Genomic DNA, 230,686 nt, shown 5'->3' with positions numbered 1-230,686 from the left:
TAGTACTAAAGCAAAGGCTAATCCAATCTGTTTCATCCATTGTTTTTTCATTATGCATCTTTTCCTTTCCAAAAGACAAATTTCTTCTCTAATCGACGTAAGCCGACATCTAGTAACACACCTGTTATTCCCATCATGATAATCCCAACAAACATCACATCACTCTTTAAGTAACGAGAAGCGTCGATTACCATCCAACCAATACCCGATGTAGCAGCAATCATCTCTGCCGAAACTAGCGTCGTATACGCTACTCCCACCGCTGTACGTAACCCTGTGAAAATCTCAGGCAAACAACTTGGTAAGACGACTTTAAAGAAAACATCTTTACTACTTGCACCAAGCGACTGAGCATTCAACAAATAATTTTCTGGTATTTTTCCTACTGATGAGGCACACGCTAAATAGATTGGCGCAAAAGCTGCTAAATAAAGAAGTAAAATCTTGGAACTTTCATCTATTCCTAACCACAATATAAGTAACGTATAGTACGCTAGTGGGGGTAAAGGACGATAGAATTGAACAATCGAGTCAATTACCGCTCGAACTCTCGGTAAATAACCACTTAACAAGCCTAATGGAATAGCCGTCACAATAGCTAACGAAGTCGCAACCACAAGTCGGAATAAACTAATACCGAAATGCTGCCAAAAAGAAATGCCATTGTAACCCGAACTCACAATCGTGACAAAGGTTTTGATAACTTGGATGGGTGAAGGGACTAAGCGTGATGAAACCCATCCGAATTCCGTGGCGCAAAGCCATAACACTAAGATTACTACCCATGTCATGATAGTATATCCTCTAAAATTTTCTTTTTTATGCGTCATTTTCTTCTTTTTCATGTTTATCATCACTTTCATTAAAAAAAATTGGGACAATTAAATGGCATTGTCCCAATTTATTTTATTCTTTTCTTTAGTATCTTAATTTATCATACTTGAAATCATGCTTTTTTTCAATCTTATAATAAATCAAAACGATAATTTGTGACAATTGGTTCACGACCTGTTACTTGGTCGTTATAATATTCGTACATACTTGCACCTAAGAATGAGCCCATTAAGTTGTAGATATTGTCATAGCCAAGCATACCTAATGCTTTTACCATGTTGTAACTACGTTGACTTGATAAGCAATGTACATACACTGGACGGTCTTTTGGAATTTCATCTAAACGCTCTCTAAATTCACTAAATGGAATGTTGATAGCATTTTTGAAGTGTCCTTCAGCAAACTCGTCTTTTTCACGTGCATCAATAATGAAGGCATCTTGTTCTACAAGCTCACGGATTTTTGTAACAGGTACTTGACGGAATTCACCGTTTAATACGTTTAGACCAACTAACGCTGCCATGTTGACAACATCTTTCGCTGTACCAAACATTGGTGAGTAAGATAACTCTAACTCTTTCAAGTCTTCTAGGTTACCACCCATTGTAATCATTGTTGCAATGACGTCAATACGTTTATCAACGTTACCACGACCTAATGCTTGAGCACCTAAAATTTCTCCTGTTGGATCAGCAAAGATTAATTTAAAGAATAATGGTTTTGCATTTGGCATTAAACCAACTTTATCTTTTGGAATAACGTACGCTGTTTGATAGGCAATACCTGCTGCTTTTAAGTCTTTCTCGTTCATACCAGTAGATGCTGCGTTCATTTCGAAACATTGGATAACAGATGAACCAATGACACCAAATTGACGGTATGTTTTACCATACATGTGGTCTGCTGCTGCACGTGCTTGACGTTGAGCTGGTCCAGCTAAAGTTAAACGAGTTGGTTTGCGTGTAATTTTATGTGTTACTTCAATAGCATCTCCCACCGCATAGATATGTGGATCAGATGTTTGATAGTGATGATTAACTTTAATCCCACCAGTTTCTCCAATTTCAAGTCCTGCTGCACGCGCAAGTGATGTTTCTGGTGTGACACCAATTGCCATGATAACAGCTTTAGCTGGCACTTCTTTACCTGAAGATAAAATAACTTTATCTGCTTCGATAGTTGAAACACCGTCTGATAGAATCAAGTCAACACCGTTGTCAATAATTTCTTTATGTAAAATTTGAGCCATATCATAGTCAAATGGTGCCATAACTTGATCTGCTGCTTCAACTAATGTTACTTTTTTACCTGCCATTTGTAAGTTTTCCATTACTTCGATACCGATGAAGCCACCACCAACAACGACTACGTCTTCAACGTTATGAGTATCAATGTAACGACGGATGCCGTCAATGTCTGGAACATTACGAACAGTAAAGACATGCTCTGAATCAATGCCTTTAATACTCTTAGGTAAAATAGGATTAGCACCTGGTGAAAGCATTAAAACATCATATGCTTCAACAGACTCTTCGCCTGAAACAACATTTTTAACTGTAATAGTTTTTTCTTCTTTATTGATTGATACCACTTCATGATTAACACGAGCGTCGATATTATATTGTTTATCAAACACTTCAGGTGTCATTAACACTAAATCGTCTGCTTCTGCAACTGTTCCACTCAAATGGAATGGTAAAGCACAGTTTGAAAATGAAACGAACGGTCCACGTTCAAACATCACGATTTCTGCACTCTCATCAATACGTCTTACTCTTGCTGCTGTTGAAGCTCCCCCAGCAACGCCACCTACTACTAATACTCTCTTACTCATTGTAAAATCCTCCCTATTTTTTTAATTTCTAGCTTTTGGTATTAAACTCATTTTTCCTGCAAATATTTTCAAACTTGCTATACCGCCTAAGCACATAGCAACTAAGAAGACCCATCCAGATACTGAGAAAGTACTCATCGCAGAGTATAACGCTCCAGCGTTACAACCTTTAGCAAAGCGAGCACCGAATCCCATTAATAAACCACCTGCTGCAAAGTAAGCAGCGTCTTTAGCTGACATTGAGAACTTGAATGAAAAACGACCAGCTAATAAAAAGGCAATCAATGATCCTAAAACTAATCCAATATTACGAATTGTACCACCATCAAGCATTAAGCCTGCATCCACATCTGCTACAATTTTAGCAAAAGCAGGAGATGAAAATGAAATGCCTAGTGGTTTTAAAAGCGCCACATTTAATTTAGAGAAAGCACTGGTTACGCCCCATGCTTTTTCAGTTGTGACTAAAACAAAGACAGAAGCAAAAGCCACTAACAAGCCACCTGTCTTAAATGTCAAACGTTCAATAAATAATTTATGGTAAGTCTCATAACTGAAGAATCCATAGGCCTCTTTAGACTCTAATGGTTTTTCAAAGTCTTCCCAATCACCTAAAGGATCCATGTAAGTACCTTCTTGTTTACGTTTCGCTTCATAGCGAACAGTTAACCAATATAAGAATACTACACCTAACATCGACACTGCAAACGCTCCGAAAAATCCGAAGTAGTCTGGCAAGTATGCTCTAAATCCAATTTGACCAAGAGCTGATTCGTCTAATGTGTATCTAGCCCATTCCCCTGGCGCTGCACCTAGAACGAAAAAGATAAATGTTAGTAAAGCTCGGCCTTCTCCTTCACCCATATCCGCTAAAGTTCCTGAAGCACATCCGCCTGAGAAAATCATTCCCATACCGAATAAAAAGCCTCCTAAAACGGTTCCTAAATTAGTGAAAAAGACATTTTGTGTTCCTGGGATGAAAGCTTGACCTTCTTCGGCAACGAAAGCTGGTACGGCACCATTTTGACTAGCAAACCATTGAATTCCTAGAAATACTAGCATTGTGACCGTCAACATTAATAATAATGCTTTCGTTAAACTCCCTTCTCCTCTCACATAAATTCGTTTAATTCCTCCGGCAAAACCGAAACGTGAACGAGTGAGCACAAAACCAAACAACAAACCAGAGAATAGTTGTACAGGTAAGACTGATTTCAATCCACTTAAATAAATAGCAAAAATAATGGCAATTATCATTAATCCTGCACCAATCGCTGGTTGTTTCCAACTAAAATTGTTGCGACTCATTGCATGTTCCTCCTCTTTTTTTTGTTTGTGATTGTCGAATTAGTGAATCTTTTCTCAATCACAAACTTATTATACACTTTGCTGGATTGTTTTGAAAATAACAAAGTGTTATACTACAATTACGAAGCGTTATAGTTTGAGAAAAAGTGATCAAACTGTACGGATAAATAGGAGGAACTCAAGGTATGTTGGATTATCGTTATCACACATTTATGGCATTAGCCGAATGTTTAAATTATACAAAAACAGCAAAAAAGCTCAATATGACGCAACCTGCTGTGACAAAACATATACAATATCTAGAAGAACTTCACGGTGTTCAATTAGTTCAATATCAAGACCGCGTTTTAACGTTGACCAATAAAGGTAAGTTACTTTTATCACATTTATTAAAATTACAATCTGAAATTAATGTGATTGTTGAACAATTAGAGCAAAAAGAAGAAGCCAACTTAACCATTGGGGCAAGCAAAACAATTGGTGAATTTTACCTTTTACCACAGCTCACTTCACTAAAAACAAAAATCCAAATTCCTTCCCCCTCTCTCATCGTCGACCACACGAATAATTTATTACAGATGCTGGATCAACATGAGATTGATTTAGCGTTTATTTCCGGTCCATTTGAACCAAAAAATTATTACGTACAACCTTTTTTACATCATCCCGTTGTCCTTGTATGTCATCCCGACCATCCTTTCGCCCATCAAACAGTGAGTTTAGAAGATTTAATAAATGAGCATTTATTATTGCGAGAAAATGGAGCGGGTATGTTAGATACGCTTTCAAATTTCTTAAAAGAAGAATCATTTAACTTACAACAGTTTAAGCATCGCACTACTATCGGTAATATCCACTTGGCCAAAAATTTAATCAAAGCCAAACAAGGAATAGGCTTTTTCTATCAAATGGCGGTGAAAGATGAGCTTGAGCGTAATGAGTTAGCACCGATATACTTAGAACACGGAGAGTGGCGTCAATCATTTTATATAGTCACCCACCCAGAATATTTGGCGCTTGACCGAGTGAAACAATTAGTACAAGCAATTCCAACACTTATTGAAGAATAAAGTCGAGTATTCTTTCCTCTCACGTTCATTATTTGGTATAATAAACTTCTGTGGAAGGAGAGTACTAAGTGCATGCTACATTTACATCTTATTATTAATCAACAAGCTGCAAGTGGCGCCGCCAAGCAGAAAAGTAAAGAAATTATCACTTTATTAAATCAAAAAAATATCCATTATTCGACTTACTATACAGAATTTCCGGGTCATGCTATTACCCTTACTCATATGTTGGCGAACAATCATTTAAAAAAATGGTCTGAAGATAGTCAAAGACCTTTTCCTTTATTAACCGTTTTAGGTGGAGATGGCACGTTACATGAAGTCGTAAATGCATTACAAGCATTTACGGATATTCCTGTTGCTTATTTGCCATGCGGATCTGGTAATGACTTTGCTCGAGGTGTCGGTTTATCTCGACAACCAGAAGAAGCTCTTGAACATTTACTTAGCATACAAGCCCCTCGCTTTAAACAAGTTTTGGCTTGTACAGATCATCAGACGAATGGACGAGCATTAATTGCAAACAATTTAGGTATTGGTTTAGATGCAGCGATTGTCGCTAAAGCCAATCAATCAAAATCTAAAAAATGGTTAAACAAGTTAAAACTCGGTTCATTTATTTACTTGTCCTCTGCTTTTCACGTCTTACTCAAACAAGAAGGATTTCCCGTGACCTTTACAATGGATGAAACGACTTATCATTATGAAAACACATATCTCATGACGAGTACCAATCACCCTTTCTTCGGTGGAGGGATTCGGATTGCACCAGAGGCATCCGTCGACTCTGATGACATCGAGCTAGTCTTATTAGAAAAATTACCTTTACATAAAATAATAAAATTAGCCGGACAATTATTAAATGCGACACACTTACAGTCTCCACATGTCAAACATTTCAAAGGAAAAAAACTACGTATCCAGTCACCGACTAGACAATACGGTCAAATGGATGGCGAAGTTTTAACCCCTCAACCGATTGACGTTACTTTGCACTCAGTACAGCAGCTATTTTGGCTATAAAAAAAACGCGTGATTTTTATCACGCGTTTTTTATTCTCTTTCTATACTATACTCAATACCTTCTTCATCAGCTACACGGTTTTTTGTTCCCTCAATATACGTAAACATTTTTTGATAGTCTTTTCCTTTTAGCTCAAATCCTTTTTTGTTAGATTTCATCTTCACATGATTAATTTCTCGAGTAAACGTTTGAAATAAGTCATCTGAAACCTCTTGATTAGGAAATTCATTTGCTAAATAATGCTGAACTGTTTCTTTATTTTCGACCATTTCTAAGTCTGTTGGTTTCTCTTGAAGTGTTCGTGACAAGGTATACTCTTTTTCAATAGTTAATTTTTCATGCTCGAGTTCATAATAAGCTTGTGTTTGCAAAGTGTCATTATCATAGACTTGTGTTAGGATCAATTTCGAGGGGTTATTGCTACAACCGGTCATGACTAACAGGCAAATCATCCATACGATTCCTATTATTTTCTTACTCATGCGCCTAACCTCCACTTTTTTTTATATTATAGCATAAAAAGCACATTTAAATGTAATCAAACGGTGTAATACCTTCCATTCCAATCATAGGGTCAACGGCACCAGAAAGAATTAACTCTTTTGTTAAGATAAATGACGCTTGCGTTTCAAGTTGTTCTTGAGCTATTTCTTCTTTAGGAATACTTTCTACTTGAGATTGCCTATCAAGTGACGTTGTACTCGGAAATGTTTCTGCCATAATCCGTTCTTTCAAAGCAGTTTGACGATTAGCACCTTCATGCTTGACAGCTGTTTCATAAGCTTCCAGTTCGCCCAATAAAATCAAACGCTCTTGACTACGCGTAATCGCCGTATACAATAAATTACGCTGTAACATTCGATAATAACCATTAACCATTGGCAAAATCACAAGCGGGTATTCACTCCCTTGTGACTTATGAATAGAACAGCAATAGGCAAGTGTGAGTTGCTGCCACTGATTACGTGGATATTCCACTTCTATTCCATCAAAATCGACTACCAAGACATCCACTTTATCTTCATGCTCTTTTGCTAAGATAATACCAGTAATTTCTCCAATATCGCCATTGTAAACTTGATTTTCTGGAACATTAACCAGTTGAAGAACCTTATCACCAATTCGATAAACAGTTTCAAACCACGTTACTTCTTTACGACGACCACTTTCATTAGGATTTAACACTTCTTGTAACATTTTATTCAATCGGTCAATGCCAGCTGGTCCGCGATACATCGGTGCTAAAACTTGTATATCGGAAGCTGTAAAACCTTTTTCTGCAGCTTTGACCACAATTTGACGAATCATTTCTTCTATTTGATACGTGTTGCCTGCAATAAAAGAACGGTCTTTTTGATTACGAGTAAAATCACTAGGCAACGTCCCTTCTTTAATCGCATGTGCTAAAGCAATAATTGACGAACCATCTTCTTGTCGATAAATATCTGTTAACTCACATTGAGGTAGCATGGGAATCGATAGCAAATCGTGTAAAACCTGACCGGGCCCAACAGACGGCAGCTGGTCTTTATCTCCAACTATAATCACTTGCATATTGGTAGGTATCGCTTTAAATAGTGCATTTGCCAACCACGTATCGACCATCGACATTTCATCTAAAATCAGCAAACTACCTTCTAATTCATTTGCAATTTCTTCTGGATGCATTTCTTGTCCGGTTAATCCTAGCAAACGATGTATCGTCTTCGCCGGTAATCCAGTCGTTTCACTCATTCGCTTTGCTGCCCGACCAGTCGGCGCTGCTAATAAGATAGGAAAGACCTCATTATGATAATCATTGATATCTAAAGAAAGCTCATTAAGCTCTGAGAATAATCGGACGAGGCCATTAATAACCGTCGTTTTCCCTGTACCAGGGCCACCTGTCAAGATAAAGAAAGAAGACTGAACGCCTTCAATCAAAGCTGTCTTTTGCGAAGGGCCATAAGCAATGCCTAATTCCGTCTCCATTTGCTTAATGGATGCTAAAATAGTTGCTTCATCATAATCAATTGATTGTTTACGTTTGAGTAAGCGATGAATGGCATGTGAAACGCCCCATTCTGCATAGAATAAACTGTTATGAAAAAGCTTTGTTCCTTCTTGCTGCATTTTTCCTAAATCAATCAAAGCAATGATTTGATCGGCTACATCACCAAGCTCCACCGGATAACGTCGGGATGATTCTAACAGTGTTACGACTTTCTCTAATAATACTTGCGCTTCAATATACGTGTGTCCTTCACTTAATGAATACGACAGCAGTTCTGTTAAAATAGCCGCTTGAAAACGCTCTGGTGAATTCGCGGCAATATTTAATTGTTCTGCTAACTTATCAGCTTTTTTAAACGCAATCCCTTCAATATCTTCAATCAAGCGATAAGGATTCTCTTCTAAGAGGGTTAATGTTTGTTCCTGATACTTTTGAAAGATAGTCATGGCTAATTGACTACCAAATCCCCATTCATTCAGTTGAATAAGGATTTTTTCTGACCCGTAATTACTTTTAACTCCCGATATAATCGTATCTTTTCGTTTTTTATTTAAAAAATCTAACGCGTCTAATCTTTCAGTATCATTCATAATGACATCAATTGTTTCTTCGCCAAAATAATCTACTAATTTTTCAGCTGTTTTTTTTCCAATTCCGGGAAAGTTATCCCCAGATAAATAGTCAATTAAACCATTAGCACTGGTTGGTTTTACCTGTTCATAACGTTCCACTTGGAATTGACGGCCATACTTAGGATGTGTGACAAACTGTCCAGAAAACTGGTAGCTTTCTCCTTCCATCATATCGCCAAAATTTCCTGTTACAACCATTTCTAATTCATCAATTGACGGCTCGCTTTCTTCCACTTCAATCAACATCACTTTATAAAAATTAGTAGGATTTTGATAAAAGATGGCTTGAATCCGTCCTATTATTTTAGGCGTATGATGTAAATCTTTTTCACTTTCTACCATCTCTTATCCTCCTTTTATTTTTTCAAGTAAGCGAGTGCTTCTTTAACATTGGCAACAGGCACAATTTTCATCTTAGTCTTTAATTCTTTCGCCGTTTCTTGTGCGATTTCTGCATTGTTTTTCAAGTCTGGATTTTTCTCTTTCGCTTCTTTTGAAAAATCCTCACTCGGCACAAAGAAAATTTCCGCTCCGGCACGGTCAGCAGCGACCACTTTTTTATCAACTCCGCCAATCATTCCCACTTTTCCATCAGACGCTATCGTTCCCGTTCCGGCTATTTTTTTCCCTTCACGGAATGATTCTTTCGTCAAAAGTTCGTAAAGTTCTAATGTAAAGACTAACCCAGCCGACGGTCCTCCCACATCTTCCAAATCAAATTGAATATTGCGGTCCAATTCAATCTGACTCGCTTCTGTTAAACTAATACCAATTCCAACTTGATGACTCTCGTTCATCTTTACTAAAGTACCACTGACTTCTTGCTCTTCTTGCTGTCTCTTAATACTTAATGTCACCGTGTCTTTTTCTTTGCGTTCACTTAAATAAGCCATTAGTTCTTTTAAATCGTTAAAATTTTGACCATCGACTTTTAAAATCTGATCGCCAATTTTAAGTTTATTGTAAAAATCAGATTCGGGTAAAATCCCCATTACATTAATACCTGTAAATGTCTCTTTGTAAGGAATTTTCGCAAGGTTTAATGCCACTTTTTTAGCAAGATACTCCGATTCTAACATTTCAAGGTTGCCTAGAGCATCATCTTCTTCATCCGTCAGTTCCCCTAAATATTCTTTCTTACTAACTAATGTTCGATAAGGCATCACTTTTGCTAATAAATATGTTGCAGGTGTCGCTTCTTGGACACTAACCGTTGTCATCAAATAAGCACCTGGAGCGGTATTTTTTTGACCATCCACACTAATCGCGTTTTGAACGTCCTGTGCACTTCCCGGCTGTTCAATATAAAAAGGGATGGGAATTAACATACTGCTTACAAACAACACGGCTACAACAAAGAGACTAATGAAAAGTTTAGACTGGGTAGACAGGCGTTGTGTTTTCATGCAGACACTTCCTTTTTAACAACCGATATGTCGATCGCGATATTTATTTTCTAAAGCTTCATTAACAGATTGCGGAACAAACGGAGAAACATCCCCTTCAAATTTAGCGATTTCTTTAATCACGCTCGAACTAATATTAGCATAGGCTGGGTCTGCCAATAAGAATAGCGTTTCAATATTAGGTGCTAAGCGTGCATTCATATGAGCAATATTTTTTTCATATTCATAGTCGGTAATATTACGAATCCCTCTAATGAGCACCTCAGCCCCTAGCTTTTCTGCAATATGAACGGTTAATCCTTCTTCATGCAAAATGACTTCGACATTATCTAAATGTGCAATAGAAGCCGCAACTAATCGTTTTTTTTCTTTCGCCGTGAATAATGGTCGTTTACTCGTATTTGTGACAATCGCTACAATAACTTTGTCAAACATCTTCGCAGCACGTGTCACCGTGTTCAAATGTCCTAACGTAAAAGGGTCAAAACTTCCAGGAAATAAGGCTATCTTTTCTGTCATTGTTTCTGCTCTCTTTCATAATAAGTTATTTTAGTTTGGCCATAAATCACATCTTTGGATACAACCATCTCTTCAATTCGTTCCGGTAACATCACCTGTTTATCCGTTTCACAAATAATTTGTGCATTTGGTGTTAATAACTCCAATGCGAGTAATTGTCGAATATCTTTCTCAATCGTTTCCTCTGCGTAAGGGGGATCAAGAAATACATAATCAAATTCATATGATTGCTCACTTAATTGCGTCATCGCTTGATGCGCATGCGATTTTAAAATGGTCATGCGTTTCTCTAGCTTTAATAAGGCTGCATTTTCTTTGATAATCATAATTGCTTTATAATGACGGTCTACACATACCGCATGGTCACAGCCTCGCGATAAAGCTTCTATTGCTAAATTACCACTACCGCCATATAAATCTAAAATAGTTCCCCCATTAAAATAAGGCCCAATTCGGTTAAAAATAGCCCCTTTCACTTTATCAGATGTAGGGCGTGTATTATCTCCCGGCAAAGATTTTAGCTTACGACCACCATGTTCTCCCGCTACTACTCGCATCTTGTTCTCCTTTTATTTTTAGTAAAAAAATTCATCAAGTATCATGCGACTTGATGAATTTTTGTTTATGACTTTTACAATCAGATACTACTGTGCAAACATTTCACTCACACTTTGGAAAGTAACTGGAATGTCTGGACGATAGGATTGTTCCACTGAACGTATAAAGTGCAATTTTTCTAATCGTTCAATATTTTTTTCAATATCCCATTCATTCATATACAAGTACACATATTTTTGTTTACGCGACACATGTTGAATGACGCCAAACTTTTTCAATTGTCTAATAGGTCTTAATGTATAGACCCATACAATCACGCCGCGGCGCGGTACTTCTTCAAATAAAGAGGAACGTGTGATTTCTTTATCCAATATGACAACTCCCTCCACATCCTCGCGTAGCAAATTCAAAAAAGGGATTACCCGCATCCACCTTAATATCAGGTGAGATACTTTGTGCTATATCATAACTAATGTAGTCTAACACTTCTTGCAATTCTCTTTCCGCCACGCGAAAGCGCATAATTCTTTCATCGGTATCTAACAATCGCTTTTGCTTTCTTAAAGCTCGACGTTTTTCTGTATAATCTGGTGCGTGATTCCCGTACGGCTCCACTCGTTCAAAAGAACGTTTCGCTTGCTCAAAGGCGGTAACCTTTTGCTGTGTTTCAGCATTTTTAAGCAACGCTACTTTTGTCACAACATAGTTTTTAACTACGTCACTCTCTATTATGTTATGACACAACAAATCAATCGTATCTTCAATAGCTAATAATTCATCTGTATAAATCATTTTATCGCTCATCCTTTTCATTCGTCAAGGTTTCTGAAGTCTTTCTCATTTCATGATTCATTAATAACAATAATATTGTATCTTCTTCAAAATCTATGCCAACAAACGCTTTTTCTGAACGGTTAATCGGTAATAAATGGAGTAAGTCACTATACCAGTTCATGACCATATAGGGAATGTCATGAGTCGGGCTATACAAGACACCTGTTGTTTCTTCTAATGACTCTTTTTTAAATAACTGTTGTAACTCTTCTTTTTTTAAATAAAAGGCATGGTCATACGTATCAAACTGTTGGGCTATTTGTTTATCTTCTAGCCGTGAATCTTCTAGGTAGGATTCTGGTCGCTCAATAAACTCTTTTAACAACCGTTCCGCAACCTCATCTGCTTCTTGCACGCGGCTTAATGGTGCCAGATTTAAACGACTGCGAACAATATTAATAATCGCTAAAAGTTGTTGTCGATTTTGCTCGTCCGATTCAGGTGTACTTGTTTGCTCGGCTGGACGAATTACTAAATTCCCTTCTAATAGTTGATATGGTTGAAGTTCTAAAAGCATTTGTTGCGATAAGTAACGCAAGCCTACGACTTCTCCTGTTTCTTTACTCATATGTAGAATAACAAAAACATTATTATCAAATGCCATTAGAGGTTGATAATTCATATCTTTTTCACTGAGTTCCATAACATAAGTTTGATTATTAAAAACAAAACTAAAATTAGAATAAATCGTAGAAATTTCAGATACTTCATTTAAAGATTGCCCGATTTCAAACGGAGCTAGCCCCAATTCATCTCCTAAAACAAAAATCGATTCCACCTGATTATTTCTCACATAAACTTGAAAATAATCACGATGCGTTTCACCATAAAACCACCACTGGTCTGTATCGTTTTGACGGTGCATTGTTTTCGGTTCGCCGTACTGCTTAATCAGTTCCTGTGTTGAAACCCCTATATAATTAGCCATTCCCGATGCAGGTAGCTTTCCTTGCACGAACTTTTGATGAGACTGAACAACCGGAGTCGTCGGTCGTTCAGTTTTATCCTTTATTTCACTTTGAAAAACAATCGGCTTTGTATAAGCAACGATTACCAACAAGAGTAAGACGAGTAAAAAATGCGTTAAACGCTTCATATCATCTCTCCTCTTATTTTTCCGCTAATTCTAATAATAAATCACCAGACTGAATCGGTTCGCCATCTTTTACATGCAACGCTGTCACCACTCCGTCAAACGCCGCTTGAATAGCTGTTTCCATTTTCATCGCTTCCGTCACTAATAATGTGTCTCCACGTTTGACACGATCACCTACTGCTACACAGACATTTAACACCGAACCAGACATCGTCGCGCCAACATGTTCTTTTTTCGTCGGCTCTGCCTTTTGTTTTAATACGACTTGTGATTTCACTTGAGCATCTTTCACATGCAATTCTCGACGCTGTCCATTAAAAGTAAAGTACAACGTGCGTACACCTTCAATATTAGGTTCACCAATTTGATCCAATCGAATATTTAACAATTTTCCTGCTTCCAGTTCCACTCGAACCGTTTCATCTTTTCGCATACCGTAAAAGAAAGTCGGCGTGTCTAAAACTGTCACGTCACCAAATCGTTGATGACTAGCACGGTAATCTAAAAACACTTGCGGGTACATAATATAACTTAAGACCTCTTCTTCAGATGGTTGATAACCAATTTGCTCAGCTAAATAATCAGCAGTTTCTTTGAAACGAATTGGTTCAGCCAAGCTACCCGGTCGCACATTAAACGGCTGTTCTCCTTTGAGAATAATCTGTTGAAGTTCTTTAGGGAATCCACCGACAGGCTGTCCTAAATCACCACGGAAAAAGCTCACTACTGATTCTGGGAAACTTATCGTGTCGCCACGTTCGTATAAATCGGCTTCAGTCAGTTCATTTTGAACCATGAAAAGGGCCATATCTCCTACAACTTTAGAAGAAGGTGTAACTTTTACAATATCACCGAACAAATTATTAACAAGCGTGTAAGTTTCTTTAATCTCTTCCCATTTGTCCGCTAAGCCGACTGCTTTGGCTTGTTGTTGTAAGTTGGAATACTGTCCACCAGGCATTTCATGTGTGTAAACTTCTGTCTGTGGCGCACTAATCCCATTTTCAAACGGTGCATAGTAGCGACGTACGTCCTCCCAATAATGATTGATTTTTTGGACGTTATCAATTTGTAAATCCGGCGTGCGTTCACCTGCTTGTAGCGCATAGTATAAACTACTCATGCTAGGTTGACTCGTGGAGCTACTCATCGCACTTGTCGCAACATCAACAATATCGACTCCTGCTTTCGTGGCCGCTGAGTAAGTAATAATGCCATTGCCACTTGTATCATGCGTATGCAAGTGTATAGGTAAGTCCGTCGCCGCTTTTAGCTCGCTAATTAAACGATACGCTGCTTGCGGTTTTAATAAACCAGCCATGTCTTTAATCCCAATGATATGAGCTCCCATTTTTTCAAGTTCTTTAGCCATATCAACATAATACTGCACGTTGTACTTCGGACGCGTTTCATCAAGAATATCTCCTGTATAACAAATAGCCGCTTCCGCTATTTTTCCTGTATCACGAACTACTTCGATACTTTTTTCCATTTGTGGCAGCCAGTTTAAACTATCGAAAATACGGAAAACATCAATCCCTTTTTTAGCTGATTGACGGATAAATGCTTCAATCGCATTATCTGGATAGTTTTGATAGCCAACACCATTAGCGCCTCTTAACAACATTTGTAACAGTGTATTTGGCATTGTGTTACGGATTTTTTCTAAACGTTCCCAAGGATCTTCATTTAAGAATCGGTATGAAACGTCAAAGGTCGCGCCTCCCCAAACTTCACTTGAAAACAGTTGAGGGATAGCGGCTTCAGTCGCAGCTGCAATCCGTACTAAATCTTTTGTTCGCACGCGAGTCGCTAATAAACTTTGATGCGCATCGCGCATGGTCGTGTCAGTTAATAAAACACTGTCTTGTTCTTTAATCCAACTGACTACACCTGCCGCGTTTTGTTCGTCTAAAACTTGTTTAGCTGTTGTAAATTCTGGCAATCTTTCAATCTTTTTAGGCATCCTTGGTTTTTCAAAATATGGTTTTTCTATTTTCGTTATTCCTGGAAAACCGTTGACTGTCACATCCCCGATATACTGAAGAAGCTTATTCCCTCTATCTCGCAGACCTGGGAAAGTAAACAGCTCTGGCGTTTGATCGATGAAGGTAGTCGTAGCGTGTCCACTTTGAAAAGCCGGATGATTAATGACATTAAATAGAAATGGAATATTCGTTTTAACACCACGAATCCGAAACTCTTTTAACGCGCGATTCATTTTTTGAATAGTGTTTTCAAAGGTCGGGCCATGCGTACAGACCTTCACTAATAAAGAATCAAAGTAAGGTGTCACCTGTGCACCAGCATAAGCATTCCCAACATCCAAACGGATACCTAAACCACCAGGTGAACGATAAGTATGTATCGTTCCTGTATCTGGCAAAAAGTTATTGGCTGGGTCTTCTGTCGTAATACGACATTGAATGGCAGCTCCTCTAAGCTGAATCGCTTCTTGCTTAGGAATATGAATCTCTTCATGTAAATCTTTTCCCTGAGCAATCTGTATTTGAGTCGTCACAATATCAATATCGGTAACTAATTCCGTAATCGTGTGCTCCACTTGGACGCGCGGATTTACTTCAATAAAATAAAAAGCGTCACCTGACACTAAAAACTCGACGGTACCGGCATTAATGTAGCCAACATGTTTCATCAATTTTACGGCACTTTGACAAATCTCTTCACGTTTCTCCTCAGTTAGCGAAACAGATGGGGCAACTTCAACCACTTTTTGATGACGGCGTTGGACAGAGCAATCACGTTCAAATAAATGAACAATATTACCATGCGTATCCCCTAAAATCTGTACTTCTATATGGAGTGGATTCTCAATGTATTTTTCAACATACACCTCATCGCTACCAAATGCGGCTTTTGCTTCACTTTTAGCGCGTGAATACCCTTCTCGAGCTTCTTGCTCATTACGTGCTACACGCATGCCACGTCCCCCACCACCAAGAGCGGCTTTTATCATGATTGGGTAGCCATGTTCTGCACCAAATTGAACGACTTCTTCTACATCTAAAACAGGTCCCTCAGACCCAGGTATAGAGGCGACTCCTGCTTTTAAAGCAGCCGTCTTCGCCTTAATTTTATCTCCAAAAATATCTAAATGATGAATTGAAGGTCCGACAAACGTAATCCCTTCTTCCTGACATCGTTTAGCAAATGTGATATTTTCCGATAAGAAACCATAGCCGGGATGAATCGCATCTGCCCCAGCTTGTTTCGCTACTCGAATAATGTCTTCAATGTCTAAATACGCATCGATAGGTTTCTTTCCTTTACCAACGAGATACGCTTCATCTGCTTTAAAACGATGAATCGAATTTTCATCTTCTGCCGCATAAATACCAACAGTTGGAATATTTAACTCCGTACACGCACGAAAGACTCGAATTGCAATCTCTCCACGATTAGCCACTAACATTTTCTTCATTATTCGCTCACCTCTCTAATTACTAACGGTGCATTGGCACCACTACTTGTTCTTGTCGCTCTCGACGTTGCTTTAATTCATCTGCTCGAATATTTAAAACAAAGCCGATACCGATTGAAAGTGTTAATAAACTGGATCCTCCTTGACTCACAAAAGGAAACGTCACACCCGTCAACGGAATAATCCCTGTGATACCTCCAACGTTAACAAAAGTTTGAATTAACAATAAACCTGCGAATCCTATGCAGATTAAAGAATTAAAAGTATCGTTAGATTTTATCCCAATCATCATGATACGCAAAATCAAAAAGAGTAAGACTAATAAAATAAAAATCGCTGCTATCACGCCTAACTCTTCCACCACGATAGAAAAAATAAAGTCATTTTGAGCTTCAGGTAAAAAGCCTTTCTTTTGAATACTATTACCTAATCCCAATCCAAACAATCCACCGTTAAACATCGCGTAGTAAGAATTAATCATCTGGTGACCATCTCCATACGCATCTCCAAACGGATTACGAAACGTTTCAAATCGTTTATAAACGTACTGCATTTTTTTAGGGAATATTTTCCCTTTACTTAAAACAATCGCTTCAATCACAAGTGAGCTTAATGCAATGCCTCCACCAGCAAATAATATGCCATACCAGTAACTTATCCCACTAGCTAATAACATAATGCTGACCATCAAAACTAAAATAGCTGCCCCACCTGTATCGGGCTGTATCAAAACTAAAAAGATTAACATACCAACGATCATTAAAGGACGCTTCATCGCCTCGTAAAAGTTCGATACAATTTGTTGTTGTTTAGTCGACATGACATCGGCTAAAAACCAGATTAAAATAATTTTTAAAAATTCAGCGGGCTGAATTTGTATCGGTCCGATTGATAGCCAGGCACGTGCTCCTTTTACTTCTTCTGCAAAGATTAATGTTAAAACTAATAATAAACTGATGCTAACAACCGCCGTCATGATTAGTTTTTTATTTTTCAAGAAACTCGTTTTCATTTTATAAATGAGACCAACTAATACTAAGCCTATTACAAAAAAGATTCCTTGCTTTACAGCTGCACTTGATTCTGGAAGTCCTGCCATCACTAAATTATAGGACGTTGCACTATAAACCATGATGATTCCTATAATAGATAAAAATAAATACGGTATTAAAATACCATAGTCAATATACATACTTTTACGTTGCTTCTTTTTTCTCACCATTTTCAACCTTTCTATCGTTCGCGATGTTGTTTACTTTCTTCGTAAACATCCATATAAACGCGATTCAATTCTCGCTCTAAATCTAACAATCGCTGCTGTCCTTCTTCATATGAAATCACGCCTATTTTTACAGCGAAATCAACTTGACGGCTAAAGCCATACATTTGTGTATCTACCACTTCTTCAAAGGCTTTGCACTGAGCAATACACATATGATTTTGCTGGTTACTGATTAAGTTTTTTATCTTATTCGCTTCTGTTAATAACACTTCCAAAGCGACTTCTTCTGTCGTTAATTGACTCATTTTGATAGACCTCCTTCAATTTATCTATTATAGCATAAACTCATTCGCATTTTCTTTTAATTATACAACCTTTCCACTTGTTTTAATCATTTTTTATAGAAAAAAGACTTTAAAAAGAAAAGTCTTTTTCTCTTTAAAGTCTCCTGTTTTATTAATATTTAATTTGCTTTAACATATTCACTTGCTTGGTTACCTGATTGACGTCCATAAATGATAATATCCGCAACGGCATTACCACCAATTCTATTTTTACCGTGCAATCCACCTGTTGCTTCTCCTGCTGCATATAAGCCAGGTATCGCATGACCGTCTTTATCTAGCACTTCAGCATTCGTATTGATTTTTACCCCGCCCATTGTATGGTGAATTCCTGGCGCAATCTTTATAGCATAAAATGGCGCTTGTGATAACTCATGTTCCATTCCAGTTGTTCGGTCAAATTCAGCGTCTTTGCCATCTTTGACAGCTTGATTCCATGTCTCAACTGTTTCCTTCAAAACATCTGGTTTTAACGCTAAAGTTTTAGCTAAGTCTTCTATTGTATCGCCTTGTTTAACCAAGCCTTGTTCATCATAAAAATCAATCGCTTTGACACGTTCTCTTAATGACGCATCAAAGATTAAGTACGCTGCTTTTTCAGGTAAGGCAATAATCGCTGCTGAAACATTATCACGCGTTTCCAACTCGTTCACAAAACGTTTACCTTCATCCGATACTAAAATAGCTCCTTCACCGCGTACAGCTTCGGTAATTAAATAAGAAGTTTCTTGTTCGACTGTTGGATGAATTTGAATTTGTTCTAAATCCACGACTTGTCCACCCAGTTTTTCAATCATCTTAATGCCGTCCCCTTGACTGCCTTCTTGGTTCGTAGTGACAAATCCTTTTAAGTCAGGATTGTACTCTGAAACCATCTCCAAGTTTGCTCCAAAACCACCTGTGGCAACAATGACCGCTTTACTTTTAATTTCTTTTTCTTCTTTGTTGTTAAATGTCACTTTAGCACCTGAAACTTTGCCATCTTTTTCAATAATCTCTTTGACATCAGCATTCGTAAATAGTGGGATTTCGCGCTCATAAACATTGCGTTGTAAGCCATCTACTAAATATTGTCCTACAGCCGAGCCATCAGCTGGACGATGCGTACGTTTAACACTCATGCCACCGGTTGTTGTAATATTACTTAACTCGATTCCCAAACCATCTAACCAATCAATCGCTTCTGCTGAATGATCGACAAAGTAGCGTAACAATTCTTGATCGTTTGTTTCCTTACCACCTTTTAATGTCTCTTCAAAAAACAAGTCATTGTTATCTTCAATCCCTTGTTCCTTTTGATAATGCGTATTGGATGCATTCATCCCAGCTGAAGCTTTCACCGTATTACCACCAGCTACTGGCATTTTTTCAAAAATGACAGGATTTAATCCTTTATCTTTTGCCTCAATCGCTGCTGACATCCCGCCACCACCAGCTCCTACTATGATGACGTCATAACTATCTTTTAATTCTTCTAAAGGTGTACTTTGATGTTCAGAAGCACCTGAAACAGCTTCGGTTGTCGCGGTTTCTTTCTCCTTCGTTACCTCTGTTTCCTCTTTCTTAGCGCCACATCCCGCTAAAAGTAATGTTCCGGCTAAAAATGTCATGAACCCTTTTTTCCACTTCATTTGTTTTTCCCCTTTTCCTTTGTTTGATTTTTCACAATAATAGTAACAAACTCAAATAAAAGTTTCAATTGTTTTTTTTAGTGATGAGAAACAATATATGCTCGGTAGTAAAAAAGCGACACTAAAATGGCCCCACCTAGAATGTTTCCTGCATAAACGGGTAGCACATTACTTAATAAATCTATCCATGTATAATGCCCTTCAAAAATAGCAGCTGGAATAACAAATAAATTGGCGACACTATGCTGAAATCCAATAGCCACAAAGGTCATGACTGGAAACCAAATACTTAAAATTTTGTCACTAGCACTTTTAGCCCCGTAATTTAACCAAACCGCTAAACCTACAAACCAGTTACAACCAATACCGGAAATAAACGCTTGTAATGGCGTGGCACTAATTTTAGCTCCTGCTACTTTAACAGTCTCTTCTAAATAAATACCAGTCCCTGTTAAACCTACTACGTGGCCAAAGAAATAAGCGACAAATAAAGCCCCTAAAATATTGGCAAAAGTAATAACTGCCCAGTTATTCAATAACTCTTTTAGAGTAATTTTTTTCGCAAAGTAACTAATCGATACGGCCATCATATTTCCCGTAATAAGCTCACCACCTGCGAGTAATATCACAATCAAACCAATAGGGAAAACAGCCGCGCCTGCTAGTGACGCAATACTTGGTAGTGTTTCTGCAATCGAAGCTACTACACGAATATAAGCTAAGTAACCAAGTGAAATCATCGCTCCCCCGATAAACCCTAGAATCAGTTTAGCTTCTAGCGTTTTGTGAATTTTTTTGTACCCCATCTCAATCGTAATCTTTGTAATTTCTTCAGGCGTATGCATCTTTTTTCCTTCTTCCTTATAAATAGTGTATAATTTCACATATATTCATCAGTTAAAAGGTTACCAAAGCAAACGCCACCTGTCAATGCTTTCTCCTCATCGTTTCATCGTCTTTTCATAAAAAAGAGCAGAACGTTTTAACTTAACGTCCTGCTCAACTATTTAAAAGGCAACAGAGATGGTATCTCCATGTTCTTTCTCTAAAAATTCACGAACCGCTTCACTGGTCATCGCTTTTTTCAATGCTTTAATTTCAGCTGTATCTTGATTATCTTCACGCGCCGCTAAAATAATAGCAAAGCGTTCATCAATATTTGTTTCTAAAAATAACGCATCTTTTGGTGTTAAACCTATTTTTGCGATATAAGCTGGATAGTTATAGACAAGCGATACATCTTTCTCATCATAGGTTTCACTTAAGTTTAGTAAATCAACCGTTAACCATTCTAAGTTTTTTGGATTTTCTTCTACATCCTTTACCGTTCCATTAAAACCTACACCTTCTTTAAGTTTTATAATGCCTTCACTATCTAGAATAGCCAAAGCACGTCCTTCATTTGACTCATCGCTTGGAATGGCAACTTTTGATCCTTCAGGTATATCTTTTTTGTCCGTCACATTCTTTGAGTAAAAGCCTACCTTCGCATTATAAATCTTTTGAATCGCAACTAAATCTGCTTTTTTCTCTTCATTAAATTTATTCATAAAAGGCTCGTGCTGAGCGAAGTTAGCATCGACTTCTTTATTTTGTAACAGTTCATTGTACTGTTGATTATCATTGACTTGTACTAGTTGTAAATCATAGCCTTCTTTTTCCATTTCTTTTTGTGCCACTTTAATAATATCGACCATCGTAGGTAAGTGAGCGGCAATTTTAACCACTTGTGGCTCTTTCTTTTCGGCTGCTGTCTCTGTATCTGCTGTATCAGCTGCTTTATTTCCACACGCCCATAACCCTACTAAAGTAGCTGTTAAACCAATACCTAACCATAATTTTTTCTTCATCATATCCACTCTCCTATTTTCTTTTATCTAATTGGTGAGCCCATCGCGTGCCTAGCCACTGAACGAGCATCACAAAAATAATCATTAAAACAATTGTTGTATACATCAAGTCATACTCATAACGCTGATAACCATAACGAATGGCAAAGTCGCCAATCCCTCCTCCACCAACAACGCCCATAACAGTGGAGTATGATACCATGCTAATTAAGACTGACGTCAAACTTAAAATCAATCCAGAACGCGCTTCTACTAGCAAAAAATGCCAAACAAACTGAAAACCTGAAACACCTAAAGACTTGGCTAAATCCACTACCTCTTTTGGAACGTCTAATAACACTTGTTCAACTAAACGTGCGTAAATGCCCATCGACACAATTGATAAAGGAATCGCTGCTGCATAAACACCAAAAGCCGTTCCTAAAATCAGACGAGTCAACGGTATTAATGCGATGACGAGCAATAAAAATGGAAATGAACGCACGATATTCACATACGTATTTCCTAGTGTGGCAAGTAGTCGATTAGGATAGCGACCATTTTGACTAAACAAATAGAGCCCTACTCCTAAAGGTAATCCTAAGAGAACCGCCATCAGTAAAGAAATACCTAACATTAAGCCGGTTTCTGTTATTGCTTTTGTCATTTCAGGTAAGAAGGTCACAACTTTATTTACGTAATCGGTCATCTTTGAAGTGCCTCCTTCGCTCGTTCATGAAAGCTTATTGGTGCTTTTTCTTTCTCATCATGATTGACTGTTAAACAATCAATCATACGTCCTTGCTCAAGGATATAGGCTTTATCACAAAGCACGCGAATGGCTTCAAAATCATGACTAATCATCACGAGCGTCGTCTGATACTCACTCTGTACTTTTTTTAATAGTGATAAGACTTCTTGCTTGTGATGCTCATCTAACGCGGAGGTCGGCTCATCACATAGTAACAATTTTGGTTGCGTGACAAGTGCACGTGCAATTGCCACCCGTTGTTTCTCTCCTCCACTTAAATCACGAGGATACGCTTCTTTTTTATGAGCAATATTCACAAATTTTAAAAGCGCATCCAACTCTGTTGCTGACATTTTTTGACTCTTTTGCCATTTTAAAGGAAGTACAATATTCTCTAAAACAGTGCGATTATGCAACAAGTTGAAATGTTGAAAAATCATACTCATCTCTTGTTGTAATAAGCGTTTCTGTTTGGATTTAAGCTGAGATGTTTCTTCATTTAAAAAACATAGCGAACCACTCGTTGGCTCTTCGACTAAATTCAAAATTTTTAACAACGTTGATTTACCCGAGCCACTAGGACCTGTAATGCCAATAGCCTCGCCCTTTTCAATACTAACTGTTATATCATCTAAAGCTGTTATTTTATTATCTGAACTTCCATATTCTTTTGTGATATTTTTCAATCGTAAAAGCAAACGATATCTCCTCTCTTTATTGTTTTTTCACACTTTCTATATTGTGCTTGAAACTGACGATTCTCGCAATTTATTCTAGTCGCTTTTACATTTTTTTCTTGAAAGAGAATTCAAAAACATTGATAGTATCAGATTCTTTTATAAGCGCTGATAGAAAATAATAAAAAACACGTACAAAATTGTACGTGTTTTTTATTATTTGAGATAATCCCAAGTTTCGATTTGATAAGACATCTCCCAGAAATTCAATTCATATTGACTACTAATAAGGAAAGCTTCTTTCATTTTTGCTCGTGTTTCCTCTGAAGCTTGTTCAGCCAAACGGTCTACCAAGTCAATTTGTGTTTGGGTAACGCTTGAAAAACCTTCACTATCATATGTTTCAATCCATTCTTGATATAAAGGAACAGGAGAACCTTTTTCCACAAACGTTTGACCTAATTCATTATACAGCCAGTAGCACGGTAGTAAAGAAGCTACGGCAGTTTCAACACTTCCAGTAAAAACATGACGGTAAATGTGATTGACATATTGATAGGCAGTCGGTGCAATAATCATTTCTTGATACTCTTCATCTGTAATGTTTAATGTTTCGAAAAACATATCACGAATATCAATTTCACTTGCTTGCAATCCAGCTTGACAACTCAGTTGAATCTCTCGGACTGTCTGGTTATCTGTTTTATCTGCTAACAATTCATGTGCTTTTGAAAAATGGATTAAGTAGTAACAATCTTGTAATAAGTAATAACGAAATTGTTTTTCTGTTAACGTACCAGCTACTAGTTCTTGCACGAATGGATGCTCGTGACTTTTTTTCCAAATAGGTTTCGCTAATGAATACAACTCTTCTGTGAATTTTGTCATGATTATTCTCCTTTTATTTTAAAATATTTACAAATGATTCTTTTGCTTTAACAGAGTCATCAATCAGTGATTGTTCTACCATCCAATCGATTAACGCTTGGTATTGCTCTTCACTTTGGTAGCCATAAGGCTCTGCTTCATCCCCCATTAAAGGTAGTAGCGTTTCAAGACTTTTCTTTTCAATCTCAGGGTCCAAAGGCGAGTCCTCATTAGCATGATCGAGTAAGACTTTCAGTGAAGTCTCTGGATTTTTTACAACCTCTTCTTGTCCACGTTTTACAGCTCGTAAGAATTTTTCTAACGCTGCTTGTTTATTTTTAACCGTTTTTTCACTTGCAACAAAGACTAATTCTTGTGACGTTGGTACACCGTAATCTTCTTGTAAAAATTGCTTGATTGGATAGCCTTCTTTTTCTAATAATGGTAATTCGTGATTGATGTAGCCCCCCATAATAGCGGAAACCCGATCAGTTGCGATAGCAGGTATTAAATCAAACCCAACATCGACAAACGATACTTTTTCCGGATCGCCCCCATCATTTTTAACCATAGCTTTTACAATCGCCTCTCGTACTTCAGATGAAGAGTAGCCGACTGTTTGTCCTTCTAAATCTTTTGGTGAAGCAATCTCACTATCTTTTTTCAACATCATTTGGTCTAAAGGACGTTGCACATTTGATGCAATTGCTTGAATCGGAATCCCCTCTGAACGTGATAATAACAATTGTGTTTGATAGCTACTTGCGATATCCACTTTATCAGCTGCCGCTAGTTTTAAAGGATCATTCGCATCGGAAGGCATATGAATCTCCACTTCGACGCCTTCGTCATCAAAATATCCTTTTTCTTTTGCTACATATATATTGCTATGCACCGCATTGGGATACCAATCCAACATAATCGAAACTTTATCTTTCGCTGACTCTGCCGCGCCCGTTTCATCTGTTGCCTCATTCTTATTTGCTCCACATGCAGTCAAAACCATTCCTGCTACTAATGTCATGCCTAATAAACCTAACCATTTCTTTTTCATTTTTTTCTTTCCTTTCTCCATCTAAAATAATATGTTTCGATTAATGTAATCATGCCAAAAAAAATCATGCCCGAAATCGAGAGTAATACAATGGCTGCGAAAACACCCTCTGCTTGTAAATTTCCAGACATTCTTCGCGTATAATATCCCAAACCTTGAGAAGCCCCTAGCCATTCGCCAATTGTTGCGCCAACCATCGCATAGATGACTGATAATTTTAATCCTGAAAAAAAATTAGGCATTGCGGAAGGCCATTGCAATTCTTTTAAAATCATCCAACGAGAAGCACCCATTGTTAAAAACAATTCGACTGCTTCAGAATCGGTTTCTTTTAATCCGTCGTATAAGCCAATGACGATTGGAAAAAAGGCCAGTAAAAATCCCATGCCCACTTTACTCCAAATGGTATAACCAAACCATAAGATAAAAATCGGGGATAACGCGATAATCGGGATGGTTTGCGAAATTAAAATAAACGGATAAAATAAGGTTTCAAAAAAGGGGAAAAGATACATGAGTAGCGCTAATCCTACTCCTATTAATAACGCTAGACTAAATCCCAAAAGCGTTTCAAAAAGTGTCATTGGTAAATGTTGACCTAATAAACTGACACTGTTATCTCGCAAAGCGTGTAAGACGCCACTGGGAGCGGGAATTATAAAATGCGGGATGACTTTTTGTCTAACGAGCCACTCGATAAGTCCTAATAATCCTAGAAAGAAAACCGTAAAAGGAAGATACCGTGTCCCTTTAAAATTCCGCATATCGTTTTAGACTCCCTTCTAACTGATGTCGTTCGGCTAGAAATTCAGCTGTGTATCGTAACTCACCCATCCGCGGACGTGCAAATGGGACATATATCTCCTCTGATTGTTTCTCTTCATGATCGAGCATAATAATACGGTCGCTAAGAAAAAGCGCCTCTTCTAAATCATGTGTCACAAACACAACTGTTTTATTTAATTCGGTAGTAATAGTTAACAACCATTCTTGCATGACTTGTTTAGTCATACTATCTAACGCTCCAAATGGCTCATCTAATAATAAGACATCTTGATTCGACATTAACGTTCGTAAAAATGCGACACGTTGTTGCATCCCACCAGATAACTCATGGGGATAGGCATTTTCATACTCAGCCAGTCCCGCTCGATTTAACCAGATTTTTAATTCTTCTTCAGTGATTGTTTTTTGACCTTTAATTCGATCGGATAAACAGATGTTTTGCTTGACCGTTTTCCATGGCAGTAGTAGAGGTTTTTGAGGCATATAAGAGACCGCCCCTAATGTCACAGGTGTTTTCTGATAAAGAATTGTTCCACTATTAGGTTCTAACAATCCCGCGATTAACTTTATCAACGTACTCTTACCACAACCGCTTTTACCAATCACGCTGATAAATTCACCAGGTTCAATCGTTAAAGATAAGTTCGATAAAATGGGACGTTCTTCATAAACAAAACTGATATCTTTTAACTCTAACATAAAATCTCCTTTCATTTAATTGACAATTTTGTTTGATTTGTCTATTATCTTCTGTTATGATGATGTCAACAAAACAAAAGGGTGGTTTTTTACATGAAGACAAAAAAATTAGTTTACACCGCCATGTTAATGGCAATCAGTGTAGTCGGAGGCAGTTTATTATCCTTTAACATCGGCATTGCAAAAGTTGCGCCCGTTCAACATTTTATTAACTTAATTAGTGCCGTCCTCTTAGGTCCTGGATACGCTATACTTCAAGCATTTGGCAGTTCCATTTTACGAAACATACTAGGAACTGGTACACTACTTGCTTTTCCGGGTAGTATGTTTGGAGCAGGTTTAGCAGGTTATTTTTACCAACGTCACCAAAATCTTATCTCTGCTACACTCGGTGAAATCATAGGAACCAGTCTACTCGGTGGCACCACCAGCTTTTTCTTAGCGAAATGGCTACTTGGACTTAACATGCCATTTGGGCTACTCGTCCTTAGCTTTGCAGCGAGTACAGCTGTCGGTGCTTTAGCCGGATTCGCCTTACTGAAAATGGTCTGGTCACGCTTAGAACCTTTTTTCCAAAAGATTAGTTAAACTTTAAATGAAACAGGTTATCTTAAACAGATAGCCTGTTTTATTTTTTTAGTGCCTTACGAAATGCCTGAATCGTTTGCTTTCGATTTTTGCTTTGCGTAATCGCTGAAATAAGAGCCACTCCACTGACTTCGTAATCCGCCACCTGGTAGATATTCGCTAATGAGATACCACCAATCGCGACCGCTGGCTTTCTCTTATCAAGTTGGTCGATTTCCGCTAGAAGAGATAGACCAACAGTTGGTTGTGCATCACTTTTCGATTGCGTAGGAAAAATCGGACCTACTCCTACATACGCTACACCGTCAATTTCTGCAGCTTCCTGATATTGACGAAGATTATTAGTCGATAAGCCTACCTCGATGCCAAACGGCGCAACATAGTCAAGTGTCTCAGCAATCGGTGTGTCGGACTGTCCCACATGCAAAGCATCCGCTTGGACCTCAATTGCTAAATCAATATCATCGTTAATAATAAATGGCACATCGTAACGTTTACAAACTTCTTGACAGCGGCGCGCCATATCCAAGCGTTCATCAGGATTCGTCATACTCCCCGTTCCTTTTTCTCTATATTGAAAACAAGTAGCTCCTGCTTTTAACGCCTCTTCCAAAACATCTATCAATTCTTCATTTGGCTGAATATCTTGCGTTCCTGCAATAAAATAAACTGCTAAAGCTTCTTGCCAATTAATCGTCATGTGATTTCTCTACCTTTCTATACGCCCAGTGATTAGTTGGACCATGTCCATGTCCGATACCTAAACCATCACGAATGGCAGCATCAATATAACGTTTCCCTACTTCGACCGCTTCTATCATCGTATGTCCTTTCGCAAGCTCTGCTGTGATACATGCGGAATACGTACAACCAGTACCGTGAGTGTCTTTCGTATCATAACGAGGCCCCCCAAACCAACGTACTTCTCCTTCCGATGTCACTAAACAATCACGTGCCTCATCATCATTTAAAGCATGCCCACCTTTAACAAGAACATTCTTGCTTCCAAGAGCTTGAATCTTTTTGGCAGCATTTAACATATCCTGCTCGGTTTTAATTGTCATACCAGTAATCGTTTCTGCTTCAGGAATGTTAGGTGTAATGAGTGTCGCAAGCGGTACCATTTCTTCAATCATCGCTGATAAGGACGCGTTTTCCATCAACGCTGCGCCGCCTTTAGCTATCATGACAGGATCTACCACTAAAGGTACATTAGGATACTGCCTTAAAAAATGAGCTATCTCGCGAATATAAGTTTCATCAGCTAACATCCCTGTTTTAATCGCACCTAGATTAAAATCATCAAAAACCGCTTCTAACTGCGCGCGAACACTTTCATGGGGTAATTTGTCAATCCGATGAACCCCTTTTGTATTTTGCGCTGTTATGGCGACAATCACAGAAGTGCCAAAAACTCGACGCTCTTGAAATGTTTTTAAATCTGCTTGAATCCCCGCACCTCCACCACTATCAGAACCAGCAATCGTACATGCTTGTGCTATCGTCATTTTAAGTCCTCCACTTCTATTTGTTGATAATAATCCGAAAGATTTTTACTATCATAAATCGCTAATAAATCGACAAACTCACGTACGAAACTACCTGGTAAGGAAACACTTTGTGCCGCCATACTTCCTACTTGGCTGTACCAAGCATGCGCTTCTACAACTGCTAATAAACGTTCACTATTTTGAGGCGTGACACCGATAAAAGCGCCGCATACCGCACTTAATAAACAACCCATTCCAGTGACTTTCGTCATAAGAGGACTTCCCCCCATTACACGATACGTCGTTGTTCCATCACTGATCCAGTCAATTTCTCCACTAATCGCCACTATTGTTTGAAACTCACGTGCCACTGTGACAGCTAAATCTTGCAATGGATACTCGCCTTCACCACTATCTACCCCTTTTGCTTCCCATGGTACGTTCCCAAGTGCTGCTAATTCTCCAGCATTGCCACGAATTAACGTCATCTTAACCTCTTCTAATAAACGTTTCACCACATCGCGACGATATTGACTTGCTCCCACACCAACCGGATCCAGTACGACCGGAATATTTTTGTGATTGGCCACTTTTCCAGCCACTAACATGCTTTCAAACGTTGTTTCCGTAATCGTTCCAATGTTTAAGACTAAACATGAAGCAAGTGAAACAATGTCCTCCATTTCAGCCTTTTCATACGCCATAATCGGTGATGCTCCTAAAGCTAGTAAACCGTTAGCAACTTGATTGGCCACCACTTGATTGGTCATATTATGAACCAAAGGCTGTTGTTCTCTTATTTTTGCTAATTGACTCAATTATTTTCCCTCCTTTATTAGAATAAAAAAACACCACTTCTCGCAGGAAGTGGTGTTGTAAACGCTTTATCAAGCGTTATTTAGTTGCAGTCTTTTGGTGATACATTGTCATGACTATCAAACATCCACATTTCCTACGCTGGTACTAACCAGATCAGGTCTAAGGGTCAGGATTTTTCATCCAATCTCAGCTTCAAGCACCCCTAGTGGTCTTTCTTATTCAATTAACTAAAAGATAACATGTTCTATATATAAGAGCAAGCTTTTATGTGAAAACTCTTACTCTTTGAAACTTTTTTATACATCTACACTGACTGATATCCTAGAGAGGACTTGATTTTAACTCCTTTTTATCGCTAGTCTACTTTCACAAAAAAAGACGCATAGCTTAGCTATGCGTCCTTCAACTTTAATGCTTTAAGCTTCTTTTTCAATCAACTCTAAAACAGGATCTGCCTGTTTCTTGACCGTTTCTTCCGTCACAGTAACTTTCGCTATATCTGTGCGACTTGGAATCTCAAACATAATATCCATCATGACCGTTTCAATAATAGAGCGCAAACCACGTGCTCCAGTATTACGTTCAATCGCTAAAGTAGCAATCGCTTTTAATGCTTCTGGTTCAAATTCTAATGTCGTTTCATCTAACTCTAAGAGTTTAACATATTGACGAACTAAAGCATTTTTAGGCTCAGTTAAAATACGGACTAAATCATCCTCTGTTAGCTTTTCAAGTGCTGCCATGACAGGTAGACGACCGATAAACTCAGGAATTAAACCAAATTTTAATAAGTCTTCAGGAATAATGGCTTGCATTAAGCTTTCTGACTCATCCATTTTTTTAGTCGCTTTGCCAAAACCAATCACTTTTTCGCCTAGACGTTCTTTAACAATCGTTTCAATACCGTCAAAGGCTCCGCCAACAATAAACAAGATATTCGTCGTATCTAACTGAATAAAATCTTGTTGTGGGTGTTTACGTCCGCCTTGTGGTGGCACACTTGCAACGGTTCCTTCTAGGATTTTAAGTAACGCTTGTTGAACCCCTTCACCTGAAACATCACGAGTAATCGAAACGTTTTCGCTTTTACGAGCTATTTTATCGATTTCATCAATGTAAATAATGCCTCGTTCAGCACGTTCAACATTATAATCAGCAGCTTGCAAGAGTTTTAACAGAATATTTTCTACATCTTCTCCGACGTAACCTGCTTCTGTCAGACTAGTCGCATCTGCAATCGCAAACGGCACATTCAAGGTGCGGGCAAGTGTCTGTGCTAAAAAGGTTTTCCCTGAACCTGTTGGCCCAATCAAGCAAATATTACTTTTTTGTAATTCCACTTCGCCTTTTTCAGCCATATCCATATGTCCGATTCGCTTATAATGATTATAGACTGCCACAGACAAGACCTTTTTGGCCCGTTCCTGACCAATGACATACTCATCAAGAGCGGCAAGAATCTCATTCGGTTTTGGTACCTCTTCAAATTCTTGAACGGCTTCTTCATAAAATTCCTCGTCGATAATGTCTTTACACAAATCAATACACTCATTACAAATAAATACGCCCGGACCAGCTACTATCTTTCTTACTTCATCCTGTGATTTCCCACAAAATGAACAACGAACGGTACTCATATCGTCACTTGAATCATTATACATTTTCTGGCCTCTCTTTCACTCCGTCATGATTTGTTGCATGCATGTCGTAGGCACCTGATAAAGAAAAGAGCTGAAACATAGCTTGTAAGCCTGTTCCAGCCTCTTTACGGTTAATCAGATTTATGCTTCTTTCGCTGATTCTGTAATTAAATCTAAGGCTTTCTTCAAGACAATGTCATGTTCTAACATATCTTTAGATAAAGCATTACGAACTGCATCTACTTCCATACCATATGCTTCTGCTAATGACGTTAATTCTTTTTCTAAATCTTCGTCTGTTACTTCAAAGTTTTCAGCTTTAGCAATCGCTTCTACTACTAAGCTTGTTTTCACACGTTGGTCAGCATCTGCTTCATATTGTTTGTGTAAGTCAGCTTCTGTTGTCCCTGTGATTTGGTAGTATAACTCTGGTGTAATACCTTGTTGTTGCATGTTATTTAAGAAGTTTTCCATGCCACGGTGTACTTCATCATGAACCATTACTTCTGGTAATTCTACAACTTCAGCGTTGGCAACTGCTTGCTCAATGGCTAATTCTTCAACGCGTTCTTTCGCCAAGTTTTCTTTCGCTTCTTCTAAATCTTTGCGAACTTTTTCTTTATACTCTGCAAATGTTTCAACTTCTTCATCAGCATCTTTAGCAAAATCATCATCTAATTCTGGTAATTCTTTTGTTTTCACTTCATGAACTTTCACTTCGAAAACAACCGCTTGACCAGCTAGATCTTCTGCTTGATAGTCTTCTGGGAAGCTTAATTTCACTTCAACATCGTCGCCAGCTTTAGCGCCAACTAATTGTTCTTCAAAGCCAGGAATGAATGTGCCTGAACCTAATTCTAATGAATAGTTTTCAGCTGTTCCGCCGTCGAATGCAACGCCGTCTTTAAGACCTTTATAGTCGATAACGACTGTATCGCCATCTTCAGCAGGTGCGTCTTCTTTCAAGACTAATTCTGCTAATGATTGACGTTTCTCTTCGATTGCTGCGTCAACTTCTTCTTCTGTTACGTCACGTTCTTGTTTTTCAACTGTTAAGCCTTTGTACTCCCCTAATTTTACTTCAGGTTTTACTGTAACTTCAGCTGTTAAGACCCATGCGCCTTCAGCTTCCATTTTTTCAATGTTTAGTTGTGGTTGAGAAACTGGGTCAATCCCTGCTTCTTCAATCGCTGCTTCATACGCTGCTGGTAATAAAGCATTTAATGTATCTTCATATAATGCTGCTTCTCCGTACATTTTGTTGAAAACTTGACGTGAGATTTTACCTTTTCTAAATCCTGGAACACTGATGTTTTTCTTTACTTTATTGAAAGTTCTAGTTAATTCTGGTTGAATTAACTCTTGTGAAATTTCAAATGTTAATACACCGTCGTTGGTGCCTTTTTTTTCCCATTTGGCTGTCATGTTACTTTTCCCTCCACGTTTCTAATTACTTCATATTTCTATTAATTACATACCATACAATAGTACACTAGTATCACTTAAATGTAAACATTTTTACCTATTATTTGTCAAGATGTTCATTCTGTTCTAACACTTTTTTTATTTCATTAATATGTGTTTCATACGGCTTCAAATCCACATCTAATTTAGCTTTTCGTTCTGACATTTCTGGAAAATAGGTAGATAAAAAACAGATGAGCCATATTTCCATATTCAAATATTCCGGCCATGCTTTCGGATAAATAGTACTCAGATATAACCGCAATATCTCTTGCAAGTCATGATACTGATAGTCCTCGCCAATTAACTCATACAAGCACGCTTGTAGCATCTGAACGTGCTGTTGCTCTGGAAACGGGACGAGACTTGGTAAGGAAAATGTTTGACGGGTTCCATCATATAAATAGATTGACCAGTCAGCCGTTAATTTTAAGCGGACTGCTTGCTCCAAGATATAACGGCGATATATCGGTAGTGTCGTTGCTTGAGAAATCAAGTATTGACTCGTTTCTGCAAAAGCAGCTATCGGTAAGCTTTCTAGCTTTTGATAAAACAAATGACTATATAGTGAAGAAGTTGCTTGTTTTTTAAGCCACGTTTGTGTTGCTTGTATTTCGGTTTTATTAATTGTTAATAACGTTTGGTCTAATGATGCGAGTTGCTCTGTTAACTCTTTTTCTAACGTTTTGGATAGACGCGCATTTCGAACTAATATATGAGCTTTCATTAGTTTTCTATTATGCACTAACACTGAAATATATTGAGCAAACCCTTCTTCCCCTTGCAAATAATCTGTTATATACTCGTTTGCAAGAATTAACGCCTCCTCAGGCTGTGCCGCTTCGATATAAGCCGACACTAACAACCGATTCCTTTCCCAGTTGGCTTCTAACTCATAAGCTTTTTCCAAATGAGCAACGGCCTCAAGATAGGCACCTGTTTCCAACTCTTTTCTGCCCATTCGTTCATAACTCGCTGCTTGATTAGGGAATGGTAAAATATCACTCATATTTTGCGCCCTTTCTTTTCTTACTGACGACACTCTGTTGCTCGTAAGACATTCACCGTGACAACACTAGTATCTGTCAACCAATCACCGACATGCTGTTTACGTTTCGTAAATATCGCTAACAAATAACCTAATAGCCAAAAACCCGACTTCATTATAAATCGACATGCCCCTTCACGAATCAAGACCGTTTGCCATGATAGTGTTTCTTCGTTAAAGCAGATGACTTTTAAACCAAATATCATCTTTCCAAGCGTTTGACCGTTCGTCCATTTCGTCATCACTATAAAATAAAGCAAGTATATAATAACACTACCGATTACATAACTTTTACTTAACGCTTCCAAATTAGCAACATAACTTAGCAAAATATACGTGAGTGACTGGATGACAATCAGGTCGGTTAAAAACGCCCACATTCTCATCCAAAAACCCGCATAAAAATAGGATGGATACTGATGCGTTTGGCCAACTTGCCCTTGCCACATCTCCTTTATTTTATTCATGAATCGCACTCCCTCCGTACCAATACATAAGTTGTGGTGTCTCTTCTGAAAGGGATGGCAAACCGAGTGGCGTTAATTTGTTTTTACTTGAAAATCCTTTTATCCAGTTATTCATGATTTTAAAAGGAAAGGCTTTTTCCCAAGCGCTCGCAGATGTTTCATACGAAATGACTGACGCACCTTTTAGCGTCTTCTCTTTTTTCATTTCTTCTAGTGCTTCTTCTGGAAATGCCAAAGCGTCGACTAAACCATTTTCGACGGCTTGCTGTCCGTCATAAATACGTCCGTCTGCAATTTCTCTCACTTTATCTTCCGGCATGTCACGTCCATCCGCAACAATTTTAACAAAGCGATTATAAGAATTATCGACCATTGTTTGCAAAACTTCGCGGTCTTTATCCGTCCATGGGCGATTAGTTGACCCCATATCTTTCAAGTCGCCACTTTTTACCGTCGCATCTTTAATACCTAGCTTATCCAGTAATTCAGAAATATTCAAGTTGCTCATAATCACACCAATTGACCCTGTGATGGTTTCTTCCGTAGCAAATATCTTATCCGCACTCGCCGCCACATAGTAACCACCACTTGCTGCCATATTTTTCATTGAGACGTAAAATGGTATTTTTTTATCTTGTTGAATTTGCTTAATTAAACGAGCAATCTCAGCACTTTCATAAACGCCACCACCCGGAGAGTTTACTTCTAAAAACAAACCTTTTACATCCGGATCTTCATACGCTGTTTGCAATTGATTAAGGAAAAATTCATGATCATATCCTTCTCCTCCAAAGAGGCTACTGCTACCGCCAGACATTATTCCACCATCAATCGTTAACTTCACGATTTTTTTCGTTGGTGACCCCGGCTCAACTATCTCTTCTGTCATACCCTCTTCATTGAAAATATCTTCAAATGCGAGATTGGCTTCCTTTTTTGGAACAGTTATCGCAAAAAGCGCAATCGCTATCGCCACAATTAATGCTACCCATCTTTTCGTTGTCATCATTTACTCCTCCTTTTAATTGATTTCATTTTAACATAAAAAAAGTACAAGGAAGAATAATTTCCTTGTACTTTTTTGACATTAGTCTTGTAACAATTCGTAAATCTCAATGGCTACTAAATCAACATCATCAAACTGATAGACTTGTGATGAACCTGATTCGGTTAATTCAAATGTTTCACTGGTTGAATCATATGTCACCAGACATTTCTCAACGCCATCACGTTCAAAGCGGCGTACTTGTATTTCGTTGTCTGTCGCTTCCGTCATCGCTTCTAAGCGTTTAATAATCGCAACTAATTGTGAACTCTTCATATTGCGAGCCTCCTTCGCTTCCACTTTCTGTTACATTGTATCAAAAAGCGAAGATAATTGCACCGATATTGATGAAAGTTTTCGATATTTTTTAAGAAAAGCAGATTATTTTAACGTTATTGACACATAGATTGCGTATTAGATTGGCGCTGTCGCTTTCTTAAAATTATCTTTATTTTCAGTTTCGATATAAACAGGATGGTCTAGTAAAGAAAGTGATGTCGGTAATGCTTTTTCCGTTTCAAAAATAAGTAACTCATTGTCCGTTTCTTTTAATAAGCTTGACGGAATATATAAGTAACCAACTGGTCCAACATTCCAGTAGCGACCGAGATTAAAGCCATTTAAAACAGCTATCCCTTTTCCTAGTTCGCGAATATCTAAAAAGGTGTGTGCTTGTCTGTCAACCTCCACATGATAGCGTCCAATGACTGGTAACGCCGCTGATTGAGTGTCCTTTTCAAACGTTACCTGTGAAAAATCATCTAATGGTAATGGGTAGATTTCCCAATCTGATTCGAAATGCAAGTCTAAACGTAAACCACGTGTTAAACCTTTCGACTGTTTGACACTTTGCAAATGTGGGCCATAGTTCACTCGTCCCATATTTTCAATCAAAATATCTACTTGGTTGCTACCGACTTCAAAGTTTAATTCAAATTCTTCAAGTAAGTCTTCTTGGTAAAGCGTTTTTTGCCATTGATGATTAACATAGATATGCGCACGATCTTGCGCCCCCACTAGTAAGGCATTTTGTTGCGTGTTTTTACTATATATAGTCGTACGATATAGTATATAGCCATAGTGTTGGCCGAACGACTCCATCCCTTTTGGATACTTGCTATCATGTCTTTCGCTTAAGCCTGACAAGTTATCAAACAAGCTAGTGACACCCGTCTGCTTAGCCAGTCCTTTAGTCTTTTCAACGTAGCGCGGTGTATCCACTTCACCGTAGTCTTTTAAAACTTTTTGAGCTAAGAAATATTTTTCAGTGGGATCTCCCCATTCTGTTAAAGGAGCATCATAATCGTAAGACGTGACTTGAGGCAAACGCTTTTCACCACGCGTTGAACAGCCATTCATAAAGCCGAAGTTTGTGCCGCCATGAAACATATAAAAGTTAAACGACCCTCTCTTAGCCATTTCAGATAGTGTCTCTGCAAATTCCTGTGGGTCACGACGAATAATCGGTTCATTATAACGATTAAACCAACCATCCCAAAACTCCATACACATTAATGGCATCTCGACGTCATGTTCATCAAAATAAGCTTGCATGTTATCGAAGTTTTCTTTTGGTTTTGACCCAAAATTTCCAGTCGCTAAAATACCTTGTTCAATCATACTTCCTGCGCGCAACGTTTCATCCCAACTACCGTCAGACGTAAATAACGGGACATCCACACCCATTTCACGCATCATCGTGACTAAGGCTGACAGGTACTCTTTATCATTGCCGTAAGATCCATATTCATTTTCAACTTGCATCATTAAAATAGGACCACCTTGCGTGACTTGAAGTGGTGTCAACCGACTTAAAACTTCACGATAAAAAGGACGGACTTTTTCTAAAAATAACGAATCGCTTGAACGATAAATCATTTCCGGATAGTTTAACAACCATCCTGGCAATCCGCCAAATTCCCACTCAGCACATACAAATGGCGAAGGACGGACTATTACATGTAAGCCTAAAGCTTCTGCTTGCTTAATGAAAGCGACGATATCGTAGCATCCTGAAAAATCAAACACGCTTTCGTGTGGTTCGTGAATATTCCAAGGTATATAGGTTTCAACCGTATTACACCCCATCGCTTTTAAATTATAAAGCGTATGCTCCCAGTGAGCAGGTAAAATCCTAAAATAATGGACGGCACCAGATTTTATCTGAAACGGTTGTCCGTCTAATAAAAACTCTTTTGTTACGTCAAAAGTCGTCATATTCCTACCCTTTCTAATTATAATTTAGGTAACAAGTCGTTAACAAACTTAATCCCGTCTTGAGCATCAGTCACACCATTAAAGTCCTGACCAGTTAGTTGAGCATTTAAGAAACTAATAACCATTGGCATATTCATCCCTGAATATAACGATAACGATTCACCCGTCATGACTAATTTTGATAATTGATTACAAGGAGTTCCACCAAATAAATCGGCAAATGCGACTAACTCTTCTTCTGGATGCGCGTTTTTGATTGCCTCAAATTTCGCTAAAAATTCTGCTTCGCCTTCCTCTTCTAAAAACGGTAGCGTCACAATTTTTTCTTGTGGTCCAAATATCATCTCAACACTTTCTTTTAACGCTTCACAAAAGCGACCGTGACTACTTAAAATTAAAACACTCATTCTATAACCTCTTCTTTCTAAATTTTAATTAGAAAGAGGCCACCATAAAGGAAGCCTCTGTTCATTTGTCATGCTAACTAGATTTTTGAAATCACACCTAATGCAGAAAGTGCTACTGATACGATTAGTACAATAAAGATCGCCTTTGTGGCAGTCATTTTCTTACGACCTAATAACCAGTAAACACTTCCCACTAAAGCAGCAGGAACGATTCTTGGTAAGACCATGTCAATTTTCTCTTGAATGTCAACTGTTAATTCACCAATTTGTGGTGCAAAACCAATCTTAATGTTGATCATTGTTGCAATTAAAGCCCCAACCATGAATACCCCTAATAACGTAGCAGCATCTGTTAATGCTGATAGTTTACTTTGCATTCTTGTAACAAGAGTAACCCCTTCTTTATAGGCAAACTCTAATTGACGCCAGCGGAAATACATAACACCAATATTCACAGCAACCCAGATGAAAATTCCTGTCGGGTTACCATTTACTGCCATATTGGCTGCGATAGCTCCAAATATCGCTGGAATTAACGCGGCGAAAATAGAGTCTCCAATAGCGGCAAACGATCCCATTAAACCGACTTTAATCCCGGCAACCGTTTCTTTTGCTTCGATACCTTGTTGCTCTTCAATCGCTAAGTTAGTTCCTGTAATAATCGTGTTGAAAAAGTTACTCGTATTAAAGAATTGCGTATGGTTTTTCATCGCTTCTTTTAAGTCATCAGTGTTATCTCCGTAAATTTTACGTAATTGTGGTAACACGGTGTATAAGTAACTCGTATTTTGCATACGTTCATAGTTCCAACCCAGTTGAAATGTAAATAAGTTACGACGATTAATTTGATTGAAATCTTTTTTTGTTAATTTATAGTTTGGTGAGTTTGTTTTAGAGTTCGTCATCGAGTATTTCTCCTTCCACTGTTTCTTCCACAACCGCTGCTTTTGGTGCACCCTCTGTCACCGCTTGTTTTGAACGGTTCATGCTACGTTTATATTCTACCGCAGCAATTGAGAATCCAATTAACGCAACACCTAACATTGGTAAACCTGAGAAGCTACGAGTAAATTCTTCTGTCAATCCAGCGACAGCACCACCGATTGCTCCAACATCTCCGTATAGAGTCGCTAACATTGCAGTAATAACAAACCCTAAGATTAAGTATGGGAAGTGTTCTTTCACTGGTAAGTAGCGTAAAAGAATCGCGAAACCGACTGCCGGTAATACTGCTCCCGCTGTTTCTAAACCAGTAGCTAACCAACTTAAATCATTATTCATATACTCCACGACAGAGTTTACTAACCCGCCACCGAAAGCTAGCGCAAGGAAAACAGGTAATGCACGAGATAATGCCCAAGGTATTGCCCCTAATAAATAATTGCGTTCAATAGCACGATAGTTATGATCTTCAATATGTTTATCAATTCTATGTGCAAAAAATGTGTTAGTAAAACGTGCTAAAATATCCGTTTGAATCATTAGCGCAGCAACAGGTACCGCAATAGATGAAATCGCCAATTCACGACTCATACCTAAACCGATTGAAAAAGCAGTTGCTAAGACGGTTCCTGAGTTCGCATCAATACGAGAGGATCCACCAAATGTTCCGACTCCTAAAATCGTTAACTGCATGGCTCCACCAATCATTAAACCAGTCGTCACATCGCCCATTACAAGTCCAGCTATAAATCCAGCAAAAACAGGTGACCCCGCACTTGAGTTAATGGTTAACTCATCTAGGATTTGATATCCTGCATACAACGTCAGTAATACTATTTGCCACCATTCGATTCCCATTTTATTCCCTCATTTCTTATATTTTTTTCAATAATTCCATAAAATCAGATGATTTTTCGCCTGGAACCATTTGATGTACTAACTTAACACCATGCTTATCTAACGCTTTAAATACTTCGACATCAGCCGGTGTAACATTGACCGATTTTGTGACAGATTTCGTTTCGCTTGTTTGTGACATGTTCCCCACATTAATTTCTTCAATTGGAACGCCGCGTTCAACTAATGCTAGTAGTGGCTGTGGACTTTTTACGACAATAAATACTTTTTGAGAGTCATAGCGCCCGTCTAAAATGTTTTTAGCTGCTTTCTCAATAGGTAACACACTTAGCTTTGTCGCAGCTGGACACGCCATTCTTAACCCTGACTTTTCAATATCATTTGTTGCCACTTGGTCGTCTACGACCATGATTCGTGTCGCTCCCAACGAAGGTGTCCATAAGTTTGCTACTTGACCGTGAATAAGACGGCCGTCGATTCTTACTGCTCTGATTGTCATACGATCTCTCCCTTTCCATCCTTTTAATTTCAAACGCTTTCAATTTTGATAAGATAAAAAGAGTGCGCTCTTTTTATCTTATCTATATGGTTATTGATGCACCTTAGCTTCTGACATCATTTGTGTCATTTTCGATGCCTCAATCATGCCCGTTGCTTGTTGTTGAGCATTTAACATGCCCGCTGCCATAGCTCGCTTTAAAATAACTTCTGGTTGCTCTTCTCGAGATAATCCCACTGCTAATCCAGCAAGGGTCGCATCTCCTGAACCAACCGGACTGACCACGTCTATTTTAGGAATCGTCACACGGTAAAATGAATCATGCCATTTCACAAAAGCGCCATCTGCTCCTAACGAAACAACAATAATATCCACTCCTTTGAATAAAGGTTGCTGTAAATACTCAGCGAGGTTATCCGCTATCTGCTGCTCATCCGTTTGTAATAGGCTTGCTAATTCCGATAAGTTAGGTTTAATCACTGTCGGTTTAGGTTCTCTTGATAAAGCTTGCTCTAACGCTGTTCCCGATGTATCAAGTAAAACGGGAATATGATGCTGAGTCGCTTTAGCAATCAAACGCGTGTAAAACGCTGATGGGACCCCAGCTGGCAAACTTCCCGATATCGTGACCACATCTGAATCTGGAAGTAATGTTTCAAATTCCGTGATAAACGCTTCTACTTCCTCTTCACTAATAGAAGGCCCCGACTCTAAAATCTCTGTTTGATTTCCTTCATGGATAATGGCAATACAATTACGCGTTTTCCCATTAATCATTGAAAAGTGATGTTGAATACCTTGTTCGGTTAGTTGATGTTTAACAAACTCTCCTAATTCTCCACCGACTAGACCGGTTGCGGTAACAGCTTCTCCCTGTTGATAAGCAACACGACTCACATTAAGTCCTTTGCCTCCCGCTGTTTTCTTAATCGTTTGAACACGATTCACATCATCTAGTACCAATTCATCTAGTTGATACATGATATCAACAGATGGATTCATCGTCACAGTTAAAATCATGCCTTTGTCCTTTCCTATTGACTCAATTTTTCAGTCCAAGGTTGCGCTGTTCGATTAATAACTTCATTTAATTCTTCAATGTTTTGACGCCCTTGCGTACGCAGCCATTCACGTGCTTTCTCTTCACCGTGCTCGACAAAAACAGGAACGCCACCTTTCCAAGTAGCTCGGCCACATAATACACCATTAAATTTCGCACCTGATTCATACGCAAATTCAATTGTATCTTGGAAAAGCTGGGCACTTACACCGGCACTCAAGAAAATATAAGGTAAGTGAGTCGCATCGCTCTGATCCTTAAAGAGCTGCAAAGCTTCTTCTTTTGTGTGTAAGATGTCGCTGTCATTTTCAGCAAAGCCTTCAACAAATCGCATATTTACAGGAACTTCCATTTTCAATACATCAACATGGTATTGAGGTTTTGAAAATTCTTTCATCATTTCAATCACTTTTCTCGGTTTTACTTTGGCAAATTCCGCACTACTGTTATCAGCAATTTTCGCGTCATAAGATAATAACTCTAAATAAAATGGAATATCTTCTGCAACACATTCCGAACCAATTCGCTCAACAAAAGCATGTTTGCGTTCATTTACCTCATCGCCCTCGTCGATATCATAGTAAAGGAGGAATTTAACCCCGTCTGCTCCCTCATGACGAATACGGAAAGCCGACATATCATGAATTAAGTCTGGGAAACGTCCTGGTTCTGTTGCATCGTAGCCTGTTTGTTCATAAGCTAATAACAAACCAGCTTCTTTATCTCTTACTTTAGCAGCTGGCAAACCGTACTCAGGGTCCAACAATATCGAAGAAGAATAAGGGGTTAGTTCTTCAGAAACTAATTCTTTAAACGAAACAATCGTTTGCTCGACATCGCCTGAAAAATCATCGGCCTTTAACATTTTTTTCAACGCACCCCGTTGGTCAATCGCCAAAGCGGCAATAATATGATCTTTCGTAGATAGTCGTTCCATTGCTTGATACTTATTTTTTGATATTTTCATAATGAACTCCTTTTTTTAAGCTTGATAGGGATAGATTTGAACACCTTTAACAACACGATTTACAGTACCTGTTGGAGATGGCGTATCTGGTGTATTGCCCACTTTAATTGCAGTTAAAATCGCAACTGTTTGCGCAAACATAACATACGGTAGTGCCAAGTATGCATCCGGTAAAACACGTCCCGCTTCTTTATAATCAAATGTATGACCTGTATAAGTCTTGAGTTCGTTCGTTGTTAAACCAATCACACCCGCTGCAATACCGTCTTGATGAATCTCTTCTAAAATATCTTCATCATATTGAGCTGTATATGGTTGATTGGATACAAAACCAAAAATTAACGTTTCGGAATCAACAAATGATTTCGGCCCATGACGGAATCCCATAGATGAATCAAAGACAGTTGCCACTTTCCCAGCTGTTAGTTCAAGTATTTTTAATTGTGCTTCACGAGTTAAACCAGATAGACTACCTGATCCAAGATAAACCACACGATTAAATGGCACCTCTAAAATTTTCGCAATGCTTTCTTCATTTGCGATGACACCTTTACCAAGCTCGATCATTACATTCAAATATTCTTCTTTATCTTTTTCTGACGTTGTATCAAAAACAAGTAAGGTCATCAATGTCATGCAAGAATAACTACCTGTCATGGCAAATCCTTTATCATTTGAATCTTCAGGCATTACTAACAATAAGTTACGTTCATCACCATGAGCATTACGAGCAAGCTCTCCGTCTGCTGCACACGTAATTGTCACTTGATAAAAATCTGAGACTAATTGTTTACCTAATTCGACGGCTGCCACACTCTCTGGACTATTACCACTGCGAGCATATGACACTAATAACGTTGGTAACGCTGGATTAAAATATTCACGAGGATTAGAAACTAAATCAGTGGTAGCAACACTTGAAAGTGTCCACTGTGTTTCGTCTACTTGCCCTTTTAAATAAGGAAGAACCGTATTTCCCACATAAGCTGACGTTCCCGCTCCAGTAAAAATCACTTGAACATGTTCATGTGCTTGGGTAACGTTTTCAAAAAATTGAGTAATTTTCTCACGACTGTCTTGATAAATCCTCCACGTTTCTTCCCATAAACGAGGTTGTTGTTCAATTTCGCGAGCGGTGATGATCGCGCCTTTTTCTTTTAAAGCGTCATCCGATAATGAATAAATCATGTTATATACCTCCTACTATTTTCAACTGGTAACTACCAGTAGTGACAAGTTAAATATAACGTGTTTCAAAACACTTGTCAACCATTAAAAAATAAAAAAAGACAACATTCTTAATAAAATAAGAATGTTGTCTTTGTTATTTATCTGTAATGTTTAATTTTATAATTGAATTGATCGCTACGCGCCGTACTTACTGTAAACTCAATTGCTTTATTCGTATCATCATATGTGACACGTTTTAATTTTAAACACGGTGCCCCTGTCATAATATTCAATAACTTCGCATCCGTTTCCGAAACGATACTAGCAGAAAACTCTTCTTCAGCCACTTTGATATGTTTATTGTAAATATCTCCATAAATATTATAAAGTGGTTTCATCTCCAATAGTTCTTTCGTCATATCTGGAAACTCTTTAGCAGGTATATATGTGTACTCAATCATCATTGGGACATCATCTGCCAGTCGTAGTCGTTTTAACCAATACACCTCTTCAAAATCCTCTAAATTTAACTTGTGGGCAATATAGCCATTAATCTTTGTTTTTTCAAAAGATAAGATTTGTGTAGAGGGAACTTTCCCTTGTTGACGCATTTGTTCCGTAAAGCTGTAAAAATCCATTAAGTTCTCTTTATCACGATTGAGTGTCGCAACAAACGTCCCCTTTCCTGGACGCTTATATATATACCCCATGTTTTCTAATTCTGATAAAGCTTGGCGAACCGTCGTCCGACTTACGTCATATTTCGTACAGATTTCTCGTTCAGACATCATTTTATCGTTAGGTTTTAATTTAGTATCTATTTCTTCTAATAATATGTCCACTAATTGATTATAAAAGGGAGTGGCACTATTCTTTTCTATCATAAAAACGCTCCTCTAGTTAATAGTAAGTCTATTAAATGTAAACTCATCACAAAAACACTACACTTTTGAAAGCGTTTTGTCAAATGTCAATTTAATATCTGATATTAAGAAGGAAGACACCCCTCTGGCCACCATAACTTAATAAGCGCCTGTGTTCCATCATCTTGATAGCCTTTATCCATAAGCTGTTCATATAACTGAACGGCCTGTTCTGTCGCAGGTAATGAGATCGCCATTTTATCCGCTTCATCTAACGCGATTTTTAAGTCTTTAACAAAATGTTTCACAAAAAAACCAGGTGAATAATTTTCTTGTAAAATTCTTGGGGCATAGTTGCTTAGCGACCAGTTTGCCGCACTGCCGCCACCGACTGTCGTTAACACTTTTTCTAAATCTAATCCCGCTTTTTCAGCATACACCAGTAACTCCGTCATACCAGTCATCGTACCGGCGATCATAATTTGATTAGCCATTTTCGTATGTTGCCCGCTTCCAGCTTCTCCTTGATACATAATAGTCGTACCAAAAACCTTAAATATCGGTAGTAATACTTCAAAGTCTTTTTCCTCTCCACCGACCATAATCGTTAAAGTTCCATTTTTAGCTCCTAAGTCACCACCTGATACAGGTGCGTCCAAACTTTTAGCCCCTAAGTCATGAGCAGCCGTTGCAATTTTTTTAGCTAAGGTAGGCGTACTTGTCGTCATATCTACCACATATTTCCCAGTAACATCAACACTAAAAATCCCTGACTCTCCAAAATATGTTGCTTCAACATCTGAAGGATAACCGACCATCGTAAAAATAATATCACTGGCAACCGCAACCTCTTGCGGCGTATCACACCAAATCGCCCCTAGCTCAACTAAATCATCCGTCTTACTCTTGGTACGATTATGCACGTTTACAGAATAATCTGCTGCCAATAAATGCTTAACAATGGCACTTCCCATAACGCCTGTTCCAATAAAACCAATTTTTTTCATGTTCATTCCTCCTTATTAATGATTATACCTTAAACATCCGTTAATCAGAAGTCCGAACCTACCAAAAAAGGCTGACCAAGTCAGCCTTTAAAGAGTTGTTCCCGATGTCTCTAACGTATCAGGTTTGATAAATAAAGCAATCAAGCCCAAAAAGACACCGCTATAATGTGTAATTAGTCGCCATAGAAAAATCGCTAGTAACAGTTGACTTGGACTTGCGATAAACCCACCAAAAAGTAAGGTAAAACTGTATTCTGCCCCACCTGTGCCACCAGGTATTGGAAACAGCGAGATAATTAAAATAATAAACGCATGAAAGATGATAATTTGCCAAATGTTTATTTGATTAACACCCATACTTAATAAAATAAAATATGGCACAATGTAATAACAAATCAATTGAAAAAAGGTCAGGACAAAGGTTCGAAACATCATTTTCTTTTCTTGCTTCATATATCTACTTTCCTGATAAAAGTTCGTCATTTTTTCTGTTAAAACACTTTTCCAATGCGTGGCTTTTTCTTCTCCTACAACTTTTTCAAGTATCTTTAAAAAAAGAGTGACTACTTTATTCGTAAAGGTATAATGATACATAATCATCAGTAACGTGACGACGACGATTAAATTGATGATAAAACCTAGTAGTACGAGATAAGAGAGATGTTGAAATTCTTGTTTTAATAAAGAAAAACCAAATATCAAACACCCGATAAAATTCAGGACAATCATCACTTGATAAACAACAAATTTCATCATGCATACCGACCCGCTGACTCCAGGGTCAATGCCCGATTTAACTAACGTTAATAACTGTGCGGGTTGCCCACCTGTTGAAAAAGGCGTAATCGCATTAAACAAGTGTTCAATCAACGGTATTCTTAACGCATTTTTAAATGAAAAATTGGCTGCTTCACGCCGTAGAAGTCCCTGTATTATCTTGCCTTCAATCGCCCAATGCATCAGCATACAACTTAAGGCAACGATTAACCAATACCCATTCACCTTCTGAGCCTCTTGCCAAACAGCTGCTGGTGTGACTCGAAATAATGGTACGATAAAGACAAACAACCCTATAGCAAGCGCGATGATTAACAATCTACGATATTTCTTAGTCATGAAGCCTCCTACTTATGTTTCCGCATTTTTTGAAACCACAAGTTAGCTTTTAACATCGATTCATGTTCATCAGTCATCTGTGAAAGATCTTTTTCACTTGGCACACGGGCTTTCTTCATGGTTTTATTTTTTTTAATAAAATAGTGATGATAGGAAATAGCCGACTCATAGAACTCGAGCACACGTCGTGCAAAAGTTTGACTGGAGATTTCCGTTAGTATTTCTTGAACGACCGATTCTGACGGTTCTAACTTCAACGCTATCACATCTAACACTTGAGCAGATAAGGTCGGTTCATCTTCAAACAATCGGCCTAGACTTTCATCTCTCATCAAAGAAGCAACATACGGACTGGTTTTGACAACCATCGGGATACGGGCGGCTAACGCTTCAATATAAGTTAAACCTTGCGACTCTGAAGTCGAGGCATTGACAAAAATATCGGCCGCACGATAATACTTAGCTACCTCTTCAGGTTGAATTTCTCCTGTAAATAGTACATAATCTCTTAACGATAGCGAATGAACTAGCTGCTCCAACTCTTCTTGATAAGGACCTTTTCCACATATCATTAAACAGGTATCCGGCTGTTTTTCCACAATCTTTGGCAAAGCTTTTAAAACAGCTTGAATGTTCTTTTCATAGGACAAGCGACTTAACGATAATAACAATGTGGTTTGTTCACTAATTTCCCAATTTTGACGAACCTTGTAACGCGCTTCTGAAACACTAACTTCTTCAAATTGTTGGAGTTGAATCCCCGTCGGAATAATACTCAATGGAGATATCACTTCATACTCAGTTAGCTTATCAACCACACGCTGACTTGGACATATAATACCGCTCAAATGCCGACAATACGCCCGCGTCGCCTGTTTCACATGACTCGGTCGGATTATTTTCCCCTTGGCAATATAATGCAAATAATCCTCGTACATCGTGTGGTACGTGTGAACGACTGGAATATCTAATAGTTTCCCAATTTGCTTTCCTAGCAAGCCCGTTCCAAATTCCGTATGCGTATGTATTAAATCTAAGTCTAGCTGTTTCGCTCGTTCATAGGCATCGAGCAGACCACTAACGACAATACGCCGATCTTTAAAAGAAACAAATGGAATACTAGGCAATCGCATAATTTGCTCGGTCGACTCTTTTGCTTGAGGGTCTGTCGTAGTAAATATATAGACGTGATGACCCATTGCTTGTAATTCTTCAGATAAGATACGAATAGACGTTGCAACGCCACTTACTTGGGGCAAATAAGTATCTGTAAAAAAAGCAATCTTCATTTCGACTCTCCTATCCTTTTTTCAATCAATTTATTCAGACATCTTGTTTTGTTCATGATAAAAAGCTCGCCATTTTTTTAAAATATTTTGTTCAGAATAATACGCTGCCGCATTTTTTGACCGCAGCTGATAGTGTTTTAATTCCTTTGGAGACGTCTGATACTTTACTAATAAACGTGACATCTCCTCTTTATCTTTCGCAGCAATATAATCATCTTCAATAATTGCTTGATAAAGCGGCAAATCACGCAACATGACTGGCGTACCACAGTTAAATGCTTCTAAAATACACATTGGAAATAATTCACTGTGTGAAGGTAATAAGAAAATATCGGCCAAATTGTAGTACAGATGTAACCCCTCGCGTGAAACTATCCCTGTAAACAATAAATTATTAGGAGGATGCTCGACCTTTTCTTTTAGCTGTTCATAGCCATTACTCAATTTTCCAAAAGAAAAACCGCCCGCCCAGATAAATTGAATTGATGGGTTTTCTTCCGCCAATCGGATAAAATCATCGACGCCTTTTCTCATCTGGATTTGCCCTGCACCAAGCACGACTAAACGTTCATCCCAACCTCGTTGAACACGTTCCGCCTTGCGTACGCTATTAGGCAACGGATAAAATCTTTCGCTTGAGACGAAATTAGGAATATACGTAACTTTTTCCTTTGAAATCCCATATTTCTCTAAGACAGGAATAAAGCTTGGATTGACTACAACAAGATGATCCATTCGTTTATAAAAAGCTATTACATAGCGGTAAAAAATATGCTTAAAGAGCCTAGGCATTTCTAGACTATCTTCTAACGTTTCCGGCACAAAATGAACATAGCCAATCCTGCGCCCGACTATTTTGGGGAAAAAGGTGGACAAATAATAGCTAAGATTAATCGTATGATAATGACTAATATCTGTTTTTTTAAACTCATTAATTCGCAGTTCTATCTGACTTTCTTTCTCATACTTTCTCAACAATGCTATCAGTTCTAAATAGGCACTACCAACACCTTGTCCTTTAACTGAATCAGCTTGTGAAAACATCGTTACTCGCAACACTGCAGACACTCCGTTCTGTTTTGGTAAAGCTCATGATTTCTTTCAGTATATCATGAAAACACTTATAAGCAGTCCATCTTAAGACTGATTATGATGTAAGGTTATCAAATTATTATAGCATATTTAAGGTTTGATGATGCTTTTCATGACAAAAAAATCAGAGAACATTGTTCTCTGATTTTTCAAATCGTCATGTTTAATTATTTTGTATATTCTTCTACTAAACGTACGACTTCATCAGCTGTATCACATTCATTGATTGCTTTATCAGCTAATTCTGCCATCTTAGTAGAGTCTAAACGTTTCATCAAACTACGTGTCTTAAGGATACTTGTAGCACTCATAGAAAACTCGTCTAGGCCAAGTCCCATTAATAATGGTACAGCTGTTTGATCGCCCGCCATTTCACCACACATACCTGCCCATTTACCTTCTGCATGAGCAGAATCAATCACGAACTTCAATAATCGTAAAATTGATGGGTTATATGGTTGGTATAAGTAGGAAACGCGTTCATTCATACGGTCTGCTGCCATTGTATATTGAATTAAATCATTGGTTCCAACACTAAAGAAGTCGACTTCTTTAGCAAATTTATCAGCAATAACTGCTGCCGCTGGGATTTCAATCATAATACCCACTTGGATATCATCTGATACAGCGACACCGTCTGCTAATAATTTAGTTTTCTCTTCTTCTAACATCGCTTTCGCTTGACGGAATTCTGGTAATGTTGCCACCATTGGGAACATAATACGTAATTTACCGTGAACAGACGCACGTAATAACGCACGTAATTGTGTACGGAACATATCGTCTTCAACCAATGAAATACGCAAAGCACGGTATCCTAAGAACGGGTTCATCTCTTCAGGTAATGTTAAATAAGGTAGTTCTTTGTCCCCACCAATATCCATAGTACGAACAACTACTGGCTTACCATCCATACCTTCTAAAACAGCTTTATATGCTTCATATTGATCGTCTTCTGTTGGGAAGTCGGCAGAATCCATGTATAAGAATTCTGTTCGGTACAGACCAATTGCTTCAGCACCATTGTTATGCACACCTTCTAAATCTTTTGGTGTCCCAATGTTTGCAGCTAATTCAAAATGTTTACCGTCTGCTGTAACTGTCTCAGCATCTTTTAGTTTATCCCACTCTGCTTTTAACGCAGCAAATTCTTCGCCCGCTTTTTTAACGGTTTCAATTTGTTCGTCAGTCGGATGAACAATAACTTCGCCTTCAATTCCGTTAACCGCTAACATGTCGCCTTCTTTAACACTATCTGTAATAGATTTAGTTCCAACAATGGCTGGAATTTCTAAAGAACGTGCCATGATAGCCGAGTGAGAAGTTCTTCCCCCAATATTCGTCACAAACGCTTTAACAAAACGACGGTCTAATTGTGCTGTGTCACTTGGTGTTAAGTCATGTGCAATGACTACGACTTCTTCATCAATCATAGAAGGATTTGGAAGTTTAACTCCTAATAAATGACTCAATACACGTTTCGTCACGTCTTTAATATCTGCCGCACGTTCTTGCATGTATGGATTGTCTTCCATCGCTTCAAACATGCCTACAAACATATCTGCAACAGACTTCAAGCCTGCTTCAGCGTTTACTTTGTTATCACGAATGTTACTTTCTATCGCACCAATCATTTCTGGGTCCGCTAATACCATTAAGTGAGCATCAAAAACTTGCGCTTCTTCTTCTCCAAGAGAAGCAGCAGCCTTTTCGCGAATAGCTTCAATTTCTTTTGTTGAAACAGCAAGAGCTTCTTCTAAACGAGTGATTTCTCCTTCAGAATCTTCTACTGTTTTTTCAGAAAATGAAAGATCTGGCTCCACTAAAAGATATGCTTTTGCAATTGCTACACCATCACTAGCGGCAATCCCTTTTAGCAACTCAGCCATTATTCAGATAATCCTTCTTTCTGCATTGTTTCTACGATAGCTGCCATAGCGTCTGCTTCGTCAGCACCTTCTGTTGTAATTGTTACGTCAGCACCTTGGCCAACACCTAAAGACATAACACCCATGATTGATTTTAAGTTAACAGACTTACCTTTGTACTCTAAGCTAATTTCAGAATTGAATTTGCTAGCTGTTTGTACTAATAAAGTAGCTGGGCGTGCGTGAATTCCTGTATCTGCAATAATGTGAAAATCTTTTTTTTCCATAATAATCGTTCTCCTTTGTGATTGTCATATTATAAGATTTTTTTCCGCATCAAAAAAACACGAAAAAAGATCCTTTCACTAGTTTAGGTTACCATTTTTTCATCGTTCTTACAACATTTTTATGCTGCGAACCTTTTTTAGAACAAGATAATTAATTTTCAACGTCATCTTCTTGACGACGATAGATTACTTTACCGCCTAGGTGAGCTTCCCCAGTTATTTTCTTTCGCTCTGGATGGGCTAACCACGCTTCACGAAATGTAAAAAAATCGTCTTTTTCAACGACTAACTCCGAACATTCACCAGATAACAATTGAGCTATCTTTTCTTCAAAAGGATTTCCCACTCACTTTCACCTCCACTTGTCTATCTAGTATTATAACGAAAAAAAGCGATAGCACAACGACAATTTTTGATTTTTGTCCAGAGACAGCTCTGACACAAGCATCTCACTTGAATTACTATATTAGCATGCTATAATAAACTTATGGTCAGTGAAGGTCAAACAACTGATTACTACATCAAAAAGGACGTGACAAGAATGCTATGTCAACATTGTAAACAAAACGAAGCAACTATTCATTTTTCCGTCCTAATGGGACATGAATCAAGTAAAATATATCTATGTCAAAATTGTTATCGTCAATTAAATGCACAGTATCGTGGACAACTGATGAATATGAACCGCGACCCGTACGGTTTTAGTTCGATTGAAGACTTCTTTAAATCGATTTCCGAGCAAATGTCGAGTTCGAGTCGTCCTAGTCAAACGCCTCCTACTCAGGCGAATGGCGGTGGTCCTACCCCACCCCAACAAGGTGGCGGCAGCGTGCTACAAGAATATGGATTAAATCTAACCGAAGAGGCTCGACAAGGTCGAATAGACCCCGTTATCGGACGTGATGCTGAAATCACACGTGTTATTGAAATTTTAAATAGACGAACTAAAAATAATCCTGTGCTAATCGGTGAACCAGGTGTGGGTAAAACAGCCGTAGCCGAGGGATTAGCTTTACAAATCGTCAATGGCAAAGTCCCTCAAAAACTCGCAAACAAAGAGGTCATCCAACTCGACGTCGTCTCTCTCGTACAAGGGACAGGGATTCGCGGACAGTTTGAAGAACGTATGCAAGCGTTAATGAATGAAGTACAACAAGATGAACGCATTATTTTGTTTATTGATGAAGTGCATGAGTTGGTCGGAGCTGGTAGCGCTGGTGATGGCAACATGGATGCCGGCAATATTTTAAAACCTGCTCTTGCTAGAGGTCAGTTACAAATGCTTGGTGCTACGACTTTAACAGAGTATCGCATTATCGAAAAAGACGCTGCTCTGGAACGTCGTTTGCAACCTGTTCAAGTAAAAGAGCCGACTGTTGAAGAAACTATTCAAATTTTAAAAGGAATCCAACAACGTTACGAAGATTATCACCATGTTAAATACTCAGATGCTGCGATTGAAAGCGCCGCTGTATTATCAAATCGCTATATTCACGACCGCTTTTTACCGGACAAAGCGATTGATTTACTAGATGAAACAGGGTCTAAAAAGAACTTGACGATTCAAACTATTGACCCCGCTACTATCGAAAAACGTTTAGCTGAGGCTGAGAAGCAAAAAGAAAAAGCCTCTCAAGAAGAAGATTATGAAAAAGCTGCCTACTATCGCGATCAAATAAGTCACTTTACAAAACTAAAAAATCAACAAGTGGCAGATGATGAAATGCCAACTGTTTCTGAAAAAGATATGGAAGAAACAGTTGAATTAAAAACTGGAATTCCAGTCGGTGAACTAAAAGAAAAAGAAGCGTCTCAACTCAAAACACTGGAATCCGACTTACAAGCACACGTTATCGGACAAGATGAAGCGATTGAAAAAGTCGCCAAAGCGATTCGTCGCAATCGTATTGGTTTAAATAAAAAGAATCGCCCAATTGGCTCCTTCTTATTCGTCGGCCCAACTGGTGTTGGAAAGACAGAGTTAGCAAAACAGCTCGCTGATGAACTATTTGGTTCTAAAGAAACGATGATTCGTCTAGATATGAGTGAATATATGGAGAAACACAGCATTTCAAAATTAATAGGCTCTCCTCCTGGCTATGTAGGTTACGATGAAGCAGGGCAGCTTACAGAACAAGTCCGTCGTAATCCTTACAGCCTAATCTTACTAGACGAGATTGAAAAAGCACATCCCGATGTCATGCATATGTTCTTACAAATCTTAGATGACGGACGATTGACTGATGCTCAAGGACGAACCGTTAGCTTTACGGATACGCTTATTATTATGACGAGTAACGCCGGTACGGGTAACGTCGAAGCGAGTGTTGGCTTCAGCGCCATTCAGTCTGGCACTACACAATCCGTCTTAGGACAGCTAAAACATTACTTTAAACCAGAATTCATTAACCGTTTCGACGGTATTATTGAATTCAAACCCCTATCAAAAGAAAACTTACTTAAAATTGTCGATCTCATGTTAGCTGATGTAAATGACATGCTTAGCGAGCAACATCTTACATTAACGGTATCAAATGATGCAAAACAAGAGCTAGTTAACTTAGGTTACAACCCGGATATGGGAGCTAGACCTTTACGCCGAGTGATACAAGAACACGTCGAAGATCAACTCGCTGCTTACTATTTAGACCATCCAGAAACGACACAATTTTATGCCGATGTGGATGATAAACAACAGTTATATGTCACCAAAGAAACTTCTGAATAAATTATTAAGGCTCTTTCACTTTAGTCGTGAAAGAGCATTTTCTTATCTTTGAAAAATCTTCTTAAAAAAGTTATAATATGATTAAGAAAAGTTTAAACTACCAATGGGGTGATAAAAATGAAATTAATCGATGTGACGAATAGTTATATTGATTTAGTCCAAAGACAGCTAGACAATACTGACACACGTTTTATGAAGGTTTACACCTTAGGGAAATCAACCGTTCTATATTCTGAAGCGCCAACTCACCGTGAAATCGTCATAAAAAATGACTATCGAAAAGTGAAACGTAATGAAATTGATTTAGTCATCGAACGACTACTGCCAAAAGATGCGACGGCTGAACAGTACAACATGATTGAAATGCCACATCTTGTGACAATTTCAATGCCTAAAGCCCATCACTAAACAATAAGAAATATTTAAAAAGTATGTTGGTATAAAAGAAAGAGGCTGCCCGCCGAATGGGTAGCCTCTTTCTTTTATCTTTTTTTAAGCTGAATAAAACACATCTTGAACGGCATTTAACACTGCAATTTTAACATGTTCATACGTCAAGCCACCTTGAACATATAGTTGGAAAGGTTCGCGAATGGGGCCGTCTGCTGTTAGTTCTAAACTACCACCTTGAACGAACGTACCCGCAGCCATAATTACCTCGTCTTCATAACCTGGCATTGAAGACGGTATTGGCGAAACATGCGCGTCAACCGGTGAATAACGTTGAACAGCTTGACAGAACTTCACCATGTCTTCTTGATTCCCTAGTTCAATCATTTGAATTAAATCTGTACGAGGGTCTTGCCATTTTGGCGTGGAAGCAACGTCAAACTCTTCTAATAACGCTGCTGTAAATATTGCCCCTTGAATCGCTTGGCTAACAGCATGCGGAGCTAAGAAGAATCCTTGTAACATTTCATGTGTGCTATATAACATCGCACCTGCTTCTTTACCAACTCCTGGTGTTGTCATTCGATTCGCACATTTCTCAATGATGTCGTGACGTCCAGCGATGTATCCCCCCGTTTTAGCAATCCCACCACCCGGGTTCTTTATCAATGAGCCTGCCATGTAGTCTACGCCCACCTCCGTAGGTTCCATCGTTTCAGCAAATTCACCGTAGCAATTATCCGCAAAAATAATGACATTCGGAAACTCACGACGTACAAAGTCTGTCATCTCTTTTATCTCCTCGATGGTAAACGAAGGACGTTGATCATAGCCACGTGAACGTTGAATTGCTATCACTTTTGTTTTATCCGTGACTTTCGCTTTAATCCCTTCAAAATCCACCTGACCATTTGGTTTCAATGCGACTTCATCGTAGCCAATCTGATATTCTTTAAATGAGCCAATCCCGTCACCTGTAATCCCAATCACTTCTTGGAGCGTGTCATAAGGCGTCCCTGTGATATATAGTAAATCATCTCCTGGACGCAATACACCAAATAGTGCTGTCGCAATCGCATGTGTTCCTGAGATTAACTGTGGTCGTACAATGGCATCTTCTGCACCAAATACCGTAGCGTAAACAGCTTCCAAAACATCACGTCCCATATCATCATAACCATATCCAGTCGACATGGCAAAATGGCTATCTGAAAGATGATGTTCACGAAAGGCGTTTAATACCTTTGCTTGATTAAAAAGAGCCACTTCTTGTATCTCTTCTCGTCTACCGATAATTTTTTGATCCACTTTTCTCATTTTTTCTACTAAATCTTGATTAAATCCTGCTGTCCAACTCACTTTTCTGACGCTTCCTTTCTTATCCATGGAGATGTTTGAGGGGCAAATCCTCGATAGTCATAACTATTTTCATCTTCGTTATATTCTTCCGACATTAATAATGTCGTTTGCTTTAAGCTTTGAGCTTGATAACTTTTTTCTGCTGGTAGTCCAATATGATACGGCACAAATAGTTCCTTTAAGAAAGTCACAATCGCCTCTTCTAATTGTTCTAAAGACGCTTCTGATTTTGCCGAGATTTGTACATTAGGAAACAGCGTCGGCATAAATTGATCCGCATCAACACAATCCATTTTATTATACACAGTCAACACGGGGATTTCTGACATCCCTAACTCATTTAATAAGCTCATGACTGTTTCTTCTTGTAAATGTCTTTGTTCAGCGCTCGCATCTACAACGTGTAATAAGACATCCATGTTGCGACTTTCTTCTAATGTCGATTGAAAAGCCTCAATCAACTGTGTTGGTAAATCTTGAATAAACCCTACCGTATCCGTTAACGTAACAGCCATTGCTTCGCCAATTGTCCATTGTTTCGTTAAAGGGTCTAGCGTTGCAAAAAGCTCATTTTTTTCATACGTATCGGCTGTTGTCAAACCATTTAAGATAGTTGACTTTCCAGCATTGGTATAACCAATCAAGCCAATCTGAAATACATTCGCATTTTTTCTTTTTTGACGATTTCGCTCACGGTGAGCTGACACATCTTTTAGCTCTCGTTTAATCGCGGTGATTTTATCGCGAATGTGACGACGGTCCATTTCTAGTTTCGTCTCACCGGGACCTCTCGTTCCAATTCCCCCACCGAGCCTTGACATCGCCGCACCTTGCCCTGTCAAACGTGGCAGCAGGTAGTTAAGCTGAGCTAGCTCAACTTGTAACTGTCCTTCTTTAGAACGTGCTCTTAAAGCGAAAATATCTAGAATTAATTGTACCCGGTCAATCACTCGCACGTCTAGTTGCTCCTGAATGTAACTCCCTTGACGAGGCGATAACTCATGATTGAATACTACTAAATCAGCTTCTTCTCGGTCTACCACATCAGCAATCTCTTGTAATTTTCCTTTACCGACTAGTGTTTGACGGTCGACAGCTGGTCGCTTTTGAATCAAAGAAGCGACAACTTCTCCTTGGGCAGTTTCTGTCAATAAAACCAACTCTGACATTGACGCTTCAAAATACCGATAATTTTCTTGCGTTTCTACTCCTACTATCACAACTCGTTCACTCATGTTAATTGCCTCCTTTCCACCATTTTTCTAATTGTTGTTCAAGACGAGACACTTGTTCTGGTTCTTTTATAATATCCCACCAGTCAACCGTCATGCGATTACGAAACCATGTCAGCTGACGTTTGGCGTAGCGACGTGAATTTTGCTTAACTGCTGAGACCGCTTCTTCCAAGCTTATTTCTCCGTCTAAATATGGGAAAAACTCTTTGTACCCAATCCCTTGCGCACTCTGATAATCACGATGATTCGCTAACAGTCTGACTTCATCTAATAGTCCTGACGACATCATTAAATCTACACGTTGATTGATGCGCTCATAAAGTAAGGGTCTATCGGTACTTAAACCAATCAACTGGACATCATATATCGCTTCAGATAAATCAGTAAAATCCACCGTATCTTGTTCAAGCAAACTCATGCCCGTATGCTCTTTCACAACTAACGCTCGCTGGACTCGTCTTGTATTATTAGGATGAATAGCCTGAGCTGCTCGTTCGTCTACTTGTGCTAATGCTTCCCATAGTCGTTGCTTCCCATAACATTCCAAGTACGTCTCCCATTTTTTTTGCAACTGCGTTTCTTGCTCTGTTTTTTTCTGTCCGAGCTGAAAATCGAATAAAAGTGCCTGAATGTAAAGTCCTGTACCACCGACAACGATTGGGAGCTTACCACGGCTTGTTATATCGCTTATCTTTTTTCGAGCTTGCTCTTTAAAATCATGCACAGAATAACTACCCGATATTGGCACACAATCGATGAGATAATGAGGAATCCCCTCCATTTCATCAGCTGTCACTTTCGCCGTACCAATAGAAAGTGATTCATAAACTTGCATTGAATCAGCACTGATAATCTCACCATTCAACTTCTTAGCAAGTTCAACACTCAAGGCAGTCTTCCCTACGGCAGTCGGTCCTACGATGACGATAATTTTATCCTTCTGCTTTTTCACGTAACCATTCCTTTTTAATCGCCACTGCTAATCTCGGAACGTCCGTATGAATAGCGGCCAGATTTTCTTCATAACACATGACCATATCCGCCACGCAGTTCACCGTCCATGGTCGAATCGCTTTATCAAATTTTCTAAACGATTTAGACGGTTGCTCCAACCAAGTTATCTTCGGATGTACTCCTTCGATAAAGTCTGTTTCCTGCGCTTTTTTCACTGACGCTTCTTTCTTAAAAATAATATAGGCTTTCGGCACGAATGGCGCTATTTTTTCCATACGCGTTAAGGTATCAAAGTTAAAACTAGAATACATGTAAATAAACGGCCATGACTCACTAGTCATTAACTGCTCTACCTTCTCCTCAATACCCGGATAGTCATAAATATCTGTTTTAATTTCAATATTTAACAACCCTTTAAATTCACGCTCTTTTAAAAAAGATAAAACTTCTGCGAGTGTAGGGATGGTTGTTCCTTCGTACTCTGCGTCAAACCAACTTCCCGCATCTAATTGCTTAATCTCGGCTAAAGTCATTTCTTTGACTTCTCCTTCGCCATTAGTCGTTCGGTCGACTCGTTCATCGTGTATGACAATGAGTTCATTATCTTTTGAAACATGAACATCTAATTCAATCCCGTCGGCTCCTGCCACAATTGCTTCTTCAAAAGCCGGTAATGTATTTTCAGGATGTGTCCCCTTGCTCCCTCTATGTGCAATAATTTTTGTCATAATACCCCTCCGTATCGTTATTATTCTAACATATTCTATCTAAAAAGATAACACGCGACCTCCAGACACAAAATAGTGGCTTTTTTTGGAAAAATATACGATAATAAAGAGGTAGAGGAAGGTGATATTCATGAAAAAATTCACTTCAGGATTTGTAACAGGAGCTGCTGTTACAATCGCAACAGTCGCAGGTTTAGCCCTTGGTATTAAAAAAACTGTGATTGATCCAATCGAAGAAAAAGAAAATATTATTGAAGAAAATCGTCGTAAAGCTATGCGTAAAAGTCGCGCTCGCTAATCCCATTTTCTTCAAAAAGCCCCGATTTTGTCATCGAGGCTTTTTTATTTTACCTATAAATACAAAAAAACTTCCTTATCAATCACATGATAAGGAAGGTAGGTTCTATGCTTGTTTTTCTACGTTTGTTGCTTGTGGTCCACGATCTGACTCTTCAATATCAAAAGTCACTGCTTGACCTTCTTCTAATGTTTTAAAACCTTCTCCTTGAATAGCTGAGAAGTGTACGAATACATCGTCGCCTTCTTCGCGTTGGATAAATCCAAAACCTTTTTCTGCATTAAACCATTTTACTGTACCTTGTTCCATCTCTTGTTTCCTCCTTGTGTCATACGACACATTATAAATTCGACAAATCGATTATATGACTTGCCACAAACCTATTTTATACGATGATGAAAACCTTTTCAAGTTTTTTATAGATTTATAAAAGATTTTCTTCACGAAAGCTGATATATCCTTCATGTCCGACAATAATATGGTCTAATAAATCAATTCCAATAATTTCCCCACATTCTTGGACTCGCTTTGTTAATAAGCGGTCTTGCTTAGAGGGCTGTGGATTTCCTGATGGATGATTATGTGCTAATACTATTCGGGCGGCAGAGCATTTTACTGCTTCTTGATAGATTTCACGCGGATGAGCAATCGATTGATTTAACGAGCCAATAAATACTGTTTTTTGTTTAATAATGTCATTTTTAGTGTTTAAGTATAAAGCAATAAGATGTTCTTGCCGTAAATCTTTTAAGCGTATCATCAGTTGTTCTCCGATTTTTTGACTAGATAAAACCTGCCCATATTTAGGTTCCTTTGCTTCACATAGACGTTTCCCTAGCTCTAGTGCCGCTTTCATCTCAATCGCTTTGACTTGTCCAATTCCTTTTATTTGTTGCAATTCCTCAATATTAGCTCGCTTAAGCTCATACAACGATGAAAAAGATTGTAATACATCTTGCGCCAATGCCATGACATCTTTTTCCTTATAACCCGTTCTTAATAAAATTGCCAATAATTCTTGAGTCGATAAATGCTGCTCGCCAGCTGCTAATAATCGTTCTCGTGGCCGATCAGCTTCAAACGTTGTAGCGTTTTGCTTTTTTTGTATCAAAAAAACACCTCCTATATCTATATACGAAAAGGAGGTGTTTCAACTTGTATTTATTTTTTAAACGCTGCTAATATTTCTGCTAATGTCTCCGTCACTGCTACCGTTTTTGCTTTCATCTCATCATCTGGCGACATCAAGTCTGGAACCATTACAACAGGCACACCTGCCGCGTGAGCTGCTCGTACGCCACTAAATGAATCTTCCAACATTAAACATTCTTCTGGTTTTAATCCTAAAGCCTCAACAGCTTTCAAAACTATCTCGGGATCTGGCTTAGGATATGTCACATCTTCAGCTGAAAAAACGGCTTTAAAATAGTGTGTTAAATTAGCTTCTCTTAATAAAATATCAATAAAACGTCGTAGATTACTTGAAGCAACGACACAAGGTATGTCTTGTCGCTTTAGCTCCTCTAACAATTCTCTAACAGAAGGTTTTAACGGTGTCGTACCTTCTGAAAAGCGCTCATGAACGACTTGATGTCCTTCCTTAACAAAAGCGGTCAACTTTTCTTCCGTCATATGCGGGTAATCACGTAAATACTTTTGAAAAGAAAGCGCATCGGATAAGCCAACGTGTTCCAACATATACGCTTCATCTAAATCATGCATGCCATACTTAGGTGCTAACGCGACATTGACCTCTATATAAACTTTTTCTGTATCAAATAATAAACCATCCATATCAAAAATGACACCTTTTACTTTTTCCAATTATATGCCTCCTCTAGAATAAATTCTCTAACTTGGGAAATAAAATAGAGTGAACCTGTTACTAATAAATAATCGTCCTCGCTTGACGTATAAGACGAAATGAACGTTTGCCAACTAGAGACCCATTGCTCTTCACGTAAGCCAGCTTCTACGTAACCGACTTTTTTAACCGCACGTGGATAGTCAAATGTTGTCACTTTTAGCGTGACGTTTGGAATCGTTTGAAATAATGCCATCATATGTTGAATATCTTTTGTCGCAATAGCCGCAAAAAGAATCGTGACGTGTTTATCTTGCCATTGTTGCGTCACTACTTCTTTCAAACGCATGACTGCTGGCTCATTATGAGCCCCATCTAAATAGATTGCGGGATAGTCGATGATTTTCTCCAAGCGTCCCGGCCATCTTACAGCTCGAAGACTTGCTTGCATTTTTTCCACAGAAAACGAGTGAGCTAACTGTGGCATCACTAGTTGACACGTCATTATCGCCACAGCTGCGTTTTCAAGCTGATGATTCCCTTCTAATGCCACTTCAAAGTCAAAAGACTCGTTTTTAGAGTGGAATTTTCCGCCATTGTCAGTAGCTTTCTGAAATACTGAAACATTAAAATCCTGTCCAAATTCAAAAAGTTGACTGTGTTGTTTCGTCGCCACTGAACGAATTACTCGTGTCGCATCTACTGGGAGGTTACCTAGCACAACCGGCGTTTCGTATTTTATAATCCCAGCTTTTTGATACGCGATTTTTTCTATGCTATCTCCTAAGATATCCATATGATCTAAACCAATAGTCGTAATCACTGATACTAAGGGATGAATCACATTAGTACAATCGAGTAAACCACCTAAGCCAACCTCAACCAATGCTACATCGACTTGTTGCTCATAAAAATAGAGAAACATCATCGCCGTAATAATCTCGAACTCTGTCATATGCATGACGGAGGCCTCTTGGTCCATCTCTTCGACGATTGGGCGGATACGCTGTACTAAGTCCGTCAAATCATCATCTGCGATAGGGACGCCATTTAAGCTAATACGCTCATTAAATGTGACTAAATACGGTGAGGTGAAACTTCCTACATGGAATCCTTCACGAATTAGATAGTCTCGGACCATGGATAAGGTCGAGCCTTTACCATTCGTCCCACCGATATGCACGGTTTTTATCTTTTTTTCAGGAGAGCCAAGTTTCTTTAACAATGTTTCAATTCGGATGAGGCCCGGACGCGAGCCAAAAGCAACACGTCCGTGAATCCAATCCAATGCTTCTTGATAATTCATTTTTCTCCCCCTTATATTAAGAAGGTTAGTTTAACTGAGAAAGTGAGGCAATGCGTTCTTTAACAGAGGCTTGTTTCGCTAAATAATCTTGCTCTTTTTCTCGTTCAGCTTGAACCACCTTTTCAGGTGCATTGGCTACAAAACGTTCATTCGCTAACTTCCCTTGTACTAACTGCACTTCTTTTGTCCATTTCTCTAGTTCTTTTTCTAAACGCTTGATTTCTTCTTCAATATTGATTAAATCAGCAAGTGGTAAGTAAATTTCGGCTCCTTTAATGACGGCACTCATAGCTGTTTCTGGTGCGACAATGTCAGCTGAAATTTCAAGTGTTTCCGGGTTACAAAAACGCTCAATATAAGATGTATTCGTTTCAAGAAAAGCTTGTGTCACATCATCTTTCGTTTTAATTAATAGCGTAATTGGTTTTGACATAGGGGTATTAACTTCTGCACGAATATTACGAACAGCGCGTATCAAGTCTTTTAATACTTCCATGCCTTCAGTTGCTTTTTCATCTAAGTAAGAAACGTCCGCTACTGGATAATCAGCGACGACAATTGACTCACCTTGATGAGGTATGCTGTCCCAAATTTCTTCTGTTACAAATGGCATGATTGGATGTAATAAGCGTAAAATATTATCTAAGACATGAACAAGAACGCTACGTGTCATAGCTTTTTGTTGCTCATCTTCGCCGTATAATACTTCTTTACTCATTTCGATATACCAATCACAAAAATCATCCCAGATAAAGTTATAGAGATGACGACCGGCCTCACCAAATTCAAATCGTTCAAATAAATCTGACACTTCTACAATCGTCGCATTTAAGCGTGCTAAAATCCATTTATCCGCAACCGTCTTATGTCCGTCTAATTGAATGTCTTCATATGTCATATCGTCAATATTCATCAGTACGAAACGACTAGCATTCCAAATCTTATTAATAAAATTCCATGCAGCATCCATTTTATCGTAACTAAAGCGCATGTCCTGTCCTGGCGTAGAGCCTGTCGATAAGAACCAACGTAACGCGTCCACTCCGTATTGGTCGATAACATCCATTGGGTCGATACCATTGCCAAGAGATTTACTCATTTTACGTCCGTCTTCCGCTCGGATTAATCCATGCATTAAAACATTTTCAAATGGACGCTCTCCTGTAAACTCTAAACTTTGGAAAATCATTCGACTCACCCAGAAGAAGATGATGTCATAACCTGTGACTAAAGTCGACGTTGGGAAATAACGCTGATAGTCCGCATTGTCTTCGTCCGGCCAGCCTAATGTTGAAAACGGCCACAAGGCAGAGCTAAACCATGTATCTAAAACATCCTCATCACGACGCCAATTTTCGCTGTCGGCTGGAGCTTCTTCTCCAACATACATCTCACCTGTTTCACAATGATACCATGCAGGAATCTGGTGTCCCCACCATAGCTGACGTGAGATAACCCAGTCGTGAACATTTTCCATCCAACGCATGAATGTTTGATTAAAACGAGGTGGATAGAAGTTCACAGCCTCATCTGTCGCTTGATTGTCCATCGCTTTTTGGGCTAATGGCGCCATCTTAACGAACCACTGAGTCGACAGACGTGGCTCAACGACAACACCCGTCCGTTCAGAATGTCCCACACTGTGAGTCATTTTTTCTATTTTGACTAAATAACCAGCTGACTCTAAATCTTTAATAATTTGTTTACGCGCATCAAAGCGGTCCATCCCTGCATACGCTGCGACAGTATCATTCATTGTACCATCATCATTCATCACGTTAACTCGTGGTAAATCATGACGATTTCCCACCTCAAAGTCATTAGGGTCATGAGCTGGGGTGATTTTTACGACCCCTGTTCCAAATTCCATATCGACATATTCATCTGCAATAATCGGAATCTCTTTTTCTACGATGGGTAATATTACCGTCTTGCCGATAAGCGCTTGATAACGCTCATCATCTGGATGAACTGCAACTGCTGTGTCTCCAAGCATTGTTTCAGGGCGTGTCGTCGCAATTTCTAATGTTTGACCACTGCCATCAGCTAACGGATAAGCCATGTGATAAAAAGCACCTTCTACATCTTTATGAATCACTTCGATGTCAGATAAAGCCGTTTTCGCTTTCGGATCCCAGTTGATGATATATTCTCCACGATAGATTAAGCCTTTTTTATATAATTGAACGAAAACGCGATTAACTGCTTGTGACAAGCCTTCATCTAGTGTAAAACGCTCGCGACTGTAATCCACAGAAATACCTAACTTGGCCCACTGTTCGCGAATGTGGTCGGCATATTCTTCTTTCCACTCCCACGTTTTTTCTAAGAACGCTTCACGACCTAAATCGTAACGACTCACTCCTTCAGTCGCAAGCTTTTCTTCTACCTTCGCTTGCGTTGCAATTCCAGCGTGATCCATACCTGGTAGCCATAAAGTATCATAGCCTTGCATACGCTTATGACGAATAATAATATCTTGTAGCGTTGTATCCCACGCGTGGCCTAAATGTAATTTTCCAGTAACATTTGGTGGAGGCAATACAATCGAATATGGTTTGGCATCGGGATTACCGCTTGGTTTAAAATAGCCACCTGCTAACCATTTTTCGTAGCGTCCTGCTTCTACTTCTTTTGGCATATACTTTGTCGATAAATTTTTTTCAGTCATTTTAGCCATCCTTTCTTTCATAAAAAAAAGCCCTAAACATACGGATGTATGTTTAGGGCGAATTCATCACGGTACCACCTAAATTTCAGTAAATGCATGTATTTACTGCTCATTCTGTATGTAACGAATACAACTCGTCGTGAGAAACTAATAGTCACACGAAACTCCCAAGCTACCTTCATAAGTCTCTTTTAAAAATCTTCCACCAATGATTTTCTCTCTATAAAAAGGGGGACTTACTACTCCTCTTGTTCATCGTCTTTCTATTAGTTTACAAGATAGTTTTGACAAAATCAACTACGAGTTAATCAATTCTTTTAGAGCTGCTAACGCTTCGTCATAATCTGGTTCTTGTTTGATTTCAGGAACAATTTGCACGTACGCAATTTTTCCATCTGTATCAATAATGAAAATCGAGCGAGCAAAAATACCCAATTCCTCAATAAGAATGCCGTATTCACGTCCAAAGAATAACTCAGGATCATGTAACATTTCCATATCGATGCCTTCACCTGCACACCAATTTTGTTGCTCTTCTCGTGAGTTTTTTGAAATTGTGACAAGTTTTGCCTCAGTTATTTTATTTGCTTCTTGATTAAAACGTTTCGTTTGTAATTGACAAACGCCTGTTTCAATGTCCGGTACAACATTTAATAAAACGGGTTGTGTTAATAAGTTTGCTAATTGAACAGGTTCATTGTTCAAATTATTTAAACTAAAATCTGGTGCTTTGTCGCCTACTTTTAAATCATTTCCAACTAATGTTACAGCTTCGCCACCTAAAGTTACTTTCATAAACTTATTCCCCTTTCTTGTGTTACTTTCTATTATAAAGGAATCGTCAAGAAATTAACATTAGAACGACTTGTTGTCTTATTCACCAAAGTTAAATTGTTTCGTTGAGGTGAAATTCTCATCGAAATAAATCAACGTTTGTAACTCAGTTGTTAAATCGATATATTGAACTTTAACGTTATCAGGGACACGCAAACGATTAGGCGAGAAGGTTAAAATCGCGGTCACACCATTTTCAATCGCTAAATCTACGACATCCTGTGTATGCTTACTCGGAACGGTCGAGACTAAAGTTGTAACGCCTTCTTTTTTTAACGTTTCTGGCATCTCAGATAGGTCTTGTACGACAATATCACGAACCGTTTGGCCCACAATCTCTGGATTCGTATCAAACGCGCAAACAATGTTTAAATTATGATTACGTCTAAAATTATAACGAGCTAACGCTTTACCAAGATTTCCTACTCCGACTAACGCTATCGGTTTTTCCACTTGCGTATTTAAGACATGCCCAAAAACTTCAATCAAATAGCTCACATCATAACCGTAACCACTCCGACCTAGTTCGCCAAAGTGAGAAAAATCACGACGTATGGTCGCAGATGGGATTTGAATCATTCGACTAAATTCTTTAGATTTGATACGTTCAACATGAGATTCTTCTAATTTTTTTAAATATCGATAATATAACGGGATTCTTTTCGCTGTCGCGTTGGGAATTTTATACTCCTTCATTTTCATCATCCACCTCTTGTTAATCTTTTCACACTAAAGTGTATCATTCATTGTGAAAGAATACAACTAAAGTTTGTGATTTTACATACTTATTCTAAAAAAGACAAGAAAAAACCACTTAATCATTGCACATTCAATGACAAGTGGCTTGTTAAATTATAATAAATCTGTGAAGTCTTCTTCTTTTGCTTGCAAAAATTGGTCGCGACTATTAATTTCTTCAATCGTAATACCTGCTAAGGCACGTTCTATTAATCCTTCAACATCTAGTCGTTGCTCGTATTGTATACACTTTTCTAATTTAGGTTTTGTTTTCGGTTGAGGTGGCGCAAATATCGTACAACAATCTTCAAATGGTTGAATCGCTAAATCAAATGTGTCGATTTCTTCTGCCAGTTTGATGATTTCAGTCTTATCGGTTGAAATAAGAGGACGTAAAATAGGTGTGTTCGTTACATCGTTGATTGCGACCATGCTTTCCAACGTTTGAGAAGCAACCTGTCCTAATGATTCCCCATTAAAAATAGCCAATGCTTTACGCTGTTCACGAATAGCATCTGTCAAACGCAACATGAAACGACGTGTAATCGTCATGAGATACCCAGGTGGAACCTCTTTTTTAATCGCTTCTTGAATTTCTGTGAAAGGGACTGTGATAAATTGGATACTCCCTACATACGGCGTTAACTTGACCGTTAAATCTTTTGCTTTGTTTAAAGCAGCTTCACTCGTATAAGGCGGACTATAAAAATGAACCATTTCTAATTCAACTCCGCGCTTCATAGCTAAGTAACCGGCTACTGGTGAATCAATCCCTCCTGAGAGCATTAACACCGACTTACCACTCGAACCAACAGGTAAGCCGCCTGCACCATGAAACATTTCTGAAGATAAAAAAGCCCCGTTGTGACGTATATCTACTCGCACGTCGATATCTGGTTGTTTCATCTGAGCTTGAATACCAGGTATTGCTTCAATAACGGCATGACCAATTTCACGATTTAATTCCCGTGTATCAAGTGGAAATTCTCTGTCAGCTCGTTTCGTCGTGATTTTAAATGTCTGACCTTCTTCATAACGCTCTTTTACCATCTCAATCGCCGTTTGATAAATAACAGATAATTCTTTTTCTACTTGAATCGCTGGTGAAAAAGTCTGAATACCAAATACTGGTTTTAAGGCTGCTATTATAGGCTGACTTGGCTCTCCATTGAGTTTTAAATGCATACGGTCACGATGCGCTTGGACTTTCACATTAGGAAAAGCATGCAAGGTATTTCTAACATTTCGTCCTAATTGATTAATAAATGCTTTACGATTACGGCCTTTTGTTGATAACTCACCGTATCGCACCATAATTTCTGTATATTCCATAATAAATCCTTTCCCTATTTAACTTTTAGAAGGCTTGTGTAAACTTTTTATAAAGATGATCAAAAACGATTAAAAATTGTTCGACCTCTGGCAAGGTAGACGTTTCTGAAAAACTCACGCGTACAGCTGTCGTTGCTTGTTTTTCAGGAACATGCATGGCTTTTAACGTCCCATGTGTACTTACTTTTTTACTTGAACACGCACTGGTTGTAGAGATGTAGATATCTTTTTCTTCAAAAGCGTGAACGAGTACTTCTCCTCGAATGTTTTTTAAACCAAAACAGACAATATGTGGCGCGAACGCTTCTGTTGATTCTGAAAACAACGTCACATTGTCATATTCTGACAAAGAAGCAATCAGATAATCACGCAAGCGTGTCATATGCGTTTCTTTTAGCGACACATCTGTCAGCTGTAAACGTAAAGCACGTGACATTGCGACAATCCCTGCTAAGTTTTCCGTTCCACTTCTTTTACCATGTTCTTGCCCACCACCGGTAATAAGAGAAGCAAGCTTACGACCTTTACGCCAATACAACAAGCCCACTCCCTTAGGACCATGAAATTTATGTGCCGATAAACTCGCAAAATCAACACGCTCCGTCAACCACGCGGTAAACGGAACTTTCCCTATTGCTTGCACGGCATCCACATGAAAATGAATCGCTGGATAATCTTTTAACAGGTCACTAATTTCGGAAATAGGTTGAATCGTCCCAATTTCATTATTTACCGCCATACACGAAACAAGTATTGTATCTTTGCGAATTAGTTTTTCAAGCTCTGAAACAATGACTTTACCTTGAGTATCTACAGGCGCATAACTTATTTCAAAACCCGCTTTAGCTAACTGTTCACATGAACGATAGACAGAAGCATGCTCTACACTTGAAACAATAATGTGTTTACCAAAAGCCGCTTTTTCTAACGCAGTTCCTTTTAATACCCAATTATTACTTTCTGTTCCACCACTAGTAAAATAAATTTCTTCTGGTGCTACCTCTAATAATTCAGCCGTTTGTTTACGAGACTGTTCTAGCAAACGTGTGCTTTGACTCCCCAATCGATGTAAACTTGAAGGGTTACCTATCATCCGCTCTGTAGTCTGGATATATGTTTGCAAAACACTCGGTAATACCGGGGTTGTCGCACTATTATCAAAATAAATCATTCTATCGTCTCCTTGTAAAATTCTTTCCTATTATAGACCTTCTCTTTCATGAGCGCAACTTTCACACAAGCAAAAAAGCTAAAACAGACGGGCTGCTTTAGCTTTCCTGATTAATACATCATTTCTTTATTTTGGAAATAAATGGATTCAATTCGTTTAAAAGCTCCAGGTTCTACCGCTTCTAATGCGACACCAATTTCATCCAACGCTGTTTGATAACGATATTCTTCTGTGAAGAAATGCAAGCTCTTATTAATCGCTTGTTCAATTTGTGGATGACTGTGACGGTAACGATTAGCGTACTGTAACATTTGTTCCGTTAATGCCGCACTGTCGACTAACTCATTCGTTTTTTCATCTAACAGCATCATATCTTCGTCACAATAAGCCACTAACTGATTAATCTCATCCATGTCAATTCGAATCTTACTTAATTCACGTGAAAGCTCTTCAACACGGTCGGTTGCCACAAAAAAGAATTCTAAATACTCTTGTGGAACACCAGGTAAACGTTGTTGATCAACGTAACGCTTCATGCGACGCAACTTAAATTCATACGATTCAATCTTTTCAGCTGCGACTTCTTCGTCTTTACGCAGATTTTTCAAGCTGTCGCTAATTTCTACTTGTTGATTTTCCGTATCTTCCATCATGTTTAAACTTGCTTCAATGGCTTCAGCACTTTCGCTGTAAATCACTGTTTCATCTTTTAAGTGTTCTTGAATTTGTAATAATTGACGTTCAATTCCTTCAAGCTGTGTTTGGAATGAGCGTGTCATGCCTAGCTCATTATTATTTAATGTATAGCTTTGAGACGTATGATCTAGCTCTATCATTAAATTACGATTATTTTTCATCACATGAGCCACAAATTTTAAGGCCACATCGAGATTTTTTTCGACATATTGACGAGCTTCAATTTCTTTTTCTAAACGCTCATATAACTGATCAATTCGTGTTGTCACTATACTACTAATATTTTGGACTTCTGTTAGTTCCATTTTCTTCAATGCTGATAACGCATCATCAATCTGACCACGAGTTTGACGAACTTCTTCAGGTAAATCTTTCGTAGGGAATTGATAGTGTTGCTCTAACAGTTTATTATAGCCCGCCTCAATTTCGTCCAATTGACTTGGGAAAGTATCTGTTAACTCTGATACTAACGGTGGTATATCATCCACTAAGTCAGCTAAAGCGTATGTATCTTCTTCTGCTTGAACTAAAACCGTACGAGCTTCCATAGGATCGCCAGAAGAGTTTAAATTAACAAATTGTTTAAAACTCTTTTCAATTTCTTCTGCTTTTTCTTGAACTACTGGTAAAGCAGGACCAAATGAGTCTGATTCATTTTTAATCTGCTCATTAAGTTCACCAAACTGGTCGAGAGCTTCTTGTACAGCTAAAGAATTACGCTCTTCACTGTCTTTTAACTCTTTCAACCCTTGACGAATTTCAGCGACTTCCGTTTCCATTTCGGTCATCGTTTCATCTACGGCAACAATGGCGTCTTTTACATTGAAAAAACGAAACGTTTCATTTAAATTTTCAACTTCAAATATGCGACTTTCTAATTCTGCGAAAGAAGATGTCGAAATATCTTCCCACTTTTGACTCCATTCACGAAACGTATTTTGACTTTGACCTACCAAGTGCATTTTTTTAATCTCATCGACTTCATCAAATACAGGCAAATCAAACAAATCTAGTTTACGCTGTTCTAATTTTTTTAATTTTTCTTCATTTCGCCGCTTCATCAGAACTCCTATAACATAGGAAATTGCCGCTATGACAATGATGATAACGAAAACCAGTAAAATGGTATTGGATTTCATTGACGTTCCTCCATTATGCTTTTTTATAGGCAACATTTCTTTATTTTATCTATGGATAGTTATAATTTTTCATTATCCCAGTATTTTTCAACTATTTTTCATTATATCATAACTTTGTATGTGATTCACTAGAAATCTTATTTTTATCTTCCTTTTATCTGATGCTAAGAACTTCTATTACTTTCTATATTGTTGAACGACTTTCCATTCATCTTCATTAAGTATTCCAGCGAGATACAAACCTCTCGCAATACCATCTTCGTTATGGCTAGTCGTGATAATATCCGCTTGTTTTTTAATTTCCTCTGCGGCATTCCCCATAGCCACACCGATACCAACCCCATTTAACATCTCAGAATCATTCCAACTATCACCAAATGCAGCCGCCTCTTCGACTTGCAAACCATAATAATCTAAAACTGCCTCAATCCCCTTCATTTTAGAGCCCTCTTCAGAAATTATATCGGCACTATACGGATTTGAACGGGTGATTTTACACGGCGGTAAGTCTTTTTCAATCGCTACTTGCTCCGCTTTACTCAGCATCATAATAATTTGATAGACAGGTCTTTTTGTCCATTTCACACGATTTTTGCCGCGACACCGACTCTTTATCCAACTTTTCAGTTGCTGCATATTTTGAAGCATGGCATCACTTTTAGGGAGATAGCGCTTGAGTCGCTTAGCATATGGTTTTTGCGCAAATAACATAAAACGACTTCCTCTTAGTTGGTTCGCCTCTCCTAGTAACAATGAATATTGTTGGTCTTGCGCTATCCTAATGATCGTTTCAACCGTCTCTGGCGCTAGTGGTTCTTCACGCAGTATTTCTTTCTGGTTCTCTGTATAGGTAAACTGTCCATTATACGTCACATAGACGTCCATCTCCATTCCATCAACTTGGCGGTCAAGTCGATACGGTCCTCGTCCTGTCGCAATCGCACAGATAACTCCTTTGTTCTTTAGTAAATCGATTGCCATACGCGTGCTAGGTAAAACTTTAGCACTGTCATTAACAAGGGTGCCGTCGATATCAAAAAATACGATTTTTATCATGTTACACATCCTAAAAAAGTGTTGTCTGTTTTGGATGCAAATCGTGATACTCAAGCTTCATGCTTTCTATCACGTTCAAGGCATTGACCCCTGCATCTCCGCCAGAATTATTATTAAAAATAACATAAAGTGATTCAACTTCCTGTACCATTTTAATAAAATCTTTTTGTAAACTCGCAAGCTCTCGTTCATTATAGCGATAAAGCGTTCGAAATTTACGCCAGTCCTCGTCCTTCCTTTGCCAGCCCTCTAACGAGCGACCGTGAAGACGAACGACGCCAGTAGTCTTCGTGGTAGTGACAGGCATATAAGGCACCGACTCGTCTGGAACCTGCGGCTCATCAACCGTGACCAACGTTAACTGGTGATAGGTTAAAAAAGCTATCGTCTTATCTTTGTACTCCGGGCTTAGCCAACTCTGATGACGAAACTCAACAGCTACGGGCAGTTTCCCACAGATTCGTTTTAAACGTTTGAGATAGACTAACGACGCTGTCTCACAGCGAAATGTCGGCGGAAACTGAAATAAAATGGCTGCTAATTTTCCAGAATCTTTTAATGGCGAAATGGCTGCTTGATAGCGAGCATACATCTCTTTTTCACTTTCAAAAAAGTCGCTCCATGACCGATGAAGTGTCATAGCTTGATGCGCTTTAACGATAAATTTAAATGAATCTGGCGTTTGCTCCACCCACTTTTTAACCGTATCAGGATGAGGTATCGCATAAAAAAAGGTATCGACTTCTACAACAGGGAAAGTTGAAGCATACTCTGCCAAAGTTAATTGATTTTTTTGAAAAAGATGACCATGCTCTGACCACGTTGTTAATCCGATTTTTATCACTTTTTTCACCTTTCCCTCTTTATTTGCTTAAATTTTAGCCGATATAAGGTAAAATAGCAATGAAGGTGTTATCAACACTATTGATTCAACGCTTAAAAGATGAAAAAAGGAGTCCATCATGAAAAAAATATTAGTATTACACACAGGCGGGACGATTGCGATGAGTGAAGATCATCAAACAGGTGCAGTCACTACGACGGGCTTGAACCCTCTCTTACACCAACAACTACAATTTGATGAAGATACGCAATTAATTATCGAAGACTTTTTACAGCTACCTTCTCCATATATGACACCTAGCTACATGCTCTTAATAAAAGAACGTATTCTAACTGGAATCGATGAAGGTATCACGGGCGTGGTGATTACGCATGGGACAGATACATTAGAAGAAACGGCTTATTTTTTAGATGTGACGATTGGTGACCGTATTCCCATTGTACTAACAGGCGCGATGCGTTCTAGCAATGAAATCGGAGCAGACGGCTTATATAATTATCAAACGGCTATTAGAGTGGCAAGCTGCGATGAGTCCATTGGTAAAGGCACCCTAGTCGTAATGAACGACGAAATTCACACGGCTCGTTATGTCACAAAAACACATACGACAAACGTCGCGACTTTCCGAACACCGACTTTTGGCCCCATTGGTCTAGTTACAAAGCAGCATATTACCTTTTATCAACAGTTAATTGAACATCATTGTTTAAATATTGAGTCAGTCAATGGGACGATTCCTATTATTAAGGCTTATGCCGGTTTAGGCGACAGCTTATTTCCGATGATTTTAGGTAGTAATATCGATGGGCTCGTCATAGAAGCCTTAGGCGCAGGAAACTTACCTCCCGAAACACTCCCTGCTCTTGATCATTTACTAGAAAAAAATGTCCCAGTCGTTTTAGTATCTCGTTGTTTTAACGGTGTCGTAGAAGGTGTTTATGATTATGACGGTGGCGGTCGTCAGTTAGAAAAAAAAGGGGTTATCTTTTGTAATGGCCTCAACAGTCAAAAAGCGCGCCTTAAACTATTAGTCGGCTTAAATGCTGGTCTGGACGACAAGCAGCTCTATGATTTTTTAGTGGAACATGTGTAAATAAAAAAAAGCTTTGACGCATGCGTCAAAGCTTTTTATGGTCCCGACTGGTCTCGAACCAGCGACCCCTACCTTGTCGAGGTAGTGCTCTCCCAACTGAGCTACGGAACCGAACTAATTACGATTATAAGCGAAGAACGAAAATATGTCAAAGCCTTTTCAAAAAGAAAAAGACTTACCTTTAAAGGTAAGTCTTTTTGGCAATTATAAACGTTCGTTTAATTCTTTCGCTAAGTCTTCAAAACCAGGTTTACCTAATAAAGCAAACATATTTTTCTTGTATGCTTCAACTCCCGGTTGGTCAAATGGATTGACACCATTTAAATAGCCAGAAACGCCGACTGCTTTTTCAAAGAAGTACATTAAATAACCTAATGTATAAGCATTTTGTTCAGGAATTGTAACGACAAAGTTTGGTACGTCCCCATCTGTATGGGCTAACAATGTTCCTTGGAAAGCTTTTGTATTAACAAAGTCAATATCTTTTCCTTGTAAATAACCTAAGCCATCTAAATCTTTTTCTGCCATAGGAATATCTAGGTTTAAACGAGGTTTGTCAACTTTAATAACCGTCTCAAAGATGTTACGACGTCCTTCTTGAATGTATTGTCCAAGTGAGTGTAAGTCTGTTGAGAAGTTGGCACTTGAAGGATAAATTCCTTTTTGGTCTTTCCCTTCAGATTCGCCAAATAATTGTTTCCACCATTCAGAGAAGTATTGCAAGCTTGGCTCGTAATTAATTAGTAATTCAGTCACTTTTCCTTTACGGTATAAAACATTACGTAACGCAGCATATTGATAAGCAATGTTGTCTTCTAACTTATCTGTAGCAAAATCTTTGCTTGCTTGAGCAGCACCAGACATTAATTCATCAATATCAGCACCACTGGCTGCAATTGGCAATAAACCAACCGCTGTTAAGACTGAGAAACGACCTCCAACATCATCTGGAATCACAAACGTTTGCCATCCTTCAACGTCAGCCTCTTCTTTTACTGCTCCACGTGCTTTATCTGTTGTCGCATAAATACGTTTGTTTGCTTCTTCTTTTCCGTATTTTTTGATTAATAATTCTTTAAAGACACGGAATGCAATAGCAGGTTCTGTTGTTGTTCCAGATTTTGAAATAACGTTAACAGAAAAATCACGATCTCCAATAATATGAATTAAATCTGCTAAATAAGATGAGCTAATACTATTTCCAGCAAAAAAGACTTGGGGTGCTTTACGTTCATCTTTGTCTAACAAGTTATAGAATGAGTGGTGTAAGAAATCAACCGCTGCTTTTGCCCCTAAATATGAACCACCAATTCCAATCACGACTAAAACTTCAGAGTCTGATTGAATTTTTTCAGCTGCTTTTTTAATACGAGCAAACTCTTCTTTATCATAATTAGTTGGTAAATCAATCCAACCTAGGTAGTCGCTCCCTGCACCTGTTCCTTCATGAAGTGCTTGATGTGCTGCTGTTACTTGTGTTTGCATGTATCCCAACTCGTGTTCTCCAATAAAACGATCCACTACGTTAGAATAATCAAATTGAATGTGTGCCATTCTTGTTCCTCCTTCAAAGGTTTCGAATTTCCTTACTTCCTATACTTTACGTTTTTTTCAGTTTTTTTTCAAGCTTTCAAGCTGATTATTACAAGGAAGAAACATTACGCTTTGTTCAATAACGATACCTATACCAATCCTTGTGAAAGCATTCCTTGCGCAACTTTAGCAAAACCTGCTATATTAGCACCGGCAACCAAGTTGTTTTTTTCAGCATATTCACAAGCCGTTTGTTGACAAGTTTCGTAAATGTTCAACATTATTTCATCAAGTTTTTGATCGACTTCTGAAAAACTCCAAGCAAGTCGTTGCGAATTCTGTGCCATTTCCAAAGCTGATACAGCTACTCCTCCAGCATTTGCTGCTTTTCCTGGACAATAGATAACATGGTTTTGTTGGTATGCTTGAATCGCTTCTAAATCTGATGGCATGTTTGCGCCTTCTGCCACAATTTTTACCCCTGCTTTTATCATGTCTTGCGCCAAGTGTTGCGTGATTTCATTTTGAGTAGCGCATGGTAAAGCAATTTCATATGGAGCAGATAACGACCATACCGATTCATTTGCAACATAAGTCGCTTCAGGATGAACTTCTAAATAAGCTGAAATACGTCCGCGTTGTTCTTCTTTGATTTTTTTAACTGTCTCTAAATCAATTCCTTTTTCATCATAAATATAACCAGAAGAATCACTACATGTTAGGACAAGAGCTCCTAATGATTGAGCCTTTTCTATAGCATAGATAGCTACATTTCCACTACCAGAAACAACCACTCGTTTGTTTTCCAAGAGCTCTTCTTGATCGGCTAATAAATGTTTAACAAAATAAACGAGACCATAGCCTGTTGCCTCTTTTCGCGCTAAGCTCCCCCAAAAATCGACAGGTTTTCCTGTTAAAACGCCTGCTTGAAACGAGTTTAGACGTTTGTACTGTCCAAATAAATAGCCAATCTCGCGATGCCCTACTCCTATATCTCCAGCAGGTACATCTGTATCCGGCCCTATATATTTTTGTAACTCGGTCATAAAGCTTTGGCAAAAACGCATAATTTCTGCGTCAGACTTGCCTTTAGGATCAAAATCGCTACCTCCCTTACCACCACCAATAGGTAAAGACGTCAACGCATTTTTAAAAATCTGTTCAAAAGCTAAAAATTTCATAATACTTTCATTAACACTTGGATGAAAACGAATCCCGCCTTTATAAGGTCCAAGTGTAGAATTATATTGAACACGATAACCATGATTAGCATGCCATTTTCCTTCATCATCTTGCCATGGCACACGAAATTGTATTAAACGCTCTGGAATAATTAAAAGGGATAACAGGTCATGCTCGATAATTTCTGGATGTTCTGCCAAATAAGGTGCAATCGTTGGTAAAAACTCTGCTGTCGCTTGAATGAACTCCGTTTGTCCTTGATATTTTTGCTCAATTTGGTGTTGTAGCGTCGTTAAATATTGATTCACTGTCATAAAATCCCTTCTTTCTTGTTTCTTTTCTCATTATATCTTAACTTTTCTGAAAAAAACAGAAAAAATATCCTATCACATCACTAGTTGTGCGTCTTTGGCTATGATAAACTAAAGACGAATGGAGGTTTTACACAATGTATGATGTAATTGTGGTAGGGGCTGGTACAAGTGGCATGATGGCAGCGATTAGTGCAGCTGAACACGGTGCCAAAGTCCTACTCATTGAAAAAAATAAACGCGTAGGAAAAAAGCTTCTATTAACAGGAGGCGGACGATGTAACGTGACTAATGCCCACGCGCCAGAAGATGTTATTGCCCATATACCCGGTAACGGAAAATTTTTATATAGCGCTTTTTCTCAATTTAATAATGAAGATATTCGCAAGTTCTTTGAATCACGAGGCGTTCAACTAAAAGAAGAAGACCATGGTCGTCTATTCCCAGTAACTGACAGATCACGCACAATTGTCGAAGCACTGCATGAGGCTCTCGTCGATAACGATGTTAAACTCTTGACGAATGCTCCCATAAAAAAACTCTTAATCGAAGACGGGCGTATCCAAGGCGTCCACTTAGAAAACGGAGAACGATTTGTTGCTCCCTGCGTGATTATAGCGACAGGAGGGATGACCTATCAATATACCGGCTCCACTGGTATTGGTTATCGTTTGGCCAAAAAAGCAGGACATACGGTAACCCCCCTCTATCCAACTGAATCACCTATAAAACTGAACAATCCTTTTGTTGCCAAAAAAACGTTACAAGGCTTATCATTACAAGATGTTGCACTATCTGTTTTGAATACAAAAGGAAAAGCCCAAGTCACGCATCGTATGGATATGCTGTTTACTCACTTTGGCATTTCAGGTCCAGCTGCCTTACGTTGCAGTATGTTTGTGAACCAAGGTTTAGAAAATCATGGAGCGCCAGTCCAGTTAAGGCTCGACGCTTTACCTGACCGATCTAAACACGATTTAGTCGCGTGGATTCAATCGAAACAACAAGAAGTCGGAGGCAAAACCTTGCGTAATGGCTTAAAAGGTCTCGTTCCTGAACGTTTATTACAATTTGCTATTGATGAAACGCAAACAAACGACCAAACTCCTATGAAACAATTACAACCAAAAGAAATTGATCGTCTTGTGACCTTTTTAAAAGAAATGCCTTTAAATGCTGTTGGTACCTATCCTTTAGACAAATCGTTCGTTACAGGTGGCGGTGTTTCATTAAAGGAAATTGAGCCACGATCCTTTCAAAGTAAAAAAGTAGACGGACTATTTTTTGTTGGAGAATTATTAGATATTAACGGCTACACGGGAGGTTATAATATCACTTCTGCTTTTGTTACAGGTTATGTTGCTGGAAAACATGCTGCAGAAACTGCTAGCTATTTCCACTATTAATAGCTTTCTATAAGGAATTACTATATAATAAAGGGACAATATACAGTGAAAATCATAAGGGGGAGTATGTATGTTTCAACAAAAAAAAGTTTATCAAACACTTGAAAATCGACAATTTACACCTGAAAGTCTTGCTTCAGAATTGGAGCAAATGAAACAACTACAATTTGATGATGTCTCTTATACTGGACTTAACCTAAATATGAATATGTTAATGACGCAACATATTCGTAACGATCGCTTTGAATTAATTGAAGTACAAAACGGTTTAGCGAAAAAAACCTTTGAAAATTGGCATCAAGACTTAGTTCTTGCGATTAAGATTTTCAATCATTTCGCTGACGAAACAAAAGCACACTTCCAATACTTTGTTGAAGAATCTAAAAAATTCCAAGAAGAAACAGGTTATAGCAACACTAGTCGCGAATTTAAAGATTATTTCGAACAAGGTAACAGCATGTATTTCCACGATGTCTTACACAGTGTGTTTGACCTATCACGTCGCTTAGATTTATCCATCGAAGATTTTGAACAAGCATTAAAAATCGAAGGAGAGTCTCTAGAAGATTATCCACTTCCAGAAAAAAAAGTATTTGAACGAAACGTTTCAAAATAAGCTAAAAGGATACAAAAGCCTAGCGAAAAATCGCTAGGCTTTTTATAATTCAAAAAATATCGGTGTTAATTCTAATAGCATAACGGCATTCACATCTAGTAGGGTCGAATAATGAAATCCCTCGTCGATATAGCTATCAAAAACACTGATTTTAGGTCGTGTCATGGTCGCAATATAGCGTTGTGTTTCATAATCTAAAGAATGAACACTTTGAAAATCATAATACGAAGTAAACAGCGCCCCACTTTTTCGTGAAAAATCGATTTGCTTTACTTGATAATGGTGGGGAGGAATTTCAGGTATCATCCATTCATATTCAATTGATTGACTCTTTAAAAAGGTTTCCTCTGTGGATAAATCCGGATTAAAGTAACAAGAATGCCAAATTAACAATTGATAAACTCCCCCATTTTTCGTTAGGATGTAATCTTTCCCTTCAGCTAAGAGTTCTCCTTCCATACGCTGTGCCAGTAATAAACAAAAATAAGCTGGGCGACGGCTTTGATAATAGTGAAATAGTTCTAAACTATCATTCGTAATAGGGCGTGTCTTTCTATGATGTTCATAAAGATCAATATTCAGCCAAAAGCCATACCCAGTTACCAATTTATCTAGCCGTATAATCTCCTTTAAAATAATCGCTCCTCTAAAAAAAGTGCCATTCATATTCCGAGTGTCTCCCGTTATTGTATTCCACTCCGTTAAATAAAGTGGCAGTGATACACCCCAATGATGCAACAACTGACGCAGCGCTTTGGTCTTATGATAAATATAATCATGAGCTGTTTCCGTTCCTTCTAACCTATTTTGAGCCATTCGAATGGCTTCATTTGGGTCTGCTCGAAAACTTAAAAACTGACAGTGAGGAACGATATTTCGCACAAAGAAACTGCGTTTTGACAATGACTGGCTTTCCATAAATGGATCAGGTAATGGAATTTCTGCGCCGATTTCTAGCATCGGATTTATCGAGCGACAAATAGCTAACACTTCGCAAAATGCCGATTCGTAGCATGATGGCTCATCGGTCTCAAATATTACATTGATTTTCCATTTTCCGAGTACTTTTTGACCGTATTGATTTTGTAAATGACGTAAAAAATTAATCCGTGCATGTTTTGCTTCAAGATTGAGTGACTGATAATCAGGCAAATAAATATCATAAAATACAGAAAGCTGTTGTTTTTCTAAAAAATCCATGACATGATCGAGTCTTTCAAATGCGGGAAAAGCACTCATCTTTTCCTGGCGATGAATATTATACGATAAAGGCACTTCGTAAAATAATGACTGGACTCCAATATAATCAATCGCCATATCTTGTTGAATTTGACGAATCTCATTTTGAATACGCTCGTTGCTAACATTTTCTAAACAACCTAAATGTAAAATAACTTTTCCGTGTTGTCGTTGTACGGATAATCCTTTAGAAAAAATCGTCCGTTGCTTGTGAGTATTAGCCGTTTCCATTGTCAGACGATCTTCTGTCTCATTCAGTGTATAGCGGTACATGGTTTGGGCAAGCGAATGTGTCCATTCTTTCACTTCTTTTTTATTGTCTTTTGACAGCGACTGTTCTTTCTGATAAGACAAGCGATATTCACTTGGAGACACGTGGAAAAACTCGCGAAATTGTTTGCGATACGTCTTACTGTTAGCAAAGCCACTTTTAGAGGCTACTTCTTCAATTGTCTGGCTGGAATAACACAAGTCCATTAAACTATGTTTCACACGAATCATCGCAAGATAACGCGAAAAATACATACCCGTTTCCTTTTTAAAATGTTTTGAAAGCGACGCTGGCGACATATAAAATAACTCAGCCAATTTTTCCATTGTCACTTCTTCATGTAAATGCTGTGACAAATAGCTCAAAACTTCTGCTATTTTTTGACTAACCTCAGATTGACGAATACTATCATGCTGTTCTCGTTGAAAATGCTGAACCATAGTAAATAACAGTTGATTGACTAGTAAGGCAGATTTTAGCTTCCCATATTGAGTACTAGAAAACTCGACTAAACACAGTTCTGCCATATATTTTCTCATAAGTAAAATAGCCTCACGTTTACCCGTTCGAAGTTGCTTTGGACTACATTCAAATGTCGCTTGAAAATACTCTGGAAATAACGAAGCAAAATACAAGGGGTTAATTCGCAACTCAATATATGTTCCTACTTGCTTTCCAGGTAAAAACTCAACATATTCCATAGGGTTAACAATAAGTATCATCCCTGATTGTAAGGTGATTTCTTCTTCATATACAAGATGCACTTCCCCTTCAATAGCTAATAATAACGTGACTTCTTGATAGATATGAAAATGGTAATGTGCGGTCGTAAACAAATTTAATTCAATATTGTGTTCCACTTCTTTCCCCTCCTTTAGAATGAATATTCCTATTTTACAGTCATTTGTTTCTATCGAGACACTTACATGATAATTCGTTCGTGTTTTTGAAATTAAAAGTATTGTGATAAGACATATTCTCTTTAAACTATAAGTTAATAATAAATGTACATTTATTTTAGTCATTTTTCAATTTATTTTTAAGGAGATGAAAGTGTGGAATCAACAATACAACCTTCAACAGGTCATTCGCGTTATCGCGGAACGAACAAATTATTAACTGGAATTGTCTTTAGTGTTTTAACATTTTGGTTATTCGCTCAATCATTTGTCAATATCGCACCACAAGTGCAAGCCGACTTAGGTATTAGCGACGGAATACTAGGAATAGGAATCTCTGTCACTGCTCTGATGAGTGGAATTTTCATCGTCGTCGCAGGTAGTCTTGCCGATCGATTAGGTCGCGTTAGACTTACTTATGTTGGACTACTGCTAAATATCATCGGGTCATTAGCTTTAGTCGTGACAACTGGAGCGCCTTTATTTTTAATCGGTCGCGTCTTACAAGGTTTATCAGCTGCTTGTATCATGCCTGCCACAATGGCTTTAGTGAAAACATATTATGATGGCAAAGAACGTCAACGCGCCTTAAGTTTTTGGTCAATTGGCTCATGGGGTGGTTCAGGTTTCTGCTCGTTCTTCGGTGGTGCTGTCGCAAGTTCTTTAGGATGGCGTTGGATTTTTATTTTTTCAATCATAATTTCTGTAATAAGTGGTCTTTTTATTAAAGGTGTGCCAGAGAGCAAAGTAACGACTACCAACAAACAAGCATTTGATTTTGCAGGACTGATTCTTTTTGTCATTGCCATGATGTCTTTAAATATTGGAGTTTCTCAAGGTGCCACTCTTGGTTGGACAAGTCCTACTATCATTGTTTTATTTGTTACTTTCATTATTGGCATTTTTCTTTTTTACAAAGTTGAAACATCAAAAAGTAATAGTTTCGTAGATTTCTCATTATTTGACAATCGCGAGTTTACTGGAGCAACTATTTCAAACTTCTTGCTAAATGCCGTAGCGGGAACATTATTCGTTATCAACACTTACGTTCAACAAGGTCGCGGTTTAACCTCGATGCAAACAGGATTCTTATCTATTGGTTATTTAGCTCTTATCTTAATTACTATCCGTGTCGGTGAAAAACTGCTTCAAACAGTTGGTGCACGTAAACCAATGCTATGGGGAACGCTTTCCACAGGAATTGGGGTTAGTTTAATGGCTTTAACAATGGTACAAGGTACTGCCTATTTTATTTTAGTCTTTATTGGTTACTCCTTATTTGGTGTTGGATTAGGTATTTACGCAACACCTTCAACCGATACTGCTATGTCTAGCATCTCTGATGAAAAAGCAGGAGTCGCTTCTGGTATTTATAAAATGGCGAGTTCACTAGGGGGCGCATTAGGAATGGCTATATCAGCTGCCGTCTATAATGGTATCAGTCAAGGGCAATTCTTTACAAAAGGCGCTACCTATGGTTTAATCACAAACATTCTATTCTGTGTTTTAGCTATCTTATCGATTGTTTTTGTTATCCCTAAGAAAACAAAAGAAACATCTTTATCATAAAAATAAAAAAAGAAAGAGGCGTTTAATATGAAAAATCAAGAAGCTTTAGCCCTACTAAAAAAAGTGGTGCAAATGGAAACGGTACTTGGAAAAGAAAAAATGGTCGCCGATACGTTAGAAGAACTACTTACTTCTTATGGTATTCCTTGTGAACAAGTCGAATACAGCCCTGGACGTAATTCGTTAATCGCAACGTTAAAAGGAGCAGAAGAAGGACCCGTTTTAGGCTTATCTGGTCATATGGATGTTGTCCCCGTTGGTGAAGTCGCTTGGGATGAAGAACCTTTTGCGGCTGTTGAGAAAGATGGTTTACTATACGGTCGTGGTACATGTGATATGAAAGCCGGTTTAATCGCCTGTGTCGTCGCCATGATTCGCTTAAAAGAAGCCAACGTACCATTCAAAGGCACGCTCAAATTACTTGCAACCATCGGCGAAGAAACAAGCGCAATTGGCGCCGGTCAATTAGTCGATTTAGGCTATGCAGATGATTTGGATGCCCTAATTATCGGTGAACCTACGAATCTTGATATCGGTGTAGCTCATAAAGGCGCATTGTGGCCACAAATTACCACTTACGGTAAGACAGCTCACGGCTCCATGCCCGACCAAGGTGTCAATGCGATTGAGCATATGTTATTAGTTATCAATGAAATCAAAAAGACATTTGATTTTGGCTCTTACGTGGATGATTTAGTCGGCGCCTCTACTTCTAGCTTAAATGTTATTAGCGGCGGCAACGGTACCAATGTCGTTCCTGACAAATGCACGATTAGTTTAGATATTCGTACTATCAAAAAACAAAACCATGAAACATTAAAAGCACAATTTCACGATATTCTAGAGCAATTAGAGAAAAGTGTGCCAGACTTTAAAGCGGATATTGAGTTTATCAATGATTTGCCTTCCATCCGCACAGAATTAGATGATCCTTTCACTGTTCTAACTAAAAAAGTTGTTTCAGATGTTCGCGGTCAAGAACCTGGTACGTTTGGTATGACAGGTTATACTGATGGTTCACAATTTGGAAGAGCTAAAAAAGACTTCCCTATCTTAATCGTTGGACCTGGTGAAACCAAAAATGCGCACCAACCAAATGAACATGTCAAAATCGAAGACTTCTATAAAATGATTACTGTCAATGAAACGATTGCTCGTGAATTTTTAAGTCTATAAAAAATAAGCGTGCCGAATGTTTGAAACATTCGGCACGCTTATTCTATTCACAAATATCTACGACTTCTGCTCGCGTCGCCGCTTGTAAATCTTTAGGCGCTAAACGCATTTGATAACCACGTTTGCCAGCTGAAACGTAGATTTCTTCACATTGCATTGCTTCACTGGCTAAATATGTAGGGAAGTGCTTTTTCATTCCTATCGGCGAACAGCCACCTCGAATGTATCCCGTCACTTTTTCTAAATCATTTAAAGATAATAATTCGACTTTTTTATTGCCACTGACTTTGGCTACTTTTTTTAAATCTAGCGAATGATGACTAGGGATGACAGTGACAAGCGGGCCAGTTTGTTTTCCCACTAAAACAATCGTCTTATATAATTTTTCAGGCGCAATGCCTAATGTTATCGCAATTTCCTTCGCCGAAGCGTGCGTTTCTCCCACTTCAAATTCGCGCGTTTCGTGAGGGATTTTATTTTTTTCTAAAAAACGAACGGCATTCGTCTTGACATGATGTTTTTTCTTTTTCATCAAAAATCCTCTCCTTTTCGCCAAAGTTCTTGCAGCTCTCTTACCGTCAACTGTCCCGGCGCTGAAGCTTCATGATTGGACAAAGATGCAAAGGTCCAAGGATTTCCCCACCGGTGTCCGCTAATACGTAGATTTCTTCCCCATTCGCCCATGCCAATTAGTAATAAAGCGGAAGAACTCGTCTTGTTAGGAAACACATAGGCCTTTCGCATGCGTTCCAACACTTCTCCTTCGTTGGCGTCTTTTGGCGTAACGGCTACTTTTATAATAGCAGGTTGGACTCTTTGCATCGCTTGTATCGTTTTTTGTATTGATTGCTCCTCTACTCCTACCGTCCAGTCGTGCTTAGATAAAATAATTTTTCCCAAATAGTTATGAATAGACGAGTGCTTAGCAACTGTCTTCCATTTCGTCCATTCTACATCTAAATAAGTCACTGTTGGATGTAACACGACCCTGTCACAAAAATAACTATAATCATCTAAACAAGCAGTACCTTTGCCACCTTCAGCCACAGAGCGATAGGTAACAATCAGTGGAACAGTGCCAATTTTCATTTGTATCAACGTCAGTAGTCGGTCAATTTCCTCTAATGCTTGAAAAGGATAGTAATCAACACGCCACTCTAATATATCCGCGCCACTCATTATAGCCTCATCTATCATAGAAAAAAGAGCAGACTCATCACTGGCAATAAGAGGCACACAGATTTTTCCTACTAACTCATGATTTTCCATTTGCATGACCTCTAATCTAATTCATACAATAACACTTTCAAATAATTACCTTCTTCAAAATGTGGATGTACAGCAAAATCTTCAGGCAAACGATGCGTAGCAACCAATCGATAAGCACGATGACTAGTCGCTAACCCTGTTTCAACCATTTCTTTAAATCGCTCGTATGATAGACTAGCTACATTGGTAGACGCAATCAAATAACCTTTTTTTTCTATAAGTGGTACGATGTCTGCGACAAGTTGGTCATAATCTTGTTGAACAGAAAACGTTCGCTTCTTATTTCTCGCGAAGCCTGGCGGGTCAAGTATCACCATATCAAACGTTAAGGCATGGCGTTTGGCATAGCGAATGTAGTCGAAAATATCCATCACCACAATATTATGAGTAGTCAAAGCTAATTGATTGACTTCAAACATCTCGGTAGTTTTTTCACGACTTCTTTTGGCCAAATCCACACTCGTCGTTTCGATAGCGCCTCCCATTGCCGCAGCGACTGAAAAAGCACCCGTGTAACTAAACGTATTAAGAACACGACCACCTGCCATCAGGCCATTAACTAGCCGCCCTCTGACTTCTTTTTGATCTAAAAAGATACCCGTCATCATGCCGTCATCTAAATACGTCGCAAATGAGACACCGTTTTCTTTAACAATTAAAGGTTCTGGTGCTTTTGAACCGGCAATATGTTGTGATTCCGGTAGTCCTTGTAAATCAAAACGATTCTTCTCATAAATCCCTTGTATATCCTTCAACACTGCTTGGCATGCTTCTAAAAGGAGCGGCTTCATTTGATACAAGCTATCGTTATACCACGTCAATAAAAGATAACCATCATACCAGTCTATAGTTAAACCGCCTAAGCCGTCGCCCTCCCCATTAAAAATACGAAAAGCTGTAGTCAAATCATCTGCGAAAAAGGCTTGTCGCTTATCAAAAGCTTGTTGAAACAATCGCTCAAAAAAAGCACGATTAAGTCGAGCCGTCTGGTCGCGACTTATAATCCATCCCATCCCTTTGTTCTGCTTTCCTAAATAACCTGTCCCTACGTACTGCTGGCTAGCATCATAAAAGGTCACCCATTCACCCGTTTGCCACTTAGTTGGCGACGACTGAATATCTTCTGCTTGAATAAGTGGATAGCCACTTCGTGCGCGCTTTGCCGCTCTTTTCTTTAATTGAATATTTATCATGATTCACTCACATTTCCTTCACATTTTTATGTCATGCTATGATTAGCTATTTATCTTAAGCTATGCCATCATTTTTCAGTTTAACACACTTTGAAACCAAAATAAAAAATGATTTCCTTTGAAAATGAACATAGTGAAAATTGACATTCATTTTCAAAAACTGTAATATAGTTATGATAGAGATATTGTGGCTTAAATAGCCATTTACACAAGCCGCACCTTATTTTGAAAGGAAGTATCAAATTGAACAAAAAATTAAATTTAAATAAACTACAAACCCGTATCGGTTACTTTGTCCTACTGGTTGTTCTCCTTTGGGCAAAAACGATGTTTGCCTACTTAGTAGACTTTCATCTAGGGATTGAAAGCCTGTTCCAGTATTTCATCCTATTTATCAATCCATTTGCGACAGCAACATTGCTTCTGTCGATTGGTTTATACGTTAAAAATCCTAAACGAGCTTACTGGACGACAACCTTGATTTATATCGCAATGTCGATTTTACTATTTTCAAATGTCGTCTATTATCGAGAGTTTACGGACTTCATTACAATCAACACCATGCTTGGTGCGGGTAAAGTCGCATCAGGTCTAGGCGAAAGTGCTTTACGTCTATTCCGACCATATGATTTATTGTATTTAATTGATTTCCCTATTCTTGGCGTTTTATTTTGGAAAAAGAAAATCAATGTCGATGAACAACCGATTCGTTTCCGTTTAGCGTTTGCGATTACGTCCCTGTCCGTTTTGATGTTTTCTATTAACTTATCATTAGCGGAAGCAGACCGTCCACAACTACTCAAACGGACGTTTTCAAAAGACTATATTGTCAAATATCTAGGTATTAACGCATTTACTGCTTATGACGGCTTGCAAACATACCAAGCGAACCAAAACCGCGCTCAAGCAAGCGAAAACGACTTAGTTTCGATTGAAGAATATGTCAGCCATCACCAAACACCACCAAACGAAAAAATGTTTGGCGTTGCTAAAGGGAAAAACGTCATCTACGTTCACTTAGAAAGTTTACAACAATTCATGATTGGCTATCACTTAGTAGATGAAAATGGTGTTTCTCATGAAGTCACACCTTTCCTAAACAGTCTATTTAATGACCAAGCAACCTATAGTTTTGACAACGTCTTCCACCAAGTAAAATCTGGTAAGACGAGTGATGCTGAAACACTATTAGAAAATTCATTCTTTGGTTTAGACCAAGGTCCTTTATTTACACAACTGGGTAATAAAAATACCTTCCAAGCAGCTCCAGCTATTTTAGGTCAGGAAGCGGGTTACACTAGTGCCGTCTTCCACGGTAACGCAGGGACATTTTGGAATCGTAACGAAACGTATAAACATTTAGGTTATGATTATTTCTTTGACGGAAGCTACTATGACGTCAATGAAGATAATTCATTCCAATATGGCTTACATGATAAACCATTTTTCCAACAATCTACACAATATTTAGAACATCTACAACAACCGTTTTACACGAAGTTTATTGCGGTATCTAACCACTATCCGTATTCAGAATTTAAAGATGGCGATGCTGGTTTCCCAATGGCAAACACCAAAGATACAACGATTAATGGATACTTTGCAACAGCCAACTATCTTGATAAAGCGGTCGAAGAGTTCTTTAACTACTTAAAAGCTTCAGGCTTATACGAAAATAGTATGATTGTGCTTTACGGTGACCACTATGGTATTTCCGATTCACGCAACGTCGAATTAGCAGAGTTACTAGATAAATCTCCGTCTTTATGGGGACCATACGATAACGCGCAATTACAACGTGTTCCATTAATGTTCCATATCCCTGGTCAAACAGAAGGATTTGTCAATCATACATTTGGTGGACAAGTGGACGTTCTACCTACCTTATTACACTTATTAGGCATTGATAGCAATAAATACTTGATGTTAGGTCAAGATTTATTCTCTCCAGAAAACAGTCAGATTGTTACATTCCGTAACGGTGATATTATGACACCTGAATACACGATTATTGGCGACAATGCTTATCTGAACAAAACAGGACAAATGATCTTAGAACCGACTGAAGAGCAAACTGCTCAAATCGAACAAATTCGCGAAGCTGGACAGCAACAATTGCAAACGTCAGATGCTTTAACAAATGGCGATTTACTCCGTTACTATACAAACAGTAACTTGGAGCCAGTCAAACCTGATTCTTATAACTATAAAAATCAAGTCGAACGCCTTGAAAAGATTGAAAAAGAAAAAGGCAAAAATTCAACTAGCGTTTACAGTCAGCATAATAATCAATCAACTGTAGACTTATATGAATCAAAAACATACCAAGAATACTTTGGTAAACCCGATGTAGCAAGCGAAGAAACTGCTGCTGATAGCGAATAACATTAAGAACACTGTCATTATTGGCAGTGTTCTTTCTTTAATTAACAAAGCTTTTATCATAATTTATTCATATCTTTTTTTTATAGTAGAGATATGAGGTGAATGGTGAATGAAATCGATACGGCGACATGCGACTTTTTTGATTATCATTATGATTTTACAAGCTCTTTTAATGGGATTATTTACGATAGGTGCCTTTCTTTATCGCGCTAACTTAGAAATTTTTCACTCTTTAGAACAACGTTGGCAACAATTGCAACCGATAACTGGAACTTGGCATATCAAAAACGATGCTTTACAACAAGTTAAACAAGAGTGGTGGGGACATCAACAACAGTGGGGCTTATTTTTCACTCTGATTATCACACTGTTATCTTATTTAGTTATTTGGTACTTTTTCAAGCAAGCGAAAAAAAATCTTACTCAACCTTTTTTAATTATAGTGCGTTTACTTGTAAGCTCATTCCTTGCCGTTTTTATCCTTTTTTATATCGTAAAATCAACTCTTTGGCAGTACTTACTAACTTATTGTAGCAATTACTACCATATAAAATTAAGTTCTCTGACACAATCTGCGACTGACTACTTACACATACAACAACCTCGTCTCTTCCCTTTTAGTATTGACAGTTTAACTCATGTTTATATTTCCAATCCTCTGACATCTAAAACACTGCTACTCGTGATTTTAATAGGAAGCTTATACTATCTCTTACTAATTCTCTTACCTATCTTTTTACTTACAAAATTTAATCGTCGACGAAAAAAGGTGCCCTTTTAACAGGACACCTTTTCTTATTGATAAACGGCATAACGACGTTCCATATAGTATTGAATCTTTCCAACTACCCAACACAGTAACCAATATAAAATAGCGACTAAGATATATAAACTCATATAGTCAAATTCACGCCCGCCAATAATCTTCGCTTTTTGGAAGATTTCAGGTACGGTAATCATCGCAGCTAACGATGTTCCTTTCACCAAATCCATGGCTACGTTACCTAATGACGGGATGGCAATACGAAATGCTTGGGGAATAATAATTTGATACATCGTTTTCGTATAGGGTAATCCCAACGCTTTAGCTGCATCCCACTGACCACTATCGACTCCGCTAATTGCACCTCGGTATATTTCACTTAAAAAGGCACTGCTCGTCATTGTGAAACAAATAATCACGGCTTGTAAGGCCGTTAATTGATACGGCAAGCCAAAATATAGAATAAATAACAGCACTAACCCTGGTACACCACGCATAAAAGAGGTATAGCCTTTGACAAAGAGTTGAATTATCTTTCTTTCACTAAACATCAACATGGTTAAAAAAAGCCCAAAAATATTTCCCAATAAGAAGGTCACGACACTAATACCGACTGTGTAAGGTAAACCTTGTAAAATAAATGGTAGCGACTCCCACATTAAAACTGGATTGATTTTTGGGATGTAGACAGCTCCTATCATCTTAATCAATCGTCACAGTCTTATCGACTTTAACATCAGGCTCTACCGACACATCTGCATTGAAAAATGTTTCAGATAGTTTTTTAAGTGAACCGTCAGCTTGCATTTCTTCTAGCACTGTATCAATCTTTTCGCGTAACGCAACATTTTGTTTTGGATAGAAAAAGCCTGAACTAGACGGATTAAAATAAACATCCTCTAATATTTTAACAGGAATATCAGGCAATGCTGCCACAGACATTTTTTGTAAGTAGTAGTCATTTAAAATAACATCGGTACGACCATTAGCAACATCTGTTAAGTATTGATCGTTTGTCGCATTATCATAACTCACTAATTCTGCACCCATTTTTTCAGCCAGTTTCATATAACCAGTCGTCGCTTCTCCGGCTGCTTTTTTACCTTTTAAATCTTCTAATGACGCTATACCGGAATTATCTTCTTTACGGACTATCATGCTATCGAATGAATATTTAATTGGAATAGATAAAGCAAATTTCTTCGACCGCTCCTCACTCATCCCAAAATCATTGGCAACTAAGTCTGTCATGCCTTTTTCTACAGACGCTAACATTCCATCTACATTATACTCTTGAAATTCAATATCTAATTTTAAACGATTCGCTACTTCTTTTGCGACTTCGACATCGTAGCCAGTCAGTTCGTTCTTATCATTATAATAAGAGGCCGGGAAAAGTGTTCCTGACGTTGCGACGATTAAACGGCCACGCTCTTCCACTTTTTCCCAACTTGCATCTTGTTTTGCCGCCGTACTATCTTTTTCGTTCGTTTGACATGCCGCAAGTCCTACGACTGCCGCTACTAAACCTACTGTCATCCACCATTTCTTTTTCATTCTCTATTGCTCCTCATCTTAAACATTATAGTAACTTGGTAAATAGAATTTTTGTTCATTTTCAAATAATTGTCCCACACGGAATAAAATATCCTCTCGTCCTTTTGATGCCATTAATTGAATCCCGATAGGTAGTCCTGTTGACGTCACATACGTCGGTAAGCTAATGGCTGGTTGGCCAGTTAAATTAGCTAATTGTGTGTATGGCGTAATCGCTAAACTCTTTTCAAACATCTCATATACGAGCTTTTTCAAAGCAGGTTTATCGAGATAACGAGCATTTTCTAAGCCCGCACGTATCCCATCACTCTGTAAATCGGTATCAATTCTTGGCGCTACATCGGTCGCAGTCGGCGATAAAAAGGCATCGTAAGATTCGAATAACTGTTCCATCGTCGCAGTCGCTTCGTCCCATAACTGTAAGGCCTGTACATACTCCCCTGCTGGAATATGTTGCCCGTATTGATACAAGCCCCACGTCATGGCTTCCATATCTTGTTCTGTTAAATCACGTTTCAATGCGGCCGTCATTGGACTAAACATCGCGACCGTTTCCGCACCGTTCATCGCATAGTAACTCTCAATTAGCGCACGCCCGTCTACTGGATACGCTATTTCTTCTAACTCATGTCCCTGACTGGCTAGAAAGTCTATGGCTTGTTTTAACGCATTTTTAGCATCTTGAGATACAGGTGTTCCAACCGGAGAATCCACGCAATAAGCTATTCTTAATGGGCGTGTTTGTGTGGCTAACTGATAATCACTGAAAGGAGCTTGATAAGGTGCGGCTTTTGACGTTCCTCTCATATGTTCAAAAAGCGTCATCGTATCACGCATGGAAAGGGTCAAAGCAAAGTTTATCGACGCTCCTTGCCAATCACGCCAACTCCCCGGACCAACAGGCATACTCCCTCGTGTCGGTTTCAAGCCTATTAATCCAGAAAATGAAGCGGGGATACGAATCGAGCCACCGCCATCACTAGCACCTGCAATAGGAAACATCCCACTCGCCACAGCTGACGCCGCTCCACCACTTGAACCACCTGCGTGATGTTCTGGATTCCATACATTACGCGTCACGCCATATAATGAAGCATCTGAAATATTTTTAAAGCCAAACTCAGGGACATTCGTCTTAGCAAACGGGATAAAGCCCGTTCGTTCTATTTTTGAAACAAAATAATCAGTGGACTCTGCTCGATAATCTGCTAATAAGCGTGACCCTGCTGTCGCACCCATTCCTTTTTTATTTTGACCTAACATTTTCAAGGCAAATGGTACTCCTGTAAAAGGCGCATCTAAATCCAATGTCAGTGTTTCCAATTCTTTCAGAGCCTGTTCTAAATCACTTTCAACAACAGCATGATATAAAGGGTTTTTCTGTTCGATTTGACGAGCTGTTTCTTTCAGTAACTCACTTGGTGAAACCTCTCGATTTTTAATTTTTTCTGCCCAATACGTTGCATCCTTCATTTTACACACTCCTTTAACATTCGCTATTTATTATAACAAGCTACTTTCACAAACACCTAGCGAACACCTCGTATTTTTGTCACCACTTAATTTCCAATTAAATAAAGCCCATCGTATCACGCTTTAGTATTTCCTTTAGCTTTTGGTAAAAACATTTTTGTACTGAAATAAAAAAACAAGACCTTCTTAATGAAGATCTTGTTTCAATTCTTTAAAGAGTGTGGTATTTAGACTATACTGGTTACCCGAAAGAATATCATATTGGAGCATCTGATAATCCGCAAATAATTTTTTTGCTTTTGGCGGAATTTTCATCCCTGATTGCCATACAGATCCATCATAACTGAGGTCCGCTTCAAACGCTGGTAACGCTTCTTGCAATTGTAGCAACAAATAGTCCCACGTACTAATAGGTAATTGCGCTTGTTGACGTAATAACGGATAGAAATAAATGGGACTAAGTACTGACGAGGTCTGATTAGAAAAAGACAAGTGATAGTCACTATCATAGAAGAAAAATTCCGTTTGACGCCATTCCTCTTCAGGTAAGCTTTTCTTAAATGCCTCACTATAAATACCAGGTAAATGGTCCCCAAAGAAAACCACTAACGTACGACGTCCCAAATGATGCAACTTAGGTAAAAAATCAGCTAACGCTTGACTCGTATATTCGATATCTGTCATATAGTTCGCTAAAGTAATCGTCTGACTATCACCATCTGCTGTTAATGTCGTATTCGGGTACTTTTCTTTATACGGCATATGTGTTTGCATCGTAACTAAATGAATAAACTGAGGAGCATTTTTTTCTTTTAAAAGCCGATACACTTCATCTAACGCAGCTTCATCCGAAATGTAAGGATTTTGCTCGATTTTTTTTGTCGCCGTCATTTCTTTTTCCGTCATAAATTGCTGAAAACCTAATCGACGATAGACATCTTGGCGCTTATACATCGAACTATTATAAGGATGTATCGCACTTGTATAATAACCTTTATCGTTTAATTGCGAGACAACAGAAGGCAAGCGTTTCATCTTGGGTACTAACATCGTATAGGGTGTTGTCATTTGACTATTCATCGTCCCCATTGAAAAACCCGTTAACGCTTCAAATTCAATATTTGCCGTGCCACCACCGTAGTTTTGTGATAACATCTGACCGTGATAAGTATCAGCAACAAGTTCGCGATACACTGCTAACGGATCACGGCTCGCACGAATCCCCTCCAGTCGCAGTGGATCTGAAAAACTTTCCGACATGATAAAGACGATATTCGGTTGGTCTTGCAACGTATGGCGCGCTTCCTCTTCCGCCAAGTGCTGATAGTTTTCCACAATACGCTCGACTTCTTGCAGTGAATAGTTCGCTGGTTTTTCCATAGCTTCCACTTTCAAATTATACATAAAGCCGGCAACAAATCCGGTATTATAATAATTCATCTTTTGACTATAAGGAATCCATAACGCTGTTTTGCTATACTGCTTTTTTAACCAATGATTATCTTGATTAAAGTGACCGATTGAAACGAGTAGACCTGTCATCAATCCAAAGCACAGTACACGCACGAGCTGTTGATAACTTGAGAGTTTTCGACTTTTCCACAAAGCATATAGCAACCATATGCTTAACACACTTAAACTAATCGCTATCAAGATAAATAACGGCTTGCCCAGTATATCTTGAAATAATCGCCACTCGGTAATCATGCGTAAATCATCTGGGTATAGCGGTTCTTCTCGGTAACGCATTTTAAAATAGGTTGCTAACCCGATACTTACTATCGTTATAAGATACAAGCTAATCCCTCTAGTAAAAGACCCAAGTAAGGCAATCATCCACATTAAGACAACGAATAGTACAGCTGTGGATAACCAGAATTTCGCAACATGCCATTGAAAGGCAAACTTATACACTAACGTCACAGACAACTGATTTTGCATCCACTGTAAATATAAATTACTAATAAACGTGATTGCGATAAGTAATACACTCTGTTTGACGACACGTTTGATTATAGCTTTTTGACTACGCATCTCTTTAACTCTTTAGCTCGTTTTTCCAAAAGGTATCAAACGGCGTAATCGGCAAATGACGTTTATGTTCACTCTTTAAATAGTGGCGTTCAATTTGTTCTGCAGCAGCCTCACTCACACTTTTACCTTCTAAATAGTCATCAATCTCATCATACGTCACTCCTAAAGCGACTTCATCTGGTAACATCGGTTGATTTTCTTCCAAATCAGCTGTTGGTATTTTTAAGTATAACGATTCAGGTGCGGCTAACGTTTTTAAAAGCAAGCGACCTTGACGTTTATTTAACCCAGCTAATGGAAAAATATCGGATGCCCCATCACCAAACTTAGTATAGAAACCAGTGACGCTCTCTGCCGCATGGTCAGTCCCAATGACTGCCCCTTGTCGTTCTCCAGCAATTGCATATTGGACAATCATACGTTGACGCGCTTTGATATTTCCTTTATTAAAATCGCCTATTGGTAAATTTTGCTCTGCAAATGTGGCGACCATTGCCGAAACAGCTGGTTCAATATTAATCGCATATGACTCATCTGGTTGAATGAACGAAAGAGCAGCCTGTGCATCACTTTCATCCGCTTGCACACCATGAGGCAAACGCACCGCTATAAAACGATAACTGTCATCACCCGTTTCTTCTCGCAATTCAGCAATCGCAATTTGCGCTAGTTTGCCAGCCAACGTCGAATCTTGTCCCCCACTAATGCCTAGTACATAGGTCTTTAGAAACGGATGTTGTTTTAAATACTCTTTCAAAAAAGACACGCGCATGTCGATTTCTTTTTGAGGGTCAATAGTTTCTTTCACCGCTAACACTTTTTTTATTTCAGCTTGCAAAGGTCTCATGTCATTCTCTCCTTTTATCATTTAAAAAGAGTCTACGGAAACTGACTATTCCGTAGACTGCCTAGCATCATTTCGACAATTTTTTTACATCTTCACGTACTTGGTCAATAATCGCTAATTTATGATTGTACGCCGCCTGTGATAAATCAACGGGGTATATTTGTGGGTTTAAGTCGCGTTTGTATTCTTCCCATAAACTTTCATGATTGACATCAGCAAAGCGCTTCACGTCTTTTAAGTCTGGTAGTTGATATACGCGCTCCCCTTCCACATAAATGTCTTGTAAAATCGGACGTGCCTCAAAATCTGTGACTGTTTTATTGATAAACGTGTGCACGGGGTGGAACATGTACAACTCATCTAGTAAATCAGGGCGTTCATGGGCTAATGCCACATAATCCCCTTCGGAACGTTGGTCTTTTTTACTTGTAATGCGCCATACTTGTTTTTTACCCGGTGTGGATACTTTCTCCACATTGCTTGAAAGTTTAATAGTATCTACCATCTCACCCTCATTATTCTCAATCGAAACAATTTTATAAACAGCACCCAAAGCTGGTTGGTCATAGGCGGTAATCAGCTTGGTCCCTACACCCCAAACATCAATCTTCGCTTTTTGCATTTTCAAACTCAAAATTTTCGCTTCATCTAAGTCATTAGACGCGTAAATTTTGGCTTCAGGGAAACCAGCTTCATCTAGCTGCTTGCGTACTTTTTTAGAAATATACGCCATATCCCCACTGTCTATACGCACGCCTAAAAAGTTAATCTTATCACCAAATTCACGTGCGACACGAATCGCATTGGGAACACCCGATTTTAACGTATCGTAAGTATCCACTAAAAAGACGCAATCGCGATGCGTTTGCGCATAGGCTTTAAACGCTTCATAATCATTACAGTAAGACTGTACGAGCGAATGAGCATGTGTGCCGCTCGTTGGAATACCAAACATTTTACCAGCGCGGACGTTACTAGTCGCATCACAACCACCAATATAAGCAGCACGCGTTCCCCAAATCGCAGCGTCCATCTCTTGAGCGCGACGAGAACCAAATTCCATTAATAAATCGTCCCCTACAACCGACTTAATTCGAGCAGCTTTCGTCGCAATTAGCGTTTGATAGTTCACGATATTTAAGAGCGCTGTTTCAACCAACTGGCACTGCGCGAGTGGTCCTTCTATTTGAACAATCGGTTCATTGCTGTAGACTAACTCTCCTTCCACAGCGGAACGTACGGTACAGCGGAATTTAAATTCACGTAAATAATCTAAAAAGGCTTCTGGATACTCTTCTACTTCTCGTAAATAATCAATGTCTGATTCAGAAAAAGTCAAACGATCGAAATAATGAACCAATCGCTCCAAACCAGCAAAAACAGCATAACCATTTTTGAACGGCATCTCTCTAAAATAACATTCAAAGACAGCGTGTTGATCCGCTCGCCCTAACTCCCAGTACGTTTTCATCATATTAATTTGATACAAGTCAGTGTGCAAAGTAAAACTATCATCTGGATATTTATACGGCATGTCGATTCTCCTAATCTATATTTATCTTCTATTATAACACGACAGACGCACTGTGTCTTAGACGACGATATGACTTTTAAAAAAACAAACGACCTATTAAAAAAACTCACGAAAATCATTCGTGAGTCAAATCTGTTTACTTTAATTTGTCGTGTTCATACACGTGAGTCAATTCCAATTCTGGAAATGATTGTTGACGTAATGCTTCATAAAGAACTAAGGCCACTGTATTCGATAAATTAAGTGAACGAACATGCTCGTCATTCATCGGGATTCTTAAACATTGATGCTCGTACTTTTTCATAAAGGGCTCAGGTAATCCCGTCGTTTCTTTTCCAAAAATAAAAAAGTGAGATTGGTCGTCAGCGTAATTAACATCCACATAGGTTTGATTCGCAAACTTTGTGATGAGATGAAGAGGTTGCTCTCCCACATACTCTAAAAAGGCCTCTAAAGAAGCATGGTACGTAATATCCACATCGTGCCAGTAATCTAACCCCGCACGCTTCAACATTTTGTCATCAGTTGAAAATCCTAATGGCTCAATTAAATGCAATGGAGTATTGGTCGCCGCACAAGTTCGGGCAATATTGCCAGTATTGGCAGGTATACATGGTTCAAATAAAACAATATGGTTCGTCATATCTTTCCCTCCATTTTTTCATAAAAAAAAACGTATCGGCTCGGTGTCAATCACGGCGAGTCCGTTACGTTAGCAAAGTTTTCTTCACTAACTTTTATCAGAACAGGAATCTGATAAAAACTAATGAAAAACAACTAAACTTACTATATCAGAAGGTCTACACCTTTGCAACAAGATTATGAAAATTTATTGACTTTTCTGTACTTTTTTCCAATTAGAATATCAACCGATACGGTTAGCGTCTCTGGTAATTGCTTTAACGCACGCTCTCTTGCAGTTTCAGAAGCACTCCAATGTAGGGGCGACATATAAACCGCATCTTCTCGTAATGCTTGCGGAATTGAAAAAGAATAAGTCATCGCAGTATCAGAAACCACTTGCAAACTGTCGTAAAACTTAGCTTTGACAGGCGTATTTTGATAGGTTTGTTTATCAACATCGTCTTCAAAAAATAAAGCGCGCAACTCTTTTAAATAGTCTTCGCGTGGTACGACTTTAATCACTTGGCCTTCGTCATGCAGCACACGTTGAAATTCTTCATAATGACTAGGCGAAAAAATATTCAAAATATGACTGATTGAATGGTCTTGAAACGGCAACCGTGTAATATCTGCTATCAACCATGAAACATCTCCCTGATGTTGCGTCGCTAATTCAACCCCTTCTTTTGAAAGGTCACATCCGAAATAAGCTGCTTCAGACTGTTCAGGCAAAAGTTTCGCTAAAAAACTACCCTCGCCACAGCCCGCATCTAGTAATACACGCACCTCTTGTGTCGCTAACACCTCTTGAATCGAAGAGATTAAAGGCGCATAGAGACCTGCTTGAATCATCTTCATGCGATGCGTTAACATAACTTTATCATAACTATTTTTTATCGCTTTATCAGGAAAATATACTGTTCCTTTATTGGATAGATTGTATGTATGCCCTTCTTGACAAATTAGTTGACGGTCTTCCACCATAGTTAATGTCGCATGGCATTTTGGGCAAGCCAAAATCGATTCACTTGCTTTCAATAAGCGAGCTGCTCGCGTCTTTTTCTTCTCTAGCAATCCAATTCCTTCTTTCAAAAACATTTTTCACTTGTCATCATACCATATTTTTTATCATAATATGCTACAATATAGAAAATGAAGAAGAAGGAAGTGCCTAATTTGATTAAAGAATTTTGTGCAGAAAACTTTACAGATATTCCTAAAGCTATCGCAGCCGGTGCCACACGAATAGAATTATGCGATAACCTAGCAGCAGGCGGAACAACCGTCAGTACAGGCGTCATGGAGGAAACCATTCACTACTGTCACGAAAAAGATATTCCTGTTATGGCTATCATACGCCCACGTGGTGGCAATTTTGTCTACCACGATACCGAATTAAAAATCATGGAAACCGACCTTTTAGAAGCTAAAGCACTAGGTGTTGACGGTATCGTTATCGGCGTATTAAATAACGACAATAGTTTAGATAAAGAAAGCATGGCTCGTTTTATCGCTCTAGCTGAAGGACTACAAATAACATTCCACATGGCGTTTGATCAAATGAGTCATGAGCAACAGCTTGACGCGATTGACTGGCTTGCCGAACAAGAAGTAACACGTATTTTAACACATGGCGGACTGGCTGGAACTCCAATTTCTGATCACTACGAGCATTTAAAATCGCTGATTGCTTATGCTAACAATCGCATTATTATCTTACCCGGCGGCGGTGTCACATATGAAAACTGTGATGAGGTCATGGAAACACTAAAAGTTAATGAAGTACATGGAACTCGTATTGTTAACTATTAAAAAAACCAGATTATCTTAATCGATAATCTGGTTTTTCTATTGTTATGAGCCAATAAAATAACTCATAAATAAACTTGCGATATTAAAGTAAATGAGTACACTCGTTAAGTCACTTAAAGTGGTGATAAAAGGACCACTAGCGACTGCCGGGTCAAACCCTAATTTATCCATAACCATTGGAATTAAACTACCCGCTAAGTTAGCAACGGTAATCGCACAGAGCATGGCCATCCCAATAACAAATCCTAACATAAAGTTTTGTTTCCAAATCCCGACGATTAAGAAAATCGTTACCCCTGTGACAAAGCCGGTAATGAGTCCTGTTAAGACTTCACCAATAATCAGACTCATAAAACCACGCTCATCATCTTGAACGGCTAAACGACGGACGGCAACGGCTAACGATTGCGTTCCAGCGTTCCCAGCCGTTCCGGTAATAAGTGAAATAAACACTGCTAAAATACTGGCTTCACTGACCAATTCTTCATAGCGCCCAATCAACGTCGCTGTTGACATTCCTAAAAAGAGTAACGTTATCAACCAAGGTAAACGTTTTGCTGCTGCTTTAAACGGATTTTCCGTTACTTCATCCACGTCAACCCCAGCCAAACCAGAATAATCACTGGTTGCTTCTTCGTCCATTACGTCGATAATATCATCAACGGTTACAATTCCTAGCAACCGTCCATCATAATCCGTAACAGGAATCGCTAAGAAGTCATAATCACGCATAGTTCGCGCAACATCTTGTTGGTCATCTCCAACTTTCACCGAAATAACACGCTCGTTCATAATATCAGAAATCAACATATCATCGTCATTTACTATTAAATCCCGCAACGAAATAACGCCAACTAAAAAATCATTGACGTCTTTTACAAAGACATAATAAATCGTTTCAGCTTTACTTGCCTCTTCTTTTAATAAACGCATGGCAGAACCCACGGTTTGTTGCGACTCAATCGCAACATACTCCGTTGTCATTATCGCTCCAGCTGTTTCATCTTCATAGTGCAATAAGTTTTTAATTTCAGCTGCACTTTCTTTTGACATAATACTTAAATACTTGGCAACATCTTGACGATCAAGTTGCTTTAACGTGTCGACAGCATTGTCGGTATACATCTCTGCCAACATCTCTGCCACATAACTCGGTTTCATTTCTTTTAAAAGACCTTCGACATCTTCTTGTTCTTCTTCCAAAACATCGAACATGTCCGCCATCTCTTTTGGCGAGAGATAGGCATATAACAATTGTCGTTCATCTTCTTCTAATTTCAAATAAAATTGACCTTGGTCATAAATATGTAAATCTAAAAACTCACTACGAAATGCTTGAATATGATTGGCTCTCAAGTGTTCACGCAGTTGTGAAAAGTCTTCGGCTATCGTTTCACTCATGGCTTTTCCTCCTGTGTTATTTTATAAGTGGACATTTTGCATGTCATCAGGCATCTCCTGAAAGATATTTAAGCATTCCTTCGTGAAAGGATGATAAAAACTTAAATGATGGCAATGCAAGGCTTGACGCTCCAAGCCACAATCCATACGTCCACCATATAACTCATCTCCAATGAGTGGACAGCCGATTGCGGCAAAATGAACGCGAATTTGATGTGTGCGTCCTGTATGCAATTGGACTTCTACCAACGCCTTATCTTTTGTACGTTTCTTTAACCAATATTCTGTTAATGACGGCAAGCCGTCTTCTCCCACTGTTCGCTCAATAATCGACGTTTCAACACGCTTGATAGGAAAGTCAATCTTCCCAGTTGGTAACAACTTATCTTTATCATCCCCAACCAAAGCTAGATACTTTTTCGTTACCCGAGCAGCGCGCAACTCTTTATCCATCATCGCATGTGCATAACCGTGTTTAGCAAACAACATTAGCCCCGTTGTATCACGATCCAATCGCGTCACGACATGAATGACTTGATTAGGGTAATTCTGAGACTGGTAATAATGTTTTACCCGGTTCGCCATAGTCCCATTAGGATGATATTGAGCGGGAATAGAGGCAACCCCCACCGGTTTATTGACAATTAAATAATGTTCATCTTCAAAAATAATATCAATTGGTGTTACGTCTGGTAGCAGCGTTTCATGCTCCCCTTCATCTGGTATGATAACAGTGACTTCATCTAAATAGGATAACACATATCGCACTGTTTTTTCTACCCCATTTACACCAATCCAGCCACCTTGATACTTGATTTTAGCTAATAAACTTCTGGAAATCCCTTGCTCATTCAAAAACGTCTTTAGCAAGCGTGGTTCTTCTTTTTCATAACGCCAACTAAATTTCATCGTCGCCTCCGTTATGCGTATCCTCTTCCTCTATAAAGGCATCTTTTACACGACGCCAAAAATGGGTATGACGGTATGAAGCAAAATGAATCCGCTCATCCGCAATTTTATAACGAATGGAGGCGATAGCTGATTGTGGAAAACTCAATTGATCGATGGTTAATAAATAATCATTGTCAGCGCACAGTCTTACCTCAATCCATTCATCCCCTGCAATCACTAATGGCGATCCTAACGTGCGGTACACGCGATTATTTAGCGAAGCAATCTCCGTTAATTGTAACGCATTAATACGTGGATGTAAGACAGCACCTCCGACACTCTTATTGTACGCTGTCGAACCCGTCGGAGTCGAAACCGATACGCCATCACCACGAAACCGTTCAAAATGCTCCTCTTTGATAAATATATCAGCAACCATTGTTGTATTTACTTTTTTGATAATACATTCATTTAACGCTAAAAAATGCTTTTTCTCCTGTGTTTCATCAGCCAAAGTCACTTCTACATCTAGTAAGGGATAGCTCACACTTTTTTGTTCTTCATGAAGCAAACTATCAACTAACTCTTCTAATTCAAAGTCACGCCAGTCAGTATAAAAGCCTAGATGTCCCGTATGGATACCAATAAATTTTATCGTAGCAAGTTGATGAGCATAACGATGAAACCCTGAAAGAAGTGTTCCGTCACCGCCAATCGTTAAGACGATATCTGGCCGCTCATTGACCATCTCAAATGGCGGTTTATTCAAAAGTGTTTTTAATCGAGTTAGCACTACCTGTGATTGTGGTGAAGGACTTGCTATCATGGCAATCCGCATTTCATTCTCCCTTTCTCTTCCTACTCATCTTTATTCCATTGCTCACGCATAGCTAAGAAATCTTGATAGTAGCGATCATTCATTTTCCCGCGACCGTGTGAAAATAAGTGCTGGGCTTCTTGAATTTCTTCTCTAATTTTTGACATTTCTTCATCTAGCAAGTTAGCGGCTTCCGACGCATTTTTCAAACGCTCATTAATCTCAGCCGGAAACTCACCTTGATACTTATAGTTCAATGAATGTTCAATGGTCGCCCAAAAATTCATCGCAAGTGTTCGAATTTGAATTTCTGCGTATAACTTCTTTTCACCAGTGACTAATTGAACCGGATATTCAATAATCAAATGATACGAACGATAGCCACTTTCCTTATTATGCGAAATATAATCACGCTCCTGTACGACAGTCATATCTTTACGGTTCTTAATAATATGAACGACTTCATAAATATCATCTACAAACTGGCACATGATACGTAACCCCGCGATATCTTGCATCTCTTCTTCTAAATTTTCCATCGAAATGCCGCGAACTTTGGCTTTCGTCTTAATGCTGTCAACGGGTTTTACACGACCAGTGACAAACTCAATCGGCGCGTGTTGATTTTGCTCGCGAAATTGTTTTCGAATTCCTTTTAATTTAATTTTCATTTCTGAAACAGCTTGTTCATATGGTGCTAAAAGCTCGTCCCAATTTGTCATACGACTTCCCTCATTTATACAAAAAATAAAAATCCTGCATCTTCTATTTTATCATAAAAACGACAGAACCGTTAGTCGTCGCCATTATCGATTAAGATATTTACAGTTGACCTTTTGCTTTGTCTTAGCGAAAATAAAGAAAAGACCTTTAGAGGAGCGACCTTATGGAAACCTTAGAAATTGAATTTAAAAACCTACTGACCCAAGCGGAATTTCAAGCGCTATACAATACTTACCAGTTAGACACGCAACCATCTTGGGAACAAACGAATGTGTACTATGACACGCCTCAGCACCATTTAGCTGAAAAAAAAGCGGCATTACGCTTACGACTATTGCCTAACCATGCCGAAGTCACTTTAAAGACCCCTGCTAATCATGGTTTATTAGAAACTACTTTTCCTCTCTCAAAAGAGGAGGGGGAACACTGGGTACAAGCAAAACGTTTACCAAGCGCCCCTAATATTATTGAAAAGTTAGAAAGTTTAGATATCGACTATCTCACGCTTCAACCTTTCGCTCAACTTACTACCAGACGCGTTGAATATGCTTTAACAGAAAGCGCACTGCTCGTCCTGGATGAAAGTTGGTATACCCACGGCCATGACTACGAACTTGAGTTAGAAGTCGACGATTTCGAAAAGGGACGTGTTTTGTTTGACTCATTGCTCGTCAAGCATGCTATTCCTAAGCGCCCTACTCCAAATAAAATCCAACGAGCAATTAGCAAACTGTTATAAGACAATATATTTCTCATTTTCCTATTTTTCTGTTACATTTAGGGTACTTAATTAATATTTATTGGAGCGATGGTCATGTTAGAAATTTATGTCTTTGTGCACCCGCTTTGTTCCGACTGTCTTAAAACAGAAAAACAAATTCTACAACTTGTCCAACAGGTTTCAAAAAAAGTAAAGTGCCATTTTATTCCGATGCTTAGTTTGCCAAGTTTTGAACAGCAAATTCAGCAAAAAGAGGATGAACTATCCTTAGGCGAACGCAATCAACTCTTTCAAGACTTATATCAATTTACTTTAGATTATAAAACGATTCAGTTGCAAGGTAATCGACTAAGCCGACGCTTTATGTTAGCTGTCCAAGAGCAGTTTTGTCATCAGAAATATCCTTATACAACCGATTTAATCAAAAAAATCGTACACGAAATAGGTGCAGATTGGGAAACGTATCGCCTCGACAGAAAATCTCCTATCATCCAACACTTTTATGAACTCGATCAACAAATTGCCAAAGATATGGGGCTGTCACATCACGTTGGTGCTGTTATTTTCCACTATGATAAACATATGGATTTTGGTATTTATACGGATGAACACCCTTCATACGAAGTGCTTTCTGAGTTGATTTTAGGAGACTTAACCGATAAAGAACGTCATTCTTTCTCTACATTGATTGACAAAGCAACGCATTGGCAAACCACTCACTGTCATCTGATTGAACAGAAAAAGTAACACATGACGGTTTTAAGCGATTCAGGTACAAATATGACACAACTAAAAAAGTCACCAATCCATTTTAGGATTGGTGACTCTTTTTTTATTGGCTTTTAAAGCAATGTTTTCAACTCAACTTCGGGATATTTATCCGCAAACCAACGCATAGCAAACTGATTTTCAAATAAGAATAACGGTTGGTCATAACGGTCTTTCACTAAAATATTACGGCTAGAGCCCATATTTTCATCCAATTGTTCTGGGTCAATCCAACGAGCGGTTTTATTTCCCATCGGTGTCATAATCACTTCGGTATTATACTCATTAAGCATTCGGTGTTGGAATACTTCAAACTGCAATTGTCCAACTGCACCGATGATATAGTCTTCTGTGACATACGTTTTGTATAACTGAATAGCACCTTCTTGGACTAACTGTTGCATCCCTTTATGGAATGATTTTTGTTTCATGACATTTTTCGCCGTGACTTTCATAAACATCTCTGGCGTAAATTGTGGCAATTCTTCATAAGCAACATCCAGCTTACCACTGAAAATCGTGTCGCCTATTTGATAGTTACCCGTATCATACAAACCAATAATATCCCCCGCCACCGCATTTTCAACTGTTTCTCGGCTATCCGCCATAAATTGTGTGGAGTTATTTAATTTAATCTTCTTACCCGTTCGTTCTAACGTCACGTCCATGCCACGTTCAAACACGCCTGAACAAACACGCACGAAAGCAATTCGGTCTCGATGAGCAGGGTTCATGTTAGCTTGAATTTTAAAAATAAAGCCCGAGAAATCTTCATTGTCCGGTTCGACAATCGTTTCATCTTGAGTCTGATGTGCGGAAGGTTTTGGGGCAAATTGTAAAAATGTTTCTAAGAATGTTTGTACACCAAAATTTGTTAACGCAGAACCAAAGAATACAGGCGTCAACTCACCCGCTGCGACTAAGTCGGCATCAAACTCATTCCCTGCTTCGACGAGCAACTCAACTTCCTCTAAGACTTGGCGATAAATACTATCTTGAGCGAGTTTATGTTCACTTGGCAACTCGCCTTCTTCATTTAACATAGCAAAGCGTTCGTTATCATATTTTTCAGGGTGATAAAATTCAATTCGTTTATGATAAATATCATAAATTCCTTCTAACCCTTTCCCCATGCCAATTGGCCAATTCATCGGATAGGAATCAATCTCTAAAACTTCTTCTAACTCTTCTAATAAATCGAGTGGGTCACGACCGTCCCGATCCAGTTTATTCATAAATGTAAAAATAGGAATCCCACGCATGCGACAAACTTGGAAAAGCTTTTTCGTTTGAGCTTCAATCCCTTTAGCTGTATCTACTACCATGACAGCTGCGTCCACAGCCATTAATGTCCGATAGGTATCTTCAGAGAAATCCTCATGTCCCGGGGTGTCTAAGATATTCACACGTTTTCCATCATAGTCAAATTGCATAACCGAGCTGGTAACAGAAATCCCACGTTGCTTTTCAATTTCCATCCAGTCGGATTTAGCAAAATTCCCCGTCTTTTTCCCTTTTACTGTTCCTGCAGAACGTATCGCGCCACCAAATAATAATAATTTTTCTGTAATCGTTGTTTTCCCCGCATCCGGATGCGAAATAATCGCAAACGTGCGACGCTTATCAACCGCTTCTTGTATCGTTTCTTTCATTTATATAGACTCCTTTAATCTTGACTTGTGCTCACTTATTTTCACAATAACAAGCGCTAGTATATCATGAAAAAGATGTGAAATAAAGTCAGGCTATGACGGTTCTTGACAATCTTCTACCGCATGAGAGACGTGTTCAAACGTATCCGCCAAAATTGCCATAACGTGATCATCATCTAATGAGTAGTAAACCGTCTTCCCTTCTTTGCGTGACTTCACAAGATGATTGGTTCTTAAAACACGTAATTGATGCGAAACAGCGGATTGTTCCAACCCTATCTTTTCACTAATGGCTCCAACATTTAACTCTGAAACAGTCAATGCCGTTAATATTTTCAAGCGTGTAGGATCTCCCAACGCTTTATATAACTGACTTACCGACTGGATTAGTGTCTCACTTGGTTCTAAACGAATCTTTTCGCTCATGTTTTCTCCTCATCCTTTTCCTTTATACATATAGTAAAAAACTGTTAATGACCAGCTCAGCTGTGATTAACAGTTTTACTTTTACTTTTAATGTTTATCGACTAAGCGTTGAATATCCGCTTTAATGTCATCTAATTTTGCTTGAGCTACATCTCTTTCTTCCCCTTGTACGCCAATGTAAAATTTAATCTTTGGCTCCGTTCCGGAAGGACGAATCGCTACCCAACTACCGTCTTCGAGTAAATATTTTAACACATTCGCTTGTGGTAACGTGATGTCGCTAACTTGACCTTCATTCGTCGTAGCTTTTTGTGATTGGAAGTCTTGTGTGACAACGACTTTCTTACCTCCAAATGATTGGATTCCCTCAGCACGTGTGTCACGCATTAATGCTTTGATTTTCTCAGAGCCTTCCGCTCCGTCCATCGTAACAGAAATCGTTTCTTCGATGAAATAACCATATGTTTCAAATAACTCTTGTAAAGCGTCATACATTGTTTTATTTTCCGCTTTATAATAAGCAGCAATCTCTGCTAGTAATACGAGTGCTTGAATCGCATCTTTATCTCGAGCAAAATCTTGAATCAAATAGCCATAACTTTCTTCAAATCCAAATAAGAAAGTTTTCTCATCGGTTGCTTCATATTCTTTAATTTTTTCCGCAATAAACTTAAACCCAGTTAAAACATCAACCATTTCAATATCAAAATCTTTTGCAATCGCAGTAGCCATCTCACTTGATACAATAGATTTTAACGCCACACCATTTTGAGGAAGTGTTTGTGCATCGCGATGAGCTGTCAAAATATAATGAAGCATGATAGCCGCAATTTGATTACCTGTTAAGATAGTATATTCCCCATCAGGCATTCTTACCGCCGCACCTAAACGGTCAGCATCAGGGTCTGTTGCTAATAGTAGGTCTGCTTCTTCTTCTTTCCCTAGACGAATCGCATACTCAAATGCGGAATACTCTTCTGGGTTGGGCGATTTCACGGTTGAAAAATCCGGATCTCCTTCTGCTTGTTCTGGTACAATCACAAAACTATCAAAACCTGCTTGTTTCAAAGCACGCTCTCCTAGCATTTTACCCGTACCGTGTAGAGGTGTATAGACCAGTTTTAAATCTTTCCCCACTGATGCTACTAATTCGTGATTAATAGTCACGCGTGACATCTCTTCTAAATAGCGAGCATCTAATTTTTCACCGATTGTTTCAATCAATTCATGCTGTTCATCCGCTACTTCTAATTCCAATGGGTTTTCAACCGCACGCACGAAACGTGTCACCGCATCGGCATCTTGTGGGGGCATTTGTCCGCCATCTTCACCATATATTTTATAGCCATTATAAGCGGCTGGATTATGACTAGCTGTAATCATAACACCCGCAATACAGTTTAACTCGCGTACAGCAAAGGATAACGTCGGTGTCGGACGTAAGCTTTCAAAAACATATGCTTTAATTCCATGATGAGCTAAAACACGCGCTGTCTCCAAAGCAAACTCAGGCGACTGATGACGTGAATCATAAGCAATCACGACGCCACGTTCTCTAGCTGCTTCACCTTTTTCTAAGATAAGTTGACTCAGTCCTTCTGTCGCTTGACGTACCGTATAGATATTCATACGATTAATTCCCGCGCCCAGAATACCACGCATCCCAGCCGTTCCAAATTCAAGCGGTTGGTAAAATGCATCGTATTTTTTATCGGCATCTTCTGCAAGGGCTCTCATATCTGCTTGTAAGTTCTCTGGTAAAGTCTGACAACCATTCCAAGTTTCAAATAACGTTTCAACTGTTTTCATAATTCGACTCCTCTTGTAAAAATTCATTTATGTTCATATTATACCATTAATTTGTTTTCTTTCCTATCGAATAAAAAAAAGAAAGAAAGCTAAAACCATCGCTTTCTTTCTCTCATTTGTTACGCACAATCAACGTATATTTTTACTTTTATTGATAAATGGCTTTAATCGGATCGATTTTCGCTGCATTAAAGGCTGGAATAATTCCAAATACTAAACCAATAGCCGTCGAAACAGAAGCAGAGATTAATGTCATCTTAAGACTGACAATTGCTTCAATCTCAAACACAGATGACAGTCCCTGAGCTATCAACCAGCCAAGTAAGATACCAATCAATCCACCGATTAAGGTAATAAAAGCTGCCTCCATTAAAAATTGGAGTAATATGTTAGCTGGGCGCGCACCTATCGCACGTCTAATCCCGATTTCACGTTTACGTTCAGTAACAGAAACGTACATGATGTTCATGACCCCAATACCACCAACTAATAAGGAAATAGCTGTAATCATCACAAGGCCGATTACGACTTGTTGAATCATTTTCTCGACTTCTTGACGCATTTGCTCGTTTGATTTATCTTCTTCAAACTCACCGATTAAATCTGGATGTGCTTCTTTTAATAAATCATTAGCTTGCATGATAATACCTTCACGGTCTGCACCATCTTGAATGGTGATTTTAATCGCATTCATCGGTTTACTTTTTGTTAGTTGATTATAAGCTTTCTTTGGCACGACCGAATAAAAATCATTCTCGTCAAATGTCGTAGAAAAACCACCTTCAAAATCAATTTCCTTCTTAACGCCGATAACCAAAAATTTTTCGCCATCAACATCTATCGCACGTCCCACAATATTCGCAGGGTTCTTCGTTCCTAAACTATATTGCAACGTATCATGCGCTAAGACAATCACATTTTCATTCACATCTGCCGGTGTAATATCTCGACCATAAGCGACTTTATTGTCTCCTTGATTTGCGACAATTTCCGTACCACCACTACTTGTAAAATATTGTATATTAGCACTAATCGTTTCAATGGAACTCATTCCATATCCGTATGAACCGGCAATACCTTTAACATTTTCAAGTTGTTGCAATTGTTTTAAATCATTACGAGTAAAGTTAAATGGCTCATAGTTTTGAGCGACTTCATCATCATCTTCTCCAACTTCTTCTCTAAAAATCAGTTTGATTACATTGGAATTAGTCGACTCCATCATTTTTAGACTGCTTTGTTTCATTCCTTCACCGATTGCTGAGACAGTTACTACGGCAGCAATCCCAATGATAATACCAACCATGGTAAGAAACACGCGTAGCTTATGTGCGCGTAAACTTAAAAACGTACTCAGGATGAGATTTTTAAACATCCGTCTCAACCTCCTCATCCATAAACAACCCGTCTTTCATGCGAATAACACGTGTTGCATATTTCTTCATATCATCATCATGGGTTACCATGACGATTGTTTTGCCTTCTTGATTAAGCTTGGTCAAAATCCCCATAATATCACGACTTGTTTCACTATCTAAAGCCCCTGTCGGTTCATCTGCCATAATTAATAGCGGGTCATTCACAAGTGAACGCGCAATCGCTACCCGTTGCTGTTGTCCACCAGACAACTCTGTTACTTTTGACTTTTCTTTTTCAGACAAGCCCACCATATCTAAATAGTGTTTCGCAATTCGTCTGCGTTCGTTATCTGACTTTTTACCTTCATATACCATAGGGAGTCCAACATTTTGACTGACATTCAACGACTGAATTAAGAAAAACTGTTGAAAAATAAACCCTAGATATTTATTACGTAAATCTGATTTTTGATTCTCTGTTAATTTTGAAACATCTTCTCCATTGAAAAAGTAATGACCGTCAGAGATTTGATCTAGAAAGCCAATAATATTCATTAGCGTGGTTTTCCCACTACCAGATTTCCCCATAATCATGACAAATTCGCCACGATAGATAGTCAAATCTAGATTTTTTAATACATGAAGTTGCTCTTTACCCACAGGATAATATTTATTAATTCCTTTCATTTCGATTAAAGGAATAGCATGTGAGGAAATATCTGTCATTTTTATTCCTCCTCTTCTACGACTGGTGCTTCGCCACCAATAATGTCTCCATCTTTCAGAGGTGTTTTAGAACTAACAATCACACGGTCCATTGCCTCTAGACCTTCAGTGACTTCAACTTCTTTCTCTTTACTTGCTTCCTCTTTTTTATCAGCTTTGGCTTTTTCATCACCTTCTTTAGAGTCTGTTTTTTCAGTCTCTGCTGCTTCTTTGATGGTAATATTTTTTCGTAACACAGTTCCAAAGTCATCGACTAATACATAGGCTTGGTCGCCTTCATGTTTCACCGCTTTGCTTGGAATCTTAATCGCTTTATCACCTAAATTGACCGCTGCTTGCACATGGAAGCCATTTTTCAAGTTCTCTTTTGATTCAATGGAAAGTTTAACCGTATAGTTTGATAAGTTACTTGAGCCACCGCCCATTTCTCCTTCACCACCAGAACCTTGTCCGGGTGTTTCAGAAATATAAGTAATCGCACCATTAACATTTTCATTATTCGCGATAATCTTAATATTGGCTTTTTGGTCAACCTTTAATTTTTCAACATCTTTCTCATTAACCGTTCCTACCACATAATAATCTTCAGATGTTAAATTCAAAATCGCACTATCTCGTGTTTTTTCTTGAGGTATAGAAACTTTTCCTTTAAATGGTGCTTTAATTTGATTGACTTGACGCGCCATGACATCATTTAACTGCTCTTGTAATTGAGTCAAACGAACGTCAAAACTATTAATATCATAACGTAAAGCAATCGCTTCACGTGCTTCTGGCGTGTTTTGGCTAGGGGCTGGCTCTTCTCCTTCTTCTGTTGGAGCTACGCTACCAGATGCCAATTGTTTTAATTCTAATTCCATTTGGCGAACCGCTTTATAACGATCTGCCTCTGTTGATTGAATCGTCGATTTAATTTCAGCAATTTCTTTTTCACTGTTTGGATCAACATATTGATATAATACAGTGCCTTCTTCTACTAAATCACCGTTAGCTACTTGTAAATCTCCCAGTTTTCCTAACGTATCATCCTTCACAAATTCTTGCGAACGAACAGGTGTAACAGTTCCGTTAATAAAGACTTGTTTCAAGCCAACAATATCAAAATATTCAATCCCGTTATCCTCAGGCGCCTCCATATTTTCTGGCAAGTCTTTTTTACCGCCTAATCCGAACAATAAATAAGCTATCACTGCTACGGCTAAAATCACGCCTCCAATAATAAAACCTTTCTTTTTCGTCATGTTTCTACTCCTTTTTTTGCAATACCTTTACAAGTATGACAAGTTTATTTAATAGTTGTCACTATTATAATACATCGGCATAGCATCTCCCACTCTTTTTTTGAATTTTAATCTTACAATCTTGTCACAATAAAAAAAGAGCTATGGGAAATCCCATAGCTCCAACTTTAATTATTAAGCTTTAACGATGTTTGTTGCTTGAAGTCCACGTTGGCCTTCTTCAACATCAAAAGTTACTGCTTGACCTTCTTCTAATGTTTTGAATCCTTCAGATTGGATAGCTGAGAAATGTGCAAACACATCTGTACCGTCCTCTTGTGTAATAAATCCAAAACCTTTGTCTGCGTTAAACCATTTAACTGTACCGTTATTCATAAATATTTCCTCCTAATACGTACTTATGTACGCTTGTTATTGCAATAATATGACGTATAAAAGGAAATAATATTTCTTAAAATATGTATCCTAATGTGTATCAAAATCACTACATTAATTACTATAACACGTTCTGATTTCTTTGTATAGCTTTATTACTTATAATCTTATTTTGCTTCCATTAGTTCTAATGGTGAATCAATTTTTTTATCTAGTTTTTTACCAGAGAAGTGATCATAAGCGGCTTGCAGCGCAATACGTCCCATTTCTTCAGGCTGTTGCGCAATCGTTGCATTTAAACGGCCGTCTTTTACAGCTTTCACACCATCTTCGTTTCCGTCAAAACCGACAACAATCACATCTGTTTTCCCAGCTGCTTCTAACGCTTCTAAGGCACCTAACGCCATTTCATCATTTTGTGCAAAAACCGCTTGAATATCTTTCGTTGATTGTAAAATATTTTCCATAACGGTTAAGCCTTTAGCACGGTCAAACTCTGCTGATTGTTTTTCCACGACTTCTAATTTACCGTCTGCAAATTCATCAAAACCTTTTCCACGTTCACGTGTTGCTGAAGCACCTGGTACTCCTTCTAACTCGACAACACGTCCATTTTCACCAATTTTATCTAAAATAAACTGAGCCGCCATTTCGCCACCTTTTACGTTATCAGATGCAACAAGAGTTAAAACCTCACCGCCGTCACTACTACGGTCAATGGTAATCACAGGTATATTCGCTGCATTAGCTGCTTCGACAGCAGGTTGAATGGCAGAAGAATCTACAGGATTAACTAAGATCACATCGACTCCTTGTTGAATTAAGTCATCCATATCGTTACTTTGCTTAGCCGAATCATTTTGTGCATCGACTACGACCGTCTTTGTATCATTCTCATCTGCCAGATCAACAATACCTTCTTTTACAGAGACAAAGAACGGGTTGTTCAATGTGGAAATACTTGCGCCAACTTTTAATTCACTGGCCTCTTTCTTCTCCACGTCTCCACTATCTTTTGCACCGTTATCCAATGTGGCTGCACCACATCCTGCTAACATCAAACCTGTGACTGCTAAACCTGCTAATAATTTTTTCATTGCTATTTCCCCCTTTTATTTTTTCTTACGGTCAAGTAAGACCGCAATAATAATCACAATACCTTTTACAATTTGTTGATAGAAACTTGAGACACCTAGTAAGTTAAGACCGTTATTAATCGTCCCGATAATAAGTGCCCCGACTAATGTGCCAAAGATACGTCCTTTCCCACCAGAGAGACTCGTCCCACCTAAGACCACGGCAGCAATCGCATCCATTTCAAAAGCTTGACCAGCAGTTGGTTGTGCAGAATTTAAACGAGAAGTTAAGATAATCCCTGAAAGAGAAGCCATTAAACCAGATAACGTATAAATCCACATTTGAACACGGTCGGTATTAACACCAGCTAGTTTTGCTGCTTTAATATTGCCACCAATCGCATAGGTTTTCTTCCCGAAAGCTGTTTTATGTAACAAAACAAAGAGTAAAGCAAAACTAACAAGCATGATAATAATTGGAAACGGAATACCAAATAAATAACCACGTCCGATAAATTGAAATAAGAAACTATCTCCAATACCGGTAATCGGATTCCCGTTTGTATAAACGAGTGTCAAGCCACGATAAATTGTCATTGTCGCTAAAGTGGCAATAAAAGGCGCCATATTGCCTTTTGCAATAAGCAAGCCATTAATCATCCCTAAAATAGCCCCAACCATTAAGCCCGCTATCATCGCAAGTAATGGCGACATGCCCGATGAAATCAGCCCTGCTACAAAAGCTCCTGATAAAGCTAACGTTGAACCAACCGATAGGTCAATCCCACCTGTTAAAATAACAAAGGTCATGCCAAATGCAATCAAGGCATTGACAGATACCTGACGCAATAAGTTTAATAAGTTAACAGACGATAAAAAACTCGGATTCATAATCGTCACTAAAATCACTAGGACGACCAGTGCCACAAGGGGTCCCAATTTAGAAAGCCATTTTCCCATATCTTTTGATGATTTTTGTTTCGTCATTTCTTTATTCATTGATAATTCCTCCTGTCGCAAGTTGCATGACACGTTCCTGAGTAGCTTCTGCTTTCGCTACTTCTCCCATCAAGCGTCCTTCGCGTACTACCATAATGCGATCACTAATACTTAAAACTTCTGGTAAATCACTGGAAATCATGATAATCGCCACGCCACGTTCAGCTAACTCGTTGATTAATAAATAAATCTCACGTTTCGCACCTACATCGACTCCACGAGTCGGTTCATCTAAAATTAGTACTTTTGGCCCAATTCCTAGCCATTTGGCTAAAACGACTTTTTGCTGATTCCCTCCTGACAAGCTACTTGCAGGGTCTTCAACGCTCGCTGTCTTAACTGTTAAACGCTCGACTAACAATTCAACAAAATCATCAATCAGCTTATCATTTAATAACCCCGCCTTTGAAAATTCACCAACAGAAGGTAGTAAGACATTGTCACGAATAGAAAAATCTAGAATCAATCCTTCATCTTTTCGGTCTTCAGTTAGAAAACCAATACCTTGGCGAATGGCTTCTTCTGGACTTTTTATCGTCAATTCTTTGCCTTCTAAACGAATCGTCCCACGACTCTTAGGCAGTAAACCAAAAATCGTGCGCATGATTTCCGTTCGACCAGCACCCATTAGACCTGAAAACCCGAGTATCTCGCCACTTCGCACGTTAAAGCTAATATCTTCAAATACGCCGTCTAACGCTAAGTTTTCTACCTCAAAACGAACTTCGCCAATCTCACTCGTTTTTTCTGGATAAAAGTCACCAATCTCGCGACCAACCATCTCGCGTACGACTTGTTCCATTTGCGTTTCCGCGATTTGACGAGTCGAAACAGAGATACCATCACGCATGACCGTAATCCGATCACACATCTCAAAAATTTCTTCCATACGATGCGAAATATAAACAATCGATACGCCCTGTGCCTTTAGTTTATGCATGACATCAAATAGCACACGTATTTCACGATTGGTTAAGGCAGCAGTTGGCTCGTCCATGATAATCACCTGCGCATTCGTCATTAACGACTTCGCAATTTCTATCATCTGTTGTTGACCAACTGACAACTCGCCCATTTCTTGATACAAATCAATCTTAATATTTAACTGTTCAAAAACCGCTTGTGCTTCCTTCTCCATCGCTCGATAGTCCAGTAAGCCCAGTTTCGTCCGCTTTTCACGATTTAAAAACAAGTTATCAATCACTGACATTTCACCAATCGCATTAATTTCTTGATGAATGAAACTCACACCAGCTAATTCCGCTTCTTTTGTTGAATCATAATAGGTTTCCTGACCATCTATCACAATCGTGCCCGCATCTCGCTTGTGCAATCCTGTTAAAATATTCATTAACGTCGATTTCCCTGCACCATTTTCTCCCATAAGCGCGTGAATCTCGCCTGGCAGTAATTCAAAATCAACACCTTCTAATACACGATTGGCACCAAATGCTTTTTTAATGCCTGTCATCGTAATTTCCATCTTGTCACCCCACTCTTTCTAAAACAAAACACCCGCATGTAATATCACATTAGCAAAAGGGGTCGCTTCCCCCGTTCGAATGACAGCTACTGCTTGTTGACTCTGTTCTTTTAATGTTTCATGACTCACCCAATCAATCATGTCCTCTGAAAAACGTTGTTGCATGGCATACGCCATTTCAGGATTTTGTGGGACTATTTCATTGGCCAACGTGATTTTTTCAATCTCCATATCATCCATCACGCAATCTAAAACTGTTAAAAAGTCAGGCGTACCTAGTGTCAACGCCACATCAATTTTTTTAACCCCTTTTGGCACAGGTAAACCTGCATCTGCGATAATTAATTGATCCGTATGTCCTAAATCTGCTAAAACTTTACTAATTTCACTATTCAATATGCCATGTTTTTTCATATGCTTCATGCTCCTTTAAAACTGAAATCATCGGAATCCCTGCTTGAGCACCAGCTTTTTGAATCGCCACTGATGAAGCTAAATTTCCAAATGTCACACTATCTTTTAACGCCCAGCCATTAACAATCCCAACCGCTAAGGCACCGTTAAATGTATCGCCAGCTCCCGTCGTATCCACCGGTCGTACGAGAAACGGCGGTACTTTTACCATCGCTTTTCCGTCATAGAAAACAGCCCCTTCTGACCCTAATGTGATAATGAGCTTATTCGGATACATTTTTAAAACGGTTTCATAATCTTGCCCTGGAAATAGCACTTCAAACTCTGTTTCATTCGGTGTTAAATAAGTCGCTTGATTCAATGTTTTTTCCGATAGGACACGCGCGGGAGCTGGATTTAAAATAGTCGGAATATCGTGACGATCACAAAAATCTACGACCCACTCTACCACATCTGCTGCGATTTCATGTTGCAACACGACCACGTCACTAGCAAGTAAACGTTCCGTTTGGGCTTCTAAATGCGCCACTGACAAATCACCGTTACTACCCGGCACAATAATAATACGATTATCGCCATCTTTGACAATAATATGAGCAACACCAGTCGATTGATTGGTTATTGTTGCCATCCCCTGTGTATCAATGCCGTTTTCTTCTAAATTATGTAATACATCCTGTCCAATTTGGTCATCACCTACCGCACCAATCATCGATACTTTTGCCCCTAAACGACTGGCTGCGACTGCTTGATTAGCCCCTTTACCACCAAAAAATGTTTCAAATGTCCGACCAAAAACCGTTTCACCTTCACGAGGTACCACGTCCGTATTGACCACATAATCGACTGAACAACTTCCTACTACTGTTACATGTTTCATACAATCACCTTTCTCATCGTTTGTCCTTCTACCATCTCCACGGGAATTGTAATACTCTCCGTTTCAATAGGCTCATTCTCAATCTTTTTAATTAATGTTTCTGCTGCTAAATAGCCCATCTGATAAACATTTTGCTTAACAGTTGTCAGCTGCGGCGTCGACAATTCTGCAAAATCAATCCCGTCATACCCCATAATTTGTAAATCATTAGGCACATCAAGACCTTGCTGTAAAGCAGCTTTTAAAATATACATGGCGTGCATATCATTTGTTGCCACAACCGTATCAATTTCTCCGACTCTCTCCAGAACGATCGTAACAATCCGATTAATCGTTTCAAGCCCAAACGTTTCCACCGCCAATGTTTCATAAGGAATAGCCGCCTGCTCTAAAGAATGCATCAGTGCTTTATTTTTTTGTTGAACACTCATTAATTCTTGAGGACCGACCATAATCAACACTTTCTTCGGTTGTGTTTGACACACATACTCTCCAATCATGCGTCCACCTAGTTGATGATCCGATTTAACAAAAAACTGACTCTCTTTTGTCGTACGGTCGACTTGAATAAATGGAATCGCGCTCTCCTGTTCTTCGCTAGCTTCAACCGCCGTGATAATCCCTGCGAAATTATGTTGTTGGAATGAACGATAATATTGTTCTTGGCGAGCAGTATCGTTCGACGTATTACTCAACACCATTTGATAATTTTTTTCTACTAAGAAATCTTCCGCTCCTCGAGCTAACATTGGAAAAAAGGGGTTTGTAATATCTGGTAAAAGTAACGCAATCATTCGCGTTTTATTTTGAAATAATGAACGGGCAATCTCATTAGGTCGATAATCTAACTTTTGAATAGCCGCTTCTATTTTTAATTTCGCTTGATCGCTTACGTATCCTTTGTTGTTAATATAACGCGATACCGAAGCGACAGATAAACCTGCTTCTTTCGCGACTTCCTTAATCGTAGCCATCACTATCACCCTCACTTTTTAAATAGGTAACCGATTACACATTAAATTGTAACCGGTTACCTATCTTTTGTCAAATGGTTTGTGTTATAAAATTTTTATCCACAAATTGATATAAAAAAGACAACAGTCGTTTAACTGTTGTCTTTTCCTTTAATTTATTTCGCTAGTTGTTTTCTTTTCAGATAAGCAACGATGGTGATTATCATCATTCCTACCCAAACAAACCAATGTGTTGCAGATTCTCCTGTTTGAGGTAATCGTTTTTCTTCTTTTTCTTCTGTTTTTGGTGCCTTATCTTCAGGCTTCACTGGTTTTTCAGGTTCTGCGGGTGTCTTAGGTTCTTCTGGCGTTGTAGGGTCTTCCGGCTCAATATCCTCTACATATGTATTGGTTATCGTATAACCCTTTTCCATATCACCTGAAATGGTACTTTCGTACCCAGGAACTGCCACTTCGTTTACTGTGTACTGGATTTCTTCGCCGTCTTGGTATTGCTCAAGCTTTTCAAAGACGTGTTGCCAGTTGTTGTCTTCTGATAACGTGATTTCGGATACTTTTTCACCATTCGCAAGTAGCTCAATTATAACTTGTTCTGCTTTAGGTCCTACCCATTCTTTGGTGACACCGATACTGCGTTTTCCTTCAATCGTATTGACAATCGTAAAGCCATTTTCCATGTCACCTGTCATCGTACTACTGTATCCGTCAAGCGCTACTTCTTCCACTGTATAGTCAATCGCTTCGCCTGTCTTCGCATCGTACTGTGGCAAGTTTTCAAAAACAGCCTGCCACTCATTGTCTGCGGATAGTTTTAAGTCTGATACTTTTTCACCGTTCGCTAATAACTGAACCGTTACCGAGTCGGCTGCTTTCCCTACCCATTGTTTTTCAACAGGGATATCTAGTGTTTCAACATTCGTATTCACTACTTTGAAGCCTGTTTCCATATCACCTGAAATGGTACTTTCGTACCCAGGAACGGCCACTTCGTTTAATGTGTACTGGATTTCTTCGCCGTCTTGGTATTGCTCAAGCTTTTCAAAGACGTGTTCCCAGTTGTTGTCTTCTGATAACGTGATTTCTGATACTTTTTTACCATTCGCAAGTAGCTCAATTATAACTTGTTTTGCTTTAGGTCCTACCCATTCTTTGGTGACACCGATACTGCGTTTTCCTTCAATCGTATTGACAATAGTAAAGCCGTTTTCCATGTCACCTGTCATCGTACTACTATATCCGTCAAGCGCTACTTCTTCCACTGTATAGTCAATCGCTTCGCCTGTCTTCGCATCGTACTGTGGCAAGTTTTCAAAAACAGCCTGCCACTCATTGTCTGCGGATAGTTTTAAGTCTGATACTTTTTCACCGTTCGCTAATAGCTGAACCGTTACCGAGTCGGCTGCTTTCCCTACCCATTGTTTTTCAACAGGGATATCGAGTGTTTCAACATTCGTATTCACTACTTTGAAGCCTGTTTCCATATCACCTGAAATGGTACTTTCGTACCCAGGAACGGCCACTTCGTTTACTGTGTACTGGATTTCTTCGCCGTCTCGGTATTGATCAAGCTTTTCAAAAACGTGTTGCCAGTTATTATCTTCCGATAATGTGATTTCGGATACTTTTTCACCATTCGCAAGTAGCTCAATTATAACTTGTTTTGCTTTAGGTCCTACCCATTCTTTGGTGACACCGATACTGCGTTTTCCTTCAATCGTATTGACAATCGTAAAGCCATTTTCCATGTCACCTGTCATCGTACTACTGTATCCGTCAAGCGCTACTTCTTCTACTGTATATTCAATCGCTTCGCCTGTTTTTGCATCGTACTGTGGCAAGTTTTCAAATACAGCCTGCCACTCATTATCTGCGGATAGTTTTAAGTCTGATACTTTTTCACCGTTCGCTAATAACTGAACCGTTACCGAGTCAGCTGCTTTCCCTACCCATTGTTTTTCAACAGGGATATCAATGTGCTTTAATTCATTTTCGATAACCGCTATTTCTTGAGCATTATTGGCAACTAAGTTAATCTCTTGTGTTTCTTGTGGGTTAAACACGACATAATCTGGAGCATTTATTTCTCTTACTAAGAGTTTTCCGGGTTTAAAGCCTGACGCTCTAATTTGACCATTCTCGTCAGTCGTAAAGACTTCTTTAGTTTCTGGTTTATTTTGATATAAAGGACCGCCATCTTCTCTTTCAATCTCGAAAGAAACGCCTGGTATTGCGATTTCAGTGCCTGCTACTACTTTATTAATGTTTAAAAAAGCACGTACTTTTCCAGAAATACTACCACCAACATCAATATTGATAACACGTCCTTCATTATCAATATGGCCTGGCTTTTGGTCTTCAAAAAAATCAAAAGACGCATTATTTGTAAATTCTTTTAAATCATTATTAGTAATCAAAGCATCATAGGTAAAGGCAAATTCTTTACCATTTAAAACTTCTTCAGGTATTTCTATATCAATCGTACCGTCTGACATATTGTAATCAATTTTAGAACCTGCCGCTGTTCCGTACTCTGAAGCTAAAAATTCCTCAATACTTGAGAAGCCAACATAATGTGTTTGGAATTGTTGACCACCCCAGTATAAGCCAATCTCAATACCTGAACCGTCAAGAAGTTGTCCTTCTCCTAATTTATCATGAATAACAAGAGCCCCACCTGGGTAAGCATCCCCATTAATATTTCCTCTTAAAAACCATGTAACATAGCCTGGCTTTGCAGCACCATACATCATGCCAGTCTTACCAGCAAATACACCACGATCGCCACCCTTAGTATTAGAAACATTCACTGTTTGATTGCCTACTGTTAAGGTATGTGTACTGTCTTCTTCCGTATTTAATCCCGATAAAGTCAGTGTGAAATCACCGCTAATATCATGCTGCCCTTGAATTCCTTCTAAGAACGTTAACGTTATACCATTTTCCGTCACATCAATTTTAACATTTTCAATTTCCGGTAATTTAGAATTTAGCTCAAAGCCTGCTACCCCATCACTGGTTATTGGTATATGAATTTGTTTTCCAGGATAAATATAATGTTCGCCAGATGCATCTTCACTCTGCCCTTCAAATGTTACCGTCACTTGAAAATCCTGAGTATGACTAATATCATTCGGACTCACACGCAGTCCTGTGATAATATCATCTCCTCCAAATCTCTCTTGTGCTTTCACTAACGTCATAAAACTTGGCACAAACTGTCCAATAACGAAAATCAGTGTCATAAATGAGGTTAACCATCTCTTTTTATTCAACATATAACTCTCCCTTTTCTAGCACACGTGAGATTAAAAGTTGGAAAAAGACGTTTCACGAGCAATCATTTTGGCTGATTTATTATAATCTCTTTTCAAGACACGATTTAAACTCTTCGCGTCAGTAAAGCCATTATTAAGTGCCACGTCCATGACCGTTCCATTTCCTTTTTTTAATTCATCAATAGCGTGCATACTTCGGACACGTTCTATGTAGTTCGAAACCGTATAACCTGTATAATCTTTAAAAAATTTACTTAAATGGCTGACAGAAACATTCACTTCTTTAGCGATTTTAGCCAATGGCAAACGCTCTTTATAATGTTGATGAATATAACATAAAATGCTATCGAGTAATATCATATCTTCACAACCAGGTAATTCCGTTCGTTCATCTGAAAAAGCAGCGACTAGAATACCTGCAACTTGTAAAACAAGTCCAGTGTAGACAAAGTCAGGCGTTTTAGAATCGCGTTCTTGTTTTAACGCTACTATCTCATCAAATATATGTTTGAGCTTTTCATAGCTTTGTTGCTGAAACGCATTCATTTTTTCAACTTTCGGTAAATCATACGTATAATTCATCAATTCAGGGCAATAGTTTCTAACAAATTCTAATGGAAAGATTACGGTTAAAAATTGAGTTTCTTCATCAAAACTCACACAGTCAAGGCCATGAACTTCATAAGAATTAACAATCATCATCTCTTCCGTCGTTCGCTTGACGACTTTGCCATTTAAATAATAACTATCTACCGAACCTTTATTGATATAGTTTATTTCAAGCTCTGGGTGCCAATGTCTTGGCATGGTATACGTTCCGTCATAATCTTGCTTTCGGATGATGTTACTACTCGCATTCCATTTCTGCAAATACTCATCGATATTGTGACTATTAAAATTCATCACAATCGGCTTCGTCTCAATATTATAAAAAGACTCCATCGGATAACGTCGATTAGGCATTTTATCTGTCCTCCTTTCCAAGAAAATTTAAACGATTACATGCGAACATCATAGTTCGAGTCCGCAGTTGATTATAGTGATACTCTCATTTCCTATCGATGCTTTTATCATTTAGTTTTAGGGCGATAATTATTTTCATAAAAGTTAAACACCTTAGAATCATTATTGTATCGCGTTTTTTCTGTACCCGATTTCATTTTTCTTATAAATGTCACAATTTGTGAAAAACTATCGTTATATTAACGTGTTTTTAAGGCTATATTCACATGCCTAACTTAGAAAAAAACATTCATCCGTTCAATTTTTTTCATTCTTGTCAAAATAAAAAACAGGCACTTAGAGTGATTCTCTAAGTGCCTGTTCTGGCTAGATAACTTATTCTGATTCCTCATTCTTACTAAAGAATTTCTTTTCTTTTTCTTCCTCATCCACTTCTTCTTCAGGATGAAACTTTACTCTTATTTGTAAAACACGTGAACCTTCCATCTCTTCTGATGTCAGAGTTAAATTATCAACTTCGTAAGTTAATTTTTCATTTTCTTCAGGAATCGTTCCTAAAGCAGTAATTAAGTAACCTGCCATCGAGTCGACATCATTCATATCTAACTTCGTATTGAAACATTCATTAAACTCATCGATTGGCATACGTCCTTGTACAAGGTACTCATTTTCGCCCACTTGAGTGTATAGGTTTTCTACTTCGTCAGATTCGTCATCAATCTCGCCAACAATTTCTTCTAGCAAGTCTTCTAACGTGACAATCCCAACCATACCTCCATATTCATCAAGAAGAATCGCCATTTGATTTTGCGTACGACGTAGTTCTAATAATAAATCATCAGTAAAAATTGTTTCAGGAACGAATAAAGGTTCGTGGATAACATCCATCAAATCTATCTTTTCAAATCCGTGCTGATGAGCGTATTTTAATAAGTTTTTCAAATGCAGCACGCCAATGACTTTGTCTTTGTCATCTTCATAAACGGGAATCCGTGAGAAATTTTGCGACATGACTTTATCCAAGTTTTCATCAATTGGATCAAGTAAATCAATCATAAAAGCATCCGTACGAGGTACCATAACTTCACGAGCTAGCGTAGTATCAAGCGAGAAAACACCTTGAACCATTTCTAACTCATCCATTTCTAAGACGCCCTCTTTTTCTAACAAATAACGCATTTCATCACGCGTCATCTTATTATCATCGTCATCAAATTTCATTGGCGTAATCCGGCTAAGCAAATCCGTCGAAACGGATAATAACCAAACAAATGGACGTGCGATAAAACCAATCGCCATAATCGGTCCCACAGCAAATTGGGCAACCTCTTCCGATTTATTTAACGCAATCCGCTTAGGATACAACTCTCCAAATACAATCGAGATATACGTTAAAGCAATCAAAACGATAAACTTCGATGCCTGAACGGCCCAAACTTTATCGCCAAAGACCGGCGCTAGTTTCAAAGCAAAGCTATCTGCTAAAGACGCCCCGGATAAAATATTGACTAATGTAATACCTACTTGAATCGTCGATAAAAAATTACTCGTATTATCTAATAATTTAACCAATCGTTCAGCAGCCTTATCGCCACCTTCTGCTTTCTGTTGAACTCGATTAATATTCAACGACACGACGGCAATCTCTGCCGCGGCAAAAAAGGCATTTAGTAATGTCAAGACAATTAAAATACCAAATAATACTAATAAAGACTGACTCTCTGGATCAGCAGTCATACGCTGTTCTCTCCTCACAAAATAAATTTAATTAAAACACAATTAAGCCTAATAATACCATAAAAATCTTTATTTTTCAATTTTTTCAAGCGTTTTGGCGGGTTCTTTTTGCGAAAGCAATTCCCGTCGTTGTCGCACTTGTACCATATCGTAGACGTGAATAAAAACGGTCTTACAAACAGCATAGAACGGTACACCTAAAATCATCCCTAGCAGTCCCGCAATATTTCCTGCCACTAATAATATAATGATAATCGTTAAGGGATGAATATCCAAACTCTTACCAATCACATTAGGATAGATAATATTCCCATCAATCTGTTGGACGATTAATACGACGACACAAGCAAGCGCTGCATGCAACAAGGCTTTCTCATGACCACTAAACAACGTCACAAATAGTGCTGGTGCTAAACCAAGATACGGCCCAACATATGGAATCATATTCGTAATTCCTGCAATTATACCAAACAGAAAAGCGTACTCAACCCCGATAATCTTATAGCCAATCATCGTTCCTACTGCTACGAATGTACATTCAATCGCCTGTCCACTGATATACTTAGAAATCGTTTGACTCATCTTGTGTAATAACATTAAAATTTCATCTTTGGATTGTGCTGGGAGATATTTTTCAATCATCGGTATAAGTCTATCCCCATCTTTTAACATATAAAACAACATAAACGGCACAGTTACTACAACAATCGTGACGTTAGCGAATACACCCACGAATGAACCTAAACCAGAAGAAACACCATTTATCACTTTCCTAACAATCGCTCCCAACGATAAGTCCATCTTATCTAAGTAACTTTGCACGTCGAGATCTTTAACGAGAGGGTGTGAGAACAGTTGCCCCGTCCAATCCTCCACCGCTTTTATAAATTGCGGCAAGTTTTGAATTAATTGTCCCATTTGCTTTATTAAATTAGGGATAATCAAACTAACAAAAAAGATAAACATGCCTATAAAAAAAAGTAAGACAGCTGCTACTGACCAATTTTTAGATAAATTCGCTTTGGCTTGAAGCCACTCCACTAGCGGGTTTAACATATAATATAAAAATCCCGCAATTAAAATAGGAGAAAATAATGTTGAAAAGAATGTAAAGAACGGTTGAAATACAAAATCAATCTTCGTTGACACGAAAATCAAACTCGCAATAATCAACAATTCGAGAGACCAAAACATCAATTTAGAGTTTCTTAATCGCTCAAACATAAAAAACCTCCTTATTTCTACTTAATTAGCATTTAAAAATGAATCTATCTCCTATATAATACAAAATATATATAAATTATCCTTTTTTTAAAAATGATTGTCAATATATTTATCATAATAGGAGGGTCCTCATGATTTATCACATTGAACACACGGATACGATTATTTCGCCTGTCTATCAAGATGCTCTTGCACTTAGAAAAACAATCTTTGTTGAAGAGCAAAATGTCCCACTTTCGATTGAAATTGATGCTTATGAAAAACACTGTCGTCACTTCGTCTTATACCATGACGAAAGTCCTTTAGCCACCTGTCGTTCCTTACCACTTGAAAATGCTCAATTAAAATTACAACGTATGGCGGTTAAAAAAGAATATCGCGGCCAGCATATTGGCTCGTATCTTTTAAACCATATCATTGAAGATGCACAGAACGAAGGATACCAGTCTATTATTCTCGGTGCACAAGAACACGCTGTCCCATTTTATCAAGCTCTGGGATTTAACATTTGTAGTGAACGCTACATGGATGCTAATATTCCTCATTTTGACATGAAAAAAGAAATTTAATAAAAATTATTGTTATTTTTTGACCATAAGACTTGAAATCACGCGTAAACATCAGTATCCTTTACATAGCAAATAAATCAAGGAGTCGCAATATGACACAAAAACAACGACAACTTATTCTTGGTCTGGTTGTTCTTATTTTAATATTATTCATTGCGTTATTACGCTTAAAATATCAAAATAAATCACCAAGAGATAGTTGGGTGCCAAGTTCTCCTCCAATCGTACAAACTATTTTTTACACATCCGGAGAAGAAATTACTTTTGAAGAGCCTTACGAAGCACATCAAACTGCACAGCAATTAGCGGCACTAGAAAATCAATTAACTGATGTTACGGAAAATATTAGAAGCAATGAGAGTAAAGAATCTTATCTAAAATGGCAACTCGCAGTTGAAGATACGATACGCTATTGTCAAAGACATGGCGATATGCGCCATATCCAACAAGGAAAAGAATTATTAGCAAAAGGTTTCTTAAAATTTTACGCATCACCTTAAAGCCAATTTTAACGATTGGCTTTTTTTATTGTCCCTATTTTGCCCTTTACTTTCTTTTTTTTATCGTTATAATTAGGCTTAGCTTAAATAAAGTTTAGGTATACCTAAAAAGGAGAGAAAAAATGAAAAAAACAATTATAGCATCATTGATAGTCAGTGGACTTTTCCTAAGTCACAACGTTTTGGCAACAGAGGTGACAACCGATTTAGCAGAACAAAGCGCAGACGTTTCAGAATTGATAGTCCCTGAGACCTCATCTCTTGAGATAGGTCATGTTTTTACCGACCAACAAGGTGTTATTTATAAAATCACCTCCATCGATGGCGAACGCGGTGACGTACAAGTAGGTGATGGCGAAAGCCCTATTCCAAATCTTGGCTCGCATGTACAAATCCCCGAAAAATTAAATTTTGAAGGGGTTACGTTTACCGTTAAACAAATCGGCAGTTTTGCTTTCACGAAGTACCAAGATGAAGGAGGCGCTATCGCAGAAGGCGGATCAAATGTAGAAATTATTGAACTACCAAAATCTATCACAACCATTCAGCCAAAGGCGTTTTACTCGTCACTTGATTTACGCTTAATTCACTTTACACCAGATAGTCAGTTGACCACGATTGGAAAAGATGCCTTCGCGTTCTCAGGATTGTCTAAAATTTCCATTCCCGATAGCGTGGTAGAAATAGGAGCCAACGCTTTCGTCTTTAATGAATTTTTAACAGAGTTTCAGCTTAGCGAGACGTCTTCTCTTCAAGTTATAGGAGATGGAGCGTTACGAACAACCCGTCAACTCAAGCACATTTATTTACCGGCTTCTCTGATATCTATCGGCGAACGTCCATTTTCAGGTGCCATAGGACTCCAAAGTATTACCGTTAGTCCAGAAAACCCGAATTACAGTTCAATTGACGGAGTCCTATTTAATAAAACACAAGAAACGTTGATAACATATCCAGCAGATCATGATGGCCATTCCTATACCGTTCCTGAAACGGTCGCGACCATTCACGACCACGCTTTCGAATATGATGTCAACTTAAAATCATTAACCTTATCAGATTCTGTCCGTCATGTCGGCGACCTTGCTTTTAAAAATATGCGCAAACTAGAAACCTTGCACTTAAATGAAGGATTAACGTCAGTGGGCCGGCTGTCTTTTTATGGTATTAATCAGCTAAAAGAATTAACTTTGCCAAATAGCTTAACCGAATATGGGCGTAATCCTCTCTATGAATTAGACGGATTGGAACAAATAACGATTGGAACTGGGACGACTCATCTACCCGCTAACTTCTTAGGAGGGCCTTTCACTCAACTTCACACGATAACAATACTAGGTGACGAGGTTACATTTGATGAAGATATGTTTAGTTTCTTTGATAGCACGGATTGGCAAAATCTAAATTTTTTCGTTACAAACGAAAACGTTAGACAACGATTGTTAGATAGCTTAACGATTGAAAAAGACCAGGTCAAATTATTAGAGAGCTTGCCAGAAGAGCCACTTACTCCTACTGAACCAGAAAAAACAGAAGATACACAACAACCAGAGAGTCCAAATGAAACAGAAGAAAGTGAAACAGGCACACCGACTACACCTACTCAACCAAACGAAGATAACGAGAATGAACAGCAAGAAGATAATACGGATACATCAAAAGATAAGGAGCAAGATGATAATAAAACGCCTAAACCTGATGCTGACAAACCTTTAGAAAATGAAATAGATAAACAAACGACTTTACCATCAAGTCCTAACAAGCATCCTAATCACAATCAAGTGGATGTGTCCGTGATACATGCAGAACAACAAGAGCATGCTAAAAAAGCCGCTCATTCATCTCAACGCTTGCCACAAACAAGCGAAGATAAGAAAAGTAATCTCTTACTGATCATCGGCAGTACACTTTCAACAACTGCCGCGATAATCTTCTATAAGAAACATTAACTTGTTTATTTCGACAACCCTCCAAATTGTCGTTTTAATATAAAAAAAGACTGTCTTTTCGACAGTCTTTTTTGCTCTTCATACATTCTAACTATGACGACTTACGTGATAATTGTTTATAGCGCTCATACCATAATTTCACATACGCTTCTGAAAATGGCCCTTTCCCTTCGTTAATCCACTCAACGAGTTCCTTGACATTTTCTTTGAGTATATAGTCAATCTCTGCTGAATATCCCATTTGTTGGCGATGCATTTCATACTCATCAACATCTAACAACTTCTTCTCTCCATCAGGAAAAATCTTGATATCCAAGTCGTAATCAATATACTTTAATGCTTCGGCATCCAGTACAAACGGTGAAGCTAAGTTACAATAGTAAGAAACCCCATTATCACGAATCATCGCAATAATGTTAAACCAAAATTTTTCATGAAAATAAACAATGGCAGGCTCTCTCGTCACCCATCTACGACCGTCTGACTCTGTGACAAGCGTGTGATCATTGACGCCAATTAAGGAATGTTCACTCGTCTTTAAAACCATGGTATCACGCCAAACGCGATGTAATTTACCGTCGTGTTTATAGCTTTGAATCGTAATGAATTCTCCTTCTTTCGGAACACCCATTTTGACCCTACTTTCTACTGATTCACCAGTTTTTTTGCCAGGGTGCTGTTCACACCGGTATCATAAACATTATATCATAAAACATTTAAAACCGAGAGAACTTTTACCAGAAGAAGTGGTATCTCAAATTCAAGTTAGATAAAAACTACTCCCAATCCATTTCCCCTGTGACTACTTTCGCACTCATTTCTAACGAATCATCCGGCAAATTAGGATACGCTGCTTTCATATCTTGAATAATTTTCTCACTCGTGGTGTACGTTGCTTCAGATAGCATGAAACGCTCTAAATACTCTTTCGTAAAGGCTATATTCTCTGGTGAAAAGTCATTACCTGAAGCAAAATGACTAGGTATCACACGTGTAGCGCCAAATGTTGTTAACTCTTCCAAGTCTTTTAGCCACTGCTCTTGACTTTCACGCATCTTCGTGTCGGCCATAAACAAATGACAATCTGCTGCAACCAAAATGCCCCCTAATAATATCTTATCCGTCGGTTGATACAACGTTTGTTTTTCCTCATCACTACCTACGATTTGCAGCGTATCCGAATCTAACGTCAATGCTGATGGCGCTAGCTCTGGTAATAAGATATGGTCAGGTACATTGTCTTGCAACGCTTCTTGCCAAACTGCTTGTTTCGCTTCATTCGTCTCTTTAATTCGTTTTATCGTACTAGCGGTCGCTAAAACTTTCACATCGGGAAACACCTCTTTCATCACGGCTGTTCCAAAGTAAAAATCTGGATCACTATAAGAAATATAGAGGGTGTTTAGAGTTATCTGTTTTTCTTTAATATAAGTTACGATGTCTTCAGCATGTCCTTTTGAAAACTGTGTATCAACTAACAGTCCCTTACCATTTTTTTCTACTAGAACAGCCGTAACACCGAAGACTTCATCTGGTTTTCTCACATGGTAGGTAAACGTTTCTCCTTTTATTATTTTCCAATTTTAGGATTACCCACATTCGTGCCCCCTATTATTGCTACCATCGAAACTGTCGGAGGACTATTCATGATACTCGGTCTACTCATCCCTCTTGTTTCTCTAGGTTTTGTCGCCATATTAGGCACGACAATTTTTATGTTAAAAAGTCAAGCTGGTTTTATTGACGGTTTTGAACTGGAATTACTGTTAATTGTGATGAGTCTTGCTGTCGGCTACGCTCACTTAAATAAAAACCTCTTTTAACTCCGCCCCTTTCAAAACGATCGTCCATTTTAAAAAAGGCTCTTGCAAAATATAAAAAAGGAAGAAAATCAAAAAAGATTTTCTTCCTTTTTTGAGACTGATCCATAAAGAATCGAATCTAGTCATCTTTTAATTCATATATTGCTTTCTTTATTAATTACCCGGCACATCTGTTAAAGTCCAAACAAAAGAAGTTCTGTATTGTGCTTTCTTTTTAACGGCTTTACCTGGTACAAATAGTTTGACACTTTCTTTAGATTTTGCTAAATCTTCATCACCCCAGCGTGTCAAGAAAGTACCTGCTCCCGCATCTTTTTTAGCACTCATTACAAGTAAATCTTCGTTCATATTGTCGATTTCGATTTTATCTACCGCTGTTGCCGGTGCTGATTCTGAAACAGTATTGATATTTCCATTAGTTAAAGTAATTTTTGCTCCGTCTAACTTATGGCTATCGTCTGTTTCAAACTGTTTCGTTTGCTTAACTTTTAAAGTCCAACCTGCTAACGTTCCTCTGTTGTCTGTTACTTGGACGTAGTTAGGTCCTTCTCTTAGTTCTTGGTCAGTATCTTTATCCTTATACTTTTGTAATCCAGCATAATATATTTCGTCTTTCGATGTTATTTTGTTGTCACCAAAGTTGAAACTAGAAGCAAAATCAATGGATAGTGGACCTGGTGTTCCTGGTTGAGGTTTTCCTTCTGGATCTGTTGGGTCTGTTGGATCTACTGGTTGTTCTGGATTAAGTGGGTCTACCGGGTCTACTGGTTGTTCTCCAGGAGTAAATTCGATTAAGCCATTCGATGTATATTCTCCACCATCTTGTCCTGCTGCAGAAACTACACCTGCTCCCATAGATAATCCTAAAGCCATGACTGATGCTAAACTAATAATTTTGTTGTATTTCATTGTAATTCTCCTTCTACCTATTTATATTTATTGATTACATTACTTCTTAATTAGCAGGGATTTCTGATAAAATCCAAGTTAACGTTGTTTTATAATTAACTGCATCTTTTACTGTTGCTCCTGGTACAGTTAATGTAACACTTTTGTTTAAATTAACATTTTCTTTTTTACCTTTTTCATCTACAATAACTTCCTCTTCAGTAAGGACATTCTCGCCTTCATCCCAACGATTCAACCATGTACCTGCACCTGCACCTTTTTCTGCAGTCATTACTCTATGAAGTTCTCCAACTTTCAATCCCATATTTTCATGAGCTAGTGGTGGTGTCGTGTTTGTCTTACTTCTTACTTTTGCATTAGTCAAGCTAATTTGAGCTCCGACTAACTCTTTGTTTTTCGTCTCTTTTGTTGCTTCAAATTGATTTTCTTGTTTTACATCTAAAGTCCATCCTGCGTTTGTTCCGCGTTTATCTGAGACTTGAACATAGTTTGGTCGATCTTCTAACCCTTCAAAACGTTGAGCTCTTGCATAGTAAGTTTCATCTTTATCTGTGATTTTGTTAATTCCAAAATCGAAACTAGAAGCAAAATCAATAGATAGTGGGCCTGGTGTCCCTGGATTTGGTCCTTCTGGATTTGTTGGATCAATTGGTTTCTCTGGCTCACCTGGGTCTATTGGGTCTGTTGGATCTGTTGGATCTGTATCTGGAATAAATTGAACCATTCCATGAGATTCATATTGTCTCACCTCTGCATTTTCTGCTGCTAAGACACTCGGCGCTAACAGATTAGATCCTAAAATTGACAATGCTAATACTGACATCATTTTTTGTTTTTTCATTTTCTTTCTCCTTTAAAAATTTTTTATATTAAACAGGATAGCCTATTTAAAACGATTTTTATAAAAATACCTTGACGACTAAAATTATAATTATGCTATATAAAAACAATAGCCATATCATATTATTTTTATTGTTGACTGTATTTAAGTTCGCATACTTTATTGGTACAGTTTCAAAAAAAAGTTTCTTATCATTAACATCTCTAGCTATTTTTTTATTCTTTTTTACATCTATCAAATTAGCTTCAACAATCATTCTTTTATCAGTGTAAGTTGGTTTATCACATGTAATCATTGTTAGCTTAGGTGATTCTGACGTCTCCAAAACAGAAACTTTTGTTTCATCCGTAATATAAACATCACTGACACTATATTGATATTCACCTTCTGCCTTTTCTAATATCAATTTATCGCCTATTTTAAGTTTGCCAACATCTCCCAATAACAAACCACTATCCGATAAATGATGTCCTAAAATAACGATATTATCTTTTAATGGATTTCTTTTTGGATACATATTGACTACACCAGTAAAAAAAGAGCTGTCAGTTGTATCATTCGATATTATTAAATTTTTTTTTAATGATGGTATCTTTAAAATAGATTCATATGTCACTGTTGTATCCATCTTCATTATTTGTTTCAAAGTTGGTGGTTGGATTTTAGATAGTTTTTCAGAGCGATCAAGATCATCTGAGCCCGAATCAAAGACAAACTCGACTTGATTTGTTTTTTCTACCAATAAACTCATTTTAAAAAAAGGATAAAATAACACACTTATACCAATCAACATTAAAATAAGAACAATATAATCACTCTGCTTTTTTCTCATTCTTATTCCTTCTACTGAAATAAAGGCTAATAATTAAAGCAAGAATAATGATTATTAAACCGCCTATGATGTACCAATTTATATAGTCTTGTTTAAGGGTAACATCTTTTCTATTTAATTCTCGTGCTTTCTCCTTTGAGATAGAGAATTTTTCAGAATAAGTCCATTTGTCTTGATACTTAACAGGATTGCCTTCTTCATCTTTACCATACTCGTGCTCACCATCATTATTCTTGTTTGCATATACTGTTATATCTGCCACATAGTTTCCTGCTTCAAGTTTTTTACCTTCCTTAATCACAGGATAGTTAAATGTTGTATTGGGAGCAATCTGCATATTTTGTTTTTCTTCTTGCACGAAAGGCTCTTTTTTTCCATCCTTTTTAATTTTAGTAGCAATAACAACATTATTTATATAGGTTGGTTTCGGGTTTTGAAATCTTGTTATTATGGCATTTCTAGCGTTTATCTGATCTGGATATACTTTATTCAAGTTTAATTCAGGTTCAACTTCTTGATTGTTATCGGAATGCATTATGATTGCAATAACATATGCATACTCATTCTTAATAGCTAGGCCATTTCCTTCTTCTTTTTCTTCTTCTTTTTCTTTTTCTTCTTTTAACGTAATACCCCCAGCTATAATCCCTTCAAATGTCTCTTTTGGTGGTATCACCTTTAACTTCAAATCATAAAAACTTTTCTTAGGAATTACTACTTGTTCTTCTGTTTCAACCAAATCTGCTAAATCATAACGTAACGTATCGTCTTTTTTTATATCATTAGGAGAGTATTCCACTACCCCATTACTGTTCGTTGTAGACGATGAAATACTTGTATTAACTTTAATATCTTTGTCAGAGTCATTAAATAACTTAACCACAAGTTCTTGTTCTTTCTCCGGCTCTACCTTTATATCAAAATAAGACTGTTCTTTATCTACTTGTGTATCCGGCTGTATCGGTTGAGCCGAAAAATTATATGTATCAGCCAGACTGGTTGTCATTCCTATCCAGTTGACCAACATTACAAATAAAATTAGTAATTTTATTCTATTTTTTTTAGACATTATAATTCACTCTTTCTACTTTTTTTATGTCTTGTTGTTTTAAATATAAAAAGACAATTATAGTAACAGATAACGCGTTATAAAGTAGAATATTATTGTTATCTCCTAGTTTCGGGATCATAATCGCGCGCCCTTGACTTTCACCAGTTGGATAACCTGGGACTATATTCTGACTTTGGCTCTTGTCTTCATCGGAAATATAAGTATTAGGATACTCTCCGTAGAAACCTACACCAGAATTTGATTGATAACTAGTACCAAAAACTGTTAGCGGAAGATTAAACATCAAAAAAAATATAAATGTGTACATAATTCTTTTTTTTGTTTTTCTCATAGTACTCTCCTTTACCTTATTTTTAACACTGTTAAGGTGTATCTCTTAACTGCCACTGTAACTCTCCTTTATATGTACCTACTAGTTGTTTGTCGATTGGAACTTCGATACTAATACCTTTTTGGTCCTTTTCCCATGTATCATTCACTTTATAATCGCCCTCATGTTTATATTGTTCAACGATTGTCTCATTTTTAGTAATAGGTTTTTTCCCTTTTAAATCATTCCAAACCATCTTACCCATCAAATTGTGCTTTGGTAGCAACTGATTAGTTAGAGGTTCTTTTTCTCTGACAGTCAATGTCCATTTGTCTGCATTTTCAGCTCGAAACTCTTCGACTACTAAGTCTCCTTTAGTCTGAGACCAGAAGTCCTTATGACCAGTCTTAATTTCATGTTTACCAAAATCTATTATTTCTGGTACTTCTTTTAATCTCAAGACATTCAAAGGTCCTTGTTTAAAATTTATTACAATTGTGTTATTTGCAGGTGTCTCGTCACAGTTAGGAGTTTGATAATAAAAATTATAGAAGTTTGTTTTATTTTGATCTATTGTCGCTTTAGCTTTCAATCTTAAATTAGCTTTAAAGTTTAATTTAGAAGCTAAATTTCCTAGCCTAACTCTAAGAACGTCCCCATTATAATCTATTTGTTTTTCATCAACTTTTTCACCATTGATTTCAAGTGTTCCTTTTTGATAATCCAAATCTTCTAACTTTACTCTAACAGTATCGTTTTCAGTAAAATTATTACCTTTAACTTCTATATAATCATTGATTACTACTTCTTCATCTTTTTTCAAATCAACTTCAAAAAGTTTATTATCGTCATTAAAATAAGAGTAATGTGAAATCGCTTCTGGATTTTGAGTTTTTACAAAAGAAATTTCTATATCATTAGAATCACTAACAACACCTTCATCCAAGTATATAAAACGATACTTGTTTGTTTCGTTCTCTTGAGCAGTTTCTAAAACCTTTGCTTGAAAAGTTAAATCAGATTCCCATCCCATTCCAGATGCCATATCACCTAAAGTAATAGTTAGTCTCCTATTGTTTTCATCAAAACCAATGTTTTCTTCCTTTACTTTTTGACCATTTATTTCAAGAGTTCCTCTTTGATATGATAGATCTTTCAAATCAATAACAATTTGTGCATCTTTAGTAAACTTGGAGTTGACTTTATCATCTAAAATCAAATGATCTTTGATATCTACAGTACTACCTTTGCTTGTAGTTATTTTTTCACTGTAACTGTTATCTGCATGATTTTTCAAAGAGGCAATGTGACTAACTGAGTTAGGTACTGTTCTCATGGCTATCGCATTTTCTGCCCATCCCTCTCCTGTTGAGCCTGTAAAACCCCAATAAACTTCGTACGAGCCTCCAAACATCTGATTGATATCTGGATAACCAAGACTTGACTGACCCAAATAGTATTCAATTGTTTGATTTCCATCACTAAATTGAAAATCAGCCCGTACTTTCAAGATTTTTTTATAAGCATCCCAATCCACATCAAACTTATGCCAACGTCCATCAGATAAAGTTGAAGAACTACTCAACACTTTAGTATGTTTATGACTAGGCTTCATCATGTTAAATTTATTAATATCCGCACGTGGACGAACAAAAGCGACATGCCCTCTTTTTCCATCATCTATATATTTGTCGGTTTCATCATATACAGGGTCTTTTCGATAGTCATTATTAAATGTATCAAACTCAAAAGATAATGCATTACGGATAAATTTATCACTAAATCTCGATCCATATGCTCCTATGCCAGATCCATCACTTCCAAGAGATTGAACACCATCCGGATCAGCATGAAGTGTAAAAGTTATACCATCAGCAGCTTTCTCACCTCTATCTCCTAAGTAGATCCAAGACCTTAGTTTAAAATCTTTTACTAAATTGACTTTATTCTTTGACCATATAGCTCCTAATTGTTTGTTAGTAGCAGTTATTTGTAGCACATTTTTATCACTTAATACTTTAGGGCCACTCCCTACAGGGTCAGCAAATACTTTTTCTAATGGCAGCAATTCATTTAGATTAACTGGAGGAAGTGGGACAGTTCTAGATTGCATTACTTCTGTCTCAGTTTCTTCTGCTTTACTTTGCTCTATCTGGATATCTCCTGATTGGCTTTCACTTGATTTCAAATCTTCTGAGCCATTATTATCGCTATCTAATAAAAGATCAAACGTAATAGATTCGTCGACTCTCATACCGTCTATTTCACTAAGTGTTAACAGCTGATTATCTTGATCTTTTAAGATGATTTCTTCCGACATACCTTTTGGAAAAAAATCTTCTATTTCTTTTTTCTTAATCTCTTCCCCTTTCACTTTCGTTAAAATAATTTCTTTTTGTTCTTTTAACTTTTGTTTTGCCATTTCACTGGGAATGAATCGAATATCATAGTTTATTTCACTTTTTGTTTCTAGTGTATTATTTGTTTTTTCCGAACTAGAATTTTCGACTGTTTCAACAATTGCTTGTTTTTCGTCTATCTTGGGAGAAGCTCCCACTAACACCGGCATCATTAACGGCAGTCCAAAAGTCACTACTAGAGACGCCAAAATTTCTTTCACATGAATACCTCCTTTTAATAACGAACGTTTTTAAAACATTACATTAAACAGATTATCATATAATAATTCATAAAACAAGCGTTTAAAAAAGATAACTTTATGCATTATTTATAAAACTGTTTTGTTAAACAAATAACAAATATTCGCTTATAAGAAAATGACTATTTAAAAAAATGCATAGCCTCTTCGCTTTAAAACAATCAACAAAAATTATTTTTAAAAACCATTTAGCTAAATTTTAGTCAAGTCCAGACTCCTGTGTAAAATGCTATACAATGTTTTTACCATTTCTACTTATCAAAATTGATGTATTTTCTTGAAGAATAAATCCATTCATCATGTAGGTCCATAAGAACGGCTCCAATTAAGCGATTGGCTGATGTTTGATTGGGGAAGATGCGAATAATCTTTTCTCTTCTGCGTACTTCTTGATTCAGTCGTTCAATTAGATTGGTACTCTTTAGTCGATTGTGGGAATTTCCTTGTACGGTATATTGAAAGGCGTCTTCGAATCCATCATCCAATGATGCGCAAGCTTTTGAATATTTTGGTTGATCGATATAATCATGAATCAATCGATTTTTAGCCTCACGCGCTAAGTTAATATCTGTGAACTTAAAAATTCCTTTAACAGCTTCTCTGAAAGATTTTGAATTTTTTTTAGGAATGGTGGTAAAGATATTTCTTAGGAAGTGAACTTGGCATCTTTGCCAACTTACGTTGGTGAAGGATTTTCTAATGGCAGAGACTAATCCTTTGTGCGCATCAGAAATAACGAGTTCCGTACCTTGTAAACCGCGTTCTTTTAGGTATTCAAAAAATGTTGTCCAGGTCTCTTCGCTTTCGCCACTTTGAATCATGAAGCCGATAATTTCACGGTCGCCATCTTTGGTTATTCCAATCGCTATATGACAGCTTTTTGAGAGTACTCGATTTTCTTCTCGTACTTTTATATAGAGTACATCGGTCATTAAGTAAGGATAATTTTTTTCTGATAATAAACGATTCTGCCACTCGTTAACCATAGGTTCTAGCTGTTCTGTTAAGCTAGAAACGAAGGACTTAGAGACGGATTTACCACAAAGTTCTTCCACAATTTTTGATACTTTACGAGTTGAAACGCCTGATACATACATTTCCAACATTGAAGCCATGAGGGCTTTTTCGTTTCGTTGATAACGTTCAAACACTGTGGGTGAAAAATGGCCATCACGTGTTCTGGGTACTTTTAATTCTAGCGTGCCTACACGTGTCGTAAAGCTGCGCTCATAATAGCCATTTCGTTGACTTTGTCGGTTTTCTGTTCGTTCATATTCTTTTGCTTGAATATATTCTGTTCGTTGATTTTCCATTAGTTGATTAAATACCGTTGTTAAAATATTTTTAGAAACGTCATCCTTTACAGAATATTCAATAATGCTTTGAATCTCTTCGCTTTTCAGTGTAAAATGTACTTGGGTCATGTAAAAGTCCTCCTGGGTATGTTTTTGTCGTTAAAAACATTGTACCGTAAAAGGACTGTTATATGGCCTTTTTACTTTTACACAATTATACGGACTTTATCTAAATTTTTTCATATTTATAATAAATAACGTTATTTTATATACATATTTATCACAAAAAATAATAATTAATTTTCTTAAAAATTAAAAAAAACTCAAATTTTCATCTTTGACTATCACTATTATATAACCTATCGAAAACTATCAGAAATATTTAAATCACTATATATTATATGAAAAAATTAACTCACTTCACACTATATCCATGTACCAAAAAGAGAGGAATGAAACCAATTGGCTTCACTCCTCTCTTGCTTTTTTTATTTATCTTATTTCTATCAAACTATGAGGTGATTTTACTGATACACATATTTTTTATATTTAACGATGACCATATTTTTCTACAGAAGCATTGTCTACTTTCAAAATACTCAACATGACATAGGCAATCCAACTATCTCGTGAATACAGCGTATATTTTGGTTGCCAATCTGTCGCATATTTACTCTTATAGTCACGTAATCCTTGAAACGAATAAAATCGACTGCCAAAATGATACACGAGATACGCGATTCTTTCTTGGATAAAACTTTTACGGGAGGTCCCCACATTGGCGAGAGGTGCCATTCCCATATTAAATTCTCGAAAGCCTGCTTCTTTCATCTGTTGAAAAAGATTCATAAATAAATAATCCATTGTCCCACTTGGCGCTAACACAGGGTCATGACGCATTAAATCAATACTAATACGTGCATTATTATAAGCAGGCATCATAGAGGCAAAAGCAATCAACTGTCCGTCCGTATTGCGAATGGTCGCAATCGGCGCTTGCTGTAAATAGTCGTCTGAAAAGAAACCCAGTGAAAAACCTTTTTCTTTCCGCCCGTCTAGCCACGCATCTGACACACGTTGACACTCCTCGATAAAACTAGCGTCAAACGGTGGCGGTGTTAATTCAAACTGATAGCCTTCCTTTGTTAAGCGATTCATCACCGCACGACGGTTTTTCATCTTTTTTCCCGTTAACGTAAAGGCTTCTAATGAGACATGAGCTTCTTCGCCCATTTTAATGAAGTCGTAGCCATACTCATGCAAGTATAAAACGATTGACTCAGTGATTTCATAAAAAACAGGTAAATATCCCCATTCATCCGCTTGTTCAATAAAAGCAGATAGCGCTTCTGGAAAGTCTTCTTCATTACCTGACGGGTCGCCCATGACGATTAATTTATTATTTGATGCTTGAAACTGGATAAAAACAGTCGGTTCTTCTTGCGGATAACAAAACAGACGTTTATCACCTAGAAACACTAAATGACTCGTTTCATTTCCACCATACGTTTCCAAAATCGTATGGACTTTCTCGTTGTCAAAGGCCTCGCCTATTACATGTTGGTCCCCTTGTAAGTAACGAATCATCGACACAATCAAAAAGAACACAATCAGTGTCAACAAGAAGCCCATTAACCACACTTTTTCAGATGGGAAAAACAAAAAGGTGTGAAATGGTGCGTGATGGGTAACTTTCGGCAGATTGTAGACGCCGATTCCAATATAAAAGAACATGAGCAGTCCCATGATAGCACTATCGACCGTGACCATCTCCCATGCATAGACAAACTGGCGACGGACAAATTCTGACTGAATCGTTACCGTTAATATAAGCAATATCGCGAGTAAAATTAGCATAAACCAACCCAAGTCTACAAGTAGTGCGTAAATCCACGTTGTCGCAATCAGTAGTAATGTTGGAATATAGGCTTTTTTCACACGCGCGGCAACGCCTCGTCCCATAATAATCAGCAAATAGCCTAATGCAATACTTGGCAGTTGATTTAAAATATGAAAGCGTTGTGGTAAAAAGTGATGTAACCATTTGACCGACGCAAACGCCTCTGGCACTGTGGCAGCAAGAACCATTAAAATACCTGCTAAGTATAAAGTGACCACAACCATTTTATGCAAAGTTTGATTTAATAGCTGACGCGGTATTCCGTCATACTGCTCGTTTAAGGTATGTCCCCATGTTTTTACAAAGAGTCCCAGTCCTACTAAGAAAGGCAGTATATAATAAAACAGGCGATATAATAATAACCAAGCAACGACACTTTCTTTTGGAATACCGAGTGACGTTAAACCAAAAATCATCATCACGTCAAAACTTCCCAAAGCTCCAGGAATCATGGAAACCATCCCTAAAACGGTCGCCGCTACAAATAGTGGGATGACTTCTCCGAGATGAAACGAAATGCCCATTAACCAGCCGATACTAATAAAGGTTAATAGGACGCCCGTCCATTCTAAAAATGAAATACCCACTAGCTCCAATCGTGTTTGCACTGATAAGCCACCTAGTAAACCCGACTTTTTTAACTGAGTAATGATTAAGACTAGTGGAAAATACAAGCCGCCCCCGATTAACCAAATCCAATATTGAGCGACGTATTCATTAAATGGCCCTATCCAGAGTGAGATAAAACTTAAAAAGCTATATATCGAAAGGCCAGACATTAAGAATAAAAAGATATGCGAAAGCGCACGTAATACTTCCTTGCGATCATGTCCGGCGCCTTTTCCATAAAGACTGGAGCGCAAGCCAATACTCACTACACCACCAAACCCCGCCACATTATTAATTGTATTAATCATCCAACTATTTTCAAGCAGATAGCGTTTGTTTCGCTGGTCGTTTAACAACTTCATCAAGATGACGTCATAACCTAACATTGGTGTGACAGAGACAAATCCTACGACCCCCATTAAGACAATTTTCCAAACCGCAATATCGCGAAAAATAAGTTTTAATTGAGAGATAGAGAGTGTTTTTCCAATCGATAACAATTCAAACGTTACAATAACCATTACCGATATGACAAATAGACGTTTTAACATCGGTTGTTTTTTCTTAAGCCATTCCAGCATACCTAGTCCTCCTTTACCTGACGATTTCTTCGACTTCTCTTTTATTATAGACTACTTTTCTTCTTTTCTAGCAAAAAAATAACAGTCCGACAAAAAATCCATCTTAAGACTGATTTTTTATCGGACTGCTGACTAATCTTCAATATATTTTTGTTTTTGTAATATCTCGACTATTTTTTGCTGTGGTTTTGGAAAAGGTAAGGCCGACCAACCAGTAGGATAGTACCATCCCGTCTGGTCATCGCTCACTTCCGCTTGATAGCCATAAGCAATCAACACGTGCCATTTTTGATGACTAAAAACATGTTGAATTTCTCCCACAGCTTCCTTTTGCCAAATCACATTCGCCACCTCTTCTGTCAAATGCTCCACTAAAGACGGCTCATCTTCAGCGACAAGCTCTAAAATCTGTTCACCCGCATCGCGCGTCTGGGCATCTTCCCATTGTTGTTTAAAACGCGTGTAGCTTTTCTTATCTAGCTTCACTAGGGGAAACGTCCAAAAGTTTGCTAACAATCCCGTCGTCGGACGTTGCTCTAAATACCAACGACCTTCAGCATCTTGCATGGCCAAAGCAAGGTAATAATGAGGTGTTACTTTCGTCTTCTTACTTTTGATTGGGTACTTCTCGCTCTCATCAATTTGATACGCTAAGCAATAGGTAGCCAATGGACATTCTTCACATTTTGGTGAGGTAGGTGTACAAATCGTCGCACCTAAATCCATAATAGCTTGATTAAACTCACTCGGATGCTGCGGCGAAATCGTATGTCTTACGACCCCTTCAAAGATGAATCGTGTCGACGGCTTGGCAATATCTTCCGTGATTCCAAACAGACGACTAAAAACCCGCATGACATTTCCGTCTACAGCTGGTTCCGGCTGATTAAACGCAATACTGGCAATCGCTCCGGCTGTATACGGCCCAATCCCTTTTAACGCTAATAGCGACTTCAAATCACTAGGCATCTCTCCGTCGTACTCTTCCATAATCGTTTGAGCGGCGAACTGCATATTACGTACGCGTGAATAATAACCTAATCCCTCCCACGCTTTTAACAGCTGATCTTCTGGCGCAGCGGCCAAATCGGCAATCGTTGGAAACCATGCCATAAATCGCTCGAAATAAGGAATGACTGTGGCCACTTGCGTTTGTTGTAACATGATTTCTGACACCCATATCCGGTACGGATCTTGTGATTCTCGCCACGGTAAGTGCCGCTTTTCTTCGTCATACCACGCTAAAAAATCTTGCTGAAAAGCAGTGATTTTCTCTTTCGGCCAGTCCGCTACGTAACTAGCAATACGCTGCGCTCGTGCTTCTTTTACCATTCTATTCTCCTTCTATACGCTCGTCTAACCATGCTTGAATCATCTCAAAAGAAAAGCCTCGTCGAGCTAATCCTTGTTTGACCTTTTGCACGCGCGCTTTTTCGTCTAAGCGATGTGACGAACGCCATATCTTTTCGCCAGCACGTGCTAATGCCTCGCGCTGCGCTTCTTCATCCGGCTCCACCGCTAAAACATCAATCGCTGCTTGACCAATGTCAAACGAAAAACCTTTTGTAACGAGATGTTTTAAGACTTTTTGTTGTTGATGTTGAAAACTATCCTTACGATAACGACGAAACGCTTTTTCAGCTAGCTTAGCCGCATTTTCTAAAGCTGTTTTTGTATCATAAAGTGATAACGCCTCCTCCGCACAGTCTGGCGCAATCCCTCGCTTACGCAATTGCTGTAACACGACTTGCGGTCCCTTATCGCCCATTCGCATTTGCGTACGAACATAGCTCTCAGCGTACTGCACGTCATCTATTAATTTTAACTCTTTTAATTTTCCAATAATATCACTAATCGCGTCTTCAGCAATTTCATGCTCACGCAAGTAGCGTTTGACCTCGGCTTCCGAGCGCAGCTGATAACTCAAATAATGTAGACTACGCTGATACCCTTCATCTATCGCGGTATCATGACGTAATTGTTGTAAGGCAGCCTTGTCGAGCGTCGTGCCTTTCAATAAACGATGTCGCACTAGCACATCTTCTGAAACGCTTAAGCTAACACCTGAATCAAACGACACTTTATAGCGCCCAGGCTTTTTCGTCTGAGCTATTTTCACAACCGTTTCCGCCACTTACCTCACCTCTCATTTTCTCTACTCTTTCTAACACTATTCCTTATCATATCATTAAATCAAAAAGTCTGGCAAAAAGAATGATAGACGCTCTTCAAACACCGATTGACGCTAGCACATCCACCACCTCATCCAAATTAACCCCTCTATGTAAGAAACAGAGCGACCGCTTAAGAAAAAAGCCATCGCCTCCTCTAACGACTGACAAACCACTGGCTCTTGCTTACTCCCACCATGTTGCGCGATGTAGTGACGCCACTCATCACTTAAAGGAGCCGTAAACGACAAATGATGTAGCGAAGTACGCTCGATAAAATAATCAAAAAAGGTCGAAAAAACATCGCATACATCTCGCACGTAAATTAATCGCTGATGAAAACTACGATAAGAACTATTGAGATGACAATGATACTGACCATTAAAACAAATATTTAACCGATAAGGACTTTCATCCTTTGTCAAATCCAAAAATGAAAAAACCTGGTCAAAATTGAACCATACGCTGGCGTACTGACTCGGTCCAGTTAAGGGCAACCAAATACCATACTGATGATGTAAAAATGGCTGTTTCTTTATACGACGACCACTCAGTAAAGAAAATAACTGTCGCTGCGTATCATAGTCATCGACTTGCAATTTCGACATCTGATGAATAAGCTGCCCCGTCGTTCGCTCGACAAAAACAGGTAGACAGTCCCGTTGAAAAACTAAACTCCCCTTTACGCAACGGGATTCATACGGCATGACTAACAATGTTTCCTTTGTCAACACGACATCTGCTTGCGGACGGGCAATCTCATACCATTCACTCAAATCATACTCTTTCACAACTTTGACCTCTTGTGACAAACATTCATTTTGAATCTTCTCGTACATCGTTTACTCATCCTTTCTTTATTATTAAATTTTCCCCTTTTATATAGAATATGCTAAAAAAAGAGAAAATGAACGTTTTTTTGATGTTTTTTTGATTAAATAACACTTCGTATTTTTTAAACCATTTCGATACACTTTAACTGTCAACCGGTTGAACATTATTAAATAAAGGTGAAAAATATGAAACAATCAAATGAAGAACGAATAAACCCCTATATCGGTATTGTCTATGGCGTCTTGAAACAACTACACATCGCTCCTAATCATGTCGATTATGAAGATTGGGTGCAAACGGGACTACTCATCCTATGCGAATGTCTAGAAAAAGTCTCACTCGATTTTGAAACGGAAGAACGCGCCTATCACTTTCGCGGTATTCTCTTTCGTCTCGTCAAATCACGGATGATCGATCGCATTCGCCAACAACAACGTCAAACACGACACCAAGCAGTAGAAGATAGTCAGTTACAAACAGCCGTCGACCCGTCAACACAAACAGAAGAAGCGCTCGTTGCAGAAGTCGATTATGCCCTATATAAACAAACCATTTGGCCACATCTCTCACAACGCGAACGAGCCTATCTCATCGCCACTATGGAGAAAGGCTGGACGATACCAGAAATCGCACGTTACTACCATGTCAGCCGTCATGCCGTCTATAAATGGCGTAACCAACTCGCTCTAAAAAGCTTGCGTTATTTTTTCAATAATCATCGTGACGATAACTTAAACTAAATGATTTTTGATGTTATTTAATAAAAAAATGCGAAATGAGGGTTAACATTTTGCCCCTTCATTTCGATATTATTAGTGTAAGACGTCGCGACATGCTTACAAAAAAGAGAAAGGAGCAATCAAAATGAAAGAATGGATTAGCAACCAAGTAGAATTACACTTTACAGTGGATGGGGAGGAAAAAATGAAGAAACAAACGATTTCTAACATCATCCAAAACCCAGCTGAAAGTGACGTACTCGCCTATGCTCGTTTAATTGAACGTCTCGTCCCTGAAAAGATGAACTTAGACAGCACAGTGCTTGTCGAAAAAACACGCTTTACCGCTTAATTTTACATTTTGAAAGGAGATATTAGTATGAAAAAATTACAAATGATTTTTAAAAACGGAACAGGTAAAAAAGTCACCTTGACACAACGTGACTGCCGCGACGACTTAACGGCGGAAACAGTCCGTGAAGTGATGGCTGGGGTAGCTAATCTCGCTTTAATCGAGAAAAAAGGTATCGCCCAATACGTCGAACCCGTCAGCGCTCACTATGTCGAAACAATCACAACCGACTTGTTTTAATATAATACAAGAAAAGGCAGTTACCGGAATGGTAACTGCCTTTTTGATGTTTCTACCGTTTCAACCCTTTTTTTGATATACTTAAAGAAAAGAAGTCTTGATAAAAGAAAGAGTGGTACTATACATGTAAAATTATTAATTACAGGTGGAGCTGGTTTCATAGGCTCAAACCTGTCAGCAGATACGACATTACAGTATTCGATGATTTGATTATGGTAAGCGAGTCCAACTTAAACAATTCGGATAACATTCTCTTTCATCATGAATCGGTATTAAATACACCTTTCATGACGAAGCTGCTTACAGAACAAAATTTTGACTATATTTTTCATTTAGCAGCTATTGCTAGTGTCGCTGACTCAGTCGAACGTCCAATCGAAACACATGACGTTAACTTTAATAGTGTTCTGACTATGTTAGAAACTTTACGTCATTTACCAAACAGACGCTTAAAATGCTTAGTATTTGCTTCGTCTGCTGCGGTATACGGTGACGAACCGACACTTCCCAAACAAGAAGAGAGTGTCATTCGCCCACTCACCCCTTATGCTATAGATAAGTTTGCTGCAGAGAAATTTGTTCTTTCCTATCATCATTTATATGGTGTACCAACTGCTGCCGTTCGCTTTTTCAATGTTTACGGTCCAAATCAAAATCCGAGCTCACCGTATTCAGGTGTCATCTCAATTTTAACCGATCGCTTTATGAAAAAAGTAAATGTCGAAGATAGTCAGTTTACCCTTTTTGGAGATGGCGAACAGACACGTGTTTTTGTCTATGTTAAAGATGTTTTACAAGCGTTATGGTTGGTTGCTATGAAAGAACAAGCTCTCGGAGAAGTCTACAATGTAGGGACAGGTATTGCCACATCCTTAAATAATCTAATTGACAGCATGCATCAATCTCTGTCAGTCGAGCTACCTATTCAGCATGAAGCAACTCGTGAAGGGGACATTCCTTTTTCCTATGCGAATATTGAAAAATTAACTTCACTCGGTTACCGATCTAAATATACTATTCAAACTGGAATTCATGAGTATTTACAATCTTTTTAAGATTAAAATGAGTTCTGTAGTAAAAAAACTGATAAACACTAAATATAAATTCACATACTAATAAACAATTAATTTATCCTTGAAAATACACCTAATAATAAATATAATGTTCTAAATCAATAAATTAAATATAAGTTGGATAAGCTCTTTAATTATTATCGAATATGCTTTATAATTATTTTATTAAAACAGGAGGATAGACAATGAAGCGTTTACTATGGACAGGTGGATGGGATTCTACATATAGATTATTATATAGTGTAATAGTAGAAAATAATTTGGTTCAACCTTACTATATTTTAGATTTTAATCGACCTTCTTATAAAAAAGAAATAGATACTATGAATCTTATAAAGAATAAAATTTATGAAAAATTCCCGTTAACTAAAGGTAAAATAAATAATACTATTTTTATTAAAATAAATGAAATAGAAGAAAATCAAACAATCACTGATAAATATATGAAATTAAAAGATGAATCTTTCATTGGCTCTCAATACGATTGGTTAGCTAGATATGCTGAATCAGAAGATTTAACCAATCTCGAACTAAGTATTCATTTAGATGATAAGGCAGCTTTTTTTGTTAAAAGATATGGGATAAAAAATGAAAACTCAAAAGTCTACTATCTGGACAAGAATATGTATGGAACACAATATGATATTTTTAAATATTTTGACTTTCCAATTTTAGATCTAACTAAATTAGATATGCAAAGAAATGCTGAAAAATATGATTTTCTTGATATAATGGAATTAACATGGTTTTGTTATAACCCAATGCCTAATGGACAACCATGCGGATATTGTAATCCATGTAAATATACTCGAGAAGAGGGGATGGGTAGGAGAGTCCCTTCTAAAACGAAAGGGTTTTCTAATCGAGTTAGAAATAAAATAAAACGAATATTGAATAAACACAATTAGATAACATCTAATTGCTTGTATTTAAGAAAAGTAATTATCTATTAAGATTACTGACATTGTAAAATTTTAGCCCTGTTATATTAGCTCTATAATTTAAAGGACTGATGAATCAAAAAATGATTCATCAGTCCTTTTTTAATTTTAGGTATTAAAAAGCATACCGTTCTTCTATATGATTAATTTACCACAAAAATGAATGGTAAAATTGAAGCTAAAAACACATATTAAACCCTTAAAAGGGGTATCCTATGGATTTAACTCATTTGAGAAAATGAAATGAAGAATATTCATTATGAATCGCTTCATTGAAGTAAAATAAAAAAGATGAATGGAACGAGTTCCACTCATCTTTCAACTTCATTTTGACTCATCAATCCTATTTGACAAAGAGCCATTTTATAGTATTTACGCCTCTTGTTCTGATTCTTTCAGCTCTTCCGCTAGTTCTACGATAAAGTCTTTTAGATTATCTTTGACCTCTGGATGTTCCAATCCATACTCGATACTTGTTTTTAAGAAACCAAACTTATCTCCAACATCATAACGTTTACCTGTAAACTTATGCGCAAAGACGCGTTGCGTTTTATTTAACGTGTCAATCGCATCGGTTAACTGGATTTCGTTCCCTGCACCTGGTTCTTGATGTTCTAAAATATCAAAAATTTCTGGTGTCAGTAAGTAACGACCGATAATCGCTAAATCACTCGGTGCTTCTTCTGGAGATGGTTTTTCCACAAAGTTACGCACACTGTATAATCCTTCTTCCATTTGCTCTTCTGGATTGATAATGCCGTATTTTGACGTGTCTTCATGCGGCACTTCCATGACCGCAATGGTCGACGCTTTATTTTTATCATAGTTATTAATTAGTTGCTTCGTCAAAGGAATCTCATCACTCATCAGGTCATCACCTAACATGACAACAAACGGCTCATTCCCGACGAACGCTTTTCCTAGTGATACCGCATGACCTAGCCCTTGTGGATGTGATTGACGGATGAAATGTAAATTAAGCCCGGTTGTTTCTTGCACCAAAGCCAACAAGTCATCTTTACCTTTTGATTTTAAATTTGTTTCTAATTCTAAATTCGCATCAAAATGATCTTCAATCGGTCGCTTTGCTTTCCCCGTCACGATTAAAATATCCTCAATCCCTGAGGCAATCGCCTCTTCAACGATGAACTGAATCGTTGGCTTATCCACAATCGGCAACATTTCTTTTGCCATGGCTTTTGTTGCGGGTAAAAATCTCGTCCCCAAACCTGCCGCTGGAATAATCGCTTTTTTAACCTTGCTCATTTTACATAACTCCTCAATCATTATATTTTAAGCTCATTATGGTAAGTCAAGCTGTTCTTTTAAAAGCGCTTGAACACGTGCTAACTCTTCTGGACTAATATCTTGGTAAGAAACACCCTCACGCATGGCACCGACTCCTTGCAGTTGGTCGTTTTCAATATGTGTAAAGGCATCCCAGTATTTACTTTGCATAGCCGTCATCTGACTCCATGGAATATCTGTTTTCACATGGTCTTCAAGTGTGCTTAAAATAGTCCCATAATTGGCAATAATATTTGGACTCATCGCTTTTTTGATAATCGCCATGACAACCTTGCGTTGGCGTTCTTGACGTCCATAGTCCCCATTAGGGTCATCATAACGCATACGAATGTAAGCAAGTGCTGCATCCCCATCTAATTGCACAGGACCTTGATGAAATTCGTAACCATCTTGAGTAAATTCAATGTTATTTTCTAACTGAATTTTCCCGACCGCGTCAACCATTTCTTTTAAACCGTGCATATTGACGCTAACATAGTGGTCTATTGGAACTCCTAATAGTTTTTCTGTCGAGTCCATAGACATCTCTGGTCCACCAAACGCATAGGCGTGGTTTAACTTATCTTGTGTTCCTAGTCCTACCATCTCTGTATAGGTATCACGTGGGATACTGACAATCGTTGTTTGTTTTTTGTCAGGACTGACTGTAGCAATCATCATAGAGTCTGAGCGTCCCTGTTCCGTACGGTCAAATTCACCAGTATCGATTCCTAAAAGCAATATCGACATGGCTTCTCCTTGTTTCACTGAAACTGGTTTTTCACGCAACTGTGATTTGATACGAGTAGACTCTTCATAAACACCATCGGCAGTTTTCTTAACGTCTAAATAGACCTTACCTAAATAACCACCTATAGCTATTAATAAAACTACAATGACTCCTAAAATACTTATTAATATTTTTTTACCTGTTGACATGGATTCAACTCCTTCTAGTCACGTTGAAAGATATCTCTAGTATAAATTTTATCCGCTACATCTTCCAATGCCTCTTCATAACGATTGCTAATAATGATATCGCACTCTTGTTTAAAAATGTCAAAGTCTTTTATAACTTGTGAATTATAAAATGTTTCTTCATCTAAAGTAGGTTCATAAACAACTACTTCAATTCCTTTAGCTTTAATACGTTTCATTACTCCCTGAATCGATGAGTATCTAAAATTATCTGAACCAGACTTCATCGTTAAGCGATAAATCCCAACTTTTTTAGGCTTTTTATCAATAATATCATTTGCGATAAAGTCTTTACGTGTTGTATTAGAATCAACAATCGCTTTTATAATATTGTTTGGAACATCTTCATAGTTTGCTAACAGTTGCTTCGTATCTTTTGGTAAGCAATACCCTCCATATCCGAAAGAAGGATTATTATAATGAGAGCCAATTCGTGGATCTAAGCCAACACCTTCTATAATTTGTTTCGTATCTAAACCTTTCATAGAAGCATATGTATCTAACTCGTTAAAATATGACACTCTTAATGCTAAATACGTATTTGAAAATAGTTTAATTGCCTCTGCTTCTGTCGAATCTGTTAACAAAACTGGCGCATTTTTTTCTATTGTATTTTTTAAAAATATATCTGCAATCTTTTCTGCTCTCTCTGATTTTTCTCCGATAATGATGCGTGACGGATAAAGATTATCGTATAAAGCTTTCCCTTCACGTAGAAACTCTGGAGAAAATATAATGTTTTCAGTATGATACTTTTCTTTTAACGTTTCTGTATAACCTACAGGAACTGTTGATTTAATGATAAATATTGCTTCTGGCTTTTCTTTTAATACTTTTTCAATAACATCTTCAACTGTTGATGTATTAAAATAATTACGTTTTTCATCATAATCTGTAGGTGTCGCGATTATAAATACATCAGCATAATTGACAGCAATATTAAACTTATCTGTATACTCAATATTTAAATCGTCACGTACTAAAAACTCTTCAATCTCTTTGTCTATCAATGGAGACTCTCCATTTTTTAATCCTTTTATTTTTTCTGAAACAATATCATATGCCATGATATTTTCCGTTTGAGATAATAAAAGAGCATTTGCTAGACCTACATATCCTAAACCTACTACTACAATTTCCATATTTATCTCCTTATTATTTTTTTTAAAACTCCATTTACAACTTTTTTTTCATAATGATTTAATCCCACTAAAAATAACAATATAATATAAATTAAAGAAAAAATTATAATTTTTAGTAATAATACTTTTATATTACTTGTAAAAAAGAGTTTATTCATTGAAAACAAAATTAAACTAACTAGACTAAAAAAAGGCAATAATTTTAAATGAACATTTTTAAAAAAATACATAAGATTAAACGTAAATTTTTTCTGTAAAAAGTAATTTAGCAATAATATTTGCCCACAGATTATTCCTAAACAGGCTCCCAATGCCATGCCTATTGCCCCCATCTTAGGTATTAAAATTACTGAAAGAACAACACTTATAACTGCAGATCCTATGAAAGAGAATGCTCTGTATTTAATTTCATTAGCTATTGTTAAAAAATTATAAGCAATAGTTTGAGTGTAAGTAATTATTCCTGGCAATATCAGCAAAACAATAACGTAATATGATTGACTATAATCACCACTCAACCATAAAAACAAAAAGTCTTTTCCAATTATTAAAAATATAACATATAGAATTCCTGATATCATTAGTTGTATTCTTCCTACTTTAACTGACAAAACTTCTAAATCTTTCCTGTTTTCAACTTGTGAATTATTTTTATTATACATAATTCGTGATACGCTAGGTAAAAATAAGGAATTTAAAGCATTCGCGAATAGCCAAAAATAGCCTTCAATTGAAGACCCTATAGAGAAGAAAGCTATTTGATCAGTTCCACTGAGTCTTCCTAATAATGTCGGACCTATATTTAAAATAAATCTTTGAGAGATTAATATTATTGTAGACCATGTAGAAAAACTTATAATATCTTTAAGTATCAATCTGTCTTGATAGAAAATATTAGATTTGATATGTAACTTTTTCTTTATAAATCGATATTTCAGAAAAATATTAAAAAAATTTGTAAACGTATTTATAAAAACAATAGTATATAAATTTGATTTCAACCATATTGCAATTAAAAGTATCATGAATGAGAATATCTTCTGTAACAGGTCTACAGTCTTCATATAGGTAAACTCTTCATATGAAGTCAAAATAGCATTAATAGGCATAAATGGAAATGATATTATTGAATATACCGCTATAATAATATAAACCTTCTTAAATTTTAAAAGCTCAATTGTAGTGAGTTGTAAAAATATATCCTCTAAGAAAAAATATCCTATAAACAAGATTATCATGATAATAAAATCAATTATTAAAAACAGTTTTACCGTTATACCTAGAAAATCATTAATTTTGTGTTCTTCGTTACTTGCTTTATAGATAGATACATATCTTGTTACTGCTGCGCTAATACCAAAATCTAAAATAAAAAAAGATATAAAACTCATAGCTAGCGTAAACAGAGCATAGTTTGATTTGCCTATATTATTAATCATTAAAGGCGTATATATAAAACCAGTGATTATCGTGACTGCAATACCAATATAAGAAAGAATTCCACCTAATTTTAAATTTTTACTAGATGCCATAATTGTTTTCCTTATCATATATTTGCTTAAATATATAATTATACTTTTCAGGTGTAAATGCTAAATATCCACCTTTAGGTGTTAATGTGAATTCTCCAAAAAGTATTGTGTTATTAGATGTATACATATCTACTCTACAAAAATCGATCCCCTTAGATAGCTTCCTGACAATTTCTGTCATTTTATTAAATTCTTGAGGCTTTAAAAAGCTCCTGTCTGATAATCGTGATGACTTAAATTTAAAATCTGTTTCGTTCCATTCCATGTCATAAAATTTTTGTACACCTTTTTCTCTATCAATAACCTGAACAAAATATGGTTCTCCATTAAAACAAAAATATTTATAGTCGATTAGCATATCCGAAAAATCTATATACTCCTCAATAAAAACTTTTGGTTCAATTAAAGAGTAATGCGGCTCACCATTTCTAAGTCCATAATCATCAGATAGCCATTTTTTTAAAGTTTTTTCGCAATCGCTTTTATCAAATTTACTTTTATCTTCACAAAAATAGTTTGTACCACATGAATTATTTGTTTTTATAACAAAACTATTCGGTAAATCATTTAATTTGACGTCTTCTATATCATTTATAATTTGTAGGGTATTCACAATATACTGTTTTCCTACTAACTCAGAAACATAATTTTTTGCATACAATTTGTCAGCTAAGTTATAACGATTACTTATATTACCATTAACTATATTTCCCACAACAACTTCAGTTATTGTTTTAGGTTTTTTAAATCTTGGTATATTTCTGAAATTTTTAATATATTTTAAAGTATGATAAAGTTTAAGTGGTAACATCTTACATCTCCTTATAATTTCATAATTATTTCTATATAATAATATAATTTTCAATATGTCTCATTTCACATACTAACTTTTTATTTCTAATTAACAATTTAAATTTATAGTATATTTGTCTCGGTTAGTTCCCATTTCACTTCAAATATTTTCTATTAATTGAGTATATTTTCAATATACGACGGTATTAACCTAAACCTAAAAACTTCTTGTTTGTTAAATATACTGACATATTTATATTGTAAAAAATTTTCAATCCCTATTAATTTTGCTTGGTAAATCTGAGCATTTATTTCTTTAACATAAAATATAGGAATAATACAAGTAATTAAAACTGTAGCGAATACTATTCGATCTCTCAATTTTAAATGAGATAATAGTTTTGGTACCATATATATCTCTAGCACTTTAAAATAAACATGTATTCGAGATGCCAACAAATCCTGTGTAGATAACATAATATATACACAAAACCCAATAAAATAAAAATATAATAGTAACATATCTTTTTCAGATAACGCTTTATCAGAAAGTTTGTACATATATACGATTATTACCAACATTGATAGTCTATACAATATAGCTAAAATACTTAAGGAATATTCTGTATAGTTTAAACTCACCCCTATTTTTTGTATCGCAAAAATGAAAATATTATTTTTTACAATGATTGATAATACTAGAGAAATTATTGATATAAAGAATATAGATTGTAACATAGTTTTACTTTTAAACTTTTGTATTAGCGGTAAGATTAAAACTACTAAAACACTACTATGGAATAACGAAAGTATAATTGTAATTATATAAAATTTTAAAAGTTTTTTTTCTAACAATAGCGGAAGCAAAACTAATAAAAATAAAGTAATTGTGAAACCTTGTCTAAATCCACTATTGAAATATGTAAAATAATACATAACATAAAACATTAAAAGTGATAAATTTTTATACTTTGAGTACTTCTTTATAAATATATATATCATTAGAAACATAACAGAAGATATAATTATTGTAAAATGCGTATAGTTGAAATTAAAATACTTTAAAATCCCTGCCAGGATTTTAAACCCTATCTCTCCATGAAATTCATTATTAAATATTTGTGGACTATTAATTGAGGGGTACAATTGATAGAGATATAAATAATTAAAATAATCACTTCCTATTCCAAATCTAAATATATTTAAGGTAGAAATTATAATAAAAACTAATGTGAATAAAACATTGCTTTTGTAGTTAATTGTAGTTTCTAGTAAAGATAAAATAATCAAGATAATTAACACCATAAAATAAGTCATTTTTTATCATTTATGTTTATTAAAAAATAAACAATTCCTCCATTATCTATATTTTTGATAAAGTCCGTATAATTGTGTAAAAGTAAAAAGGCCATATAACAGTCCTTTTACGGTACAATGTTTTTAACGACAAAAACATACCCAGGAGGACTTTTACATGACCCAAGTACATTTTACACTGAAAAGCGAAGAGATTCAAAGCATTATTGAATATTCTGTAAAGGATGACGTTTCTAAAAATATTTTAACAACGGTATTTAATCAACTAATGGAAAATCAACGAACAGAATATATTCAAGCAAAAGAATATGAACGAACAGAAAACCGACAAAGTCAACGAAATGGCTATTATGAGCGCAGCTTTACGACACGTGTAGGCACGCTAGAATTAAAAGTACCCAGAACACGTGATGGCCATTTTTCACCCACAGTGTTTGAACGTTATCAACGAAACGAAAAAGCCCTCATGGCTTCAATGTTGGAAATGTATGTATCAGGCGTTTCAACTCGTAAAGTATCAAAAATTGTGGAAGAACTTTGTGGTAAATCCGTCTCTAAGTCCTTCGTTTCTAGCTTAACAGAACAGCTAGAACCTATGGTTAACGAGTGGCAGAATCGTTTATTATCAGAAAAAAATTATCCTTACTTAATGACCGATGTACTCTATATAAAAGTACGAGAAGAAAATCGAGTACTCTCAAAAAGCTGTCATATAGCGATTGGAATAACCAAAGATGGCGACCGTGAAATTATCGGCTTCATGATTCAAAGTGGCGAAAGCGAAGAGACCTGGACAACATTTTTTGAATACCTAAAAGAACGCGGTTTACAAGGTACGGAACTCGTTATTTCTGATGCGCACAAAGGATTAGTCTCTGCCATTAGAAAATCCTTCACCAACGTAAGTTGGCAAAGATGCCAAGTTCACTTCCTAAGAAATATCTTTACCACCATTCCTAAAAAAAATTCAAAATCTTTCAGAGAAGCTGTTAAAGGAATTTTTAAGTTCACAGATATTAACTTAGCGCGTGAGGCTAAAAATCGATTGATTCATGATTATATCGATCAACCAAAATATTCAAAAGCTTGCGCATCATTGGATGATGGATTCGAAGACGCCTTTCAATATACCGTACAAGGAAATTCCCACAATCGACTAAAGAGTACCAATCTAATTGAACGACTGAATCAAGAAGTACGCAGAAGAGAAAAGATTATTCGCATCTTCCCCAATCAAACATCAGCCAATCGCTTAATTGGAGCCGTTCTTATGGACCTACATGATGAATGGATTTATTCTTCAAGAAAATACATCAATTTTGATAAGTAGAAATGGTAAAAACATTGTATAGCATTTTACACAGGAGTCTGGACTTGACTTGTTTTTATGATATTTTTCATCATTTTATATCATATTCCTTATGATTCAATCGCGCATTATTTCTTTTACTATTATAGGTATGAATCAACTCATTACATTCAATACTTTTTTGTTTTTTTTATAGCGGTGATACCTTAATGGCTGTTGTTATTTTTTAGTTATAAATACAAGAAAAACGTTCATGTCTGGAACATGAACGTTTTTGCTTATTCTCCTGGGCTTAATTCCCATTCTAAAACTGTTTGATAGTCACCTGCTAAAGCATCGCCAGGAACTGTTAACTCAGGATGCAAATTAACCTCACTCAGAAGAGCGCCACCTGAAAACACTTTTTGTGCACTGTTATTTAATGTTTTTACACCTTGACTTATTACACCATTGTTTCCTGTTGGGTTGACTGTGATGTCCATACCTGTCACAAAGTTTTTAGTTCCAGCAGCAATAGCAGTAGCTGAAGCAGTACGTGTATCTTTGACTGTTACGTTCCATTTTGCATTGTTACCACGGTAATCTCCAACTTGGATTACAGCAGTTTCTCCGGTTAATAGGCTTTGCGTATGTGAATTACCATCGAATGTAACGGCTTGAAAATTCATCTTAGCTGTAGCAGAAATATCCCCTTCAAACTTTAAATCTCCTGCTGTTACTGTAATTTCTGCTTGGGTGGCTTTATTCTCAACTGCTTTGACTGTCGTAGCACTTGCTAAGACTACGCCTCCAACCATCATCATCGCTACTACTTTTTTTGTGTGTTTCATCATTTCATTCTCCTTTGATTTTTATATATGGTAAACCCTAATAGCGCTATGGCTACTAGTGCTAGTCCCAGTTTCATGGTTTTGTTTGTCGCGCGTTCATTTGTTTGAGGAAGTTTTTTCGTCGTATGACGAATAACAGGATTAGATGTTTTATTTTCTAGCTGCGTCTGTGTTTCTTCCGTCTGCATAACTTCGTCCATTGATTCACTATGTGGATGAATGGTAATATTGGCAGTCGAATAACCTCTATCAGCCACCTCTGACGCTTTTTGTAAAGAGGGATTTATGAACAAAAAGAGAATCAACATGATTATCGCTATGTTTCTTTGTTTTTTCATTTTATGGTTCACCCTCCGTTAACGTCCATTCTAGTTCCGTCTGATACTCTGTTGGCGAAAGTAACGCGTTGTTTGGTATATTCAAAAATAGCCCTGTCGTCTCTGACCAACTATCTTCCGTCACTATTTTCCCATTATTTAAATGATTTGAACTTAATATGTTTTGCCCTTCTTGATTCAACTTAATCTCTTTATTCATTTGTTTATAAAGCAAAAAGGGTGAAAGCGGTGAGGACGTTGTTTCTTTTAAGGACAACGTCCACTTTGTTTTTACTGGCCGTGTATCACATACTGTCACGCGATTGTTTTTTTCTTTTCTTTCCACAAGTGTTTGGGCTTGCCCGATTTGATAGTCTTCAAAGACCACCTTTTCAGGAATTTCCCAAGTCAGTTCCCCCGCTCTAACTTCTATAGAAACGGCATATCGATATTGAACGTCTCTATCTTCACTGATTTTTTCTGATACGATGATAGGCTGTTCGACTAGTCCAGCAACCCCAAAACACGGATCCTCATTTGGCAAGAGTAGTTTTTGTTCGACATATGTTTGAGTAAAATAATCTGTGATATCTTGACCGATTTCTGATAAGTAACTATATAGTGGGACAGAGATATCTGGCTTACTTTCGAGCTGATTCACTTTTAATAAGCGTAACCCCTGCTCTTCTACCAAAAAGTACCAATCTTGTGCACGTGCTGCAGTAAGGTCAAGCGATGTATTCTTGTTGTAACCTTGGACTAGGGATTGTTTATTACCTTCTCCCTCGTGATGTACGTGAATGATATCGCCATTGTTTATCGCCAGTTCATTATAGGAAGGAATTGTTCCGACAGGATCAGTTGGCGAGAGCTGCGTTTTATCATCAACGTTGACATCGTTTAATACTTGATTATCTTTTAACGACGTGGCCTTCACTATTGCTACTTCGACCGTATTTCCCACCAGTCCTATTTGCTCACGACTGCCTTGCACACTTTGTAACACTTTCCACTGACTATCATTTAGTACGGCTAGTCCAAATAGGACGTGTTCGTCAGCATTTTTTATTAACAGACTCGTTCCTGGATGGACATCAACAGGAACGTCTATCGTTTCAGATAAAACGGGTTGTTTAGCCGTGACGGTCAATGGTAGTGTTTGAGACCCTGTATATTGATAGCGACTATCCGTATTCCAGTTAACGTCGTACTCCGTTGGTTGTAGGATATAACCATCGGATGCTCGTTTTACTTCCTTAATTCTTTCATTTAGATTGGGTATGGTCGCTTTTTCTCCCAAAACGCCTGATATGTTTTCATCATCTAAAGTCACCAGTAACTTATCTTGTACTTTGAATAAAAGGGGAATAGTTTTAGTTTGTTGATACTCATCTGTTATCGTCACCTTGACTACCTTTTCACCCAATGTATCAAAAGTAGGAGGACCATCCGTGTAGGAAAGCGTCACTTCCCCGGCACTACTAGTCACCTTCAGATACCGATCTAATAGCTCTTGTGGGTCTATGGGTAGCTTATCCCCATACGTGACGAGAAACTCATTTTGCATAGGGGCTACTTGCAAACGAGGTACCTCCTCTAAAAGAGCCTTTATATTCCTAGCGACTTTTTTATCTGAATCTTTCAACCCAAAGAATGGATTGTTAGAAGACTCATTTTCAATTCTTCCTCGTTCTGATGTTCCACCCCACATTGTTGGCACTCCTATTTTATAAGTCATAGATAGCTCAGGTATTACTTCTATGTTTCCACTTGATTCTTTATTTTTAACTCGTTTAATCGTAATAGTAGCTTTACGACCCATTTGAGTTACATCGACTTGCAACGAGTCGTCTTTCGATGCAATCTGCAATGCCTTAATAGAAAAAATGCTACCGCCATATTTATTGTTATGCGTCTGCTTTGGGAAATCTATCCAGTCTTTGTTCGATTCTGTAAAGTCGTCTAAGTTCAATTCAATGTTGACCGCTTCGCCTGTTTTTAAATAGGGAAGTTTTGGCGTATGTTGATTCATTTTAGCCGTAATCTTAGTTGCCATCGCATTTATTTTTTCTTTAGCTAAATTTCTATAGTACGTCTTCCAAGTGTCCTCATCACTAGGCACATCGGTCATAGAGCGCCCTAGTTCATTTTGATTTTGTATTATTTCGGCTGTTACTTGAAGTGAGGAGGATAGTGATGGTGTCAGTAAACAAAGCGTTAACACTATCGCCTTATATCTGTCTTTCATTACGTTTTCTTCTCCTTCCAATGACAATCATTTGAATTAAGATAATAAGCAGTAGAATTAGAATAATAACGACAAACAGCCACATTTTAGACGGCTCTTTTTTAGGCATGTCGATATTCTCATTAATCGTCTTAGCTTCACTTGCTTTAATTTCTAATTCTTCTGTCCATGTTTGGTGAAATTCTTTACCTTTTGCTTCTATCGTTACCAGATATTTCCCTGCTTTTACTTCATCTTGATTAAGTCGTAGCAGCATGTGATTAACTGTTTCTGGTGCCATTCTCACTTCATCATCATACAGCGTTTGGATTGGGGCTTGCGTTTGTCCCATTCGCTTCATAGTGACCTGTACATTCATTCCTTTTAAAACAACTGGATGGACATTTTCAAAAACTATTTCTAGGTTAGAGTCATACTTGACTACTTGAAGCGCAGCTCCTTTAAATAAAATTTCCTCAGGATAGTCTTGGTTCCCTTGATGAATTTTCACAGGGATTAAATAACTATATCGGTTAACAACTTGCCCATTTTCTTCTTTATCATCCGTTTTACGAACGCGAACCCCTCCTAAAGTCGTTCCTTCAAAAGGTTCTTTGGGTAAAACTAATTCGATAGGCACAACAGTTTCACTCTTAGCTTCTACATGTATGGTACTTGGGGCCGTTGCGATAGCACTGAGTGCAGGTATTTGATGATAGGTCATAGGTTTAGCCGTATATTCAATAATACCGTTCCGATTACTAAAAGCATTTTCTATCAATAGCTGATAGTCGTGAGGGGCAGTATCTTGGTTTTTTATTTTAATACCAATCTCACTCATGCTATCTGGCGATAGACTCATATCATAATAGTCCGCAACATTTTCTGTTTGGTTCCCATTGAAAATCGGAGAAACCGAAAAAGTTATTTCATCTGCGGAAACTGGCTGAATCATCCACGCTAGAATTAACCACAATAAGCCCAAACTCTCTTTTATTTTTCTTTCCATTCTCCCGCTCCTATTTATATTGTTCTATCGTATTATAATAAACGTACGTTATAAAATCAATAAAATATCTGTTTTTCTTTTTTTAAGAGAATAATTTCTAGGTATTATTTCATTATAGCGACATTTTATATTAAACATTTTATATTTTATGGTATAATAATATTGATAAAGACGATAATAAGGAGGATTTATGTGTTATTTTTATTAGATAGTGACAAAAAAAGAAAGCTAGATATTTTAAACGCTATTTATAAAGCGCCTTATCATCGTATAAGTTTTCATACCTTGCAACAAGATATGAAATTGAGCACTGTCACACTTACAACTGCTCTTTCACAACTAATAGACGATATAGAATTAATCTGTACAGAATCAATTATTTTAGAATATCGACAAGGTAATCAAAAGTGGTATGAATTACCTGAAAAGCAACATTTTATACAAACGCAACTCAGTCAGTACTATATGCAAAATTCTATTAAGTTTCATTTAATCAAGGATTTATTTTTAAATGATGGGGGAACTTTGAACGAATTTAGTCAAACTTACTTTCTGTCTCCTTCTAAAATTACTCGCGAAATTAAAAAGCTTAACAGCATGCTCGTCAAACATCATCTCCAAATTGAAGGATTTAAACAGCTCAAGCTTAAAGGAACAGAATCCTCGATACGATACTTTTTCGTTCATTTGTTTTTCCATACGTATCAAGGATTAGACTGGCCTTTTACTAATATGAATCCTTTATTGATGAACTATTATCAAGAGCTAATTCCCAAAAAGTTATACCGTCTGCTAGACGTTAAAGTGAATCTTTTTGCATCTTATATCGTAGCGGTTTCTTTAACTCGGTGTGCTCAAACTCATTATTTAGAAAAAAAGATGGATAGTGACTGGTTGTACGAAGAGGCATTAGTAACAGATTATGAAGAAAAAACAGAAAATTTTATTCTATATCTGTTAAATGATCCTCAATACTCTGCTCCACGCGACGTATTAGCTAAAGAAGTACGTTTTATATATTCCTTTGTATTTAGTCAACAGAACTTTATTGATGATTATACAGATATCCCAACGTTTTTCTTCAATTCTACTTTAACATCGTTGCACTACATGCAAAATATCGATAATATATTAGAACAACTTGCCTCTCTTTTCGACTACGATTTAGATGGACAGACGCGATCTATTTGGCGCTATCATTTGACCGTGATTCACTATCGCTTATTACTATTTCCTGAAATTCTAGTGACTCTCCCTGCCTATTGGACAGTCGATTTTTTAACCATTATTGAAAAAGACTTATATTATCAATTAACTTATGAGCGCATTCGCGGAAATTTAACGATTTTTCATGAAAAAATCAATCAGCGACATTTGGATTATCTCGCTCGTGCTTATAGTGTATTGGCGATGCCATATGTCTCTTCCTACTTTATGAAACATACGATAAACGTTTTATTTCTAACTAACCATACCGACTTTCACTTTTTGTATAAAGCTTTAACATCTGATTTCGCACGAGTTTACTTACGGATTGAAGCCGTGGAAATGCGTAATCCCAACACTGATGTGATTATTTCTGATACGTTAGTCAATCCAACGCTATTGGGTTTACCAGCTGATACACCTATCATTTATTACGAAACAAATGCTTATTTTGATTATTTGAATCATATTCAAAAACAACTCTTTCAGATACAACTACAAAAAAATGGATTAAATGCTTAAAAAAAATAACAGATTGATGATTAATCATCAATCTGTTATTTTTCTTATACTTGATAATAGGCTAAGATGCCTTGTACAATCCCCTCAGCCAATTGATTTTGGTAGGCTGGATTGATTAGACGATTTAGTTCGATTGGGTTAGACATAAATCCTAATTCTGCTAAAACCGCCGGCATATTTGTTTCACGAATCACATGAAAATTTTGTGTTTTCGCTCCACGATTGACAGCACCAGTATGGCGCACTAAAGCTTGTTGCACATTAGATGACAATTGTTTACTTAACACTAAGCGATCAACGCGTACTTGTGGGTTTAAATGCATGCTTGGAAGCTCTGATGTAGTACTGTTAGCATCATTATATTGCGTATTTTCAAGATTTGATGCTTTCGTCCGACTCATCCCGAAACTATAGACTTCTATACCATTTACACTTGAACTAGGGCTAGAGTTGTGATGAATACTAACAAAAATATCTGCTTTTGAAGCATTTGCTTTCGCACTAATCTCTCTTAATTCTAAGAAAATATCTGTTTCGCGAGACATCACGACTTCTGCTCCTAATTGCTTTAAGCGTGCTTGAACTTTTAGAGCGACAGATAAATTCAAATCTTTTTCATTAATCCCACTGTATCGTGCTCCTGGATCTTTCCCACCGTGACCTGCATCCACATAGATTTTCTTCCCAGCTAGACGTCCTACGGTCACCGTCTGTTTAATGACCTTCACTCGCTGACGTTTCGTCACAACAATTAACTCTAAGGTATGGTTACCATTAGCAACTTGGCTCAAATCTATAACCGTGTGGAAACCACTTGCTGCCTGTCCATATTGCGGATAAGCACTTTGAACATCTGGACGAGAAATATTGATTTGTGCATTAGTTAATTTCTTACCATCTACTTTGACTTCAATCCGGTCAACGCCCTCATCGGCTAATACCCAACCTGTTACCGGGATGCTCGTGTTACTAACCGAACTCAATCGCGTATCTATCGTATGAAGAATAGGGTATTTTTCAATTTCAACTTTTTCTGTTCGTTGGATAATACTGCCATCTGCCATAATAAAGTCTAAGCGTAAGGTATCCATCCCGCTTATCTTCGTTAAAGGTAAGTCCACCGCAAATCCAGCATTGCTATTTTTATATTCTGGATATAGCTTCGCAACATCTGGACGAGATATACCGATACGGCCTGTTCCTATTTTTTCATTTCCTACATAGACGTTTAGACCTTTAGTCGCTTGTCTGTCTAAAAACCAACCGCTTAATTTTAATCGCTGATTAGTCGCTTTGACTGGTCGTTTATCTAAATCATGTATTGGTGTTAATGCTGTCTTAACAAAAGTACGACTCGTTTCGATTACTTTATTCTCACGACTTTTGGCAATCACTTTTACCGTGTGTTTACCTGGTTTCACATTTGCTAAAGATAGTGATGTACTATAACCAGATTTTATTTCGTGATAATCTGGATAGACCGTATTCACGTCTGGACGGGCGGAAAATTGGCTAATCGTTTCTACTAATTGATTATCAATTAACACTTGAATATCTTTAACGCCCCACTCACTTAAATACCAACCACTGACGGTTAGCTGATCACCTTGTTTGCTATTAGCGGTTGGATAATCTAGTTGAAGCAAATCTGGTAAGCTAGGCTTTGTCACCGTGACCGTTGAACGTTTAATTTGTCCATTCTCAAGTTTTACAATAACCGTTAAAGTATGTTTATCAGCTTTCCACCCACGCGTATCAAAGGTTCCAGTATAACCAGGGGTTGAGTCCGCATACTCAGGGTAAATGGCATTGACATCGGGTCGTGCGACGTTTTTATTTAAATCGGCTATTTTCTTACCATCTTTTTCTACTGTGATTTGGCTTACTTTAGTATCTGCCAATACCCAGCCGCTCATTTTAAAGTTAGCACCTGTAACTTTCTGATTATTAGTTGGCGTATCCACTTGAAGGAGAATGTTCGATTGATAATTCACTTCGACTTTTGACGTTATTAAAACCGTATTCCCTTGCTTAACATCTACTCTAACAACATTTTTCCCCTCTTTAAAGTGTTTAGCTGGAAGCATTTCTTCAAATCCTGGTTTTGTATCATTATATAGCGGGTATAGGGCATTAACATCTGGGCGTGCAAGTTTTAATTTCCCAGATTTAACCAGTTGATTATTTACGTAAAAGTCTACTTGGCTATTTTCTTGATTAGTTAGCGCCCAACCCGAAACTTTCACATTCCCTTGGTAGTTTTTATCTTTCTTTGGAAAATCAATATTCATAACACTTGGTAGTACTCGCTTTTCCACCGTTTGAGAAAACGTTTGGACTTTTCCATCAGACGTTTTGACTTGGATGCCCACTTTGTTGCTGCCTTTTTTCATACTTGCCGTCGGAACATTTACTTGATAGCCTGCTGTTTGTTTCATAAAATCTGGAAAAACAGCATGAACATCGGGACGTTCGACGTTTCGATTAACAGCTTGGATTACTTTTCCATTAATCGTGACATTTAATGACGTCACTGGCAAATCCGATAACAACCAACCTGATAGTTTTAGTTGATTACCAGACACTACACTTTGTGCACGAGGTGTGTCAATAGTTTGATACACTCGCGGTGCTTCTTTCTTAATAACACGTTCACTTGCTACTTGTTGACCATTCTCTTTAGTCGAAACAATTTTTAAGCGGTGTGTTCCTGTGGATAATTTTGAAACGTCTAACTGATAATGATACCCACTTTTTTCAATGCCGTATTGTGGAAAAATTTGTTGTACATCCGGACGTGCAATATCCATTGTCGCTTTTCCTTCTTGCACGCCATCGACATAAATTGTGACATCTTTTATTTTTTCTTCTGCAAGTGTCCAACCGCTTACTACAACTGATTGGCGTACTGAGGCATTGTTTTTAGGTTGATCGACTTCTAATAAATGAGGAAGCGTCGTTTTATTAAGCTTAATAAGTTTACTTGTTATTCTGTTCTGACCATTAATGGCCTTAATCTCAATCTGATGCTGCCCATTTGTCAACTTACTAGCTGGCAAAACAAGTTCATATCCTGAACGACCATTTGCATAGCTTGGATAGGCTTGTTGAACATCTGGACGTGATAAACCATATGTAGCATCCCCAACGTAAGTGCCATCAAGATAGACTGACACGCGTGAGATACCTTGAGTGTCTAATGCCCACCCACTAATCGTCACATCTTTTTTACCAATCGTCATATTATTTTGTGGGGTATCGACTGTTAATAATGGTTTCTCAACTTGGCGCACCACATGTCGTTGCACTGCTGTTTGCTCGCCGTTTGTAAATTCAGCGACTACTTTGATATAATGGTCACCTTCTGGCATTTTATCTGCGTCGACATTTAATTCAAAACCACTCTGTTCATTATGATAATCAGGAAAAGCAGAGTCAACATCCGGACGCGCTAAGTCTTTTTTTGCTTCACCTACTAGCTCATCGTCTACATAGACCGCTACTTTTTTGGCTGGTGTTTTCCCTAAAGCCCATCCTTTTATCATTGTAGTGTCTTCTTTTATTCCTTGATGATCAGCTGGGACATCAAGATTAATCCGTGTTTGTTGATCATATTTTGTTAAGCCATATTCTTCTATAATTTGATTCAGTTTAAGATGATAGTTTGAATCAGTTGCATAAGTACCTGTCAATGCCTTTGTCGCTTCGCGGTATGTCGGTGCATTAATCTTCCAAGCCCCTTGATAACGATTTGGCTGCCAACTTACACCATTTTTAATTTTGTTAATGTAGTCATCGACTGAGCTTTCTAAGTTAGGGTATTTACGAAATCTGTCCTTTATCTGAACGAGTTGACCATTAATCTCTTCCGTTGTAACATGCTCGTAGAATGCACCTCTATAATCTCCCTTAATTCCAAAATAGTTTTGAGCATTTTTAGCTAATTCGCTCGTTCCGAAGTTACTTTCTAAGATAGCTTGCGCCATCAAAACAGAGGTATAAAGACCTGCTTGTTCAGCCTTGGGAGCAGCATATTGACTCAATCTGACAATAAAGTCTTCTCTTGATGGATTCCAAACTTTTAAGTTTGGCAACTCAACACCTGTTCCATCTGTTTGTGGGGGGTCCGCTACTACTATTGGCTGTTCTTGTGTTGCTTTCTCCATAGTTTCCTCGGATTGTTGTACATTTTCTACACTTTTTTCTTCTGTTTCAAAGGTATTTAACACTTCTTCTGTTGAGTGCGTTTCTGTTGTTGTTTCGCTTGTCGACTCATTTAAAGTCACTGCTAAAACACTGTTAGAAACAGAACCAAACATTAATGAACTGGCTAGCAAAGCCGTTAATACTTTCTTTTTCATTCTGCTAAATTCACTCCTCCAATTTCAATTTGACGCTCAGATGATAACAGTATATCATAGGTTTAATGAATTAATAATGTGTTTTAATAAAAAAGGTGGGTTTATGAAAAAAATCTTATCTATTATTGTTTTATATGAACAACAGCTTGAGGATTCATTGTCATATCAATCTTTTCAAGCTCTGTCACGAGGCATGAACGAGTCACCTACACTCATCGTGTATGATAATAGTGCCGTACCTTTAACGACAATTCCATCTGGTATCATTTATCATCACGATTCTCGTAATATTGGTGTCCAACCTGCTTACGAATATGCACGTCTACACGCTGAAACTTTTCATTATCCGTATATTTTGTTACTTGACCAAGATTCATGGATTACAAAAGATCTTTGGCATGGTTATCTAGCAAGTATTTGCTCTGTCAATCCACCTACTGCTGTGGTTCCACGAGTCTACGATGATGAGACACTTGTTTCTCCTTTTTATACAAACTCACTCTTTTCTAAAAAGTCAACGGTTGTACAACCCGGACTTTATACAGCAGGTATTACCGCGATATCATCTGGTTGTTTATTATCCACTGATTTTATCTCCAAGCAAGGCGGTTTTTCAGAAGAGTTTCCCTTAGATTATTTAGATCATTGGCTCTTTTATCTCCTTGAAAAAGAAAGAGAACCTGTTTTAGTTCTATCTGATTATTTAAAACATCAGTTATCCGTTCAAGACTATGACAGTATTTCTGTCAAACGATATCATAGTATCAGCCAAGCCGAGCGTCATTTTTATCAGACGTATCGACCAGAACTATTTCCCACTTATCAACGACATCTGTATAAACGATTATTGAAACAAATCCTCACTGTAAAAAATAAACGAATTGCAAAAATGACATGGGATTTGATAAAAAAATAAAACCGTTGTTGTTTTCTATTATTGACAGAAAACAGCAACGGTTTTAATCTTAGTCGTTACTCCACGACAATTTCTGTTCCCAATCGTTCTGCATTAAATTCAGCTACTGTAATCCATGCTCGTGCACCGCGATCATATAGACGATGACCACCGCCACTTCCTGGACCAGCATTCATTGAGTAATAGAGTGGATCATAAACTAAGAATTTACCATCTTTATAGCCTGCTATTACTTTGGCATGATTTCTGATATTATCCACTTGATATGAAGAATACCCATAATACAAGACAGGCTGTCCTTTTAAGATACGGTCAATAATTTTAGACGTAGGTTCTCCGGTAACAGCTTTTGTTTTACCGCCAAACGAACGACCATACTCTGCTAAGGCTTCGGGTTTAATAACCCAGCCAGACCCTTCTCCCGTATAGACATTGCCTTTTTGACCGCCGGGGTGAGCAGGATACATTGGCAAGTTATCTTGCATGGTTCTTAAATCAGGACGAATGTCATTTGCCCCTAACACCATAGCCAACGCTGCTGAAGCACAACCCCAAGGTGCTTTGACAGGTGTATACTGACTGATGTATGGCACGTTCATCAGAATATTAGATATTTTTTCTTCTACAGGTCCTCCTGGTACTTTCCATGCTACGCCTTCATCACGCCAACCGAGTTTCACGAGTACATTTTTTTCGCCAACACTTAGTGTATAGTGATGTGTCCCTGCTCCTTTTGCATAAGGATTGTAAACACGATAAACATTCAAACCAGTGTCTGACGAACGTCATGCCACTCCTTCGTCGTTCCACCCGACTCTAGCCAAATGACTTTTCTCTGCAGCATTTTTTGTATAGAAGTGTTCTCCAGTATTTGGATTAAATACTCTATAGACGGGGCTTCCTTGTCCATCGATACGCATCGAAACACCTTAATAAATCCACCCAATGCCTATTAAAAAATCTTTTTCATATGAGTTTAATGTATGTAAATGCCCACCAGAATTTGGATTGTAAACGCGATATAATGGAATTAATGGTGCTTTAGTGTTGGTACTTCTTGATGTCATGCTATCTTCTAATTCAGGTATTACCACATCTGGTATGATAATTTCTTGTTCTGGAGTCGCTTGTGCCGCCTTATCAAGACCTGTCAATTCTCTTTTCTCTTCAATTTCTTCTTCACTCACTTTAACTTCTTCCAAGGTCTGCTCTGTTGTCTCTAACTGTTCTGTAGCATTGACTACTTCAGAGAAAGCCTCAGTTTCCTGCACATCTAGCTCTTGCGTTATTTGTTCAGCAGAAGTCTCGGTTACTTCAGGCTCACTTGTTACCAAATGACTTTCGACATCGGTTGCTTTAGTGTCGGGATTCACCAGGAGGACCGAAGTAAGTACCCCCAGAGCTAGTAACCTAAAGTGATTCTTTTTCATTTTTAAATAACTCCTTTTTTAAAGTGATACTTGTTATTAATATATAACGCTTACATTGTATCATAATGTTACTGAACGGTAAACGAACATTAGAACCTTTTTACTTAGTAAAATGAGAAGACTATTTTATAAAAAAGAAATAAAATAAAAGATTCGCTATTGTTTTTTTAGTTGTGTCTGTTACAATACTAACATTACTATGTATTTCATACAGGAGGACTTTATGATACTTTTTATTATCTATGTGGTACTATCTTCAGCAGGATTGATTCTGTTTAAACTGGGTTCTAGCAATTTATCCGTTCAGTTACAAAATCAGCTTTTTTCTGTTAATATCTCATTAACCACTATCTTAGGTTTGGTTTGTTATCTTATCAGTTTTGTACTTTGGATGGTCATTATTGGAAAATCAGATATCTCGTATATTGTCCCACTTGGCGTGGCATGTACGAATATCGCTATCTTACTTGGTTCTTACTTCATTCTAAATGAAACTATTTCACTCAACTCTGTAATTGGTGCTGGTATTATCATTGTTGGTATCATCATTATGAACTTATAAAAAATATCATCCTCGTTGAAGGATGATATTTTTTTATCTACCTATAAATTGATCCAATGCTTCTTGCCAAGTTGGGATAGTAAAGCCAGTGCTTTTTGCCTTCTCAAGCGACATCACTGAAAATTGCGGGCGTGTTGCCTTTTGTGGAAATGCAGAAGAATCTACCGGTTCAACGATAACACTCTCATTTTTTAAGATTTCGCTCGCAAATTCATACCAAGTGCAGGCATTATCATTAGATAAATGATAGACGCCATATTCTTGTTGCGTGGCGACTAAGTGCGTGATAAATTCTGCCAATGTACGTGTCCATGTTGGACGACCAAACTGATCGTTTACGACTGTCAATTTGTCGTGTTCTTTAGCTAAACGTTGCATCGTGAAAACAAAGTTTTTACCAAACTCACCGAATATCCAAGACGTTCTGACAATGTAGTAACGGCTACATGTTTGTTCTACGATTTTTTCCGCTTCGATTTTTGATAAGCCATACTGATTTAATGGATTAGGCTCATCTGTTTCTAAGTACTCATGGTCGCTTGCTTTTCCATCAAAGACATAATCGGTACTGATAAATATCAATGTCGCACTGTATTTTTCGCAAGCTTCTGCAATGTTTTGCGTGCCGACAACATTCACAAGGTGGTTTAATTCTTTGCCATCTTCTTCAGCATTATCCACTGCCGTGTATGCGGCACAATGATACACCACTGTTGGTTGATACTCTTCAAACTTTTGTTGAACAATCGTAGCATCTGTAATATCCATTTCTTGAGCGTCGAAGGCGTGATAGGCTTGACCTCGTTCATCTAATAATTTACGAAGCTCTGTTCCTAATTGCCCGTTCGCTCCTGTAATCATAATTGACATTTCTTTCCCTACTTTCTTTTATCTATTAAACGTAGTAAAAAGCTAATTTGATAATGTATCAAATTAGCTTTTTCGAGTTAACTTAGTTTAATTTTGCGCGTTCTTGCAATGGACGCCACCAGTCTTCATTGGCTAAATACCATTGAATCGTTTCTTCTATCCCAGTTTCAAAGGTATATTCTGGTTTCCAACCTAACTCTGTTTCTAATTTTGTTGGATCAATCGCGTAACGTAAGTCGTGACCTAAACGATCTTCTACGTAAACTTTTAATGATGGATCTAAGTTTAATTTTTCAATAATTAAATCCACAATTTGGTTGTTCGTGCGTTCGTTATGTCCACCGACGTTATATACTTCACCTTTGCGTCCTTTATGTAAGACAAGGTCAATCGCTTGGCAATGGTCTTTCACGTGTAACCAGTCACGGACGTTTTCACCGTTTCCGTATATTGGTAATTGTTTCCCATCCATGCCATTTGAAATCATCAATGGAATTAGTTTTTCTGGGAAATGATATGGACCATAGTTGTTTGAACAACGGGTAATATTTACGTTCATGCCGTATGTTTCGTAGTAAGAGCGAACTAACAGATCAGCACCTGTTTTACTTGCAGAGTAAGGGCTGTTTGGTGCCAATGGTGTTTCTTCCGTAAAGTATCCTTCTGCTCCTAATGAACCGTATACTTCATCCGTTGAAACTTGTAAGTATTTTCCAACAGACATTTCTTTAGCAACGTCTAACAAGGCTAATGTTCCTTGAATATTCGTTTCAACGAATATAGAAGGGTTTAAAATACTGCGGTCAACGTGTGACTCGGCTGCAAAGTTAACAATCGCATCAATCTCATGTTCTTTTACTAAATGACGGACTAGCTCGCGGTTTGTAATGTTTCCTTGTACGAACACGTGACGCTCGTCATCCATAATATCATCTAAGTTGTGGATGTTTCCTGCATACGTTAATAAGTCTAAGTTTACGATACGGTAATCCGCGTGTTTTTCTAACATATAATGGACGAAGTTACTGCCGATAAAGCCAGCTCCTCCAGTTACTAAAATATTCATTACTCTTTTGCCTCCCAAATAAAGTTGTTATCCGCTTCTGCCAATGTCGGATGATGTTGGTCTTTTTCTGATAAGATGAATTGACTCATCGGCCAATTGATTGCCAATGCTGGATCATCGTAGGCGATACCGCGGTCATGTTCTGGCGAATAGACTTGGTCTACTTTATACTGCACGTTCACATTTTCTGTAATGGTACAGAAACCATGTGCAAACCCTTGTGGTACAAGTAGTTGACGGTGATTATGTTCGCTTAAGATAAATCCTTCCCACTTACCGTAAGTAGGAGAACCTTTACGAATGTCGATAATGACATCATAGATTGCTCCTGATGTCACGCGTACTAATTTAGTTTGTGCTTTATCGTTTAATTGATAATGCATACCGCGCAAGACGCCTGCTTCTTTTGATAAGGAATGATTGTCTTGAACAAAGTCAATATCAATACCAGCAGCGGCAAATGTTTCTTTGTTATACGATTCAGTAAAGAACCCTCGATGGTCTCCAAAAACTTTGGGTTCGATTAATAGGGCATCTTCTAAAGTAGTTTTTATCACTTTCATTGATCAACGCGACCTTTCTATTTCTCGTTTGCAATACGTAATAAGTATTGTCCATATTGATTTTTCTTAAGTGGTTGAGCGAGTGCGATTAACTCTTCTCGGGTAATGTAGCCCATGCGGTAAGAGATTTCTTCTAAACACGCTACTTTTAAGTTTTGTCGTTTTTCGATTGTTTCAATAAACATAGACGCTTCTAAAAGAGACTCATGCGTTCCAGTATCTAACCACGCATAACCACGGCCTAGTAATTCAACGTTTAAGTCACCACGATCTAAATACGCTTTGTTAACGTCAGTGATTTCTAATTCTCCACGTTCAGATGGTTTCACATTTTTCGCAATCTCTACTACATCATTGTCATAGAAGTATAAACCTGTTACAGCGTAGTTGCTCTTAGGTTCTTCTGGTTTTTCTTCGATGGATACGGCACGCATCTCGTCATCAAATTCTACGACACCAAAGCGATGTGGGTCGTTCACATGATATCCAAATACCGTCGCGCCTTTTTCTCGTGAAGCAGAGCGTTGTAATAGTTTAGACAGACCTCCACCGTAGTAAATGTTATCACCTAAAATTAAGCAGACGGAGTCATCTCCGATAAACTCTTCTCCTATAAGGAAAGCCTGAGCTAATCCTTCTGGTTTTTCTTGTACTTTATACGATAAAGATAAGCCTAACTCGCTTCCGTCCCCTAACAATTGTTCAAAACGAGGCGTATCATCTGGTGTTGAAATAATGAGTATTTCTTTAATACCCGCTAGCATCAGGGTTGACATTGGATAATAAATCATCGGTTTGTCATAAATTGGCATTAATTGTTTAGATGTTGCTTTTGTTAAAGGATATAAGCGTGTTCCGCTTCCTCCTGCAAGGATTATACCTTTCATTTTTTCCGCTCCTTTTAATCTTTCTTGATAGATGTAAAATCCAGTCCGGATATATTATCTCACTATCGACGGCATTTGTCATTATTTTTTGCTATTCGCTCATGACCTTATGATTTTTTTAAGATGAGTCGTTTAAAGAGTTCTCTTAACAAATTCACTCGCCAAGTCATTTTTTTGATAAATGATGTCGTAGTTCGAAGTTCTGATACATTATTATCATGTCTGCGATAATAGACAAGTTTTTCTGGAATTCGTAAAATGGTTTGATGGTATTCTCCAATCAAACCAATCCACATATCGTGCATGGGGATTTTTTTTGGAAAAGGTAAAACTTCTTTTTTTATACTACTTCGAAACGCCATCGCACAGCCAATATAGCTATTGCGTTTCACATTTTTCCAAAAACCTTCTTTAGAATCGCGTTGTTCGTGAAAGGAGTCAAACAGGACGCGCTGTTGATTGTCAATAATTGTCAAGTCGCTGAGAATGATATCTTTATCTGGATTCTTACCGAAATAATCAAGGGTAATCTCCACTTTATTTGGGTACCAAATGTCATCTTGATCACATAAAAATATGATAGGTTGGGTTGCTTTATTTATCGCATTTTCAAAACTTGAAACAACACCTTTTTTTGGATTGTGATAACATCTAATTCTTGAATCTTGATAATCAGAAATAATAGCTAAGCTAGCATCCGTCGAGCCGTCATCTGAAATAATAATTTCATCATCTTCACCTAGTTGTTGTAAAATACTGTCTAATTGTTCGGAGAGATAACGTTCTCCATTATAGACACTCATGCAAACGGAGATCATATTTCTCCTCCTTTTTAATAGAATTCCCAACCCCATTTATTAAAAAATTGTGTCATGGATTTTATAAACAGTAGGAAGGCACGTTTATCTTTATGTGAATCTCTTGCATAGAGATGCGTCACCGTTTGAAAAGGTGTATACAATATTTTTCCATACTGACCTATTCTCAAAGATAAATCATTGTCTTCAAAATATAAGAAGAACCGTTCATCAAATCCATTAACTTTTTTAAATACTGATGTTTTCATAATCAAAAAACAGCCTGAAGCCATCTTGACGGTCGAAATCTCAGTTTCTGATAAGTCGCGACATTCATAGTCTGCTAATCGTTGTTGACTTTTTCTTGTTAAATAACGATTAGGGATGAAGCGTAAAAAATAGTCCCAAACGGTCAGACGTTTTCTGACAAGATGTTGCGTACTCCCATCTTCATTTAGCACTTTAGGCGCAATCGCTATCGCGTCTAGTTGCTTTTCTAAATGTGCAATCATTTCTAAAATGGCTGTTTTGGTAACTACTATATCGGGGTTAAACACGATACTATATGGTGTATAACTTTGTAATAGCACTTCGTTATGTCCGTGTCCGAAGCCCTCATTTTCCTCATTAAAAATGATTTCAATTTTCTCTTGATATGTCTGTAATTTTCTTTGATAACTTTTTTCAGAACCATTGTCATAGACAACTATCCGAAAACGCGAGTCGTTTTTTAGCTCGAAGAGTAAGTTGTCGAGTGTTAAAAACAAATCACGACTGTTATAGGAAACGATACTAATTGTTACTAACTGTTTATCCATGTGACTCCCTTCATTACATATAAAATTGTCCCATTAAGTGTACCATTCCTACAATATTTAATAAACACATCATGCTCGTTGCAAATTTAATTAATGAGAGCGGTTGGTACTCATGTTTTATTTTTGGAAAACGATACAAGAATAACAATGGGAATAGAATAGGTAATAAGTATCTTCCTTGAAAACCTTCAATCGTTTGCGACCTAACCGGTGTAAAGTCCACGTACAGAGCAGTGAGCGACAGACCTAACGCACCCACCACACTGATGTAGCCACTTATTGTACCAAAAGTTGATATTTCAGAATAGACCTCAGTGTTTTCATTCTTTTTGTCAACAATTATTAAGAAAAAGATTGAAAGTAAAATAACTGTCGACATAATTTCTTTAACAGGCCCTAAGTATGCAAACATTGTTAGCATATTCGTTACTAATCCTGATATATTAGTTAAAAAGAAGTCGAGTACAATTTTTAAGTACTGGAACGGGTGAGTTAGAACAAACGAAACTTGTGCGTCAAAGTCGACCCCTTCTTTTACCCATTGGTTTAAACCAAATTGTTTGTTGTATAAAACGGCGGATATAGCCGTCGCTGCCATTGTTATGATTGTTAAAACTCGTGTAATATAGAATTGCTTTTTACTTGAAAATGACTCCCTTGTAAGTAAAAACATTAATAAAAAGAATGGCGCATATGTTAATTTAGCATATGTCACAAAAGAAAAAGCAACAAGTAGCCAAGCGATATCGATAGATGATAGTTGCTTCTTTTTATCAAGTATATAAAACAAAGTAGCTACGCCATATATAAGAAAACCCATTGCTGTAACATCAGCACATAGAGAGGCTGCTATAAAAATATTAGTTGGCAAAGCAGCATACAAACCTAACAAGTTTTTACTATGGGGGATTTTATTAATACTAATATAGCTAATCACCGCATAGAAAATAAGATTAGCAATCCGGCCAAACCATAATAAATAAATGATTGGTAAGTTTAACAAAATAGCCAGCTTCATACCTATTGCACTAAAAATATATGATATAAAGAGATTTCCTACGGCTGTAGAAGTTAGTATTAACTCTTCTTGATTGCCAGACTTATAGGTTTCAAAACGTTGTAAGACATCCACAAATTCTTCTTTCGACTGGTACTCCATATCAGAATAAAAATCTAAGTAATCAAGTCCTTTGGGATAACTGACAATATCTTCATTTGTCATAAATAAATTACCTTGAGCAACATTATAGCTTTTGATTAAATGTTGATATTCATCCCATGTGTGATGCGGTGGGGTTAAAAAAGAAAATAGCGTGCCAAAGACTAAAATCGTTACGAAAGTCAGCTGTGCCGTTTTTAATTCTAACGGATTATGGAAAAATAGTGTTCCTAATAATAGCAAGTTCAACGCAATAGCCGCTATAACAATCCATCTGACTTTGTTAAAAGAAAATTGATTACTAAGTTTAAATGACCCCATTTGGAATTCGACATCATTAACGTTGTCGATGTAGATATCAATATCTGTCAACTTTTCGTTTATATTGATAACTCGCGTTCCTTCATTAAACCAACGATCTGGTGTTGGTGTATTGGTTTTATTATAGACATCTCGTTTATTCACTATAACAGAAAAACGTGCATTCTCTCTATCGATATTAGATAAATCAAAAGATAACTTCTTAACATATTGAAGTGGTGCTTTAATTTTAATATGTGCTCGTTCTTCTTCTCCTCGGTAAATACCTTTTTCTTTATCCAACACTTCTAAGTTTTCCGTTACAACTGTATAGTCATTAGACGTATTCTTCCAAAAAAATGTTGAAAAGTTGAAGCCTCCTATTTCAATCACTGTTGCAATTACAAAGCTTAATACCACGATTGCGAACGTTAGCCATAGCTTGTTTTTCTTCATCTTTATTTTCCTCCAAAAAATAAAGATATTACCAAAGGCAATATCTTTATCCTATTTTACCATCCGTCTTCCGAATTGTCGTCATAGTAATTATTAGTTTGTTCATAGCCATAGCTGTTTCCGTACGGATCATTCTTTGGACTAATGATACCGTTTGTTTGGAACTCGTATCCTTCTTCGTCTCGCTCATCTTCTTCATCCAGTCCTAAACTTACACGCAGTTTGTGTGAAATATAGTTTAAACTGTCATCAAACAATACAACCATTGAAGCCCCTGTTTCTGGGTCATCGTAGCTGTCCCAATCAAAGGCATATGAATTAAAACTAAACTTCTTGTTAAGCGAGTGCTGAGCAATAGAAAACATAATATCACTTGGCATATCTGTCCAAAAGTGACCGTCAACAGCATTTAATAAATCTTTATAGTTAAAGATTAAATCTGATGAAACAGCTTTTTGTATCGTTTTTTCAATGACAATTTGTTGGCGTTTCCCTCGTTCGATGTCATTATCAATTTTTCTAATACGAGCAAAGGCCAATGCTTTTTCACCGTCAAGTGTTTGCAAGCCTTTTGGCACGATGGTTTTACCACTATTATCAGACGCGTAGCTTTCATTGATATCCATTGGCACATCGACTTCAATACCATTTAATGCGTCAATCACCTCAACAAACGCTCGAAAGTCTACTGTTGCATAGTAATCAATAGGGATATCCATCAAATCCTCCACTGCTTTTATAGAGGATTCTTCTTTTCCATAAGTGTAGGCAGTATTGATTTTATCCATCCCAACAAACTCGTCTGAGGTAATTTGAGTATTCGTATCTCTAGGTATGCTGACCATACTCACTTCAGACTTCTGAGAATCAAAGGTTAGCAAAATCATCGTGTCGGTTCTTGCTGAGCCGAGTCCACGTTCATCATTATCGTCAATTCCTAAAATAAGAACAGAAATAGGTTGTTTTAACGGATCAACAGTAGGTAACGTTTTATTGGTTTTAGAACTAATTCTCGGTCGATAAGAACTATTTAAAACTTTTTTCGTGTCGGTTAGCATCTTAGCACCGTAGCCTAATGTTCCTACAAGTGCTAACAGAACGATTACGACGATGCTTTTTAAGAGCATGCCTTTTCCATTCTTATTTTTTCGATGAATATCACTTCTTCTAGTCATGTTTGTCTGATTCATAATTGCCTTCCTTTTTTTCATCTTGATGTTTCTTCTTTATCCGTTGAATTTCTTGTTTTCTAAAGTCGCTATTACCAACTAATCTTAATAAATACAATAAAGGTTGTTTGTCTTCTCCAAGTAATCCGATTAATTCCATAAATAATTCTAAACCTATCAAACAAGCTACCACAAGCAAGACGGTGCCCAAGGTACTAGAAATCTTAAATAATAATGCTATAAAAGAAAAAATAAGTGCTAAACAATAAATCGTCCAAACAGCGCCCTTATGTGTAAAACCAAGCGCTAAGAGTCGATGATGTAAATGCATTTTATCTGCACTTGAAATCGGACGTTTATTTAACTTTCTCCTAATGATAGCATATACTGTATCGGTTACAGGAACGCCTAAAATAATAATAGGGGTTAAAAGTGAAATAAATGTGGCATTTTTAAGTCCTTCTAATGATAATACTGCAATCATGTAACCTAAGAATAACGCTCCAGTATCTCCCAAATATATTTTTGCTGGGAAAAGATTGTACGGTAGAAATCCTGCGACAGCTGCCACTAGTATAAACAACGTCATAGGTATGTGGATTGTTGCACTATCCATAAAAAAGTAACCTGTTATTCCGATAGTGGTCATCCCAATAATCGAAACGCCAGAGGCTAAGCCATCTAAACCATCAATTAAATTAATAGCATTCGTAATTGCTGTAATCCACAAAATCGTCATAGGAAGGCTTAATAAGCCTAACTGTACCTCACCTAACCCGAAAAAAGTAAAGGAGTCAAACTTTACTCCTGCAATATAATAGGTATATAAAGAAGCAAGGACGATTCCTGCCAGTTTACCTTTTGGTGGTAATTCATGTTTGTCATCAATTAATCCTGTCACTAACACAATGACGGCACCTAACAGTAAAGTGATACTAAATGATCTCGGTATGGCATCTGCAAATAAAAACATCAGAGCCAAGGAGAATGTTACAAAAATTGACAAGCCCCCAGCTGTTGGCATAGGCACTTTATTTATTTTTCTTTCATTTGGCATATCAACAAAACCAATTCTAAACAACATGATTTTAAATATCGGTGTTAAGACGAGAGAAATTAGACATGTAAAAAAGAGTTTTATGATAAAACTGTATGCAAAGCTCACATGCTCACTGCCTTTCTTTTTCCTATCATATTATACAATAAGTAAAATGTAAAACAAAGTTTTGCTTATTTAAATAATTTTAGGATTTAAAAAAAGCAGACATTAATTGTCTGCTTTTTTTCTTAGTGAAAAATCTCCTCGTACACGTGTTAAATTAGGATTGTAATAAGGATCATTTTCTATATAATGTGACCATCTTGCTTCCATCATTTCTGTTTCTTTTTTGAAACGGGCTAGTTTTTCTGGTGTATCTTCATGTCCGCGTGTTTGCGATTCATAATGTAGCAATTCCACCCGATGCGCCCAAATATTTTTTTTGCCGATATCCACAAGTTTTAAGCACAAATCGACGTCGTTAAACGCCACCGTTAATGTTTCATCGAACCCATCGACTTCCCAAAAGTCTGTTGCCTTTATCATTACACATGCGGCCGTAACCGCTAGGTAATTATTATTTACTTCTAAACGACCGAAATACCCAAAATCGCCTCTTGGGAAAGTGTGGTGTCCATGTCCCGCTGCACCACCAAGGCCTAAAATAACGCCAGCATGCTGGATGGTTTGATTTGGGTAGTAGAGCTTCGCTCCAATCGCCCCATTCTCTTCAAATTGAGCAAACGAAACCATCGTTTCTATCCAATCGGGACTGATAACTTCTGTATCATTATTTAAAAATAACAGATACTTTCCTTTTGCCTCTTTAGCTGCAATGTTATTAATCCTTGAGTAATTAAAAGGAATGTCAATCGAGAGTTGATTGAATCGATTGCCTAATTCTTCTTTCATATCTGTATATAATTCAAACATCTTAGGATCTGTACTACCATTATCAGCTAACAGAATTTCATAAGAATGGTATGTGGTCTTATCGATAATCGATTGCAAACAACGCTTAGTGTCTTCATATCCATTTTTTGTCGGAATGATGATAGAAACAAGTTCTTCTTGTTTAATCTTATAGTGAACATCGTATAAGCCATTACCAGAGCCATGCGTAACGTTTGCGTCAATTCCACGTCGCTTCATGGCATCTTCTAGTGCTAGTCTACCTGCCTCAAAGGCATAGTTTTTAGCTCCTTGATTGACAGCTGTCGATGTTGGAACCATTCGCCAATGATAAAGTATTTTTGGGATATGTGCGATACGTTCGCCCGTAGTTTTTTCCGTAAAGCGTAGTACCATATCATAGTCTTGCGCGCCCTCATATCCTGGTCGAAAGCCTTTGATATCGTTCATAATACTGCGACGATACGTACCTAGATGGTTAATATAATTAGTCCCCAACAGCATATCCGGAGACCAATCTGGTTTAAATGTTGGCTCTAAGCGATTGCCTTGGACGTCTATTTTATTTTCATCACTGTAAATCATATCCAATTCAGGATTTTGATTGAGCGTTTTGACTACTTCAAACAAAGCATGTATGGCTAATTCATCGTCATTATCTAATAAGCTAATGAATTCTCCTGTTGCGAGTTCGAGTGCCGTATTAGTCGCATGACAAATATGTCCATTTTCTTCTCGATAAGCAACTTTAATTCTATTATCTAATGCTTCGTATTGAGATAACACCTCTTTAACATGTGGCATAGTCGAAGCATCATCACTTAAACAAAGTTCCCAATTCGGATATACCTGATTGATGACACTATCCACACATTTTCTCAACCATTTTTCTTCGACATTATAGACTGGAACTAAAACAGAAATAGTCGGTTGGTAATCCCATGTGGCCATTTCTTTTTTCATTTCTTCTATGTCAATATTTTCAAAGTCACGTATCCATTGTTGAAATTCTTCTGTATTCGGTGTGCGATTTAAATGGAGACGACGCCAGGTACTTTTTACACCATTCTTACGTAAATAGTGCCATCCTTTACGAATCTTGTGCACGGTTTGTTTCATTTTCGTCTGCCATTCGTCTTCGTATCCCACTTTGTCTAACTCGACAACATATTCGGCTGTTTCTTTTTGATCTGAAAATTTAAGTGTCACTTGACTTAAATTTTTCGGATTTAGAAAGTCAATTTCAAAACCTGCTTCATTTTCCATCGGCAAATGATGAACTTGATTCACGTCGCTACGATATTGCTGAGTCATTTTAAGTTCTTTTATAGCCGACTCTTCTCCCACTGAGATATGAAGGGTTTTGGACTCATCTTTAAAAAAAGCCCAACCTGTTATTTTTACTTGTTTATTTTTCTTTTGTTTCGTTATAGCGTCAATATGGATCATCAGTTTTTCCAAGTTTATCTCTCCTCTAAAACATTTGGGTTTTCATACGGATTCTGATACACCCTTGCGCCCCACTTCTCTTCCAATTTTGTCATCGCTTCTGTTGCCAGTTCAGGATTCTCACCTAATACATTGATGATTTCTGTATAAGGCTGCCAAGCCACTTTCTTAGAAAGCTCGACTTGTACTCCGTAACAAATATCCAACCCTCTCACCACAACATCTTCCACTAACAGTAATGGTTGTAGCGTCAAATAATCCTGACGATTGACCATAAGGCACTCAGCTGTCAATGTATCCACATAACGCGGCAATGTGTTTCTAAAATAATAGCCCATGGACTGATTCGACAATCCTTCTTGTAAGAAATGAATGGATGAAGGGCGTTGACAAACAATACCTGTATTTAGCACAATATTTTCTGGTGTAATCATTTTACTTCCGACCACCGATACCTCTTCGCGATAGGCGTAATTAACCATTTCGTCTAACCAGCGTCTGTGTGAAGGTAATCTACCAGCTTCTAAGAATAGCAAGTATTCACCATCTAATGTCGCAGCATAGGCTTGTAAATCATCCGTCTTGATAATTTTTACTTTCTCTTGATCCATATAGGTAACTTTGTCACCGATAAGATGAATATCGTAATTCGAATAACCCGTTTTACTGATGACTTCTGTTATTGTTTGATGAGCACGTGTTTCATCTCCAGTTATGATGATATTTACCTTAGGCTGTCGAGTTAATTGATAATCAATTTTATATAAGCCGTAGTTTTTTGTCATCTTGACATCCCCACGTAAATTGCGACGTTTTAGAGCAGCAGCTAGCGCTCTTTCCCCTGCTACATACGCATATTCTTTACTTTGTGGATCAAAGGCCACTGATGTTTCGACCGTGCGCCAGTGATATAAAATTTTGGGGATATGATGAATTTTACTAGCTTGTTCTGTTGCTCGTAAAACAAAATCATAATCTTGGCTGCCGTTATATTCATTACGTAAGCCGCCTACTCGATTCAACAATTCACGTTTAATGACAACAAAATGCGTAATATAGTTATGCGCCAGTAGTAACTCTTCGTTCCAATTAGGTTTGAAGAATGGATCAAATCGAACGCCGTTAATATTGACTTTGTCTTCATCACTATACATGAAGTCAATGTCAGATTGTTCATTTAAAGCTTTAACGACTTCATATAATGCATGAGGAGCTAGCTCATCATCATTATCCATAAAACCGACATACTCGCCCGTTGCAATACCTATAGCAGAATTTGTAGCTTCAGAAATATGACCATTTTCTTCTCTAAAAATGATTTTTATCCTTTCATCTTCTTCTGATAGTTGTTGAAGCAAGGGACGAATATACGCTTTAGTCGAACAGTCATCTGCTAAACAAAGCTCCCAATTATCATAAAATTGATTTTGTAAGGAATTGACACATGTTCGCAACCACTTTTCTTCGACATTATAAACGGGAACAACGATTGAAATTTTAGGTTGTAATGTCCATGTACTGATTTCTTGTTTTATCTGCTCTTCGTTGAATTGTTCGTTCTCAGAAATCCATTTTTCATAGGCGTTTTTTTGTTCTTGACGAAGACGATAGCGTGACCACGCTTCTCTTATCCCTTCATGTTTGATAACACTTAATAGACGGCGTGCGCGAGTCGTCCATCTCGTTCCCTGAATGTTTCGTGTGTTTAGCAACGCATGATAAATATCTCCCGAATGATTTTCCACAAACATACTCAAATAATTATCCGCCTTATAATTTTCAATTTCTAAGATGAACCCATATTGATGTTTTGGATCTAAATCGAACATCTCATTAACATCCGCTCTAATTTGTCGTGTTAACTTATAAAGAATTCCCTCATCAAACCTTACTCCATATCTTAATGGTAGGCGATCTTTCTTACCGTAACCCCACCCTTTAACGATGGTTAAATGACGGTCGGCATCATATTCTAACGATTCGACATTATAATGCATCCACTGTTGTGCTTTTTGATTGGCGAAAACATTCTTTAATGATTGGACGATATATTGTCCTTTACGATGTCTTTTCCAAGCAGAACTGGTAATAAGCTGATTATACCGCTGTGTCATTAAATGCTTTTGATGTTCATGTTTTTGGGAGATTTCTAAAACTTCTTCACGTAAACTATCAATCTCTTCATTGCGATTTTGAATGGACGTTAAAAAATCAGTTTCCATCTGCGAAAATGTGCCGAATTTCATGACATCAAATTCAAAAGACAATGTTTCACCTTGTAAGTGGGCTACGTCAATAAAAAAGTGAGGATCATCTTCTTCAAACACATAAAGATTCCCACGGCGCCATACTGCGTTACTTGTAAAATTTTTAATGCTCTGGGTTCCTAAATTTATATTAAATTGCAGCATGATAGGCTCTTTCGGTAGTTCAACTTTGATTTGATGAACCCCTTCTGAAATAGTGCGTTCAAACCTTTTATTTTCACCGTCAACATTATTCATTAGAATCGCTTCATTTGCAATATAACCGTCGTAGACGTAAGTTAGATTTAACGAATGTACATGATTTGAATTCCGTGGCTGTTGAATTATTGGTTGTTCCATTGGTTCCAAACCTAGTGAGAAAAAGTACTGATAAACTTCTCCAAAAGGTCGAACTTTCATTTCATATTGCATCTCGAGCGGCAACTCATCGTAGGAGGCATTTATTTCATTTTGACCCACTTGGGCATAGGTGTAATCTTGTTCATGAATATAAAGTCCTGCATTTTTAAATGCCTCATGAAACCCACTCTCAGTATAAAAATGTTTATGTGTTTTATCTAGCAAGCCGAATTCTGCCCATGGTAATTCATTGTTTAGCAATTTAATTAAAACAGAGTTATGAGCGATATTTGGAAAAGTTATTAATATCTCACCATCTGGTTTCAAGAAATCTTTCACTCGACGTAATACCTCTTCAGGGTTTGCCAGGTGTTCTAGAACGTCTGCAAAAACAATATAATCAAATTGTCGACCTTTAAACGTTTCACACCACTCGAAAGATTCTATATCTCCTTTATAGCCATCTTGTGCTATTTTCATGACATGGTCAAATAAGATCTCATCGAATTCTACGATTGAGACCTCACATTTTTTTTGTTCAATTAGGTATTTAGTCATCCGACCATTACCGGGACCAAACTCTAATACACTTGTTTGGTCCTGGATTCTCGCAATAATTTTTCCGACACTACTACTTTCTTCCAGTGACAGTTCAAAATCATACTTCATCTGACTTGTCCTTTCCATTCATGATCTAACACTACGATACCTTCACCTACATATTTACCTGAGATAAACATGGTTAAATATTTTGTTTTGTATACAAGTGGGACGGTTGCATTTTCTTCAAAGACCGCGATATCGAAATAGTATTCGCCACCTAATAATGCCATTTTGTTATAGCGCAAATAGAATGTATTCATACCTAGTTCCCAAGGTATTTCTACTTTATCTAATAAGGTATTAAGACCACAAACATAATGATTGTCGACCGTACGGATGGCCACTCCTAAAACCGGTTTTTTAATGGCGGTATTTTTGACTTCGTAGTTCACTTCAACGATGATTTCTTCATCTTGCTCTACCATTTCAACTTGTTCATAATCGCTATTTAATAAACGAGCACTTTTAACTACCACATAGTCTGGAGAGGTGTGCTCTTCCACGATATTTTTTTCACGATCAACTGATTTCAATGATTTCTTTTTCAAATAGTTATCATAGCGCTCAGTGACCTCCATCGTTTCGCCTTCTTCAACTAGTACGCCATTTTGTAACCAATAGACACGATCACAAAAACGACGTACAGCATTAATATCATGAGACACGAACAGAATGGTTTTACCTTCATTACGAAACTCTGTAAACTTCTCCATACATTTAAGTTGGAATTCCAAGTCTCCTACAGCTAAGGCTTCATCAACAATTAGTATTTCAGGTTCAACATTAATCGCCACTGCGAAAGCTAGTCTGACAAACATCCCACTAGAATAAGTCTTCACTGGTTGATAGATATGATCGCCAATATCAGCAAAGTTAACAATATCTTCTAATTTCTCATCAATTTCCTCTCTCGAGAAACCAAGCACCATTCCATTGAGGTAGATGTTATCTATTCCATTATATTCTGGATTAAAGCCTGAACCTAATTCTAATAAGGCTGCTATTTTACCATTCACTTTAATCTCGCCACTGGTCTGTGTTAGTACGCCTGTAATAATTTTTAAAAGAGTAGATTTACCAGAACCATTTTCTCCAATAAAACCTATCATTTCGCCTTCTTTCACAACGACATCTAAGTCTTTTAATGCATAGAATACCTCATGATAAGTTTTTCTTAATGGATGTAGGGCTTCTTTCAATCGGTCTTTCGGTTTCGCGTACATTTGATACTCTTTTGTTAAGTTTTTAATTTCAATTGCGTTTTTTTTCATTTATAAAACTCCTTATAAGACGTCAGAAAAATGAGGTTTTAGTTTATTAAACATTCCAGATCCTAGTACTAACATAATAATCGTAATTGCCCAGAAATATAATGATAAGACAGGACGATCGAAGAACCATGTTGGCTCACTAAAGAATGCACTTCTGTATCCTGTAATCACATAGTACAACGGATTCAATTTGAAAAAGAATTGGACTTTTTCTGGAAATTGATTAGGACTCCACAATACTGGAGAAGCCCACATCAATATTTGCATGATCATTGCTATGAACTGAGTGATATCAGCAAAAAACGGTTGAATAGCTGAAGTAATCCATGTTAAACCTGTTAGGAACATGATCATACAGAACAGATAGTAGATAAGTTCAAACGTTTTAAATGTCGGATAGATACCATTAATAATACACACTACAACGGCTACCGCAATAAAAAATAGATGAGTATACAGGTTTGAAAGTAATTTTGCTGTTGGCAAAATTTTAATATTAAATACGACTTTCTTAACAAGATAGCTATACTCTCTCAAGGCATTCGTTCCTGACGTCAATACATCAGAAAAGAAGAACCATGGTACCATACCAGTTAATAAATACGTGATAAACGGATAGGTGCCATCTGTCATTGGAGATTTTAACCCCACATCAAAAACAAGCCAATACGTTATCACTGTTACAACTGGATTAATAAACGCCCAAAATATACCAAACATCGATCCTGCATATTTCGCTTTAAAATCATTTAGTGAAAACTGAAGTAATAGCTTTCTATTTGTATATAAATCTTTAAAAAAACTGCTAAAATCTTTAATCATCTTCATTTCCTTTCCATTCATCCATTTCATACACTTGTATTAGTTTATCGAAACTTGTCGTAATACAAAAGAATAATCCCTTGATTTAAGAAATACTTAAACCCATTTTCATTCTAACATTCATATTTTACAGAAACATCCTTTGTTTATCAAGTTTATATCTAGATTAAAAAGAATACCCTCCATTGTTTGAAACAATGGAGAGTTACTGTTAGTCGGGTATATTAAAAAACTGATGAGTTTGAGCGTATCCATTGCCTTTAATACTATCATACTGGATTAACTCATAATCTTGATAGGCTGGCAATTTTTCCAAATCGGCTAATTTTATTTTTCTCCCTGCAGCATCTAACTGGAATTTTTTCGTTAGTGCTTGTACTTCTTCGTTCAGCTCACTAACTAAAGCATAGAAAGGTGATGTTCTCATCCCCATCATTTCTAACACTTGAGGTGTCACAAAATTTAAACTAGTTGTACCTAGCTGAATATTTTTTGTTCTTTCATTTGTTGCATAGATAAGCAACGGCGTTTGATAATCAATTAATTGATTATCATAAACATCCCCATAAACATCGTGTCCAGGATAATGATCCCCAAAAAACACCACAACTGTATCTTCTTCCAAGTTATTTAAACCTTGAATAAATCCTTCAAAAGCATTATTACTAATTTCTAACCCTTTTAAATATGTTTCCATTTGTTCTCTTTTTTCATCTGTCATAGGGATCGTCGGATCAATATCATAAGGCCCAATAAAGGCATCATATATGTGCTCATTATAAGGTTGGTGGTTTTGCATCGTTATTGCCATCGTAAAGGTTGGCTGTTCTGCTTCAGCTATGTCCTCAACGACTTGTGTCAATAAGGCGTCATCCGATACGTAATACGGATTAACTGCTTTACCAGGATATTTCACGTGATCTTCATCGATAAATTTTTGGAAACCTAGCTTAGGATAGTTTGTTTCTCTTTCATAAAAGTGACCAAAAAAAGGATGAACGCCGACAGTTTCATAATTTTGATGTTGTAGGAAACTAGCAACAGACGGAAATGATTCTTTAAACGGTAAAATCTGCTGATACGGAATGGTGTCTAAAAAAGACATGGAAAAACTTGTTAATAATTCAAACTCCATATTAGCTGTACCACCGCCATATTCCCCAACCAATGCTTCTCCTGCGGTTTCTTCGTCCATCAACTGCCGAATATACGGAATGGGATCGCGATTGATAGGATAAACATCTGAACGTTTAAGTGGATCTATAAAAGATTCACTTAATATGTAAACGACGTTGGGTTGGTTGTTTTCTCTCGTTTCATTCATTTGTGCAGCTTTTTCCGTATACGTTTGGATGACACGGTTCATTTCTTTTTCTGTATAATTTGTCTTATCAAAATGATCAAACGATTTTTCTTTCATATTATAAACAAAGGTTAAGAGGTAACCGTTATTATCGATTTTTTCTTGGGTTGTCGTACCTTCAAAATTGGTATGAAAAATGGTAGTCGTTGCTTTGAATATATTCGACTCTTTGTTAGAGATATTTGTCATGATTAAAATACTGCTTAATGCCACAACCAAAATGCTGATACGTGTTATATAGTATGTTTTTTTTGTAAAATAGTCCAGATTACCTAATCGAAATTGATAATGTTTTCTGAAATAATAAGTAGCAAAAAGTCCTATTCCTAACACTACGATGGCTATAATAATAGTTTTTATCAAATCAGTTTTATCCACCATGTCTAATAAACCTGCTGCATTTTTCGCCAGCCCTAATTCTTGTGGCATGATTGGTTCATTCCGAGCGATAATTTTTTGTTGATTACTAAACGTAATAATAGCCACAATTGTTAAAAAGATCATCTGAGCAAAGATAATGTTTCCAAAGAGCATTATCAATACGAGATTAACCAGTCCAACAATCAAAAAGCTTAATACAAAAGGTCCTGTATGAACACTAATAAAGTCTTTCATATGGGTCGCATTTCGTAACCACTCGCTATCTAAAATAAATATTGTGCCTACTAGTGTATTTAAAAAGGTTAGGGCATACATTACAAGCGTAATCATTCGATGGCGGTCATGTGCCACCCTATTTTTAAAATGTTCTTGTTTGCGCATCTTACAACTCTACTTTCTATTTTCTATCTAATATTTTTCGTCTCAATCTATTATTGTAAAACTTTTTAACAATTTTGGCAATTTTCTTATTTAACAATACAAAAAAACGAGTGGTTTATTAGAAACCACTCGTCTTTAACCTCATTTATTTTTTAATTTTCTTCTTCACATCATGAAAAACAGAATCTCTCACTTTTATTTCTCCTGAGGTGTATTCTTCAGTACTTGCATTTAAAATACCGCCAATAATAATGACACTAGCAGCAAAGTTAAACCACAACATGACAATGATAAAGCTTCCGATAATCCCATAACTTGAAAAACTACTTGCAAAGTATTTCGCGTAATAGCCAAACAACTGTGTTAACAACATCCAACTAACCGTAGCAAATAAAGTTCCTGGAATAATCGAACGCCATTTTAATTTTGCATTTGGTAATAATGTATAAATTAAAAGCATGGTAATAAACAATGTAATCAGAATCCCCGGCCATTTTAACGTCCCAAATTTATCTGAAAACGAGGCAATCACAGGGAAATACGGTGTCAAATAATCAATAATCGTCTGACCTAATGTAAACACTACTGTTACTGCGACCACCATCATCATCAATCCGAAAATGATGAAAAACGATAAAATTCGTGAAATGACCATATTACGTGTTTTAGCTAACCCATACGCTTTATTCAAAGCCAAGCTCAACGCATTGATACTTTTACTTGCCGCCCAAAGTGTCGTAACCGCTGAAATAGATAATAATCCGCCACTCGAATTTTCAAGTAAATTGCGAATTGTTCCCTCTAACAGGTCGAAGACTGTCGGTGGGATTGCAATTTGTAAATAACCTAACATCGTTTCTGGATCTATCTTCAATAATGGTAATAAGTTTCCTAAAGCAATCATTAACGGAAAGATAGATAATAACAAATAATACGCAATAGCAGAAGAAGAGATACCTATTTCCGCATCTCCCATACGTTCTTTGAATGCCTCTGCAAACCGCTGTAACTTTTCTTTTTTCGTCTCCTGACTCCCCATGAGTGTTCTCCTTATTAGAAAGGGTTAAGCTCCCTCTCCTTGATCCGTAAGCACAAGTGGTCCTTCTTTAGTAATCGCAATCGTATGCTCATACTGACAACTTAAACCACCATCTTGTGTACGTGCCGTCCAACCATTGTCATCCATCTTCATCTTCCAAGTTCCCGTATTCACCATTGGTTCAATCGTAATAACCATGCCTTCTTTCAAACGCAACCCTTTATTAGGCTCTCCGTAGTGAGGAACAGCTGGTGCTTCGTGAATGGTCGGTCCAATACCATGGCCGATAAAGTCACGTACGACGCCATAACCTTCACCTTCAACATAAGTTTGAATCGCATGTCCAATATCCCCAATACGATTACCCACTTGCGCTTGCTCGATACCGCGATATAACGCTTCTTTCGTTACATCCATTAGTCGTTCTAATTCTGGTGTCGCTTCTCCCACGACATACGACCAACAAGAATCTGACATAGCGCCATTTAAATCGACACACATATCAACTTTGATTAAGTCGCCATTTTTTAGCACTTCTTTACGAGGGAAACCGTGGCAAATTTCATCATTGATACTGCAACATGTCGCGTACTCATATCCTTCAAAACCAATTTGAGCAGGAATACCACCTTGTTTACGAATTAGTTCATCGACAAATACTTCAATATCCCAACTTGTAATTCCAGGTTTAATAAAATCGCGCAACTGACGATGAACTTCTGCTAATACTTCTCCAGACTTCGCCATATTGTCAATTTCTCTTTGTGACTTTAATGAAATCATTTAAACTCTCCTCACATTCTCTTTTCTCTTCATATTTTAGCATACCCCCCATATATTACCAAACTGAAAAACTTTCACTTTCACTATGTGAAACATTTCGTTTTCTGTTATAATGAAAGAGAATTTGTATAAGGAGGAATGAAGATGGCTTTAGTTAAAATTGTATATGCTAGTCTAACTGGGAACACAGAAGAAATCGCGGATATTGTTGCCGAAGCCTTTGAAAATGAAGGACTAGACGTCGAAATTAACGAGTGTACACAAGTCGACGCCGAAGATTTTTTAGAGGCTGATATTTGTGTCGTGGGTACATACACATATGATGAAGGTGCTTTGCCAGACGATATTGTCGATTTTTACGAGGATTTAAAAGAATTAGATTTAACAGGTAAGCTTTACGGGGTTGTGGGATCTGGCGATACTTTTTACGAGATGTTCTGCTCATGTGTTGATGACTTTGACCGTGTTTTTAGTCAAACAGGTGCTACAAAAGGAGCCGAGTCGGTAAAAGTCGATTTAGCAGCCGAAGAAGAAGATATTGTACGATTAGAAGCATTTGCGTCTGAATTAGCATCAAAAATAACAGAATAAAACAAAAACTCAGCTTTTAACATAACAAAAGCTGAGTTTTTATACGTATTAAGCAGGTTGTGTGTAATAATCATCTTGCTCTAAAATGCTGCGAATCGTACCATTCACGGCTTTAACTAGTTCATCTCGCGATGGACGATAAAGATTACCTGAAGATAGCGTTGCAATACCTGTAGCTGTCAACCACGTTTGCGTAAAGAGGCTGTCTTTAATCGATTGTTCTAAATCACGATATCTTAAGTCTTTATTTAAATTTTGCATGAATAAACGACGTCCATAGTCCACTACATAGTGTGATTCTGGATAGCTTTCCGTATAAATAGCTCGGTACATCGTAGGTTCATTAATCGCAAATTCTACATATGAAATGGAAAGATCTAAAATAGCATCTCCCAAGATTACGCGAGAATAAATTTCTTGTTCAAGCCGTTCATTCACTTTATTTAAGACTTCTTTTCTCAAATCGCCCATATTTTGAAACTCTAAATAAATGGGTTGAGTTGAACACTTCATCTTACTAGCAATACGTCGGGCGGTAAAGTTTGAAAAACCTTCTGTTGCAACAATGGTATAAGCAGCACGTAAAATTTGCTTCTTGGTGATTGTTTTCTTTCTTGCCATTTTTTCACTTCCTTTATCAGTTTTATAATAATATTATTAGATAAAAGATATAATATCACAAAACGTACGTTTTTAAAAGAACATTTTTTACGATTTTTACTATTTAACCGTATCACTTATATCTTCAATTGTTGCGTTTACACAAATATGCTATGATAGAAAACATATCAAACTAAAATTAGGAGTGAGAATAGATGGAAAATTTTGATGTGCTTTTGGATAAATATGCGACACTCATCGTCAGTACTGGTGTCAATGTAAGCAAAGGTCATACAGTTGTTCTACAAATTGATGTGGAGCAAGCACCTTTAGCGCGTTTGATTGTCAAGAAAGCATACGCAGCTGGAGCGAAACAAGTCATTGTAAACTGGTCAGATGATGCCGTTGCCCGTGAATTTTTAGCACATGCTGATGAAGACGTGTTAAAAACAGTTCCCGACTATAAAGTCGCCGAGTCTGAAGCATGGATTGAGGCAGGGGCTAGTCGTATCAGCGTAGTGTCACGTGACCCTGAAGCCTACGCTGGTTTAGATACCGAGCGCATTGCTATGCATCAACTAGCGATGGGGAAAGCAATGGTCAAATTACGTGAAGCAACACAAGCAAATCGCGTGAGCTGGACGGTCGTAGCTGCTGCTGGCAGTGCTTGGGCGAAAAAAGTTTTCCCTCACCTTGCAACAGAAGACGAACAAGTAAACGCATTATGGGATCAAATCTTCAAAACAACCCGTATTTATGAAGAGGATCCTGTCGCGGCTTGGGCGCAACACGACAAAACGCTTTGGTCGAAAGCGGATGAATTAAATGCGGAACAATTCGACGCTTTGCATTACACAGCACCGGGTACAGATTTAACCATTGGCTTACCTAAAAACCATCGTTGGGAAGGCGCTGGCAGTCTGAACGCACGTGGCGAAAAATTTATGGCGAATATGCCAACAGAGGAAGTCTTTACTGCGCCTGACAATCGTCGTATTGATGGCGTCATCGTTAGCACGAAGCCATTAAGCTATGGCGGTACTACGATTAGTGGTATGACGTTTACTTTTGAAAATGGGAAAGTTGTCAAGGCAACGGCCGATGAAGGAGAAGACGTTTTATTAAAACTTTTAGAAACCGATGAAGGCGCTAAAAGTTTAGGTGAAGTGGCGCTTGTACCACATCAATCCCCTATTTCTCAATCAGGCATTATTTTCTACAATACCCTTTTTGATGAAAATGCTTCAAACCATTTAGCATTAGGGTCTGCTTACGCCTTCAATGTTGAAGGTGGAACAGAGATGTCACAAGAAGAATTAGCCGAAGTGGGATTAAACCGCAGTGCGACACACGTAGACTTTATGGTTGGTTCCGATAAAATGGATATCGATGGTATCCGTGCTGACGGAACACGCGTTCCAATCTTCCGTCAAGGTGAATGGGCATAGTCTAATTATACAGAAACACCCCACAACATCTTCTGTTGTGGGGTGTTTTTACGCTCTCGACTGGAATTGAACCAGCGGCCTATCGCTTAGGAGGCGATTGCTCTATCCGACTGAGCTACGAGAGCAGCTACTAGATGATTGTATCGAATTTCTTTTCGTACTGTCAAGCCTACTTTTCATCTGTACTGCTTTCTTAATAGCCTTCTTCCATCATCTCAAGCATTTTTTTGAAACGTCGTTTACGAAAATAACCAAGTAAGATACCGACTGCCATATCATTTAGCTTTTGCATAAAACCATAGGATGTCATCGACTCGCGATATGTTACTTGACACGTCGTCTCTGTTAACGGCTCGATATCGTATTGCACGACAAACTGATTTTTCGTTGTCGAGGTAGTAAAATGATAGGCTCTATTTTCTTCTGCTTTATCAATTTTAATTTTCGCACGGTTGTTTTTACCAAAGTCTTTAATATACTCATATTGATCTAGACGTTGACGCGGCACCGTTTTCCCAGTGTTTTGGCGAATATCATGAATAACAGAATCCATTATTTGTTTATATATATATTCTGCTGGAACTTTCATCTGACGTGTGATTTCCATCGTTTATCCCTCACTTTATTCTTTCTTTCCTTTTTTTTCATCTTGCTTTGCTTTATAAACTAACGCCGCTCCGACAACGATGAAAAAAATACCGGTCACCATTGATAATAAATTATACTGAAGAGTCGTCCGGTTTACACTGAACATAAAAATTAACAAGCCGATACTTATAAAGAATAGTCCATTTTTGGTCATCTTACCTCATCCTTTTCTTTATTTTGCTGCTTCAGCTTGCAAGTATAGCACACTACCCCATGGTTGTGCTTTTATCGCTTCTTTGGCTACTTTAGCGGCACGGTCTAAGTCAGTCGCATTTGTTTCAAAATACAGTTTAATCCCTTTTTTCTCTTTAAATGAGAAGGTCATGTCTTCTTGATTTAAGCTGTTTAATAGTTCAATAATATTATCGTGTTGCATCGCTACGTTTATTATAATCATGTTTTTCTCTCCTTTAAATAAGAAAGGTTACTGAAGAGACTTCAGCAACCTTCTTTTTTGTTTTATTCTTCTGGTTGCATCTTGTTGGCTGCAATAACAAATGGTGCCCAGATTAAGAATGTCGCAATCATCGCTACAAGTGAAACGATTGGCGCACGCCAGTCAGCACCTGTTGCTAAGAATGGTAATAATAGTGGTGGTACTACCCATGTCACGGCTTGTGATACAGGGGCAACTAACCCAGCAGATGTTGCTAAGTAACCGATAGCTGTTGAAACAACTGGAGCTAATAGGAATGGAATAAACATAATCGCATTTAATACGATTGGTAAACCAAACATTATCGGCTCATTAATATTGAATATTCCAGGTCCTAAAGCTAATTTACCGATAGTTAAGTAATCTGCACGTTTAGAGAAGATTAAAATAGCAAGGATAAGGGTAATCGTACCACCTGATCCACCAAACATTGTGAAGGCATCAAATGAACCACGTACCCACATAAATGCTTTTCCATCTTCAATCGCTGCTAAGACAGCGTCTGTTCCTGTTTTACCTGCATAACCTTTTTGGAAAATGTCAATGTTAATTAATTGAGCTTGTCCAAAGACACCTTCTAAAATCGGTGCCATAACGTTTGTTCCGTGAATTCCGAAGAACCAGAACAACTGAATCATTAATTGAATTAAGATAACAGCGCCTAAACCTTGAGAAACCCCCATCAATGGCTTGGCAATTGTTTCTTGTACCCAATCAATAAATAATTGACCGTCCATTAAGTTTGTAAAGAAGTAGTTGAAAATAGCAATAACGTATAATGAAACTGTTGCTGGAATAATTGCAGCAAATGCTTTAGAAACAGCTGGTGGTACGCTATCTGGTAATTTAATTGTAATATTTTTTTGCATTAATTTAGCAAAGATAATAACAGAGACAAAACCTAAAATCATCGCTGTAAAGAATGCGTTACCATTCAAGTGATCGAGTTTTAACCAACCCCAAGAATTATTCGTGATCGTCGTAAAGACTGTATCGACTTTAGTTACTGGATCTGTCACAGTTGTTTCGCCAATGACTGAACCAGCATTTGCTAATACATCTAAGGCTTTTTTGTTTAATTCGCCCTGTTCTACTTGTACAGCTGCAGGAGCAGAAAATGCGATACCTTGAATAAGTGCTGCTAATGAAACGATACCTCCTGCTAAGTCGTTAACGCCGTAAGCTCGCGCTAAGTTAAATCCAAATGAAAAGGCAAAAATCAAACCGGCAACGGCGATGGTACCATTCCAAACGAAACCGTTAATCCCAATAATTTGACTGATAACGGGAATAGAACTTGGATCATACCCTTCAATAAATTGGCCTGGTAAATCACGAATAATCGCGTTAATCATAACAGCAATAGACCCTGCCATCGTAGCAGGCATGGTTCCAATAAAGGCATCACGCAAAGCTACTAAGTGCTTTTCTCCTCCGATTTTAGCGGCAATCGGTAGAATGTACTTCTCTAACCATGAAGTTAAAGCGTTCATATAAATCTCCTCCTACTTAAAATTTATTAATCAATTAAAATATTTAATTGAAATCAAAGTGTAGCCTGAAAAATCAGGCGTGAAATAGCTTTATTTTGCTATTTCACGATGTAAATCGATAATTTCTTTTGCCAAATCTGTAAACGCAATGGCAGTCATTAAGTGATCTTGACTATGGACGGTTAAAAGCGTTACCGTCATATGTTCACCTTGTGCTTCTTTTGTTAATAATCCTGTTTGAGAATGATGCGCTTCAACTAAAGAGGCTTCCGCACTTTCTATCTTAGCGTCTGCTTCGTCAAAGTTACCGGCTTTTGCTGCTTGGATAGCTTCCATCGCGTCACTTTTTGCGTTACCAGCGTTGACAATTAATCCCATGATGGATTCTAAATTTCGTTCTTCCATCTTACTACCTCATTTCTTTCACGTTCGTGGAGTCTTACTCTCCCATTATTTTTAAAGCTTGATCTAACACGTTTTCACCATTCATCATGCCATAATCTTTCATATCAATGACGTCTAATGGAATATTCATAGGTGCTAGTTTACCTTCAAATTGTGCTTTCATAAAACGCACTTGTGGTCCTAATAATAAGACATTGACGTCTTTTTCTGCTAAATGATTGTCTGCGTCAGATGCTGATACTGCAAAAATATCCGTATCTAATCCTCGTGCTTCGGCTGCTTTTTGCATTTTTGTTACCAACAAGCTTGTGCTCATTCCTGCTGAACATACTAACATAATTGTTTTCTTTGACATTTTTTTGTCTCCTCTCATTTTTGTTGACACTTATATATAAGCAATAACCGTGCCAACTTTAAAAGTTAGCACGGTTACTGTCACAACAAGGTTTGTCTTGATAGTTTTATATTACACACTGTATTGCACAGTTTACACACAGTGGGTTAATAAGATTGTTTAATCTTATTTTCAATAAACATTTGCGCAATATAAGCAATTTCACTTTCGGGTATTTCAAGGTGATAACGCTTTTCAACAGGCATTAAGTTAGACTGTACTGCATTATAGGCAATCAAATGTTTACGTTTGAAACGTTCCAAATCGTCAAAGTCACGTTTTTTTACTCCCGTATTTAGAGCTTCCACCAAAAAGGCTAGATGAATAAGGATGGCCGCGTCAATTCCCGGTTCAACAATGACTTGCATATCTGACTGTATTTGACGAATTTGATGTTGTAAAAGTAATAATAACTCTGAAACAGACTCGATTGTCGTCATCGTTCCTTCTAGAGAAGTAATAATCTGACCGATTGATAGTTCATTTGCCGCTAAGCGTTTTAACTCATTGAGCTTATCATTGTTAAAAATATCAAACGCTGAAAAGAACGGAATGTTTTGATACTCAATGTCAACAGTTCCAACAATCGCTTTAATATCATATTGTTCCATTAAACGATCGATATGCTTTTTAAAGGCTTCTTTTTCTAAGAATTGCATTTGAATAATTTCTACTTCATCCGTATTGACCACTGGTTGAATGCGTTCATATAATTTTGTGGCGACCCCTTCTCCCGTAAAACACGTCACAATCACAGCTTTATCGCGTTGTTTTTCCGGTCGAAACTGTGTCCGCACGATATTTTCAAATGACATCTGGACATTTTGATAAATATCTTCTAGCGATCTACCAATGCTAGCCATTCGCACGGCTTCTAAGACTATCATGGTACTTACCATAGAAATTGCTTTGGTACGAACGCCCGTTTCTTCATAAATCATATTCCCAAATGTATTTAAAGACCCCATATCTGTTAATAACAACATCCCACTCGCCATTTGCTCTTTATGGTCAATGACATAGTTTTTTACTTGTTCATACATGTGCTGAACTTCCATTGTTAAAGGCATATTAAAAGCTGTTCCCGTCGTAGTACCCAATAATTCTTGAACGGCTTCTAACATACTGGAGGCCGTTGATTTTCCGTGCATGAGTAATACAATGGCTACTTGATTGTCTTGTGTTTCTTGTGGTTCAACTGTATCAATCGCCAAAAACATAGTAATAAAGCCAATTTCATCAAAAGGTATTTCAATCTCGTAAGCTTCTTCAATCATCGCGGAAAGGTCAATTGCCACCTTAAACTCTTTTTTATAGTGAATCCGAATATCGTTTAAGTTTGGATGGATGATACTTCGATTGTCTTTAATCCGCTCTAGCGTCCCTTGCAAATGCAAAGCAAAGGTGAAGCGTGCTTTTTCATGATAGGAGCGATCGAGACGTTCTTCTGCCGCATCGTATAAACGATTGGTCATTTCCCATACTTCGGGTTCAATCAAATCTTGATGAATATTGCTGCGTGCCAGTTCATCAACATAAGCTTCAAAATACTGGTCGACGTTAGCTTCAATGTACGACTCCAAATCCAGTGTTTCCAGTTCTTGTTGGGTCAAAGTTGACACTTTTTCTTCTATTGTACTGTATACACTCATATCCCTTGCAGGGTCGAGTGACCAAACCACTTCATTTGCTCCCGGTTCAAACGTTAAATAATGACTATTCTTATCGACAAAACGGTCGATACGTTCTGGCATTTCTTTAATCTTTAATAACCCTTTTTGGACTTGTAAGGGTAAATCTTTTTGATGAATCGTCAAATAATCCTCTTGATGCGTGCGATAGTTTAAAAAAGCTTTCGCACAGACTAGTTTTAAATCGCGTTTAACTTGTCCTATATTCCCTTCAGCATGGTAAAGCATGAACGCTAAAATAGCTTCGCGCTCAACGATAATCTTTTGCTGTAAACGGTCGGCTTCTTGTTTAATAAAAAGTGTGACGATTTCATATCGTTCATCAATCGAACGCTCACGTAAAGGTGGTAAAGTAATCGACATAGGGATACGACGATTAAACGTCGTTAAAAACATATCCGAGTTTTCAGTCGTTGCACCGATAATCTGGACGGATGCCTCGTGGACTTTGGCACTTTCTCCTAGCGGTCGATATTCGCCCTTATCAATAAAAGTAAATAACATCTCTTGACCCTCAGGTGGCAAGCGATGTATCTCATCTAAGAAGAGAATACCGCCATGCGCTTCAGCCAACAGCCCTTGACGATCCTCATTAGCACCGGTATAGGCTCCTTTTTTTACACCAAAAATATGAGCGAATAATAATTGTGGATTTTGAGCATAGTCGGCACAGTTAAAGGAAACAAAAGGTGCGTCATCCTGAATACTTTCTGAGCTGACTGCAAAACGATACATACATTCGGCAAACAGTGATTTCCCTGTCCCTGTTTCACCAAAAACTATCGTATGCAAGCCTTTCGGTGGATACAAAATCGCTGCTTTCGCTTGCTGAATACTAACACTTAACGACTCATTAGCACCGACTAAATTATCAAAAGTTATATCAAATTGTTCTGTTTTCGTTTTTTCTGTCACAGTAAAAACAACCGGGCGTCCTTGCGAGCGAGCAACCCGTTGTTCTTTAACCAGTTCATTTAAATAGCGGCTAACATTACTGCGTTCTAAATCCATAGCATCGGCGATATCATTGGCTGTCCCTCCGTTTGCCATAGTAGCAAGCGTGCGGAATATTTGTTCTTTTCGATTCGACATGTTATCCCTCCGACTGACGACTCATTTTATCTTTTTTTACGAGTTGTACGTTTTTTCTTTTTATCTTTATTGTTTTTATGACTAACTGGCCCTTTCGGTAGACTTTCATGTAAAGACCCACCATGTATGAAACGTTCTGCTGTCACTTGCTCCATCTCTTTCATCATGCGACGGTAGTCACGTTCCTCATGTTCACTTAAAAGCATGATTACACGACCGTCCTGTCCCATACGACCTGTACGACCACTCCGATGCAAATAACTTTCCGCATTATAAGGCAAATCGTAATGGACGACATCTGTGACTCCCGGCAAGTCCAGTCCTCGTGCTGCCAAATCAGTTGTCAACAATAGTGACACCTTTTGCTCTCTAAACAAGCGTAAGGCACCTTCACGTTCAAACTTGGACTGGTCGGAAGCTAACGTCACATTTGGTACACCGTCAAAGGTCAATTTATCCGCAACTACTCCTAAATCTTCGACTTTCGTAAAGAAAACTAAAACGTGTCGTTGGTCAAAATAAGCTAAGTGCTTTAAAACATCTTTTTTACGACGCGACGCTGTCTTAATATAAACGTGTTCCAATGTTCCTTGCGAGGTATCTTCCACCGTAACATCTATCACCTTCATCTCACGACGAACGAGCGCTGACACAGGTTCGATAACTTTATTACCAGTAGCTGAAACAGCCACGATTTGACACTCGTGTTGGATGCGCTGTAACACATTTTTAGCCGCATTTAGTTCTGAATGGCTTATCAACTGGTCGACTTCATCTAACACCACTGCTTTTAAAAGGTGAGCTTTGATTTTTTTCTGTTGGACTAATTCCCATACACGACCGGGTGTCCCAACAATGATTTCTGGTTTTTCTTTCAAACGTTCGATTTGTCTCTTAATATTTGCCTGACCGATTAACGTCGTCACGCGTACGTCATATTCTTTTAGCCACTCGCGCCACACTTCACTCACCTGCATGGCTAATTCTTGCGACGGCACGAGAACTAAGACTTGCGTGCCTTCTTTTTCTTGTATTTTAGTACTTAATGGCAAAACGTAACTTAACGTCTTACCCGTTCCCGTTGGTGAAATTCCAATCACTGATTGGTCTTCCATTATTTCATCCCACATTTTCTCTTGGATTAACGTGGCTTGGGTAAAGTGATTATTTTGCCATACGGCACGTAATTTATCTGGTAGTGACTGCTCTAACATAGTGTAACTCCTATTCATTTGATAAAGAATCTACGTCAAATTTTAAATCCGCTTGTTGACGTAATTGATACATGAGACGGTGGACTTGTTGACCTAATTCTAACCATTTACGGTACGCCGCTTGAATTGTTTCATCATCAAGATGAGTCATTACATCGGCAAAGACATTCGCTTCTTCTACCATTGGGTTTGTCTCTTTCGTAACAGGAATAGCCTCATATTCACCACTTATACGGTCGTAACGCTCTATCTTTTCAATACTATTAGTCGCATTCAAGCGAATAGTCTGATCATAGCCAATAATTTCTGAAGGTAATTCACTATGCCCTACTTTTCCGGTCATCAAATTCACATCAAAAGTCGGGTAACGCAAAATAATATGGCCCGTTCCATCTACCCCTGTCGCTAATTTTTTCGCAAAATAATAAGCCTCTCCCGGTTCTCCAAACCAACTTACCGCTGCATAGATAAGATAAACGCCTAAATCCATTAACGCACCACCTGAAAAATGCGGGGAAAAGATATTGGGTTCTTGTCCTGCACGTACATCATCAAAGCGCGAGGAATATTTCATAAAACTAAAGTTTGCTGCAACAATTTCATCCATCTCATGAATCAGTTCGGCTACTTTTTTGAAGTTTTCTTCATGAATATGACGTGCGGCTTCAAAGACTTTCACACCTTGATGCCCAGCCAATGTCACAAGCTCGTCCCATTCTCTTTCATTCGCAACAGCTGGTTTCTCAACAATCACATGTTTGCCATGTTCAATTGCTTGTTTCGCTTGGGTAAAATGCAAGCTATTCGGTGAAGCAATATATATCACATCCAACTCTTCCGATGCAAAAAAGCGCGTCAAGTCATCCTCAAAAAGTGTTGCGCCATACTTTTCACCAAATGCTTGTGCCGTCGCTAAACGACGTGAATAAACTCCAATACAAACGTAACGTTTTGTCCCTAGTGCTGCCTGTACAAACTGATCGGTAATCCAATTTGTACCGATAATCCCTAATTTTAACATCATCTTACTCCTTTATTTTATGCCAATTAGGCTTTTTACGTTAGAACTCTTTCCTCTCCATTATACACCACTTTCTATTTGTGCGTATAGTTTGCCCTTTTAACTAGATTTTTTTTTAGCATTCCGTTATTATAATAATCATAAAAAAGGTGGGATTTATATGAGAACAAGTATATTTATTATCACTTTAATTCTATTGACGTGTGTTATTTTTTTATTCGTTATCATGATTGATTTTTTTCAACAAAAAACAGATGCCAAAGAAAATCGTTTAATGTGCCCACAACATTTTGTTGGATCTTGGCAATATATGGATTTAAAACGAAAGCAACGTATTCACTTTCACATTAGTCCATCTTATAGTCTTATTCTTAATGGTAACCCAATCAAAGCGACTGTTGTTTTCGTTTCTCCTACCTTATTTATTTTTAAAGATTCATATGGCTTTACTATGAAATTACATTATTTTTCAGAAGAGTACTCTTACTTATACGATGAAGCTAATGAACGTTATTATCGTGTAAAAAAAGTATCCACCACCTCATGAGGTGGTGGATACTTTTTTTATTCTGCTTCTTCTGAAAACTGTGAATGATACAGCTGCTCATAAAATCCTTTTTGTGCGAGTAGACTATCGTGTGTCCCTTGTTCGATAATTTTCCCTTGATCCATTACAAGAATTAAATCTGCATCTCGAATGGTAGATAGACGGTGGGCAATCACAAAGCTCGTCCGTCCTTCCATTACTTTCGCCATCGCTTTCTGAATCAGCCACTCTAAACGGGTATCAACGGAACTCGTTGCTTCATCTAAAATTAAAATTTTAGGATTAGATATAATCGCACGAGCAATCGTTAATAGCTGCTTTTGACCAAGTGAGATGTTGCCACCTTCTTGGTCAATCATCATCTGATAGCCACCTGGCATCGTTCGAATAAAATGGTCCACGTTGGCTGCTTTAGCCGCATCTACGACTTCATAGTCTGTTGCATCGAGTTTACCAAAGCGAATATTTTCCATAATCGTATCATGATACAACCACGCGTCTTGCAAGACCATTCCGAATTGCGCACGCAGTGACGCGCGTGGAATGTCTTGAATGTTCACGCCATCGATTTTGATTGCGCCTCCTGTGACATCGTAGAAACGCATTAAGAGATTTATAAACGTTGTTTTCCCAGCTCCCGTAGGACCAACAATCGCTACTGTCTGTCCAGGTAACACTTCAACATTTAGATTTTCTATTAATGGACGATTTGGCTCATATCGGAAAGAAACATTTTCAAATGATACGCGCCCCGCGACTTCACCCGTGAAATCATGAATTTCGCGACGTGTTTCTTCTTCTGTTTCGTCTAGGAATTCAAAAATTCGTCCCGTCGCAGCTGACGCACTTTGTAAGACACCGGATAACTGAGTAATTTGTCCCATTGGTTGGTTAACTTGCCATACATATTGAATAAAGGCCTGTAAGTTCCCCACCGTCAGTGTGCCTATAATGACAAAATAACTCCCCATCACTGCTGTGACGATATAAGCTAAATAAGCAGTCAATTGCACAAGTGGCATCATTAAACCAGAAACAAATGCCGATTTAAACCCATAGGTCGATAATCGATGACTCGTCTCTTGAAATTCTTCATAGGCTTGTTGTTCGCGTCCAAATAATTTTAAAACGGAAAAGCCTGTAAGTGTTTCTTGAACGTAACCATTTAAATCACCAAGTGCTTTTTGTTGCTGTTTAAAGTATTTTTGCGAGAAAGATACGACAATTTTAGAAATTACGATCGATAGTGGAATCATCGTCACGCCAACGAGAGCAAGTTGCCAATTAAGAGCAAACATCATCGAAACGGCCGTCACGATACCTAAAAGCGCTGAGACCATTGCTAGAAAACTTTGTTGCATGGCTCCCGCTAAGGCATCGACGTCATTCGTCATCCGTGATAAAACATCCCCTCGCTGATGCGTGTCAAAGTAAGACACCGGCATGCGATTAATTTTTTGCGAAATATCATGGCGTAAGTCACGCATAGCACTTTGAACGACCTGCGTCATCAAGCGACTCGCTAAATACATACTCACACTGTATATTAACGCAATAACGGCCAACATCCCCAAGATAAACAGGATATAATCAAAATCAATGGCTTGATTCTGATCAAGATTTTCTTTAATACGTGTTGTTGGTAACCCTGTAACATAAGGAAAAATCGCATTCAAGCCTATGGCAATCAACTGAAAGAACAAAGCCGCGATAAACTTCACTCGGTAAACACGTAGATAAAACCACAAACGTTTTAATGTCTTAACAGATGTTTTCATGCTAATTCCTCCTCTGTTAATTGTGATGAGGCGATATCATAGTAAATCTGGTTGTTCGCCAACAACTCACGGTGCGTCCCAATTCCGACAACTTCTCCCTCATTTAAAACTACTATGCGGTCCGCTTCCATAATCGTGCTAACACGTTGTGCTACGATTAAGACGGTCGCGTCTTCGGTTTCTTCTTTTAGACGTGCACGTAATTTGGCATCAGTAGCATAATCAAGTGCAGAAAAGCTATCATCAAAAATATATATTTCTGGACGACGTATCACCGCACGAGCAATCGCCAAGCGTTGTTTCTGTCCACCAGAAAAATTCGCTCCTGCTTCGGCTACAGGCTCTTGTAACCCTTTTTCCTTACTAGCTACAAAGTCGGTTGCTTGCGCTACATCAAGAGCATAAGCTAAATCATCCGCTGTGGCATCAGGCTTTCCAAAGCGCAAGTTTTCTTCAATAGTACCTGAGAATAATAAGGCCTTTTGTGGAATATAGCCGATTTTTTGACGTAACGTTTGTAACGGATAGTCTCGGACATCATGCCCGTCGATTAAAATCCGACCCTTTGTGACATCATAGAAGCGTGGGATTAACTGAATCAAGGTGGACTTTCCACTTCCCGTACTGCCGATGAAGGCTACTGTTTCACCCGGTTTAGCAGAAAACGATACATCTCGAATAACAGGACTTTCCGTGTCGGGATAGGCAAAACATACATCTTGAAATTCAATGACACCGTGTGTCGTTGTTTGAGGTGCTTCGGTAGCAGTTTCTACTACACTTGGCTCTGTCTCTAAAACTTCTTGAATTCGGTTAGCCGATACTGCCGCACGTGGATACATCATAAAGACGATTGAAAACATCATAAATGAAAATAACGCATGGAAAATATACTCAATAAAAGCAATAAGTTCTCCCACAGCTAGGTCGCCCACGCTAATTTGAACGGAACCAAACCAAATCACTAATATCATCACGATATTAAATAGAAAGAAAAACGCTGGTTGCGCCGTCGCCATTAACGTAAACAGTCGAGTCGAGCTTGTCGCGTAATCTTGATTGACTTTAGCAAAACGTGATTCTTGAAACTTCTCATTAACAAACGCTCGAATAACGCGTAACCCTGAAAGATTTTCACGTAAAATACGATTTATATTGTCTAAGTTTTTCTGTTGGCTTTTAGAAATAGGCTCTGAACGCTTCGCGATGATTACAACGCCAAGTATCAGAAACGGAATAGCCAGAAAAACATACTTTGCCAGAGAAGCATTTTGACGTAAAATTAAAATCAAACTGGCAGTAAACATCATCGGTGTCATGAATCCAGTTCGTAAAATCATACCTAAAAACAGCATGACTTGATACGCATCGTTCGTCGTACGCGTAATAAGTGACGATACACCTAACGTTTCATACTCATGATGCGAAAACCCTTGAATATTAGCAAACATATCGTCACGAATATCAACCACGATGGAGGTCGTTAGTCGTGAAACAAAATAAGTCAAACACAAGTGTAAAATAATCCCAATCGTCGTAATGGCAACCATTGCCAATCCTAACCGTTTGACCACATCAAAATTTTGTTGATTGATTCCTTTATCAATCATTTGTGCTAATAAGGTGGGCAATCCTAACTCAATGATAATAAAACCAAAGACACTTAAAAAATTAAAAAACAAAAGTTTCTTATGTCGCATGGTATACTCCCACATTAACTTCATATAAGTCCCTCCTCTTTTTTTCGTAAAGTACACTACAATATAGCATATTTGGAGATAAAAGAATATGAATTACCCTCTTTCACATACTTTTACTGACAAAATCAATGTCTTTTTTGACCTTAACAAAAGGGTCCTTCCTATACAACGTTACAAATCTATGATAAAATTACGATAACGAATAGAACATGACTTGACTTATAATTATAAGTTTTATTGACATCTATAATGAAACAAAGGCGAGGTTTCATTCCACTTTAATTCACGTTTTAGTGGGGAATAGGTAAAAACAATAGGTGATTTCACCTATTTTTAGTGTGTTCAAAATAACGATTTATACATTGAATATAAAGGAGAATGATGATGATTTATAAAGTTTATTATCAAGAAAACAAAACATTTAGCCCAAAGAGAGAAAATACGCACTCACTTTATTTAGAGGCAGAAAACGAGCGTGAGGCACGTCATCTAATTGAAACACATACCGATTACAATTTAGAATTTATCCAAGCATTAGATGAAAAACATTTAGCCTATGAGAAAGAAAACGCCCCGTTTAGTCTAACGGAGTTTAACTAGTATGAAAGTCAATTTAAAAAATAACGAAACCGGCGTCTTTGCCTTAGGTGGTCTTGGTGAAATCGGTAAAAACACTTATGGCGTACAGTTTCAAGATGAGATTATTATCGTCGATGCAGGTATTAAATTCCCAGAAGATGATTTACTAGGAATTGATTACGTTATTCCCGACTATCAATACATTGTGCAAAACTTACCAAAAGTAAAAGCACTTGTCATTACTCATGGACATGAAGACCATATTGGTGGGATTCCTTATTTATTAAAACAAGTAAATATTCCTATCTATGCTGGTCCTTTAGCATTAGCGCTTATCAAGAATAAGTTAGAAGAGCATGGCTTACTTCGAGATGCTGAACTACATGAGATTAATGAAGACACACAGATTAAATTTAGAAAAACATCTATTACCTTTTTCCGTACGACGCATAGTATTCCAGATGCGTTAGGAGTGGTTGCTAAAACACCTTCAGGAAATGTCGTCTTTACTGGGGATTTCAAATTTGACTTTACCCCTGTTGGCGAGCCACCTAATTTACAAAAAATGGCGAAAATTGGTGAAGAAGGCGTTTTATGCTTACTGTCAGATAGTACCAATGCCGAAATTCCTGGTTTTACTGAATCAGAAAAAACGATTGGCGCCTCAATCGAACGTATTTTTGAAAAAATCGACGGACGCATTATTTTTGCTACCTTTGCTTCTAACATCTTCCGCTTACAACAAACTGCTTTAGCGGCTGTGAAAACAGGGCGTAAAATTGCTGTCTTTGGTCGCAGTATGGAAAATGCGATGGTAAATGGACGTAAATTAGGCTATATTACGGTTCCGGAAGAAACGTTTATCGATGCACGGGAAGTCAATCAGTATCCGGCAAATGAAATTCTAATTCTATGTACGGGATCACAAGGTGAACCTATGGCGGCGCTTAGTCGAATCGCGAATGGTACACATCGTCAAATCTCGATTCAACCGGGTGATACGGTTGTCTTTTCTAGTTCCCCTATTCCTGGAAACACTACGTCTGTTAACCGCGTGATTAATTTATTATCCGAAGCGGGTGCCGAAGTCATTCATGGAAAAGTCAATAACATCCATACTTCTGGTCATGGTGGACAACAAGAGCAAAAACTAATGTTAAGTTTAATGAAACCAAAATACTTTATGCCTGTTCATGGTGAGTACCGTATGTTAAAAATTCATACTGAGCTTGCTCAAGACACCGGCGTAAAAAAAGAAAATTGCTTTATATTAGGTAATGGCGATGTCTTAGCTTTAACAGCAGACTCAGCGCGTCGTGCCGGCCACTTTAATGCAGGAGATGTTTATGTCGACGGTAGTGGTATTGGAGATATCGGAAATATCGTCTTAAAAGATCGTCGTATTCTTTCAGAAGAGGGACTCGTCCTAGCAGTAGTGACGGTCAACTATCAAGAGCAACGTATTATGGCAGGTCCTGATATTTTATCACGTGGCTTTATCTATATGCGCGAATCAGGGGATTTGATTAACGAATGTCAACGCCTACTATTCCGCGAATTAGCACGCGTCTTAAAACAAGAAAACTGCAATGAACGTCTAATCAAGGAAACAATGGTTCAAACGTTGCAACCATTCTTAGCTGAAAAAACAGAACGTTATCCGATGATTCTACCTATGGTTTTAGAAGCAACTGAATAAACAATAAAAATCCGAGAAATGTTAAACATTTCTCGGATTTTCTTTTATTTATTTTTAGATTTAATTTTCCCCGTCCAGTTTTGGTATCCACCTTTTAAAATATAAAGATTAGTGTACCCTTTTTTACGTAAAAAGTTAGCTGTACGGATACTTAATGTTTTCTTTTGGTCATAAATCAAAAGGTCTTGATCTTTTCTCAATCCCATATAAGATTGTTTTAGTGTCGTATAGGGAACATTGCGCGCACCTAAGATATGCCCACTATCGTAAACGTCTTTTTCACGGACGTCAATCACTTGAGAAAAACGCATTTTTTCTCTAAACTCTGCTTCGTCAATCCACTTGGCAGAACGACGTGCCATGATACGCAAGTAACCTTCTCTTCCTAATAAGTAAACTAAAATAGCTAATAAAATTAAATTAAATACTAATAACGGACTCATCTAACGTTTCCTTCCTTACTTCGTTTATTTATATTGTAATGCTAATGAAGCTGCCCCTATAATGCCCGCTTCATTTCCTAACTCAGCTAGTTTAATAGATGTGCTATCACGCACTTGTTTAAAGGTAAATTGGTCAAAGTTTTTCTGGATGCGTTCACGTAAAAACTCACCTGCAGCTGAAACGCCACCACCTATAACGATGTCAGTTGGATTTAACATATTCCCAATATGACTACATGCTAATCCTAAGTAAAATGCTACCTTATCCACCACCATTAATGCAAAGGTATCCCCTGCTTCAGCCGCTTCAAAGACAATTTTACTCGTAATATCTTGTCCATCGTCAATCATAAATTTAAGCTCTGAATCACCTGCATAGCTTTCTGATAAAGTTCGTGCTAAGCGAACTACACCTGTCGCACTGGCTACTGTTTCCAGGCAACCTTTTTTACCACACGTACAATCAAAGCCTTCAGGATCCACCGTAATATGACCGATTTCTCCGGCTGCTCCGGCTGCCCCGTGCAATAATTTACCTTCTGCGATTAATCCACCGCCGACACCTGTTCCTAACGTCATAAACGCCATATCAGGTGTTTTATGTCCAGCCCCTTGCCAGCGCTCACCTAATGCAGCTACGTTAGCATCATTATCTAAAACGAAGGGGATTCCTAAAGCGGCTTCAATCTGTTCTTTCACAGGTTGAAGTGTCTTCCAGTTCAGATTGTAAGCACCTATCACAGTTCCTTTAATAATATCGACTGCTCCAGGTGTTCCCATACCGATCCCGATAAAATCTTCTTTAGACATTTTATATAAGTCTAAACGATGTTCAATACTTTTGATAATATCTGGTACGATGTGTGATCCTTCATCGCTAATGTTTGTTTCGATACTCCAACGTTGTTGTACTTCGCCTTCCTCTGTTAAAATACCAAATTTAATCGTTGTGCCACCTAAATCAATCCCAATTAATTTACGACTCACTGCTTGCTCCTCCTCTTTCTCTCGCTCACGTTTTAATTCTTGTTGATACTCTTCATTTAGTACATGTTTGGCTTGGACGTAGGTAGCGGTATCAATCACACCAGCCCGGCTTAACTCGGCTAGTTCAATTTCCATCATCTCAATATCCCATAAGCGCTTACCGACATAGACATAGACGCCAAACTCTTTTAATAACTGTTGCACATCATAAAGCGTTCGCATTTCCAATCTTCCTTTACTATTATAGCGTATTTATTTACCACAACTCAACTGTCTCTCTTTTAGAAAAAAGCTCCATATCGTTGAATACCATAAACTATACAAAATACAACAAAAAATAAAAAGCCTATCCCTGATGCAATCCGACGATGTTTGTTATCTTCTGTTACATTATAACGTGATTTTTTTACTTGAGGTCCTGAAATAGCAAAGCCTAATAATAGACCCCCAATCAAACCACCAATATGACCAAACATATCAATCCCTTGACTGAACAAGTTAAACACTAAATTAACTACGACTAACGCTAACATATTACGGGCCATATATTGGACACGCGGATGATAAGGGAAAATACGTCCTAAAGCGATAAAGCCTCCAAACAAACCAAAAAGAGCCGTACTCGCTCCTGCAGAAACAGTTTGCATAGGACCAAAAGCAAAACTTAGTAAATTACCAGACAGGCCACTCAATAAGTAAAAAATCAAAAAGGGGATACGCCCCATCATCGCTTCTAATTCTTTTCCAGCAAAATAAAGGAAAAAAGAATTTAAAATGAGATGCACGAGCCCGATATGTAAGAAAATAGGAGCTATCAAACGCCAGTACTCTCCCATCGCCACTAACGGTGCATACATCGCACCAAACTTCACTAAGATTTGAGTTTGCGTAGTTCCATCCAATCCGTAGCCATTTGCTAAACCATATAAGGTCATTAAAATAAAGAGTGTCACTTGAATGGTCAGTAGTACCACTGTCACACCATTTTGTTTCATTTCTTGTTTTATTCTTTGTGGGTTAAAGGCCATTTAATCCTTTCACTCTCCTCTCACTCATTTTCATATTATACCATTAAATGTATGATGAAAACATGAAAGTCTCGTTATTTTTCTGTTTTACCGGTAACAATTATCAGTCTCATCTTTAAAAAAAGAGAAAGACTCAACTTCCTCCCCTATGACTAAATCTTGGCAAGCCCGCATTGGTTTGCTATACTAAAGCAATCAATTTCACTCAAATAAAGGACGGAATTAACATGAATTTAGGCAGACTGGATTTTGGCACAAAAGATGCTGTTTTAGCGATTGCGATTATGATGATGCTTATTTTAACCATTTATTTTCATTGGTCGATAAAAGAATTTATTCTTTCAGAAATAGCGATTGTTCTCTCATTTTACGGTGGGACATTGAAACAAGATAAGCGTTTGGATTCTAAGTAAAAACAAATAAAAAAGCTGTCATCTTTGTTAGGCAAAGATGACAGCTTTTTGTTAAGGCTTATTTTGTTTCACGGTGAAGTGTTACTTTACGCTCACGTGGGCAATATTTTTTCACTTCTAAACGATCTGGGTTATTACGTTTATTTTTATTAGATAAGTAGTTACGTTCTTTACACTCTGTGCATTCTAAAGTAATATGTACGCGCATGTTTTTCCCTCCAAATAATTAGTTTCAGTTGAGTTTTTCACTCATACTTAAATATCATAGCATTTTTTTTTATAGATTTCTACCCTTTTTATCAATTTTGTTAAGTAGTTCTACTTTACAGTAATTTCTTCTGTGTTTTAATGATAAAAACCCTTGCTGTTACTAACTTTTAGTGCTTGTAGTCATAATAAGCATTAAAAATTTCTTTTGTCATTACCGCATGAAGCGCATCGGACTCGTCCTGAATATGTGGAATAATAACTGAGACCGCTAACTCAGGATTTTCTTGAGGGGCATACGCCACCATAGAGCTATTGACTAAACGAATAACATCGTTTGGATTATCTGGATTAGGAATGGGCGTTTCGGCTGTACCTGTTTTGGCAGATATCACATATTTCCCACCTTGTAGCGCCCGTCCTGTACGACGATAATCCGTTCCATTAACTACGTTATAAAACCCTTCTTGGACAACGGAGATATGTTCCTTTGCTTTTACTTCATTCATCACTTTGGTTTCTTTTACTTCTACTGGTTCACCCAAGCCGCCAGACTCATTATTATCATAAACACCTTCAACAACACGCGGTGCTACACGTACACCGTCATTGGCAATCGTTGCCACATATTGTGCTAACTGCATCGGCGTATAGGTATCGTAGTTCCCAAAGGAAAGGTCGAGTAAATTCCCCATCTTACCTGGTTTTAAGTTTCCTTTTTTATCATAGAAGTCTGTCGGCGCTAACCCAGTCGACTCTCCCGGCAAGTCAATACCTGTTTTGTCGCCCAGTCCATATTCCTTGAATGTCCCACGTAGCGTGTCATAGACATCCGGCCTCTCTGGCAAGTTCATTCCTGGATGATACTCTACTCCCATCATTTTTAAGACAATTTTCATCATATAAACGTTGGAAGACACAGTCAACGCGTCTACAGTATTTAACGGTACCCGACCATATTGGTTAAATAATGAGCTTTTAACATCCCCAGCTCCTTCACCAAAACGTAAAGGTTCATCAATCATCACATCATTTTGAGGTAAGATATTTTGTTCAAATCCTGCCATGACCGTTGCGCCCTTAATCACCGATCCGGGTACAAAAGCTTTGTTAATCGTACCTAAAGTATCATCCGTTAATTCTTGCGTTTCTGGATCATGACTTAACCCAACCATTGCTAAGACATCTCCAGTTTGCGGATTTAAAACGACAGCATACGCGCCATCGGAATAGCGTGCCTTACCGTTATATATGAGTTGTTGATAATTACGTCGGACAATATCTGCGACTTGTTTTTGGAACTCAATATCAATGGTTAGTTTTACATTTTGACCTTTTTTACCTTCTGTAATTTCTTCTTGCTTTTCAATCTCGTTTTGTTGATTAATCGTCACTTCCGACTTAGATTTCGTTCCTCTTAACACCGGCTCATATTGCTTTTCTAGATAACTCAACCCTACACGGTCGTTACGTGCATAGCCCTTTTTCAAATATTCCTCTGCTTCTTCTTGAGGCAATCCCGTCTTTTCAGAGGATACCGTCCCTAAAATAGAACGCAGTGCATCGCCTTGTGGGTATTCACGATCCCAGTCCATCCCTGTTGAAATACCCGGGATTTCTGCAACACTTTCCCCTATCTGAGCTATTTCTTCAGGTGTCACGTCTTCGTTTTTAATGATAACGGGCGTTAAAGCGTACGCGCCATTAATTCGTTTAAAAACAGAAGCAACTTTTAATTCTTCTTCATCAAATTGAATTTCTTCAGGTGTAACTTTTTCGGTAAGTAACTGATATTCATCTGCAGCTGAAATCAGTGCGCCTTTATCATTCACCTTTTCTTTATCCGTTAATCGTTTACGTGCTTCTGCTAGATTATTCTCATCTGCCAACCAATAATCTTTTAAATCTCGTTCGGATAAATCCTCTGCTTTAATAGCTAAAATTTGTGTGAGTTGACGTGAAACGTCTAAAATTTCCTGCGCAGTCATCCCAGCTTTTTTAGTATAAATAACAGCTGGCTTCGAACGATTGCCGACTAAGACTTGCCCAGAAGCATCATAAATCATCCCTCGCGGCGCATTGTTTTCTACAATGTTTTTCTGTCCCCATTTTACTTTATCTTCAAAAAAATCCAAATGGATAATTTGTAAATAGGCAAGACGAATCACTAAAGAAAGAAAGAGAACAAAGACAATAAAAAATAAAAAGTTTAAACGAAACGGAATATGTGACTTGACTTCCGTTCGATTACGTCGTTTCAATTGTTTAAAAAAAGAGTTTTTCATTTTACAGTAATCCTTTCAAGATATACTTATCTCATTCATTTTACAGAATCACACGGTAAAAAAAAAGGAATTCATCTTTTTATCGCCAACTTTTTAATAATCCTTAACAATCCCTTTTTAAAAGTTGAAAAACGCTCAAAAAGATAGGTCTCTTTTTGAGCGTTGTAAACTAATTAATTATGATGGTCGGCTATATGTAGCGACTTCTGCTACAATTTGATTGATTAACGCATCGATTTCAACTGTCTCAGTTTCTTTGCTACCATATCGACGAACGTTAACAGCTTGTGCTTCCACTTCTTTATCCCCAACAACTAATTGATAAGGGACTTTTTGTGTTTGCGATTCACGAATCTTATATCCCATTTTTTCATTACGGTGGTCGACTTCAAAGCGTAACCCATGTCGATTTAAAGCTTCTTTCAACTTCTCAGCATAGTCGCCATGTAAATCTAAGTTAACTGGAATAATCGTTCCTTGTACAGGAGCCAACCATGTTGGGAATGCTCCTTTGTATACTTCTGTTAAATAAGCAACGAAACGCTCCATCGTTGATACAATACCACGGTGAATAACAACTGGACGATGTGTATTTTCGCCATCTTCCCCTACATAAGTCAAATCGAAACGCTCAGGTAAAAGGAAGTCTAACTGAATAGTCGATAGCGTTTCTTCAATACCCATAGCTGTTTTTACTTGAACATCTAGTTTTGGTCCGTAGAACGCTGCTTCGCCTTCAGCTTCTTTATACTCTAAGCCCATTTCATCCACTGCTTCTTTTAGCATTTTTTGTGCTTTTTCCCACATTTCATCGTCATCAAAATACTTTTCTGTATTAGCAGGGTCACGGTAACTTAAACGGAAAGCATAGTCAGTAATGTCAAAGTCTTTATAAACTTCAACCATTAATTCTAACGTGCGTTTGAACTCATCTTTAATTTGGTCTGGACGAACAAATGTATGACCGTCATTTAGCGTCATTTCACGCACACGTTGTAAACCAGATAAAGCTCCACTCTTTTCATAACGGTGCATCATGCCTAACTCAGCAATACGAATCGGTAATTCGCGGTAACTGTGAATATCATTTTTATACACCATCATGTGATGTGGACAGTTCATCGGACGTAAAACTAGCATTTCTCCGTCACCCATATCCATTGGCGGGAACATATCTTCATGATAGTGATCCCAGTGACCAGAGGTTTTGTAAAATTCAACGTTCGCCATGATCGGTGTATAAACGTGTTGATAACCTAAACTAATTTCTTTATCTGTAATATAACGCTCGATAGTTCGACGAATCGTTGCCCCTTTTGGTAACCAGAAAGGTAAACCTGAACCAACACTTGGATTTGTCATAAATAAATCTAATTCGCGTCCTAGTTTACGATGGTCACGCTCTTTCGCTTCCTCACGCATTTTGATAAACTCTTTTAAATCCTTTTTATCAAAGAAAGCTGTCCCGTAAACACGTTGCATCATTTGATTATCAGAATTACCACGCCAGTATGCTCCCGCCACAGATAATAACTTAAAGACTTGAATACGTCCTGTGCTTGGAACATGGACACCACGGCATAGGTCAACGAAATCTCCTTGATCATAAACAGAAATCACTTCATCTTCAGGTAAGTCTGTAATCAATTCCACTTTATAAGGATCATCTTTAAATAACTCCAGTGCCTCTTCACGTGACACTTCTTTACGCACGATAGGATTGTTTTCTTTAACAATTTCCATCATGACTTTTTCAATTTTCGGTAAATCTTCTTCACTGATAGGGTGCTCACCATTATCAGTATCGTAGTAAAAACCTGTCTCAATCGCTGGCCCTACCCCAAAGTGAATATTGGGATAGATGCGACGAATGGCGTTGGCCATTAAGTGCGCTGTCGAGTGACGTAAAATCCCCAAAGCATCTTCATGGTCAGGCGTAATAATTTCTAGAGAACCATCTTCTTGTAATGGCAAGTTCCAATCTACTAATTCTCCATTGAATTTACCTGCTAAAGCTTTTTTCGCTAGACTTTTACTAATACTTTCTGCAATTTCAACTGTGTGTATCCCTTTGTCATATTCTCGGACAGCTCCGTCCGGAAAACTAATCTTAATTTTCCCCATGTTTTCTCCTCCTCTAAAATAAAAAAAGCCCTAAAACACTTCTAAAAGAAGTGTTTTAGGACGAAATAGTCGTGGTTCCACCTAAATTTAGCTAATAATCATAGCTCTCATTTGCGATAACGGTGCTAGCCGATTTAGTTTCAACTAAATTCTCGAAAGTGGTCATCCTTTGGGCACTAATAGGAAAGTTTCAGCCACGCTCTCCCTCTCTGATAATAGGCTTACAAATTCTGGTGTCTTTCTCATTGATCATTGATGATTGTCTCTATTTAAACACGGTTTTGTTAAAAATGCAAGCCTTTATCGTGATAACTATTTTTTACGTTGTTTTGCGTAAAACACAACAACCCCTATGATAACAATCACACCAATCGCTGTTAATGCTTTAGTCAATCCTTGTGACTCAGACGTTTGAAGTAATTTATTCTGAGCAGAATTTTTATTCTGTTGCTTCGTCTTCTTTTAACATAGCTTTACGTGATGCGTTAACTCGGCCTTGACGGTCAATTTCAGTGACTTTGACTAAGACTTCATCGCCCACTTTTACAACATCTTCTACTTTATTTACACGTTCATTGGCTAATTGTGAGATATGAACAAGGGCATCTTTCCCTTTAATCAGATTCACAAAAGCACCAAATTTTTCAACACGCACAACTTTTCCTAAGTATACTTCGCCAACTTCCACTTCTTTTGTTAGCTCTTCAATAATTTGGATAGCACGTTTAATCATCGCTGCATCTGAAGAAGCAATGCTGACATTACCATCTTGGTCGATATCAATTTTAACCCCTGTTTCATCGATAATACCGTTAATAGTGTCGCCACCTTTACCAATAACATCTTTGATTTTTTCAGGTTTAATTTGAATCATTTCAATCTTAGGAGCGTACTCACTTAATTCCTCACGTGGTTCAGGAATAGTGGCTGTCAAGACATCTAAAATCTCCATACGAGCTTTTTTAGCTTGCGTTAATGCTTCTGTTAAGATTTGTTCTGTAATCCCTTCAATCTTAATATCCATTTGTAACGCCGTAATACCTGCTTCTGTTCCGGCTACTTTAAAGTCCATATCCCCTAAGTGATCTTCTAAACCTTGAATATCCGTTAAAATCGTATAGTCGTCGCCGTCCATAACTAAGCCCATTGCAATTCCCGCAACTGGCGCTTTAATTGGAACACCAGCGTCCATTAAGGCTAAAATACCACCACAGATACTTGCTTGTGAGGAAGAACCGTTTGATTCTAAAACTTCAGAAACCACACGAATCATGTATGGGAATTCCTCTTCAGAAGGAATAACTTGAGCCATCGCACGTTCACCTAAAGCACCATGACCGATTTCACGTCGACCAGGACCACGCGTTGGACCTGTTGAACCGACAGAGAATTGTGGGAAGTTATAGTGATGAATGAAACGTTTGCTTTCTTCCGTTCCCAACCCATCAATAATTTGATGTTCTCCTAGCGGGGCTAATGTGACGGTAGATAGAGCTTGTGTTTGTCCGCGAGTAAATAATCCTGAACCGTGTACACGTGGTAACAATCCAACTTCTCCAGCAAGTGGACGAATTTCGTCAACTTGACGACCGTCTGGACGGATTTTTTCTTTTGTGATTAAACGACGGACTTCATTTTTCTCTAAGTCTTCCGTAATTTGACGGACTTCTTTTAATTTTTTCGCACTATCTTCATCGTCTGCAAACTTAGCTTCATAGACTTCCATGATTTCTGCTTTGACCGCATCGATATTTACTTCACGTGCTAATTTTTCTTCTGTTTGAATAGCTGCTACCATCGCATCTTTATAAGCCGTCATAATTTCTGCTTCTAAATCTTCCGAGACTTGTAATAGTTGGATATCCATTTTTTCTTTTCCAACTTCAGCTACTACTTTTTCTTGGAATGCCACTAATTCTTTAATCGCCTCATGTCCAAACATCAAGGCACCTAACATATCTTCTTCCGTTACCTCTTTAGCGCCACTTTCAACCATGTTAATGGCATCTTTTGTACCTGCTACACTTAATTCAATATCAGATAACGCTGTTTGTTCGACTGTTGGGTTTAAAATGTATTCGCCATTCACACGTCCAACATTGACTCCAGCTATCGGACCGTTAAACGGAATATCTGAAATACAAAGTGCCAATGATGAACCTAACATCGCACTCATCTCTGGTGTACAGTCTTGTTCCACACTCATGACGATATTCGTGATTTGCACGTCGTTACGGAAACCATCCGCAAACATCGGGCGAATTGGACGGTCAATTAAGCGAGCTGTTAATGTCGCTGCTTCACTTGGGCGTCCTTCACGTTTGATAAATCCACCAGGAACTTTACCTGCCGCATACATTTTTTCTTCGTAGTTTACAGTCAGTGGGAAAAAGTCTACATCTTTAGGTTCTCGTGATGCTACAGCTGCTGTCAATACAACCGTGTCACCATAACGCACTAAAACAGAACCATTTGCTTGTTTCGCTAACTGTCCTACTTCTACTGATAGAGGGCGTCCGCCCCAGTCCATCGAAAATACTTTTTTCTCTGTCATTCTCTTTATCTCCTTTTAGTCTATTCGAAAAGAATGAGTCCCTACTAAACAAAGGTCAATCGCTTTTCCTAAAAAAAGCCACTCACATTTGCATAGTAGTGCTAAACACGTTCTTTTCGAATTTTCTTATCTTAATAGTAAAAGAAAGTGAGATCCTTACGAACCTCACTTTCTTAAGGGTCTAGCTTTTAACGACGTAATCCAAGTTTTTGGATTAATTCGCGGTAACGTTGTACATCTGTTTTACGTAAGTATGCTAATAAGTTACGACGATGTCCAACTTTTCTCATTAGTCCACGGTAAGAATGATGATCTTTTTTGTGAACTTGAGCATGCTCGTTCAAGTGGTTAATCTCAGCTGTTAAAACTGCGATTTGCACTTCTGGAGAACCAGTATCTCCTTCGTGACGTGCATATTCTTTCATGATTTCGTTTTTACGTTCTTTTGAAATTGCCATTACGGTCACCTCTTTCTTCTTAGTCATCCTGAAACTGAGTATAACGTTGGTGATGCGTACAACCAAGTAACAGGCGGTATGTTTTCATACAGTCTTACTTTACACGAACTACTCTCTAAAAGCAAGTATAATCCAACTTTTATCCCATTTTTTATGGCATTTTCACGCGTTCTTTTCGATAGTTATGTTACAATAGATTTTAGTCAGACGATTTGTCGTCAAATCGCTTTTCAATTTTACAATTTAAGGAGTGAATCACTATGATTACCATGAATGATATCATTCGTGAAGGTCATCCCACATTACGAGAGAAAGCACAAGATGTCGTGCTACCTTTATCTAAAGAAGACTATGCATTAGCAGAAGATATGATGACTTTTTTAAAATACAGTCAAGACCCTGAACTCGCTGAAAAATATGGATTGCGCGGTGGAGTCGGCTTAGCTGCACCTCAGCTTGATATTTCTAAACGAATGATTGCCGTGCATATCCCAAATCCTCATTTTACAGGAGAAGATGATACACAACCGACCCATTTACTCAGCACTATTATGATTAATCCGAAAATCATTAGCCATTCTGTCCAACTTGGAGGACTAGAAGATGGTGAAGGCTGTCTGTCTGTCGATCGTGCGGTAGAAGGTGTAGTCGTACGTCACTTACGCATTACGGTTACTTATACAGACTTAGAAGGGCACACACAAAAAATAAAATTACGTGACTATGCGGCCATGGTCGTACAACACGAAATCGATCATCTAAATGGCATTATGTTCTATGACCGTATCGATGAAAAAGATCCCTATGCTCAGTTAAAAGATATTAAACTTATTTAAAACGAAAACCACGAGCTTTTAGCACGTGGTTTTTTGTATGTAAAGAACAGTGGCATCATAGTCACGATATGTTTCAACAATCGGTAACCCTTGGGTCATTAGTGCCCGACCTGTTATTATTTTCTCGTACGTTTCAACTTGATACTCGTTATCTTCTAGCAAGCCGTTTAATCTCACCATTTTAAATGGTGTATTAGCTTGTGCTTTATTTTTTACGATAAACAGTAAACTTTCGTCACGTTCTTCTGAAACTAGTTGCCAAATAACATAGCCAGCTTGTGTTTCAGGACTGATCAAACGATAGTATGTCCCATTAGTTAATAAATCGTAGTGCTGTTTAACAAAAGCCGTTTGCTCTTTAATCTTTTCTTTTTCATCTATTGAAAGTTTTGTTAAATCAAGTTCATAACCAAAAATTCCAGAATAAGCCACAACTGCACGTGTATCAAGAGGTGTTACTCTGCCTGTTTGATGATTTGGAACTGCAGAAACATGGGCCCCTTGTGTACTGAGTGGGTATCCGAAACTTGTGCCATGTTGAATTGTAAGACGTTCGATAGCGTCCGTATTATCGCTCGTCCAAATCTGTGGTGTATAGTAAAGCATTCCTGCATCAAATCGACCACCTCCACCACTACAACTCTCAAATAAAACATCAGGAAAATCCGTAGTCAAACGTTCCAATAGCTCGTAAAGGCCTTTCACATATAAGTAGTTAAACTTCCCTTGCTCTTCTGGTGATAACTTTAATGAATAGTTGTTCGTGATACTGCGATTCATATCCCACTTAACATAATTAATAGGCGCTTTTTTTAAGATATCTGAAACAACTTGATACAGATAAGCACGTACATCCGAGCGTGTTAAATCTAAAACATACTGATAACGACTCATTACACTTTCACGATTCGGCACGTGAATATGCCACTCAGGATGCTGCTTAAAAAGGTCACTTTTTTCAGAAATCATTTCGGGTTCAAACCAGATTCCAAATTTAAGCCCTTTATCATGAATTTGTGTCACTAAATGATTTAAGCCATTGGGCAATTTTCCTTGATTTACAAACCAGTCCCCTAAACTTGTTTGATCATTATCGCGTTTTCCAAACCATCCATCATCCATTACTAACATCTCAATGCCCAAATCAACGGCTTCATCGGCAAGAGCTAATAATTTATTTTCGTCAAAGTCAAAGTAAGTGGCTTCCCAGTTATTCACTAAAATGGGACGGCGTTTATATTGATATTTCCCTCTTACAATATGATGACGAATAAGATGATGGAATTGATGAGTTAAGGTTGTAAGTCCTTTGCTTGAATAACTTAATAACACTTCCGGTGCCGTAAATGTTTCGCTCGCTTCTAGCACATAATTAAACCCTTCACTTCCTAATCCTAGCTGTGTTCTAACTGTCTCAAATTGTGACAATTCTGTAGTTGCTTGAAAATCACCGCTATAAACTAACATCATACCAAAACAAGCTCCAGCACTTTCAGTCGTTTCCTTTTCAGCCAAAATAAAGAATGGATTATGTTGATGACTAGAAGTTCCGCGACGTGAACCAAATTGAGCTGTTTGATGTGATAAGCGAACCCGTTCAAACTGACGTTCCATATTATGACGACCATGAAAATGAATCAAGTCATATTCTCTGTTCACGGTATCCAGACTGGCAGACATCACTTTTTGTAAAGAGACTTTTTGTGAGCCATTATTCGTTACTTTGACAGCACGTGTTATCACATCAGCCTTCTCAAACGTACTATATAATAATGTCACTTCTAATTTAGTAACTGGGTCAATCAAGACTATTTCCAAGCTATCTACAACTTCATCTCGTGCTTCATAAGCATGTGGCAGGCCATCTAATAAATATTTACCTGGATAAATTTTATGTGAGTGATACACCAAATCCAAAGCATACGAGCCATCTTCGTATTGCACGACGATGGCTGGGATTCGAAAGTCTGACATGCCATACGTTGGAAACTCTTGTGGCAAAACGTCTAGTGAGTACGTGCGATTGTAACGCGCTTCTGCGATATTCCCAGAAAACGCTCGGTCACTGTACTGTAAATAATAGGATAAATCCATGTCATCTATTCTAACGCCATAATACAGATGTAATAATCGTTGATACTTGTCAATTTTCATTTGATACGTAGTAGACGCTGTATGTAGCGTCACCACTTTTTCCTGTTCAGAATAAAGAATACTCATTTTCATCCTCTCCTTCTTTTCACTTGTATCCTACCATAGCGTACACTCAGACTTAATAGTATTTTGTCGCGACCTTATGGTAAAATGTCTACAAAGAAGGTGAGGCGTATTCATAATTTTTATCAAGCATTTTCTACTCAGTCTATCGAAGCAAATATTGACTTTTGTGGGTATGAGAGATGTTCTCCTAATCATTCATTTGGTCCTCTTGTTCGAGAACATTATATTCTACATGTCATTAGTACAGGTAAAGGTCAAGTGACTTTACGTGACCAAACATATTTTCTAGAAAGCGGTGATTGCTTTATCGTTCCAAAAGATGAAGTTATTTTTTATCAAGCTGACACTGATTTACCATGGGAATATGCTTGGATTGGTCTGAGTGGTAGGAAAGTGGCTCAACTGCTTTCATCAACCGAGTTACTACATACTGGAATTCTTTATCACGTGACAACGAGCCAATTTTATCAACTATTTTCTACAATCATCGAAAACAGTCAAAAACCTGAGAGTTATTCGCCTATTTTAAGAATGAGTCATCTCTATCAGCTCATTCATCATTTACAAACGAGCTACCCATACAAGCCTAATCTCAAGCACTCGGAAGCTAATTTTTATTTACAACAAGCTATTGCTTACTTAACTCATTACTATCACACGACACTGTCTATTCAAGATCTAGCCAATTATCTTCATCTTAGCCGTAGCTATTTGCACCAGCTTTTTATAAAAGAACTAAACGTCTCTCCTAAACAATATTTAACACAGCTAAGAATAGAGCGTGCCCAAGCACTTTTAACTACAACGAATTATCCAATAAAAATGATTGCTAACAGTGTGGGCTATGAAGATGCTCTTGCTTTTTCAAAGTTATTTAAAGCCCATATCGGCTGTTCGCCTAGCGACTATCGCTTAAAAGAAAAAGGAACGTGAGTTTTACTCACGTTCCTTTTTTAACCAATAACACCCATTCCAACTAACATACCTAGGACAAATGACACAACCCACAGTCCCCAAACGCCAATACTAAATTTATGAAATTGGTGTTTTGCTTTCTCAGTCCCTTTAAAGTACACCCATAGCGCCCACAATAAATGGACTGCCATTAGAAACAACGCTAGTCCACCCGTGATTTGATGCATCCCAAACTGAGTACCTTGATTATTCTCTGCAATACGACTCATTAAGTTAGTTCCCGTCGTATCAAAGATTAACCCTATTACAAAATAAACTAAATGTTTCTTTTGAATGGTTCCGGTTCTTTTCTCACCAAATACCCCCAAGCTGTAAGAAATTAACGCAATCACCATCGCAATACTCGCTAAAATTAATTGACTACTCATAAACATTTCTCCTTTCAAAGTGACAAAGTGTCACCTGACTAATATCCAGTATAGTGACATCGTGTCACTATGTCAAGTAAGATTCCTAATTCTCATTATTTTTTATGCACATAAAAAATAACAGAGCATTGTTTTCACAATACTCTGCTATTGATTTTAAGCGGCTTGTTTTTTACGATGGTAAATAAACCATGTACTTCCTGTTACAACAGCAAACCCAATTATTACTAGATTAGACTTATCTTCTCCAGTTTGTGGCAGTTTACCTGTTGTCGTACTCGTGTTACCACCTTTTCCTGACCCTGTACCCGTTGAAGTTGAACCAGCTGGTTTTCCTTGCTCGTTATCTTCTTTAGCGTTATCCTCTTTTAGAGCGTCAAGTTCTTTTTTAGCTTTTTCTAATTGTGCTTTCAATTCATTAACTTGTTCTAAAGATATCCCTTCACCAAGAGTCGCAAGTTCTTCTTTTGCTTTTTCTAACGCGGCTACTAATGCCTTCCAGCTTTCTTCCGTATACTTGTCTTTCACAAGTGCTTCTAATTCTTTAATTAACTCTTTTAACGCTGCGATTTCAGCGGCTAAATCTACTTCTTTTGCTTCTTCTGGAATAATACGTTCGTATGGATATAGCGTTTTATAAGCTAATAGTTCTTCATTTGTCTTATTTTGAAGATACTCTAAGAAGACAGTATCCATGGATGGACCTTCTTGGCGTGGCCCACCTAACATATCATATCCATCTCCACCAGCTGCTAAGAAATCATTGGTTGCAACATAATAATCTTTCTTTTGACGGTCGACAGGTACAAACTTTTTCGTTTTTGGATCTTGTAATTCAATCGACCATACGCGTTTCTCTGGCGATATTGCTCGTGTTTTAGCTGCTTCTTCTGAATCTTTCCCTAGAATATTAGCATCGTATTTGACACGAATTGAGCGTGAGACATGTAAAAAGCCTCCATTTGCCCCTAGTCGTGGCATTCCTTTTTCATCTAATAACACATTACCTTCCTCGTCTTTTACCGTATCTGAACGTAATGAATGTTCAAACATTTCATAGATTTGTTCGCCACTTACTTGAATTTGAGCAATCGAGTTTCCAAACGGCATCACTCCTACAATATCCCCACGCGTAACGGCTCCGGTATTAATATTTTGACGAATACCACCACCATTTACAACAGCAAAATCAGCAGGTTGCTTAAAGCCTGTTTGAGCGTAGTCAAAAATAGCATCCCCGATAATATTCCCTAAGTTTGTTTCACGTGAACGAACTTCTGAACGCTCGCCGATAAATTTCACAGGATTATTTTCTAAAACAATATCTCCCATATCTTCATCGTATTTACGACGTGCTTCATCTGCGATAGCTTTAACCGCTGGATCTTGCTCAACATTTAGTGATTCAAAATCCGCAAAGGTAATGAGCTGCGCACTTAAATCAGCTTCTGGATTGTAAGCTGCATCGATCCATCCAATATTGTTTAAGTGATTGCCTGTTTGTCCCATTAAGACGTGCCCTTCTTGCTTTCCTTGAGGCAATTCTGTATGAGAATGTCCATCGATAATAAATATCTTCTTATCTGGATAGGCTTTTGACAATTCACTTGCTAAATAACTACCACGTTCATCTTGGAGCGTTGTTTCATCAATTCCTAAGTGCGTCATAAAGACGAAAACATCCGCTTTATTACCAATTTCATCAATTACTTCTTTTGCCACAGGAACTGGTTTTTTGAAAGTCACGCCTTTGACATTATTTGGATGTGTTTTAACTGTTGTTTCTGGTGTTGTTAATCCAATTAACGCAAAGTTGATTCCTTCTTTTTTCTTAATAACATACGGGTCAAACGGTCGAGTTCCGTCTTTGTAAACGTTGGCTGAAACGATTGGGAAATTAAAGTCTTCTTTTAATTCCAATGCCCGTTCCATACCGAAGTCGAACTCATGGTTCCCTAAAGTCATCGCATCATATCCTACCGCATTCATGGCTTTTACCATATCGGCACCTTTTGTATGATTAGAAATAGGTAGGCCTTGAATCGCATCTCCTGCGTCGACTAATAGCGTGGGTTTATGTTGGTCTTTATATGTTTTTACTTTTGCTAGACCAATTGCTTTACCACCTTTATCATATTCAAAGCGCCCATGCATATCATTTGTATGCATTATGCTAAATGAGAAAATGTCTTTATCAGTATCTTCTTTTAAAATAGATGGATCAAGTTTTCCTTCAGCAATTAAGTCATACACATTTAATTTCTTAACATTAGGTGTACGTCCATCAGCAGAACGCATTATTTGGATATTTCCTTTTTTCACCTCGTCAATAACAGCTTGACGATAATCTTCATCAAACTCATAACCGACTAATTCAAAACTCTCTTCAATTTCTTTTGAAGGGTCTAAAACTTTTTTATCCTTAACATACTCAGCAATAAAACCACGTAAAGAATCTGGATCGCTATCTTTTCGTTTATCAGCGCTTACTAGGCCACGATCAACAAGTCCACTGAATCGGTGACTATTCACAGCTAAGCTATACATTTGATCATCATGAATGGGTTCGCCTGTCGCTAGCTTTAAGTCTTTAATCCGTTGCCCTTCTGGTTCTGATATATCAATTTTATAGGTGACACCTGAAAACATATCATAATCATAGATACGAATCTTCTCGTTAAATGCAACTGCCACATCGCCTTCTTTAAACTGTTGATAATAGCGTGCTTGTTGTTCCATATACGTCTTAAGATTTTTTCCTGATATTTCTGTTTTAATTAAAGTATTCGCATACTTATAAATATCAAATAAATTGTTATATCGGATAGGTCCTTTATCCAGACGACTATCTTCTTTAAACAATGAAGCTGCTGCAATTTGAGCTCCTGTATGCTTACGTTGAACATTATTTATCAACGAAATCATAGCAGTCGGTCTTAGTTGAGCTTCTGGGATTCCAGGAATTTCATTTTCTGGTACAAAGTTAGCGAGCGCTTGTCCCAATTCTTGTTTGGTGTACGCTATTGTTTCCTCATGAGCATATCGTGTAGCTTCCTTTAATGCCTCATCTGCTTTGACCTCTGTAGCATTTAATAAGCCTACTTGACTTGATTTAACTTCCCAATTTGCATCGTCTTCTTCTTTTGATGTGTCATTTTTTTCAGATGTCTTTTCTAATTCCAAATCAATCTTGACCACATTTGCCCCTGTATCCTTAACTGCCCCTACTGGTTTTTCGCGGCCAGTATTATCTGCATGTTTTTCAGCAAATGCTCGGTGATCGTGTCCTAAAATAAATGCTTCGATTTCTGGAACGTCTTTAATTACATTAATAGCTGCTGCGTTAGCATCTGAGTTTTGCAATCCTGCGTGAATGACTGCAATAATAACATCTGCTTTTTCATTTTCCTTAATGTGAGCCACTTGTTTCTGTGCTTCTTCTTTTAAAGGTGTAAAATCTAATTCTTTAGCATTTTCTGGATCCCAGTGATGAATATGTGGAATCGTCAAACCAATAATCGCGACATTCAACCCATTTTTCTCCACGACTTTATATGGATCAACAAGGTATTCGCCAGTTGTCTGATAACGTGTGTTCGCTGAAAGATATGGAAAATTTGCTTGTGACTTGGCAGATTTAATCAAATCAACACCAAAGTTAAACTCATGATTACCTAACGTCATCGCATCGTAGCCAATATGATTCATCGCTGTCACTACTGGATGATTTTTTGATAACTCCGAATTCACACTATATAAATCATCTGTTAAAATCGTTCCCTGTAAGTTATCACCCGCGTCGACTACTACCACATTTTCTGCTCCATTAGCAGCTCTGACATTATTAACATGTGTACTAATACGAGCAAAACCAAGTGCTTTTTCTTTATTATCTTCGTATGAATAATCCCATACATTTCCATGAACATCAGATGTTCCTAAAATAGTAAGCTTTTTCTTATCGGTTACAACAGGTTTTTCTTCCGTCGGTTGCACCTCAGTCACTTCAGTTTCTGCTGATTCCTCTGTCGGTTGGACAGATTCCTCTGTACTTATTTCTTTTTCAGTAGTTTCTTCCTTAGCGGTAGAATCCACGACTTCTTCAGAACTAGATGATTCTTGTGTTGCTTCAACAACTGGTTCTTGCGTTTCTGAAATTTCCTCAGCTAATACCATTGACGCTGGTAAAGCACTTCCTAAAAATAATGTAAGTGCCATTACAAATTGAATCACTTTTTGTTGATAATGACGTTTCAATGTTTTTCCCCCTTATTAAAAATACATTTTAAACTACCATTAACGATAAACTAAGCTCCTTTCATTTTTATTTTACAACTTCTTTTATTTTAACAAATAAACACCAAAAAGCATACTTAATATTCATAATCCATACATAATGTATGTTTATCAATCGCTTACAACGTAAATGGCATAGATGAATTTACATATAAAATAAAAAAAACGCCATCACTGGCGTTTTTAAAGTTAAGTTAATAGACTCTTTTTCATTTGTTGAATTAATGTTCCGACTAATAAGTCAATAAGCATAAAAAAACCAATCCTTGAGATAAAATCGTTCTCGCGTGTGTCTATCTCCGTAGCATGACAATACAAATTTAAATCTGCATAAGATGATAAGGCATTCGATTGAAAAGAGGTTAAACTTATCATCTTTGCTTTTCTCATTTTAACTTTTTTGGCTGTATCCATAATTTTCTTTGTATTGCCTGACAATGAAATAAGAATGACAACATCCTCTTCGGTAACTAAATTTGTAAAACTCTCAGACAAATTATAATCTTTTATAAAAAAACAATGTAAACCTAAAGAAAATAACAAATGTTCCAAGTAGTAACAAACTGGCTTACTAGTTCCCCTCGCCATAATAAAAATATTTCGCGCATTTAACATTGCTGTAGCACATGCTTGTAATTCTTCATCTAACACTAGAGAAAGAGTTTTTTCCATTGTTTTTGTCATATTTTCTTTCACTGATATGTCGTCAGTATGCGTCTGTTTAATTCGAGTTCGCATCTCTTGATTTATAAAAAACTTAAATTCTTTAAACCCACTAAAACCTAATTTTTGACACAGATTAATAATCACCGTTTTAGAAACAAAAGCACTATTGGCTAACTGTTGAATAGTCATATAAGGCATTTCATCTGTATGGTCAACCATATATTTTAATGCTTTCTTTTCACTTGCAGTCAATTCATCATAGCTATTCAAAAAATCAATCATGCGCTTTCACCCTTTAAATTTATTAGGATTATTGTACCACACTCTCAATTTCCATGTCTGTTTCTTATATCATATTAAAAGGGTTAAGCCAAGATGATATCGTCTCTGTTGGAACATCCACTAAATGTTTTTCACAAGCTTTAAAAATAGTTATATCATTTTCCAATGCATCATGAGCAATATGAGATGCTTTGTCATATCCTATATGAGGTGTCAAAACGGTTACTAACATGAGTGACCTCTCTATGTATTCTGTCATCGTTCTTTCGTTTACTTTTAACCCTTGTAATGTATTTAATCGAAAAGAACGCATGCCTGACGAAAGAAGCTCTATACTTTGTAAAATATTCATTATGATAACAGGCTTATAAACATTCAATTGGAATTGTCCCTGACTCGCTGCGAATTGGATAGTGGTATCATTTCCCATTACTTGCATCACCACCATAGACAAGGCTTCAGCTTGTGTCGGATTAACTTTTCCTGGCATTATAGAACTTCCTGGCTCATTACTAGGAAGTGTTAGTTCTCCCAATCCGCATCGAGGACCACTAGCTAAAAAGCGAATATCGTTGACTATTTTTAATATATCGCTAGCTAATGAACGCAAAGCTCCGTGTAGTAACGACAAGGGTTGATGACTTGTTAAGGCAAAAAATTTATTATCATCGCTTTCAAAGGTTTGCTTTAACTCTTTCGATAAGTAATTAGCTACTTCTTCACCAAAATGTAAAGGCGCATTTATCCCTGTCCCAACTGCCGTCCCACCAATTGCTAATTTTTCAACAAAATGACTAGTAGAAGTAATCGCCTCTCTATTTCTTCTTATCATACTTTTCCAACCGCTAACTTCTTGCCCAAAAGTGAGAGGAGTGGCATCTTGTAGATGAGTTCGTCCTATTTTGATAATATCTTGATATTGATTAACTTGTTTCTCCAACTCTTTTTCCCATTCTATTAATTCAGGAATAAGGTTATTTGCTATCATTACTACTGTTGCAATATGCATGGCAGAAGGAAAGACATCATTAGAACTCTGAGAACGATTTACGTGATCATTGGGATGTATATCATAACCTTGTTCTTTGGCAATATTAGCTATCACTTCATTAACGTTCATATTGGTTTGCGTCCCACTTCCCGTTTGCCATACTTTCAAAGGGAAATGCTTACGCCACTTTTCTGGATACTCGAGTATTTCCGAACACCCCTTCATGATGCCTTGGTAAACTTTTTTATTAATAATTTCATGATTATAATTGACTACTGCACATGCTTTTTTTATGTAAACTAAGGCCTGTATGACTTCATAAGGCATTAATTCTGTACCTATTTTAAAATTATTTAAACTACGTTGAGTTTGAGCGCCCCAATAAGCATCACTGGCTACCTCAATTTCTCCCATTGAATCCTTTTCAATCCTCATATCCTCACTCTTCCTTCATCGACATTGAAATACACGTTTCTTCCGCAGCGATACGAACATATTTTGCCACATTTTGGGCTACTTCATGATTCATTGCATCAGGTATTACATAATCATCTGCTAAGTCTTCTTCTAACACCATATCAGCAATAGCTTGCGCTGCTGCCTTTTTCATTTCATGATTAATTGTTTTAGCTCGCGCATCGAGAGCACCTCTAAAAATACCAGGAAATGCTAACACATTGTTAATTTGATTAGGGAAATCTGAGCGTCCCGTCCCCATAATTCTAACTCCTGCTTTTTTAGCTAGTTGGTAATCTATTTCGGGAACGGGATTAGCCATAGCAAACACAATAGGATCTTTTGCCATAGTTTCAATCATGTTACTTGTCAAACAATTCCCAACTGAGACACCTATAAAAATATCTGCTCCAACTAAAGCTGTTTCTAAACTACCTGTTTTTTCTGAAGGATTTGTTTCCATTGCCAACTCCAACTTATGATCGAATAAAGGCTCACTTCGTTTAGTCGAAAGAATCCCATACTCATCACAAATTAAAATTTCTCCTATTTGCATTTCTAATAGCAAACGAGCAATAGCTGTTCCAGCAGCACCGGGGCCGTTAATCACAGCTTTAACAGACTTAAAATTCTTTTTAACAAGCTTTAAACTATTCATTAGTCCTGCTAATACAACAATCGCCGTTCCATGTTGGTCATCATGGAACACAGGTATATCCAGCATCTTATCGAGTTTTCTTTCAATTTCGAAACAACGTGGAGATGATATGTCTTCTAAATTTATCCCTCCAAACGAAGGAGCTATTCTACAAATAGTTTCAATTATTTCTTCTGTGTCTTCTGTATCCAAGCAAATAGGTATAGCATCAACATTTCCAAATTTTTTAAACAAAATAGCTTTACCTTCCATTACAGGTAATGAAGCTTCTGGGCCAATATTCCCGAGACCTAACACTGCACTCCCGTCTGAAACAACCGCAACCATATTTCCTTTTGACGTATAACGATACACATCACTTTTATTTTCTACTATTCTTTTGCAGGGTTCTGCGACACCGGGTGTATAAGCTAAAGCTAAATCTTCTTTTGTATTTAACGGCACTTTACTTTCAACTGCTATTTTTCCTTTATGTTTCTCATGGTAAAGTAAACTTTCGGTCATTCCGATTTCCCTCCTATAAGTAAGAGGCTGACATTACTATGCCAGCCCCTTATTCATATTATTTATATTATTTATTAGCATATTCCAAAGCAATAGTATTTGCGTATTCTTTGGCCCTCTTTGCTTCCTTTTCTGCTATCTCTACTGATAGTCCAATATAATGACGGGGGTCAATCATATCCCTGACTTCTTGCTCGGAAAATTGGCTGGCAATCAGCTCATTTTCCATTAGATTTGTATAGAAGTCTTCACCCTCATTAGCTGTTTTCATAGCAATTTCATACATCAATGAATGGGCTTTATCTTTGCCTAGTTTGGTAGCTAACACCATCATTACATTTTCACAATTGTCTAACCCTTTATTGCGTAGAGCGTTGTGTAACATACGGTCACGATGAGGAACCATTGTACGTGTCAATTCTTCTGTTCGCAAAAGAACTTCAGTGGTTAACTCTAAAGCTTCTTCTAAAATTCCATCAAAAAGCATATATGAGCTACTATCTCCTTCATAGGGACGAACTGAAGAATACATACCCACACCTGGTAAGGAGTATAATTTTTGCGAATTAGCGACAATTCCTTTTGCTAGTTTAGGATTAATTTTATGAGGCATTGTACTACTTCCAACTGTTCCTTTTTTAAAACCTTCAGACACTTCTGCAATTTCTTCTAAAGTCGTACTATATACTTCCTCGCCGATTTTATGACAAATATTTGCCATTAAAGATAAATTCATCATATATTCTAATTTATGTGTACTGATATTACGTGAAGGAACTTCCATCGTATACATACCCGTTAATTCAGCGACACGTTGTTGAACCGCAGGACCTACTTGAGGCATTGAACTAAATGTTCCAACTGCTCCACCCATCATAATCTTAAACACTCTTTTTTCAGCTTCACGCATTCTTTCATAACACTCTATAAACTCACTAATCCAGACTGATACCTTATAGCCATAAGTAATAGGTGTAGCATGTCGACCATGTGTACGTCCCGGCATCACGGCATCTTTATTTTCTTCAGCCAAGCGACTCAAATTATCTAAAATTTCTCCTAGTAATGTCATATATTTATCATGGACGGTTTTAACCATATAAAGCTGAGAACTTTGCTGAATATTTTGCGTGGTAATACCGTAATGAACATACTTACCACTTTCAGGCGGACATGCTTTTACTAAAACCTTAAGAAACGGGACAAATCCATGTCCTATCTCACGATATATTCGATCCATCTCTTCAAAATCTATATTCTCAATTTTCGCTGCCTGTTGGATATCTTTGGCCGCTTGCTCAGGTATAAATCCTTCTTCTGCTTGCGCCTGAGCC

At 37.7% G+C, this 230,686-nt stretch carries 205 protein-coding genes, 2 tRNA genes, 2 pseudogenes, 1 riboswitch and 1 other annotated feature (2 of these 211 only partly in view); of the genes and pseudogenes, 37 read left to right on the top strand and 172 right to left on the bottom strand.

The features are described 5' to 3' along the window. The 4 genes from M2919_RS09630 to M2919_RS09615 all read right to left on the bottom strand — a co-directional run. Positions 1 to 51, bottom strand: the beginning of a protein-coding gene (locus M2919_RS09630) for a taurine ABC transporter substrate-binding protein (RefSeq protein WP_202585009.1). It extends 996 nt beyond the left edge of the window; the window shows 51 of its 1,047 coding nt (coding positions 1-51); it begins with the start codon at positions 49 to 51; its stop codon lies off the left edge, out of view. Continuing rightward, positions 51 to 845 carry an ABC transporter permease gene (locus tag M2919_RS09625; protein ID WP_237662099.1) on the bottom strand — a complete coding sequence of 265 codons (795 nt, stop codon included), beginning with the start codon at positions 843 to 845 and terminating at the stop codon, positions 51 to 53. The genes M2919_RS09630 and M2919_RS09625 overlap by 1 nt, the downstream gene beginning before the upstream one ends. Positions 846 to 964: 119 nt before the next feature. Continuing rightward, positions 965 to 2,668: an FAD-dependent oxidoreductase gene (locus M2919_RS09620; protein ID WP_202585010.1), complete on the bottom strand. Its 1,704-nt coding sequence runs from the start codon at positions 2,666 to 2,668 to the stop codon at positions 965 to 967. A 21-nt stretch (positions 2,669 to 2,689) separates the two neighbouring features. Then, complete coding sequence (locus M2919_RS09615) at positions 2,690 to 3,976, bottom strand: YeeE/YedE family protein (RefSeq protein WP_126760643.1); 1,287 nt, start codon at positions 3,974 to 3,976, stop codon at positions 2,690 to 2,692. A gap of 185 nt (positions 3,977 to 4,161) precedes the next feature. On the opposite strand from M2919_RS09615, the gene M2919_RS09610 reads away from it, so the two are divergent. Then, positions 4,162 to 5,046, top strand: coding sequence for a LysR family transcriptional regulator (locus M2919_RS09610; protein WP_126760644.1), 885 nt, complete (start codon positions 4,162 to 4,164; stop codon positions 5,044 to 5,046). Positions 5,047 to 5,118: 72 nt separating this feature from the next. Beyond that, positions 5,119 to 6,069, top strand: coding sequence for a diacylglycerol/lipid kinase family protein (locus M2919_RS09605; RefSeq protein ID WP_248848771.1), 951 nt, complete (start codon positions 5,119 to 5,121; stop codon positions 6,067 to 6,069). A 30-nt stretch (positions 6,070 to 6,099) separates the two neighbouring features. Here the strand turns inward: M2919_RS09605 and M2919_RS09600 are convergent, their stop codons facing one another. The 20 genes from M2919_RS09600 to M2919_RS09505 form a co-directional block, all read right to left on the bottom strand. After that, complete coding sequence (locus tag M2919_RS09600; RefSeq protein WP_248848770.1) at positions 6,100 to 6,552, bottom strand: hypothetical protein; 453 nt, start codon at positions 6,550 to 6,552, stop codon at positions 6,100 to 6,102. Positions 6,553 to 6,598: 46 nt separating this feature from the next. Beyond that, entirely contained in the window at positions 6,599 to 9,037 is a 2,439-nt protein-coding gene (recD2, locus tag M2919_RS09595; protein WP_248848769.1) for an SF1B family DNA helicase RecD2, read from the bottom strand. A gap of 14 nt (positions 9,038 to 9,051) precedes the next feature. Then, a complete protein-coding gene (locus tag M2919_RS09590; RefSeq protein ID WP_248848768.1) occupies positions 9,052 to 10,101 on the bottom strand; it encodes a SepM family pheromone-processing serine protease in 1,050 nt (349 codons plus the stop codon). Between the two features lie 15 nt (positions 10,102 to 10,116). Next, on the bottom strand, positions 10,117 to 10,620 hold the full coding sequence (gene coaD / locus M2919_RS09585; RefSeq protein ID WP_126760648.1) for a pantetheine-phosphate adenylyltransferase: 504 nt from the start codon (positions 10,618 to 10,620) through the stop codon (positions 10,117 to 10,119). Beyond that, on the bottom strand, positions 10,617 to 11,177 hold the full coding sequence (gene rsmD, locus M2919_RS09580) for a 16S rRNA (guanine(966)-N(2))-methyltransferase RsmD (RefSeq protein ID WP_126760649.1): 561 nt from the start codon (positions 11,175 to 11,177) through the stop codon (positions 10,617 to 10,619). The genes coaD and rsmD overlap by 4 nt, the downstream gene beginning before the upstream one ends. Before the next feature lie 87 nt (positions 11,178 to 11,264). Continuing rightward, complete coding sequence (locus M2919_RS09575) at positions 11,265 to 11,549, bottom strand: YlbG family protein (protein WP_023606469.1); 285 nt, start codon at positions 11,547 to 11,549, stop codon at positions 11,265 to 11,267. Then, positions 11,542 to 11,970: a YlbF/YmcA family competence regulator gene (locus tag M2919_RS09570; RefSeq protein WP_023606468.1), complete on the bottom strand. Its 429-nt coding sequence runs from the start codon at positions 11,968 to 11,970 to the stop codon at positions 11,542 to 11,544. The genes M2919_RS09575 and M2919_RS09570 overlap by 8 nt, the downstream gene beginning before the upstream one ends. A 1-nt stretch (position 11,971) precedes the next feature. Beyond that, positions 11,972 to 13,108, bottom strand: coding sequence for a CAP-associated domain-containing protein (locus M2919_RS09565; protein WP_248848767.1), 1,137 nt, complete (start codon positions 13,106 to 13,108; stop codon positions 11,972 to 11,974). 13 nt (positions 13,109 to 13,121) lie between these two features. Further along, positions 13,122 to 16,550, bottom strand: a complete 3,429-nt coding sequence (locus M2919_RS09560; RefSeq protein WP_248848766.1) for a pyruvate carboxylase — start codon at positions 16,548 to 16,550, stop codon at positions 13,122 to 13,124. 22 nt (positions 16,551 to 16,572) lie between these two features. Continuing rightward, positions 16,573 to 17,772, bottom strand: coding sequence for an FtsW/RodA/SpoVE family cell cycle protein (locus M2919_RS09555; RefSeq protein WP_202585017.1), 1,200 nt, complete (start codon positions 17,770 to 17,772; stop codon positions 16,573 to 16,575). Positions 17,773 to 17,783: 11 nt separating this feature from the next. Beyond that, positions 17,784 to 18,077: an Fpa/YlaN family protein gene (locus M2919_RS09550; RefSeq protein WP_023606464.1), complete on the bottom strand. Its 294-nt coding sequence runs from the start codon at positions 18,075 to 18,077 to the stop codon at positions 17,784 to 17,786. Between the two features lie 158 nt (positions 18,078 to 18,235). Beyond that, positions 18,236 to 19,747 (bottom strand): flavocytochrome c, encoded by a 1,512-nt coding sequence (locus M2919_RS09545; protein WP_248848765.1) that lies wholly within the window; start codon positions 19,745 to 19,747, stop codon positions 18,236 to 18,238. A gap of 77 nt (positions 19,748 to 19,824) precedes the next feature. Further along, positions 19,825 to 20,592: a formate/nitrite transporter family protein gene (locus tag M2919_RS09540; RefSeq protein ID WP_126760655.1), complete on the bottom strand. Its 768-nt coding sequence runs from the start codon at positions 20,590 to 20,592 to the stop codon at positions 19,825 to 19,827. Between the two features lie 162 nt (positions 20,593 to 20,754). Beyond that, positions 20,755 to 21,597, bottom strand: coding sequence for a MetQ/NlpA family ABC transporter substrate-binding protein (locus tag M2919_RS09535; protein ID WP_248848764.1), 843 nt, complete (start codon positions 21,595 to 21,597; stop codon positions 20,755 to 20,757). Positions 21,598 to 21,610: 13 nt separating this feature from the next. Further along, a complete protein-coding gene (locus tag M2919_RS09530) occupies positions 21,611 to 22,285 on the bottom strand; it encodes a methionine ABC transporter permease (RefSeq protein WP_248848763.1) in 675 nt (224 codons plus the stop codon). Next, a complete protein-coding gene (locus M2919_RS09525; protein ID WP_248848762.1) occupies positions 22,282 to 23,013 on the bottom strand; it encodes an ATP-binding cassette domain-containing protein in 732 nt (243 codons plus the stop codon). The genes M2919_RS09530 and M2919_RS09525 overlap by 4 nt, the downstream gene beginning before the upstream one ends. 207 nt (positions 23,014 to 23,220) lie before the next feature. After that, positions 23,221 to 23,892, bottom strand: coding sequence for a thiaminase II (gene tenA, locus M2919_RS09520; protein ID WP_248848761.1), 672 nt, complete (start codon positions 23,890 to 23,892; stop codon positions 23,221 to 23,223). 13 nt (positions 23,893 to 23,905) lie between these two features. Then, the gene (locus tag M2919_RS09515; protein ID WP_168413687.1) at positions 23,906 to 24,925 is read right to left on the bottom strand and encodes an ABC transporter substrate-binding protein; all 1,020 of its coding nucleotides are present in this window, start codon (positions 24,923 to 24,925) and stop codon (positions 23,906 to 23,908) included. After that, the gene (locus M2919_RS09510; RefSeq protein WP_126760661.1) at positions 24,922 to 25,689 is read right to left on the bottom strand and encodes an ABC transporter permease; all 768 of its coding nucleotides are present in this window, start codon (positions 25,687 to 25,689) and stop codon (positions 24,922 to 24,924) included. The genes M2919_RS09515 and M2919_RS09510 overlap by 4 nt, the downstream gene beginning before the upstream one ends. Then, positions 25,676 to 26,425, bottom strand: coding sequence for an ABC transporter ATP-binding protein (locus tag M2919_RS09505; RefSeq protein WP_248848760.1), 750 nt, complete (start codon positions 26,423 to 26,425; stop codon positions 25,676 to 25,678). Before M2919_RS09505 ends, M2919_RS09510 begins: the two co-directional genes overlap by 14 nt. Positions 26,426 to 26,503: 78 nt before the next feature. On the opposite strand from M2919_RS09505, the gene thiW reads away from it, so the two are divergent. Next, positions 26,504 to 26,998, top strand: coding sequence for an energy coupling factor transporter S component ThiW (thiW, locus tag M2919_RS09500; protein ID WP_248848759.1), 495 nt, complete (start codon positions 26,504 to 26,506; stop codon positions 26,996 to 26,998). 40 nt (positions 26,999 to 27,038) lie between these two features. Here thiW and thiE read toward each other — a convergent pair whose 3' ends face one another. The 25 genes from thiE to M2919_RS09375 all read right to left on the bottom strand — a co-directional run bounded on the left by thiE (position 27,039) and on the right by M2919_RS09375 (position 50,959). Next, complete coding sequence (gene thiE, locus M2919_RS09495; RefSeq protein WP_126760664.1) at positions 27,039 to 27,698, bottom strand: thiamine phosphate synthase; 660 nt, start codon at positions 27,696 to 27,698, stop codon at positions 27,039 to 27,041. After that, complete coding sequence (gene thiD / locus M2919_RS09490) at positions 27,688 to 28,506, bottom strand: bifunctional hydroxymethylpyrimidine kinase/phosphomethylpyrimidine kinase (protein WP_222318705.1); 819 nt, start codon at positions 28,504 to 28,506, stop codon at positions 27,688 to 27,690. Before thiD ends, thiE begins: the two co-directional genes overlap by 11 nt. Next, positions 28,503 to 29,306 (bottom strand): hydroxyethylthiazole kinase, encoded by an 804-nt coding sequence (gene thiM, locus M2919_RS09485; protein ID WP_248848758.1) that lies wholly within the window; start codon positions 29,304 to 29,306, stop codon positions 28,503 to 28,505. Before thiM ends, thiD begins: the two co-directional genes overlap by 4 nt. 113 nt (positions 29,307 to 29,419) lie before the next feature. Then, positions 29,420 to 29,521, bottom strand: a riboswitch (TPP riboswitch). 202 nt (positions 29,522 to 29,723) lie between these two features. Beyond that, entirely contained in the window at positions 29,724 to 30,968 is a 1,245-nt protein-coding gene (gene clpX / locus M2919_RS09480; RefSeq protein ID WP_248848757.1) for an ATP-dependent Clp protease ATP-binding subunit ClpX, read from the bottom strand. A 120-nt stretch (positions 30,969 to 31,088) separates the two neighbouring features. Next, a complete protein-coding gene (gene tig, locus M2919_RS09475; protein ID WP_248848756.1) occupies positions 31,089 to 32,372 on the bottom strand; it encodes a trigger factor in 1,284 nt (427 codons plus the stop codon). A 100-nt stretch (positions 32,373 to 32,472) separates the two neighbouring features. Continuing rightward, complete coding sequence (locus M2919_RS09470; protein ID WP_248848755.1) at positions 32,473 to 33,420, bottom strand: tetratricopeptide repeat protein; 948 nt, start codon at positions 33,418 to 33,420, stop codon at positions 32,473 to 32,475. 20 nt (positions 33,421 to 33,440) lie between these two features. Further along, positions 33,441 to 33,926, bottom strand: coding sequence for an RDD family protein (locus M2919_RS09465; RefSeq protein ID WP_248848754.1), 486 nt, complete (start codon positions 33,924 to 33,926; stop codon positions 33,441 to 33,443). Next, positions 33,919 to 34,932 carry a signal peptide peptidase SppA gene (sppA, locus tag M2919_RS09460; protein WP_023606446.1) on the bottom strand — a complete coding sequence of 338 codons (1,014 nt, stop codon included), beginning with the start codon at positions 34,930 to 34,932 and terminating at the stop codon, positions 33,919 to 33,921. Before sppA ends, M2919_RS09465 begins: the two co-directional genes overlap by 8 nt. Before the next feature lie 81 nt (positions 34,933 to 35,013). Then, positions 35,014 to 35,247 (bottom strand): YkuJ family protein, encoded by a 234-nt coding sequence (locus M2919_RS09455; protein ID WP_023606445.1) that lies wholly within the window; start codon positions 35,245 to 35,247, stop codon positions 35,014 to 35,016. A gap of 138 nt (positions 35,248 to 35,385) precedes the next feature. Continuing rightward, the gene (locus M2919_RS09450) at positions 35,386 to 37,188 is read right to left on the bottom strand and encodes a glycoside hydrolase family 35 protein (protein WP_248848753.1); all 1,803 of its coding nucleotides are present in this window, start codon (positions 37,186 to 37,188) and stop codon (positions 35,386 to 35,388) included. A gap of 17 nt (positions 37,189 to 37,205) precedes the next feature. Next, the gene (locus M2919_RS09445) at positions 37,206 to 37,595 is read right to left on the bottom strand and encodes a PTS sugar transporter subunit IIA (RefSeq protein WP_168413675.1); all 390 of its coding nucleotides are present in this window, start codon (positions 37,593 to 37,595) and stop codon (positions 37,206 to 37,208) included. 77 nt (positions 37,596 to 37,672) lie between these two features. Next, on the bottom strand, positions 37,673 to 38,500 hold the full coding sequence (locus tag M2919_RS09440; RefSeq protein ID WP_222318738.1) for a PTS system mannose/fructose/sorbose family transporter subunit IID: 828 nt from the start codon (positions 38,498 to 38,500) through the stop codon (positions 37,673 to 37,675). Continuing rightward, a complete protein-coding gene (locus tag M2919_RS09435) occupies positions 38,487 to 39,395 on the bottom strand; it encodes a PTS mannose/fructose/sorbose/N-acetylgalactosamine transporter subunit IIC (RefSeq protein WP_023606441.1) in 909 nt (302 codons plus the stop codon). The genes M2919_RS09440 and M2919_RS09435 overlap by 14 nt, the downstream gene beginning before the upstream one ends. A 16-nt stretch (positions 39,396 to 39,411) precedes the next feature. After that, positions 39,412 to 39,894: a PTS sugar transporter subunit IIB gene (locus tag M2919_RS09430; RefSeq protein WP_023606440.1), complete on the bottom strand. Its 483-nt coding sequence runs from the start codon at positions 39,892 to 39,894 to the stop codon at positions 39,412 to 39,414. Positions 39,895 to 39,984: 90 nt separating this feature from the next. Further along, positions 39,985 to 40,914, bottom strand: a complete 930-nt coding sequence (locus tag M2919_RS09425; protein WP_248848752.1) for a hexose kinase — start codon at positions 40,912 to 40,914, stop codon at positions 39,985 to 39,987. 14 nt (positions 40,915 to 40,928) lie between these two features. Then, positions 40,929 to 41,924 carry a tagatose-bisphosphate aldolase gene (lacD, locus tag M2919_RS09420; protein WP_338065022.1) on the bottom strand — a complete coding sequence of 332 codons (996 nt, stop codon included), beginning with the start codon at positions 41,922 to 41,924 and terminating at the stop codon, positions 40,929 to 40,931. 12 nt (positions 41,925 to 41,936) lie between these two features. After that, the gene (locus M2919_RS09415) at positions 41,937 to 43,106 is read right to left on the bottom strand and encodes an SIS domain-containing protein (protein WP_248849508.1); all 1,170 of its coding nucleotides are present in this window, start codon (positions 43,104 to 43,106) and stop codon (positions 41,937 to 41,939) included. A gap of 143 nt (positions 43,107 to 43,249) precedes the next feature. Continuing rightward, the gene (locus M2919_RS09410; RefSeq protein ID WP_202585460.1) at positions 43,250 to 43,975 is read right to left on the bottom strand and encodes a GntR family transcriptional regulator; all 726 of its coding nucleotides are present in this window, start codon (positions 43,973 to 43,975) and stop codon (positions 43,250 to 43,252) included. Positions 43,976 to 44,079: 104 nt separating this feature from the next. Continuing rightward, complete coding sequence (locus M2919_RS09405) at positions 44,080 to 44,961, bottom strand: NAD(P)-dependent oxidoreductase (RefSeq protein WP_248848750.1); 882 nt, start codon at positions 44,959 to 44,961, stop codon at positions 44,080 to 44,082. An 87-nt stretch (positions 44,962 to 45,048) separates the two neighbouring features. Continuing rightward, positions 45,049 to 46,077, bottom strand: a complete 1,029-nt coding sequence (locus M2919_RS09400) for a lysylphosphatidylglycerol synthase transmembrane domain-containing protein (protein ID WP_248848749.1) — start codon at positions 46,075 to 46,077, stop codon at positions 45,049 to 45,051. A gap of 8 nt (positions 46,078 to 46,085) precedes the next feature. Next, on the bottom strand, positions 46,086 to 47,366 hold the full coding sequence (locus tag M2919_RS09395) for a glycosyltransferase (protein ID WP_248848748.1): 1,281 nt from the start codon (positions 47,364 to 47,366) through the stop codon (positions 46,086 to 46,088). Positions 47,367 to 47,396: 30 nt separating this feature from the next. Further along, positions 47,397 to 48,425, bottom strand: coding sequence for a glycosyltransferase family 4 protein (locus M2919_RS09390; protein ID WP_248848747.1), 1,029 nt, complete (start codon positions 48,423 to 48,425; stop codon positions 47,397 to 47,399). 200 nt (positions 48,426 to 48,625) lie between these two features. After that, positions 48,626 to 50,347 (bottom strand): phosphoenolpyruvate--protein phosphotransferase, encoded by a 1,722-nt coding sequence (ptsP, locus tag M2919_RS09385; RefSeq protein WP_248848746.1) that lies wholly within the window; start codon positions 50,345 to 50,347, stop codon positions 48,626 to 48,628. Then, positions 50,347 to 50,613: a phosphocarrier protein HPr gene (locus tag M2919_RS09380; RefSeq protein WP_023606430.1), complete on the bottom strand. Its 267-nt coding sequence runs from the start codon at positions 50,611 to 50,613 to the stop codon at positions 50,347 to 50,349. Before M2919_RS09380 ends, ptsP begins: the two co-directional genes overlap by 1 nt. Before the next feature lie 151 nt (positions 50,614 to 50,764). Then, positions 50,765 to 50,959 (bottom strand): hypothetical protein, encoded by a 195-nt coding sequence (locus M2919_RS09375; RefSeq protein ID WP_222318761.1) that lies wholly within the window; start codon positions 50,957 to 50,959, stop codon positions 50,765 to 50,767. 195 nt (positions 50,960 to 51,154) lie between these two features. Here M2919_RS09375 and M2919_RS09370 point away from each other — a divergent pair, with 195 nt between their 5' ends. Beyond that, complete coding sequence (locus M2919_RS09370) at positions 51,155 to 53,341, top strand: ATP-dependent Clp protease ATP-binding subunit (RefSeq protein WP_248849507.1); 2,187 nt, start codon at positions 51,155 to 51,157, stop codon at positions 53,339 to 53,341. 117 nt (positions 53,342 to 53,458) lie between these two features. Then, positions 53,459 to 53,749, top strand: coding sequence for a DUF1827 family protein (locus M2919_RS09365; RefSeq protein ID WP_126760692.1), 291 nt, complete (start codon positions 53,459 to 53,461; stop codon positions 53,747 to 53,749). 84 nt (positions 53,750 to 53,833) lie between these two features. Here the strand turns inward: M2919_RS09365 and M2919_RS09360 are convergent, their stop codons facing one another. From M2919_RS09360 to M2919_RS09345, 4 genes are read right to left on the bottom strand one after another with little or no spacing between them, the layout of a single operon-like run. Next, a complete protein-coding gene (locus M2919_RS09360; protein WP_246616567.1) occupies positions 53,834 to 55,090 on the bottom strand; it encodes a methionine gamma-lyase family protein in 1,257 nt (418 codons plus the stop codon). Next, complete coding sequence (gene hflX / locus M2919_RS09355) at positions 55,087 to 56,325, bottom strand: GTPase HflX (protein WP_248848745.1); 1,239 nt, start codon at positions 56,323 to 56,325, stop codon at positions 55,087 to 55,089. Before hflX ends, M2919_RS09360 begins: the two co-directional genes overlap by 4 nt. A gap of 1 nt (position 56,326) precedes the next feature. After that, complete coding sequence (gene miaA, locus M2919_RS09350) at positions 56,327 to 57,277, bottom strand: tRNA (adenosine(37)-N6)-dimethylallyltransferase MiaA (RefSeq protein WP_248848744.1); 951 nt, start codon at positions 57,275 to 57,277, stop codon at positions 56,327 to 56,329. Further along, on the bottom strand, positions 57,258 to 58,007 hold the full coding sequence (locus M2919_RS09345; protein ID WP_023606423.1) for a glycerophosphodiester phosphodiesterase: 750 nt from the start codon (positions 58,005 to 58,007) through the stop codon (positions 57,258 to 57,260). Before M2919_RS09345 ends, miaA begins: the two co-directional genes overlap by 20 nt. Positions 58,008 to 58,137: 130 nt before the next feature. On the opposite strand from M2919_RS09345, the gene M2919_RS09340 reads away from it, so the two are divergent. Next, positions 58,138 to 58,305, top strand: coding sequence for a DUF3042 family protein (locus M2919_RS09340; protein ID WP_023606422.1), 168 nt, complete (start codon positions 58,138 to 58,140; stop codon positions 58,303 to 58,305). Between the two features lie 105 nt (positions 58,306 to 58,410). Here the strand turns inward: M2919_RS09340 and M2919_RS09335 are convergent, their stop codons facing one another. From M2919_RS09335 to M2919_RS09280, 12 genes are all read right to left on the bottom strand, one after another. Further along, positions 58,411 to 58,614 (bottom strand): cold-shock protein, encoded by a 204-nt coding sequence (locus tag M2919_RS09335; protein WP_023606421.1) that lies wholly within the window; start codon positions 58,612 to 58,614, stop codon positions 58,411 to 58,413. Between the two features lie 115 nt (positions 58,615 to 58,729). Further along, the gene (radC, locus tag M2919_RS09330; protein WP_248848743.1) at positions 58,730 to 59,416 is read right to left on the bottom strand and encodes a RadC family protein; all 687 of its coding nucleotides are present in this window, start codon (positions 59,414 to 59,416) and stop codon (positions 58,730 to 58,732) included. Between the two features lie 50 nt (positions 59,417 to 59,466). Beyond that, positions 59,467 to 60,129 (bottom strand): HAD family hydrolase, encoded by a 663-nt coding sequence (locus tag M2919_RS09325; RefSeq protein ID WP_248848742.1) that lies wholly within the window; start codon positions 60,127 to 60,129, stop codon positions 59,467 to 59,469. Next, positions 60,117 to 61,415 (bottom strand): bifunctional folylpolyglutamate synthase/dihydrofolate synthase, encoded by a 1,299-nt coding sequence (locus tag M2919_RS09320; protein ID WP_248848741.1) that lies wholly within the window; start codon positions 61,413 to 61,415, stop codon positions 60,117 to 60,119. Before M2919_RS09320 ends, M2919_RS09325 begins: the two co-directional genes overlap by 13 nt. A gap of 25 nt (positions 61,416 to 61,440) precedes the next feature. Then, entirely contained in the window at positions 61,441 to 64,086 is a 2,646-nt protein-coding gene (locus M2919_RS09315) for a valine--tRNA ligase (RefSeq protein WP_248848740.1), read from the bottom strand. A gap of 50 nt (positions 64,087 to 64,136) precedes the next feature. Beyond that, positions 64,137 to 64,351 (bottom strand) — a binding site (T-box leader). Positions 64,352 to 64,383: 32 nt separating this feature from the next. Next, positions 64,384 to 64,881, bottom strand: coding sequence for a thiol peroxidase (tpx, locus tag M2919_RS09310; RefSeq protein ID WP_248848739.1), 498 nt, complete (start codon positions 64,879 to 64,881; stop codon positions 64,384 to 64,386). A gap of 78 nt (positions 64,882 to 64,959) precedes the next feature. Continuing rightward, positions 64,960 to 65,622 (bottom strand): redox-sensing transcriptional repressor Rex, encoded by a 663-nt coding sequence (locus M2919_RS09305; protein ID WP_126760702.1) that lies wholly within the window; start codon positions 65,620 to 65,622, stop codon positions 64,960 to 64,962. A gap of 150 nt (positions 65,623 to 65,772) precedes the next feature. Next, positions 65,773 to 66,990 carry a tRNA uracil 4-sulfurtransferase ThiI gene (gene thiI, locus M2919_RS09300; RefSeq protein ID WP_248848738.1) on the bottom strand — a complete coding sequence of 406 codons (1,218 nt, stop codon included), beginning with the start codon at positions 66,988 to 66,990 and terminating at the stop codon, positions 65,773 to 65,775. A gap of 25 nt (positions 66,991 to 67,015) precedes the next feature. Beyond that, positions 67,016 to 68,161, bottom strand: coding sequence for a cysteine desulfurase family protein (locus M2919_RS09295; RefSeq protein ID WP_248848737.1), 1,146 nt, complete (start codon positions 68,159 to 68,161; stop codon positions 67,016 to 67,018). Positions 68,162 to 68,271: 110 nt separating this feature from the next. Further along, complete coding sequence (locus M2919_RS09290) at positions 68,272 to 69,996, bottom strand: septation ring formation regulator EzrA (protein WP_248848736.1); 1,725 nt, start codon at positions 69,994 to 69,996, stop codon at positions 68,272 to 68,274. 177 nt (positions 69,997 to 70,173) lie between these two features. Beyond that, on the bottom strand, positions 70,174 to 71,052 hold the full coding sequence (locus M2919_RS09285; protein ID WP_248848735.1) for a Cof-type HAD-IIB family hydrolase: 879 nt from the start codon (positions 71,050 to 71,052) through the stop codon (positions 70,174 to 70,176). Between the two features lie 10 nt (positions 71,053 to 71,062). Further along, positions 71,063 to 71,905: a DUF72 domain-containing protein gene (locus tag M2919_RS09280; protein ID WP_248848734.1), complete on the bottom strand. Its 843-nt coding sequence runs from the start codon at positions 71,903 to 71,905 to the stop codon at positions 71,063 to 71,065. Between the two features lie 109 nt (positions 71,906 to 72,014). On the opposite strand from M2919_RS09280, the gene M2919_RS09275 reads away from it, so the two are divergent. Then, on the top strand, positions 72,015 to 72,989 hold the full coding sequence (locus tag M2919_RS09275) for an asparaginase (protein ID WP_248848733.1): 975 nt from the start codon (positions 72,015 to 72,017) through the stop codon (positions 72,987 to 72,989). A 38-nt stretch (positions 72,990 to 73,027) separates the two neighbouring features. Here the strand turns inward: M2919_RS09275 and M2919_RS09270 are convergent. From M2919_RS09270 to gdhA, 3 genes are all read right to left on the bottom strand, one after another. Continuing rightward, positions 73,028 to 73,100, bottom strand: a tRNA-Val gene (locus tag M2919_RS09270). A gap of 93 nt (positions 73,101 to 73,193) precedes the next feature. Beyond that, positions 73,194 to 74,543: a glucose-6-phosphate isomerase gene (locus tag M2919_RS09265; protein ID WP_202585476.1), complete on the bottom strand. Its 1,350-nt coding sequence runs from the start codon at positions 74,541 to 74,543 to the stop codon at positions 73,194 to 73,196. 128 nt (positions 74,544 to 74,671) lie between these two features. After that, complete coding sequence (gene gdhA / locus M2919_RS09260) at positions 74,672 to 76,018, bottom strand: NADP-specific glutamate dehydrogenase (protein WP_248848732.1); 1,347 nt, start codon at positions 76,016 to 76,018, stop codon at positions 74,672 to 74,674. Positions 76,019 to 76,152: 134 nt separating this feature from the next. Between gdhA and M2919_RS09255 the strand changes: the two genes are divergently transcribed. Both M2919_RS09255 and M2919_RS09250 read left to right on the top strand, forming a co-directional pair. After that, positions 76,153 to 77,421 carry a BaiN/RdsA family NAD(P)/FAD-dependent oxidoreductase gene (locus tag M2919_RS09255; RefSeq protein WP_248848731.1) on the top strand — a complete coding sequence of 423 codons (1,269 nt, stop codon included), beginning with the start codon at positions 76,153 to 76,155 and terminating at the stop codon, positions 77,419 to 77,421. Between the two features lie 70 nt (positions 77,422 to 77,491). Next, complete coding sequence (locus M2919_RS09250; RefSeq protein ID WP_126760710.1) at positions 77,492 to 78,037, top strand: hypothetical protein; 546 nt, start codon at positions 77,492 to 77,494, stop codon at positions 78,035 to 78,037. A gap of 42 nt (positions 78,038 to 78,079) precedes the next feature. On the opposite strand, the gene M2919_RS09245 is transcribed toward M2919_RS09250, so the two are convergent. Continuing rightward, on the bottom strand, positions 78,080 to 80,407 hold the full coding sequence (locus tag M2919_RS09245; RefSeq protein WP_222318834.1) for a helix-turn-helix domain-containing protein: 2,328 nt from the start codon (positions 80,405 to 80,407) through the stop codon (positions 78,080 to 78,082). 195 nt (positions 80,408 to 80,602) lie between these two features. On the opposite strand from M2919_RS09245, the gene M2919_RS09240 reads away from it, so the two are divergent. Both M2919_RS09240 and M2919_RS09235 read left to right on the top strand, forming a co-directional pair. Then, the gene (locus M2919_RS09240) at positions 80,603 to 82,015 is read left to right on the top strand and encodes an MFS transporter (RefSeq protein WP_248848730.1); all 1,413 of its coding nucleotides are present in this window, start codon (positions 80,603 to 80,605) and stop codon (positions 82,013 to 82,015) included. A gap of 27 nt (positions 82,016 to 82,042) precedes the next feature. After that, positions 82,043 to 83,191, top strand: coding sequence for an ArgE/DapE family deacylase (locus tag M2919_RS09235; RefSeq protein WP_248848729.1), 1,149 nt, complete (start codon positions 82,043 to 82,045; stop codon positions 83,189 to 83,191). Between the two features lie 43 nt (positions 83,192 to 83,234). On the opposite strand, the gene ybaK is transcribed toward M2919_RS09235, so the two are convergent. Genes ybaK through M2919_RS09220 form a run of 3 tightly spaced genes read right to left on the bottom strand, consistent with a single transcriptional unit; the run spans position 83,235 to position 85,650 of the window. After that, on the bottom strand, positions 83,235 to 83,723 hold the full coding sequence (ybaK, locus tag M2919_RS09230; RefSeq protein ID WP_126760713.1) for a Cys-tRNA(Pro) deacylase: 489 nt from the start codon (positions 83,721 to 83,723) through the stop codon (positions 83,235 to 83,237). Further along, positions 83,723 to 84,460 (bottom strand): type I 3-dehydroquinate dehydratase, encoded by a 738-nt coding sequence (locus M2919_RS09225; protein ID WP_248848728.1) that lies wholly within the window; start codon positions 84,458 to 84,460, stop codon positions 83,723 to 83,725. Before M2919_RS09225 ends, ybaK begins: the two co-directional genes overlap by 1 nt. An 11-nt stretch (positions 84,461 to 84,471) precedes the next feature. Continuing rightward, a complete protein-coding gene (locus M2919_RS09220) occupies positions 84,472 to 85,650 on the bottom strand; it encodes a class I SAM-dependent rRNA methyltransferase (RefSeq protein ID WP_248849506.1) in 1,179 nt (392 codons plus the stop codon). A 246-nt stretch (positions 85,651 to 85,896) separates the two neighbouring features. Between M2919_RS09220 and M2919_RS09215 the strand changes: the two genes are divergently transcribed. After that, positions 85,897 to 88,038, top strand: a complete 2,142-nt coding sequence (locus M2919_RS09215) for an LTA synthase family protein (RefSeq protein ID WP_420857188.1) — start codon at positions 85,897 to 85,899, stop codon at positions 88,036 to 88,038. 109 nt (positions 88,039 to 88,147) lie between these two features. Continuing rightward, the gene (locus M2919_RS09210; protein ID WP_248848727.1) at positions 88,148 to 88,819 is read left to right on the top strand and encodes a hypothetical protein; all 672 of its coding nucleotides are present in this window, start codon (positions 88,148 to 88,150) and stop codon (positions 88,817 to 88,819) included. 14 nt (positions 88,820 to 88,833) lie between these two features. Here M2919_RS09210 and M2919_RS09205 read toward each other — a convergent pair whose 3' ends face one another. The 8 genes from M2919_RS09205 to M2919_RS09170 all read right to left on the bottom strand — a co-directional run bounded on the left by M2919_RS09205 (position 88,834) and on the right by M2919_RS09170 (position 97,962). Continuing rightward, positions 88,834 to 89,502 (bottom strand): amino acid ABC transporter permease, encoded by a 669-nt coding sequence (locus M2919_RS09205; RefSeq protein ID WP_248849504.1) that lies wholly within the window; start codon positions 89,500 to 89,502, stop codon positions 88,834 to 88,836. 1 nt (position 89,503) lies between these two features. Next, a complete protein-coding gene (locus M2919_RS09200) occupies positions 89,504 to 90,358 on the bottom strand; it encodes a transporter substrate-binding domain-containing protein (protein WP_248848726.1) in 855 nt (284 codons plus the stop codon). An 18-nt stretch (positions 90,359 to 90,376) separates the two neighbouring features. Continuing rightward, positions 90,377 to 91,831 carry an amidase gene (locus tag M2919_RS09195; protein ID WP_248848725.1) on the bottom strand — a complete coding sequence of 485 codons (1,455 nt, stop codon included), beginning with the start codon at positions 91,829 to 91,831 and terminating at the stop codon, positions 90,377 to 90,379. Positions 91,832 to 92,017: 186 nt separating this feature from the next. Continuing rightward, the gene (locus tag M2919_RS09190; protein ID WP_248848724.1) at positions 92,018 to 93,865 is read right to left on the bottom strand and encodes an LTA synthase family protein; all 1,848 of its coding nucleotides are present in this window, start codon (positions 93,863 to 93,865) and stop codon (positions 92,018 to 92,020) included. Between the two features lie 4 nt (positions 93,866 to 93,869). Beyond that, positions 93,870 to 94,712 (bottom strand): ammonia-dependent NAD(+) synthetase, encoded by an 843-nt coding sequence (gene nadE, locus M2919_RS09185; protein WP_248848723.1) that lies wholly within the window; start codon positions 94,710 to 94,712, stop codon positions 93,870 to 93,872. Between the two features lie 67 nt (positions 94,713 to 94,779). After that, complete coding sequence (locus tag M2919_RS09180; protein ID WP_248848722.1) at positions 94,780 to 96,246, bottom strand: nicotinate phosphoribosyltransferase; 1,467 nt, start codon at positions 96,244 to 96,246, stop codon at positions 94,780 to 94,782. Positions 96,247 to 96,382: 136 nt separating this feature from the next. Continuing rightward, entirely contained in the window at positions 96,383 to 96,889 is a 507-nt protein-coding gene (gene trmL / locus M2919_RS09175; RefSeq protein ID WP_202585751.1) for a tRNA (uridine(34)/cytosine(34)/5-carboxymethylaminomethyluridine(34)-2'-O)-methyltransferase TrmL, read from the bottom strand. Between the two features lie 176 nt (positions 96,890 to 97,065). Beyond that, on the bottom strand, positions 97,066 to 97,962 hold the full coding sequence (locus tag M2919_RS09170) for a methyltransferase domain-containing protein (protein WP_248848721.1): 897 nt from the start codon (positions 97,960 to 97,962) through the stop codon (positions 97,066 to 97,068). 84 nt (positions 97,963 to 98,046) lie between these two features. Here M2919_RS09170 and M2919_RS09165 point away from each other — a divergent pair, with 84 nt between their 5' ends. Beyond that, entirely contained in the window at positions 98,047 to 98,682 is a 636-nt protein-coding gene (locus M2919_RS09165; protein WP_248849502.1) for a copper homeostasis protein CutC, read from the top strand. A gap of 42 nt (positions 98,683 to 98,724) precedes the next feature. On the opposite strand, the gene mgtE is transcribed toward M2919_RS09165, so the two are convergent. The 4 genes from mgtE to yjbM are packed head-to-tail and all read right to left on the bottom strand — an operon-like array spanning position 98,725 to position 102,513. Next, positions 98,725 to 100,083: a magnesium transporter gene (gene mgtE, locus M2919_RS09160; RefSeq protein ID WP_126760723.1), complete on the bottom strand. Its 1,359-nt coding sequence runs from the start codon at positions 100,081 to 100,083 to the stop codon at positions 98,725 to 98,727. A 21-nt stretch (positions 100,084 to 100,104) separates the two neighbouring features. Further along, entirely contained in the window at positions 100,105 to 100,992 is an 888-nt protein-coding gene (locus M2919_RS09155) for an RluA family pseudouridine synthase (protein ID WP_248848720.1), read from the bottom strand. Next, the gene (locus tag M2919_RS09150) at positions 100,982 to 101,812 is read right to left on the bottom strand and encodes an NAD kinase (RefSeq protein WP_023605913.1); all 831 of its coding nucleotides are present in this window, start codon (positions 101,810 to 101,812) and stop codon (positions 100,982 to 100,984) included. Before M2919_RS09150 ends, M2919_RS09155 begins: the two co-directional genes overlap by 11 nt. A 20-nt stretch (positions 101,813 to 101,832) precedes the next feature. Then, complete coding sequence (yjbM, locus tag M2919_RS09145) at positions 101,833 to 102,513, bottom strand: GTP diphosphokinase (protein WP_023605914.1); 681 nt, start codon at positions 102,511 to 102,513, stop codon at positions 101,833 to 101,835. Positions 102,514 to 102,677: 164 nt separating this feature from the next. Between yjbM and M2919_RS09140 the strand changes: the two genes are divergently transcribed. Together M2919_RS09140 and M2919_RS09135 are read left to right on the top strand one after the other, a co-directional pair. Continuing rightward, positions 102,678 to 103,253, top strand: a complete 576-nt coding sequence (locus M2919_RS09140; RefSeq protein WP_023605915.1) for a CYTH domain-containing protein — start codon at positions 102,678 to 102,680, stop codon at positions 103,251 to 103,253. 75 nt (positions 103,254 to 103,328) lie between these two features. Further along, positions 103,329 to 103,982: a DsbA family protein gene (locus M2919_RS09135; protein WP_248848719.1), complete on the top strand. Its 654-nt coding sequence runs from the start codon at positions 103,329 to 103,331 to the stop codon at positions 103,980 to 103,982. 95 nt (positions 103,983 to 104,077) lie between these two features. On the opposite strand, the gene M2919_RS09130 is transcribed toward M2919_RS09135, so the two are convergent. The 17 genes from M2919_RS09130 to M2919_RS09045 form a co-directional block, all read right to left on the bottom strand. Next, on the bottom strand, positions 104,078 to 105,655 hold the full coding sequence (locus M2919_RS09130) for a peptide chain release factor 3 (RefSeq protein WP_248848718.1): 1,578 nt from the start codon (positions 105,653 to 105,655) through the stop codon (positions 104,078 to 104,080). 93 nt (positions 105,656 to 105,748) lie between these two features. After that, entirely contained in the window at positions 105,749 to 106,081 is a 333-nt protein-coding gene (locus tag M2919_RS09125; protein WP_023605918.1) for an ArsR/SmtB family transcription factor, read from the bottom strand. Between the two features lie 87 nt (positions 106,082 to 106,168). Continuing rightward, entirely contained in the window at positions 106,169 to 107,890 is a 1,722-nt protein-coding gene (locus M2919_RS09120; protein WP_248848717.1) for a phospho-sugar mutase, read from the bottom strand. A 148-nt stretch (positions 107,891 to 108,038) separates the two neighbouring features. Beyond that, positions 108,039 to 109,265 (bottom strand): ABC transporter permease, encoded by a 1,227-nt coding sequence (locus M2919_RS09115; RefSeq protein WP_248848716.1) that lies wholly within the window; start codon positions 109,263 to 109,265, stop codon positions 108,039 to 108,041. Then, positions 109,258 to 109,974 (bottom strand): ABC transporter ATP-binding protein, encoded by a 717-nt coding sequence (locus M2919_RS09110; protein ID WP_222318902.1) that lies wholly within the window; start codon positions 109,972 to 109,974, stop codon positions 109,258 to 109,260. The genes M2919_RS09115 and M2919_RS09110 overlap by 8 nt, the downstream gene beginning before the upstream one ends. Before the next feature lie 2 nt (positions 109,975 to 109,976). After that, entirely contained in the window at positions 109,977 to 111,215 is a 1,239-nt protein-coding gene (locus M2919_RS09105; RefSeq protein WP_023605922.1) for an efflux RND transporter periplasmic adaptor subunit, read from the bottom strand. Between the two features lie 174 nt (positions 111,216 to 111,389). After that, the gene (locus tag M2919_RS09100) at positions 111,390 to 111,590 is read right to left on the bottom strand and encodes a cold-shock protein (RefSeq protein ID WP_023605923.1); all 201 of its coding nucleotides are present in this window, start codon (positions 111,588 to 111,590) and stop codon (positions 111,390 to 111,392) included. Between the two features lie 167 nt (positions 111,591 to 111,757). Beyond that, entirely contained in the window at positions 111,758 to 112,687 is a 930-nt protein-coding gene (locus tag M2919_RS09095; RefSeq protein WP_248848715.1) for a D-ribose ABC transporter substrate-binding protein, read from the bottom strand. Positions 112,688 to 112,702: 15 nt separating this feature from the next. Beyond that, positions 112,703 to 113,665 (bottom strand): ABC transporter permease, encoded by a 963-nt coding sequence (locus M2919_RS09090; RefSeq protein ID WP_023605925.1) that lies wholly within the window; start codon positions 113,663 to 113,665, stop codon positions 112,703 to 112,705. Further along, positions 113,658 to 115,148 (bottom strand): sugar ABC transporter ATP-binding protein, encoded by a 1,491-nt coding sequence (locus M2919_RS09085; RefSeq protein WP_248848714.1) that lies wholly within the window; start codon positions 115,146 to 115,148, stop codon positions 113,658 to 113,660. Before M2919_RS09085 ends, M2919_RS09090 begins: the two co-directional genes overlap by 8 nt. Positions 115,149 to 115,166: 18 nt before the next feature. Continuing rightward, the gene (rbsD, locus tag M2919_RS09080; RefSeq protein ID WP_126760734.1) at positions 115,167 to 115,562 is read right to left on the bottom strand and encodes a D-ribose pyranase; all 396 of its coding nucleotides are present in this window, start codon (positions 115,560 to 115,562) and stop codon (positions 115,167 to 115,169) included. After that, the gene (gene rbsK, locus M2919_RS09075) at positions 115,537 to 116,442 is read right to left on the bottom strand and encodes a ribokinase (RefSeq protein WP_248848713.1); all 906 of its coding nucleotides are present in this window, start codon (positions 116,440 to 116,442) and stop codon (positions 115,537 to 115,539) included. The genes rbsD and rbsK overlap by 26 nt, the downstream gene beginning before the upstream one ends. Next, complete coding sequence (locus M2919_RS09070; protein WP_248848712.1) at positions 116,439 to 117,416, bottom strand: LacI family DNA-binding transcriptional regulator; 978 nt, start codon at positions 117,414 to 117,416, stop codon at positions 116,439 to 116,441. The genes rbsK and M2919_RS09070 overlap by 4 nt, the downstream gene beginning before the upstream one ends. Positions 117,417 to 117,571: 155 nt before the next feature. Beyond that, positions 117,572 to 120,691 carry a Cna B-type domain-containing protein gene (locus M2919_RS09060; protein ID WP_276520484.1) on the bottom strand — a complete coding sequence of 1,040 codons (3,120 nt, stop codon included), beginning with the start codon at positions 120,689 to 120,691 and terminating at the stop codon, positions 117,572 to 117,574. A gap of 30 nt (positions 120,692 to 120,721) precedes the next feature. Further along, positions 120,722 to 121,654, bottom strand: coding sequence for an AraC family transcriptional regulator (locus M2919_RS09055; RefSeq protein ID WP_248848711.1), 933 nt, complete (start codon positions 121,652 to 121,654; stop codon positions 120,722 to 120,724). Positions 121,655 to 122,029: 375 nt separating this feature from the next. Next, a complete protein-coding gene (locus tag M2919_RS09050) occupies positions 122,030 to 123,391 on the bottom strand; it encodes a hemolysin family protein (protein WP_248848710.1) in 1,362 nt (453 codons plus the stop codon). A 69-nt stretch (positions 123,392 to 123,460) separates the two neighbouring features. Further along, a complete protein-coding gene (locus tag M2919_RS09045) occupies positions 123,461 to 124,615 on the bottom strand; it encodes an AI-2E family transporter (protein WP_248848709.1) in 1,155 nt (384 codons plus the stop codon). Between the two features lie 131 nt (positions 124,616 to 124,746). On the opposite strand from M2919_RS09045, the gene M2919_RS09040 reads away from it, so the two are divergent. The 3 genes from M2919_RS09040 to M2919_RS09030 all read left to right on the top strand — a co-directional run bounded on the left by M2919_RS09040 (position 124,747) and on the right by M2919_RS09030 (position 127,633). Then, the gene (locus tag M2919_RS09040) at positions 124,747 to 125,184 is read left to right on the top strand and encodes a GNAT family N-acetyltransferase (protein WP_248848708.1); all 438 of its coding nucleotides are present in this window, start codon (positions 124,747 to 124,749) and stop codon (positions 125,182 to 125,184) included. Between the two features lie 92 nt (positions 125,185 to 125,276). Then, the gene (locus M2919_RS09035; RefSeq protein ID WP_222318932.1) at positions 125,277 to 125,684 is read left to right on the top strand and encodes a hypothetical protein; all 408 of its coding nucleotides are present in this window, start codon (positions 125,277 to 125,279) and stop codon (positions 125,682 to 125,684) included. Positions 125,685 to 125,806: 122 nt separating this feature from the next. Next, positions 125,807 to 127,633, top strand: coding sequence for a leucine-rich repeat domain-containing protein (locus tag M2919_RS09030; protein WP_248848707.1), 1,827 nt, complete (start codon positions 125,807 to 125,809; stop codon positions 127,631 to 127,633). Between the two features lie 91 nt (positions 127,634 to 127,724). On the opposite strand, the gene ntdP is transcribed toward M2919_RS09030, so the two are convergent. After that, on the bottom strand, positions 127,725 to 128,264 hold the full coding sequence (gene ntdP, locus M2919_RS09025; RefSeq protein WP_023605943.1) for a nucleoside tri-diphosphate phosphatase: 540 nt from the start codon (positions 128,262 to 128,264) through the stop codon (positions 127,725 to 127,727). Between the two features lie 145 nt (positions 128,265 to 128,409). Continuing rightward, positions 128,410 to 129,177: an MBL fold metallo-hydrolase gene (locus M2919_RS09020; protein WP_248848706.1), complete on the bottom strand. Its 768-nt coding sequence runs from the start codon at positions 129,175 to 129,177 to the stop codon at positions 128,410 to 128,412. Here M2919_RS09020 and M2919_RS09015 point away from each other — a divergent pair, their 5' ends adjacent. After that, on the top strand, positions 129,178 to 129,456 hold the full coding sequence (locus M2919_RS09015) for a DoxX family protein (RefSeq protein WP_248848705.1): 279 nt from the start codon (positions 129,178 to 129,180) through the stop codon (positions 129,454 to 129,456). A gap of 153 nt (positions 129,457 to 129,609) precedes the next feature. On the opposite strand, the gene M2919_RS09010 is transcribed toward M2919_RS09015, so the two are convergent. From M2919_RS09010 to M2919_RS08960, 11 genes are all read right to left on the bottom strand, one after another. Then, positions 129,610 to 130,365 carry a WxL domain-containing protein gene (locus M2919_RS09010; protein ID WP_248848704.1) on the bottom strand — a complete coding sequence of 252 codons (756 nt, stop codon included), beginning with the start codon at positions 130,363 to 130,365 and terminating at the stop codon, positions 129,610 to 129,612. A 46-nt stretch (positions 130,366 to 130,411) separates the two neighbouring features. Beyond that, positions 130,412 to 131,191 carry a WxL domain-containing protein gene (locus M2919_RS09005; protein WP_376716116.1) on the bottom strand — a complete coding sequence of 260 codons (780 nt, stop codon included), beginning with the start codon at positions 131,189 to 131,191 and terminating at the stop codon, positions 130,412 to 130,414. A gap of 73 nt (positions 131,192 to 131,264) precedes the next feature. Next, the gene (locus M2919_RS09000; RefSeq protein WP_248848702.1) at positions 131,265 to 132,038 is read right to left on the bottom strand and encodes a class A sortase; all 774 of its coding nucleotides are present in this window, start codon (positions 132,036 to 132,038) and stop codon (positions 131,265 to 131,267) included. Then, positions 132,019 to 133,107 carry a WxLIP family cell surface protein gene (locus M2919_RS08995; protein ID WP_248848701.1) on the bottom strand — a complete coding sequence of 363 codons (1,089 nt, stop codon included), beginning with the start codon at positions 133,105 to 133,107 and terminating at the stop codon, positions 132,019 to 132,021. Before M2919_RS08995 ends, M2919_RS09000 begins: the two co-directional genes overlap by 20 nt. Then, the gene (locus M2919_RS08990) at positions 133,100 to 133,441 is read right to left on the bottom strand and encodes a hypothetical protein (RefSeq protein ID WP_023605950.1); all 342 of its coding nucleotides are present in this window, start codon (positions 133,439 to 133,441) and stop codon (positions 133,100 to 133,102) included. Before M2919_RS08990 ends, M2919_RS08995 begins: the two co-directional genes overlap by 8 nt. Before the next feature lie 31 nt (positions 133,442 to 133,472). Beyond that, positions 133,473 to 136,040, bottom strand: a complete 2,568-nt coding sequence (locus M2919_RS08985) for a lectin-like domain-containing protein (protein ID WP_248848700.1) — start codon at positions 136,038 to 136,040, stop codon at positions 133,473 to 133,475. Between the two features lie 290 nt (positions 136,041 to 136,330). Beyond that, the gene (locus M2919_RS08980) at positions 136,331 to 137,503 is read right to left on the bottom strand and encodes an IS256-like element IS256 family transposase (RefSeq protein WP_000195429.1); all 1,173 of its coding nucleotides are present in this window, start codon (positions 137,501 to 137,503) and stop codon (positions 136,331 to 136,333) included. A 420-nt stretch (positions 137,504 to 137,923) separates the two neighbouring features. Continuing rightward, a complete protein-coding gene (mprF, locus tag M2919_RS08975) occupies positions 137,924 to 140,464 on the bottom strand; it encodes a bifunctional lysylphosphatidylglycerol flippase/synthetase MprF (RefSeq protein WP_248848699.1) in 2,541 nt (846 codons plus the stop codon). A 132-nt stretch (positions 140,465 to 140,596) separates the two neighbouring features. Beyond that, positions 140,597 to 141,796 carry an A/G-specific adenine glycosylase gene (mutY, locus tag M2919_RS08970; RefSeq protein ID WP_248848698.1) on the bottom strand — a complete coding sequence of 400 codons (1,200 nt, stop codon included), beginning with the start codon at positions 141,794 to 141,796 and terminating at the stop codon, positions 140,597 to 140,599. Between the two features lies 1 nt (position 141,797). Further along, a complete protein-coding gene (gene recX, locus M2919_RS08965) occupies positions 141,798 to 142,598 on the bottom strand; it encodes a recombination regulator RecX (protein WP_248848697.1) in 801 nt (266 codons plus the stop codon). A gap of 111 nt (positions 142,599 to 142,709) precedes the next feature. Then, a complete protein-coding gene (locus M2919_RS08960) occupies positions 142,710 to 143,474 on the bottom strand; it encodes a hypothetical protein (protein ID WP_248848696.1) in 765 nt (254 codons plus the stop codon). A 180-nt stretch (positions 143,475 to 143,654) separates the two neighbouring features. Here M2919_RS08960 and M2919_RS08955 point away from each other — a divergent pair, with 180 nt between their 5' ends. The 5 genes and pseudogenes from M2919_RS08955 to M2919_RS08935 all read left to right on the top strand — a co-directional run bounded on the left by M2919_RS08955 (position 143,655) and on the right by M2919_RS08935 (position 146,761). Then, a complete protein-coding gene (locus tag M2919_RS08955; protein ID WP_248848695.1) occupies positions 143,655 to 144,209 on the top strand; it encodes a sigma-70 family RNA polymerase sigma factor in 555 nt (184 codons plus the stop codon). A 124-nt stretch (positions 144,210 to 144,333) separates the two neighbouring features. Next, entirely contained in the window at positions 144,334 to 144,540 is a 207-nt protein-coding gene (locus M2919_RS08950) for a DUF1659 domain-containing protein (protein WP_248848694.1), read from the top strand. Between the two features lie 27 nt (positions 144,541 to 144,567). Continuing rightward, positions 144,568 to 144,780, top strand: coding sequence for a DUF2922 domain-containing protein (locus tag M2919_RS08945; RefSeq protein ID WP_023605958.1), 213 nt, complete (start codon positions 144,568 to 144,570; stop codon positions 144,778 to 144,780). Positions 144,781 to 144,900: 120 nt separating this feature from the next. Further along, positions 144,901 to 145,835: pseudogene (locus M2919_RS08940) on the top strand (NAD-dependent epimerase/dehydratase family protein). A gap of 203 nt (positions 145,836 to 146,038) precedes the next feature. After that, positions 146,039 to 146,761 (top strand): 7-cyano-7-deazaguanine synthase, encoded by a 723-nt coding sequence (locus M2919_RS08935; protein ID WP_248848693.1) that lies wholly within the window; start codon positions 146,039 to 146,041, stop codon positions 146,759 to 146,761. Positions 146,762 to 147,166: 405 nt separating this feature from the next. Here the strand turns inward: M2919_RS08935 and galU are convergent, their stop codons facing one another. From galU to M2919_RS10120, 6 genes are all read right to left on the bottom strand, one after another. Then, positions 147,167 to 148,060 carry a UTP--glucose-1-phosphate uridylyltransferase GalU gene (galU, locus tag M2919_RS08930; protein WP_248848692.1) on the bottom strand — a complete coding sequence of 298 codons (894 nt, stop codon included), beginning with the start codon at positions 148,058 to 148,060 and terminating at the stop codon, positions 147,167 to 147,169. A 36-nt stretch (positions 148,061 to 148,096) separates the two neighbouring features. Then, the gene (locus M2919_RS08925; protein WP_248848691.1) at positions 148,097 to 149,020 is read right to left on the bottom strand and encodes an LCP family glycopolymer transferase; all 924 of its coding nucleotides are present in this window, start codon (positions 149,018 to 149,020) and stop codon (positions 148,097 to 148,099) included. Between the two features lie 14 nt (positions 149,021 to 149,034). After that, positions 149,035 to 150,201, bottom strand: coding sequence for a nucleotide sugar dehydrogenase (locus M2919_RS08920; protein WP_248848690.1), 1,167 nt, complete (start codon positions 150,199 to 150,201; stop codon positions 149,035 to 149,037). A 2-nt stretch (positions 150,202 to 150,203) separates the two neighbouring features. Next, a complete protein-coding gene (locus tag M2919_RS08915) occupies positions 150,204 to 151,733 on the bottom strand; it encodes an oligosaccharide flippase family protein (protein WP_248848689.1) in 1,530 nt (509 codons plus the stop codon). Next, positions 151,723 to 152,544 carry an ATP-grasp fold amidoligase family protein gene (locus tag M2919_RS08910; protein WP_248848688.1) on the bottom strand — a complete coding sequence of 274 codons (822 nt, stop codon included), beginning with the start codon at positions 152,542 to 152,544 and terminating at the stop codon, positions 151,723 to 151,725. Before M2919_RS08910 ends, M2919_RS08915 begins: the two co-directional genes overlap by 11 nt. Before the next feature lie 155 nt (positions 152,545 to 152,699). After that, a complete protein-coding gene (locus M2919_RS10120; protein WP_420857187.1) occupies positions 152,700 to 153,830 on the bottom strand; it encodes an EpsG family protein in 1,131 nt (376 codons plus the stop codon). A gap of 169 nt (positions 153,831 to 153,999) precedes the next feature. Here M2919_RS10120 and M2919_RS08905 point away from each other — a divergent pair, with 169 nt between their 5' ends. Further along, entirely contained in the window at positions 154,000 to 155,172 is a 1,173-nt protein-coding gene (locus tag M2919_RS08905) for an IS256-like element IS256 family transposase (protein WP_000195429.1), read from the top strand. 257 nt (positions 155,173 to 155,429) lie between these two features. Here M2919_RS08905 and M2919_RS08900 read toward each other — a convergent pair whose 3' ends face one another. The 4 genes from M2919_RS08900 to M2919_RS08885 form a co-directional block, all read right to left on the bottom strand. Then, positions 155,430 to 155,981 (bottom strand): WxL domain-containing protein, encoded by a 552-nt coding sequence (locus M2919_RS08900; protein ID WP_248848687.1) that lies wholly within the window; start codon positions 155,979 to 155,981, stop codon positions 155,430 to 155,432. After that, positions 155,981 to 156,238, bottom strand: a complete 258-nt coding sequence (locus M2919_RS08895; protein WP_248848686.1) for an LPXTG cell wall anchor domain-containing protein — start codon at positions 156,236 to 156,238, stop codon at positions 155,981 to 155,983. The genes M2919_RS08900 and M2919_RS08895 overlap by 1 nt, the downstream gene beginning before the upstream one ends. Before the next feature lie 82 nt (positions 156,239 to 156,320). After that, positions 156,321 to 158,546, bottom strand: a complete 2,226-nt coding sequence (locus tag M2919_RS08890) for a hypothetical protein (protein ID WP_248848685.1) — start codon at positions 158,544 to 158,546, stop codon at positions 156,321 to 156,323. Next, positions 158,530 to 159,534, bottom strand: a complete 1,005-nt coding sequence (locus tag M2919_RS08885) for a WxL protein peptidoglycan domain-containing protein (protein WP_248848684.1) — start codon at positions 159,532 to 159,534, stop codon at positions 158,530 to 158,532. The genes M2919_RS08890 and M2919_RS08885 overlap by 17 nt, the downstream gene beginning before the upstream one ends. A gap of 192 nt (positions 159,535 to 159,726) precedes the next feature. On the opposite strand from M2919_RS08885, the gene M2919_RS08880 reads away from it, so the two are divergent. Then, on the top strand, positions 159,727 to 161,262 hold the full coding sequence (locus tag M2919_RS08880) for a helix-turn-helix domain-containing protein (protein ID WP_248848683.1): 1,536 nt from the start codon (positions 159,727 to 159,729) through the stop codon (positions 161,260 to 161,262). Between the two features lie 44 nt (positions 161,263 to 161,306). Here M2919_RS08880 and M2919_RS08875 read toward each other — a convergent pair whose 3' ends face one another. Continuing rightward, a complete protein-coding gene (locus M2919_RS08875; RefSeq protein ID WP_248848682.1) occupies positions 161,307 to 165,623 on the bottom strand; it encodes an N-acetylmuramoyl-L-alanine amidase in 4,317 nt (1,438 codons plus the stop codon). Between the two features lie 103 nt (positions 165,624 to 165,726). Here M2919_RS08875 and M2919_RS08870 point away from each other — a divergent pair, with 103 nt between their 5' ends. Beyond that, positions 165,727 to 166,539: a glycosyltransferase family protein gene (locus M2919_RS08870; RefSeq protein ID WP_248848681.1), complete on the top strand. Its 813-nt coding sequence runs from the start codon at positions 165,727 to 165,729 to the stop codon at positions 166,537 to 166,539. A gap of 56 nt (positions 166,540 to 166,595) precedes the next feature. Here M2919_RS08870 and M2919_RS08865 read toward each other — a convergent pair whose 3' ends face one another. From M2919_RS08865 to M2919_RS08855, 3 genes and pseudogenes are all read right to left on the bottom strand, one after another. Beyond that, a complete protein-coding gene (locus tag M2919_RS08865; protein ID WP_420857198.1) occupies positions 166,596 to 167,138 on the bottom strand; it encodes a C39 family peptidase in 543 nt (180 codons plus the stop codon). Between the two features lie 51 nt (positions 167,139 to 167,189). Then, positions 167,190 to 167,459: pseudogene (locus tag M2919_RS10115) on the bottom strand (C39 family peptidase); the annotation flags it as partial. Positions 167,460 to 167,468: 9 nt separating this feature from the next. Then, on the bottom strand, positions 167,469 to 167,969 hold the full coding sequence (locus tag M2919_RS08855) for a hypothetical protein (RefSeq protein ID WP_248848678.1): 501 nt from the start codon (positions 167,967 to 167,969) through the stop codon (positions 167,469 to 167,471). Between the two features lie 223 nt (positions 167,970 to 168,192). Here M2919_RS08855 and M2919_RS08850 point away from each other — a divergent pair, with 223 nt between their 5' ends. After that, the gene (locus tag M2919_RS08850; RefSeq protein ID WP_202585801.1) at positions 168,193 to 168,531 is read left to right on the top strand and encodes a hypothetical protein; all 339 of its coding nucleotides are present in this window, start codon (positions 168,193 to 168,195) and stop codon (positions 168,529 to 168,531) included. 33 nt (positions 168,532 to 168,564) lie between these two features. On the opposite strand, the gene rfbD is transcribed toward M2919_RS08850, so the two are convergent. The 16 genes from rfbD to map all read right to left on the bottom strand — a co-directional run bounded on the left by rfbD (position 168,565) and on the right by map (position 189,265). Beyond that, positions 168,565 to 169,401: a dTDP-4-dehydrorhamnose reductase gene (rfbD, locus tag M2919_RS08845; protein ID WP_248848677.1), complete on the bottom strand. Its 837-nt coding sequence runs from the start codon at positions 169,399 to 169,401 to the stop codon at positions 168,565 to 168,567. A gap of 82 nt (positions 169,402 to 169,483) precedes the next feature. Next, positions 169,484 to 170,467 (bottom strand): dTDP-glucose 4,6-dehydratase, encoded by a 984-nt coding sequence (gene rfbB, locus M2919_RS08840; RefSeq protein ID WP_168414005.1) that lies wholly within the window; start codon positions 170,465 to 170,467, stop codon positions 169,484 to 169,486. After that, a complete protein-coding gene (rfbC, locus tag M2919_RS08835; protein ID WP_248848676.1) occupies positions 170,467 to 171,030 on the bottom strand; it encodes a dTDP-4-dehydrorhamnose 3,5-epimerase in 564 nt (187 codons plus the stop codon). The genes rfbB and rfbC overlap by 1 nt, the downstream gene beginning before the upstream one ends. A 17-nt stretch (positions 171,031 to 171,047) precedes the next feature. Beyond that, entirely contained in the window at positions 171,048 to 171,917 is an 870-nt protein-coding gene (gene rfbA, locus M2919_RS08830) for a glucose-1-phosphate thymidylyltransferase RfbA (protein WP_168414003.1), read from the bottom strand. Between the two features lie 107 nt (positions 171,918 to 172,024). Next, positions 172,025 to 172,720 carry a glycosyltransferase family 2 protein gene (locus M2919_RS08825; protein WP_248848675.1) on the bottom strand — a complete coding sequence of 232 codons (696 nt, stop codon included), beginning with the start codon at positions 172,718 to 172,720 and terminating at the stop codon, positions 172,025 to 172,027. A gap of 29 nt (positions 172,721 to 172,749) precedes the next feature. Further along, positions 172,750 to 173,532 (bottom strand): glycosyltransferase family 2 protein, encoded by a 783-nt coding sequence (locus M2919_RS08820; protein WP_248848674.1) that lies wholly within the window; start codon positions 173,530 to 173,532, stop codon positions 172,750 to 172,752. Between the two features lie 13 nt (positions 173,533 to 173,545). Then, positions 173,546 to 175,447, bottom strand: a complete 1,902-nt coding sequence (locus M2919_RS08815; RefSeq protein WP_248848673.1) for a DUF2142 domain-containing protein — start codon at positions 175,445 to 175,447, stop codon at positions 173,546 to 173,548. Positions 175,448 to 175,503: 56 nt separating this feature from the next. Next, positions 175,504 to 176,637: an LCP family protein gene (locus M2919_RS08810; RefSeq protein ID WP_248848672.1), complete on the bottom strand. Its 1,134-nt coding sequence runs from the start codon at positions 176,635 to 176,637 to the stop codon at positions 175,504 to 175,506. Continuing rightward, entirely contained in the window at positions 176,615 to 177,781 is a 1,167-nt protein-coding gene (locus M2919_RS08805) for an MraY family glycosyltransferase (protein WP_345719006.1), read from the bottom strand. Before M2919_RS08805 ends, M2919_RS08810 begins: the two co-directional genes overlap by 23 nt. A gap of 102 nt (positions 177,782 to 177,883) precedes the next feature. Beyond that, positions 177,884 to 180,016, bottom strand: coding sequence for a glycosyltransferase family 2 protein (locus M2919_RS08800; RefSeq protein ID WP_420857197.1), 2,133 nt, complete (start codon positions 180,014 to 180,016; stop codon positions 177,884 to 177,886). A gap of 14 nt (positions 180,017 to 180,030) precedes the next feature. After that, positions 180,031 to 183,291, bottom strand: a complete 3,261-nt coding sequence (locus tag M2919_RS08795; RefSeq protein WP_248848671.1) for a glycosyltransferase — start codon at positions 183,289 to 183,291, stop codon at positions 180,031 to 180,033. Then, positions 183,288 to 184,496: an ABC transporter ATP-binding protein gene (locus M2919_RS08790; RefSeq protein ID WP_248848670.1), complete on the bottom strand. Its 1,209-nt coding sequence runs from the start codon at positions 184,494 to 184,496 to the stop codon at positions 183,288 to 183,290. Before M2919_RS08790 ends, M2919_RS08795 begins: the two co-directional genes overlap by 4 nt. A gap of 12 nt (positions 184,497 to 184,508) precedes the next feature. Continuing rightward, the gene (locus M2919_RS08785) at positions 184,509 to 185,318 is read right to left on the bottom strand and encodes an ABC transporter permease (RefSeq protein WP_202585633.1); all 810 of its coding nucleotides are present in this window, start codon (positions 185,316 to 185,318) and stop codon (positions 184,509 to 184,511) included. 211 nt (positions 185,319 to 185,529) lie between these two features. Beyond that, positions 185,530 to 187,443 carry an LTA synthase family protein gene (locus M2919_RS08780; RefSeq protein ID WP_248848669.1) on the bottom strand — a complete coding sequence of 638 codons (1,914 nt, stop codon included), beginning with the start codon at positions 187,441 to 187,443 and terminating at the stop codon, positions 185,530 to 185,532. Between the two features lie 145 nt (positions 187,444 to 187,588). Further along, positions 187,589 to 188,482 (bottom strand): YihY/virulence factor BrkB family protein, encoded by an 894-nt coding sequence (locus M2919_RS08775; RefSeq protein ID WP_248848668.1) that lies wholly within the window; start codon positions 188,480 to 188,482, stop codon positions 187,589 to 187,591. A gap of 24 nt (positions 188,483 to 188,506) precedes the next feature. Then, the gene (map, locus tag M2919_RS08770) at positions 188,507 to 189,265 is read right to left on the bottom strand and encodes a type I methionyl aminopeptidase (RefSeq protein WP_202585627.1); all 759 of its coding nucleotides are present in this window, start codon (positions 189,263 to 189,265) and stop codon (positions 188,507 to 188,509) included. 144 nt (positions 189,266 to 189,409) lie between these two features. On the opposite strand from map, the gene M2919_RS08765 reads away from it, so the two are divergent. Beyond that, complete coding sequence (locus tag M2919_RS08765) at positions 189,410 to 189,856, top strand: flavodoxin (protein ID WP_023606867.1); 447 nt, start codon at positions 189,410 to 189,412, stop codon at positions 189,854 to 189,856. A gap of 48 nt (positions 189,857 to 189,904) precedes the next feature. Here the strand turns inward: M2919_RS08765 and M2919_RS08760 are convergent, their stop codons facing one another. Next, the gene (locus M2919_RS08760) at positions 189,905 to 190,477 is read right to left on the bottom strand and encodes a TetR/AcrR family transcriptional regulator (protein WP_248848667.1); all 573 of its coding nucleotides are present in this window, start codon (positions 190,475 to 190,477) and stop codon (positions 189,905 to 189,907) included. A gap of 194 nt (positions 190,478 to 190,671) precedes the next feature. Between M2919_RS08760 and M2919_RS08755 the strand changes: the two genes are divergently transcribed. Continuing rightward, on the top strand, positions 190,672 to 191,904 hold the full coding sequence (locus M2919_RS08755; protein ID WP_248848666.1) for an aminopeptidase: 1,233 nt from the start codon (positions 190,672 to 190,674) through the stop codon (positions 191,902 to 191,904). Positions 191,905 to 191,955: 51 nt separating this feature from the next. On the opposite strand, the gene M2919_RS08750 is transcribed toward M2919_RS08755, so the two are convergent. The 10 genes from M2919_RS08750 to M2919_RS08705 form a co-directional block, all read right to left on the bottom strand. After that, positions 191,956 to 192,029, bottom strand: a tRNA-Arg gene (locus M2919_RS08750). A 68-nt stretch (positions 192,030 to 192,097) separates the two neighbouring features. After that, positions 192,098 to 192,511: a DUF3284 domain-containing protein gene (locus M2919_RS08745; RefSeq protein ID WP_126760827.1), complete on the bottom strand. Its 414-nt coding sequence runs from the start codon at positions 192,509 to 192,511 to the stop codon at positions 192,098 to 192,100. A gap of 15 nt (positions 192,512 to 192,526) precedes the next feature. Further along, a complete protein-coding gene (locus M2919_RS08740; protein ID WP_023606863.1) occupies positions 192,527 to 192,706 on the bottom strand; it encodes a DUF3188 domain-containing protein in 180 nt (59 codons plus the stop codon). 18 nt (positions 192,707 to 192,724) lie between these two features. Next, entirely contained in the window at positions 192,725 to 192,949 is a 225-nt protein-coding gene (locus M2919_RS08735; RefSeq protein ID WP_248848665.1) for a hypothetical protein, read from the bottom strand. Positions 192,950 to 193,011: 62 nt separating this feature from the next. After that, complete coding sequence (locus M2919_RS08730; protein ID WP_248848664.1) at positions 193,012 to 194,481, bottom strand: PTS sugar transporter subunit IIC; 1,470 nt, start codon at positions 194,479 to 194,481, stop codon at positions 193,012 to 193,014. A 90-nt stretch (positions 194,482 to 194,571) separates the two neighbouring features. After that, positions 194,572 to 194,886 (bottom strand): PTS lactose/cellobiose transporter subunit IIA, encoded by a 315-nt coding sequence (locus M2919_RS08725; protein WP_248848663.1) that lies wholly within the window; start codon positions 194,884 to 194,886, stop codon positions 194,572 to 194,574. A 34-nt stretch (positions 194,887 to 194,920) separates the two neighbouring features. Next, complete coding sequence (locus tag M2919_RS08720) at positions 194,921 to 195,241, bottom strand: PTS sugar transporter subunit IIB (protein ID WP_248848662.1); 321 nt, start codon at positions 195,239 to 195,241, stop codon at positions 194,921 to 194,923. Positions 195,242 to 195,387: 146 nt separating this feature from the next. Further along, positions 195,388 to 198,063, bottom strand: a complete 2,676-nt coding sequence (locus tag M2919_RS08715; RefSeq protein ID WP_248848661.1) for a sigma-54-dependent transcriptional regulator — start codon at positions 198,061 to 198,063, stop codon at positions 195,388 to 195,390. 26 nt (positions 198,064 to 198,089) lie between these two features. After that, positions 198,090 to 199,277, bottom strand: coding sequence for a DEAD/DEAH box helicase (locus tag M2919_RS08710; protein ID WP_248848660.1), 1,188 nt, complete (start codon positions 199,275 to 199,277; stop codon positions 198,090 to 198,092). 10 nt (positions 199,278 to 199,287) lie between these two features. Continuing rightward, positions 199,288 to 200,298 (bottom strand): Gfo/Idh/MocA family protein, encoded by a 1,011-nt coding sequence (locus M2919_RS08705; RefSeq protein ID WP_248848659.1) that lies wholly within the window; start codon positions 200,296 to 200,298, stop codon positions 199,288 to 199,290. A gap of 160 nt (positions 200,299 to 200,458) precedes the next feature. Between M2919_RS08705 and M2919_RS08700 the strand changes: the two genes are divergently transcribed. After that, positions 200,459 to 200,845, top strand: a complete 387-nt coding sequence (locus M2919_RS08700) for a DUF4828 domain-containing protein (protein ID WP_248848658.1) — start codon at positions 200,459 to 200,461, stop codon at positions 200,843 to 200,845. A gap of 17 nt (positions 200,846 to 200,862) precedes the next feature. Here the strand turns inward: M2919_RS08700 and M2919_RS08695 are convergent, their stop codons facing one another. Together M2919_RS08695 and M2919_RS08690 are read right to left on the bottom strand one after the other, a co-directional pair. After that, a complete protein-coding gene (locus tag M2919_RS08695; RefSeq protein WP_248848657.1) occupies positions 200,863 to 202,623 on the bottom strand; it encodes an ABC transporter ATP-binding protein in 1,761 nt (586 codons plus the stop codon). Further along, on the bottom strand, positions 202,620 to 204,347 hold the full coding sequence (locus M2919_RS08690) for an ABC transporter ATP-binding protein (RefSeq protein ID WP_126760846.1): 1,728 nt from the start codon (positions 204,345 to 204,347) through the stop codon (positions 202,620 to 202,622). Before M2919_RS08690 ends, M2919_RS08695 begins: the two co-directional genes overlap by 4 nt. Before the next feature lie 360 nt (positions 204,348 to 204,707). Between M2919_RS08690 and M2919_RS08685 the strand changes: the two genes are divergently transcribed. After that, positions 204,708 to 204,923 carry a DNA-directed RNA polymerase subunit epsilon gene (locus M2919_RS08685; RefSeq protein WP_126760848.1) on the top strand — a complete coding sequence of 72 codons (216 nt, stop codon included), beginning with the start codon at positions 204,708 to 204,710 and terminating at the stop codon, positions 204,921 to 204,923. Between the two features lies 1 nt (position 204,924). Then, positions 204,925 to 206,601 (top strand): ribonuclease J1, encoded by a 1,677-nt coding sequence (gene rnjA / locus M2919_RS08680; RefSeq protein ID WP_222316809.1) that lies wholly within the window; start codon positions 204,925 to 204,927, stop codon positions 206,599 to 206,601. Between the two features lie 44 nt (positions 206,602 to 206,645). Here the strand turns inward: rnjA and M2919_RS08675 are convergent, their stop codons facing one another. From M2919_RS08675 to M2919_RS08665, 3 genes are read right to left on the bottom strand one after another with little or no spacing between them, the layout of a single operon-like run. Then, positions 206,646 to 207,044 carry a rhodanese-like domain-containing protein gene (locus M2919_RS08675; RefSeq protein ID WP_126760852.1) on the bottom strand — a complete coding sequence of 133 codons (399 nt, stop codon included), beginning with the start codon at positions 207,042 to 207,044 and terminating at the stop codon, positions 206,646 to 206,648. 24 nt (positions 207,045 to 207,068) lie between these two features. Beyond that, positions 207,069 to 208,253 carry an ROK family glucokinase gene (locus M2919_RS08670; RefSeq protein ID WP_202585617.1) on the bottom strand — a complete coding sequence of 395 codons (1,185 nt, stop codon included), beginning with the start codon at positions 208,251 to 208,253 and terminating at the stop codon, positions 207,069 to 207,071. 59 nt (positions 208,254 to 208,312) lie between these two features. Then, on the bottom strand, positions 208,313 to 209,059 hold the full coding sequence (locus M2919_RS08665; protein WP_248848656.1) for a rhomboid family intramembrane serine protease: 747 nt from the start codon (positions 209,057 to 209,059) through the stop codon (positions 208,313 to 208,315). A 227-nt stretch (positions 209,060 to 209,286) separates the two neighbouring features. Here M2919_RS08665 and M2919_RS08660 point away from each other — a divergent pair, with 227 nt between their 5' ends. Then, positions 209,287 to 209,472 (top strand): DNA helicase UvrB, encoded by a 186-nt coding sequence (locus M2919_RS08660; RefSeq protein ID WP_126760856.1) that lies wholly within the window; start codon positions 209,287 to 209,289, stop codon positions 209,470 to 209,472. A gap of 58 nt (positions 209,473 to 209,530) precedes the next feature. Here M2919_RS08660 and rpmG read toward each other — a convergent pair whose 3' ends face one another. The 5 genes from rpmG to rpsO form a co-directional block, all read right to left on the bottom strand. Further along, positions 209,531 to 209,680, bottom strand: coding sequence for a 50S ribosomal protein L33 (rpmG, locus tag M2919_RS08655; protein WP_023606847.1), 150 nt, complete (start codon positions 209,678 to 209,680; stop codon positions 209,531 to 209,533). A 169-nt stretch (positions 209,681 to 209,849) separates the two neighbouring features. After that, positions 209,850 to 211,964 (bottom strand): peptidoglycan D,D-transpeptidase FtsI family protein, encoded by a 2,115-nt coding sequence (locus M2919_RS08650; protein ID WP_248848655.1) that lies wholly within the window; start codon positions 211,962 to 211,964, stop codon positions 209,850 to 209,852. A gap of 177 nt (positions 211,965 to 212,141) precedes the next feature. Continuing rightward, positions 212,142 to 214,088: a threonine--tRNA ligase gene (gene thrS / locus M2919_RS08645; RefSeq protein WP_023606845.1), complete on the bottom strand. Its 1,947-nt coding sequence runs from the start codon at positions 214,086 to 214,088 to the stop codon at positions 212,142 to 212,144. 439 nt (positions 214,089 to 214,527) lie between these two features. Next, positions 214,528 to 216,642: a polyribonucleotide nucleotidyltransferase gene (pnp, locus tag M2919_RS08640; RefSeq protein ID WP_202585118.1), complete on the bottom strand. Its 2,115-nt coding sequence runs from the start codon at positions 216,640 to 216,642 to the stop codon at positions 214,528 to 214,530. A 188-nt stretch (positions 216,643 to 216,830) separates the two neighbouring features. Then, the gene (gene rpsO, locus M2919_RS08635) at positions 216,831 to 217,100 is read right to left on the bottom strand and encodes a 30S ribosomal protein S15 (RefSeq protein ID WP_023606843.1); all 270 of its coding nucleotides are present in this window, start codon (positions 217,098 to 217,100) and stop codon (positions 216,831 to 216,833) included. Between the two features lie 260 nt (positions 217,101 to 217,360). Between rpsO and def the strand changes: the two genes are divergently transcribed. Further along, complete coding sequence (gene def, locus M2919_RS08630) at positions 217,361 to 217,936, top strand: peptide deformylase (RefSeq protein WP_126760871.1); 576 nt, start codon at positions 217,361 to 217,363, stop codon at positions 217,934 to 217,936. Positions 217,937 to 217,954: 18 nt separating this feature from the next. Here def and M2919_RS08625 read toward each other — a convergent pair whose 3' ends face one another. Beyond that, the gene (locus M2919_RS08625) at positions 217,955 to 220,162 is read right to left on the bottom strand and encodes an alpha-galactosidase (RefSeq protein WP_248848654.1); all 2,208 of its coding nucleotides are present in this window, start codon (positions 220,160 to 220,162) and stop codon (positions 217,955 to 217,957) included. 78 nt (positions 220,163 to 220,240) lie between these two features. Here M2919_RS08625 and M2919_RS08620 point away from each other — a divergent pair, with 78 nt between their 5' ends. Continuing rightward, positions 220,241 to 221,089, top strand: coding sequence for an AraC family transcriptional regulator (locus M2919_RS08620; protein ID WP_248848653.1), 849 nt, complete (start codon positions 220,241 to 220,243; stop codon positions 221,087 to 221,089). A 20-nt stretch (positions 221,090 to 221,109) separates the two neighbouring features. Here the strand turns inward: M2919_RS08620 and M2919_RS08615 are convergent, their stop codons facing one another. From M2919_RS08615 to M2919_RS08590, 6 genes are all read right to left on the bottom strand, one after another. Continuing rightward, positions 221,110 to 221,499, bottom strand: a complete 390-nt coding sequence (locus tag M2919_RS08615; RefSeq protein ID WP_023606840.1) for an HsmA family protein — start codon at positions 221,497 to 221,499, stop codon at positions 221,110 to 221,112. Positions 221,500 to 221,655: 156 nt separating this feature from the next. Beyond that, positions 221,656 to 225,756: a 5'-nucleotidase C-terminal domain-containing protein gene (locus tag M2919_RS08610; protein WP_248848652.1), complete on the bottom strand. Its 4,101-nt coding sequence runs from the start codon at positions 225,754 to 225,756 to the stop codon at positions 221,656 to 221,658. Between the two features lie 228 nt (positions 225,757 to 225,984). Next, complete coding sequence (locus tag M2919_RS08605; RefSeq protein WP_023606838.1) at positions 225,985 to 226,743, bottom strand: MurR/RpiR family transcriptional regulator; 759 nt, start codon at positions 226,741 to 226,743, stop codon at positions 225,985 to 225,987. 64 nt (positions 226,744 to 226,807) lie between these two features. Then, on the bottom strand, positions 226,808 to 228,169 hold the full coding sequence (locus tag M2919_RS08600) for a class II fumarate hydratase (protein WP_248848651.1): 1,362 nt from the start codon (positions 228,167 to 228,169) through the stop codon (positions 226,808 to 226,810). Positions 228,170 to 228,173: 4 nt separating this feature from the next. Then, positions 228,174 to 229,352: an NAD(P)-dependent malic enzyme gene (locus M2919_RS08595; RefSeq protein WP_023606836.1), complete on the bottom strand. Its 1,179-nt coding sequence runs from the start codon at positions 229,350 to 229,352 to the stop codon at positions 228,174 to 228,176. Positions 229,353 to 229,419: 67 nt separating this feature from the next. Further along, positions 229,420 to 230,686, bottom strand: the 3' portion of a protein-coding gene (locus M2919_RS08590; RefSeq protein ID WP_023606835.1) for a class-II fumarase/aspartase family protein. The gene runs 110 nt beyond the window's last position; only the last 1,267 of its 1,377 coding nucleotides appear in the window; the start codon falls outside the window, past its right edge; its stop codon occupies positions 229,420 to 229,422.

This window comes from Vagococcus lutrae, assembly GCF_023299185.1.
Classification (GTDB): domain Bacteria; phylum Bacillota; class Bacilli; order Lactobacillales; family Vagococcaceae; genus Vagococcus_A; species Vagococcus_A lutrae.
This window is presented reverse-complemented; position numbering and strand designations above follow the sequence as displayed.

Bases quoted from the DNA above. Each gene is read 5' to 3' on its own strand.
- M2919_RS09625 (WP_237662099.1), bottom strand. From the start codon at position 845: ATGAAAAAGAAGAAAATGACGCATAAAAAAGAAAATTTTAGAGGATAT.
- M2919_RS09620 (WP_202585010.1), bottom strand. From the start codon at position 2,668: ATGAGTAAGAGAGTATTAGTAGTAGGTGGCGTTGCTGGGGGAGCTTCA.
- M2919_RS09615 (WP_126760643.1), bottom strand. From the start codon at position 3,976: ATGAGTCGCAACAATTTTAGTTGGAAACAACCAGCGATTGGTGCAGGA.
- M2919_RS09610 (WP_126760644.1), top strand. From the start codon at position 4,162: ATGTTGGATTATCGTTATCACACATTTATGGCATTAGCCGAATGTTTA.
- M2919_RS09605 (WP_248848771.1), top strand. From the start codon at position 5,119: ATGCTACATTTACATCTTATTATTAATCAACAAGCTGCAAGTGGCGCC.
- M2919_RS09600 (WP_248848770.1), bottom strand. From the start codon at position 6,552: ATGAGTAAGAAAATAATAGGAATCGTATGGATGATTTGCCTGTTAGTC.
- recD2 (WP_248848769.1), bottom strand. From the start codon at position 9,037: ATGGTAGAAAGTGAAAAAGATTTACATCATACGCCTAAAATAATAGGA.
- M2919_RS09590 (WP_248848768.1), bottom strand. From the start codon at position 10,101: ATGAAAACACAACGCCTGTCTACCCAGTCTAAACTTTTCATTAGTCTC.
- coaD (WP_126760648.1), bottom strand. From the start codon at position 10,620: ATGACAGAAAAGATAGCCTTATTTCCTGGAAGTTTTGACCCTTTTACG.
- rsmD (WP_126760649.1), bottom strand. From the start codon at position 11,177: ATGCGAGTAGTAGCGGGAGAACATGGTGGTCGTAAGCTAAAATCTTTG.
- M2919_RS09570 (WP_023606468.1), bottom strand. From the start codon at position 11,970: ATGATTTATACAGATGAATTATTAGCTATTGAAGATACGATTGATTTG.
- M2919_RS09565 (WP_248848767.1), bottom strand. From the start codon at position 13,108: ATGAAGCGTTTAACGCATTTTTTACTCGTCTTACTCTTGTTGGTAATC.
- M2919_RS09560 (WP_248848766.1), bottom strand. From the start codon at position 16,550: ATGAAGAAAATGTTAGTGGCTAATCGTGGAGAGATTGCAATTCGAGTC.
- M2919_RS09555 (WP_202585017.1), bottom strand. From the start codon at position 17,772: ATGGTGAGAAAAAAGAAGCAACGTAAAAGTATGTATATTGACTATGGT.
- M2919_RS09550 (WP_023606464.1), bottom strand. From the start codon at position 18,077: ATGAGTCAATTAACGACAGAAGAAGTCGCTTTGGAAGTGTTATTAACA.
- M2919_RS09545 (WP_248848765.1), bottom strand. From the start codon at position 19,747: ATGAAGTGGAAAAAAGGGTTCATGACATTTTTAGCCGGAACATTACTT.
- M2919_RS09540 (WP_126760655.1), bottom strand. From the start codon at position 20,592: ATGCATACGCCTGAAGAAATTACAAAGATTACGATTGAGATGGGGTAC.
- M2919_RS09535 (WP_248848764.1), bottom strand. From the start codon at position 21,597: ATGAAGAAAAAATTATGGTTAGGTATTGGTTTAACAGCTACTTTAGTA.
- M2919_RS09530 (WP_248848763.1), bottom strand. From the start codon at position 22,285: ATGACCGATTACGTAAATAAAGTTGTGACCTTCTTACCTGAAATGACA.
- tenA (WP_248848761.1), bottom strand. From the start codon at position 23,892: ATGACAAAATTCACAGAAGAGTTGTATTCATTAGCGAAACCTATTTGG.
- M2919_RS09515 (WP_168413687.1), bottom strand. From the start codon at position 24,925: ATGAAAAAGAAATGGTTAGGTTTATTAGGCATGACATTAGTAGCAGGA.
- M2919_RS09510 (WP_126760661.1), bottom strand. From the start codon at position 25,689: ATGCGGAATTTTAAAGGGACACGGTATCTTCCTTTTACGGTTTTCTTT.
- M2919_RS09505 (WP_248848760.1), bottom strand. From the start codon at position 26,425: ATGAAAGGAGATTTTATGTTAGAGTTAAAAGATATCAGTTTTGTTTAT.
- thiW (WP_248848759.1), top strand. From the start codon at position 26,504: ATGAAGACAAAAAAATTAGTTTACACCGCCATGTTAATGGCAATCAGT.
- thiE (WP_126760664.1), bottom strand. From the start codon at position 27,698: ATGACGATTAATTGGCAAGAAGCTTTAGCAGTTTATTTTATTGCAGGA.
- thiD (WP_222318705.1), bottom strand. From the start codon at position 28,506: ATGACGATAGCACAAGCATGTACGATTGCTGGTTCTGATAGTGGTGGA.
- clpX (WP_248848757.1), bottom strand. From the start codon at position 30,968: ATGTATAATGATTCAAGTGACGATATGAGTACCGTTCGTTGTTCATTT.
- tig (WP_248848756.1), bottom strand. From the start codon at position 32,372: ATGACAGCCAAATGGGAAAAAAAAGGCACCAACGACGGTGTATTAACA.
- M2919_RS09470 (WP_248848755.1), bottom strand. From the start codon at position 33,420: ATGAGTGATATTTTACCATTCCCTAATCAAGCAGCGAGTTATGAACGA.
- M2919_RS09465 (WP_248848754.1), bottom strand. From the start codon at position 33,926: ATGAATAAAATAAAGGAGATGTGGCAAGGGCAAGTTGGCCAAACGCAT.
- sppA (WP_023606446.1), bottom strand. From the start codon at position 34,932: ATGACAACGAAAAGATGGGTAGCATTAATTGTGGCGATAGCGATTGCG.
- M2919_RS09455 (WP_023606445.1), bottom strand. From the start codon at position 35,247: ATGAAGAGTTCACAATTAGTTGCGATTATTAAACGCTTAGAAGCGATG.
- M2919_RS09450 (WP_248848753.1), bottom strand. From the start codon at position 37,188: ATGACGACTTTTGACGTAACAAAAGAGTTTTTATTAGACGGACAACCG.
- M2919_RS09445 (WP_168413675.1), bottom strand. From the start codon at position 37,595: ATGAGTGTTTTAATTTTAAGTAGTCACGGTCGCTTTTGTGAAGCGTTA.
- M2919_RS09440 (WP_222318738.1), bottom strand. From the start codon at position 38,500: ATGACGAACTCTAAAACAAACTCACCAAACTATAAATTAACAAAAAAA.
- M2919_RS09435 (WP_023606441.1), bottom strand. From the start codon at position 39,395: ATGGGAATCGAATGGTGGCAAATAGTATTACTGACGTTGTATGCAGGA.
- M2919_RS09430 (WP_023606440.1), bottom strand. From the start codon at position 39,894: ATGACAATCAGAGCAGTAAGAATCGACGGCCGTCTTATTCACGGTCAA.
- M2919_RS09425 (WP_248848752.1), bottom strand. From the start codon at position 40,914: ATGATTTTAACTGTGACGATGAATCCATCTGTTGATATCATGTATCAA.
- M2919_RS09410 (WP_202585460.1), bottom strand. From the start codon at position 43,975: ATGATAGAAAAGAATAGTGCCACTCCCTTTTATAATCAATTAGTGGAC.
- M2919_RS09405 (WP_248848750.1), bottom strand. From the start codon at position 44,961: ATGAAAAAAATTGGTTTTATTGGAACAGGCGTTATGGGAAGTGCCATT.
- M2919_RS09400 (WP_248848749.1), bottom strand. From the start codon at position 46,077: ATGACTAAGAAATATCGTAGATTGTTAATCATCGCGCTTGCTATAGGG.
- M2919_RS09395 (WP_248848748.1), bottom strand. From the start codon at position 47,366: ATGAAGATTGCTTTTTTTACAGATACTTATTTGCCCCAAGTAAGTGGC.
- ptsP (WP_248848746.1), bottom strand. From the start codon at position 50,347: ATGGCTGAGTTGCTAAAAGGGATTGCCGCTAGTGATGGTGTAGCAATT.
- M2919_RS09380 (WP_023606430.1), bottom strand. From the start codon at position 50,613: ATGGAAAAAAAAGATTTTCACATTATTGCAGATACAGGAATTCACGCA.
- M2919_RS09370 (WP_248849507.1), top strand. From the start codon at position 51,155: ATGCTATGTCAACATTGTAAACAAAACGAAGCAACTATTCATTTTTCC.
- M2919_RS09365 (WP_126760692.1), top strand. From the start codon at position 53,459: ATGAAATTAATCGATGTGACGAATAGTTATATTGATTTAGTCCAAAGA.
- hflX (WP_248848745.1), bottom strand. From the start codon at position 56,325: ATGAGTGAACGAGTTGTGATAGTAGGAGTAGAAACGCAAGAAAATTAT.
- M2919_RS09345 (WP_023606423.1), bottom strand. From the start codon at position 58,007: ATGACAAAAATTATTGCACATAGAGGGAGCAAGGGGACACATCCTGAA.
- M2919_RS09340 (WP_023606422.1), top strand. From the start codon at position 58,138: ATGAAAAAATTCACTTCAGGATTTGTAACAGGAGCTGCTGTTACAATC.
- M2919_RS09335 (WP_023606421.1), bottom strand. From the start codon at position 58,614: ATGGAACAAGGTACAGTAAAATGGTTTAATGCAGAAAAAGGTTTTGGA.
- M2919_RS09320 (WP_248848741.1), bottom strand. From the start codon at position 61,415: ATGAATTATCAAGAAGCATTGGATTGGATTCACGGACGTGTTGCTTTT.
- M2919_RS09315 (WP_248848740.1), bottom strand. From the start codon at position 64,086: ATGACTGAAAAAAATTTATCGACAAAGTATATGCCAAAAGAAGTAGAA.
- tpx (WP_248848739.1), bottom strand. From the start codon at position 64,881: ATGAAAGTAACTTTAGGTGGCGAAGCTGTAACATTAGTTGGAAATGAT.
- M2919_RS09305 (WP_126760702.1), bottom strand. From the start codon at position 65,622: ATGAAAATGAAGGAGTATAAAATTCCCAACGCGACAGCGAAAAGAATC.
- thiI (WP_248848738.1), bottom strand. From the start codon at position 66,990: ATGGAATATACAGAAATTATGGTGCGATACGGTGAGTTATCAACAAAA.
- M2919_RS09295 (WP_248848737.1), bottom strand. From the start codon at position 68,161: ATGATTTATTTTGATAATAGTGCGACAACCCCGGTATTACCGAGTGTT.
- M2919_RS09290 (WP_248848736.1), bottom strand. From the start codon at position 69,996: ATGAAATCCAATACCATTTTACTGGTTTTCGTTATCATCATTGTCATA.
- M2919_RS09285 (WP_248848735.1), bottom strand. From the start codon at position 71,052: ATGATAAAAATCGTATTTTTTGATATCGACGGCACCCTTGTTAATGAC.
- M2919_RS09275 (WP_248848733.1), top strand. From the start codon at position 72,015: ATGAAAAAAATATTAGTATTACACACAGGCGGGACGATTGCGATGAGT.
- M2919_RS09265 (WP_202585476.1), bottom strand. From the start codon at position 74,543: ATGGCACACATTCAATTTGATTATTCTAACGTAGTGGATCGTTTTATT.
- gdhA (WP_248848732.1), bottom strand. From the start codon at position 76,018: ATGACAGTGAATCAATATTTAACGACGCTACAACACCAAATTGAGCAA.
- M2919_RS09255 (WP_248848731.1), top strand. From the start codon at position 76,153: ATGTATGATGTAATTGTGGTAGGGGCTGGTACAAGTGGCATGATGGCA.
- M2919_RS09250 (WP_126760710.1), top strand. From the start codon at position 77,492: ATGTTTCAACAAAAAAAAGTTTATCAAACACTTGAAAATCGACAATTT.
- M2919_RS09235 (WP_248848729.1), top strand. From the start codon at position 82,043: ATGAAAAATCAAGAAGCTTTAGCCCTACTAAAAAAAGTGGTGCAAATG.
- ybaK (WP_126760713.1), bottom strand. From the start codon at position 83,723: ATGAAAAAGAAAAAACATCATGTCAAGACGAATGCCGTTCGTTTTTTA.
- M2919_RS09225 (WP_248848728.1), bottom strand. From the start codon at position 84,460: ATGGAAAATCATGAGTTAGTAGGAAAAATCTGTGTGCCTCTTATTGCC.
- M2919_RS09210 (WP_248848727.1), top strand. From the start codon at position 88,148: ATGAAATCGATACGGCGACATGCGACTTTTTTGATTATCATTATGATT.
- M2919_RS09205 (WP_248849504.1), bottom strand. From the start codon at position 89,502: ATGATAGGAGCTGTCTACATCCCAAAAATCAATCCAGTTTTAATGTGG.
- M2919_RS09200 (WP_248848726.1), bottom strand. From the start codon at position 90,358: ATGAAAAAGAAATGGTGGATGACAGTAGGTTTAGTAGCGGCAGTCGTA.
- M2919_RS09195 (WP_248848725.1), bottom strand. From the start codon at position 91,831: ATGAAGGATGCAACGTATTGGGCAGAAAAAATTAAAAATCGAGAGGTT.
- M2919_RS09190 (WP_248848724.1), bottom strand. From the start codon at position 93,865: ATGCGTAGTCAAAAAGCTATAATCAAACGTGTCGTCAAACAGAGTGTA.
- nadE (WP_248848723.1), bottom strand. From the start codon at position 94,712: ATGAGACCTTTGCAAGCTGAAATAAAAAAAGTGTTAGCGGTGAAAGAA.
- M2919_RS09180 (WP_248848722.1), bottom strand. From the start codon at position 96,246: ATGCCGTATAAATATCCAGATGATAGTTTTACTTTGCACACTGACTTG.
- trmL (WP_202585751.1), bottom strand. From the start codon at position 96,889: ATGACGAACCATATTGTTTTATTTGAACCATGTATACCTGCCAATACT.
- mgtE (WP_126760723.1), bottom strand. From the start codon at position 100,083: ATGAGTGAAACGATAGCCGAAGACTTTTCACAACTGCGTGAACACTTG.
- M2919_RS09155 (WP_248848720.1), bottom strand. From the start codon at position 100,992: ATGAAATTTAGTTGGCGTTATGAAAAAGAAGAACCACGCTTGCTAAAG.
- M2919_RS09150 (WP_023605913.1), bottom strand. From the start codon at position 101,812: ATGCGGATTGCCATGATAGCAAGTCCTTCACCACAATCACAGGTAGTG.
- yjbM (WP_023605914.1), bottom strand. From the start codon at position 102,513: ATGACAAATTGGGACGAGCTTTTAGCACCATATGAACAAGCTGTTTCA.
- M2919_RS09140 (WP_023605915.1), top strand. From the start codon at position 102,678: ATGGAAACCTTAGAAATTGAATTTAAAAACCTACTGACCCAAGCGGAA.
- M2919_RS09135 (WP_248848719.1), top strand. From the start codon at position 103,329: ATGTTAGAAATTTATGTCTTTGTGCACCCGCTTTGTTCCGACTGTCTT.
- M2919_RS09130 (WP_248848718.1), bottom strand. From the start codon at position 105,655: ATGAAAGAAACGATACAAGAAGCGGTTGATAAGCGTCGCACGTTTGCG.
- M2919_RS09125 (WP_023605918.1), bottom strand. From the start codon at position 106,081: ATGAGCGAAAAGATTCGTTTAGAACCAAGTGAGACACTAATCCAGTCG.
- M2919_RS09120 (WP_248848717.1), bottom strand. From the start codon at position 107,890: ATGAAAACAGTTGAAACGTTATTTGAAACTTGGAATGGTTGTCAGACT.
- M2919_RS09115 (WP_248848716.1), bottom strand. From the start codon at position 109,265: ATGTTTAAAAATCTCATCCTGAGTACGTTTTTAAGTTTACGCGCACAT.
- M2919_RS09110 (WP_222318902.1), bottom strand. From the start codon at position 109,974: ATGACAGATATTTCCTCACATGCTATTCCTTTAATCGAAATGAAAGGA.
- M2919_RS09105 (WP_023605922.1), bottom strand. From the start codon at position 111,215: ATGACGAAAAAGAAAGGTTTTATTATTGGAGGCGTGATTTTAGCCGTA.
- M2919_RS09100 (WP_023605923.1), bottom strand. From the start codon at position 111,590: ATGAATAACGGTACAGTTAAATGGTTTAACGCAGACAAAGGTTTTGGA.
- M2919_RS09095 (WP_248848715.1), bottom strand. From the start codon at position 112,687: ATGAAAAAATTATTAGCAGGTTTAGCAGTCACAGGTTTGATGTTAGCA.
- M2919_RS09090 (WP_023605925.1), bottom strand. From the start codon at position 113,665: ATGAATAAAGAAATGACGAAACAAAAATCATCAAAAGATATGGGAAAA.
- M2919_RS09085 (WP_248848714.1), bottom strand. From the start codon at position 115,148: ATGGAAATTACGATGACAGGCATTAAAAAAGCATTTGGTGCCAATCGT.
- rbsD (WP_126760734.1), bottom strand. From the start codon at position 115,562: ATGAAAAAACATGGCATATTGAATAGTGAAATTAGTAAAGTTTTAGCA.
- rbsK (WP_248848713.1), bottom strand. From the start codon at position 116,442: ATGAAACATGTAACAGTAGTAGGAAGTTGTTCAGTCGATTATGTGGTC.
- M2919_RS09070 (WP_248848712.1), bottom strand. From the start codon at position 117,416: ATGGCTACGATTAAGGAAGTCGCGAAAGAAGCAGGTTTATCTGTCGCT.
- M2919_RS09060 (WP_276520484.1), bottom strand. From the start codon at position 120,691: ATGTTGAATAAAAAGAGATGGTTAACCTCATTTATGACACTGATTTTC.
- M2919_RS09055 (WP_248848711.1), bottom strand. From the start codon at position 121,654: ATGCCTAATCGACGTTATCCGATGGAGTCTTTTTATAATATTGAGACG.
- M2919_RS09050 (WP_248848710.1), bottom strand. From the start codon at position 123,391: ATGACTGCTGATCCAGAGAGTCAGTCTTTATTAGTATTATTTGGTATT.
- M2919_RS09045 (WP_248848709.1), bottom strand. From the start codon at position 124,615: ATGTTTGAGCGATTAAGAAACTCTAAATTGATGTTTTGGTCTCTCGAA.
- M2919_RS09040 (WP_248848708.1), top strand. From the start codon at position 124,747: ATGATTTATCACATTGAACACACGGATACGATTATTTCGCCTGTCTAT.
- M2919_RS09035 (WP_222318932.1), top strand. From the start codon at position 125,277: ATGACACAAAAACAACGACAACTTATTCTTGGTCTGGTTGTTCTTATT.
- M2919_RS09030 (WP_248848707.1), top strand. From the start codon at position 125,807: ATGAAAAAAACAATTATAGCATCATTGATAGTCAGTGGACTTTTCCTA.
- ntdP (WP_023605943.1), bottom strand. From the start codon at position 128,264: ATGGGTGTTCCGAAAGAAGGAGAATTCATTACGATTCAAAGCTATAAA.
- M2919_RS09015 (WP_248848705.1), top strand. From the start codon at position 129,178: ATGGTAGGTAAACGTTTCTCCTTTTATTATTTTCCAATTTTAGGATTA.
- M2919_RS09010 (WP_248848704.1), bottom strand. From the start codon at position 130,365: ATGAAATACAACAAAATTATTAGTTTAGCATCAGTCATGGCTTTAGGA.
- M2919_RS09005 (WP_376716116.1), bottom strand. From the start codon at position 131,191: ATGATGTCAGTATTAGCATTGTCAATTTTAGGATCTAATCTGTTAGCG.
- M2919_RS09000 (WP_248848702.1), bottom strand. From the start codon at position 132,038: ATGAGAAAAAAGCAGAGTGATTATATTGTTCTTATTTTAATGTTGATT.
- M2919_RS08995 (WP_248848701.1), bottom strand. From the start codon at position 133,107: ATGTCTAAAAAAAATAGAATAAAATTACTAATTTTATTTGTAATGTTG.
- M2919_RS08990 (WP_023605950.1), bottom strand. From the start codon at position 133,441: ATGAGAAAAACAAAAAAAAGAATTATGTACACATTTATATTTTTTTTG.
- M2919_RS08980 (WP_000195429.1), bottom strand. From the start codon at position 137,503: ATGACCCAAGTACATTTTACACTGAAAAGCGAAGAGATTCAAAGCATT.
- mprF (WP_248848699.1), bottom strand. From the start codon at position 140,464: ATGCTGGAATGGCTTAAGAAAAAACAACCGATGTTAAAACGTCTATTT.
- mutY (WP_248848698.1), bottom strand. From the start codon at position 141,796: ATGGTAAAAGAAGCACGAGCGCAGCGTATTGCTAGTTACGTAGCGGAC.
- M2919_RS08960 (WP_248848696.1), bottom strand. From the start codon at position 143,474: ATGTACGAGAAGATTCAAAATGAATGTTTGTCACAAGAGGTCAAAGTT.
- M2919_RS08955 (WP_248848695.1), top strand. From the start codon at position 143,655: ATGAAACAATCAAATGAAGAACGAATAAACCCCTATATCGGTATTGTC.
- M2919_RS08950 (WP_248848694.1), top strand. From the start codon at position 144,334: ATGAAAGAATGGATTAGCAACCAAGTAGAATTACACTTTACAGTGGAT.
- M2919_RS08945 (WP_023605958.1), top strand. From the start codon at position 144,568: ATGAAAAAATTACAAATGATTTTTAAAAACGGAACAGGTAAAAAAGTC.
- M2919_RS08935 (WP_248848693.1), top strand. From the start codon at position 146,039: ATGAAGCGTTTACTATGGACAGGTGGATGGGATTCTACATATAGATTA.
- galU (WP_248848692.1), bottom strand. From the start codon at position 148,060: ATGAGCAAGGTTAAAAAAGCGATTATTCCAGCGGCAGGTTTGGGGACG.
- M2919_RS08925 (WP_248848691.1), bottom strand. From the start codon at position 149,020: ATGTCAACAGGTAAAAAAATATTAATAAGTATTTTAGGAGTCATTGTA.
- M2919_RS08920 (WP_248848690.1), bottom strand. From the start codon at position 150,201: ATGGAAATTGTAGTAGTAGGTTTAGGATATGTAGGTCTAGCAAATGCT.
- M2919_RS08915 (WP_248848689.1), bottom strand. From the start codon at position 151,733: ATGGCATCTAGTAAAAATTTAAAATTAGGTGGAATTCTTTCTTATATT.
- M2919_RS08910 (WP_248848688.1), bottom strand. From the start codon at position 152,544: ATGTTACCACTTAAACTTTATCATACTTTAAAATATATTAAAAATTTC.
- M2919_RS10120 (WP_420857187.1), bottom strand. From the start codon at position 153,830: ATGGTGTTAATTATCTTGATTATTTTATCTTTACTAGAAACTACAATT.
- M2919_RS08905 (WP_000195429.1), top strand. From the start codon at position 154,000: ATGACCCAAGTACATTTTACACTGAAAAGCGAAGAGATTCAAAGCATT.
- M2919_RS08900 (WP_248848687.1), bottom strand. From the start codon at position 155,981: ATGAAACACACAAAAAAAGTAGTAGCGATGATGATGGTTGGAGGCGTA.
- M2919_RS08890 (WP_248848685.1), bottom strand. From the start codon at position 158,546: ATGAAAGACAGATATAAGGCGATAGTGTTAACGCTTTGTTTACTGACA.
- M2919_RS08885 (WP_248848684.1), bottom strand. From the start codon at position 159,534: ATGGAAAGAAAAATAAAAGAGAGTTTGGGCTTATTGTGGTTAATTCTA.
- M2919_RS08875 (WP_248848682.1), bottom strand. From the start codon at position 165,623: ATGAAAAAGAAAGTATTAACGGCTTTGCTAGCCAGTTCATTAATGTTT.
- M2919_RS08870 (WP_248848681.1), top strand. From the start codon at position 165,727: ATGAAAAAAATCTTATCTATTATTGTTTTATATGAACAACAGCTTGAG.
- M2919_RS08865 (WP_420857198.1), bottom strand. From the start codon at position 167,138: ATGAACGTGCCATACATCAGTCAGTATACACCTGTCAAAGCACCTTGG.
- M2919_RS08855 (WP_248848678.1), bottom strand. From the start codon at position 167,969: ATGAAAAAGAATCACTTTAGGTTACTAGCTCTGGGGGTACTTACTTCG.
- M2919_RS08850 (WP_202585801.1), top strand. From the start codon at position 168,193: ATGATACTTTTTATTATCTATGTGGTACTATCTTCAGCAGGATTGATT.
- rfbD (WP_248848677.1), bottom strand. From the start codon at position 169,401: ATGTCAATTATGATTACAGGAGCGAACGGGCAATTAGGAACAGAGCTT.
- rfbB (WP_168414005.1), bottom strand. From the start codon at position 170,467: ATGAATATTTTAGTAACTGGAGGAGCTGGCTTTATCGGCAGTAACTTC.
- rfbC (WP_248848676.1), bottom strand. From the start codon at position 171,030: ATGAAAGTGATAAAAACTACTTTAGAAGATGCCCTATTAATCGAACCC.
- rfbA (WP_168414003.1), bottom strand. From the start codon at position 171,917: ATGAAAGGTATAATCCTTGCAGGAGGAAGCGGAACACGCTTATATCCT.
- M2919_RS08825 (WP_248848675.1), bottom strand. From the start codon at position 172,720: ATGAGTGTCTATAATGGAGAACGTTATCTCTCCGAACAATTAGACAGT.
- M2919_RS08820 (WP_248848674.1), bottom strand. From the start codon at position 173,532: ATGGATAAACAGTTAGTAACAATTAGTATCGTTTCCTATAACAGTCGT.
- M2919_RS08815 (WP_248848673.1), bottom strand. From the start codon at position 175,447: ATGAAGAAAAACAAGCTATGGCTAACGTTCGCAATCGTGGTATTAAGC.
- M2919_RS08810 (WP_248848672.1), bottom strand. From the start codon at position 176,637: ATGAATCAGACAAACATGACTAGAAGAAGTGATATTCATCGAAAAAAT.
- M2919_RS08800 (WP_420857197.1), bottom strand. From the start codon at position 180,016: ATGATCCATATTGACGCTATAACGAAACAAAAGAAAAATAAACAAGTA.
- M2919_RS08795 (WP_248848671.1), bottom strand. From the start codon at position 183,291: ATGAAGTATGATTTTGAACTGTCACTGGAAGAAAGTAGTAGTGTCGGA.
- M2919_RS08790 (WP_248848670.1), bottom strand. From the start codon at position 184,496: ATGAAAAAAAACGCAATTGAAATTAAAAACTTAACAAAAGAGTATCAA.
- M2919_RS08785 (WP_202585633.1), bottom strand. From the start codon at position 185,318: ATGATTAAAGATTTTAGCAGTTTTTTTAAAGATTTATATACAAATAGA.
- M2919_RS08780 (WP_248848669.1), bottom strand. From the start codon at position 187,443: ATGCGCAAACAAGAACATTTTAAAAATAGGGTGGCACATGACCGCCAT.
- M2919_RS08775 (WP_248848668.1), bottom strand. From the start codon at position 188,482: ATGGGGAGTCAGGAGACGAAAAAAGAAAAGTTACAGCGGTTTGCAGAG.
- map (WP_202585627.1), bottom strand. From the start codon at position 189,265: ATGATTTCATTAAAGTCACAAAGAGAAATTGACAATATGGCGAAGTCT.
- M2919_RS08765 (WP_023606867.1), top strand. From the start codon at position 189,410: ATGGCTTTAGTTAAAATTGTATATGCTAGTCTAACTGGGAACACAGAA.
- M2919_RS08760 (WP_248848667.1), bottom strand. From the start codon at position 190,477: ATGGCAAGAAAGAAAACAATCACCAAGAAGCAAATTTTACGTGCTGCT.
- M2919_RS08755 (WP_248848666.1), top strand. From the start codon at position 190,672: ATGGAAAATTTTGATGTGCTTTTGGATAAATATGCGACACTCATCGTC.
- M2919_RS08745 (WP_126760827.1), bottom strand. From the start codon at position 192,511: ATGGAAATCACACGTCAGATGAAAGTTCCAGCAGAATATATATATAAA.
- M2919_RS08740 (WP_023606863.1), bottom strand. From the start codon at position 192,706: ATGACCAAAAATGGACTATTCTTTATAAGTATCGGCTTGTTAATTTTT.
- M2919_RS08735 (WP_248848665.1), bottom strand. From the start codon at position 192,949: ATGATTATAATAAACGTAGCGATGCAACACGATAATATTATTGAACTA.
- M2919_RS08730 (WP_248848664.1), bottom strand. From the start codon at position 194,481: ATGAACGCTTTAACTTCATGGTTAGAGAAGTACATTCTACCGATTGCC.
- M2919_RS08725 (WP_248848663.1), bottom strand. From the start codon at position 194,886: ATGGAAGAACGAAATTTAGAATCCATCATGGGATTAATTGTCAACGCT.
- M2919_RS08720 (WP_248848662.1), bottom strand. From the start codon at position 195,241: ATGTCAAAGAAAACAATTATGTTAGTATGTTCAGCAGGAATGAGCACA.
- M2919_RS08715 (WP_248848661.1), bottom strand. From the start codon at position 198,063: ATGTCGAATCGAAAAGAACAAATATTCCGCACGCTTGCTACTATGGCA.
- M2919_RS08710 (WP_248848660.1), bottom strand. From the start codon at position 199,277: ATGTTAGAGCAGTCACTACCAGATAAATTACGTGCCGTATGGCAAAAT.
- M2919_RS08705 (WP_248848659.1), bottom strand. From the start codon at position 200,298: ATGTTAAAATTAGGGATTATCGGTACAAATTGGATTACCGATCAGTTT.
- M2919_RS08700 (WP_248848658.1), top strand. From the start codon at position 200,459: ATGAGAACAAGTATATTTATTATCACTTTAATTCTATTGACGTGTGTT.
- M2919_RS08695 (WP_248848657.1), bottom strand. From the start codon at position 202,623: ATGAAAACATCTGTTAAGACATTAAAACGTTTGTGGTTTTATCTACGT.
- M2919_RS08690 (WP_126760846.1), bottom strand. From the start codon at position 204,347: ATGAAGTTAATGTGGGAGTATACCATGCGACATAAGAAACTTTTGTTT.
- M2919_RS08685 (WP_126760848.1), top strand. From the start codon at position 204,708: ATGATTTATAAAGTTTATTATCAAGAAAACAAAACATTTAGCCCAAAG.
- rnjA (WP_222316809.1), top strand. From the start codon at position 204,925: ATGAAAGTCAATTTAAAAAATAACGAAACCGGCGTCTTTGCCTTAGGT.
- M2919_RS08675 (WP_126760852.1), bottom strand. From the start codon at position 207,044: ATGAGTCCGTTATTAGTATTTAATTTAATTTTATTAGCTATTTTAGTT.
- M2919_RS08670 (WP_202585617.1), bottom strand. From the start codon at position 208,253: ATGCGAACGCTTTATGATGTGCAACAGTTATTAAAAGAGTTTGGCGTC.
- M2919_RS08665 (WP_248848656.1), bottom strand. From the start codon at position 209,059: ATGGCCTTTAACCCACAAAGAATAAAACAAGAAATGAAACAAAATGGT.
- M2919_RS08660 (WP_126760856.1), top strand. From the start codon at position 209,287: ATGAATTTAGGCAGACTGGATTTTGGCACAAAAGATGCTGTTTTAGCG.
- rpmG (WP_023606847.1), bottom strand. From the start codon at position 209,680: ATGCGCGTACATATTACTTTAGAATGCACAGAGTGTAAAGAACGTAAC.
- M2919_RS08650 (WP_248848655.1), bottom strand. From the start codon at position 211,964: ATGAAAAACTCTTTTTTTAAACAATTGAAACGACGTAATCGAACGGAA.
- thrS (WP_023606845.1), bottom strand. From the start codon at position 214,088: ATGGGGAAAATTAAGATTAGTTTTCCGGACGGAGCTGTCCGAGAATAT.
- pnp (WP_202585118.1), bottom strand. From the start codon at position 216,642: ATGACAGAGAAAAAAGTATTTTCGATGGACTGGGGCGGACGCCCTCTA.
- rpsO (WP_023606843.1), bottom strand. From the start codon at position 217,100: ATGGCAATTTCAAAAGAACGTAAAAACGAAATCATGAAAGAATATGCA.
- def (WP_126760871.1), top strand. From the start codon at position 217,361: ATGATTACCATGAATGATATCATTCGTGAAGGTCATCCCACATTACGA.
- M2919_RS08625 (WP_248848654.1), bottom strand. From the start codon at position 220,162: ATGAAAATGAGTATTCTTTATTCTGAACAGGAAAAAGTGGTGACGCTA.
- M2919_RS08620 (WP_248848653.1), top strand. From the start codon at position 220,241: ATGTCTACAAAGAAGGTGAGGCGTATTCATAATTTTTATCAAGCATTT.
- M2919_RS08615 (WP_023606840.1), bottom strand. From the start codon at position 221,499: ATGAGTAGTCAATTAATTTTAGCGAGTATTGCGATGGTGATTGCGTTA.
- M2919_RS08605 (WP_023606838.1), bottom strand. From the start codon at position 226,743: ATGATTGATTTTTTGAATAGCTATGATGAATTGACTGCAAGTGAAAAG.
- M2919_RS08600 (WP_248848651.1), bottom strand. From the start codon at position 228,169: ATGAGGATTGAAAAGGATTCAATGGGAGAAATTGAGGTAGCCAGTGAT.
- M2919_RS08595 (WP_023606836.1), bottom strand. From the start codon at position 229,352: ATGACCGAAAGTTTACTTTACCATGAGAAACATAAAGGAAAAATAGCA.